Genomic DNA, 230,207 nt, shown 5'->3' on the forward strand with positions numbered 1-230,207 from the left:
CCGCGACTTCTCGGCGGAAGAGGAGCGGGCGCATATGAGGGAGGCGATCCGCATCCATACCCAGGTGACCGGAGAGCGCCCGCGGGGCTGGTACACGGGACGCACCTCGGAGCACACCAACCGTCTCGTCGCGGAAGAGGGCGGGTTCCTCTACAGCGCCGATTCCTATGCCGACGAGCTGCCCTACTGGGAGCCGCACGACGATCGCGTCCAGCTCGTCGTGCCCTATACGCTCGACGCCAACGACATGCGCTTTGCCACGCCCCAGGGCTTCAATGCGGGCGACCAGTTCTTCGCCTATCTCAAGGATTCGTTCGACACGCTCTATGCGGAGGGCGAGAGCGCGCCGAAAATGCTCTCGGTCGGGCTGCATTGTCGGCTCGCGGGTCGTCCGGGGCGGGCGGCGGCGCTGGCCCGTTTCCTCGATTATGTGGCCTCGCATGAGGATGTGTGGGTCGCCCGGCGGATCGACATCGCCCGGCTGTGGACCCGCTATCACCGTCCGGCGGATCTGCGGCCGAGCACGATGAGCAGGGCCGTCTTCGTCGAACTGTTCGGCGACGTGTTCGAGCATTCATCCTGGATCGCGGAGCGCGCCTACGAATCAGGCTTCACGGCGGCGCAGGACACGGCGGAGGGCCTCCATGCCGCCCTGGTGCATGTCCTGTCGGAAGCGACGCGCGACCAGAAGGGGGCTCTCATCCGGGCGCATCCCGATCTGGCGGGACGTCTGAAACTCGCCGATCTGACGGCGGATTCGCGCCACGAGCAATCTTCCGCCGGGCTCGACAGCCTGATGCCGGCGGAGCGCGAGCGCTTCATCGCGTTGAACGACGCCTACAAGGAGAAGTTCGGCTTCCCGTTCATCATGGCGGTGAAGGGGCGGACGAAGGACGAGATCCTGGCGGCCTTCGAGGAACGGCTGCAACACGACCCGGAGCAGGAGTTCGAGACCGCCATCGTCCAGATCGAGCTGATCGCCCTCCTGCGCCTCAAGGAGCGGTTGCCGTCCCTGGCGGACGTGTTCTCGAACCTGGCCTGAAACGGGAACTCTCCCCCTCGATCGCGCGTCTTCGTCTCACCTTGGCCGGACACAGGGAGCCGGTTCGAGAGGAGGAGGATATGGGTCTTTTCAAATTCATCAAGGAAGCTGGCGCCAAGCTCTTCGGCGGCAGCGCCGCTGCGGCAACGCCCGAGACGTTGGAAAAGGAAGTCCAGGGGCACGGCTTCGACGCGAGCAAGCTCGGGATCCAGGTCGATGGCGATAAGGTCAAGCTCTCCGGTCACGCGATGAGCCAGGAAGAAGCGGAGAAAATCATTCTATCCCTTGGCAATACCTATGGGGTCGCCGAGGTGGACACGAGCGATCTTCAGATCCAGCAGCCCTCCGCGCCCGCGACCATGTATACGGTCCAGAAGGGCGACACGCTCTGGGAGATTGCAGAAAAGCATTACGGCAAAGGCAAAGGCGCAAAGTATACGGAGATCGTCAAGGCGAATTCTCCGCCGGTCAAGGATCCGGACATGATCCAGCCCGGCTGGGTTCTGCGGATTCCGCCTCTCGCGTGAGCTGTTCCATCGTGCAGATGGGAGGCTCCGCATCTGCACGATGCGCTCGCCGAAAAGGGCATCGAGGCATCCTCTTTCGAGCCCTCGTTCCACCCGAGCGATTGTCATCCTTCCTCCAAAACCGATATGAAGAAGGTCTTGGACGAGGGAGTGTTTTTATGAGCGTATCCATGCCACGGATCGTCGATCTCGATCGCGACGACATCAGGAAGGGGCTTCAGGACGGGTCGATCCTGCTCGTCGATGTGCGCGAAGCCCATGAATACGCGGCGGGGCATATCCCCGGAGCGATCCTGCACCCGCTCTCGTCCTTCGATCCCGCCTCTCTTCCAAAGGATAAGCGGATCGTCTTTTCCTGTGCGGCCGGGGTCCGGTCGGCCCGTGCGCTCGAATACGCGCAGGCTGCCGGACTCGACATTCACGAGCATTACAAGGGCGGCTTCAAGGATTGGGCGGCCGCAGGAGAGCCGGTCGAGTAAGCGTCCTTCACAGAGATTTGTATGGGACGAGACTACTCTGTCGCAGGATTTAATGCACTACTCTGTTTCGCTGGGCCGCTTTCGAGATTGGCGGCTCTCGAAGAATCAAAGGGAAGAACCTCTATGAAGCGTACCGTTTTCGTCGCCAGCCTTCTGGCGCTGGGTGTGACTGCGGCCATTGCCCAGAGCGACGTGGTCAAGGAACGTCAGGATTTGATGAAGCAGATGGGCGCGCAGACGCGGCCGATCGGCGGCATGCTGCGCGGTCAGGAGCCGTTCGACCTCGCCAAGGTGCAGGACAGCCTCAAGATCATTGCGACCAGCGCCGAAAAGGTCGCCCCGCTTTTCCCCGAGAACTCGAAGAACGTCGACAAGACCGAGGCCCTCCCGTCCGTCTGGGAGAACAAGGCCAAGTTCGATTCCATCCGTTCCAAGCTCCACCAGGACGCGCAGACGGCTCTTGCCACGATCAAGGACGAGGCCTCCTTCAAGTCCGAGATGCCGAAGGTTCTCCAGAATTGCGGCGCCTGCCACAACGATTTCCGCAAGAAGAGCTGATACGGCCTGGATGATCGCACGGGCAGCCTTGTCGAGAGGCTGCCCGCTTCATGACGGGAAGAGCGATGCGTAAAGCAATTCTGGGTTTGGGCATTCTCGTGCTTTGCGGCGCATTGGGTTTCCTGGCGCTGACGTCGCCATCGGCCTACCGCATGCTGCGCGCACAGGCGTCACCCGCTCCGACTGATCACAAGCCCAATCCGGACAATGGCCGCGTCATGTTCTTCGCGGGAGGCTGCACCTCCTGCCACGCGACCCCCAACCAGGACGACAAGCTCCGGCTCGGCGGCGGTTTTGCCCTGAAGTCCCCGTTCGGGACCTTTCACGTTCCGAATATCTCACCGCACAAGCAGGATGGGATCGGATCCTGGAGCACGGCGGATTTCATCCGCGCCATGCACGAGGGCACCTCGCCGGAAGGTCACAACTATTACCCTGCTTTTCCCTACACGTCCTACCAGCGCATGCGCCTGGAGGACCTCGCTGACCTTTTCGCCTTCCTGCAGACCCTTCCCGCCGTGGACGGGAAGGCGCCGCCCCACGATCTGCCCTTTCCCTACAGCATCCGCCGCGGTGTCGGCCTCTGGAAGCTCGCTTTCCTCGACGGGAAGCCGTTCACGCCCAATCCCTCGAAATCGGAAAGCTGGAACCGGGGAGCCTATCTGGTGAATGGGCCGGGCCATTGCGCGGAATGCCACAGCGAGCGCAATTTCGCAGGGGCTATCATCGAGGAGAGGCGCTTCGCCGGCGGGCCCGATCCGGAGGGGGGCAGAGGCTCCGTCCCCAACATCACTCCGAGCCCGAGCGGGATCGGCGGCTGGACCGAAGATGAACTCGTCACGCTGCTCACGACGGGCGAGACGCCGAATTTCGACACGGTCGGCGGACCGATGGGATCCGTCGTGCACAATACCGCGCAACTGCCGGAGTCCGACCGCCGTGCGATCGCGGAATATCTTCTCTCGTTGCCGCCCAAGCAGGGCTACGCCGCGCCGAAATCGTGAGGCGAGGCGAGAGCCTCAATCCATCACGGCAGCCTTGAGGATGCAGACCATGGTGGCGCGGCCCGGCGCGGTGCCGACGCAGCGCACGGAATGGGGGCGGTCGCAGCGGTAGCGCAGGGATTCGCCTGCCTTGGCCTGCTGGGTCACGCCCCCGACCTCGACCTCGAACTCGCCTTCGAGCACGGACAGGCACTCCACGGAGCCGCGCTGATGGCTGTCGGAATCGAGCACGCCGCCGGGTTCGGACTGCACGTCGTACCACTGGAGCCACTCGATGGTCTTGATCCAGCCGATGATGGCGAGCCTCATCTTGCCGTCGTCGGAGACGAGGATGGGGGTATCGGCCTTGGAGGATTTCTCGATGAACGGCTCCTCATCGGCCGAGGCCAGAACGCGTTCGATGGACACGTCGAGGGCCTGGCTCAGGCGCCAGATGGTGGCGAGCGTCGGATTGGTCTCGTTCCGCTCGATCTGGCTGATGATGGATTTGGCCACGCCGGATTGTTCGGCGAGTTCCGAAAGGGAAAGATTGTAGGCCTTGCGCAGGCGCTGGATCGTCTTGCCCATGTTGCCGGACAGGACCTGTGCGCCCGTTTCCAGGTCTCGCTGCCGCTCTTTGCCTTCGACGCCCATACCCTGCCTCTGTTCTGAAAAACCGAACGCCCGTTCCTTTAAACGGTTGTGAGGGAAGAGACAGGGCGGGTCAAGACCATAGCGCATCGTGCGAAAAAGTGGACCCGGTTTTTCGCAAGAGCGATGCGCTTTTTCCAAGGACGGAGCATCGTGCGAAAAAGTGGACCCGGTTTTTCGCCGGTCAGGCTCCGGGCCGCTGCGACGCCACCTTGAGCTCCTGGGTTCGCTCGAGGCCGAGCTGGCGCTCGCGCCAGACGATGAAGAGGCCCGTGGCGGACACGATGGAAGCGCCGACGATGATGGTCGGGGTGGGCAGGTCCGCGAACATAAACCAGCCGAGCAGAAGCGCCCAGATCATCGACGTATATTCGAACGGCGCGATCACGGAGGCATCCGCGTAGCGGTAGCTTTCGGTGAGGAGGATCTGCCCGATGCCGCCCAAAATGCCCGCCAGGATGAAAAATCCGAGGTCGGATGCGTCGGGCATGTTCCATCCGAGGACGATGGTGCAGAAGGAGAGGCCGGCGGCCAGGATGAAGAAATAGAACACGATGGCGCCCGTCTTCTCGGTCCCGGTCAGCCGCCGCACCTGGATCATGGCGCCCGCGGAGAGGACCGCGGCCACAAGGGCGCATGCGGCGCCGAGAGCCGGACCGGCCATCATTCCGCCTGAGAATGTTTGCGGCGTCAGATAGGGCAAGAGCATGATCATCACGCCGACGAAGCCTAAGGCCACGGCCGTCCAGCGATAGGCGCGGACCCTCTCCTTGAGGAGAAGGGCGGCCAGAATCACGAGAATCAGCGGCGAGGCATAGCCGATGGCGATGGCTTCGTGGAGGGGAAGATAGGACAGGGCGGCGAAGCTCAGGGCCATGCTGACCGTGCCGAGAAAGCCGCGCTTGAAATGGCCCAGCACGTTCTGCGTCCGCAGGCCGCCGATCAGGTCCCCGCGCCAGGCCAGCCAGGCCAGGAGCGGCAGGATCGCGAAGGCAGAGCGGAAAAACACCACCTCACCGGTCGGATAACGGTCTGTCAGAGTCTTGAGAGTGGCCGACATCATCGTGAAGATGAGGGCGGACAGGACTTTGAGGGAGATCCCCAGGAGAGGTTTCACGTCGACGAGCCATTGAGCGAACGAGATGCACAAGAACCACGGCTGAACCGTAACGGGAAGCCCTTATCCGGAGGGGGCGCCTAGCGTCTCGTGCATGGCAGGCCGGCACGTCGTCACAAATCCGCAACCGGACCGTCACAGGAGCGAGATGCGAATCCCGTTTGGCTTATCGGAGATCATGCCGAGAAAGGGCGTCGCATGCCGAGGGACCTGGATACGATCCGCGTTCGCACGCTGTTCCTGTCGGATCTCCATCTGGGCACGAAAGGGTGCCAGGCGGAGGCGCTGCTGGATTTCCTCAGATCCTATGACGCCGAGACGATCTATCTCGTCGGCGACATCGTCGACGGTTGGCGGCTGAAGTCGGGCTGGTACTGGCCGCAGAGCCATAACGACGTGGTGCAGAAGCTGCTTCGCAAGGCGCGCAAGGGCTCGGCCCTCGTCTACGTGCCCGGAAACCACGATGAGTTCCTCCGCGATTATGTGGGCATCAACCTCGGCGGGATCGAGCTGGCCGACCACGCGATCCACGAGACGGCGAACGGAAAGCGCTATCTCGTGATTCATGGAGACCAGTTCGATCTGGTCGTCCGGCATGCCCGCTGGCTCGCGCTCCTCGGAGATGGGGCCTATACGGCGGCCCTGTTCGTCAACACCTACCTCAACATCGCGCGGCGCAAGCTCGGGCTCACCTATTGGTCCCTGTCGGCCTGGGCGAAGCTCAAGGTGAAGAATGCGGTGAACTTCATCAGTCGGTTCGAGGAGCTTCTGGCGGCGGAAGCACGGAGACAGGAGGTCGACGGCGTCATCTGCGGCCATATTCATCACCCCGCCATGCACGAGAAGTTCGGCATCGCCTACGTGAATACGGGCGATTGGGTCGAATCGTGCACCGTCGTGGTCGAGCACTGGGACGGGACGCTCGAACTGATCCGATGGAGCGACACGCAAAGGCGCAGCCTGCCGGCCCCTGAGCTTGCCGTGACGGTCGAGAAGCCCCGGGCCCTCGATGGAAGGGCCGCCTGATGCGTGTGCTCGTCGTCACCGATGCGTGGAGGCCGCAGATCAACGGCGTCGTGCGCTCGCTCGAACACATGGCGGAGCAGGGGCCGTCCTTCGGCATGGAGGTTTCGTTCCTGACGCCGGACCGCTTCCGCTCGGTCCCGATGCCGACCTATCCTGAAATCCGCCTGTCCCTGACCACTCCGGGACAGGCCGGGCGCATCATTGCCGAAACCGCTCCCGATCACGTGCATATCGCGACGGAGGGGCCGCTCGGCTGGTCCGCCCGCCACGCCTGCCGGCGGCAGCGCCGTTGTTTCACGACAAGCTATCACACGCGCTTTCCCGAGTATCTCGCTGCTCGCATGCCGGTGCCGGAGGCATGGTCCTACGGCGTCCTGCGCCGGTTCCATCGGGACGCGAAAGCCGTGATGGTCAGCACGCCGTCGATCGAGCGCGAGCTGACCGCCCGCGGTTTCGGCAACATCGTGCGCTGGACGAGAGGGGTCGACACCGCGCTGTTTCGCCCGCGTCACGAACGGATCCTCGATGCTCCCGGCCCGGTCTTCCTCTATGTGGGCCGCGTCGCGGTCGAGAAGAATCTGGCGGCGTTCCTGTCCCTCGACCTGCCGGGCAGCAAGGTCGTGGTCGGCGATGGGCCCGCCCGTCAGGAGCTGGAGCGGCAATACGAACGGGTTCGCTTCCTCGGCGCCCTCGCGGGCGAGGAGCTGGCCCGGATCTATGCCTCTGCGGACGTCTTCGTATTTCCGAGCCTCACGGATACGTTCGGGATCGTTCTGCTCGAGGCGCTGGCCTCCGGTGTTCCCATCGCGGCTTTTCCGGTGCCGGGTCCATTGGATGTCGTCGGATCGTCGGGGTGCGGGATCCTCGACGAGGATCTCCGCAAGGCCGCTCTCGCGGCCCTGGAGATCCCGAAAAGCCGGTGTCGGGCCTATGGCGAGACCTTTACCTGGAGAGAAAGCGCGCGACAGTTCTTCTCCCATATCGAGGCTGCTCACGCGGCCACCTGAAAAATCGGGGCGCTCGTCAACAAATCCGTTCGCATCGGCTCTTGCATCGGCGCTTGGATGCCGTAACGACATGTCCCAAAAGAACATTCCTCGTCGCTCCCGCTGATTCCCGCCTCGCCGCTCCCGCTGATTCCCGAAAGCCTCCTCCTTGACCTTTCCGACCAGAGCCTTCGAAATCCGCCTGGGTGCCTTGCAGGCGGCAAGTTTCGTGAGCCACGGCGTCTATCTGCCGTTCTTTCCCCTCTGGCTTCAGAGCAAGGCATTGTCGCCCACGCTCATCGGCCTCGTGGTCGCCATTCCGATCGTGGTGCGCATCATCGCGACGGCGCCCCTGCTCAGCCTCGCCGACCGGTCCTTCGGGGCGCGGCGCCTGCTGATCGCCAGCCATATGGGTCAGATGGCATGTTTCCCTCTGCTGCTGCTGGCCGACAACAGCCTGACGATCATCGCGCTCGTGGCGCTCGTCGCCTTTGCCCAGGCGGCGATCCTTCCCGGCAACGATCTCGTGTCCACGAACGCGGTCCAGCGCCATCCCGGCCTTCATTACGGGCGCATCCGGGGCATCGGCTCGGCTGCGTATTTCATCACCAATATCCTGGCCGGTTATCTCGTGGGCGCCTTCGGACCCACGATGGTGATCCTGGCGCTCACGTTCATCCCGGTCCTCGGCATCACGGCCACCATGGCGGCCGTTCCGGACGAGGTTCCCGACCACCCCTCCCGAAATCCGGGCAAGGGAACGAAAGCGGATCTTGCGCTGCCGGGCGTCCTCTGCCTCCTCCTGGTCGCAGGCGCGGTCACGCAGGGCAGCCACGGCGCCCTCAACGCCTTTGCCAGCATCTATTGGCGCTCGCTCGGCTTTTCGGATTCCGTCATCGGCTATTTCTGGGCCGTGGGCGTGATCGCGGAGATCCTCGTGTTCGTCTTCCTCGGCCGTGCGGTGGGGCGCAGTTCCGGCGTCTGGCTGATCCTTCTCGGGTCGGCCGCCACAATCCTCCGCTTCTCGGTGATGTCCCTCCAGCCGGGGCTTGCCGTAAGCCTCCTCCTGCAGGTCATGCACAGCCTGACCTATGCCGCCACTCATATCGGCACCATGGCGGCCCTGACCGCCCTTGCGCCGATGCGGGCGCGGGGACGGGCCCAGGGCATCTACGGGTCTCTCGCCGCCCTGACGACGGCGATCTCCACCATCGGCAGCGGCATGATCTACGAGCAGGCCGGGTCCCTGGTCTTCGCCGCGATGGCTCCCTTGGGAGCCGCCGGCTTCGTTCTCATGCTGATCGTGATCCGCATGCTGAAGGCTCAGCCCCAGAGGGCGGGCTCCGGCGGGTAGACGAGGCTGCCCTCGTATCTCAGGCCGGGTTCCCGGTCCCTGGCGAGGAGCAGGGGGCCGTCCAGGTCCACGAAGCGGCAGCGGGGCGCGATCACCAGGGCCGGGGCCATGGCGAGGGACGTTCCGACCATGCAGCCGATCATGAGGGAGAAGCCGAGGCCCTCGGCCGCATCGGCCAGAGCCAGCGCCTCCGTGAGGCCGCCGGTCTTGTCGAGCTTGATGTTCACCACGTCGTAGAGCCCGACGAGACGCTGCAGGCCCTGTCGGTCGTGGACGCTCTCGTCGGCCATGATGGGGACAGGCCGCTCGATCCTGGCCAGGAACCCGTCGGCCTTGGCCGGGAGGGGTTGTTCCACCAGGGCGTAGCCTTCCTCCGCGCAGGCGGCGAGATGCGCCTGGATATTCGCCTCGGTCCAGCCTTCGTTCGCATCGGCGATGAGCGTCGCATCGGGGGCGGCCCGACGCACGGCGCGAATCCGCGCGATGTCGCCGTCCGGGCCGCCGAACTTCACCTTCAGGATCGGACGCTCCGCGGCCTTGGCGGTCGCTTCCGCCATCTCTTCAGGCGACCCGAGGCTGATCGTATAGGCGGTGGTCACGGGCTGCCACCGGGCCAGGCCCGCGGCGACATGGGCGCGGATGCCGGAGCGCTTCGCGTCCAGGTCCCAGAGCGCGCAATCCACCGCATTGCGGGCGGCGCCGGGGGGCATAGCCGACTGAAGCGCCTCGCGGGTCAGCCCGGCCTCGATCTGCGGGCGCAGCTCCTCGATGGCGGTGGCCACGCCTTCGACCGTTTCGCCGTAGCGCGGGTAGGGCACGCATTCCCCATGCCCAACGGCGCCGTCCTCGGCAATGGTGGCGGTCACCACCACGGCCTCCGTGCGCGAGCCGCGCGAGATGGTGAATTTGCCCGCGATGGGGAACCGGTCGACGGAAACGGTAAGCTGACGCATTCTCTCGGCTTCTCTTTGGAAGTTCATCTCGACTTCTGCCGCAGCTACACGCTATCACCAAGCGGAATCAATGCCGGAAGGATCACAGTGGCGCAGAGCACCCTGGCTCAAGAGCCGCAGCTGAATATCGAGCGCACCGGAAACAAGGTCACGGCCCTGCTGGCCGGCCCCTGGACCGCCGAGCACGCGCGGGCGGTCGAATCGCTCGCGGGCGAGATCGCGGCCCAGGCCGACCGGCATCATCTCATCATCGACCTTGCCGGGGTCCAACGGCTCGACACCCTGGGAGCCTGGGTTCTCGACCGCACCCGTCACGAGCTCGGCGGGAAGGGGCTGGCGTCGGATTTCGTGAACGCCACCCAGGAACAGGAGATTCTCCTCAACGAGGTTGCCTACAGGGGCTTCCAGGAGCGGCCCAGGCCCCGGCGCTCGCGCCTCGTCGATTTCCTCGCCGATGTGGGCCGTACCGTCGCCGAGGCCGGAGACGATCTGGTGCGCGGCGTCGCGTTCCTGGGCGAGCTCGTCGGGGCCTTGATCCGGGTCGTCACGCACCCCCGGCGGTTCCGGGGCGCGGCAGTCGTGAACCAGTTGGAGCAGATCGCCTATCGCGGCGTGCCCATCATCGTGCTGATTTCATTCCTGGTGGGAGCAATCGTCGCCCAGCAGGGCATCTTTCAGCTGGTCAAGTTCGGCGCCACGCCCTTCGTGGTGGATCTCATCGGCATCCTGGTGCTGCGCGAATTGGGCGTCCTGCTGACCTCGATCATGGTGGCGGGCCGCTCCGGTTCCGCCTTCACGGCCGAGATCGGTTCCATGAAGATGCGCGAGGAGATCGATGCCTTGCGGGTCATGGGGCTCGATCCCATCGAGGTGCTGATCCTGCCCCGCATCCTCGCCCTGATCATCGGCCTGCCTCTGCTGGCCTTCCTGTCATCCATCGCGGCGCTTCTCGGCGGCGGCATCACGGCCTGGGTCTATGGCGACATCAGCCCGGACGTGTTCCTGACCCGCCTGAAGGCGGCAGTCGCCTTCAATACCTTCATGGTCGGCCTCATCAAGGCCCCGTTCATGGCCATGATCATCGGCATCATCGCCACTCTCGAGGGCCTGGCGGTGGCGGGCTCCGCGGAATCCCTCGGCCGGCACGTGACCTCCTCGGTCGTGAAGGCGATCTTCATGGTCATCGTGCTCGACGGCCTCTTCGCCATGTTCTTCGCCGCCATCCGGTACTGAAACGATGCTCGAACGGCACAATTCCGCGCACCCTGTGAAACGTGAAGTGATCATCCGCGTGCGCGGCGTCGAGGTGGGCTTCGGCGAGAGGACCGTTCTCAAGGACCTCGATCTCGACGTTTATCGCGGGGAGATCCTCGGCTTCGTCGGCGCCTCGGGCCAGGGCAAGTCGGTGCTGACCCGCGCCATCCTGGGGCTCATTCCCAAGCGCGCGGGCACCATCGAGGTTCTGGGCCGGAATCTCGACGAGCTGTCCCCGGCCGAACGCCGCGTCATGGAGCGGCACTGGGGCGTGCTGTTCCAGCAGGGCGCGCTGTTCTCGGCACTCACCGTGAAGCAGAACGTCCAGGTCCCGATGCGCGAGCATCTCGACCTCTCCGAGCGCCTCCTCGACGAACTCGCCATGCTGAAGATCGAGATGGTGGGCCTCAGCCCGGATGCAGCGGACAAGCTGCCTTCGGAACTGTCCGGCGGCATGATCAAGCGCGCGGCGCTCGCCCGGGCGCTCGCGCTCGACCCTGATATCGTCTTCCTCGACGAGCCCACATCCGGTCTGGACCCCATCGGCGCAGGCGACTTCGACGAACTGATCGCGACGTTACAGCGGACTTTAGGGTTAACCGTATTCATGGTAACGCACGATCTCGACAGCCTTTACACGGTCTGCGACCGGATCGCGGCGCTGGGTGAGGGAAAAATACTGGCGGAGGGCCCCATCGAGGCGATGCTGGCATCGGATCACCCATGGCTCCGCTCCTATTTTCACGGAAAACGGGCACGCGCGGCAGCAGCCGGCGGCGCGTAAGGGGCAATGATGGAAACGCGTGCGAATTATGCTCTGATCGGCATCTTCACCCTGGCGGTGATCGCGGCAGCGTTCGGCTTCGTCTATTGGTTCTCCGGCGGCAGCCGGGGGCAGGAGCGTCAGGCCGTCCGAATCGTGTTCTCAGGCTCCGTGTCGGGCCTGTCCCAGGGCTCCAGCGTGTCCTTCAACGGCCTGCGCGTGGGCGAGGTGACCCAGATCAGCCTCCTACCCGAGGATCCGCGCCGGGTCGTTGCCATTGCCCAGGTGGACAGGAACACTCCGGTCCGCGCCGACACCCGCGCCCGCCTCGAATACCAGGGCCTGACCGGCGTGGCGAATATCGGCCTCTCGGGTGGCGAGCCCGGCGCTCCTCCGCTGGTGGCCGGTCCCGGCCAGCCGATGCCGACCATCTTCGCGGACCGTTCCGACTTCCAGGATCTGATCGAGACCGCGCGCAACATCGCCCGCCGGGCCGACGACGTGCTGGAGCGCGTAGGCCGCGTCATCGCCGACAACGAAGGCTCGATCAACCGCACCGTCCAGAACGTCGAGCGCTTCTCCCAGGCGCTGGGCGAGAATGCGGAGGGCATCGATCGCTTCCTGGCCCAGGTCGGCCAGGCGGCCGAGAAGATCGGTCCCCTGGCCGAGAAGCTCGACACGCTCGCCACCAATGTCGATCAGGTCGTCCGCGCGGTCGAGCCGCAGCGCGTGACGCGCATCGTCGAGAACGTGGAGAACTTCACCGAGGCCCTCGGCGAGAACCGCGAGGCCGTCAGCGCCGCCCTGCGGGATGCCTCGGCTCTCGTGCACAGCCTCAACGACACCGCTCCGAAGCTCGATGCCGCCGTGACCGAGATCTCGGGCCTCGTGAAGGCCATCGATCCGAACAAGGTGAGCCGCACCGTCGATAACGTCCAGAACTTCACCGATACGCTGAACCGCCGCAGCCCCGATATCGACAAGGCCATCCAGGAGGCGCGTTCGATTACCGAGAAGCTGAACAAGTCCGCCGACCGCATTGATGCGGTCCTGGCGGGCGCCGAGAAGTTCCTGGGCTCGGCCTCAGGCGAGACGGGCAGGGGAGCCTTCGACGAGATCAAGGCGGCGGCCGTCTCCGTGCGTGAGCTGGCCGATGACCTGAACGCGCGCACCAGCGGCATCGAAGGGGTTGTGAAAGGCTTCGGCCGCTTCACCGATTCAGGGCTCCGCGAGTACGAGGCGCTCGCGGTCGAGGGCCGCAAGACGCTGGAGGATATCAGCCGTGCGGTCCGCAGCATCGAGCGTAATCCACAGCAGTTTCTTTTCGGTGGCCGTTCGAACCTCCCTGAATACAATGGACGCCGCTAAGTAAGCCCTATGCGTGGACCTTCCGTGTCATTCTCCCCGACCGAATTCCAGCCGCTCCGGCGCCTGATGCCCGTGGTGCTTCTGGCGGCGCTGGTCGGCGCCTGCTCGTCGAGCCCGGCGCCGACGTCGTACGATCTCTCCGCTCCGACATCCCGGATCAGGGGAGCCGCCGGCGTCCAGGTGCTCGTGAACGAACCGGCTGCCCTGCAGACTCTGGCGAGCCAGCAGATCCTGGTGAAGGACGCGAGCGGCACGGTCTCCTTCCTGGGAGGCGCGCAATGGGCCGACAACCTGCCGCGCCTCATCCAGACGCGCCTGATCAATACGTTCGAGAACGCGTCCCAGCTGCGCGGCGTATCCCGTCCCAGCAGCGGCGCGGTCGCCGATGTTCAGCTCATCTCGGAGCTCCGTAGCTTCGAGATCGCCACACCGTCCGACGAGGCCGTGGTGGAGATATCCGTGAAGATCGTGAGCGATCAGAACGGGCGGATCATGAACGGCCGCATCTTCCGCGCCCGCGCCCCCGTCGCGGCGGTGGACGCCCCCAACGCCACTCGGGCGCTCGATGAGGCGCTGTCGAAGGTGATGCTCGACATCGTCCGCTGGGTCAGCGGCAGCCCGCTGCCCCGGCGCGAAGAGCCGGGCGATTTGCGCAGCGAAGCTCCAGCGAAGGAACAGGCGCCGACTTAAGCGCTGGCGCTCTTCATCGAGAATACGTTCAGGGCCCCGATCCGGATCGGGGCCTTTTTTCGTCGCTGTCGGAGCGCCTTTCGCTATGGCCGTCCTCGTCTGACGCACGCCCGACGTCCCGAGGCAGTCGAAGACTGCAGAATCGGACGTGACATCGAATTCATGTCCAACGCTTCAACATTTTGATCTTGAGCATCTTTTCACGCAAAACCGGTTCCCGCATTTGCGTGAAAAGATGCTCTGAGCCGGCGATCCATGGCCTCCGGTGCCGCAGAAAGGGGCGGGGATCCCGCCGTCCTCTTTCCTGGTCCGGTAGCGTTCATGGATCCGCTACGCGGGGACGACGGAACAGCACGTCAAAATAAAAGCGCGGCCTCTAGGGCCGCGCTTTTCGTCTCGTCTCAGCATCGGTCGGGTTTATTCGAACCGCCCGCTCGCGTGGGCCAGCATGGTGTAGACCTTGCCGGTTTCCGATGTGAGATAGGTCTTGGTCAGCGTCGAGTCGCGGTCGTCGCGGGAGACTTCGGTGAGGAGGCGCTCGAACTCGTCGACGTAACGGTCGACCGTCTGGCGGAATTCCGTGTCGAGGCGATATTTCTGGCGGATCTCGTCGAAGGTCTGCTGACCCTGCGCCGTGTAGAGGCGGCGGCTGAACACGTTGGTTTCGCCGCGGCGATAGCGATCCCACAGATCGACGGCCGCATCGTGGTCGATCATGCGGGCGATATCGACCGAGATCGAATCGAGGGACTCGAGACCGTTGGCGCGGGCGCGCGCCGAGCCGCGCGCGGGCTCTTCCTCATCGCGCGAGGCGCGGGTCAGAAGGTCCGAGAGCCAGCCGCCGCGGCCGGCGTCGCGAGCGGCTGCTGCCTCTTCCCGACGGGGGGCAGGACGCTCCACGGAGGCCTGACGGACCGGCGCGGGAGCCGGAGCCGGTGCCGGTGCCGCAGCCGGACGCGGCTCGGGCTGGCGTGCGACATTCGGCGCAGGGGCCGGGACCGGAGGGGCGATGCGCTGCTCGACCGCAGCGGCGACCGCGGCCATCGTCGCGGCGACCGGGGTCTCGTTCACGGCGGCGCGACGGGGCTGAGCGGCGGGAGCCGCATCGACCACGCGGTTCGACCGCGAGACGAGAGCCGAGAGCTCGTTGAGCGCCTTGATCTGGTCGGCGACCACACGGCGCATGTTGGCCGTGGTTTCCTGAGTTTCCTGCGGCAGCTCGACCACGCCGCGGCGCAGCTCGGCGCGGGTGGCTTCCAGCTCGCGCTGGATCTGGCCGGTCATGCCGCGCAGCTCGCCCATGGTTTCGCGGAACTTCGCGGTGGCGCCGCCGAGCGCCTCCGCCATCTCGGCGGCGGCCTTCTCGTAGGTCGTCCGCAGGCTCGCGGCGGTGCGCTCGCTTTCCACGCCCGTGGTGAGGCGGATGCGCTCGAACTGCTCTCCGATCGCCTGGGTGGTGGTGGTGGCGGCCTCCGACAGGACGGAACCGATCTGGCGCGCCTTGCTCTCGGCGTTCTCGAGCGAGCCTTCCACGAGAGTCGTGAACGCGCGAGTGACGGATTCGAGGTCCTGCGAACGCTCCTGGATGCGGCCGAGCAACTCGTCGAGAGCGCCCTGGCGGCTGGCCACGGCCTCGTTCATGCGGCTTTCGACGCGCTCCAGGGCGGAAGCCGCCTGGGTGAGGGTGTTGATCTGCTCGTAGGTGGTCTCGGTGAGCGTGCGGCCGCGCTCATCCAGAGATTGGGCGAGGTCCATAGCCTGCTGGATCGCACCGGAGGAGACGCTGCGCAGGGCCTCCACCTGATCGGCCACCTGCTCGGATGCGCGGTTCGCCTGCGAGGCGACTTCCGAAAGGAGGGTCTCGATCTGCTGTACGCGGCCGCCCAGGCCATCCTCGACGGCGCCGAGGTTGCCGCTGGCGGAGGCTGCCACCTCCTGCAGGGTGCGGCTTGCCTCCTGAAGGCGCCCGAGCACGTCCGCGAGTTCGCCGCGCAGGCGCTCGTTGGTGCCGACAAGGGTCTCGACCGTGCGCTCCGCGCCGTCGTCGATAGCCGTGCGCATGGCCTCCGTCGACTGCGCATAGGAGGAGGTGAGCTCCATCGTGCGCTCCTGGAGCGACGACAGCATGGTCTTGCTGCGTTCCTCGAGGGCGCGCAGCGTGTTCTCGGTGACGGCTTCGACCTCGCGGCCGATCACTTCGCCGCGGCTGCCCAGGGTCTCGACGAGCGAGTTGCCCTGCGTGTCGAAGATCGACCGGATCTCGCCGATGCGGCTGTTGAGGGAGGAGACGACGGCCTGGCCGCGCTCGTCGATGGCTTCCGCGACGCCGCCGAGGCGGTTGACCACGCGCTCCTCGAACTTCGACACGCGCTCGTCCAGCGTCGAAGCGATCTCGTCCGCGCGGCTGCCGAGGGTCTGGTTGATCTCGAAGGCGCGGGCGCCGAGGGCCTCGGCGATCTCGTCCGAGCGGTCCCCGAGGATCTGGTTGATCGTGGAGATGCGGTTTTCGAGCGCCTGCGCGATCTCGCCGACGCGGGTGCCGAGGATCTCGTTGATGCTGGAGGCCCGGACGTCCAGGGTCTCGCCGATCTGCTCTGCCCTGGAGGAGAGGGTATCGGCGATGGTGCTGGTCTTCGCCGTGATCGCCTGACTGATCTCGTCGACGCGGGTCTGGAGGGCGTTCGCCACGTCGCGGCCGCCTTCCGCCATCACGCGGGCCAGTTCGCCGGTGCGCACCACGAGCGCCTCGTTCAGGGCCGTGGAGCGGGCGCTGAGAACACCGTCCACGCGCTCGACGATGGTGTCGAAGTTGGAGGTGATTTCCGTCGTGCGGCGGGAGGCATGCTCCTCGAGAGCGGAGAGCTGGGTCTCGATGGCGGTCGTGGCCTCACGGGCCCGCTCGGCGAAGGTTTCCGCCACCGTGCGGCCCTGCACGGTGATGAGCTGGTCCATCTCCTCGAAGCGGCCGCTGATCGTCTCCGTGAGGGAGCCGACGTCGCGGGAGATGCGGTCGGCGAGTTCGCCGCCGCGGCCCATGACGCTCTCGAAGGCTTCGAGGCGGGAGCCGAGCGTTTCCTCCACTTCGCGGGTGCGGGTCTCGACGGTGCTCGTGAGGTTCTCCGCCGTGCGGTTGAGGACGTCGTTGACGCGGGCGCCCTGTGTGGCGATGGCGAGGACGATGTCCTTGCCGGTGCCGGCGAGGCGTGTCTGCGCTTCGTCCGCATGCCGCGAAAGAGTCTCGGAGAATTCCTGGCCGCGGGTGTCGAGCGAGGTCTGGAATTCCTCGACCCTGGAGCCCAGGAGGGAGGAGATGCGCTCGCCGACCTCGGCGAGGTTCGACTCCAGAGACTGGCCCTGGACCGTCACGGACTCGCTGACGCGCTGGCTCGCGGTCTCGAGACGAGTGGCGAGATCCTCGACGCGGCTGCCGATTGAGTCGTCGGCCAGGCGCACGGCGCTTTCGAGGTGCTCGCGCACCTCGTTGCCGCGCAAGGTGATCTGGCTTCCGATCTCGGACGCCGTCGCGGCCAGATGTTCGCGGAACTCGTTGCCGCGGGCGATGATGTCGCCGGTCACGTCCGAGCCGGTGCTGGCGAGCTGCTCCCGCAGGGCCGAGCTGCGCGCCGTGAGCTCCTCGCTCACGGAAAGGCCGGCTGCGGCGATCTGATCGCGCATCTCGGTCGTGCGGGCGGAAATGTCGTCGCCGATCACGCCGCCGGTCGCGGCCAGCTTCTCGGTGATCTCGCTGCCGCGCTGCACGAAGCTCTCTTCCAGGTTCCTGGCCGTCTGTTCGAAGGCCTCGCGCACGTCGTTGCCCTGCTGGGCAAGGGCGTCGATGACGCCGCGGCCGGTCTCGGCCAGGGTGCGGGTGACCTGGCTTGCGCCTTCCTGCAGGTGGCGGGTGAGGACGTCGCCGGTGCGCTCGAAGGCGCCGGTGATGTCCTGGGCCTTGCCTTCGAGGGCGCTCGTGATGGTGGTGCCGACCTCGGCGATGCCCGTCTTGATCTCCTCGCTGGCGCCCGAGAGGCGGTCCACGAGCTCGACGCCGCGGCTCGCCATTTCCTCGACCACGCGCTCGCCGGCGCGCCCGAGCGCCTGGGTAATCTGGTCACCCTGCTGTTCGAGGGAGCCGGTGACCTTGTCGCCCGCGCCGCCGAGGGCGGTGACGACGCGCTCGCTGGCGGTGTCCAGGTCCTGGATCAGGTTCTGATGCGCGCCCGTGATGGCACCGCGCACACGCTCCGCGTTGGACACGATGGCCTCGCGCTGTGCCACGAGCTCCTCGATGAGGGAGCGGATGCGGATCTCGTTGTCGGAATAGGCGCGCTCCAGGGTCGAAATCTCGCTGCGCACCAGGGTCTCGAGCTCGCCGGCGCGGGCAAGCGCGCGTTCCACGCCGTCACCCACGGCCGCCACCTCGCGGCGCACGGCCTGAGAGACGGAGAGGACCGCGTCGGTCGAGAAGTTTTCGGGCTGGGCGAGGCGCACGGCCACTTCGCCGACGGCGCGCGCCACCATCTTCATCTCCTGCGAGCGGATGGTGAGCATCGCGGCGATGAAGAACAGGAAGATCGGAGCAACGACGGCGACGGCGCCGAGCGTCAGCTGTGCGGTGGAGAAGGCGGCGAGCAGATGCTCGGGCGCGGCGATCCCCTGCGCGTAGAGGAAATAGCCGACGGCGCTGACCCAGAGGAGAGATGCGATGACCGCGAAGACGTAAGCACGGGAGGAGGGGCGAACCTGAAGGGCCTGCAGCATCACCCCGACGTTCTGGCGGTCGTCGTTGGCGACGGCGGCGCGGTCGGGCGCGAGGAAGCCGGAGCGGGGCGCATCCTCCAGCCTCATGTCGCGCTCCTGCGAGCGGCTGTCCTCGTCCTCGCCCGGAACGTCGGGATTGAGGGAGAAGGGGCCCTTCGTGAAGTCATGCGCGTCGATATCCGGAAGCCTGGGCTCGTCGGAAGAAGACTGGCTGTTCGGCTGGTCCGGCGAGGAGATCTCGAACGTCTCCTCGAGATTGAGCGCCTGCTCGACAGCCGAAAGGGCCGCCTCCGCCGGGTCTTTTATCTTCTTCTGCTCGGTCGCCATGATCCGCCCTCGTGACGCAACTGATGGTGGTTGAAGCCGCCGCATGCCCTTGACCGTCAAGAGGCGATTACGTGACGTCAGCCGGCACGGAAAACTGCTGACAGTTCTTCCGCACGGTAATCTACTGTTTACCAAGCGAGTTTAGCGGCCGGTCATGCTCAAGGAAACCCGGTATCCCCTGCCACTTGCGAACGTCGTTAACGGCTCAGTAACCTGCACTACCGGGGAAAATACGGCGAAAAGACGGCAAGCCCACGCTCATCTCTCGTCATCCGGCGCGCCGTATCTTAAATATGCGCCGTCACAGAAAGGTCCGCAATGATCAACATTACTTTCATCGATGCCGAGGGCACAGCCCGGACCGTCGAGGCCGAGGAGGGCTCGACCGTCATGGAAACCGCCATCCGCAACGGCATTCCCGGTATCGAGGCCGAATGCGGCGGCGCCTGCTCCTGCGCGACCTGCCACGTCTATGTCGACGAGGAGTGGGAACCCGTCACCGGCCAGCCTCAGCCCATGGAAGAGGACATGCTGGACTTCGCCTTCGACGTGCGTCCCAATTCGCGCCTGTCCTGCCAGATCAGGGTCAGGCCGGACATGGACGGTCTCGTCGTTCACACGCCCATCCGTCAGGGCTGATCCGGAGGTTACGCCATGTTCAAGACGATCCTGGTTCCCATCGATCTCGGTGAGGTCGGAGCGGCCAAGGCCGCTCTCGACAAGGCGGTCGCGCTCGTCGAGAACGGCGAGGGCAGCATCCGTCTCATCTATGTGCGCGCCATCGTCCCCATCACCTATATGGAGTTCATGCCTCCGGCCTTCGACCAGGAGCAGCAGGACGAGGCCGAGCAGAAGCTCGCCAAGCTCGCAGCCCAGGTGAAGCTCCCCGCCGAGCGCGTCTCGGCCGTGGTGCGGCTCGGCTCCGTTTACGGCGAGGTGCTCGACGAGGCCGAGAAGACCGGCGCGGACCTCATCGTCATCGGCTCGCACCGTCCGACCATGGCGACTTATCTTTTGGGCTCCAACGCCTCCACCATCGTGCGCCACGCCAAGTGCTCGGTCCTGGTGGTGAGGACCTGACGGGCTCCTCTGTCATCCCGAGTTCGCCTGTGGCGCCTCGGGATGACAGGAGTGCGTCTGACGAGGATGGCAGGGACTGCCCCGGAACCGGACCGGGAACGGCCATGACGGCAGAGGCCGTTCAGACCGCCTTCGGCATCAGATCGTCCGGCAGTGCGCCGGAGCTGAAGGGGCGGGGCTTGTTGAGGCGGACCATCGGCTCGATCTGCCAGATGCCCACCATGGCCAGCAGCGCGCCCATCAGGGCGATGCCCGTGGCCCCCATCCGGAGGGCCTGCCAGATCAGGTAGGCCGTCGCCAGAAGCGACAGGATGGCGACCGCAGCGGTCGAGAACCAGAGCCACCAGGGCTTGCCGGCGACGAGGCGGGCCTGGGGATTGGCCCTCGCGATGGCCGCGCACAGGCTTTGGGCGAAGGCCCGGTACTCCGTCGTCATCTCCTGCGCCTCGATGAGGCTGCGCCAGTGGAGGGAACCGAAGGTGAAGGCCTTGCCATCCTTCATCGTGACCTTCGTGCGGAAGGACCTCTGGCCGATGCGGCCGGGCTCGTAGGTCATGCGCACGGTCTCCACCGCGCCGAGGCGAACCTCATTCACCTTGCGGCCGGAATCCACGATCAGCCGGTCGCCCTTGATGGCAAAGCTTATCGGCCCGCCGATCGGGCGGGGGTTGTGGGTATAGGTCTGGCTCATGCCGTTACCGTACCAGTTCGCGCATGGCGTGGTCTATGCCTTCGAGGGTGAGCGGATGCATGCGCCCGGCAAAGAGTTGCCGCATGAGCGAGACTGACTGGGTGTAGGTCCAGTGGTTCTCCGGTACGGGGTTCAGCCAGACCGCTTTCGGGAAGTGCTCCAGGATCCGCCGGATCCAGACCTGGCCTGCCTCCTCGTTCCAATGCTCCACGGAGCCGCCCGGATGGGTGATTTCATAGGGACTCATGGACGCGTCGCCCACGAAGACGACGCGGTAATCGGACGGATAGGTGCGGATCACGTCGAGCGTTGGGATCTTCTCGTCGAAGCGGCGACGGTTCTCCTTCCACAGGTGCTCGTAGACGCAGTTGTGGAAATAGAAGTGCTCGAAGTGCTTGAATTCCAGGCGCGCCGCCGAGAACAGCTCCTCCGCGGCCTGGACGTGCCAGTCCATCGAGCCGCCCACGTCGAGGAAGAGCAGGACCTTCACGGCGTTGCGGCGCTCGGGTCGTAGGCGCACGTCGAGATAGCCCTTGTGCGCGGTCTCGTGGATCGTCCCGTCGAGATCGAGCTCTTCGGCCGACCCTGTGCGGGCGAAACGGCGCAGGCGCCGCAGCGCGACGCGCATGTTGCGCACGCCCAGCTCGATCGTGTCGTCGAAATCCTTGAACTCACGCTTGTCCCACACCTTCACGGCGCGGAAGTTGCGGTTCTTGTCCTGGCCGATGCGGATGCCTTCCGGGTTGTAGCCGTAGGCGCCGTAAGGGGAGGTGCCGGCCGTGCCGATCCACTTGTTGCCGCCCTGGTGGCGGCCTTTCTGCTCCTCCAGGCGCTTCTTGAGGGTCTCCCAGAGCTTGTCCCAGCCCATGGCCTCAAGCTGCTTCTTCTCGTCCTGGGTGAGATAGCGCTCGGCGAGCTTGCGGAGCCATTCCTCGGGAAGCTCCGTCCGGTCCAGGGCCTGGCCCATCCGCTCGAGGCCCTGGAACACATGGGTGAAGACCCGGTCGAAGCGGTCGAGATGGCGCTCGTCCTTCACCAGACAGGCGCGGGAGAGATAATAGAACTCCTCCACGCTCTTGTCGGCGAGGTCCCGGTCGAGCGCCTCCAGGAGGGAGAGGTATTCCCTGAGCGAGACCGGCACCTTGGCCGCGCGCAGCTCTGTGAAGAAGGTGAGAAACATCGGGCCAGTGTCGGGCAAGTTGCGGCAAGGTCAAGAGCCGAGGCAGGAGGCTCCATGAGGAGTCCCCATGAGGAGGCACCCCTTGAACCTCATTTGCCCACGGTGCGGCGCGCCCGGAACTCGATACGCTCCGGCTTCCTGTTGTTCTGTTTCAGGATCGCCCGGAACTCGTCGCGCCGCTCATGGATGGAGGCGATCACGAGGCCCATGGGCACGCCGATATCCGACAGCACCGCTTCGCTCAGCTGCAGCGAGGCCTCGATGGTTTCCGGAACCGCGTCGTCGACGCCGAGCCCATAGAGCCGGGTCGCGTGCTTGGCGTCTCGCGCGCGCGACACGATGGTGATGTCGGGACGCTCCTGCCGGACGGCCGTCACCACCGCCTCGATGGCGCTCGGGGTGTCGAGGGTGATGACGAGGGCGCGGGCCTGCTCGATGCCGCAGGCGCGCAGGAAGCCCGAATGCGCCCCATCCCCGAAGTAGACCGGTTTCCCGGCCTTGCGCTCCTCGGCGACGCGCGCGGGGTCCATGTCGATGGCGAGGTACGGCACGCCGTGGCGCTGGAGCATGTCGCCCACGAGCCGCCCGACCCGGCCGTATCCGGCCACGATGACGCGTCCGGCTTCCTCGGGCGGCGGCGGTTCTGCGGCTTCGGGGCTCAGGGGGCGCTTCCGCTCCAGTCCGCGGCTCACGCGGCGGGCGAGCCGGGCCAGGAACGGAATTGCCACCATGGTCAGCGTGGTGACGAGAAGCAGGTTGTGCCCGACTTCCATGGGGATGAGCCCCGCGGCCATCGCGGCCCCGAGAATGACCAGGGCGAACTCGCCGCCCGGGCCCAGGAGCAGGCTCGTTTCCGCCGCCTCGGGGGCGTTCAGGCCGAAGGGCCGTCCGAGCCAGAAGATGATGACGCTCTTGGTGGCGACGAGGAAGGTCGCAACGGCCAGGATCGTGATCGGGGCCGCCAGGAACCGGATGAGATCGAGGTTCATGCCCACCGAGACGAAGAACACGCCGAGCAGGAGCCCCTTGAAGGGCTGGATCGTGGTGTCGATGGCGCGGCGATATTCGGTTTCCGACAGGAGAATGCCCGCGATGAAGGCGCCGAGCGCCATGGAAAGGCCGCTGACGGCGGCCACGAGGCTCGTGACGAACACGACGAGCAGACAGGCCGCCATGAACAGTTCGGGGCTCTTGGTGGCGGAGACCAGCTGGAAGAAGGGCCGCAACACCAGCCGTCCGAGCCCCACGATGATCGCGAGCGCCAGGGCCGCCTGGACGAGGGCGGTCGCAAAGGACGTCATGGTGATTTCGGGCTGATGCGTATCGAGGGCCGCGATGGTGAACAGGATCGGCGCCACGGCGAGGTCCTGGAACAGGAGCGCGGAAAAGCTCGCACGTCCCGCGGCCGAGTTGAGGCGTTTCTGTTCGGCCAGAACCGGCAGCACGATGGCCGTCGAGGACAGCGCCAGGGCTATGCCGATGAGGGCCGACGCGGCGAGGGAGTCGACGACCTTGTAGGCGAAGAGCCCCAGGGCCAGGGCGCAGAGCGCGACCTGCAGCGAGCCGAAGCCGAAGACCTGGCGGCGCAGGACGCGGAGGCGCTGCCAGGAGAGCTCGATGCCGATGGTGAAGAGCAGGAACACCACGCCGAATTCGGCGATCCGCGACGTGCCTTCCGCATTCGAGAAGGTCACCCAGTCGATCCAGGGGAGGTCGGGAATGAGCCGCCCGAGCCCATAAGGGCCCAGCAGTGCGCCCGCGGCGAGAAAGCCCAGAACCGGGCTGATCTTCAGCCGGTGGAAGACCGGGACGACGACGCCTGCCGTGGCCAGAAAAAGAATGGGCTCCTGATAGGCATGCAGGTCGATCGTGGTACTCATGAGGTCCTTCCGTTGAGGCGCATTGTGGTTCCAGGCGAAAGAGCAGCGCAAGCGCAAATTGCCCTCGCGCGACGACATGTGCAGCGGCGACATGGCTGACCCGGTCCGGCATGCGTCTGCGCTGGCCGGGATGACCCAGGCTCCGTCTTTCTTCTGTTCGGACGGGTTGTGCTTCTATGGGGCGGGGGAGAGTAGGGGCAAATTCTTCTCTTGAGAGAAGAGGGACGTCTCGACGAGCATCCATTCCCGGAACGCCTCGATCTGGGGCTCGGCGGCGTCTTTCGTGCGGGAGACGAACCAGTAGGCGTACTCGCCGGGAACCTCCAACCGGAAGGGGCGGCACAGGCGACCGGAGCGGATCTCCTCGCTCGCAAGAGCCTGCCGGGCGAGTGCGACGCCCTGGCCGGCACCGGCCGCGTCGAGCAGCAGCGCCGCATCCCTGTAGATCGGGCCCTCCTTCGGCTCCGGCCAATCGAGCCCTGCCGCTGCGAACCATGGCGACCATGGCTCGCGTGAATAGCGAAGCAGCGTACATTCGCGCAGATCGGACGGCTGTTTGAGCAGCTCTGCCGTCCGGTAGGCCGGGCTGCAGACAGGAAAGACAAACTCGTCCATGAGCTTGTCCTGCCTCAGGTGAGGCCAGCCGCCGGGGCCATACCGAATGGCGACGTCGATGCCGTCCTGCTCATCGAGGCGGGCCAGCTCGATCGAGGGGTAAAGGTCCAGGACGATGTCCGGATGCGTGGTCGTGAATTGGTGAAGCCGGGGCACGAGCCAGCGGCCCGCGAAGGCGGGCAGGACGCTGACGGTGATGTGGCGCTTTCCTTGCTTGGGGCGCTCGGTTTCAAACGCGCTCTCGAGCAGGCGCAGGCCGTAGCGCACCTTCGTCGCCAGGGCTTGCCCATCGGGTGTGAGCAGCATGCGCCGGCCCTCCCGTCGAAACAGGGATGTTCCGAGCCGCGCCTCAAGCCCTCTGACCGCATGGCTGATGGCACCATGGGTCAAATTCAGGTCTTCCGCTGCTCGGCTATAGCTTTGATGGCGGGCTGCCGCCTCGAAGGCGAGCAGGGACTGGAGAGGAGGAAGACGCGGAGCCATAAGATATGTGAATTTGGCTCACATATAGAGTCAAGAATTTTCGTTCGCTTGCGGGGGCCCGGCCGTGCTGTCTGAACCTGATCGAACTCTCTGACGATAAGGCGGACCCATGCTGAAACTCTACTATTCTCCCGGAGCCTGCTCCCTCGCGCCTCACATCGTCCTGGAGGAAATCGGCCAACCCTATGAGCTGGCCCGGGTGCCGCTCGCGGAGGGAGCGCACCTGAAGGCCGATTATCTCGCCATCAATCCCAAGGCCCGTGTCCCGGCTCTTGAAGGGCCGTTCGGACAAAACGGAGCTTCGGCGGGAATTCTCACGGAGGCTCCTGCCATTCTGCTCTATCTGGCTCAACTCAGGCCGGAGCTGGAACTCCTGCCCCCGGATCCGAACCTCCAGGCGCGCAGCTTCGAGTGGCTGAATTGGCTATCCAGCTCCATGCACGCGATGTCCTTCGCCCAGATTTGGCGTCCGCACCGTTTCGTGGCGGAGACAACGCTCTTTCCCGCCGTCTCGACCAAGGGACGTGAGAACGTGACGGAGCAATACGCCTATATCGAAGCGCTCATGAACGACGGACGCGGTTGGGCCGTCGCCGGAGCCGGCTTTACCGTCGCGGATGCGTTCCTCTTCGTGTTCTATCGGTGGGGCATGCGGATCGGCCTCGATATGAAAGCCGCCTATCCCTCCTGGACGCGCATCGCCGAGCGAACCCTGGCGCGCCCCTCCGTTCAGCGGGCGATGGCCGGAGAGGGCATTACCATCTCGTCGTGAACGCCGCTCGTCGAACAATCGCAGTCGGCAGCCCCGGAACCGCGGGGCTGCCGTTGCGCTTCGGCATTACCCGATCGTCGCCAGAGCCTGGGCGAGATCCGCCACCAGATCGTCGGGATGCTCGATGCCGATGGAGACGCGGATCGTGGCGTCGCTCACGCCGAGCCTGTCCCGGGTCTCCTTGGGCACGCCGGAATGGGTGGTGGAGGCCGGATGCGAAATCAGGGATTCCGTGCCGCCCAGGCTGACCGCCAGCTTGAACACCTGGAGCGCGTTGAGCACCTTGAAGGCCTCCGCCTCGCCGCCCTTCACGTCGAACGAGAAGGTGGAGCCGGGAGCGTCGCTCTGCGCCTCGTAGACCTCTTTCGCGCGGGAACCCTCAGGCAGATAGGCCAGGTGGTGGACCTTCACCACGCCCGGGTGCTCGTGCAGGAACCTGGCCACGATCTCCCCGTTGCGGTTGGCCGCCGACATGCGCAGCGCCAGGGTTTCGAGCGAGCGGCCGATCATCCAGCAGGAATGCGGATCGAGCTGGGTGCCGATGGCCGAGCGGAGCAGGCGCACGGCCTTCATGTGCTCCTTGGAGCCCAGGGCCGCGCCGGCGATCAGGTCGGAATGGCCGCCGACATATTTCGTGAGCGAATAGACCGAGATGTCTGCGCCGTGCTGGAGCGGCTTCTGGAAGAGGGGTCCGAGCAGCGTGTTGTCGCATACGACGATCGGGCGCTGACCTTGAGCCCCGCCGATCTCGTCCGCGATGGTCCGGATGAGGGCCACGTCCACCAGGGTGTTGAGCGGGTTCGAGGGGGTCTCGATCATGACGATCGAGACCCGGCCCTTGCCTTGCGCCTCCTTGGCAGCGGCGCGGATGCCCGCCTCGTCGACCCCGTCGCCGAAGCCGACGGCCTGGATGCCGAAATTCGCCAGCGTCTTGGCGATCAGGGTCTCCGTGCCGCCATAGAGCGGCTGGGAGTGCAGAACCACGTCGCCGGGACGGGCAAAGGCCAGGATCGTGGTGGCGATGGCCGACATGCCCGACGAGAAGAGCAGGCCCGATTCCGCCTCCTCGAAGATGGCGAGCCGGTCCTCGACGATCTCCGCGTTCGGGTGATTGAAGCGCGAATAGACGAGGCCGGCGGCTTCACCCTTGGGCGGCTCCTTGCGGCCCGAGACGTAGTCGAAGAACTCCTTGCCGTGCTCGGCGCTGTTGAACACGAAGGTCGAGGTCAGGAAGACGGGCGGCTTCACCGCGCCTTCCGACAGGGTCGGGTCGTAGCCGTAGCCCAGCATGAGGGTTTCCGGCTTCAGCTTGTGGTTGCCGATCCGGTCCTTGTGATAGCGGTTATCAGTCATAGTCACTTATCCTCCCATGTTTGTTATGGGCTTACATGATGAGAGCGGTTGCCGAAAGCCATGGACACGACTTAGAGCATCGGACGGGAAAAGTGGATTTGCACTTTTGGGCTCGATCCGATGCTCCATTCTTGGATGAGCGCATCGTTCTTGCGGAAAACCGGGTCCACTTTTCCGCACGATGCGCTAGGCTCCGCGCGTGGACAAGGAATGGTGAGGATGGCGCGTTTTACCGGAACCGAAAGCTATGTGGCGACCGAGGACCTGACGGTGGCCGTCAATGCGGCGATCACCCTGGAGCGTCCGCTCCTCGTGAAGGGCGAGCCCGGCACGGGCAAGTCCGTCCTCGCGGAGGAAATCGCCCGGTCCCTGAATGCGCCGCTCCTCACCTGGCACATCAAGTCCACCACGAAGGCCCAGCAGGGCCTCTACGAATACGATGCGGTCTCGCGCCTGCGCGACAGCCAGCTCGGCGACCCGCGCGTGTCGGATATCCGCCACTACATCAAGCGCGGCAAGTTGTGGGAGGCCTTCCAGTCGGAAACCCGGCCGGTTCTGCTGATCGACGAGATCGACAAGGCGGATATCGAGTTTCCGAACGATCTCCTGCTCGAACTCGACCGCATGGAGTTCTTCGTCTACGAGACCGGCGAGACGGTGAGGGCCGCCCGGCGCCCCATCGTGATCATCACGTCGAACAACGAGAAGGAACTCCCGGACGCCTTCCTGCGCCGCTGCTTCTTCCACTACATCAAGTTCCCGGATGCCGACACCATGGCGCGCATCGTCGAGGTGCATTATCCCGGCATCAAGCACCGGCTCGTGGAGGAGGCGCTGAAAATCTTCTTCGAGGTCCGGGACGTCCCGGGCCTGCGCAAGAAGCCCTCGACCTCCGAGCTGCTCGACTGGCTCAAGCTCCTCCTGTCCGAGGATGTCGGTCCTGAAAACCTGCGCGAGCGGGACACCCGCAAGCTGATCCCGCCGCTTCACGGGGCGCTCCTCAAGAACGAGCAGGATGTGAGCCTGTTCGAGAAGCTGGCCTTCATCGCCAGGCGGGAAGGGCGGTGATGCTGCGCCTCCTTCTTCTCCGCCATGCCAAGGCTGCCTGGCCGTCGGGCATCCTCGACGTGGACCGGCCGCTGGCCCCGCGGGGGCAGGAGGCTTCGGCCGCCATTGGGAACTACATGAAGCGCGAATGCCTGGCGCCGGACCTCGTCATCCTGTCCCCGGCGCGCCGGACCCAGGAAACCTGGGAGCTCGTGCAGCCGATTCTCGGCGAGGTGCCGAGCCGCCTCGACGGGCGCATCTATGAGGCTCCCCTTGCGCGGCTTCTCACGGTTCTGCAGGAGATCGAACCGGAAGCGCAGACGGTTCTGATGATTGGCCATAATCCCGGCTTCGAGGATCTGGCGAGTTTCCTGATCGGCGAGGGTGACATGGACGGGATTCTGCGGCTCGGGCGCAAATATCCGACCGCCGGTCTCGCCGTCGTCGATTTTCCGCACGAAAGCTGGGCCCACGTGAAGCGCAAGTCCGGAAAGCTGGAACGTTTCGCGACCCCCAAATCCGTCGGAGCCGGCGAGGACGATTAGAGCATCGAACGCGGGAAGTGGGAACCGGTTTTGCGTGAAGAGATGCTCAAGCAAGGAGAGCATCGAACGCGGGAAGTGAGAACCGGTTTTGCGTCCGATGCTCCAGGCGTTCAGGCTTCCCGTTCCTGGAAATCGATGAACAGCAGTTCCTCGTCGTAGAAGACGCCGCCGACGCGCAAAGCCTTGCGTTCGATTCCATAGGGTCTGAAGCCGAGGGCGTGATAGGTGCGCCGGGCACTGTCGTTCATGAGGCCAACCGCCGCTTCGAGCATGATCACGTGCCGCGAGGCGTGATCGATCACCTGCTGGACGAGCCGCCGTCCCAATCCATGGCCGCGCCGGTCCTCCTGGACATAGACCCCCCACATCACGCCCTTGTGAGACGCCTTGGCGCGTTCGTAGACCGCAAAGCCCGCCATGCCCACGAGGCGGCCCTCCGCAAAAGCTCCGAAAATGGCGTTGGGGCCCGGGGCGGGAATGCGCGCCCGCACGGTCTCGAGGGGAAGCGGAGCTTCCTCCTCGTAGCTGGAGCCGAAGGCTTCCGGGCTGGCCGCGAGGGCTTCCAGCCTGAGGTCCCGGTAGGCGCGGGCGTCTGACGGCTCCAGGGTCCGGATCGGGATATCGGCTGTCATGAGGGGACTCATAGGACGGATCGCCTATTCGTGGAGTGGGCGGAACCGCAGGTCAAGGTCGCCGATGCCGTGGCTTTGCGGCATGAACCTATCCGATCAGCCATCGTTTCTCCTGAAACCGTCTTCAGAAATCTTCAGGCGTTCGCGGGATCGACATCTCACCATGCTGCTTCAGACGCTTCTTGCGCTCGGGCTTGCCGGCCGTGCCCTGCTTCCCGGCATCGCGGATTTTTCGGGTCCGGCGCAGACGCTCCAGGTTCGCTACGAACCCAAGAGCCGCGAGGTGACGAACTGGCGCTCCGAGGCGGTCGACGCCCTCGAGCCGAAGCTCGTCATTACCCTGGCGGCTCTCCTCAAGGCGGAGCGCCCGTTCGTGACCCGTTGCGTGAAGCTGAACAATTACTGGTGCATCAAGAGCGCCCGCTGGAGTGGGGAAATCGCCACCGACGGCGAGGGCCATGTGGGCTTCGCGTCCGCTCATCACGGCGCGGATGCTGCGGCGCTGCTCCTGAAACGCTATTATCTCGATTACGGGCGCAAATCCGCGCTCGACATCGTCCGCCGCTGGGCTCCGCCCGAATGCGGCGTCGCGACCGGGATCGGCGGGATCGCGGTGCTCGCCGTGCGGGGGATCGGCGGAACAGTCCGCGCCCAGTATCTCGCTTCGCGCCGCAAGGGGAACGTGGTGCGATATACGGCGAAGGGCGGCCCCGGTGGCAAGCCGGGCCGGGTTTCGATCGTCATTCCCGTCAAGCCGAAGACACCGGAATACCGCGTGCCAAGCATCGCTGTCGGCATGGGCGAGAAGCCCAAGGCCCCCGATCCGAGGCCCCTCGTTGTCGAAAAACCCAGGCCCAAGCGGGAAGCGGCGGCGAAAGCCCCTGCTACTCCCAGCCCGCAGGCGGCCTCCACCTGTGCTCCCGATGAGCAGCGCCTGCGCAACTACGCGGGCCGCATGGTCGAGGGACTGGGAATAGGGCCCAAGGACGATCTCAAGCTGTTCGCGGTGGACGGAAAACCTTTGCCGAATCTCGCTCCGGTGATGCTGGCCATGTCGGCCGTCGAGCTGGGGGCGCTCCAGGCCAGCCCGGATCTGGTCAAGGCCGCCATCGAGCGGGCAGTCCGGAAGATCGAGACGAGGGCCGAGACCGGCTCTTCCGCTCCGGATCGGCTCGATAACTAGTGGACTACGCCTGGGAACGCCCTGGGAGAAAGGGACATCGATCCTTTCCGCGTGTTCCAAAACCGAGTTGGTGAAACCATCGCCGATCGGTCGGGGCAAGATCGCCGGAAGTTCGCGCGCGATCTCTTGATACGTTGCAAATCTCAATGATCCATGTTTAGTTGTAACGTTGCGTTGGGGCAGCAGGCCGGCCAGGGCTCGTTGGTTCCGGCATGGTCGCTTCTCCGCCCCCTCAGACTTGACCGGAGACTCGCAGGCCATGGCCCTTACAACGAAGTCCGTTGCCGAATATTTGGCTGGAGCGCCTTTCCCGGCCGGGACCATAGCGATCGTCGACAGCCCCGAGGCCATCAGTGCTCTGACCGTTCCGCAGATCGCGGCCCTCGCCGGCAACGGCGTCGTCTCGCTCAATGCCAATTCCAGTGACGATACCCGGCGGGTCTCGCTCTCGATCGCGAAGGTGGAGGCTCTGGGCGCCGTGGCCCTTAGCGCCGACGACGTGATCGAACTGGTGGATAGCGAGGCTGCCATCCAGCAGCTGACCGAACCGCAGGTCAATGCCCTGAACACCAGGGGCGTCGATATCATCAATGGGGAAGGAGGATCGCTCCAGATTTCGAAAGACATCGCCAAATGGATAACGCGGACCAACCTGACCTTTCACGAACTCGATCTCGTCAGGATCAGCGACGACTTGGGAACATTCGGATTTTCGGCTCAAGAGATTGCGGCCCTGTCCGATAAAGGTGTCGACATTCTCGATTCGACAGCGGATATCAATGCTCGGTTCACGGCGGACCAGGTCATTGCTTTCGTGCAGTCGGATTTGAGCTTCTGGGGCGATGATGCCGTTACGATCGCGCTCAGTACGCAAGAGATGTCTCGCTTGACAGCCGCTCACCTGACAGGTCTCGGCAACAAATTCGTCGATACAATCCGCGCGACCGACAACAATCTCTCCATATCTCTCGATCAATACAAGTCTATCAGCGACCCTCTGAACAACATCACGCTGATGGCGGAGAGCCACATTACGCTTGCTCTCAGCCTGACCGACCTGGCGATCTCGAGGGACAGCGAGCTCGCCGCATCCGCTGCAAACAACATCGATGACATTTCCTTGAATGCCGTCGGGCAGGTCTTCGGGTCGTTCGATGCCCGGATGTTCATCGCCCTCGCGGATCGGGGGATAACCATCCTTGATGCGAGCGACAATGCCCTGGGCCTCACGATCGCTCAGTTCGATGCCTTGAGCGGGATCGGCGGCATGAAGCTGACCATGGAGGATACCGTCACCCTGTCGGTGAACCATGCGGAGGTGGCTGGGCTCGACGAAGGGCGGATGGCGGACATGCGGACCAAGGGCGTCGACATCGTGAGCCTCCGGGACATGGGGCAGGTCCTTGGCGCCTTGACGGTCGATCAGATCTCCGCCTTGGCGACCAAGGGCATCGATGTCTTCGATGCCCAGGACAACAGGCTGACCCTGACCGCAGCCCAATACGCCGCGCTCAATGCCATCCGGCTTTCCGCCGCCGATATCGTGACGATCGTGGCGGATACCACGTATACCCTATCGGCCGAAGCCGATCACCTGACCCTGACGGGCAATGCGCTGCGGGGCACCGGCAACAATCTTTCCAACACGCTGACCGGCAATGCGAAGAGCAATACCCTCAGCGGGCTCAACGGGAACGACACCCTGGCGGGCGGCCTCGGCAACGACACGCTCTACGGCGGCCGCAACAAGGACGTATTCGTTTTCGCCACCCGGCCGAACAGGTCGAGCAACTGGGACACGATCAAGGATTTCTCGGTCGCAGACGACACGATCTGGCTCGACAATGCCGTATTCACGAAGATCGGTTCAGGTACTCCCTCGAGCCCGAGGATGTTGGCGTCGAAGTATTTCACCGTCGGAGGCAAGGCGGCGGATTCCTACGACCGGATCATCTACGACAAGAAGACGGGCTATCTGTCCTATGATGCGGATGGCTCGGGCAAGGGGGCTGCAATCGTGTTCGCAAAACTCGGCGCCGGCCTCAAGATGACGGCTGCGGACTTCCAGGTGATCTGAGGGGGCAACTCCGGCAAACGCGTGCCGGCATCCCGTCCGGCAAGCCTTCATCGGTGAGGAAGAAAAGCGGAATCTGCGCTTTATATTCGGTTTGCCGCACCCCATGTGAGCCTGAACGACAGCAAAGTTCAGGTTCCGCGTGCCGCTTCTTACCGACATTCCCTCCCGCATGGGCGCTGCCGCACAATCTCTCTGGGAAGCGTCCGGTCAACTGATCCAGCCTTCGCTCCGTCTCGGCGTCACGGGTCTCGCCCGTTCCGGAAAGACCGTGTTCACCACGGCGCTCGTGCATCATCTGACCCGCGGCACCAGTCTTCCCGCCTTCCGGGCCTCGGCCGAAGGCCGGATCCGGCGCGCGCACCTCGCCCATCAGCCCGACGACGCGGTGCCGCGGTTCCCGTTCGAGGAGCATATGGCTTCCCTCACGGAGGAACGTCTGTGGCCGCAATCCACGAGCCGGATCAGCGAGTTGCGGGTGGATGTTGAATATGAACGCAAGGCCGGCTGGCGTCCGGGCCCGGCATCCCTTGCCCTCGATATCGTGGATTATCCCGGCGAATGGCTGCTGGATCTGGCCCTTCTCGACGCGAATTATGCCGACTGGTCCCGTCAGACCGTCCAGGCCAGCCGCCGGCCCGATCGGGCGGCGGTCGCGGGCCGCTGGCACGACATTCTGAAGACCCTCGACCCCTCCGGCCCCGCCGACGAGGTGCTGGCGGCAAAAGCCAGCGAGGTCTTCAAGGATTACCTCCTGGCTCTCCGGTCGGGCGCCGAGTCGGTGGCGACGACTCCTCCGGGGCGCTTCCTCATGCCGGGCGATCTGGCGGGCTCGCCCGCGCTGACCTTCGCGCCCCTCGACCTGCCCGCGGGGCGGGCTATCGCGCCGGGCAGCTTCGCGGCCCTCATGGAGCGCCGGTTCGAGGCCTACAAGACCCACGTCGTGAGGCCCTTCTTTCGCGATCATTTCCAGCGCATCGACCGGCAGATCGTCCTGGTGGACGTGCTGGCCGCCATCGATGCGGGGCCCGCGGCCCTGGCCGAACTGGAGGAGGCGCTCGATCAGGTGCTGATGGCGTTCCGGATCGGCCGCAACACGCTGCTCTCCCGCGTGTTCTCGCCGCGCGCCGACCGGGTGCTGTTCGCGGCGACCAAGGCCGATCACATCCACCACACCGATCACGACCGCCTCGACGCGGTTCTGCGCCTCCTCGTGAACCGGGCCACCCGTCGCACGGAGGCAGCGGGAGCGCGGGTCGGCACGGTCGCACTGGCGTCCCTGCGGGCCACGCGTGAAACCACCATTCGCGAGGGCCGGGAAACCCTTCGGGCGGTGGCCGGCGTGCCCGAGGCGGGCGAGCGGGTCGGGGACGAGATTTTCGACGGTGAGACCGAGGCTGCGATCTTTCCGGGCGAGCTGCCGGACAATGCGGAGGCCATTTTTCAGGGCGTGATCGAGCCCGGTTCCTTGCGGTTCCCGCGCTTCCGGCCGCCCAGGCTTCCGGTCGACGCAGCGGGCCGCATGGCCAAGATGCCCCATATCCGTCTCGACCGCGCCCTTGAATTCCTGCTGGGGGACCGTTTCGCATGAGCCGCCAACCTCGCGCCTTCCGCCTCGACGATCCCAACGTGACCGGTGGCTCGATCCAGGTCACGGAAGATCCCGTCGACGCCATCGAAGCGGCGGACGGCGTCGTCGTCCCCATGGGCGAGCGGCGACGCGCGCCCTGGATGGGCATTCTTCTTTCGGCCGCATCGGGGCTCGTCGTTCTGGGGCTCGGCCTCGCCCTCGAGAACCTGATCGTCGAGCTCTATGCGGTTGCTCCCTGGCTCGGCTGGGTCGCATTGGCTCTGGCGGTCCTGGCGGCCCTGGCTTTTCTCGCCATCATCGGACGCGAGGTTCTCGGGATCTGGCGGGAGCAGAAGATCGAGCGGCTGCGCGAGGCCGCCGTCGATGCCCTCGCGGTGAAGGACCACAAGGCTGCCAAGGGCATCGTGGCCGATCTCGTGAGCCTGTACGGGGCGAGGAGCGGCTCCGCCCGCGCAAGCGCGCGCCTCAAGGAGCTGACCGACGAGATCATCGATGCGGATGACCGGCTGGCCATCGCCGAGCGCGAGCTGCTCGCTCCGCTCGACGCGCAGGCGAAACGCGCGATCGCCGCTGCAGCCAAGCAGGTTTCCCTCGTCACGGCCGTGAGCCCCCGGGCCATCGTGGACGTGGCCTTCGTGATTTTCGCGGCCGTGCGGTTGCTGCGCACGCTGGCGCGGATCTATGGCGGCAGGCCCGGGCTGTTCGGCTTTCTGAGGCTGGCTAAGGCGGCACTGAATCATCTCGCAGTCACGGGCGGAATGGCCGTCGGCGACAGCCTGCTGCAGCAGGTCCTGGGGCTGGGTCTGGCGGCCCGGATTTCGGCGAAGCTGGGCGAGGGCGTCCTGAATGGGCTCATGACCGCTCGATTCGGACTGGCCGCGCTGTCCGTCTGCCGGCCGCTGCCCTTCGTCCGGGAGGAGCCCCCGAAGATCGGGGATGTGGCGGGAGAGCTGGTCAGTCGCGCGGAGGCCGCTACCTCTTAGGGAGTAGGGATGCCGCGGTGCGGCAAATCGTACGGGCGTCAGCTTTGCCTTGCAATTCAATGACTTCCGGAACTGCCGAGCCGGTATTTAGACGAATCGATGACGCTCAAGAGCGTTGTGGTGCAACTCGCTTCCCTATATAGGGGCGCCACAGTTCATCGGGGAACAACGGCCGAACATGACAGACATCGTTATTGATGAGGGATATCGACCGACAGAAGACGAGCCCTTCATGAATGAACGGCAGAGGGAGTATTTCCGGCGCAAGCTGATCCGCTGGAAGAGCGACATCCTCAAAGAGGCTCAGGAAACCCTCGCCACCTTGCAGAGCGAGAATGAGAACCATCCTGACCTGGCGGACCGCGCCTCTTCCGAAACGGATCGGGCCATCGAGCTTCGTGCTCGTGACCGTCAGCGCAAGCTGATCGCCAAGATCGATGCGGCGCTCGCCCGGATCGAGGACGGCTCCTACGGATATTGCGAGGAAACCGGCGATCCGATTTCCCTCAAGCGCCTCGAGGCTCGCCCCATCGCGACCCTCTCGCTGGAGGCTCAGGAGCGGCACGAGCGCAATGAGCGGGTCTACCGGGACGACTGACCCTCTTCCGTCATTTCCAAAAAGAAAAAGGGCTCCGGCAACGGAGCCCTTTTTCATTGGATGCGATGGGTGACGGCGAGAGCCTGACAGCATCGGACGCGACATCGAACGCACGTCCAATGCTATCAGTCTATGGTCTTGCGCGTCTTTTCACGTCCGATGCTCCCTTTTTGGAAAGAGCGCATCGTTCTCGCGAAAAACCGGGCCCACTTTTTCGCACGATGCGCTAGTTCCGCTTGCCCGCATCGAGCGGACGCCCGAGGAGGCGGGCGAACTCGGCCTCGATCTCCTCCACGGAGAAGGGATCGGGTTCCTTCGGCGCCTTGGAGGCTGCGGCTGGCTCCGGCTGCTTCGGAGGCAGCGGGGACGGGGCGGGGCGCACGGCTTCGGCGGCCGGACGGGGCTGCTCGGGCTCAGGCTCGGGAGCGCGCTCCACGACGGGTTCCTCGCGGTCCTCGCGGCCGAAATCCACGCGAACCTCCTCGGCAGAGGCAGATTCGAGCAGGTCGTCCTCCTCGATCTGCTCTTCACGCGTCTCGTAGGCGGGCGCGGGGGGAGGCGCGACCGTCGCGGCGGGGCGCTTCAGGGCTTCCTCGAGCTGCTTGGCCATGTTGGACAGGACCGCGGCATCGGGCCCTGCCTTGACGGCAGGAGCGGCAGGAGCGGCAGGAGCGGCAGGAGCCGGGCGGACAGGCTCTGCCGGTGGGGGAGGCGCGGGCGGAGTCGGTGCCGCTGACGCTGCGGTCGTCGGCGTTGCCCGCGACTGGAAGGGCGGTGGCGTGAAGGTCGGACGAGGCTCAGGGCGCTCCACCGGAGGAACGGCGGCGGCCGGCGCGCTCGGGGCGGGCGCGGAGCGCGCTTCGGCGCGCAGGCCAGGAATGGTGGATGACGCGGACACCGAGACGGTATCCGGCTTCAGAACGGGTTCTGGGCGCGCCGGGACAGGTGCGCTGACCGAGGCCACGGCCGAAAGCTCCTGGTCGACGTCGGATTCCTCGGAGGGCCGACGCACGAAGGCGTCGAGCTGAGCCGCGAGCTGGGTTTCGATGGAGGGACGCCCATTGGCTTCCACCTGTGTGGGGCGCGGAGCCTGATCGAAGGCGGGCTCCAAACGCTCCGGGCCGGGCTCGTTGGCGGCGGCCGGAATGCGCGCACCCGCCACGCGCACGATGTTGGTCTCGATGACCGCATCGTTGGGGCCGCCGATCAGGAGGAGGTGCTCGACGTTGTCACGCCGCAGCAGAACGAGCTGGCGCTGACGGTCGAGGTCGTAAACGTCGACGATGCCGAGGCGCGGCTGGCGGCTGCGGGACCGGTCGCTGCCCGGCATCATGAGGCGGGCGCCGGTCAGCTTGCGCAGCACCAGGCCGAACAAGGCGACCAGGGCCAGGATGATCGCAAACGCGATCACGAAAAGGACTGCCCGCGACGCTTCGATACCAAAAAATGATGACACGATGAACTCTCAAGCCTTGTGGGGGGCCTTTGACGGGCCAGTTCTGTGTTGGTTGTACCACATTGGCCGTCAAAGCCAGTTGCAAGGTTAACCGATGGTTAACAGTGCAAATCTGCTTTGCGGCATATAGGGTTCAGGAGAATCCCCGCAATCCGCAGGGGAAGGTCGAAGGAGCCCTCAAACACCCAAATGTGGCCTGCGCGGGGCATTCTAAGAATTATTCCTCGGAGAATCGACCCCCTTGTGCCTCTTGCGCGGCCTCTTGATGCCGCCTTAGAGGACAATCAATAAATTCCGTGTAGGACGCTTCGAGGATCGGGCGCCGGGCCAGGCTCTCTCACCCGCTGCCGCTCACGCCGGCGTTCCTGGGCGCATCCGCCCTCCTGAGGGATAGTGAAGATATATGGCACAGCGAGGCGACATGCCGAAGGGCGCGACCATCGACCGTTCTGACCGTCCCGGCCATTTCGGATGGGTCCTGCTGCTGGCTGCCGTTCTGGCCGGTGCCGTCCTGGGCCTGCGCTTCCTCGGCAGCGAGCAGGCGCAGCCGCTGATCCTGGGCCTCCTGGCCTTCTTCGCCATGGCCGGCGTGTTCTTCCTCTTCGCTCTTGCCATCGGCGTCGTCAGGCTTGCGGGCCAGACCGTGCGCAACGACATCACCAAGGTCATGGCCGACACGGCCGGCGAGGGCCTGGCCGTGATCGATGACGACGGGCGGATCGTGTATGCAAATTCGGCCTATCTCGCCTTTTCGGGCTCCGACGAGGCGGAGGTGCGGCCGGTCGAGCGCCTGTTCATGGGGGCTCCGGAGGTCTCGGAGGCCATCTACCGCCTTGCCCAGGCGGGGCGCGAGCGCCGGACCGGGATCGAGGAGATCCGCCTGTCGCCGTCCCTCGACGGAACGCGGGAATTCGGCTGGTATCGGGTCAGCGTGCGGCCCGTGCCGCGCTCCGGCAGCCGGAACGCCACCTTATGGACCGTCGCCGACATCACCCACGAGCGGGAACGGCAGGAAAACGTTTTCCAGGAACTCCAGCACGCGATCGATTATCTCGACCATGCGCCCGCGGGCTTCCTGTCGATGGATCCCAAGGGCGCGATCCTCTACCTCAACGCCACGCTGGCGAGCTGGCTCGACTACGACCTCGCCCAGGTCGGCTCCGGCGGCCTGAGCCTCGGCGATATCGTGCCGCGCAACGTGGCGGCGATGATGGCGTCGCTCGCCGGGGATCCGGGAACCGTGCGGACGGAGACCTTCGATCTCGATCTGCGCCGCCGCAACGGCCAGTTCCTGCCCGTGCGCCTCTATCACCGCATCGCCTTCGGGATGGACGGACGGATGGGCGCATCCCGCACCCTCGTCATCAACCGTTCGCCCGGCGTGGAGGTGGACGAGGGCCAGCGCGCGGCCGAGGTGCGGTTCGTCCGCTTCTTCAACAACACGCCGATCGCGATCGCGACCGTGAACCGCGCCGGCCGCATCGTTCACGCCAACGCGCCCTTCTCGAAGCTCTTCGGCATCCTGCCGCGGATCGGCGACAATGCGGGCGAGGGGCCCTCCCTCTTCGAGAGCTTCCGCGACAGCGGCCCCCTCGATGCCGCTCTCAGGGCGGTGGCGGAGAACCGGGGCGACATCGCCCCCCTCGAACTCCAGACGGCGGGCGAGAACGGCAGCTCCGTGCGGGTCTGGGTCACGCCCGCGGGGGATTCTGGCCCGGACGGAGAGGCGGCGATCCTTTATGCCCTCGACACCACGGATTTCCGGAAAGTGGAGGAGCAGCTCGCCCAATCGCAGAAGATGAACGCCGTCGGCCAGCTCGCGGGCGGCGTGGCGCACGACTTCAACAACGTGCTCCAGGCCATCATCGGCTACAGCGACCTGCTGCTCGCCAATCACCGGCCCACCGATCCGTCCTTCCAGGACATCATGCAGATCAAGCAGAACGCGAACCGGGCCGCGAGCCTGGTGCGCCAGCTGCTCGCCTTCTCCCGTCGGCAGACCCTGCGCCCCGAGGTGCTCAACCTCAGCGACCGGCTCTACGATCTTTCCATGCTCCTCAAGCGCCTCCTGGGCGAGCGCGTCGAGTTGGATCTCAGCCACGGCCGCGACCTGTGGTTCGTGAAGGCGGACGTGAACCAGTTCGAGCAGGTGGTGGTGAACCTGGCGGTCAATGCCCGCGACGCCATGCCGGACGGCGGCAAGCTCGCCATCCGCACCGCCAATGTCTCGGCGCAGGACGCCGCGCGCCTCGACGTGAGCGGCATGCCGCCCGCCGATTACGTGCTGATCGAGGTGTCCGATACCGGCATCGGCATGACGCCCGAGGTGGTCGACAAGATCTTCGAGCCCTTCTTCACCACCAAGGAAGTCGGGAAGGGAACGGGTCTCGGCCTGTCCACCGTGTTCGGGATCGTCAAGCAGTCGGGCGGCTATATCGACGTGGATTCGAAGCCCGGGCAGGGCACGACCTTCCGCATCTACCTGCCGCGCCACGTGGCGCAGGCGCAGGAGGCGCCCGAGGAGGTCAAGGCCGACGCCCCCAAGAAGCCCGCCGCCGACATGACGGGGCAGGGCACCATCCTTCTCGTGGAGGACGAGGACCCGGTCCGCGCCGTGAATGCCCGGGCGCTCTCGGCGCGCGGCTACACGGTGCTGGAGGCGGCCTCGGGCGTCGAGGCCCTGGAGATCATCCAGGAGCGAGGCGCCCCGGTCGATCTCGTGGTCTCCGACGTGGTCATGCCCGAAATGGACGGGCCCACCCTGCTGGGCGAACTGCGCAAGCTCTATCCCGATCTCAAGGTGATTTTCGTGTCCGGTTATGCGGAGGAAGCCTTCCGCAAGAACCTCCCCGAGGGCGAGGATTTCAACTTCCTGCCCAAGCCCTTCAGCCTGCGCCAGCTGGTCGAGACCGTGAAGCAGGCAATCGGGCGGTAAACACGATGGAGGGCCCGAAAACCTTGGCTCGCGTGCCAGGGTTTTCGGCTGAGCCCGGCGTGCCGGGTCTCAGATTACGTAGAAATCCTTGTAAGACAGCTTGAGGCCCCGGGCGAGCTGGGCAATCTCGATCGCCGCCTTGGATCCTGAACCGTCAGCATCGTAGGACAGTACGCCGGTCTTGTCGTTGTAGATCAGGTAGTCGTCCTTGCCCTTCGCTGCCGTGCCGGTCACGAAGAAGGCCTTGTTCAGCTGCTGGGGCCTCGCCTCGCTTCCCTTCGCGCCGAGCTTTTTGAAGATCGCGTTGTCGAGCCAGAACGTATCGTCGGCCGGGTTGAAGTCCTTGATTGCATCGAAGTTCACCCTCCGGTCCGTCGTCGACGTCCCGAGCCTGGTGTCGAAGACGAATATGTCCTTGCCTGCCCCACCGTAGAGTGTGTCGTTTCCGGAGCCGCCGACGAGCGTATCGTTTCCGCCTTGGCCCTTGAACAGGTCTCGGCCGGCCCCGCCCTTGAAACGGTCGTTGCTCGCCGAGCCCACGAGCCGCTCGGCGGCGATGTCGGCCACGTCGATCACGAGATTCTGAAGGAAGGTGTGGCCCGCGACCGTCGCCTTGACCGTGAGCGTGTGGGTCGCGGCCTGCTCGTGATCGAGCAGATAGGGATTGGTGACCGCCACATAGGTCTTGCCGTCCTTCTGGATCAGCCCGAAGCGCCCGCCCGCGTTGTTGGCCAGCTCATAGGTGAAGGCATGGCCTTGCGAGTCCTGATCGGTCAGGAAGCCCACGAGAGTGCCTGTCCCGGCCGTGGAATCGTAGGGTGCCGCATATTCGTTGACGGTAGAGGCGCTCAACGTCGCCTTGGCCGCAATCGCATGGACCTGGAGCGTCACCGGGCCGGAGGAGCTCGAGGCATCCTGCACACGGATGGTGAAATCGGTCGTCCGGACCGATCCCGCGGCGGCGCCGGGCGAGTCGGTCGCGTCGAAATGGAGGGTGTCCATCATGACTTCCAACGCGGCAGCCTTGCCGGTGAAGGTATAGGTTACGATGCCGGCATCGACGGTGCGATCCGTGGCCAGGATCCCGGCAGGAAGCACGATATCGCCATCCTCCAGGCGGAAGGAGAGCTGAAGCGTCAGGACGTCGTTTTCGGCATCGGTCACGATCAGGCCCCTGAACGCCCGCGCGAGCTCACCGGAATCGAGCGTGATCGTGTCGGCTTCCGCCGCGGGCACGCTCACGGCGGGGCCGCTATTGCCGACCACGTGAGTGACCACATTGACGCTGGAGTTCGTCACCGCGGGGTGAGAGGGATCCTTGATGCCGATGACGAAATTCGTCGTGAAATCGGAAGCGCCGGCGGCCTGATCCGTGGGATCGAAACGCAGCGCGCGCAGCGTGGCGTTCAGCTCCTCCGCCGATCCCGTGAAGGTGTAGGTCCGGGTTCCGGCGAGATCCTCGAAGGCGAGCGGGGCGGACCCGAGCGCGAGCGTCCCGTCGTCCTGATCGAACGCGATGATCAGGGTCAGCTCGGTGTCGTCGCCATCCGCGACGGTCACGCCCCGAAAGGCGTCGACGACTAGGCCCTTGTCGAGGGCGTGCGTCGTCGCCGTGCCGGGAGCGACGGCAATCGTCGGAGATGAGTCCTCGACGACGGTGAGCGTGAACTCCTGCCATTTGCTCAGGCCGCCGGCATCGGTGGCCTTGACCCAGACCGTGACCTGACCCGACAGGCCCGCCAGCGCGGCGGGATTGCCGACCACGAGCTTGCCGCCCGTGCCGATCTTGAACGGTCCGTTCGCGGGGAGTTCGGTATCGCTGTTCTGCCCGGTGACGAGCCTGTAGGTGAAGGCCGTATCGCCATCCGGATCGAGCGTGCGCAAGGTGCCGATCTCGAAATCGGCAGCCGCTGTCTGGCCGACGGTGGCGCCCGTCGCGCCCGGCGTCCCGAAATCGATGCTGAGCGGCGCTTCGTTGACGTTCGTGACGGTGAGCGCGAGCTTCTTGACGAAGGAGGCGCCAGCCCCGTCGGTGGTCTTGACCCAGACCTCCTGCACTCCGACCTGGGCATCGTCGAGCCCGGCGCGCAGAAGGATCTTGTCCGCATCCGCCCCCGAGCCGATCTCGAACAGGGGATGACCGGCCGGGAGGGCATCGCCGGCCGCGTTCGCGACGATCTCGTAGGTATGGGTGTCGTCGGCATTGCCGTCCGTGGTCGCAAGGGAGGCCACGGCGATCCCGACCTGCGCGTCCTCGGTGACCGCGCCGCCCGCCGCGATGATGATGTCGGTGGGCGCCTCGTTGAATGCGAAATGCTGCGAGAAGACGCCCGTTCGGTCGCTGTCGCTTTCGCCCCAGGCGACGATCCAGCTTCCATCGGCGAGCACGGTCACTTGGGGTGATAGTGGCCGAACTCCGGTCGTATTGACCTTCATCCGCTCTCCGTTCGCCGTGCCGTCCGCATGATAGACCTGCTGCAGGAGCACGTCATTCCCTTCGGAATCGACGTCCTTCCAGACGACCACCCAGCCTCCGCCGTGGAGCGCCGCGACAACCGGGAAAATTCCCAGGGTGGTCTCGGATTCGAACGTGTCGATCAGGACTGCATCTCCGAGCTTTTGCCCATTTGTGCCATAAACTTGCTGGTAGGCAGCGGCATGCGTTGAATCGTCATCGGACTGCCACGTCACCACCCAACCGCCGCTTTCAAGCGCGGCCATGCCGGAGAGAACCAGAAACTCATCGTTCAAAGGAACGGCCACCAGGGTCTCGCCGCCGAGCTTTTGTCCATTCGCATCGTAGACCTGCTGAAAGACACCCTCGGGTGCGGTATTTTCGGGCTGAGTGCCATTTCCCTGCCAAGCGACCACCCACCCGCCATTCGCCAACGGGATCACGAATGAGCCGGTTTGGCGTCCGTCGATCGTGGTGTTGACCCGAGTCTCGCCGCCGACCCTCTGCCCGTTCACATCATAGACCTGCTGGAAGACACCCTGTGTGTCCTCGTTTCCCGGCTGGGTGCCTACGCCCTGCCAGGTGACGACCCAGCGACCCCCTGCAAGGGTGGTCACCGCAGGAGAATTTACGTCGCCAGTTCCCGACGTGTTGACGCGGGTTTCGTCTCCGTGGCGTGTTCCGTCGGCATGATATCGCTGCTGATGAATGGACTGCGAGGTATCGGTCTCGCGTGATACCCAAGCCACGATCCAACCGCCGTCCGGAAGCATGGCGATGCTCGGGAAGAATTGCTCGTTTGCAAGGGTCGTATTGACCAGGGTTTCGCCACCGACCCTGCTTCCGCCCGCGTCATAGGCCTGCTGGAAGACGCCAGCACCGTCGACGTTGTCCGCCTGGGTTCCGGATCCCCACCAGGAGACGACCCAGCCCCCATTCGCGAGGGCGGTGAGGCTCGGCCCCATCTGCTCGCCGGAGGTCGTGGTGTTGACGAGAGTTTGCGAACCGACCTTGACGACGGAGTTAGGCATGGAGAACCTCAAAATGAAATGTTATTTCGTATCGAACTAGACCATTCAGCCATCCTTTGGCAATGCCGACTGCGGGAACACGGCTTCCATCGCATCAACCTTCGGTGGAGCGTCCGGCGGACCGACGGGTGGACACGGAAGAGTGCCTTGCCACGGCCTGGCTCCCGGCTCTCGTCCTGTGGGTGAAAGGGGCCCAGACGGTGCTGCGAATGACCTTTCCGAACGGGCAATTCATGCGGCTTCGGCGGGTCGGGAAGTCATTGAATAGAAAGGGGTTATGGCATCGCGTCGGGCGGGTCGTCGGTATCCTGGACGTCGGGACCATAAACTTGCGGAGAGAACAAAAAAAGAACTTGTACGAGAGAACAAAGTGAGTACATATATTCCCTCAACACCGCGTTGAGATTCACTCCTCCTCCTGCCATAAGAAGGTGTCTGATCATGTCGCAGTCTTCTCTGAGACTGGTGGAAAGCTCATCAATGGATAAAGACAAGTCGAAAGCTCTCGACGCGGCGCTCTCACAGATCGAGCGTGCCTTCGGCAAGGGCTCGATCATGCGGCTCGGCAAGGGGCAGCAGCCGGTCGAAATCGAAACCATCTCGACGGGGTCGCTCGGCCTCGACATCGCGCTCGGCGTGGGCGGACTGCCCCGCGGCCGCATCATCGAGATCTACGGGCCGGAATCCTCCGGCAAGACCACGCTGGCGCTGCACACCATCGCGGAAGCCCAGAAGAAGGGCGGCGTCTGCGCCTTCGTGGACGCGGAGCACGCGCTCGATCCCGTTTATGCCCGCAAGCTCGGCGTCAGCCTGGACGATCTCCTGATCTCCCAGCCCGACACCGGCGAGCAGGCCCTCGAAATCGCCGACACGCTGGTGCGCTCCGGCGCGGTGGACGTGCTCGTCATCGACTCGGTGGCGGCGCTCACCCCGAAGGCCGAGCTCGACGGCGAAATGGGCGAGGTCCAGCCGGGCCTCCAGGCCCGCCTCATGAGCCAGGCCCTGCGCAAGCTCACCGGTTCGATCTCGCGCTCGAACACGATGGTGATCTTCATCAACCAGATCCGCATGAAGATCGGCGTCATGTACGGCAGCCCGGAGACGACCACGGGCGGCAATGCCCTGAAGTTCTACGCCTCCGTGCGCCTCGACATCCGCCGCATCTCGACCCTGAAGGATCGCGACGATCCGATCGGCAACTCGGTGCGCGTGAAGGTCGTCAAGAACAAGGTCGCACCGCCCTTCAAGCAGGTCGAGTTCGACATCATGTTCGGCGAGGGCGTGTCCAAGGTAGGCGAACTCGTCGATCTCGGCGTCAAGGCCGGCATCGTCGACAAGTCCGGCGCCTGGTTCTCCTACGACAGCCAGCGCCTCGGCCAGGGCCGTGAGAACGCCAAGCAGTTCCTGCGCGACAACCCCGAGGTCGCCGATAAGATCGAGGGCCTCATCCGCCAGAATGCCGGCCTCCTCGCCGACCGCATCCTGGAACAGGCGACCCCGACCACCGAAGACCTGGACGAGGGATCGGCCGACTAGAGCATCGTGCGAAGAAGCGGGAACCGGTTCTTCGCGAAAAACGATGCTTCATCAAAGAGATGGAGCAAGCATTCCGATCCCGTCAGAATGCTTGCTCTAAAGAGGTTTTGCTCTCCTTCAAGGGCAAAGAACAGGCCGTCGCGAGAGATCGCGGCGGTCTTTTCGGTTGCTTTCCTCGAGGCGAGCGCATCGTGCGAAAAAGTGGACCTGGTTTTTCGCAGCAAGCGATGCGCTCCTCTAGGAGGGAGCATCGCATGGAATCCCAAAAGTGGATTCCACTTTTGGGTCTGATGCTCTAGGGGCGGCGAAAGGGCCTGCGTGGAAGCCGAAAGGCTGCCAGCGCAGCGTGTTGCCTAGCGCATCGTGCGGACCCAGCGGCCGCGCAGCGAAAAGTGGACCCGGATCTTACGAACGTGGCCCTTCGGGTCCTCACAAACGATGCGCTCATCTAAGGAGGGAGCATCGAATTCGATCCCAAAAGTGGAGTCCACTCTTCACGTCCGATGCTCTAACAGCCTCCTCCAGGCGGTTCAGATGATCAGGAAGTCGCTACGATTGACGTCGTCAGGGCTGCCCGCGAGGGTGGCGAAATGCACTTTTGGGGCTGGGCCCGTGCCGTCCCGGTCGTAGTAGAGCGCGCCAGTGACCTTGTCGTAGATGATGCGGTCGCTCGCATCCATAGCAGCCGTCCCGATCCGGAAGGCGGCGGCCGTGAGAGGGCCTTCGGTCAATCCCTTGAAGAATTCATTTTCGAGGGCGATGCGGTCGTCCTTGTGGCTGAAGTCGAGGATCGTGTCGCGGTTGGCACTCGCCGGCTTCGTGTCGAACACGAAGGTGTCGTTGCCTGGCCCACCCGTCATCTGGTCGAGGCCAAGCCCGCCGTACAGCAGGTCGTTTCCGCTCCCGCCAAAGAGCCTGTCATTGCCGGCCCCGCCGTTGAGCAGGTCGTTCCCGGCTTTGGCGTCGAGGGTGTCGTTGCCGCCCAGGCCGAAGAGCTGATCCTTGTACCCACTGGCCGTCATCCGGTCGTTTCCGGCCGCTCCGATGATGTTGAGTTGCGTCCCGTTCGTGTCACGAACGGCTCCCCGAAGCAGAGTATCGGGTGTCAGCGCGAGGAGCCCCGGGATCGCGACGCCGCCCTGCGGGCCCGTTTGACTGCCCAGGGCAATCGTCAAGTGCGCAAGCTGTTCTTGTCTGTTGGCGTCACTTCCCACACGGTACAGTTCGGCAGATGCGATCATGCCGCTCACGCCGAAAATCCCATTGAAGTCCAGCCCGGTTCCGGTGGTGGCGATTTCATACCGGGGATCCGACGAGACACCACTGTCGTTCACGATCCGGAAATAGCTTCTGCCCGTCGTCGTCCCGCCGAGCCCGCTCCCATCCCAGGAAACAGGGAGGCTCCCGGAGAAGAACAGATCGGTATTGAAACCTCTTGAAGTGTCGATGGTGAGGGTGAAGACGGCCATGGCTCGGTCCTCCGGGTGCCCGATGCACCAGATACCCCCATGTGCCCGTGGCCACGATATCATCCTTTTATCCTGGCAGCTCGTCAAACTTGGCTGCTACCATCCCGGGATTGGGCAGAGGGACTCCAGGATAGACGACACGCCGCCTCGACAGGGCGTCTGCGGGCGGCTAAAACCGCCATCGAAATCATGTCTTTCCGGGCCCGAAAAGCCCCTGCATCCGAGTTTGAGAACCCATGAGCGGCGTCAACGAAATCCGGTCGGCCTTCCTCGATTACTTCGCCAAGAACGGCCATGAGGTCGTGGCCTCGAGCCCCCTCGTGCCGCGCAACGACCCGACCCTGATGTTCACGAATGCCGGCATGGTGCAGTTCAAGAACGTCTTCACGGGGGCCGAGAAGCGCCCCTACAGCACGGCGGCGACGGCGCAGAAATGCGTGCGCGCGGGCGGCAAGCACAACGATCTCGACAATGTGGGCTACACGGCGCGCCACCACACCTTCTTCGAGATGCTCGGCAATTTCTCGTTCGGCGACTACTTCAAGGAGCGCGCCATCGAGCTCGCCTGGAATCTGATCACGAAGGAGTTCGACCTGCCGAAGGACAAGCTCCTCGTCACCGTCTATCATGACGACGACGAGGCGGCGAACCTCTGGAAGAAGATCGCCGGATTCTCGGATTCGAAGATCATCCGCATCCCGACCTCGGATAATTTCTGGCAGATGGGCGATACCGGCCCGTGCGGCCCGTGCTCGGAAATCTTCATCGACCAGGGCGACAAGCTCTGGGGCGGTCCTCCCGGCAGCCCTGAGGAGGACGGCGACCGCTTCCTCGAGTTCTGGAATCTCGTGTTCATGCAATACGAGCAGATCGAGCCCGGCAACCGCATCGGCCTGCCCAGGCCCTCCATCGACACCGGCATGGGGCTGGAGCGCATCTCCGCGATCCTGCAGGGCGTCTATTCGAACTACGACACGGACCTGTTCCGCACCCTCATCGAGGCCGTGGCCCACGCCACGGGCGTTGCGCCGGAAGGCGACCGCAAGGCTTCGCACCGCGTGATCGCGGATCACCTGCGCACCTCCTGCTTCCTCGTGGCCGACGGGGTTCTGCCCTCGAACGAGGGACGCGGCTACGTGCTCCGCCGCATCATGCGCCGCGCCATGCGCCATGCGCAGCTGCTCGGCGCGAAGGAGCCGCTCATGTACCGCCTCGTGCCCGTTCTCGTGCGCGAGATGGGGCAGGCCTATCCTGAGCTGATCCGCGCCGAGGCGCTCATCACCGAGACCCTGAAGCTGGAGGAAACCCGGTTCCGCAAGACCCTGGAACGCGGCCTCTCGATCCTCGACGAGGAAAGCCGCAGCCTCATCAAGGGCCAGAACCTCTCCGGCGACACGGCCTTTACGCTCTACGACACTTATGGCTTCCCGCTCGACCTGACGCAGGATGCGCTGAAGCCCCGCGGCATCGGCGTCGACACGGAGGCCTTCAACGCCGCCATGGAGCGTCAGCGCGAGAAAGCCCGGGCGGCCTGGTCCGGTTCGGGCGAGGCGGCGACCGAGACCGTATGGTTCTCCGTGAAGGAGCGCACGGGCGCGACCGAGTTCCTCGGCTACGACACCGAGAATGCGGAGGGCGTCGTCCTGGCTCTGCTCAAGGACGGCAAGGAGGTTGCCGAGCTGAAGGCGGGCGAGACCGGCCTCGTGGTTCTCAACCAGACCCCGTTCTACGGCGAGTCCGGCGGCCAGGTCGGGGATACCGGCGTGATGCAGGGCGAGGGCGCGCGCGTCTTCGTGACTAATACCGAGAAGAAACTCGGCGATCTCTTCGTGCACCATGTCACGGTCGAGCACGGTTCCCTGAAGCCCGGCCAGTCGCTCGAGCTGATGGTGGATCACGATCGCCGCTCCGCCGTGCGCGCCAACCACTCGGCGACCCACCTCCTGCACGAGGCCCTGCGCGAGGTTCTGGGCGACCACGTGGCCCAGAAGGGCTCCATGGTCGGGCCCGACCGCCTGCGCTTCGACTTCAGCCATCCCAAGCCCATCGAGGATGCGGAGCTGAAGTCCGTCGAGGAGATCGCCAACAAGGTCCTGCTCCAGAACGAGCCGGTCGTGACCAAGCTCATGGCCGTGGACGAAGCCATCGAGTCCGGCGCCCGCGCGCTCTTCGGCGAGAAGTACGGCGACGAGGTCCGGGTCGTGTCCATGGGCAAGGCCGAGGGCAACAAGACCTTCTCGGTCGAGCTTTGCGGCGGCACGCATGTGAACCGTACGGGCGATATCGGCATGATCACCATCGTGTCCGAGAGTGCTGTCGCCGCGGGCGTGCGCCGTCTCGAAGCGATGACGGGCAATGCCGCGCGCCACCACCTCGAAGGTGAAAGCCGCAGGCTGCGCGAGGTTGCGGGCCTCCTGAAGACCCCGGTGGACGAGGTGTCCTCGCGCCTGACGGCTCTTCTCGAAGAGCGCCGCAAGCTCGAGCGCGATCTGGCCGAGGCGCGCCGCAAGCTCGCCATGGGCGGCGCGGGCGGCAGCGAGCCGATCAAGGACGTTAACGGCACCAAGCTCATGGCGCGCGCGGTGACGGGCGTGGAGATGAAGGACCTCAAGAGCCTCGCCGACGAGGGCAAGAAGCGTCTCGGCTCGGGCGTCGTCGCCATCGTGGGCGTCGCCGAGGACGGCAAGGCCGGCATCGTCGTTGCCGTGACCGAGGACCTGACCGGGAAGTACGATGCGGTCTCGCTGGTGAGGATCGGCTCGGAGAAGCTCGGCGGAAAGGGCGGCGGCGGGCGCCGCGACATGGCCCAGGCCGGCGGCCCCGACGGGGCGCAGGCGGAAGCGGCGCTCTCGGCCATCGAAGCGGCATTGTCCGCCGCGGCCTGAGGAACCGGGCGCCGTGCCGAGGGTTCATCCACACCCGACGCGGCGCAGGATCTACGAAATCCTTGAACGCAGCAGCGTGAACGACCCCGTCGTTCACGCTGTCCATTTATTCCTGATCCTGCTGATCGCCGTAAATGTCACGGCGGTCGTCCTCGAGAGCGTGCCGTCGCTGCAGGATGCCTACGACACGCCTTTCCTGATCATCGAGCTCGTCAGCGGCGTCATCTTCACGGTGGAGTACGCGGCCCGGCTCTGGTGCGCGCCGGAATATCTGCCCTTCCACCACATGACGCCGTGGCGGGCGCGGATGAGATGGGCTCTGCACCCGCAATCCGTCATCGACTTCGTGGCGGTCGTGCCCTTCTATCTCGCCTATTGGGACGTGGGAGGCCTGCGCGCTTTCCTGCTGCTCCGGCTCTTCCGCTTCTTCAAGCTCGCGCGCTATTCGCCGGGCCTGGCAAGCCTCGCGGAGGCCGTCTATGCCGAGCGGCGGGCGCTGATCGCCTGCGGCGTGATCCTCATGGGGGCCATGCTTCTCGCGGCTTCCGCGATCAATCTCGTCGAACGGGACGTGCAGCCCGACAAGTTCGGCACCATCCCCGAATCCATGTACTGGGCCATCGTGACGCTCACCACCGTGGGCTATGGCGACGCCGTCCCCGTGACGGCGCTCGGGCGGGTGATCGCCGCCCTGACGGCCGTGGCGGGGCTCGTCATGCTGGCTCTGCCGGTCGGCATCATCGCGAGCGCCTTTTCACGGGAGATCCACCGGCGGGATTTCGTCGTCACATGGAGCATGGTGGCGCGGGTGCCGCTCTTTGGGGATCTGGACGCTCAGGAGATCGCGAGCGTGATGCAATGTCTGAGTTCCCGCAGCTGCGCACCCGGGGAGGTCATCGTCCGCAAGGGCGACGAGGCCCATTCCATGTATCTCATCGCGGCAGGCGACGTGGAGGTGGTCCTGCCCGGCGAGAATGTCCGGCTCGGCCCCGGAGACTTCTTCGGCGAGATGGCCGTTCTCAAGAGGCGGCGGCGCGCCGCAACCGTCAGGGCCCTGACGCCCTGCCGCCTGCTCGTGCTCGATGCGGGCGACCTGCACGACCTTCTCGAGGGCAACCCGGCCCTGGCCGAACATGTTCATGCGGTCGCCCGCTCCCGAGGCGGAGAGACGGACGAGTGAGCGGCGTCAGTCGTGATCGGGATGTTGCCGGGAGGCCATCTTCTCCAATTCCTCAGGTGAGGCGTAATCCTCCGTCCGCTGGCCGGGCAGGCTGTGGAGATGCTCGAAAGCCGCGATCCTGCTCTCGATGCCGTACTGGAACTCCGGCGTGACCCGGCCCGGCTCGTCGAGGCTGCCGATGGAGACGCTGATGCGGTCGTTCTCCAGGTAGGAATAGGTCAGCGGCGTTCCGCAATCCCGGCAGAACCCGCGCTCGACGGCCTCCGAACTCCTGAAGATGCCGGGCCGCCCCTTCGTCCAGACCAGATCCTTGCGGGCTACGCCGGTAAAAGGCGCAAAGTAATTGCCGAACGCCTTCTGGCACATGCGGCAATGGCAGATGCTCGCATGCGTCGGCTCGGCCCTCAGCGCATAGCGCACTGCGCCGCATTGGCAGCCGCCGGCGAGGATGGCGGATTCACTTGGCTCCATGCTGGTCTCCTGCAGTATCTCGTCAAGATTGCTGAAGCTCGGGCCTCATGCGCGGATGTCAAGCCGCCATGTCTCAAACGAGCATGGAAAACGGGGCCCATCTGCATGGGACCCGTCACAACAAGGCTTGGATGGCGTTCCTCAGATCACCAATCAATCACCAGGAAATCATTGGCGGACAAGGGCAGGTTTGCCGTCAGCGTGGCGAACTGAATCGCGGCTCCTGCACCCGAGCCATCGGCATCGAAGGACAACGCCCCGGTTGCGGCATTGTAGATGATGCGATGCTCGTTCTGGGTGGCCGCGCTGCCCACGACGAAAGCATTCGCGGCGAGCGGTCCCATGCCGAGTCCTTCAAACATACCCCAGAACAGATGGATCTTATCCTCGCCGACCGTGTAGTCGGTGATCTGGTCGATGTTATATCCATCGAGCACGCCCATGAACACGAACGCATCCCGACCGGCGCCGCCGGTCAGGATGTCGGCGCCATCCATGCCGTAGAGAGCATTATCACCGGCGTCGCCACCCAGCCGGTCATCGAAGTTCGTGCCCTGCAGGTCCTCAATGTCTCCATAGACGTCGCCCTCGGCTGAATTTTGCGTGCCGCCCGTTGCGAGGCTTGTCCATACGAACTTCGTCGAGGCCATATAGCTGACCATATCGCGACCTGCCCCACCGATCAGGACGTCGGCATCGTAGTCCGTGCCGGGACGTTCTTCGGGATCGGGATTCTTCCCGGGCGGCCCCGGATCGATCGGCGGAAGACCGGCGCCCGACAACCAGTCATTGCCGTCTCCGCCATCCAGGTAATCCTTGCCATTCCCGCCGATGAGATAGTCATCGCCCTGGCCGCCGTACAGCGTATCGCCCAAGGAATCGCCGCCACGACTGTCACCGTAGAGATAGTCGTTGCCATCGCCGCCATCGAGGGTGTCCTCCCCGTCGAAGCCGTAGAGAAAGTCGCTGCCATCAAGGCCGTAGAGGGCATTGTTGCCTTCGTCCGCCATCAGATCATCGCCGAAGTTCGAACCTTCGATATATTCGATACCAAGATAACGGTCGCCTGCCGCCTCGCCCCGTGTACCACCGTAGTCGAGGCTCACGGTCACGCCCTCCGTGGCATGGACAAAGCTTACTGTATCGATGCCTCTCCCGCCATCGAGCCGGTCGCCGCCCATGCCGCCGTCGAGGGTGTCGTTGCCGGCGCCGCCCAGGAGCGTGTTCGCGCCATCGCTGCCGATCAGGGTATCGCCAAAGGCCGTGCCCTCGATGTTCTCGATGCTGACAAGGATATCGCCCGCTGCATCGCCCATGCCGGAACCGGTCGCCAGATTGACGTACACGGCCGCATTGGACTGGGCATAGATCGCCGTATCGATGCCGTCGCCGCCATCGAGCCGGTCGGCGCCTAGTCCGCCTTCGAGGCGATCGTTGTCCGTTCCACCGAAAAGCTGGTCGTTGCCGCCCAGGCCGCTCAGGACATCTTCGCCACCCCAGCCATAGATCTTGTTGCCGCCACTGTTGCCCGAGAGCCGATCGCCGAAACGAAACGTGCCCTCGAGGTTCTCGATATTGATGAAGACATCGCCTGCCGCCTCGCCACCCGAGCCGCCGGTCTCGAGGCTTGCGACGATACCCTCAAAGGCATGGTCGTAAATCGCGGTGTCTTCCCCCACACCGCCATCGAGGAAATCGGCGCCTGTGCCGCCTTCGAGAGTGTCGTCGTGGAGACCGCCATCGAGGGTGTCGTTGCCCTCCCGGCCTTCCAGGTAATCGGTTCCGCTCAAGCCCGCGAGATAGTTGGGATTCCTATCGCCTTCGAGAATGTCGAAGAAATTCGAGCCAACGATTCCTTCGATGCTGCGATAAGTGTCGCTGTCTCCGCCAATTCGTGATTCGCCGCTCCCGCGGAAAAGGCTCGCGTTCACTCCGGAGTTGGCATTGATATAGATGGCTAGGTCGAATTCCTCGCCGCCATCGAGAATATCGGATCCAAGTCCGCCCTCGAGAGAGTCATTGCCACGGTCACCGTAGAGACCGTCGCCTCCCGCCCCGCCAACGAGCTCATTGCCCATTCCATTGCCGACCAGAGTGTCGGCATATGCCGTGCCCTCGACCTGCTCGATGTCGACATAGGTATCGCCGGCGGCTTCGCCGGCGGTGCCGCCGGTCGCGAGATTGACGATCACGCCTGCCTGCGCTTGGGCGTAGCTGACGCTGTCGAAGCCGATTCCTCCGTGCAGATAATCGGCGCCCGATCCGCCGATCAGCGTATCCTCATCGTCCCCGCCGTAGAGGCGGTCGTCGCCAACCCCACCCTCCAAGCGGTCGTTTCCGGTTTCGCCATAGATCCAGTCGTTGCCGAACTGGCCCGAGACGTTGTCCGCTCCGGCACCGGCCAGGAGATAGTCGTCCTGACCGCCGCCATAGACGATATCGTCGCCGTCGCCCGCGTCGATCTGCGAGCCGGTGACGAAGATGGCGTAGCGCCGTGCCTCCGTGTGACCGAGGTCCCACCAATGCGCGGTGGCAGCCGCCACATTGCCGGCGCCGAAGGCCGCCAGGAGATCGGGATTTTTGTTGAGATAGTAGGATGCGTCGAAGAAGGTGCCCCAGCGATTGGCCACGTCCTGGCCGACAAGATAGTCGCCGAAGACAGAGCCGACGAGGTTTTCAACCCCGTAGATCCGATCGCCTTCAGCATCCCCATTGAGGCCGCGCCCTTCGGCCAGATTGACGAACACGCCACTGGCAGAGGTTGCATAGGATACCGTGTCCATCCCTTCCGCGCCGTCGGTGGCATCGAGCCCGCCATAGAGCGTGTCGGCGCCCTGGCCGCCGATCAGAATGTCATTGCCTGCGCAGCCGTAGAGCTGGTCGTTGTTCAAACCTCCGGCCAGCGTGTCGTGGCCCGTCCAGCCGGTCAGGAAATCGCCGTCGGCGCCGCCATCGAGCTGGTCGTCGCCGTTCCCGCCGTCGACGTAGTCGCCGCCGGGCCCGCCATACAGGATGTCATTATCGTCATCACCCCACATGAGGTCGTTGCCGTCTCCGCCATCCATCGTATCGTTGCCGCCCCGGCCGTACATTGTGTCGCGCTCGTAGATGCCGGCGGACCTGCCGACCAGAGATTCAGCGAGATCCGAGCCGAGGATGAGCCAACTGGTATAGGGAGGGTACGGGTAGTCTGTCACGCTCGGCTGACCGGCGAGTTCGCCATCAATGGCAGAGCCGTCAGACTCGATAACGGCGGCTTGCTTGGCTGCCCAAACCGGAATCGCCCACCGATAGGTTAGGTCGACCGAAAGAGGTTGGTGCGGGTAAGGCTTGCCTTGAGACGACAGGATCATTCTGTGGATTTCCCTTGTTTAGGAAAATCATTCTAATGTTACAACATGTCCATAGGAATGCATATCTACTGATCGGCGTGCATAATGCTGTGGACGAAAATCCGCATCACTCCCAGGCCATGCGGATTCCGGGATTTCAGGCCGGCTGTGGTGGAGAACCGCTCAGCCGGTGCGAGCCAGGACCATGATCACGACATGCGGCGAGAAAGACGAGGGCCTCTATGTGCGCCGTACCGCAATGAGTGTAGAGCCGGGCTCGGTGAAAGACCTCCTGACAGACGCAGGCGAAGATCCCCGGCTTCTCTCGCCGCGCCGATTGGCAAATAAAGATTATCAAACAAGGAAGTGCCGCGCTTGCTTCCTCCCCACGAGGAAGAGGTGAGCCTAACGCTGAAGCGGAAACTGCGATTAATGAGCGGGCCTTCGAGAGCGTGTTATAATAGGCGGGGCGGGCATTCATCGGCGGAGTGGGCCTTGAACGTCCTGTGCAGCAGAGCATGGAGAGGCGCCATGCAGACAACGAGCGATCAACGAACCGTATCGGTCTTGAAACCGGCCATCGCTCCGCCCGTCTTTCCGAGCACCGGGACCGAATTCATCAACGTCATGGCCCATTATCATCGCGCCGAGATCGCCCGGATGGCCGGCTGGCGGGACCGGATCGATCGGACGAGCAACTGGGCCATCACGGTCGTGGCAGCCATGCTGTCGGTCTCTCTTTCCACGCCCACGGCCCATCACGGCGTCCTGCTCTTCGCCATGGTCCTGATCCTGCTGCTGCTGGTGATCGAGGCCCGCCGGTATCGGTTCTTCGACGTCTATCGCAATCGCGTGCGTCTCATGGAGAGGAACTATTACGCGCAGATCTTTGCGCCTGAAGACGGCACGACGGACGAATGGATCCACAGGCTCGGCGAGGATCTCCGAAGGCCCGTGTTCCTGATCAGCCTGAACCAGGCCATCTCGCGCCGGCTCCGGCGCAATTACTGCTGGATGTTCCTGATCCTCCTGCTGGCCTGGCTGGTGAAGACGACCTTCATCAGGATGCACGAGAATGCGGTCGAGACTCACATCGTCACATCCGTCGGGGAATGGATGCGGAATGCGGCCGTGGGGCCGGTGCCCGGATGGGCCGTCCTCGTGGCCGTCGCCATCCTTTACGGCTGGATCCTGTATGCCTCTCTGCGCCAGCCCCTGGGGGAGGGCGAACTCGCCTTCGGCAACGTGCATGTCTGAGGAAGGGGCCGGTCGGGAACGGCATGATGCCTCCCGTTTGCACAGGGCCCAACCAGGAAACAAAAAAGCCCGGCTCGCGCCGGGCTTTTCGATGATGTCGCGACGATGACCTTAGGCCGCCATGGCGATTCTGAGGTTCTCGTCGATCTTGTCGAGGAAGCCGGTGGTGGAGAGCCACTTCTGCTCGGCACCGACGAGCAGCGCCAGGTCCTTGGTCATGTAGCCGGCTTCGACCGTGTCGACGCAGACCTTCTCGAGGGTGGCGGCGAACTTGGCCAGCTCCGGATTGTCGTCGAGCTTGGCGCGATGGCTGAGGCCGCGGGTCCAGGCGAAGATCGACGCGATCGAGTTGGTCGAGGTCTCCTTGCCCTTCTGGTGCTCGCGGTAGTGGCGCGTCACCGTGCCGTGGGCAGCTTCCGCCTCGACGGTCTGGCCGTCCGGCGTCATCAGCACCGAGGTCATCAGGCCGAGTGAGCCGAAGCCCTGCGCCACCGTATCCGACTGCACGTCGCCGTCGTAGTTCTTGCACGCCCAGACATAGCCGCCCGACCACTTCAGGGCCGAGGCCACCATGTCGTCGATCAGGCGGTGCTCGTAGGTGATCCCGGCCGCCGCGAACTTGGCCTTGAACTCGGCCTCGTAGACCTCTTGGAAGATGTCCTTGAAGCGCCCGTCATAGGCCTTGAGGATGGTGTTCTTGGTCGACAGATAGACCGGGTACTTGCGCATCAGGCCGTAGTTCATCGAAGCCCGGGCGAAGTCGCGGATCGACTCGTCGAGGTTGTACATGGCCATCGCCACGCCGGCATCCGGGAACTTGAACACTTCCTTCTCGATGACGGTGCCGTCCTCGCCCTCGAACTTGATCGTCAGGCGGCCCTTGCCGGGCACCTTGAAGTCGGTCGCGCGGTACTGGTCGCCGAAGGCATGGCGGCCGACGACGATCGGCTGGGTCCAGCCCGGCACCAGGCGCGGCACGTTCTTGCAGATGATCGGCTCGCGGAAGATCACGCCGCCGAGGATGTTGCGGATCGTGCCGTTGGGCGACTTCCACATCTCCTTGAGGTTGAACTCCTCGACTCGGCCCTCGTCGGGCGTGATCGTGGCGCATTTGACGCCCACGCCGTACTTTTTGATCGCCTCGGCGGCCTCGACCGTGACCTTGTCGTTGGTGGCGTCGCGGTGCTCGATGCCCAGGTCGTAGTACTTCAGGTCGATGTCGAGATAGGGGTGGATCAGCTTGTCTTTGATGAACTGCCAAATGATGCGGGTCATCTCGTCGCCGTCGAGCTCGACGACCGGATTGGCAACCTTGATCTTCGCCATGATCTCACCTTGCGCTTCTTGAGGAGCTGGAACAGGCCTGCCGGCGGCAGGCGGTTACCGGGGCCTATAGCGCGGTTATGGCCGACGGGGAAGGTGGGGGGAGGCCGGGAATTCAGCGCTTTCTGGCGCGGCGGGGAGTTTTCCCGGTCTCGATGCAGGGCGTGATGGCAAAAAGGGTGTTCGCCAGGGCCGCCTTCGCCTTTGTGGCGTCGTCGATCCTCTGGCGCTGGGACAGGAAGGCGGTTGCCTTCAGGAAGGCCCGGTCGCAGGAGCAGGCGCCCCGGCCGCGCCGCTCGTAGCACAGATCATGCGCGCGGCAGGCCGCATCGAGGGCATCGATCGGCTTCCTGCGGTTCATGTCCCCGAGCCCGCACCAGTTGCCGTGAAAAAGGGAGGGAGAGGGCTGGACAACCGGCGCCGTCGAGGGGGCGGCCACGGTGAAGGCCGGAACGAGGACGCCACAGCTGGCAAGAAGAAGGATCGAGCGCAGGCGTGACAGGGAACCTCTCCATGCATCCATACGGTTAAAGGAAATAACGGCTTGGAGAATGGACCGGCATGGGTTTTGGTTCCGGCCTTGAGAAAGTTAGCCTGCAGGAGTTGCGAACGTCGTCCGGGGACGGCTCGCCTGCCCGGAGGCGTTCTGCCGACAACGCGAATGTCATAGGGCTGCCACGAGCCACGCTCATCGTGCAAAAAACGGGCCCCGGTTTTTCGCCAGAACGATGCGCTCTTTCCAAGAAGGAAGCATCGGATCGATCCCAAAAGTGCAAATCCACTTCCCGCGCCCGATGCTCTAGTCGCGCGGCCGCGTTTGGCGTTATGGAGGGAAGTCGCCCCAGTCTCTAGGGCCCATTTTTCCTCGAAGGCGCACCATGATCCGCCCTACCGTCATCCTCGTGGAGCCGCAGCTTGCCGAGAATATCGGCATGGTGGCGCGCGCCATGGCCAATTTCAGCCTCTCGGAGCTGCGCATCGTGGCGCCCCGGGACGGCTGGCCCCGAAAGGGCGCGCATTCCGCGGCGTCGGGCGCGGTGCATGTGCTGGACGGCGCGAAGCTCTACGACACCGTCCGCGAGGCCATCGCCGACCTGAACTTCGTCTTCGCCACGACCGCCCGGGAGCGGGGCCAGATGAAACGGGTCTACGGGCCCGACGAGGCCATGGCCGAGACGCACCGGCGCGGCGCGGAGGGGCAGGGCATCGGCATCCTGTTCGGGCGCGAGCGGACAGGCCTCGAGAACGACGAGGTGTCGCTGGCGGATGCCATCATCACCTTTCCTGTCGACCGGCGGTTCTCGTCCCTGAATCTGGCCCAGGCGGTGCTGCTCGTCTCCTACGAATGGTACAAGCTGGCGACCGGCGGCGCGCTGCCGTTCTCCGGCGAAATCCTCTCGCCGCCGGCTCCCCGCGAGATGGTGACCTCGTTCTTCGATTATCTCGAGTCCGAGCTCGCCGAGGTCAATTTCTACCCCGAGGACAAGCGGCCGACGATGACCCGCAACATGCGGGACATCTTTCATCGTCTGGCGATGACCGAGCAGGATGTGCGCACCCTGCGGGGCGCGGTTCGGGCTCTTGCGGAAGGCCGCCGGTTGAGGAAGCCTTAAAGAACTTATGCTCTAGTGTTGCCTGGTGCCATCCGCACCGCTTATTCCGATCCGGGACCGCCATGCGCCGCTCGCTGACCACTTTCGTCCTTCTCGCGTCGTGCCTTTCCGCTGCGACCGCTTCCGCGGCCACGCCTCCGAAACAGCCGGAGCAGGGGCCGGGCGGGTCGGATTACGCGATCGCCGACGTCGTCAAGACCGGAACCGGCACCGTCGCGTCGGGCAGTTACGTCTTCTACGGCAACGACACGCCGTCGGCGCCTCGTCCGGTGGTCGTCTTCTTTCATTCCTGGGGCGCTGTGAACCCGGCCCTCTACGGCGGCTTCATCGATCATCTGGCGCGCAAGGGCTATCTGGTCATCTTTCCGCGCTTCCAGGAGGTGAACCGCTCCCGTCCTGCCGATGCGTCCGTGCGGGCAGAGGAACTGATCGCCGAGGCCTTGGCGTCATTGACGGACAATCCGCAGGCGCGGCCCGATTCCGCCCGGGTGGCCTTCATCGGCCATTCCGCCGGGGTGCCCATCGCGCTCAACGTGGCCACAGGAGTCTCGCAATCGGATGTACCGGCTCCCAAGCTCGTCTTCGGCCTCGTGCCCGGCGGCATCGCGTCGAACGAGAAGGAGCGTGGCATCATGCTCCGTGATCTGTCCGCGATCGACCCTTCGACCCTTCTCATCACCATGAGCGGCGACCGGGAGCACCTGCCGAGCGACCGCGCCTCCCGCCGCATCTTCGAGGCGGCGAGTGCCGTGCCGACGGCGCGCAAGCTGTTCATGCGGGCAAGCTCGGACGATCACGGCTATCCGGCCCTGACGGCGACGCTGGCCTTTCCGGGCTCTCCGAAGGCCGCATACGACGCCGCCGCCATCAAGCTTCAGCCCGATCTGCCGCGCGACCCGAAGCAGAAGAACACCTGGAAGTGGAGCGCCGACATGGCGCTCTCGGGCCCCCAGACCATCCTGACCCAGCAGCTCGGCAACAACCCGACCGATACGCTGGATTATCTCGCCCTCTGGAAGACCTTCGAGATCGCCGCCGATGCGGCCTTCGCCGGCAAGGACGCCGCCGCCCTCGCGCGCGATCCGAAATTCGTCGACATGGGCAATTGGAGCGACGGCTGGCCCGTGCGCCGCCTGTCGGCCCAGATGCCCAAGGGAGAGGTGCAGGAGGAAAAGCCCGAACGAGGACCCCGGCGCCGGCTCAATCTCGGCCCGACCGAAAGTCAGCAGGGCGCGGTGAATGATCTCGTCAAGCAGTTTCGCTCGTAAGGGCTGGGCCGATGCGTATCGATCTTCTGGCCGGTGCGTCCTATAACCCGGCTGTCATGCCTGCCCCCGTTCCCACGATCCTCGTCTTCGATTCCGGCCTCGGCGGCCTGACGGTGTTCTCCGAGGTCCTGAAAGTTCGCCCCGATGCCCGCTTCGTCTATGCGGGCGACGATGCGGGCTTTCCCTATGGGCGACTGAGCGAGGCGGCGCTGACCGCCCGGGTGCTCTCGGTCATGGAGCGGCTGATCGGCCTCTACGATCCCCGGCTCGTGGTGGTGGCCTGCAACACGGCCTCGACGGTCGTGCTGCCGCCCCTGCGCGAGCGGTTCTCCGTTCCCTTCGTGGGCACCGTGCCGGCCATCAAGCCTGCGGCTCTCGCGACTCGGACGGGCCATGTGACCGTGCTCGCGACGCCCGGCACCGTGGCGCGCGACTACACCCGCGATCTGGTCGAGACTTATGCGGGTTGCTGCAAGGTCAACCTCGTCGGCTCGCGTCGTCTGGCCGCCTTCGCCGAGGCGGAGCTCTCCGGAGCCCCGGTTCCCGACGAAGAGCTGTTGGCCGAACTGCGGCCCTGTTTCGTGGAGGGAGAGGACGGGCGGACCGACGTGGTGGCCCTGGGCTGCACCCATTACCCGTTGCTGTTGCGCCGCTTCCAGGCGCTCGCGCCATGGCCGGTGACATGGATCGACCCCGCGCCGGCCATCGCGCGCCGCGTCACCCAGCTCATCGGCCCGCCCGTTCCCGGGCACGAGGCCGACGAGGACGAGGCCCTGGCGGTCTTCACCAGCGGGGCCGGCATCACCCCGGCGTTCCGGGAAGCCTTGCGGGACAAGGGTTTGCCTCTCGTGACCATCGAGGATATGCCGCTCCTGCAGGGATAGGGCGGCCCGGGAACCCTTGATTGACTTCCTGCCTGTTTTCTCGTACATCCCTCCCGTTCACGCGGTCCTTAACGGGGCCGCGTAACTTTTTACGCTCCCGTGGCCCGGTTCCGGCCGGCCTGTCGTCCCGAAAGGGAAGAGGAGGGCGCGTTCCTCGCAAATTCGACAACAAGAGGAACAGCGATGTCGAAGCGCATTCAGGCCAAGCACAAGCTTGACCGCCGCATGGGTCAGAACATCTGGGGCCGCCCGAAGAGCCCCGTGAATCGCCGCGAATACGGCCCCGGCCAGCACGGCCAGCGCCGCAAAGGCAAGATGTCCGACTTCGGCACTCAGCTCCGCGCCAAGCAGAAGCTGAAGGGCTACTACGCCAACATCACCGAGAAGCAGTTCCGCCGCTACTACGCGGAAGCCATTCGTCAGAAGGGCGACTCCGGTGAGAACCTGGTCGGTCTGCTCGAGCGCCGTCTCGACGCGATCGTGTACCGCGCGAAGTTCGTCGCGACCCCCTTCGCGGCTCGTCAGTTCGTCAACCACGGTCACGTGAAGGTCAACGGCCGCCGCGTGAACATTCCGAGCTATCTCGTGAAGGCTGGCGACGTGATCGAGGTGAAGGACAAGTCCAAGCAGCTCGAAGTCGTGGTCGTGGCGAGCCAGCTCGCCGAGCGCGACGTGCCGGACTACATCGAGGTCGATCACTCCAAGATGACGGCCCGTTTCACCCGCATCCCGACTCTTTCCGAGGTGCCGTACCCGGTGCAGATGGAACCGAACCTCGTGATCGAGTTCTATTCGCGGTAATTTCTGCGAAGCCGATCTCAAACTGGAAAGGCCGCCCGATGGGCGGCCTTTTCGTTTGTGTGCCGAGCCCGCTCGACGGCTCGGAGGTGTCAGTGCTCTCTCCAGAGCATCGGACGTGAAAAACGGACCCATTTTTAACGTCCGATGCTCCGTTCTTGGAAAGAGCGCATTGTTCTGGCGAAAAACTGGGCCCACTTTTTCGCACGATGCGCCGGAGCATCGGACCCAAAAGTGGAATCCACTTTTGGGATCGATCCGATGCTCCCTTCTTGGAAAGAGCGCATCGTTCTGGCGAAAAACCGGGCCCACTTTTTCGCACGATGCGCTTGTGACGGCGAAGTCCATGGTCATCAAGGACCGAGACAGTCAATCCGGCCGGTGCGCGGGGAAGGCGCTCGAACTTATCTCGGCAGATCCCCGCCCTGTCCGGTTTTCCGGATCGAGCGGGTTGGAGGACCTGTGATCGTGGCGGAGACGTCAGCGGACGGCGTCGTAGGTCGTTACGGTGGTGTGGAGGGGCGGCCCCCCAGGTTCCGCCTATCCCCATTGTCCATTCGGACAACGGGGAGATCGGCCGCGACCGGTCCGGTTTTCGGATCCTGGCCGCGGCCTAGGCCCGTGTTTGCCCCCACGGGAAGCTAAGCCCTAGACCCCGAAAACGTGACCTGAATGAGGCGCAGGCCTGGGAATAAAAATTTTGAGAAAAATTTGGAACAAACCCTCGGGCCGCGCGTTGATGGATCCTCCGGTCCTTTTTGCCCCTACGGCCGGACACCTTAGAGCACCCTCGGGTGCTTTTTCTTTTTCGCCAGGACTGGCTCACACTCAATACAACGCCGCAACGCCGGGCGGGCCGCCACATTCACGTCCGATGCTCTAAGCCTATGTTCTTGAGCATCTTTTCACGCAAAATCGGTGCCCACTTTTGCGTCCGATGCTCTAACACTTTGGTTCCGAGCATCTTTCCACCCAAAGCTGGTTCCCGCCTTCGGGTCCGATGCTCTAACCGCGCTCGTCCGCGATAACCTTGCCGTCAGCCGGGAGGGTCCCCGGCGCGACCAGCGTGACGATGCCCTTGAGCTTCGTAACGGATCGCAGCGTGCTCTCCACGGCCTCCGCCAGGGTGCGCGAAGCCGCTTCGCATTCGGCCGCCAGGGTCATCACGTCGGTCTCACGTTGCCGCTCGATCAAAAGGCGAAGGCGTCCGAGTTCGGGGTGCCGTCGTCCGATCTCGGCCACCTGCTCCGGGCGTACGAACATGCCCTTGACCTTGGCGGCCTGATCGGCCCGCCCCATCCACCCTTTGATGCGTGCGTTGGTCCGCCCGCACGGGCTGCGTCCCGGCAGCACGGCGGTCAGATCGCCGAGCGCCAGGCGGATGAAGGGACGGCGCGGGTCGAGACTGGTGACGACGATCTCGCCGACTTCACCCTCCGGGACCGGATCGCCGGTGCCGGGGCGCACGATCTCCACGATGAGATCCTCGTTGACCACGAGCCCTTCGCGCGCGGAGGTTTCATAGGCGATGAAGCCGAGATCGGCCGTGGCATAGGCCTGGTAGGCATCGATGCCCTTCTCGAAGAACGCCTCCTGCAGCGACTTCGGAAAGGCCGCGCCGGACATGAGGGCGCGCTTGATGGACGAAGTGTCCCGGCCGGATTCGGCCGCCGCATCGAGCAGGATCTTCAGGAAATCCGGAGTGCCGCAATAGGCGCCCGGACGGTAGGCTTCGATCAGGTCCAGTTGCTGCTCGGTGTTGCCGGGCCCTGCGGGGATGACCGCGCAGCCTAGCGCCCGCGCGCCGGAATCCATGATGAAGCCGCCAGGCGTCAGGTGATAGCTGAAGGTGTTGAGAACGATGTCGCCCGCGCGGAAGCCCGCCGCGAAGAGGCCCCGCGCCGCGCGCCAAGGATCGGACAGGGCGGCCTCAGGCTCGAAAATGGGGCCGGGCGACGTGAAGAGGCGGCTGAAAGAGCCCGGCGCCTGTGCAACGAAGCCGCCAAAGGGGAGGGACGCATTCTGCAGCGCCGCGAGTTCGGCTTTCCGCAGGACCGGGATTCCGGCCAGAGCCTTGCGGTCTCTGATGCTCTCGACATCGATGCCCTTGAGCCGTTCTGCATAGGCTGGGGCTTTGAGGGCGCTTTTCAGGATATCGGGAAGGTGGTCGAAGAGAGCGGCTTCGCGTAAGACCGGATCGCGGGTTTCAAGATCGTCGTAATGATCTGCCAAGGCTTTCCTCCGCTTCGCCGCGACTGCCCGGAACATCCGATGGAAAAGTGGATGATTCACTCGATGCCGCCGGTCGCAGGATGCTTGACCGGCGGCACGCAGGCAAGGGTGGATAAGCCGTATGAGCGCGGCCCGCCGGGTCCGCTCAAACGATGCGCTCGTCTAAGAAGGGAGCATCGGATTCAATCCCAAAAGTGCAGATCCACTTCCGCGTCCGATGCTCTAGGAGCAGGTCAGGCTTGCGCCAGGGCTCCGAAGGTCGCGGACGAGGGCGCGGGGCCGAACCGGTTCGACCCAGGGCTTCCCGGCTGGCAGCAGAGATAGATGAGGCCGAGAGCGCCGATGAAGGGAACGAGCCCGATGAGAAGCCACCAGCCCGAGCGGTCCGTATCGTGAAGGCGCCGCGCCCCCGCCGACAGGGTGGGGACGAGGGCCGCCAGGGCCACGATCAGGCCGAGGACGGACATGCCGTCGAGCAGGAGGGAGTCCAGCATACTCGCCAGGATCATGAGCACGATGACCGGCAGCATGAAATACCAGTATTCCGGGCGGGACGAGCGGCCGGAAAAATCCGCGAACTTGCCGAGGCCGGTTCTGACGGCCTGCTCTACATTCTTCTTCAGGACTTCGAAATTCACTGTTGCCCCCTCGTTTTCCAGGTTTCACGCGAGTCGCCTCCGACTCCGTCATCTCTGTGCTAAGAATGTTATGAAGTTACGTCAAGCTCTTGCCTGTCGCGCCTCCCGGCTACAGCATCGGGTGTGAAATCGAACTCACGTCCGACGCTGTCAGTCCATGGTCTTGAGCATCTTTTCACGCAAAACCGTTTCCCACTTCCCGCGTCCGATGCTCTCCTTGCTTGAGCATCTTTTCACGCAAAACCGGTTCCCACTTTTGCGTCCGATGCTCTAGGTGAGCCACCGCTTGCGGCGCTTGTAGCTTTTGACGTTGCGGAAAGATTTTCGATCTCCCTCGGCGACGCCCAGATAGAACTCCTTCACGTCCTCGTTCTCGCGCAGGACCCGCGCGGGGCCGTCCATGACCACGCGGCCCGTTTCCAGGATGTAGCCGTAGGTCGCGTATTTCAGCGCCATGTTGGTGTTCTGCTCCGCGAGCAGGAAGGATACGCCCTCCGACGTGTTCAGGATTCGCACGATCTCGAAGATCTCCTCCACGATCTGCGGCGCGAGCCCCATGGAGGGCTCGTCGAGCAGGATCATGGAGGGTTTCGACATCATCGCCCGGCCGATGGCGCACATCTGCTGTTCACCGCCGGACGTGTAGCCCGCCATGGAGCTACGCCTCTGCTTCAGGCGCGGGAAGTACTCGTAGATGGCCTCCAGGTCGCGCCGGATGGCGGCGTTGCCGTCCTTGCGCGTGAAAGCCCCGGTCAGGAGATTTTCCTCGATGGTGAGATGGCCGAAGCAGTGGCGGCCTTCGAGGACCTGGATGCAGCCGCGCCGCACCAGCTCGTTGGGCGAGAGCCGGTCGACACGCTCGCCCTTGAATTCGATGCTGCCCTTCGTGACCTCGCCGCGCTCCGCGTGAAGCAGGTTGGAGATCGCCTTCAGGGTCGTCGTCTTTCCCGCGCCGTTCGCTCCCAGGAGGGCGACGATGCCGCCCTTTGGCACGGTGAGGGACACGCCTTTGAGCACCAGGATCACGTGGTCGTAGACGACCTCGATATTGTTCACCACCAGAACGGTCTCTGGGAGACTGGGAATCCGGTCGACTTGGTCGCGAGCGGCGTTGGTCATGCTGGCCTCGTGCGATCCTCGGGATATTCCCTCCCCGTTGCGGGGAGGGAAGAGATGAGGAGCTTGAACTCGCGCCTCGTGCGGACGCGGCCCTTCGGGGCCGCTCAAACGATGCGCTGCTCCATAGAGGGAGCATCAGTTTCAATCCCAAAAGTGCAAATCCACTTTTGGGGCCGATGCTCTAGCTCGCCTTGTCGCAGGCTTCGGTGCGCTTGGGCCAGCCGGCGTTCTTCTCGGCATAGTCCTTCGCGGCGCCATCGAGCTGGGCCTTCACGCGATCGGTCATCGGCTCGATGGGATCGGAGATTTTCACCCATTTCGCGCCGTCCCATTCCTGCATGAAGGCGGGGCGATGGCCGTTGTGATCCGTGCAGGACAGAGCGAGCGGCTCGGTGAATCCTTCGAGGCCGAGTTCCTTCAGCCGGGCGGGATCGAGCTTGATGTTCTCCATGCCGCGGCGCACGTCCTCGCCGGTCACGGCCTTCTTGCCCGTGAGCTTCTGGGCCATGGCGATGCCTTCGGCGATCAGCAGGGAATTGTAGACGCCGCGGTTGTAGAGAACTTCGCCGACCTTGTCCTTCGAAGCCTTGGACAGACCCTTGTCGATCACGTGCTTCTGGATGTCCTGCAGGGCGGGGAAATTCGCTCCTACCGCATGCCAGTTCAGCTCCTTGAAGCCTTTCGCGCCGGCGCCGCCGCTCTTCGCGTCGTCCTCGCTCGGCCACCAGACCGAGTAGAACTTGTCCATCGGATAGCCCGACCGGACCGCTTCCTTCACGGCCGCGCCGTTCATCGAGCCCCAACCCCACATGATCACATAGTCGGGACGGTCGCGGCGGGCGCTGAGCCATTGCGAGGATTGGTTCTGCATGTCCTGCGCGGCCACCGGATAGAGGGCGACCTCGAAGCCGATATCCTTGGCGAGTTCCTGCAGGAGCGGGATCGGCTCCTTGCCGAAGGCGGCGTCGAGATGAATGAAGCCGATCTTCTTGCCCTTCAGCTTCTCGAGCCCGCCTTCCTTCTCGCCGATGTACTTGATGATTATCGAGAGACCGTCCCAATAGGTGCTCGGCGGGTTGAAGACCCAGGGGAAGATGTCGCCGCGCGCCGAGGCCGAGAGGCCATAGGCCATGGACAGGATCGGGATCTTGTCGACGGAGGCGCGCGGGATCAGCGGCAGGGTGATGCCCGTGGACCAGGGGTTGACGATGACCGGGTTCTTGCCCTTCACCGCCTCGTAGCACTCGACACCCTTCTTGGTGTCGTAGCCGGTCTCGCATTCCTCCAGGACGAGCTTCACGCCGCCGATGCCGCCGTCGCGCTGGTTCAGCATCTCGAGGTAATCGTGCATGCCGTCCGCGATGAAGGTGCCGGAGCCCGCGAACGCGCCCGTGCGGTAGGTGAAGAGGGGGACGTAGATCGAATCCTGCGCGAAGGCAGGCAGTGCCGTACCGGCGAGCACCGTCGCGGCGGCGAGTCCCAGGCTCAATGTGCGAAACGACATTCTCGTTTCCTCCCGTTGTTGCTCCGGCTGAGCCGGATTGATGATCCCGTCTCCTTTTCGAGCGGGCCGTCAGTAGGGGAACGGCCAGACGAGGAGCTTCTGCTTGCCGATCTGCCAGAGCCGCGCGAGGCCGTGCGGTTCGACGATCAGGAAAAAGATGATGAGCGCGCCCGTGATCATGAAGCGCAGGTGCTCGATGGTGTCGGAACCCACCGAGAGGCCGAAGGGCGACATGAGGGCTGGTAGCGCCATGCCGAGCACGATCGGCATGATGAAGATGAGCGCGGCGCCGAAGAACGAGCCGATGAGGCTGCCCAGCCCCCCGATGATCACCATGAACAGGATGAAGAAGGACTGATTGATGTTGAAGACGTCGTATTCCGCGCCGCCATACCAGAGGAAGACGAGGAGCGCGCCCGCGACGCCGCAGTAATAGGACGAGACCGCGAAGGCGAGGAGCTTGGTCTGGAGCGGCCGGATGCCCATGAGTTCCGCCGCTAGGTCCATGTCGCGGATTGCGATCCACATGCGCCCGATGCGGCCATGGACCAGGTTTGAGGCGATCCAGGTGAGCAGGATCACGATGGTCAGGACCAGGAGGTAGCGCGTCTGCGACGTGGCGTTCGGCCCCATGATGGGAGTGCCGAAGAGGGTGCGCAGGGGCGCGTCGAGCGCGCCCGAGACGTTGTAGTTCACCAGCCACGGGATGCGGATGAAGCACCATTGCAGGAAGAACTGCGCCGCAAGGGTCGCGACCGCGAGGTAAAAGCCCTTGATGCGCAAGGAAGGCAGGCCGAAGAGCGCGCCGACGGCGGCGGAGAAGAAGCCCGAAACGAAGATCCAGACGATCACGTTCACGCCAGGAAACGCCGTCATCAGCTTGTAGCAGGCATAGGCCCCCACGCCCATGAAGGCGCCGGTTCCCAGCGAGAGCAGGCCCGTATAGCCCGTGAGGATGTTGAGGCCGATGGCGGCGAGCGAAAACACCAGGAACGGGATCATCACCGCCTGGAGCAGGAAGTCGCTCCCCAGGAAGGCGAGGGCATAGGCCGCCGCGATGATGAAGCCGAGGCCGATCCTGTCCTGGCGCAGGGGGAAGATCGCGGAATCGCTGACATAGGTCGTCTTGAACTGGCCTGCCTCGCGGTAGAACACGTCGGCGTCTCCCTAAATGCGTTCGATGATCTTCTCGCCGAACAGCCCTTGCGGCCTATAGAGCAGGAAGAGGAGGGCGATGACATAGGCGAGCCAGGTCTCGATGCCGCCGCCGACCAGCGGCCCCCAGTAGAACTCGCCGAGCTTCTCGCCGACGCCGATGATGAGGCCGCCGATGATCGCTCCCGGAATGGACGTGAAGCCGCCCAGGATGAGCACCGGCAGGGCCTTCAGGGCGATGATCTGCAGCGAAAAGGACACGCCCGAGCGCGCGCCCCACATGATGCCGGCCACGAGGGCGACGAGCCCGGCCGCGAACCACACGATCACCCAGATCTGATTGAGCGAGATGCCGACGGACAGCGCGGCCTTGTGGCTGTCCGCCACCGCGCGCAGCGCCCGGCCGATGCGGGTCTTGGAGAAGAACACCGCGAGCAGGCCGATCATGAGCGAGGCGATTACGGCGGCGGCGATGTCGAGATGCTGAAGCCGGATGGAGCCGCCCAGCATCCCGATTTCCGTCGTGCCCTGCGGCAGGAAGAGTGCGTCGGTGATCATCTCCCGCGGATTGCCGCCGAAGATGAGCTCGCCGAAGCCGATGAGAAAATAGGTGAGGCCGAAAGTCGCCATGAAGAGGATGATGTCGGGCTGGTTTACGAGGGGGCGCAGCACCACGCGCTCGACCGCCATGGCGAGGACGAGCATCGCCAAGGCCGCGAGGACCAGCGCCAGGAGGGCCGGGATGCCCTTCTCGTAAAGGCCCACGAGGATCAGGGCGGCGAACACCACCATGATTCCCTGCGCGAAGTTGAACACGCCCGAGGCCTTGAAGATCAGCACGAAGCCGAGCGCGATGAGGGCGTAGAGCACGCCCGAGACGAGGCCTTCCCAGAGGGTCTGAAGCAGGAGGTCCGGCGCTTCTCCCATGAAGACGAAGGGCTCGACGAAAACCTTGTAGAGGATGTCCATCCGCTTCCCCTCAATGCGCCACGCCGAGATAGGCGTCGATCACGCGCTGGTCGCGCTTCACCTCGCCGGGCGTTCCGTCCGCGATCTTGCGGCCGTATTCCAGCACCACGACGCGGTCGGACAGGTCCATCACCACTCCCATGTCGTGCTCGATCAGGGCGATGGTCGTGCCGTATTGCTGGTTCACCTCCAGGATGAAACGCGACATGTCCTCCTTCTCCTCGAGGTTCATGCCGGCCATGGGCTCGTCGAGCAGCAAAAGGTCCGGCTCCATCGCGAGCGCGCGGCCGAGCTCCACGCGCTTCTGCAGGCCGTACGGAAGGCGGCCCACGGGCGTTCGGCGGATGTGCTGGATTTCGAGGAAATCGATGATCTCCTCCACGAAGCGGCGGTGCTCGATCTCCTCGGTCATGGCCGGGCCGTGACGGAAGAGCTGCCAGAAGAAACTCGACCGCATCTTGATGGAGCGTCCCGCCATGATGTTGTCGAGGGTCGACATGCTCTTGAAGAGCGCGACGTTCTGGAAGGTGCGGGCGATGCCGCCGCGCGCGGCCTCGTGTGGGCGCATCTTCGGACGTTTCACGCCCTTGAAGGTGATGCGGCCTTGCGTGGGATAATAGAAACCGTTGATGCAGTTGAGCATCGATGTCTTGCCGGCCCCGTTCGGGCCGATGATCGCGCGGATCTCGCTCTTGCGGATATCGAAGGAGACGTCCGTCAGGGCCTTCACGCCGCCGAAGCCGAGTGACACGTTCTCGACGGCGAGGAGCACATCCCCTTCGCTCAAGACCGGATGGTGTGGCGCCCTCATTCCGCGGCCTCCGGCATTGTCGCTGTCTGCCGCACGGGATATCGCTCCATGTCCCTGATCTTCACGCGGGCGGAGATCGCACCCTTGCGCCCGTCCTCGAACGTGACCTCTGTGGAGATGTCGGCCTCGGGGGAGCCGTCGTAGAGCGCCTGGATCAGCGGCGCATAGCGCTCGGCGATGAAGCCGCGGCGCACTTTCTGCGTGCGGGTCAGCTCACCGTCGTCGGCATCGAGCTCCTTGTGCAGGATGAGGAAGCGCTGGATCTGCGCGCCGCCCATGTGCGGCTCCGACGCCAGCGAGCGGTTCACCTCGTCCACGTGCTTCTCGATCATCTCGTAGATCCGGGGGTGGCCCGCCAGTTCCTGGTAGGATGCGTAGGTGACGCCGTTGCGCTCGGCCCAGTTGCTCACCGCCACGAGGTCGATGTTGACGAAGGCGGATACATAGTCCCTGCCGTCGCCGAAGCAGACCGCTTCCTTGATGTTGGGATAGAATTTGAGCTTGTTCTCGACGTATTTCGGCGGAAAGAGCGAGCCGTCGCGCATCTTTCCGACGTCCTTGGCGCGGTCGATGATCTTGAGATGTCCGCTGGCGTCGAAGAAGCCGGCATCGCCCGAATGAACGAAGCCGTCCGGCGTCTTGGTCTCGGCGGTCTTCTCGTCGTCCTTGTAATAGCCCAGGAACACGCCGGGAGAGCGGTAGAGCACCTCGCCGCTGTCGGCGATGCGGATTTCTACCTGCGGGGCCGGGCGGCCGACCGTGTCGGCGCGGATCTCGCCGTCAGGCTGCATGGTAATATAGACGGACGCTTCCGTCTGTCCGTAAAGCTGCTTCAGGTTCACGCCGATGGAGCGGTAGAAGCGGAAGATTTCCGGGCCGATGGCCTCGCCCGCCGTGTAGCCCACCTTCACGCGCGTCATGCCGAAGCGGTTGCGCAGGGGGGCATAGACGAGCGCGTCCCCGATCCGCCAGAGCAGGCGGTCCCACGCGCTCACGCCCGGTTCCTTGTTGAGAATGCGCTCGCCTACCTTGTTGGCGTGCCTTATGAAGAAGTGGAACATGCGCCGCTTGAGCGCGCTTGCATCCTCGATGCGCACCATGGTGAGCGTGAGGATGCTCTCGAACACGCGCGGCGGCGCGAAGACGTAAGTGGCGCCGACCTCGCGCCGGTCCTCGGCCACCGTCTCGGGGCTTTCGGGACAATTCACGCACAGTCCCGCCAGGAAAGCCTGCGCATAGGAGAAGATGTGGTCGCCCACCCATGCGATCGGCAGATAGGCCAGGATCTCGTCGGTCTCGTCGAGATGGTCGAACTCGCAGCCGATCCGGGCCGCCGCGATCACCGCGTCGGAGGTGAGCATCACGCCCTTCGGACGGCCGGTGGTGCCGGAGGTGTAGAGAATGATGGCGAGGTCCGAGCCCTTGCCCTCCTGCAGCGCGTGCTCGAGCTTCGCCGCTTCACCCGCATCGTTGAGCCGCGTCCGGCCTTCCTCGATCACGGATGCGATCGAATGCAGGCGGCCGTGATCGTAGTCGCGAAGGCCTTTTTCCTCGTCGTAGAGCACACGCTCCAGGCACGGCAGCTGGTCCGAGACCGCGAGAAGCTTGTCGACCTGCTCCTGGTCCTGGACCGCCGCGTGGGTCACCTCCGCATGAGCGAGCACATAGGCCATCTCGTCGGCGACGGAATCCGCGTAGACCGGGATCGGAATCGCGCCGAGCCACTGGGCGGCCGCGATGGTCCAGTAGAGGTGAGGGCGGTTATAGCCGATGACGGCGATCTTGCCGCCCCGCCGGAGGCCGAGCGCCTGAAGGCCGGAAGCGTAGGCGCGCACGATGCCGTGAACTTCGGCCCAGGTCCAGGATTGCCAGATGCCGAGATCCTTGTGACGGAACGCGGTCCGTTGAGGACGGATGCGCGCATTCCGCGCCAGCAGCTTGGGGAAAGTATCTTCGCGCGAGTCCGCAGCCGCCGTCACCGACGTCTCCTCCCTGGACGCCGCACACCGAGCGGTGTGCGGGTTGGCCTCGTTTCCTCTGTCGCGCGGCTTGTCGAGCGCCGCGCTTTTATTGTCCGGTCTGTCGCCGGTTGCTCTTGACGAGCGCTATGAGAGGCATTGTGTCGCCACGCTTCGGTATCGGCAAGGGAGACCCACCCATACCATGGGCTAATATGCCTGCGCGCGCTTTCGAGGCAGGCGCGAGGTCGCCTCGGCACTACGGCAAGGCCGTAAGAGCTGCGGGCTCGATCTCTTCCGCCGAGACCAGCCGTTCCGCCCCGACCGTATTCTTGATCCGGTAGAGAGGAATGCCTCGCTCTTCGGCGACCATACAGAGGATACAGTAGATCCGACGGTCCGCGTAGCCCGACGAGGGGCGGGTGACCCGGACAAGCTGGCCGACATGAAATGCATTCGTCATCAGCGCCTTCACCATCCTTCAAGACGCGAACTGCCTTCAAGACGCGAATTGCACGGTTGCGAGAGACGAGGCCGTTCGGCGGCCCGATCGACATGCGTGCGATCCTGGATGAAGGATGAGGCCTACGGCAAAACGATGACGATCCCTTGTCCCATGGCGATTTTCGCATGGCACAGGAATTTTTCGGGTGGCCCAAGGGCCGGTTGGCCCGAGTGAAAGTGAACGGTCGGGCGGCAGGGAGGCCGATGGGACGCTGAGCCCTGTGCTGCGGCGGCGGAAAGGCGGCCTCCGGCACCAAAGGAAAGGCCGCGTCCGGATCGCGGATCCAGGAACGCGGCCTCTGCCGTGCAAGCCCCCCATGCACGGCAGTATTCTTATGATGATGTCACTGGCTTGCTGGCGTGAGAACCGCCTCGGTCAGCGCGGATGTCTGTAACTCGGCAAAGGACGCGACTGAACTAGGGAAATATACTTATAGCATCCTTGATTCTGGATGGAAACAGCTTTGTCAGGATTAAGTTCAATAAGATCAGCGCTGGAAGCTTGGCTTTATTCTTGTCGTTTCGCTCTATCGTCTCGGATCGGGACATTTTCCGGAATTGAGCGCATTGTGATGGCAGGCGGATGAATGCGAGGAGCGTCCATGGACCGGGAACAACGCGCCAATGTCCTGACGGTCGCAGGCTTCGCGGTCGGCGTTCTGGCGCTGGGGGCCTTAATTACCGTGATGCTGGTCTTCGGCTGAGAGAGGCTTTCGCCTTCTTGATATTACGTTGAGGAATGTGCATACGGCCAAGCTGTGTTAAGCAGACCTTTCCCATCGGGACACGGCGTCGGGGCGACAGATGCGCTTTTTCTTGATTCTTGCAGGAGTGATCGGCTGCTCACTCGGGCCGGCGGTGGCGCAATCCTGGGGGGTCCGCGGCGACTGCCCGCCTTCCACGCATGCGAGCGGAGCCTTGTGCGTGAAGAATATACCGGATTCGCTTCGTAACAGGGGTGTCTGCCCGGCGGGCTACGCCAGTACGGCGGACGGAGCCTACTGCGTCCCGGCCTCGCGGCGGGACTGGGTGAGGGTCAAGGCAGACTGCCCGGCGGGGTTCAAGATGAGCTTCGGCGGAGAATTCTGCATCCAGGAATGACCTACCGGCGCCACCTGCAGTCGGTCATCGGGACCGTCGTCTGGCTCCGATGGTTGTAATAGGCCTGCTCCGCCCGGCTGTAGCTCCAGGGCTCATCGTTGCAGTTGCGGCCGAAAGCCCCGAGGTCGTTTTCGAAAATGACCCATTTGAGCTGTGAGTTCGGGCACTGCCCCTCATATTGGAACGAGATGTTGCCGAGCCGGGGATAGCACCGCTGGGCATCGGCGAGAGCCGTGCCGGCGGTGGCGAGGATCAGAAACGAGAAAGCTGCGAGTTTCAGCATGTCGAACCCGTGCGGATGCGAAAGATGTCTGGGAGACCGCCGCCACACCGTCATGGAGAGCTTGGCCGTTCCGGACGCCTTCTAGCATTGAAATTACCTTGCGTCATGTGGGGCCCCGACCCGGCAGTTTCAGCCAGGCGGTTCGGCAAGGGAGAGGCAGCCCTGGAAGAGGGGCTCTTGTGCAGCGCAACAGATAGACAATCTTAAAGAAAAAGCGCCCCTTCGGGAGCGCTTCGGGCCGTCGTACTCGCCGGCTCGCCGCCCTAGTCCTCCCAGGACAGGTAGGGATAGCGGCGCTGGGCGATCTTGCGCTGCCTGAGAGCTTCGAACCAGCTCGCGCGCATCAGACGAAGGAAATTGATGATGATCATGGGGATGCCCTCCAACTATGATCGCATGATAGGAAATTTGTTGCGGTGCGGTAGATAGGTAAGGACAGGTGACCTATGTCTGGAGGGCATAGACTAAAGTCTAAGGTAGTTTATTTTCCGTGACACGACCCCGCGGGCCGCGCGAGCGAAAAGTGGATCGGTGTTCACGAATGTGGCTCTTCGGGTCCGCGCGCGACGATGCGCCCATTTAAGAAGGAAGCATCGGACAGACAGGCGGCCTGGCACGCCTGGGGTCTTGGCACGTCTGGGATCGATCCCGCTCCCGTTGTCCTGGCTCTCCCGTCATGGCCGCACCTGTTGCAGCCATCCACGTCATGGGAACCCCGTGTGCCACGAAGACGTGGATGCCCGGCTCAAGGCCGGGCATGACGCTGGAGGGGTGACGGCTCGCCTCATCTCCGCATGTCACAGGCTGGCCGGGGCACCGTTTCATTAACCCTTTGTTAGTTCGTCGCGGTGTCTTTGCCGGCCGGGGGCTAAAACAAAGAACTAGGATTGCTTATGACCTTCGGTAAAGTTGGCTTTGCTGCCGTTGTGGCGGCTGCGTTTATCGGCCTGAGCGGGACCGCCTTGCAGGCTGCTCCGTTCTCGCCCAACCCCGCTCTGACGACAGGCACCGGCGTCGTTCAGGTCCAGTATCGTCACGGCGATCGTCGCTTCGGTCCGCCGCGCCGCATCTGCAAGTGGGAGACGGTGACCAAGCGCGTCCGGGGAAGGATCGTCCGCGAGCGCGTTGAGCGCTGCAGGATCGTCCGCCGCTAATTCAAAGGGCTCTTCGGAGCCCTTTTTCTTTGGTGATCTTGGAAGACCGAGCCTCTTGGCCATGCTCTCTTCCACGTAGTGACGAGCGCCAAAGACAATGAAGGCAGGCCCTGAAGAAGGACGCGGGCACACCTGCTTGGAAACGCCAGCTAGAGCATCGGACGTGAAAAGTGGAATCCACTTTTGGGATCGATCCGATGCTCCACTCCTTAGATGAGCGCATCGTTTGTGCGAAAAACCGGGTCCACTTTTTCGCACAATGCGCTAGCGCACCCAACAATAACCGAAGGCACAGCCGGAGATCGTCACTTTCTGCGAAACTGCAAAAGGATTGTTCTCATCGAGCGCAATACGCGCCAGGCGGGAGCGATCACGCGGGCGGAACATGTTCTGGAACTCCGCAGGAAGCGCATCGGCAACCGTGAGGATGGCATCGATGCGTCCTTTCGCCGAGTGTGCTCCACCTTTCACGTTCACCGCCATGCCTTCTGAAATGTTGAACAAATAGTCGTCAGGCAGATAGGCCAGGACATACGATCTGCCTCCGTTGATCTGCATCAGCTCGTCTCCGAATTTCACGATCTGGCCCGGGATCGGCACTTTGGTGCCGACGATGCCCGGCATGCTTGCCCGCAGATAGCCGTTATCGTAGATGCCATTGAGCTTATCGATCGCCTCTCGAAATATCGTGCGCGATTGCTGGAGAAGGTTGAGCTCGTATTCGGTCGCCGACTTCTCGCTTTGCAACTGAGCGACCCGTTCCGCTGCCTGCAGGCTGTTACGCAACGCGTCGTCTTTCGAGAGGGATGATATGATGCCCCTGCCCGAAACGCTGTCGAACTGACTTGCGGTCATCCTCGTTTCGGATGCGGTGCGCTCCGCCAAGGGTGACACGGCTTCAAAGGCAGCAAGTTTCCCACGCAGCTGCCCCTCACGGATGGAAAGATCGCTGTTTCGCAACGCGAAGTTGGCAAGCTCCTGGACTATCTCAAAGGACTCCAGGCGCAGAAGCTGGGTTCCAGCCTCGACTTGCTCACCTTCCTTGACATAGACGTCCACCACCTTGCCGGCGTAGCTAGCCCCAACCGAGTAGCGGTCCTTCAGCACCGTGCCGTCGATCGACAGCACGAACATGCCGCCGATCAGGTAGTATGCGACCGAACCTAGGAAGAGAACCACAAGCGCAAGATAAGTCATTCGACCGAGCCTGCCGGAGGATGAGCGCTTCTGGGCATCGAGCACGTCGATGCGAGGTGGTTTGCGTAGGCGTTTCACTTGAATTTCCGTTCTACCAAGGGCGTTGCGTGCGAACTTTCACGGGTGTGTAGTTGTCCCGGTGCGAGCCGGAAAACGCCAATTCATCGATGTAGGCGGCGAGCCTGACCGGCCGCATGATGTAGGTCATGAACAGTGAGTAACCCGGCAGGAAGAGGAGATTTCGCAGGAAGACCGGGCGGCCCGTACACCAGGCTGAAGCCGCGAGGACGAGGATGTCGATCGCGAGAAGGCCGATTTGCATCGCTATCAGAATGGCGGGCGTGAAGGAACCATACTGCAGGAAAAGCAAGACAAGATAGGCCGGGAGGATGAAGGCACCAACGACATTGAACAGGCCAAAATCCCATTGATGGATAGCTTCGCTCAGCCGGAAGGCGGGAGAGAAGGGATTCATCAGCTTCGCGTGCTTGCGATAGCGGATCCAGATCGCATCGCGTTCCCAACGCAGTCGCTGGCGAATATATTGGTACAGGGTGCTCGGAACATCGGTGTAGCAAATGGCGTCGTGCGCATACGCGATACGCCAGCCCTTGAGCCGTAGCCGGATGGTCGTGTCGAGATCCTCGCCGCCGCCAACGTCAAATCCACCGATGTCATCAAGCGCCTTGCGTCGGAAAGCCCCGAACGCTCCCGAGGCGCAGACAACCTGGTCGAGGGCGCTCGCGATACGCTTACCCACGGAGATGGATTGCAGATACTCGATCTCCTGAAACTGAGTCACGACGCTCGCGGAGCTGTTTCGAGGAGCGATATCGCCACAGACGGCACCGACGCGCGGATCGACCAGCGGCTCGATGAGACGCTCGATGGCGTAGCGGTCGAAGGAGCAGTCACAATCCACGTTGACGATGATCTCGCCGGTTGCGATGGCGCATGCAAGATTGATGCCGCTGGACTTGCCGCCCCTGAGATCGGTTGAAAGGACGTGATGCGCGAGGCCCCGTTTGACAAGGCCGCGGGCCATGTCTCTCATGCGGTCGGTCGATCCATCGCTCACGATGACGATCTCGAAGCCGGATATCGACTGTTCATGCAAAGAGCGCACGCAGGCCTCGAGCGCACTTTCCTCGTTATGGCCGACCAGGATTACGCTGATGCTGGGTTGATCCATGGCTGGAGCTGCCGTGGGAGTGGCATCCATGCCCGGCGAGCGCATCGTGAACCCGGCCACCACGAACGGCATGATATAGCGAGGAAATTCGAAGATCAGGGTGTACCAGAAGACCGACAGGACGCTGAGGGTCGTCTGGCTCAGCAGGAAGGCAAAACCGACCTCAAGCGTGTTCACGGTGTTGCTCGTCCGAGACGTTGGGATATCGTCAGTCGCACCTCGAGCTTATGCCGGAGGAGATCTTCGCTGCGTGCAATGATGGTACGGAGTTCCCGTTCGATCTCGGGGTCAAAGCGCTCCACCAAGACGTAGGATACGTCCTCGCCAACATGCAATGAACCTACGCTTGCGAGCTGGTTGCGGAGGTCCTCCAGAAGCAGGTCGCGCGACTTTTCGAAGATGGTGCGCCCCTGACTGGCGATGAGCTCGTCCTTTCTCGCAAATCTGACCTCGGCAACGGCAGCCTGAGCGTCCGCCATTCCATGAATTCTTGCGATCTCGCGTTGGAGCGAAATGGGCATCGACGCGGCGGGCGCAGAGGTGACACCTTCAAGGAACGCTGTGCTCGCATCGGTCAAAGAGTAGCTATGAAGATCGACCCGCTCGGCCCCCTCGCCATCCATACGAGAATTGCAGTCGAGGCAAATGAATCCGACTTCCAGTTCCGAGGAGGTTGCATCGCACGTGTTGCAGATAAAGGCGTCGCCGGGGCGGTCATAATCCTTACCGTAATTGCGCAATTGGCGCCTGCACTTCGGGCAGAGCAGTGCTGTCCCCTGGCGGAACTCGCCTTCGGGCAGCAGCGCTGCACAGTGAAAGTGATGGATAAGCGACGTCTCGCGTAGATCTGCGGAACGGCAGGACGGACATTCTTCCCGGACACTCAAGCGGCGTGAGCGGCAGGTCCGGCATTCATGGAGCCGATCAAAGAAAGTTTTCTTAAGGAGGCCCCGAAGGGCCAGTCTCTCTGCGATCGGTATGATGTGGCTCGCAGAAGGGAAGCCAGGATAACAAATGGCCTCTGGGGTGAGTGGATATCGCATGCCGCGCAACTGGCGACCCGAGACATACATATGCGCCAAAATCTGCAAGTCAGGGTCGACGGTATGGCGGTACTGGGGTGCGAGTGCTTCACGCCCCTGGCGGAACTTGATGATACGCCGAGCCGTTTCGGCCCAAGTGCGGGCTTCCATGAGGTCGAAATGCGCGTCGGCAAAGTCTCCGGCTCGACCTCCGAGATCGATCATCGGGACCTGAAGCCCACCGACGAAATCGCGGATGTTGTGCAAGGGCGCGGAGCGCCGTTCATCGGAGAACAGGATCGCATCGATGTCGTCATCGTCTGCGGGCTCGAAGAGGAGGCTGAAAATTTCATCGAGATAGACCGGCACACGCGGAAACCAGCGTGCCCGCAGCTTCCAGGTAATTCCGGCGTCACGCCAAGCGGCAAGAATTTGGCCGGCGAGTTGCTCAGGTGAAGAAACGGCCCCGCTCATGGATAAGGCTGATCTGGCAAGCAGTGATGTCATAATGTCCGTCGAATATTTCTCTACGGCCGTTGCCAGCCAAGTGTGCTGCTCGGCTCCCAGCTTTGAGCGCAATGCCCTACGCGGCAGAGATGAATGGGAAAAATGCGGCTTATCGATGCGGTCTGTTGAGGCGGCGAAGCTTGCGGTGCGCGAGCTCGAGGATGAGCTGACCGTCTATCAAGAGAAGCGTGGCGATTTTAAGAACTTGCGCCGAATGCACCGACCCTTGGGCGCGACCAACCAACGAGAGGCTGCCTCCGTTCGAACGTCGACATGAATGCCCAGTCTGGGGGAGCGGGCCGTTTGGGAGCGTTCGTCGATACAGCGTGGTCCGCGCTCCTCGTCGATGGGTGCGACCGCCAATGGTGCAGCATTCATCGCTGAACAGCAGCTCCAGCATTGGACGCGAAATCGACCCCACATCCGATGCAATCAGTCCATGTTTTCGAGTATTCTTTCCCGCAAAACCGGGTCCCGCTTCGCGCGTCCGATGCTCTCGCATAGGTTCAGATATTCGGCCCATCGTGCCGAGTCATGACACGCTCAGGTCAACTGGGCATCAGTTTCAGTTGGACATTTCAGGGCCAGTCTGACGGACGTTAGGGATGTGGCGTATGCCCGATCGCGCAGGCTGTCGAACCCGCAAGAGTACCTGCAAGAGCATGAGTGGCTCCAACGATCTCTTTTGCAGAGCAAGCCCTGTGCGGGGCAGTGTCATCCGTGTGGCAGGGCCGCAGGGTTTATGACAATTCCATAAAAATGTTTTGATTTCTAACGACTTAGAGTGGCTGGGGGACCTGGATTCGAACCAAGACTAACGGAGTCAGAGTCCGCTGTTCTACCATTAAACTATCCCCCACCAAACTCTTTGAAATCATTCGCCTTTTTTGGACTGTTTTCAATCCGGGGCGAAAGTTTTTCAATCAGCGTCGTGGACGAGGGTCAGATAGGCTGCTTTTTCTGGGGCGTCAACCCCATTCGACGGCTTTCTGACATCTGAATGACGGAGCCTCGAAGCTTGGCGCTTGCGAGGGAGCTCAGTCGTCCAGCGCACCGCTCTCCGGCGGTGCATCAAGGCCCGAATCGGAGCGGTATGCGGCCTCGTCCTCCGCCGCTTCCGCGGCTGCCAGGATTCGCTCGTAGCGGTCGAGGGCTCCCTGCAGGATGTAGGCGGCCGCCATCTTGTCCACCGCGTCGGCGCGTTTCGCGCGGGAGGTATCCGCATCCAGGAGCGTGCGGGTGACCACCATGGTGGACATGCGCTCGTCCCAGAACAGCACCGGCAGAGGCAGAAGGGGCTTCAGGTTGCGCACGAAGGCGCGGGTCGCCTGGGAGCGAGGGCCTTCGGAGCCGTCCATGTTGAGGGGCAGACCGAACACGAATCCGCCGACCTCGTAGCGCTCCGTCAGGGCCTTGATCTGCTGCACGTCAGGCGTGAACTTGATCCGCTTGAGAGTCTCGAGCGGCGTCGCGATCCGCCTCTCCACATCCGAGAGGGCCAAGCCGATGGTCTTGGTGCCGAGATCGACGCCCATGAGGCGCGCCCGGGGGCTCAACGCGTCCATGAAGGCGGTCAGCTCGTCGTCCTTCGAGATCATGGGCGCCTCCTCGCGTCGCTGGTTCGAGCCAGCCAGTATAGAGGAAGTCGGGCGGCGTCGAGATGGGGCCAAGAGCATCGGGCGCGAAAGTGGGAAACGGCTTTGCGTGAAAAGATGCTCAAGACCATAGACTGACCGCATCGGATGTGGGTTCGATCTCTGTCCGATGCTGACGTCGGGGTCCCGCGCTCAGGCGGCCCTACTGCCGAGCTTCGGAGACGGGGGAGGGCTCATGCCCGCGGCCAGGGACGGCAGGGCCTCGCCCGATTCCCTGAAGAGGTGGCAGGATTCCGGGGCGAACGCGAGAGAGACCTCCTGGCCTGCCGCGTGGCGCGCGTCGCCGGGCTCGCGAACCGTGAGGGGGCGCTCCAGGCCCGCATCCACATAGATCAGATGATTCTCGCCCAGCTCCTCCACCAGCGCGATGCGGCCGGCGAGGGCGCCCTGGCCCGCGATCCTCACATGGTCCGGGCGGATTCCGAGGGTGACGGGCTCGCCCGCCCGCAACGTGTCGCCCGGGACGGGGACGGCGATCGTGCTTCCGGCCGGGAGCTGCACCTCCACGCCATCCTGGCCGAGCCGCGAGATCCGGCCCGGAATGAAGTTCATCTGCGGCGAACCGAGGAAACCCGCGACGAAGAGATTGGCCGGGCGGTGATAGAGTTCGAGCGGCGTGCCCACCTGCTCGATGCGCCCTGCGTTGAGCACCACGATCCTGTCCGCGAGCGTCATCGCCTCGACCTGATCGTGGGTGACGTAGATCATCGTGGCGCGGGTGTCCGCGTGCAGTTTCGCGATCTCGATGCGGGTCTGCACGCGAAGCGCCGCGTCGAGGTTCGACAGCGGCTCGTCGAAGAGAAACACTTTCGGGTCGCGCACGATGGCGCGACCGATGGCGACGCGCTGGCGCTGGCCGCCGGAGAGCTGGCGCGGCTTGCGGTCGAGCAGGTTCTCGATCTGCAGCATGCGCGCGGCCTCGCGCACTTTCGCGTCGATCTCGGGCTTCGAGGATTTCGCAAGCTCCAGCCCGAAGGCCATGTTGTCGTAGACGTTCATATGCGGATAGAGCGCATAGGACTGGAACACCATGGCGATGCCGCGCTTGGCGGGAGCCAGATCGTTCACGCGCTCCGAGCCGATGTAGAGATCGCCGGACGTGATGTCCTCGAGGCCCGCGATCAGGCGCAAGAGGGTCGACTTTCCGCAGCCCGAGGGACCGACGAAGACGATGAACTCGCCGTCCCCGATCTCGAGATCGACGCCGTGGATCACACGGGCCCTGCCGAAGGATTTCCGGATATTCCTGAGAGCGACATCAGCCATCTGACAGTCCTTAAGCTATCCCTTGACGGCGCCCGCCGTGAGCCCGGCCACGATCTTGCGCTGAAAGGCGAGCACCAGGGCGATGATGGGCAGCGTCACGATCACCGAGGCTGCCATGATGGTGCCCCAGGGCAGTTCGTAGGCGGTCGAGCCGCTCATGAGCGCGATGGCGGGCGGCACCGTGCGCCGCTCGTTCGTCAGGGTGAAGGTGAGGGCGAAGAGGAACTCGTTCCACGACACGATGAAGGCGAGAAGGCCCGTGGTGACGGCGGCCGGCATCATGAGCGGCAGAAAGACCCGGCGCACCACGATCCAGGGCGTCGCGCCGTCGACGAAGGCCGCCTCCTCGATCTCCTTCGGCAGCTCGCGCATGAAGGTGGTGAGCACCCAGATCGTGAAGGGCAGGGTGAGCATGAGATTGGCCAGAATCAGGCCGGGCAGGGTGTTGTAGAGGCCCAAGGTCCGGATCAGCTCGAACATGCCCGACAGAACCGCCACCTGCGGGAACATGGAAACCGCCAGGATGGTCATGAGCAGGAGCGAGCGGCCCCGGAAGCGGATGCGCCCGAAGGCATAGGCCGCCGTGAGGCCGAGCGCGAGCGACAGGGCCACCACGGAGGCCGCCACGATGACGGAGTTGGCGATGTTCTTGCCGAAGGGCTGGCGTGCGAACACGGCGACGTAGTTGGAGACATCCAGCCGCTCCGGAAGATACGCCACGGAGAACAGTTCGGTCCCCGAGCGGAAGGACGAGATCACCGCGTAGTAGAACGGGAAGATCGAGAACAGGCCGATGGCGATCACAAGCAGCCAGAACCCGATGCGTGCGAGAAGCCTCATCGCGTCTCCCCTCCCAGCCGGACCCGTCCCGCCACCATGGTGACGGCGACGAGGAGGGCGATGATGAGAAAGATGAGGGTGGAGGCCGCGGAGCCGAGGCCCACCTCCTGGAAGTCCACGAGCTGCTGGCGCGCAAACACGGACATCGACATGGTGTCCCGCGAATTGGCGGTGAGCACGTAGATCAGGTCGAAGACCCGTAACGCATCGAGCGCGCGGAAGATCACGGCGACGAGGAGGGCCGGCCTGATCAGCGGCAGCGTGACCCGGAAGAATACTTTGACCGGATGGACCCCGTCCACCTTCGCGGCCTCGAAGATGTCGCCCGGCAGCATCTGGAGCGCGGCGAGGATGAGGAGCGCCATGAAGGGCGTGGTCTTCCACACGTCCACCATCACCACGGTCCACAACGCGGTGTCCGGGTTGGCGGTCCAGGCGATCGGTGCCATGATCAGGCCGAGGCGCAAGAGCAGGTCGTTGATCACGCCGAACTGGTCGTGCAGCATCCAGTTCCACATGCGCGCGGAGACCACGGTGGGAATCGCCCAGGGGATGAGCACGACCGCGCGCATGACGCCGCGTCCCGGGAAGGAGGCGTTCAGGATCAGCGCCACGACGGTGCCGAGCACGGTCTCGATCGACACGGAGACGGCCGTGAACCACACGGTGTTCCACACCGAGCGCCACCAGTCGGGATCGGTCAGCAGGCCGAGCCATTCGCCGTCGTAGTTGGCAATATAGTTCTCGAAACCGATGAACCGGTAGTCGCCAAGGTTGCTGAGATTGGCGTCCGTGAAGCTGAACCAGATGGTCCGCGCGAGCGGCCAGCCCGCGATGAGGGCAAGCACGATCAGGCTCGGCGCGATGAAGAGCCATGCGGCCCTGACGCGCGAGCGGGTCAGGGCGGAGCGGCCCGACGGCGCCGCGTCGCGCGCAGGCCCGGTTGCGTGGAGCGCAGCGCCCGGCATGGCTATTGCCAGCCGTTGCGCTTGATCCGCTTCAGGTCCCGGTCGAGGCGGTTCAGGGCCTGCTCGGGCTGGGCGCGCTTCGAGAGCACCTGATGGACCGCGTTGAAGAACTCCGTCGAGACCTTGTTGTAATTCTGGCCGGTGACCGTCGCGGGGCGGGCGACGGCGTTCGAGAAGACGTCCGCCAGCTCGCCGATGAAGGGGTTCGCCTTGGCGATGTCGGCATCGCCATAGAGCGACACGATGGTGGGGTTGAACGAGCCTTGAACCGCGCGGCGCTTCTGCTCCTCCGGACCCGTCAGGTAGAGGACGAGGTCGATGGCGGTGTCGGCGTTCTTCGAGTATTTCGACACGGCGAGGAGCTGTCCGCCCAGGGTGCCCGCATGGCGCCCGTCTGCGCCGCCCTTCGGCAGGGGCGCGATGCCGACCTTGTCCCGGATGGTGCTGTCCGCGCCCTGCGCCAGCGCCCAGGCATAGGGCCAGTTGCGCATGAAGACGGCATTGCCCGCCTGGAAAACGCCGCGGGCTTCTTCTTCCGTGTAGTTGAGCACGCCCTCCGGCGTGATGCTGCCGACCCAGCCCGCCGCCGTCTTGAGCGCTTCGGCGGCCTTCGGGTTCTCGACCGTGATCTCGCCCTTCTCGTCGACGATGGTGCCGCCGTTGTAGGAGGCGATCCATTCGAGGGCGTTGGTGGTCAGGCCCTCATAGGCGCGGCCCTGCCAGACATAGCCCCAAAAATCGTTCTTCCCCTCCTTGCGCTCGCCCTCCTGGACGATGCGCGCGGTCTCGGTCAGATCCGCCCAGGTCTGCGGCACCGGACGCTTGTATTTCTCGAGCAGATCCTTGCGGTAATAGAGCAGGCCCGCATCGGCGAACCAAGGCATCGCCATGACCTTGCCGTTCACCTCGCTCGTTTCCGCCATGGCGGGCAGGTGCTGGCCGATCTCGCCCCGGGCCTTCGCGGTCAGGTCCTGCAGGTGCCCCGCCAGAATGCCCGTCCACACGACGTCGATCTGGAAGACGTCGATGTCGCCCGCGCCGGCGGCGAGCAATTGCTGGTACAGCGCCAGGCGCTCGGTCGCGGAGTTCGGCGTCGAGACGATCTTGACCGTGTTGCCGGTCTTCTTGGCCCAGGCATCGACGCCCTGCTTGCAGATCTCGTATTCCTTGCCGAGGGCGCTGCAGGAAATGGAAATCTCGGCGGCGGAAGCGCTCACCGTGGCGAACAGGCCGGCCGCAAAGGTGAGGCTGGCGATCAGGCGTGACATGGCTATCCTCCAGCATGCTTGGTGGTTATTGCTTAGCTTGATAAGCCCAGGGGCTTGGTTTTGTTCCTCTGCGACGTGGCCGACCGACGGCCTTGCCCCATCTTCATGCTCGTTTCAGCGAAGGTGCCCACATGAAAATCACTTGGTATGGACATTCCGCCTTCCGGCTCGATTTCGCCGACAAAGCCGTGCTCATCGACCCGTTCTTCACCGGCAATCCCGCTTTCGAGGGAGACCGGGCGAAGATCATCGAGGGGGTGAGTCACATCCTCCTCACTCACGGCCACGGCGATCACGTGGGCGATACGGTGGAGATCGCGAAGGCGACGGGCGCGAAGGTCGTCACCAATTTCGAGCTGTGCATGTACCTGACGAAGCAGGGGGTGCAGAACGTCGATCCCATGAACACGGGCGGAACCACGGACCAGGACGGCTTCACCGTCACCCTGGTGCGGGCGGATCATTCGTCCGGCCTCGTGGAGATGGACGTGAACTTCCCCTTGGGCTCCGCCAACGGGATCGTCGTGAAGGCTCCGGGGGAGCCGACCGTCTACCACATGGGCGATACGGACATTTTCGGCGACATGGCCCTGATCGCCGAGATCCACCAGCCGGACGTTGCGATCGTCCCGATCGGCGACCGCTTCACCATGGGCCCCGAGGTCGCGGCGCTCGCGGTCGAGCGCTATTTCAGCAACCTGAAGGCGGTCATTCCCTGCCATTACGCCTCCTTCCCGCCGCTCGTGCCCAATGCGGACCGCTTCGTAGCGGCCCTGGAGGGGAAGGGCGTCCAGGTCGTGGTGCCGCACAAGACCGTGGCCGTGAGGATCTGAACCGGTCGAATGCCGCCTTTCCTCGTCATGGCCGTCCCCGGACTTGATCCGGGGATCAGTCCCGGCCATTCACGCCTTTGCGGGTGAGAAGACGGGGATGCCCGCATTTGTTGCGGGCATGACGGTATCGGGGTGGGCAATTGGCGTTTGATATCCGCCGTTGCCCCCCGAGGCGGGCGGGTGCTATAGCCCGCGGACGCTATTTCCAAGGGGTATGACCATTCATGTCGGTCGATGAGAAAACGGTCCGCCGCATCGCCCATCTGGCGCGCATTGCCGTGACGGATGAGGACGTGCCTCACCTCCAGGGTGAACTCAACGCGATTCTCGCCTTCGTCGAGCAGCTCAACGAAGTGAACGTGGACGGCGTCGAGCCCATGACCTCCGTGACGCCCATGGCCATGAAGAAGCGCCAGGACGGCGTGACCGACGGCGGCTATGCGGACAAGATCGTCCAGAACGCCCCCGCGACCGAGGACAACTTCTTCCTGGTGCCGAAGGTGGTCGAATAAGGCGCCGGCCTTTTTCGACCCGCCCCGGGCCCGCGAAGCGCGACCCGGGGATCTCCCGCAGAATAAGGCGTGAATGGCCGGGACAAGCCGGCCGTGACGTCGAGACAAGAGATCCAGTCCCGTGACCGAACTGACCCATCTCACGATTTCCGAGGCCCGCGACGGTCTGAAGGCCAAGACGTTCTCGGCCTCCGAGCTCGCGCAGGCGCATATCGCCGCCATCGAGAAGGCGAGGGCGCTCAACGCCTATGTGCTCGAGACGCCCGAGAAGGCGCTCGCCATGGCCAAGGCCTCCGACGAGAAGATCGCCAAGGGCGAGGCCCGCCCGCTGGAAGGCATTCCGCTGGGCATCAAGGACCTGTTCTGCACGGAAGGCGTGGTGTCCACCGCCGCCTCCAGGATCCTCGGCAATTTCAACCCGCCTTACGAATCCACCGTCACCCGGAATCTCTGGAACGACGGCGCAGTGATGCTCGGCAAGCTCAACATGGACGAGTTCGCCATGGGCTCCTCCAACGAGACCAGCGCCTTCGGGCCCGTGGTGTCGCCCTGGCGGCGCGAGGGCTCGAACGTGAGCGCGGGCGCCTCCGGTGAGATCGAAGGCACGCATCTCGTCCCCGGCGGCTCGTCGGGCGGCTCGGCGGCCGCCGTCGCGGCGCATCTGTGCCTCGGCGCGACCGCGACCGATACCGGCGGCTCGATCCGCCAGCCCGCCGCCTTCACGGGCACGGTCGGCATCAAGCCGACCTATGGCCGCGTCTCCCGCTGGGGCACGGTGGCCTTCGCGTCGTCGCTCGATCAGGCAGGCCCCATCGCCCGCACGGTGCGCGACGCCGCGATCATGCTGCGCTCCATGGCCGGGCCCGACGCCAAGGACACGACCTGCGTCGATCTTCCGGTTCCCGATTTCGAGGCCGCCGTCTCGCGCGGGGTGAAGGGCCTGAAGATCGGCATTCCGAAGGAATATCGCGCCGATGGCATGTCGCCGGAGATCGAGGCGCTCTGGCAGCAGGGCGCGGAGTGGCTGCGCGCCGCCGGCGCCGAGATCGTCGAGGTCTCCCTGCCGCACACCAAATACGCGCTGCCGGCCTATTACATCGTGGCCCCGGCCGAGGCGTCCTCGAACCTCGCCCGCTACGACGGCGTGCGCTACGGCCTGCGCGAGAACGGCAAGGACATCGTCGACCTCTACGAGAAGTCCCGTGCCGCCGGTTTCGGCCGCGAGGTCAAGCGCCGCATCATGATCGGCACCTATGTGCTCTCGGCGGGCTATTACGACGCCTATTACGTGCGCGCTCAGAAGATCCGCACGCTCATCAAGCGCGACTTCGAAGAGGTCTACGCCAAAGGGGTCCATGCGATCCTGACCCCCGCGACGCCGTCCGCCGCCTTCGGCATCGGCGAGAAGGGCTCGGGCGATCCGGTCGAGATGTACCTCAACGACATCTTCACCGTGACCGTGAACATGGCGGGCCTGCCGGGCCTCGCGGTTCCGGCCGGCCTCGACTCGCAGGGCCTGCCGCTCGGCCTTCAGCTCATCGGCCGCGCCTTCGACGAGGAAACCCTCTTCGCCGTCGGTCAAGCGATCGAGGAGGCCGCCGGCCGCATCGCGCTGCCCCGGCCCTGGTGGGCCTGAAGACCGTGGGTCCCACCGTTCCCGTCATCCATCTCTGGGACTGGCTGCCCGCCGCCTTCGATCCGGTGCTGATCCTGGTGGCCGTGTGGCTCGGCTGGAAGGCCGATCAATTCGGCAAGGTCGCGATCGCGGCCTTCGCGGCGCTCGGCCTGTCGATCCTCGTATCCTGGGCCATCAGCAGCCTCGGCATCCCCTGGATCGCGCCGGTCCGGGGCGATGCGCTGACGCTCTTTCCCGTGCGCTTCCTGGCGGCCGTCATCTGGGCGGCCCTAGCCTATGGGGCGCGGCGCGTGGCGAAGCGCTGAACGCCGCCGCTCACGCGATCCCGTCGATTCCGAATATCGCCCGCAGGCCGTCGCGGCCCTGCGCCGTGATCGCCAGGGCACGGCTGTCCTTGATGCGCTCGATCCAGCTTAACTCGAACATCCTCGTGCAGAGCGCCGCGCCCAGGCGGCCCGCGAGATGTGGGCGGCGCTCGCTCCAGTCGAGGCAGGTCCGGCAGAGGGCGCGCTTGTCCTTCGGTCCACTCTCCAGCTCGACCCCGAAGGTGCAGAGGAACCGCCGGCCCTTCTCGGTCAGGGCGCCGGCGCTGTCCGACAGCACCAGATGATCCTGCGCCGTGAGGGCATCCGTCAGCGCGATGCCAAGCCGGCCGGCCAAGTGGTCGTAGCAGGTGCGGGCCCGGCGCAGGGCCTCGTCCTTCGGTCCCGTCGGCCGGTGACGCCCCGGCCCGAAGGAGGCGACCGCCATCAGGGCCTCGATGGCCTGGGCCACCTCGGGGGAAGCGAGCCGGGAATAACGATGCCGGCCCTGTTTCGTCATCGAGATCAGGCGGGCTTCGCTGAGCTTGGCGAGGTGACCGCTCGCGGTCTGCGGGCTCACGCCGCTGTGCCAAGCGAGTTCGCTCGCCGTCAGGGCCCGGCCGTCCATGAGGGACGAGAGAATGTTGGCGCGCGCCACGTCGCCCATGAGGGCGGCGGTTTCGGCAAGGACGATGCCTGAAACGATGGGTGTCATGGGCCGATCATAGGGCAGGGCGGGACGCCGGTCAGCCGGGAACGCTTCGGTCGCGGCCGAAGCGTTCCGGAGCGACGAAGGACGAACGGCGTGCCAGCTTGCCGCATCCCACGAACACGAACGGATGCATGACCATGGTGCCCAATTCCTCCCGCCCTCTCGTCCTCGAAATCGCCCTGCTGGCGCTTCTCGCGACGTTGTGGGGGGCTTCCTACACCTTCATCAAGATCGGGGTCGAGACGATCCCGCCCGTCACGCTGATCGCGGCCCGCACGCTCATCGCCGGGGGCGTGCTCCTGGTCGTCCTGCGCCTGCGCGGCCTCCGGCTCCCGCGCGACGGCGCGACCTGGCGGAGCTTCGCGGTCCAGGCCTGCCTCAACAGCGTCTTTCCGTTCACCCTCATCGCCTGGGCCGAGCAATCCGTAGATGCGGGCCTCGCCGTGATCCTCAACGCCATGACGCCGGTCTTCACCTTTCTCGTCACATGGCTCTGGTCCCGGCACGAGGCGACGACCTTTCGCAAATTCGCGGGCGTCATGATCGGCCTCTTCGGAACCTGCATCATTGTCGGCACGCAGGCGTTGACTCATGTGGGGCAGGAGCTGGCCGGACAGCTCGCCGTGGTGCTGGCGACAATCTGCTATGCCGGCGCGGCGATCTTCGGGCGCACCTTCAAGTCCCTCGATCCGATCATGCCGGCGACGGGATCGCTGATCTCGGGCGCCGCCATGCTGGTGCCGGTCGGCCTCGTCCTGGACCGCCCCTGGACACTTGCCCCATCCGAGACCTCCGTCCTGGCCTTGATCGGGCTCGCGATCTTCTCGACGGCCTTGGCCTTCCTCATCTATTTCCGGCTCATCCACACCCTCGGTTCCCTTGGCGTCACGGCCCAAGGCTATCTGCGCGCGCCCATCGGTGTCGCCATAGGGGCTTACGTCCTGGGCGAAAGGCTGGATTCCTCCGCCTGGATCGGCCTGCTGTGCATCCTGGCGGGCGTGCTGCTCATGACTCTGCCAGAGCGCAGCGGGGCGGCGATGCGGGCGACCTGAGCGGCCTCTGGACCATATGCACGAAGGGTGCCCCAGGCGCATTTTCGGGCCATGAACCTTACCTGCATATGTCCATGACTCCGAGCCTGTCGAGATGGCTCTTCATACAAGAGTATAATCTTAATCACGGAATGTTAGTATTGTTATTATGTATCAATCCAGTAGCCTGCCATTCCCCGGCGGGTAAACCCAATCGCTTCCATCCGCCGGACAACAGCTAAGACGGGGCATCGAAAATGGTTGCAAACACTCCAATGCCGGAAGATCCGGATGGCGGCACTACCGGAGGCTCGGGTACGCCCCCGGCCCCCCCAAGTGGAAACCCGGACGGTGGAAGCACGGACATTGACGTCATAGGGCATGAGCCGGAGGAGCCGCCCTTGAGTGTGGAACCCAGGCCGCCGGGTTCACCGCCCACACCTCCGACGTCGGGCTCGGACGGAAGCGGTGGAAGAGGCGGAGATGGCAGCGGATATGATGGCCCGGATGGAGGGTCGGATGACGACGTTCCTCCTTGGTTTACAGGGCCGGATCCTGAAACGATAACTATCGCGGGCCGTGAATTCAACGTATACCACAAGGACGGCGAAACGTATTGCATCCGCAACGAGCCTGGCGAAGACCGAGTAATTTACTTGGTGAAGCATGACTCGGAAGGACGCTTTAACGGGCTTGTTGAAGTTTCTCTTGAGGTTTTTCTCGCTCCTATTCCCGATTGGGAGGCTGAACCTGAACCCGATTCATCCGGGGATAGCGATGCAGGAGGTCCTTCGGGCGGCGGTTCCCAGGATAGCGGCGTTGAAATGATCTTCGTTCCTTGGCCTTACGAGGGTGTCCCGGATGGTGGCACTCCGTCCGATGGCGGGAGCTCCCCGGGTCAGCCTGACGGCGGGGCGGCAGGTCAGCAGGGAGTCCGGACAGGGCTCGCTTTTCTGAATTGGGAGGCCCTTCTGGTCGCCATCAACGCGACCATTGGCACTGCGGGAGCTGATCGTCTTGTCGGAAGCCATGCCGCCGATTTGCTGTCCGGCGGCAACGGCAATGACGTGTTTGTCGGCAGCGCAGGCGGAGACATTATCCTCGGCGGTTCTGGCTTTGACACCCTGGATTATTCGGCGAGCACGAACCCGTCAGGGATCCATGTCAACTTGGCCCTGGGCAAGGGCTTGCGAGGCGATGCGAATTACGCCCGGATCGCCGACGTCGAGAAGGTGGTCGGCACTAACTTCGGCGACATTCTCGAGGACGGGCGGACGATCGAGAATTTCAATTACTTGGAGTATCTCCGCCTGAACCCGGACGTGGCCCTCTATATCGCAGCCAACCATCTCGATCCCAAAAGCTTCGCCTATCAGCACATGCTGGCGTCCGGCGATGCCGAGGGCCGCAAGGGTGGCTGGGACGGGCAGACCGAGGCGCCGGGAGCGGATGCGGGCCTCATCGTCGATGTCGCGGGCTATCTGGCGGCCAACCCGGACGTGGCAGCCTACATCGCGGCAAACCATCTCGGCGCCGACTTCGCCATCCAGCATCTTTGGGAGACCGGGATCGAGGAAGGCCGCTCCGGCGGGGTCAAGGCGAGCGGCTCGGAGTTCTATGGCGGCGGCGGCAACGACCTGCTGAAGGGCGGGTATCGCAGCGACATCCTGTATGGCGGGGCCGACAACGACACGCTGGTCGGCGGCGGCGGGCAGGACCTGCTGGTCGGCGACACGGGCCAGGACAAGCTGAACGGGGAGGACGGCAACGACCGGCTGTATGGCGGGGCGGGCCAGGACACGCTCTGGGGCGGCGCCGGCGACGACAACCTAAGGGGCGGATCGGGCAACGATCTCCTCGACGGCGAGGCGGGCAACGACATCGTGTCGGGTGGCGACGGGGGTGACGCCCTGTGGGGCGGCGCGGGCCACGATGTGCTGCGCGGCGATGCCGGGGCCGATGTGCTCGATGGCGGGGCCGACAACGACACGCTGTCGGGCGGGGCCGACGACGACGCGCTCACGGGCGGGGACGGCCACGACGTGCTGTACGGCGAAGCGGGCCGGGACATGCTCTCTGGCGGGCAAGGCGATGACGTGCTGCGTGGCGGTGCGGGCCAGGACACCCTCTATGGCGGGACGGGCAACGACACGTTCGTGTTCACCGCGGGGGCGGACGGGACGACGCCGGACCTGATCCTGGACTTCGGGGCCGGGGACCGCGTGCTGATCGAGGGCTCGACTGCGGTGACGTTCGCGCGCCAGCAGGTGGTCATCTGGAATGGCGGGATCCCGACGATCGGCTACGATACGAAGGTGATGGTGAGGGGCCAGTTGGCCTTCGACCTGAAGGGCTACGCCGGCAACCTCGTCTGGAGCGGCGGCTACCTGATCGCCGCCTGAGCCTTACCCAAGCTGGTGACGGGAAAGGGGCGCATCAGCGCCCCTTTTGCTTCGAGATCCACGCCCATGAAGCGCAAATCGAGGTTCGAGGATGGCGATCAGGGCGCATCGTTCGAGACCATGCGCCTTCTCACAGATGGTCCCGTGACGGCCGTTACAGAGGAAGCGATCTACACCGGGTGATCAGGAATATGAACCTCAGGCTAGGAGTCAGAGCGCAAGCAGGACAATGCTATTGATTTGTTATGATATTACTCGAATAATAGGAATATTCGCTCTCATAGACATTGCGCCGGAGGAAAGAATGGCGACTTCGACTGAAACTTTGCGTGATGCTTTCGATCGCTTGATGATGATGGTGACCGGGGGAACATCGGCGCCTGACGGTAGCGGATGGGGTACAGGCGACGACCCTCGCGTAGACCCCGATTGGGAGTACGAGGATGAGGGAGGCGGAGGGCCAGGGGGTGGCTCCAACTCCGATCCCGAAACAATAAACGGAAAGCTTGTCGTCCAAATTATCAGACCCGCTGTCCCGACCGTTCGAGGAACTTATTATATTGATTCCGAAGGCCAAATTTATGTAACCGACTACAACGGAAATCTGAAGCTCGTTACAGAAAAGTATGCCGACTTGTTTGATCCGACTAGCAAGTGGCTGATGCCGATTGCATATGGGGATCGGCTCGGTATGCTGAATGAGAACGGATATATTTACCTAGTCAATCCCGATGGGATGTATGTGCCGATCAACAGTCAGGCTCCCATTGATATTGAGTTCATCGAGCAGTTTGATTTTCTGATTCTGGAACTTTCTCCTGGAGGTTATCTCTATGGACATACTCCCATTATCAATGGCCATATGATCCACACCCGGATCAGCGATATACCCATCCCACTCGATATTCGCCCTCCTAATTCTGATGGAGGATTCATTGATGAAGAGCAGTTGCTTAGGGATCTCCCAAGCCCAATCATTTTGAATGGTGATGATGAGGCTTATGTGGACCTCGGCAATGGGAGAAATATCCCCCTTTCGAATGCTGAATTCTATGTAACAACCTCCGCGGACGAAGCACAGGATGGTATCCAGCGAGGAGTCTTCGTTATCAGAGATGCGGATGCGTTATACCTGACCTCTACTTCTCGGGGAACAGCAGGTCGTGACGTGATTGTTGGCGCTGGTGTGATATCCGGTGAAGCAGGCGACGACTCGGTAAAAGGCAGCGTAGACTCCGATATTCTGGGTGGCGGCGACGGCAACGACGTTCTGAACGGCGGTGCCGGAGGCGACCTTCTCTCCGGCGGGGCCGGCATCGATACGGTGGATTATTCCACGAGCCCGCTCGGCATCAACGGGGCGGGCATTCACGTCAATCTATCGACCGGCGTGGGTACCAATAGCGATGCCCATGGCGACCGGCTGTTCGACATCGAGAATGTGATCGGCAGTGCCGGCAACGACTTTATCAAGGTCGGCAACGCCAATCCCGATGACTTCGATGCAGCGGATTATCTCGGAAAGAACCCGGACGTGGCGGCCTGGATAGCGCACAACCATCTCCCGCCCTCCGAGGCTTACGAGCACTGGAAGCAGGCCGGCCGGTTCGAGGGTCGCGAGGGCGGCTGGCACGGGGCGATGAAGGCAGTGGGCGCGGATTGGGGCGGGGTGTTCGATGCCGAGAGCTATCTGGCGGCCAATCCGGACGTGGCGAACCACATCATCGACAATGGTCTCGACAACTCCTATGCCCTGCAGCACTGGCTGGTCGTGGGCCGCGACGAGGGCCGCGAGGGGGGAGTGGAGGTGTCCGGTTCGATTCTCTCGGGCCGCAGCGGCAGCGACGTGATCGTGGGTGGTGTGTACAGCGATGCGTTATACGGCGGCACCGGCGCCGATACGCTCTACGGCCACGATGGCCAGGACGTGCTGCTCGGCGGGGCAGGAAGTGACAGCCTCGATGGCGGCGCGGGCAACGACCAGGTCTTTGGCGGGCACGGCGACGACACGCTGTCGGGCGGATCCGGCGCGGACAGTGTGATCGGCGGGGCCGGCAACGATGGGTTGTCGGGCGGCGACGGTCAGGACAGCCTGGAAGGCGGAGCCGGCAATGACGGGCTCAATGGCGGCGATGGCAACGATCTGATGCGCGGCGATTCCGGCGACGATTATCTCGACGGCGATAACGGCAACGACAGCCTGATCGGCGGGGATGGCAACGACTTTGCCACCGGCTGGTTCGGCAACGACGTGCTTAGGGGCGAGGCAGGATCCGATACACTCTACGGCTGGGACGGCGACGACACGCTGCAGGGCGGGTCGGGCCTGGACGTGCTCTATGGTGGGGCGGGACGGGACACCTTCGTGTTCAACCTGGCCACGGATCGGGACGCGCAGTCCAATCCGGCGGTTCCGGTGGTGCAGGATCGGATCATGGACTTCGGATCGGGCGACCGCCTGGAGATCGTAGGGGCGAGTTCGGTGACGTTCGCGCGCCAAATGGTGATCACCTGGAGCGGGGTGACCCCGGTGATTACCTACGACACGAACGTACTGATCAACGGCTCGTCGCAGATTGTGTTGAAGGGCTTTGGCGGGGATCTCGTCTGTAGCGGCGGCTACCTGATCGCCGCCTGAGCCTTACCCGAGTTGGTGATGGGGAAAGGGGCGCTGATGCGCCCCTTTTCGCATGGATGTGCGGACCCGATCCGTGCCGGCGGTCGCGGCGAGAGGTTGCGCTGGAGACCGGCCGCCCGAATGCCGGCAGATCGCGCCGCGCAGCCCGAATATGGCCCGCGAGGGCGAGCGGCCCATGGAAAAGGGCCTGACCGAAGTCAGGCCCTTGGGGCAGCATCTCGCGAAACGCGGGATTACTGCTGCGGGGAAGCCGGAGCGGACGGCGAAGCGGGAGCCGACGGGGCTGCCGGAGCCGGGGAGCTCGGAGCGGCCGGGGCCGCAGGAGCCGGGGACGTGCCGGTCGACGGCGACGAGCTTTGCGTCTGGGTCGCCGTGCTGCCGGTTGTGCTCGGCTCGTTGCTGCCATCATAGAAGAGGAATGCGAGCAGGCCGAGGGCAATAACAAGACCGCCAATCACATAAGCAAGAGTATTGGAGCCGCGCGCGCTATTATCGTAGACGTTTGTCTCTCGATTGTAGACGTTCGGTTCGCGATCCATGGGATCCATAGCCATTTGTAACCTCCTTGACCGTTTTACCTCCCGTTCAACGCCTGATGTTGGCAGCGGTTTCATCCGAGCGTGGCATTAATCTTAAATATCTGTGAAAAAAGCCAAATTGATCTTGGGTGTAATGCGACAAATCTGAACGGCTGTTCATCTTGAAAGGGGTTGACCCGGTTCCGCGTCGCTCTTACTCCGGGCAGGCAAACGCGAGAGATTAGAGGCGCAAGGCTCATGAACGCTCCGGTGAACCCGAAGAAGCTCATCAAAGGTGCGACAGGCGATTGGGAGATCGTGATCGGCATGGAAATCCATGCCCAGGTGACGAGCCAGGCCAAGCTGTTCTCCGGCGCCTCGACCGCTTTCGGCGGCGATCCGAACAGCCATGTGTCCCTGGTCGACGCGGCCATGCCCGGCATGCTGCCCGTGATCAACGAGGAATGCGTGCGCCAGGCAATCCGCACCGGCCTCGGACTCAAGGCCGAGATCAACCTGAAGAGCACCTTCGACCGGAAGAACTATTTCTACCCGGACCTGCCGCAGGGCTACCAGATCAGCCAGTACAAGAGCCCCATCGTGGGCGAGGGCGAGGTGATCGTGGACGTGCCGGAAACGGGCGAGACGATCACGGTGCGGATCGAGCGCCTGCACCTGGAGCAGGATGCCGGCAAGTCGATCCACGACCTGCACCCGACCATGAGCTTCGTTGACCTCAACCGCTCGGGCGTGGCGCTCATGGAGATCGTGTCGAAGCCCGATCTGCGCTCGGCCGACGAGGCGCGCGCCTATGTCACCAAGCTGCGCACGATCCTGCGCTATCTCGGCACCTGCGACGGGGACATGGACAAGGGCAACCTGCGCGCGGACGTGAACGTCTCCGTGCGCCGTCCGGGCGAGGAGCTGGGCACCCGCTGCGAAATCAAGAACGTCAACTCGATTCGCTTCATCGGCCAGGCCATCGAGTACGAGGCGCGCCGCCAGATCGCGATCATCGAGGACGGCGGCGTCATCGACCAGGAAACCCGTCTCTACGATCCGGGCAAGGGCGAGACCCGCTCCATGCGCTCCAAGGAAGAGGCGCACGACTACCGCTATTTCCCCGATCCGGACCTGCTGCCGCTCGAGTTCGACCAGGCCTATGTGGACGATCTCGCCCAGCATCTGCCCGAACTGCCGGACGCCAAGAAGGCGCGCTTCATGGGCGATTACGGCCTGTCCGCCTATGACGCGAGCGTGCTCGTGGCCGAGCGCGCCTCCGCCGACTTCTTCGAGGAGGTCGCCAAGGGACGCGACGGCAAGGCCGCCGCCAACTGGATCATCAACGAGCTGTTCGGCCGCCTGAACAAGGAAGGCAAGGACATCACGGAGACTCCGGTCTCCGCGAGCCAGCTCGGCGCCATCATCGAGCTCATCGGCGAGAACGTGATCTCCGGCAAGATCGCCAAGGACCTGTTCGAGATCGTCTTCACCGAAGGCGGCGACCCGCGCGACATCGTCGAGAAGCGGGGCATGAAGCAGGTGACCGATACCGGCGCCATCGAGACGGCCATCGACGCCGTCATCGCGGCCAATCCCGACAAGGTGGAACAGGCCAAGGCCAAGCCCACGCTGCTCGGCTGGTTCGTGGGCCAGGTGATGAAGCAGACCGGCGGCAAGGCCAACCCGCAGGCCGTCAACGAGATCCTGAAGGCGAAGCTCGGGATCGAGTGATCGTGAGCGGGGCGTTCGAGCAAACCCTGCGCGCCGTCGAAGACCGCGACGCGCAGGACCTCTTCGGGCTTCTGGCCCTCTGCTTCGCGGATTATCCCGGCTGCTTCGTCGATCCTCACGACGACCTCAAGGACCTCCGGACGCCGGGATCTTCGCCCCGGCCCAACGACGGCATTCTGTGGGTGACGGAGGACGAGAGCGGGCGGGTCTGCGCATGCGCCGCCATGGACTTTCCCGAGGCCGGCATCGCTGAGCTGCACCGCCTCTACGTGCGCCCCGACCGGCGCGGGAAGGGCCTCGGCTCGTTCCTGGTGCGGGCCGTGGAGCGCCACGCCCGCGAGAAGGGGGCCCGGCGCCTGGTTCTATGGTCCGACACCCGCTTCACCGATGCTCACCGGCTCTACGGGAAGCTGGGCTATACCAAGACGGGCGCCGTGCGCGATCTCGGCGATATCTCGAATTCCTCGGAGTATCACTTCGAGAAGGCGCTGTAAGGCGGGAAGGCCTTACGAACACTCCGGGTCCATTCGTCATCCTGGTGCCGCGCAGCAGAGCCAGAGACCTATAGTGGCCCACGGTGCGGAACGAGACGACCGGATATCCCTACGCTCTTCCTCTACAGCGCCGGACGTGAAATCGAACTCACGTCCGACACTGTAAGTCTATGGTCTTGAGCATCTTTTCACGCAAAACCGGTTCCCACTTTTGCGTCCGATGCTCTAGGTCGTGGTGATGGTTTCCCGCCTGCGCGGTGACGACAGAGGCGGAACGACGGCAGGACGTGACCCTTCACGGAATTTCGTAGATGGAAAACTCGTTGTTGATCCCGCGCAGGAGGGTCTTCTGAAGCGTCGGGTGGAGGCCCTGCAACTCGATCACCTCCTGGGCTTCGGGATTCTCGACGACCGATCCCGTCGCATAGATCGAGTGCGATGCCGCGAGGCTCTGGACCCGGGATGCGATGTTCACGGTCTGCCCGAAATAGTCCTGGCGTTCGTTCAGAACCACGGCGAGGCATGGCCCTTCGTGGATGCCGATCTTGAGGAGAAGGTCTTCCCGCCCGCGCTGTTCGTTGAGGCCGCGCATGGCGTGGCGCATCCGGATTGCGGCCGAGACCGCGTGATCCGGCGTCGGGAACGTGGCCATGACGGCATCGCCGATGGTTTTCACGACGGCTCCGGCCTCCGAGGCGACGATCTCGTTCAGCACACGGAAATGCTCCCGGACCAGGTCGTAGGCCACGAGGTCGCCGACGCGCTCATAGAGCTCCGTCGAGCCTTTGAGGTCGGTAAACAGGAAGGTCAGGCTCGTGATCTTCAGGCGCTGGTCCACATCGAGCGTGTCGGTCCGGAACATGTCGCGGAACGTCTGGTTCGTCAGAAGGCGCTTGGCGGTCAGGAACGGGCGGCGGCGCTCCATCAGGCGGTGCAGGGCATCGTTGGCCAGCCACACGGCGGGCAGGGTGCGCCGCTTCGTATGGTTCTCGAGCGAGAGCCGCAGCGGGCCGGGGTGCAGCTCGAGAGTGCGGTTTTCCGTGTGCAGTTCGCTCAGGACCAGGGACAGGTTCTGACGCTCGCGCGTGGGTTCGCCCTTCACGTCGATGAACTGGGCCGCATGGGTGACGGGATCGAAGACGATGACGAATTGGGGCGGGAGCTGAAGCGACAGGATAACCCGGTCGCCGGGAGGCAGCTCGACGGCATCGATCATGATGTCCTCGAGCTGTTCGTCGAGATTGTCCGGCAGGTCGATGCCGGAACTCCAGAAGACCTGCCGCAGGTATTCGGTCATCGGAAGCTTGTCGGGATTGTGGGCGGCGATTTCGCGCACCCGCGGGCTGACCGTGAACGTGACCTCGACCATTTCGTCGAGCGTCGGCTCGTAGCCGGCGGCGCACAGAGCGCAGCTGTACTCTTTCCTTTTCAGGGACCTGAGGCTGGTGCCCGCATCCATGACCCCGCCGCATCCGGGACACAGGACGTTCCAGGACATCTCGAAAAGGCCGAGCCGGGCCGCATGCAGGAAGGCCGCGATGGCCCGCTCCTCGTCGAGGTGATGCTTGGCCGCGAAGGCAAGGACGTTGATGCGGTTCAGCTCGTGGTCCGCTGCGTCGTCGATCAGGCGCTCGATCCGATCCACGATCTGAGGATCCGCGGATTGCCTGAGAACGGCGAGGAGTTTCTGCGCTTCACTCATGGTCCGACCTCCTTCGAGGTGGAGAGGTTCGCTTAGGCCCCAGGTATCTTAGGCCCCAGGTATCTTGGGGCCCCCAGGTATCTTGAGACCCCAGGTATCATGTGTCGAGGGCGCTCATCCCCCCGATCGAGGCCGGCTTCGGTGCTTCCAGAATAGCACCTAATCGTCGGAAGGGCTTGTAAAACAAGGAATTGGGCCGGGAATTCGGTCGAGAGAAGGTGAGAGGGCGTCATTCTTCGCCCAGGCGAGGTCTGCTATGGTTGCGCCGGGCTACGCGTCCGCCACAGGCACAGAACCGGCGCGACGACGAGTTCCACGACCAGCCCGCCGATCACCACGGTGCGCTCTTTCCAGAAAGGGAGCATCGGATCGATCCCAAAAGTGGAATCCACTTTTCACGTTCGATGCTCGAGCAGCGTGAGCAGCCGGAAGCGCCTCGTCTTGTCCTCGATGGGCGGCAGCGTGCTCCAGAAACACAGGCCGATGCCGAGCAGCAGGTCCGACAGGAAGCGAAAGTGGCTCTCCGCTGAGATGCTCACCGCCCCGCCCGTGAGCGCCTGCCCGAAGAGAACACCTTAAGGCCTGTCGCCACCGGTATGGTGGCCGCGACGGCCACGCTCCGCTGCAGCAGCCTCCGCTCACGATCCGTGCTGGGCATAACTCCCCCTGCGGTTTCCTGCGGCCGCTTCCGTATCCTTCCGCAATCCCATAGAGTCCGCAAAGACGAGATGAACATTCGAGGAATCTGCTCATGCCTGCGCGCTTTGAACTCAACGGGATCGCCTTCTCCGGCCCGACCTACAAGGTGGGGCTGATGCTGGCCCTGGCGGGTGAGCCGTTCGACTACGTGCACGTGAACATGATGCAGGGCGAGCACAAGCAACCCGCCTATGTCGCAAAGCAGCGCTTTGGTCAGGTGCCTCTGCTGATCGACCGCAACAACGGGCGGCATCTCTGCCAGTCGGCCGCGATCCTCGAATACCTCTCGGATACGCTCGGAAAATTCGGCGGAGCGACCCTGGACGAGCGCCTGCGGGCGCGGGAGTGGCTGTACTGGGACTTCGACCGGCTCGCCTCGCCGGTGTATCGCGCCCGCACCATCAAGCTCGGCATCCGCCCGGCTCCTCAGGAGGTGTACGACGCCCAGATCGCGGGTGGAAATGCCGCCCTGACGGTGCTCGACGAGCAGCTTTCGGGCCGCGACTGGATCGTGGGGGAGGGGGTCACCATCGCCGATATCGACATCTACGGCGTCGTCGCCTACGCCGATGAAGCCGGCTTCGACCTCGCCGGATACGCCAATCTCCAGGCCTGGGCGAAACGCTTCGAGGCGCTGCCCGGCTTTGCCTCGACGAAGGCCCTGCTGCCGATGGAATCGCGGGTGGCGGCATGAGCGATCTGGAATTCCGGGAAGCGAGGGCGAGCGACCTCGAAGCGATCATCCGCCTTCACGAAGAGGATACCCTTGGAACGCATGGCGATGTGTGGTCGGAGGAGACCAGGCCGGCCTATGAGGCGGCTTTCGCCGCCATTGCCCGCAGCCCCGAGAACAGGCTGTTCGTGGCCGTGGACGGCCACGAGGTCGTCGGCACGTTCCAGCTCACCTTCATTCCCAATCTCACCGGGCGCGGCGCGCTTCGCGTAAAGGTGGAGAGCGTGAAGGTGAAGGCGTCGCGCCGCTCCGGAGGAATCGGCGGCAGGATGATCGCCTATGCCGAGCAGCAGGCCCGCCTCGGCGGCGCCAGGGCCATGGAGCTGACCTCCAACAAGACCCGCACGGACGCGCACCGTTTCTACGAACGGCTGGGCTACTCACGCTCGCACGAGGGCTTCAAAAAGAAGCTCTGACGGGGCGTGTGCGGGGCTGCCGCCCCATCGTGCGGCCCCGGCAGCCCCGCACGCGAGAAGTGGGCCCGAGTGTCGCGTTTTGCGATGCGTTCTTCCAGAGAGCGGAGCCGCGAACGTGAAAAGCGACCGCCGCCTCTTAGGCCCGATGCTCCGGCGCATCGTGCGAAAAAGTGGCCCCGGTTTTTCGCAGCAAACGGTGCGCGCCTCGAGGAGAGAGCATTGAATTGATCCCAAAAGTGCAAATCCACTTCCCGCGTCAGTGGCTCTATAGCATCGGACGTAAAATCGAACTCACGTCCGATGCTCTAAGCCTATGTTCTTGAGCATCTTTTCACGCAAAACCGGTTCCCACTTTTGCGTCCGATGCTCTAGTCGGTCCCGTGAGATGACGTGAAGAGACTCGCATCGGGCCAGGTCTCGAAATACTCGGTGAAAACCCGAGCCCATGTGTCGGGCTCGCCTCGCCATTCGCTCGGATCCTTGCCGATGGGATAGACTTTCACGTTGCGTCGGGCCGGTCTCCTATCGAGACGGTCGGCATAGCTCACGACGAGATACTCGCATCGGCGGCCGAAAAATTGGTCGGTCGCATCGCAGAGTTCTTCGATATGCGAGGCGGACATGCCCGGCGTGAGCGCTTGCGTGCGATCGGCCACGAAATCCAGATTGTTCTGCGAGTTCGAGATCACGAACACGAGACGCCGCATCTTGCTCAGGGCCCGGAATTTTTCGGCGAGACGCTCGTATTTGTCCCTGGTGCCCTGGAAGTCGAGCGACAGGTCGTAATGACGATCCTCATCGAGGAAGTCGTGCCAGAAATACGTATGATAGTCCCGCCAGTATGGAGCGTGATCGAGCTCCAGCGCGTCTCGATGATCGGGAAAGAAGCGGCCGGATTCCAGGATCTTGAGCACCGATGAAGGCGGGCAGATCAGCCAGTCGAAGGGGAGCCGCGATGCATCGAGAGCTTCCCCGCTCCTCAGGCAGGTCGAAATGAGTTTGGCATGCAGCCGGATCTGATGGGCCGACTGGCAGGACATGCCTAAGCTGACGACGGCCGTATGGGTTCCGATCAAGGACACCGCGTTCGCTCACGATCCGGTTCCGGCGGTGCGATTCCAGTTGTGCGAAAACGGGAATGCGGTCCGCCGTGTGGGTGGAAGTCCCGATCAGGGCCCGTCCGTGAGGAAGGGTGCATGATGGTCCTCCCATCACGCACTTAGAGCATGTTTCGGCGAAGTGGACCCGGTTTGTCGTCAAAAATTGCAGCCGAGCGAAAGAAAGGAGCTGTTTCCACTCGGTGGAAACCGCACGACGGCATCGGACGTGACATCGAAACCCACATCCGATGCTGTCACTCTATGGTTTCGAGCATCGGTCCACGCAGAACCGGTATCCACTTCCCGCGTTCAATGCTCTCGTCGAATCTGAGACGATTCAAGCCTTCGTGCCGCCCTTCAGGCGTGTATTGCAGGCACTCCAGAACTTCGGCCACTTCATGTCAGCCTCGATCTTGCCGCCGGCCTTGGCGGCTTTCCACTCGGCGCTGCACTTGGTCAGGCGTTCGCGAGCGGCGAGTTGGGCGGCACTCGGCTCCTTCACCGGCTTCGTCTGAGCGGCCGCCGGAAGTGGGCTGGTGAAAGCCAGGGCCAGGGCAGCGGCCAGGGCAGCGTGCATCAATCGGTTCGTCATGATCTCCCCCAAAAGCGCTTCGGTGAGCGCTCCAGCCATCTCATATTGAAACAATGAAACATGCAAGGCCCCGGGGGCAGTCATGCGTTCTTTCCACCGCAAAGCGCATGTCTTGAGGATGCGATAGAGGACGCGATATCCTAACTTAACGTCAGATACATGTCGTCACACAAGGAGGGGCCCGCCATGGCGGCATCCGCCCAACAACCGATCGATCTCTACTACTGGCCGACCCCGAACGGATGGAAGATCGCCATCATGCTCGAGGAGTGCGGGCTGCCCTACACGATCCATCCGGTTAATATCGGCAAGGGCGACCAGTTCAAGCCGGAGTTCCTGGCGATTTCGCCCAACAACAAGATGCCCGCGATCGTCGATCCCGACGGGCCCGACGGGCAGCCGATCGCGATGTTCGAGTCCGGCGCGATCCTGCAATATCTCGGCCGCAAGACCGGTCGGTTCTATCCGCAGGACGAGCGCAAGCGCGTCGAGATCGACCAATGGCTGTTCTGGCAGATGGGCGGCTTCGGTCCCATGCTCGGACAGACACACCACTTCCGCATCTATGCGCCGGAAAAGGTGCCCTACGCCATCGACCGCTATACCAACGAGACGAACCGTCTCTACGGCGTGCTCGACAAGCGCCTCGCGGACCGGGACTACGTGGCGGGCGATTACTCGATCGCCGACATGGCCATCGCTCCCTGGGCCAAGATGTGGGAACGCCAGGGGCAGAACATCGAGGATTTCCCGAACGTGAAGCGCTGGCTCGCCGCCGTGCTGGACCGCCCGGCGGTCCAGCGGGCGCTCGAGGTCAATGCCGAGGACCGCGGGTCCTACGACATGAAGGATCCCGCCGTTCAGGCCATTCTCTTCGGCCAGAAGGCGCGGTGAGCCATTCTGCGCGGGCGCCGCGGCCGTGGCGCCCGAGGAAGGCTCTTCAATTCAGCTTGGCCCAGAGCTGCGAGCGGCAGATGAGGCCGCCCAGGACGCAGCCGGAGAGCTGCATGGACTTGCCCGCGAAGGTCATCTTGCCGGAATAGGTCCTGCCGTCCTTGTAGTTGTAGAGCTGGCCTGTGAAACCATCGCCCGAGGGCCGGATGTCGGAGATCATCTGAACGCCGACGAGGCTGCGCCCTTTCTGAGTGGCGTCGGGGTTGTTCACGTCCTTCGCGTCCCCCTGAACGGACACGATGGTTCCGCAATAGGCCTGCCCGCATCGGGCGATCCGCACCCGGGTTTCGCCGCTTTCGCTCAGATATGTCCCGCTCGGGTCCTGAGCCTGGGCGCGGGCCGCCCCCGTCAGCAGGCCGAGACCGAGCACGGCAAGGATCAGAGACTTCATGATTGTCCTCCGGGCCGGTCTTCGAGGGGACCGATCGGGAAGGAGATTAGGGGAAGCGGCCGAGCTTTCCAACGTGGCGATCACCTTCGCAATCGCGAAAAGGCGCACGAGGGGGACTTGAGAGGGAGGGGGCTCACCGCTATAAGCGCCGGACTTTCCCGATTTCCTTTCTCAAGAGGGTGACCTGTCATGGCCATCGAGCGTACTTTCTCCATCATCAAGCCCGACGCGACCGAGCGTAATCTGACCGGCGCCGTCAACGCCGTCATCGAGAGCGCTGGCCTGCGCATCGTCGCCCAGAAGCGCATCCTCATGTCCCGCCGCGAGGCCGAGACCTTCTATGCGGTCCACAAGGAGCGTCCCTTCTTTGGCGAGCTCGTGGACTTCATGATCTCCGCGCCGGTCGTCGTGCAGGTTCTGGAAGGCGAGAACGCCGTGCTCCGCTACCGCGAGATCATGGGCGCCACCAACCCGGAGAGCGCTGCCGAGGGCACCATCCGCAAGCTCTACGCCAAGTCGATCGGCGAGAACTCGGTCCACGGCTCCGACAGCCTCGACAACGCCAAGATCGAGATCGCCCAGTTCTTCTCGGGCAACGAGATCGTGGGTTAAGGCCTTCCGGGCCCCCGAGCAGAATGACGAGGCCGCCTTCGGGCGGCCTTTTCTTTGGGCTCGAGCTCCGTCATGATGCGCCGGCCATGAACCAAGCTCCCCGCATCGAACGCCGCGCGTCGGTCTGTCCGCATGATTGCCCCTCCGTCTGCTCCCTCGACGTGGAGGTGATCGACGGGCGCGGCATCGGGCGCGTGCATGGGGCGAAGACCAACAGCTACACGGCGGGCGTGATCTGCGCGAAGGTCGCGCGCTATGCCGAGCGCATTCACCATCCGGAACGGCTGCTCCACCCGTTGAAGCGCACGGGCCCGAAAGGTTCGGGACAGTTCGAGCGCATTTCCTGGGACGTGGCGCTCGATACGGTCGCCGAGGCGTTCCTGAAGGCCGAGGCGGCGTTCGGCTCGCAATCCGTCTGGCCCTATTACTACGCCGGCACCATGGGCCTCGTGATGCGTGACGGCATCAACCGGCTGCGCCATGTGAAGAAATATTCGGGCCAGTATTCCACCATCTGCACGCCCATGGGCTGGACCGGCTATGTGGCCGGCACGGGCAGGCTCGCGGGCTCCGACCCGCGCGAGATGGCAGTGTCGGACTGCGTGGTGATCTGGGGCACGAATCCGGTTCATACCCAGGTCAACGTGATGACCCACGCCATGCGCGCCCGGAAGGAGCGCGGGGCCAAGATCGTCGCCGTCGACATCTACATGAACGCCACCATGAAACAGGCCGACATGGCCCTTCTGGTGAAGCCCGGTACCGACGGCGCGCTCGCCTGCGCGGTCATGCACGTGCTGTTCCGCGACGGCTATGCGGATTGGGATTATCTGGAGCGCTACACCGATCACCCGCGCGAGCTCGAAGCACATCTCAGGACCCGCGATCCGGCCTGGGCCTCGTCCATCACGGGCCTGTCGGTGGAGGAGATCGAGGCCTTTGCGAAGCTCGTCGGCACGACCAGGCGCACCTTCTTCCGCCTCGGCTTCGGATTCGGCCGTCAGCGCAACGGCGCGGTCAACATGCATGCGGCATCCTGCATCCCGGCGGTGACCGGCGCATGGCGATACGAGGGAGGGGGAGCGTTCCACTCCAACAGCGGCATCTTTCGCTGGAACAAGGCCCTGATCGAAGGGCACGAGGCCATCGACCCCTCGATCCGTGTGCTCGACCAGTCCCAGATCGGCCGCGTGCTCACCGGAGACACGGAGGCGCTCTACAACGGCCCCGCCGTCAAGGCGATGCTGATCCAGAACACCAATCCGGTCTCCGTCGCGCCGGAGCAGGAGCTGGTCAAGCAGGGCTTTTCCCGCGAGGACCTGTTCGTCTGCGTGCACGAGCAGTTCATGACCGAGACGGCCATGATGGCCGATATCGTTCTGCCCGCGACCATGTTCATGGAGCACGACGATCTCTATTCCGGCGGAGGGCACCAGCATTTCCAGGTCGGACCGAAGCTCGTCGATCCACCCGGCGAATGCCGCTCGAACCATCAGGTCGTCCAGGCCCTGGCGAAGCGCCTGGGCGCCGAGCACCGCGCCTTCGGCATGGAGCCGCGCGAGATCATCGACTGGACCCTGCGCCATTCCGGCTGGGGCAGTATCGAGGAGCTCGAGGCCGTCGTTCACAAGGACGTGCAGCCGCCCTTCGAGGAGGCCCATTACCTGAAGGGCTTCGGCTATCCGGACGGGAAGTTCCGCTTCAAGCCTGACTGGACGGCGGTGCCGTCCTACAACAACGGGCCGATGGGCCCCCATGCCCAGATGCCCGCCTTCCCGGACCATTGGGCCGTCATCGAGGCGGCGACGGACGAGCATCCCTTCCGCCTCGCGACGAGCCCGGCGCGCAGCTTCCTGAACTCCTCCTTCACCGAAACCCCTGGCTCGGTGGCCAAGGAAGGCAGGCCGGAGGTGATGATCCACCCGCTCGATGCCGAACGCCAGGACATCGCGGACGGCGACTGGGTGAAGCTCAGGAACCATCGCGGCGAGGTCTTCCTGCGCGCCAGGCTGTTCGACGGCGTGCGCCGCGGGGTGCTGATCGCGGAGGGGATCTGGCCCAACAAAGCGCATCCTCTGGGGCGGGGCATCAACACGCTGACGGGAGGCGACCAGGTAGCGCCCTATGGCGGAGCGGCATTCCACGACAACCGGGTGGCGCTCGAGAAGGTCTACGAGGAGCTCGTGGTCGAAACGCCTGCCCTGACTGTTCGGAAGAGAGCCGAGCCGGTCGTCGGATAGAGCATCGGACGTGAAAAGTGCATTTGCACTTTTGGGATCAGTTCAATGCTCTAAACCGGCGAGCGCAGCGCGCCTTCGTCGTTCCAGGGACCTGAGAAGATCACGCGCCCATTCTCGAGGCGGGCGCTGCCGTCGCAGATCATGCGCAGAGCCTGCGGATAGAGACGATGCTCCTGCACGAGAATGCGCGCCGCGAGGGTGTCCTCTGTGTCGCCCGGGACCACGGGAACGGCCGCCTGGGCGATGATGGGGCCCGCGTCGAGTTCCGGCACCACGAAATGCACCGTGCAGCCGTGGATGAGCACGCCTTCCTCCAAGGCGCGACGATGGGTGTGCACGCCGCGGAACAGGGGCAGGAGGGAGGGGTGAACGTTGATCATCCTCCCCGACCAGCGCTGCACGAAGCCCTCGGTGAGCACGCGCATGAAGCCCGCCAGGCAGATGAACTCGATCCCGTGCTCGACGAGCATCGCATCCATCGCCTGCTCGAAGCTCTCGCGAGTAGGGTGCGTCCTGTGATCGACGACCGCCGTCGCGATGCCGGCCTCCTGCGCCCGTCCCAGGCCGCCCGCATCGGGGCGGTTGGAGAGCACCAGGGCGATCTCGGCCGGAAAGTCCGCGCCACTCGCGGCCTCGATCAGCGAGACCATGTTCGACCCGCGTCCGGATATCAGAACGGCGACGCGGCGGGGCATCAGAGCTTCAGCGACCCGGAGGTTTGCACCCGTTCGCCGCCGCCATGCGGGACCGTCTCGCCGATGCGCACCGGGTTTTCGCCGGCCTGGCGGAGGCGCTCGATCACCGCGTCGGCCTGCGAGGCGTCCGCCACCACGATCATGCCGATGCCGCAGTTGAAGGTGCGCAGCATCTCCGCTTCGGCGACGCCGCCGGTTCTGGAGAGCCAGCCGAAGACGGGCGGGGCCGTGATGGCATCGAGATCGAGCCGTACGCCGACGCCCTCGGGAAGCACGCGCGGGACGTTGTCCGGGAAGCCCCCGCCGGTGATGTGGCAGAGAGCATGGATGCCGTCGCCGCCTTTCAGCACCTGAAGCAGGGCCTTCACGTAGATCCGGGTCGGTTCGAGAAGAGCCTGGGCCAGCGTCCTGCCCTGGGCGAACGGGGCGGGAGCGTCCCAGGCGAGGCCCGAGCGCTCGACGATGCGGCGGACGAGCGAGAAGCCGTTGGAATGGACGCCGGATGAGGGCAGGCCGATGAGCACGTCGCCGACCTTCACGTCCCTGGGGAGGAGGGTACCGCGCTCGGCCGCGCCCACCGCGAAGCCCGCGAGGTCGTAATCGCCCTTGGCGTAGAGGCCGGGCATTTCGGCCGTCTCGCCACCGATCAGCGCGCAGCCGGCCCGGAGGCAGCCCTCGGCGATGCCCTTCACGATATGGACGCCCACGTCCGGCGAGAGCTTTCCGGTGGCGAAGTAATCGAGGAAGAGGAGAGGCTCGGCGCCCTGCACGATGATGTCGTTCACGCACATGGCCACGAGATCGATCCCGATCGTGTCGTGAATGCCCGTGTCGATGGCGATCTTGACCTTGGTGCCCACGCCGTCATTGGCGGCCACCAGGATCGGATCCCTGAACCCTGCGGCCTTGAGATCGAAAAGACCTCCGAAGCCGCCGATTTCCGCGTCCGCTCCGGGGCGGCGCGTGGACCGCACCAAAGGTTTGATTTGGTCGACCATGGCATTGCCCGCGTCGATATCGACGCCCGCTTGGGCATAGGTCAGGCCGTTCGTCTGCTTCTCGCTCATGGGACACCCCGTGTTGGGGTGGGGAGTAAGGCGAGAGAGGGCGGTAGGCAAGGGTTTTCCCTCGGAAGATGGGAAGAGCCCACGTCGTCGTCCCCGGCCTTCTGCCGGGGGGCACCCCCAATCGTCATGCCCCGCATGAGGCCGGGCATGACGATTGGGAAATGCCGGGACAAGTCCGGCCATGACGGAAGCCATCCGCGAGGATCTTCGGCTTCGCCGTCGTGCCCTCTTCGGGCATTGAACTTGGCCCTCCAACCCGGCATCATCTCGGCACGATGACCATACCGAACATCATCACCATCGCTCGGCTCGTCATGGTTCCCATCGTGATCGTCATGATCATGCAGGAGCGGTGGGCGGCGGCCTTCATTCTGTTCGTCGTGGCGGGCGTATCGGATGCCGTCGACGGCTTCATTGCCCGTCACTTCGACATGAGGAGCGAGTTCGGGGCCTATATCGATCCGCTTGCCGATAAGTCCCTGCTGGTCTCGATCTACGTGTCTCTCGCGATCGTGGGCGCGATCCCGAGCTGGTTGGCGATCATCGTCGTCTCGCGGGACGCCATGATCGTGTCCGCCGTTCTCCTCTCCTGGGTCATGAGCCGCCCGGTGGAGATCAAGCCGATCATGGTGAGCAAGCTGAACACCGCAGCCCAGATCGGATTCGCGGCCTTCGCGCTCGCGGCCAATGCCTATGACGTGGAGCTGGGCGGGCTTGAAGAGATCGTGATGCTGATCGTCGCCACCTTGACCGTGGCTTCCGCTGGTGCCTATCTCGGGGGCTGGCTGCGGCACATGGCTGCTTAAGCCCCTGAAGGTTCGGGTATGGAGTGCCGATGACGGTCCAAAGGCAGATCGGATTCTGGATTGCGGCGCTTGTCGCCGCGGTGTTGCTGCTGTTCGTGCTGCGCGGCATCCTCCTGCCATTCGTCGCCGGATTCGCGCTGGCCTATCTGCTCGATCCGCTGGCCGACCGGCTGCAGAAGATGGGCGTCGGGCGCCTCGGCGCCAGCCTGTTGATCCTCATCCTGTTCGTCCTGGTCTTCATCATCTCCCTGATGATCCTCGTGCCTTTCGCGGCGCAGCAGGTGGGGGCCTTCGTGGAGAGGCTGCCGGGCTATGTGGCGCGCCTTCAGGAGCTGGGGGCCGAGCAGCTCGGGCCGGTCATCCGTAAGCTTGGCATCGAGGAGGCGCTGCCCGCCGCGCCGACATCCGTCGGCAACCTCATCAGCCAGGGCATCGCATGGCTGACGGCCTTCCTGCAGGGGCTCTGGTCCGGCGGGCAGGCGCTGATCGGCATCTTCTCCCTTCTGGTCGTGACCCCGGTCGTGGCCTTCTACATGCTGGTCGACTGGGACCGCATGGTGAGGACCGTGGATTCCTGGATGCCTCTGCGCCACCGGGACACGATCCGCGCCATCGCCCGCGACATCGACCGCGCCATCGCCGGATTCGTGCGCGGGCAGGCGCTGGTCTGCCTGATCCTCGGGACCTTCTATGCTGTCGGCCTCGCCCTCGTCGGCCTCAATTTCGGGGCGCTGATCGGCATGACGGCGGGGCTCCTCAGCTTCATTCCCTATGTAGGCTCGCTCACGGGCCTCATCCTGTCGGTCGGCGTGGCCATCGTGCAGTTCTGGCCCGACTGGACCATGATCCTGGCGACGCTCGGCATCTTCGTGTTCGGCCAGTTTGTGGAGGGCAACATCCTGTCGCCCAAGCTGGTCGGGGATTCGGTCGGGCTGCATCCAGTCTGGTTGATGTTCGCTCTCGTCTCCTTCGGCGCGCTCTTCGGCTTCGTCGGGCTGCTGCTGGCCGTGCCTCTCGCGGCCGCCATCGGGGTCATCGCGCGCTTCGCCCTCCGGCAATACCTGGCGAGCCCCCTTTATCGCGGAACCGGGCCCGTGGTCATCCACCCGAAGCTCGACGACAGGGCCGATCTCGATGCGTGATGCCCCCAAGCAGCTGGCCTTCGACCTGCCTCTGGATCCGCGCTTCGGAGCGGAGGATTTCCTCGTCAGCCCGTCGAACGAGCAGGCCTACGGCCTTGTCGAGGGATGGCCGGACTGGCCCGACACGATTCTCCTGCTGGTCGGACCGCCGGGCAGCGGGAAGAGCCATCTCGCCTCCATCTGGGCCGAGAACGCCCATGCCTGGACGATCGATGCCCGGGAGATCACCCACGACAAGGTTCCGCACGTCATCTCCAACGGGGCGCTCGCGATCGAGGACATGGACCGGGGCGAGCGGGATGAGGCGGCCCTGTTCCACCTTCTCAACCTGGCGCGGGAGCGCAAGGCAGCCCTCCTGATCACCAGCGAGACGCCTCCGGACCGCTGGGGCCTGAGGACGCCCGACCTCCTGTCGAGGCTGCGCCTTGCCCCGGCCGTATCTCTCGACGCGCCGGACGACGCCCTGCTCAAGGCCGTTCTGGTGAAGCTCTTCGTGGACAGGCAACTCGTGGTCGATACCTCCGTTGTCGATTATATTTCGCTTCGGATCGAGCGATCTCTCGCCAAGGCTTCGGAACTGGTGGCGCTTCTGGACAAGGAGGCGCTCAGCCGGGGACGGCGCGTCTCGCGCGCGATTGCCGCCGAAATCCTCGGATCCGCACAAGAAACGGAAGAAAACGAGTGACGTCTGATCCTGCCTCATTGTCCCCGAAACGTCGTGAAATCGTCACGAAGCCCAGAGCAAAACGGACGCCGAAGAAGGAATCGGCGGAGATCGAGGTGCGGGACGCGATGGCCCTGAGGGACGTGGAGACGGTCAGCGAGGCGCCTTTGCCGAAGGCTCCCCCGGATATCGAGCTGGACGGAGCGGTGCTGCGCCGGTTTCCGCAGCGGTTCATCAATCGGGAGCTGTCCTGGCTGCAATTCAACCGCCGGGTGCTGGAGGAGGCCTCCAACCGCAGCCATCCGCTGCTGGAGCAGCTGCGCTTCCTCTCCATCTCGGCCGAGAATCTCGACGAGTTCTTCATGGTTCGCGTCGCGGGCCTGCGCGGGCAGGTGCGTTCGGGCGTATCGACGATCTCGCAGGACGGGCTCACCCCCCAGGAGCAGCTCGCCAAGATCGCGGTCGAGGTGTCGCATCTCGCGTCCGATCAGCAGCGGCGCTGGGGCGAGCTGCGCGACGCCCTGCAGGGGGAGGGAATCGTCCTCGTCGAGGGCGCGGGCCTGACGAAGCCCGAGGCGTCCTGGCTCGAGGACTACTTCCTCAACCACATCTTTCCCGTGCTCACGCCGCTGGCCATCGATCCGGCGCATCCGTTCCCGTTCATCCCGAATCTCGGCTCGTCCATCGCGCTCAAGCTGGTGCGCCAGAGCGACGGGAAGGTCCTGAACGCGCTGATCCGCTTGCCGTCGCGGGCGGAGCGGTTCGTCCGTCTGCCGGACTTTTCCGAGACCGGCTCGGCCCGCTTCATCGCGCTGGAACAGATGATCGTGCTCTATACCAGCCGGTTGTTCCCCGGCTACGTGGTCCAGGGACAGGGCGCGTTCCGGGTCATCCGCGATTCCGATATCGAAGTGGAGGAAGAGGCCGAGGATCTGGTGCGCCTCTTCGAGACGGCCCTCAAACAGCGCCGCCGCGGCAGCGTGATCCGCCTCGAGGTCGAGGCCGCGATGCCGGAGGATTTGCGCCTCTTCGTCGCCGAGGAGATGGAGGTTTCCAACGACGAGGTGTTCGTGGTCGAGGGCATGATGGGCCTGCGCGATCTCTCGCAGCTCGTCGCCCTGGACCGTCCGGACCTCAAGTTCAAGCCCTACAATCCGCGCTTTCCCGAACGCATCCGCGAACACAGCGGCGACTGCTTCGCGGCGATCCGCGAGAAGGACATCATCGTCCATCACCCGTACGAGTCCTTCGACGCGGTGGTGCAGTTCCTGCGCCAGGCCGCGCGCGACCCCAACGTCGTGGCGATCAAGCAGACGCTCTACCGCACGTCCTCGGATTCGCCGATCGTCGCGGCTCTCGCGGAAGCGGCGGAAGCGGGCAAGTCAGTTACCGCCCTCGTCGAGCTGAAGGCCCGCTTCGACGAGGAGGCGAACATCCGCTGGGCGCGCAACCTGGAGCGCGCGGGCGCTCAGGTGGTCTACGGCTTCATCGAGCTGAAGACGCACGCCAAGCTGTCCATGGTGGTCCGGCGCGAAGGCAGCCAGCTCATCACCTATTGCCATGTGGGCACGGGCAACTACCACCCGATCACCGCCCGCATCTACACGGATCTGTCCTTCTTCACCGCCGATCCCGCGATCGGCCGGGACGTGTCTCGCATCTTCAACTTCGTCACGGGCTATGCGGAGCCGGCGGAGCTGGAGCGCATGGCCGTATCGCCCCTGACCCTGAGAAAGCGCCTGCTGCAGCACATCGGCGAGGAGATCGCCCATGTCAAAGCCGGGCGGCCCGGGGCGATCTGGGGCAAGTGCAACGCGCTCGTCGACCCCGACATCATCGACGCGCTCTACGATGCGAGCGCGGCGGGGGTGCAGGTGGATCTCATCGTGCGCGGCATCTGCTGCCTGAGGCCGGGCATCAAGGGATTGTCGGAGAACATTCGTGTGAAATCCATCATCGGCCGCTTCCTGGAGCACACCCGCATCTACGCCTTCGGCAACGGGTACGGCCTGCCGAACCCGAAGGCGCATGTGTACATTTCCTCCGCCGATCTGATGACCCGCAATCTCGACCGCCGCGTCGAGGCGCTGCTGCCGATCGGCAATCCCACGGTCCATCAGCAGGTGCTGGATCAGATCATGCTCGCCAACCTCCTCGACAACGAGCAGAGCTGGGCCGTGCTTCCCGACGGCACCAGCCAGCGGATCGTGCCGGGCAAGGGCGAGGAGCCGTTCAACGCCCACAAGTACTTCATGACGAATCCGAGCCTTTCCGGCCGAGGCAAGTCCCTCAAGACCTCAAGCCCCAGGGCACTCGCGAAACGGGGGCAGCGCTGACATGCAGACCATCGCCCGAGAAGCCCAGGGCCGGCTCAAGATCGGCCAGCCCGTCGCCATCATCGATATCGGCTCGAACTCCGTGCGCCTCGTCGCCTATGAAGGCCTGGCCCGCGCCGTCACGCCGATCTACAACGAGAAGGTCCTCTGCGGTCTCGGCCGCCATGTGGCGACGACGGGCCGCCTCGACGAGGATGCGGTGGACCGAGCGCTTCGCGCGCTCGCGCGCTTCCGGGTGCTGTGCGACACGATGCAGGTCTCCGAGGTCTTCGTGCTGGCGACCGCCGCCGCGCGTGACGCCACCAACGGCCCCGCCTTCCTGGAGGCGGCCGAGAAGGCGTGCGGACATCCCATCAGCCTGCTCTCGGGGGCCGAGGAGGCGCGGGTCTCGGCGCTGGGCGTCGTGGCGGGCTTTTACGAGCCGGACGGGCTTGCCGGCGACATGGGCGGCGGCAGCCTCGAACTCGTGGACGTGAAGGGCTCGGTCGTCGGCAAGGGCGTCACGATGCCGTTGGGCGGCCTTGCCCTGCAGGACGTGAGCGGAGGCTCCCTCAAGAAGGCGCAGAAGATCGTGCGCGCGGCCCTGGAGCGCGCGCCGGAATACCTGGAGCATCTGCATGGCCGCACCTTCTATGCGGTCGGCGGCACCTGGCGCGCGCTGGCGCGCCTTTACCAGGCCGCCACGGACTATCCGCTCCATGTGATGCACGGCTATATTATCGATCCCAGCGACGGCCTCGACTTTCTGCGCCTCGTGGAGGAGGCGGACGCGAAGAGCCTCAAAGATATCGAGAGCATTTCCGAGGCCCGCCGACCGCTCTTGGCCTATGGCGCCATCGTGCTGGAAGAGATCATCCGCCTCGGCGGCCCGAAGGAGGTGGCGATCTCGGCGTTCGGCGTCCGCGAGGGCGTCCTCTTCGACAGGCTCGACCCTGAGGCGCAGAAGCGCGACCCGCTGCTCGCCGCCGCCAGCGACCTGAACCTGCTGCGGTCCCGCTCCCCGCGCCACGGCGAGGAACTGTGCGACTGGACGGAGGCCTTCATCACGAGTTTCGGCCTTCCCGAAACCGAGGCGGATACCCGCCTGCGGAGGGCGGCCTGTCTCCTGGCCGATATCGGCTGGCGCGCGCATCCCGATTACCGGGGCGAGCAGAGCCTCAATCTCATTGCCTACGGGGCCTTTGCGGGGCTCGATCATCCGGGCCGGGCCTATCTCGCGCTGTCGATCTTCTTCCGGCACGAGGGCCTGTCTCCCGACAAGGTGAGCTCGCGCATCCGGAGCCTGGCGGGTTCCCGCTATCTGGAGCGTGCGCGCCTGCTCGCGGCGCTCATGCGCATCGCCTATCCGGTCTCGGTCTCGATGGAGGGCATTCTGCCGCAGGCGCCCTTGCAGGCGAGGGGCAGGCAGGTGGTTCTGCAATTGCCTGCTCCCATGCAGGATCTGGCCAACGAGAGGCTGGCGGGCCGCATGAAGGCGCTCGGCAAGCTTCTCGGGATGGAGCCCGTGATCGAGATTCTAGGCTAGAGTTCTTTCCCCTTTTCGGGGAAACGCCTCTCGTCTTTGGTGTGCTACATGATTGACGGCGAGCCGGATCCACTTCGCCGAAAAAGCTCTTGCGTGGCTGCCGGGGCTTGCATTTTTCGGCTCCTTTGCACAACCCTTTAACTTGGGATAAAGAAATTCCGCCGCTCATCACAAGAGCGGAGCAGAATTTGGCGGGAACGGCAATGAGCCTCATCAATCTGTCGGCCGTGCAGAATGCACAACATTCGCGCGACCCTTACGATCATCTTCTGGCGTCCGAGTTCTTGAAACAGGACGCAATCGACGATCTCCGGCGCGATTTTCCCGAGATCAGCAAGCCCGGCTACCTCACTGTCGACGAGGTCAATCTCCACGGCCGCTTCAAGGCGCTGATCGACGAGCTCGAAGGCCCAGAGCTGACCGAGGCCCTGTCGAAGAAATTCGGCGTTGACCTGCACCCGTATCCGCGCCTGACGACGATCATGAAGAAGTCGCAGCCCAAGTACGGCTCGATCCACACGGACGGGCCGTCCAAGGTCATGACCATGCTCGTCTACATGAACGATGCATGGCAGCAGGACGAGGGCGGACGCCTGCGGGTGCTCTACGACGGCCAGAACTTCGAGCCCTTCAAGCTCGAAGTTCCGCCGATGATGGGCACCATGTTCGCGTTTCTGCGCTCGGACAATTCCTGGCACGGCCATCTCCCGTTCGTGGGCGAGCGCCGGGTGGTTCAGATCGCCTGGGTGAAGAGCCAGGCGGACGTGGACCGCAAGAAGAAGCACAACAAGATGGCTCAGTTCTTCAAGGGCATCTTCGGACGGTAGGTTGCCCTATCCGGAGAAATGCGACTTATCCTTCGTCATGGCCGGGCTCGTCCCGGCCATTCGCGTTTTCCACGCTCCCGCCGTCCGGGGGGCAGCCGAAGGCTACGGCCCGAGGCGGCTTCTCTTCGACTGTCATGGTGATGGATCCCGCCCCCGTGTCATTCCCGCACGGGCTGGGATGGAAGCGGGAGCCGTGAGACGACGGAGAAGGAGGCAGTCCGACGGAGGCTGCCTTACGCGCTCTGAAGGGCCCGCAACTTCACCCGCCCACGCTCGAGCACGAGGCCGAGCCTTCCGTTCTTGAGGGCGAGCGCCTGTTCGCCGAACAGGGCGCGGCGCCAGCCGTGCAGAGAGGGCACGTCCGCCGTATCGTTCTCGGCGATGGCCTCGAGCTCCTCGACGGTGGCGATGATCTTGGGGGCGACGCCCTCCTGCTCGGCCACGGCCTTGAGTAGGACCTTCAGCAGATCGACGACGGCTCCCGTATTGCCGCGCCCGCGGCTGCGCTCGGGCATCGGCACCGTCGCAGGGTCGCGGGCGACGCCGCGCTCGACCGCTTCCAGGATGTCGGCGCCGGTCCGGGAGCGCTCGAAGCCGTTGGGGATGGAACGCAGCCGTCCCAGGGCCTCGACGCTGCGGGGGACGGAGGTCGCGATGTCGATCATCGCATCGTCCTTGAGGATGCGCCCGCGAGGCACGTCGCGCCCCTGCGCCTCGCGCTCGCGCCAGGCGGCCACCTCCATGAGCACGGCCACCTCCTTCGGCTTGCGCAGGCGGCCGGCGAGGCGGCGCCAAGCGTTGTCGGGATCGGCCTGGTAGGTCTCGGGGGAGGTGAGGATGGACATTTCCTCGGCGAGCCAGTCGAGGCGGCCGTTCTTCTGAAGCTGGGCCATCAGCGCCTCATAGACCTTCACCAGATGGGTGACGTCCGAGAGGGCGTAGGTGAGCTGCGCGTCGGTGAGGGGACGGCGCGACCAGTCCGTGAAGCGGGAGGACTTGTCGATCTTGGCTTTGGCGAGATCGTTCACGAGCTGCTCGTAGGAGACCGAGTCGCCGTAGCCGCAGACCATGGCGGCGACCTGGGTGTCGAACAGCGGCTCGGGGACGATGCCGCCCAAGTTCCAGACGATCTCCAGATCCTGCCGGGCGGAATGGAAGACCTTCATGACGGCCCGGTCGGACATCAGCGCCATGAACGGTTCGAGACTGATCCCCTCGGCCAGCGGGTCGATGAGATAGGCATCCGTCGGATCGGGCCCGGCCATCTGGATCAGGCACAGCCTCGGATAATAGGTGGTCTCGCGCAGGAACTCCGTGTCGACGGTGACGAACGGATGCTGGCTCAGGCGGGAGCAGGCGTCGGAGAGCGCCGCGGTGGTCGTGATCAAATTCATGGCAAAGTCTTTTAGCGGAACCTGATTGTACAGGCGACCCCTCCTTAGGCGCGTCGAAGGGCTTTCCTCCGCTCTTTTGACTGCTTTTCCGCCCGCTTCATGAGCCAGTCCAGGATATTCCGGTCGACCACGAACCCCGTCTCTGCGTCCTCAAGACGTTCGATCCGATCCACCCGGAAACCACGGTAGCCGTCGTCGGACATGTCGATGCCGCCGAGCAGCATCTTGCCGGGGCCCACTTTCAGCTCGCGTGCGATCACCCAGCGCCGGGTCGCGTTGCCGGCCTGGTCCACATAATCGATCTCGAGGGCGCCGTCGAAGGGATAGACGTGCCAGTTCCCCTCGATCCGCTCCTCGATCGGAGCGTTCGGCCCGTGCTTGAGCAGGGTTGTCGCATGAGTCATCGCCATGAGATCGATATGGTAATTCACGCTTTGTTCTTCAAGGCAAAAGTCTTGGAAAATAAGGGTTTGAGGGAAAAATCGGATGCCCGGACCGTGCCCCGGGGGGGCGCCAAGGGGGCCCTCCACGTCGTCCCCGGGCTTGTCCAGGGGCATGCCTTCCAGGCGCAACGCTTCGTGAAGACGTGGATGGTCTGGACAAGCCCAGCCATGACGGGGGAGTACTCATGGCGGGCAGGAGGGCCGAAATCGAGCCATCTGCCCTCATTTCCGCCTTCCGCCTTGACTTCCCGGGCCTCCCATGGATGTTGCGCGGGACACCGAACCAGCAGGCTTTTTCCCATGTCCGCCTCCATGCACCGTTACCGTTCCCATACCTGCGGCGCGCTCCGCGAATCCGATGTCGGCCAGCTGGCTCGCCTTTCCGGCTGGTGCCACCGCATCCGCGACCATGGCGGCGTGCTGTTCATCGATCTGCGCGACCATTACGGCATGACGCAGTGCGTGATCGATCCGGATTCTCCGGCCTTCAAGATGGCCGAAACCGCCCGTTCGGAATGGGTGATCCGCGTCGACGGCAAGGTCCGCAAGCGCCCGGCCGGCACCGAGAACCCGGAGCTGCCCACCGGCATGATCGAGGTCTACATCACCGACATGGAGGTGCTGGGCCCGTCGGACGAGCTGCCGATGCCGGTCTTCGGCGACCAGGAATACCCGGAGGAGACCCGTCTCAAGTACCGGTATCTCGATCTTCGCCGCGAGAAGCTGCACAACAACATCATGAAGCGCGGCGCGATCATCGACAGCCTGCGCACCCGCATGAAGACCGGCGGCTTCTTCGAGTTCACGACGCCGATCCTGACGGCCTCCTCGCCCGAGGGCGCGCGCGACTTCCTGGTGCCCTCGCGCATCCATCCCGGCCAGTTCTATGCGCTGCCGCAGGCTCCGCAGCAGTTCAAGCAGCTGATCATGATCTCCGGCTTCGACCGGTACTTCCAGATCGCGCCCTGCTTCCGCGACGAGGACCCGCGCGCCGACCGTCTGCCGGGCGAGTTCTACCAGCTCGACGTGGAGATGAGCTTCATCACTCAGGAAGACGTCTTCCAGACCATGGAGCCGGTGATCCGCGATACCTTCAAGGAATTCGCCGACGGCAAGCCCGTGACGGACGTTTTTCCGCGGATTCCCTATTTCGAGGCGATGCTGAAATACGGCACCGACAAGCCGGATCTGCGCAATCCTCTCGTGATCGCCGACGTGTCGGAGGTGTTCGAGCGTGAGGACGTGACCTTCAACGCGTTCAAGAACGTCATCAAGTCCGGCGGCGTCGTGCGCGCCATCCCGGCCACCGGTGCCGCTTCGCAGCCCCGCTCCTTCTTCGACAAGCTCAACGATTGGGCCCGCTCGGAAGGCGCGCCCGGCCTCGGTTACATCGTGTTCGAGGAGGAGGGCGGCCAGATCCTCGGCAAAGGCCCGATCGCCAAGTTCATCCCGGAAGCCGCCCAGGCGGCGATCCGCGAGAAGGCCGGCATCCAGCCGGGCGATGCCGTGTTCTTCTCGGCCGGTACCGAGGACAAGGCGGCTTCGCTCGCCGGTAAGGCGCGCGTGCGCATCGGCGACGAGCTGGGCCTGGGCAACAAGGACCAGTTCGCCTTCTGCTGGATCGTCGATTTCCCGCAATACGAGTGGAACGAGGACGAGAAGAAGATCGACTTCTCCCACAACCCGTTCTCCATGGCCGATATGGGTCATGACGAGTTCATGGCGCTCGACCCGTCGGACAAGGACAAGATCCTCAAGATCACGGCCTTCCAGTACGACATGGTCTGCAACGGCTACGAGATGGCCTCGGGGAGCATCCGCAACCACCGTCCCGACCGGATGGTGAAGGCCTTCGAGATCGCCGGCTACGGCGAGAAGGAAGTGATGGACCGCTTCGGCGGCATGTACCGCGCCTTCCAGTACGGCGCACCGCCCCACGGCGGCATGGCGGCGGGCGTGGACCGCATCGTGATGCTGCTCTGCGGGGCGCACAACCTGCGCGAGATCACGCTCTTCCCGATGAACCAGAAGGCGGAGGACCTCCTGCTCGGCGCACCCTCCGAGGCGACGCCCAAGCAGCTTCGCGAACTGCACATCCGGACGAATCTGCCGGAGAAATAAGGGCCTCGGCCGGACAGCGCGAGACCCGATCACCGCGTCATGGCCGCACTCGCTGCGGCCATTCGCGTCTTTGAGGCATGATGCGCTAAGGCCGGAGATGACGATAAGGGGGCAGGAGGCTTCCTTCCCGCGTCATGGCCGTCCCCGGACTTGATCCGGGCCACTTGCGTTCCAGGCAGACCCGTCATGTCCGCACCGGGATTCCCCCTCGATCATCGGACCCGAAAGGGGATTCCACCTTTGGGATCAATTCCATGCTCCCCTATAGAGCAGCGCATCGTTCTGGCGAAAAGCCGGGTCCACTTTTTCGCACGATGCGCCAGCGCCGAGAGAAGAGCGTTGACGCAAAGAGCAAGGGCGCGCACAAGGGCCTTTCAGGTTAAACGGCTTGTGTAAGGAGCGTTGGCGATGCCGGAGAACATCTCGCAGGATTTGAAATCGGGGGCGATGTTCTACCACCAGCACCCGCGCCCCGGTAAGCTCGAGATCCAGCCGACCAAGCCCCTCGGCAATCAGCGTGACCTGGCTTTGGCCTATTCTCCGGGCGTGGCCGCGCCCTGCCAGGCCATCGCGGCCGATCCGGCCGAGGCCGCCAACCTGACCTCTCGCCAGAACCTCGTGGCCGTGATCTCCAATGGCACCGCCGTGCTGGGCCTGGGGGACATCGGTCCGCTCGCCTCGAAGCCCGTCATGGAGGGCAAGGCGGTCCTGTTCAAGAAATTCTCCGGCATCGACGTGTTCGACATCGAGGTTGACGAGAAGCGCGTGGACAAGCTCGTCGAAGTGATCGCGGCGCTCGAGCCCACCTTCGGCGGCATCAATCTCGAAGACATCAAGGCTCCCGAATGCTTCGAGGTGGAGGAGCAGCTCAAGAGCCGCATGGGCATCCCGGTCTTCCATGACGACCAGCACGGCACCGCCATCATCGTCGGCGCCGCCGTCACCAATGCCCTGGAGCTCGCGGGCAAGGACATCGGCGAGGTGAAGATCGTCACCTCCGGCGCGGGTGCCGCCGCGCTCGCCTGCCTCAACCTGCTCGTGTCGCTGGGCGCCAAGCGCGAGAATATCTGGGTCACCGACATCGAGGGCGTGGTCCATGATGGGCGCAACGAGCTCATGGACCGCTGGAAGTCGGTCTACGCGCAGAAGACCGACCTGCGCACGCTCGCCGACGTGATCCCGAACGCGGATGTGTTCCTGGGCCTTTCGGCGGGCGGGGTTCTCAAGCCCGAGATGGTGGCCGAGATGGCGCCGCGCCCGCTGATCCTGGCGCTCGCCAATCCTTACCCCGAGATCATGCCGGAGGAGGCCGAGGCGGTTCGCCCCGACGCCATGATCTGCACCGGACGCTCCGATTATCCGAATCAGGTCAACAACGTCCTGTGCTTCCCCTACATCTTCCGCGGCGCGCTCGACGTGGGCGCAACCACCATCAACGAGGAGATGAAGGCCGCCGCGGTTCAGGCGATCGCGGGTCTCGCCCGGGAGGCGCCGTCGGAAGTGGTCGCGCGGGCCTATGGCGGCGAGGCGCACCCCTTCGGGCGCAAGTCCCTGATCCCGAGCCCCTTCGATCCGCGCCTGATCCTGCGCATCGCCCCGGCGGTCGCCAAGGCTGCCATGGATACGGGCGTCGCCACGCGCCCGCTGGGGGACCTGGAGGCCTACACGGAATCGCTCGGCCGCTTCGTGTTCCGCTCCGGCTTCATCATGAAGCCGCTGTTCTCGAAGGCGAAGTCGAACCCGAAGCGCGTGATCTATGCCGAGGGCGAGGACGAGCGCGTGCTGCGCGCCGTGCAGGTGATCGCCGAGGAAGGGCTGGCAAAGCCGATCCTGATCGGCCGCCCCAGCGTGGTGGAGACGCGCATCAAACGCTTCGGCCTGTCCATGAGCATCGGGCGTGAGTTCGAGCTGGTGAATCCGGAAGACGATCCGCGCTATCGCGACTACGTGGCGTCCTACGTGGAGGCGGCGGGCCGCAAAGGCATCACGCCGGATGCCGCGAAGACGCTGGTGCGCACCAATTCCACCGTCATCGGCGCGCTCGCCGTGCGGCGCGGCGATGCGGATGCGCTGATCTGCGGCCTCGAGGGACGTTTCCAGTCCCGCGTGAAGCACATCAAGGACATCATCGGCCTTGCTCCGGGCGTCCACGAGATGGCGGCTCTGTCGCTGGTGATCACGCCCAAGGGAGCGTATTTCCTGGCGGACACGCACGTGCAGTTCGATCCGAGCGCGGAGGAGATCGCCGATATGACGATCGCCTGCGCGAGCCATGTGCGCCGCTTCGGCCTGGAGCCGAAGATCGCGCTGCTCTCGCACGCGGATTTCGGCGCCGCGGATACGCGCTCGGCCGTGAAGATGCGCGACGCCCTGGCCTGCATCAACGAGCGCGCTCCCGACCTGGAGGTCGACGGCGAGATGCAGGCGGACGCGGCTCTCTCCCAGATGATCCGCGACCGGGTGAACCCCGGATCGCGCCTGACGGGCGAGGCGAACGTGCTGATCATGCCGAACCTGGACGCGGCCAATATCGCCTTCCAGTTCACGAAGATCCTGGCGGATTCGCTGCCGGTGGGACCCATTCTCATCGGCCCGGCAAAGCCTGCGCACATCCTCACGCCGTCCGTCACTGCCCGCGGCATCGTCAACCTCACAGCCATCGCGGTCGTCGAGGCGCAGGCCGCCGAGCAGGATCAGCCGGCGCTGATCTAGAGCATCGTGCGAAGAAGTGGGAACCGGTTCTTCGCGAAAAACGATGCTTCGCCAAAGAGAAAGAGCAAGCATTCTGATCCCGTCAGAATGCAATTTGCTCTAGTTCGCGCCGTCACCGTCAAGACGTTCTGTCGTCATGGACGTCCCCGGACTCGATCCGGGGCCGTCCATCGCCGCCTTCGGAGCCAGTGAGCCATCAAGACGTGAGTGCCCGGCTCAAGGCCGGGCATGGCGACGAGCGCATCAGGCTCACTCGGCCTTCGCGGTGATCTTGAGCTTGTTCACGAGTGCCTTCGGATCGGACGTGAGCATCACGTCCATCAGGCCGAAGCCCGAGGGGTTCTTCGGCTCGGCTTCGATGGTCAGCCTGCCGGGCTTTTCGATGAAGCGCGCGATGGCCTTGCCCAGTGCCTGGGCCTGCTCCGAATTGCCGATCATGCTCGAGAGCACGAGCGGCGTTGCGCCTGCGTAGAGCTTCCGCAGGGCCTCCGGCGAGGCGCCTTCCTCCTTCGCGGCATTGGCCAGATAGCGCTCGACCAGCCCCTTGTTCTCGATTGCGATGCGGGCGGCCTTCGCTTTGGCGCCGATCAGCGCGGCCGAGGCGGTCGCTTCGTCGGCGCTGAAGAGATCCGGGCTGACATTGCCGATAAGGCCGGTCATGCGCAGGCTTCCCATGTCCTTGCCGTCCATGGAGAGCTCCGTGATGGCGATCTCCTTCGAGGCCTCGTTCCAGCTGGCAGCGATCACCAGGGAGCCGTCGACGGACTTGTAGCCGAGCGACTGAAGCTGCTGGACGAGTTCGTCGTCGCTATCCCCCGGAAGGGCCGTGGAGAAGTCGCGCTGCTCGAAGCGGATATTCGTCGGGATGCCGTTGACGGGCTTGTCCGCCGTGAGCTCCATGAGGCCCAGAACGACGCGGATCCGCTCGTCGGGCTTGTCCTCGTCCTTGCTCGAAGCATCGATGTCGAGGCCCGTCATGCGCAATGTTCCGAGAGTGGGAACGAGGCTGCGCAGGGCCGCGCTGTCGAGGTCGGTCAGGGATCGGCTGTCGAGGGACTTGAGCCCTTCGATGGTCGGCGCAAGGGAGAAGCCCGAGAGGCTGATCGCGCCGACCTTGAGATGGCCGTCCGCGTCGCCGACGTCGATGCCCTCCATGCGCATTTCCGAGCGTTGCGCACCATTCGCGCCGGAATAGGCCAGGCGCGCGATGGAGCCCGTTCCCTTGTTGTCCTTCCCGTCACCCTTGAATGTGATTCCGGTGGCCTCTACGAGCCCTGCGTCGAAGGCGCCGAGAAGGTCGGCGGCGATATGCATGAGACGGGTCTGCTCTTCGGGCGTAGTCTCGCCCTTCTGAGCCAGCTCGTCGATGGCCGTGATCGTGCCGTTCCAGGAATCCCGCGTCGGACGGGCCATGATGTCCCGGCCACTGAGGCGGGCAACCTGGATGCCGTAGTCGCCACCGGCATCCCTCATGTCGATCTTCTCGATGGAGAAGGCGCCGTAAATTTTCGTCAGGGGGGCGGAGGCATCCTTCGTGTCGTAGAGTCTGACGAAGGCGGGCACATCGACGTCGCTCACGGAGATCCGCCCGTAGCTGATCAGGCTCTTGCCCTGGCTGCCCGTACCCTCGACCGCGCTGGCCTCGACCGTCGCGGAGGCGATCCGGCCCTGCGCGATATCCTTCAGCGCGACGTTCCGATGAAGAGAGGTCTGCGTGTCCTGGCCGATCTTCTGCGTGATCCTCAGCTCGGGAATGGTCACCTGCTTGGCGTCGATCCGGGCGAGCTTGTCGGCGAGCGGGCCGGATCCGGAGGAGAAGAGGCTTTCGATGTCGCCGCGGGGCACCGAGACGCCCGTGAACGTCACCTGCTTGGCTTCATAATCCGCGCCGCCCCAGCTGAAGCGGACGTTCTCCAGGGTGAAGCTGTCGAGGGTCTGGGCGAAGGCCGCGCTCCAGAGGGAGGTTCTCACGGCTCCGATGGAGACCTCGTGCGAGCCGCCGCCTGCGACGAGGTCGCGAAGGACCGTCGGCTCGAACCTCATGGCCGCCGTTCCGGCCACGAGGGCGAGTGCGCACACGCCTGAGCGGTGAAGAATCTTCATTGTCGGGATCCCGCAAAAAGCCGAAAGCCTGAAGGTTCGTTCCTTCAGGCCGGAATGTCTTCGCAAAAGGCTAATTCGGGCGACAAAGTTTCACAAGGAGCAAAGTTTCACAAGGAGAATGAGGTGCCGCAGCCGCAGGAGGCCGTGGCATGGGGGTTCTCGATCTTGAAGGACTGGCCGATCAGGTCGTCCACGAAGTCGATGACGGCGCCGTCCATGTATTGGATGGACACTTCGTCCACCACGACCCTGGCCCCGTCCTTCTCGATGAGGAGGTCGTCGTCCTGACGGGTTCGGTCCACGTCGAAGGCGTATTGGAACCCCGAACAGCCGCCTCCATTGACGCTGATTCTCAGCATCGAGCCTTCCGGCTCGGCTGTCATGATCTCATTGATGCGGCGGGCGGCGCGCTCGGTCAGGGAAATTCCAGTCATCGTACTTCCGGTCCTCATAAGGACATAAGAGCATTTTCAGGCGAAGTGGATACCGGTTCGCCGCCCGAAAATGCGATCGTACACTATATCCCTTGGTCATTTGCTGCCAAAACGGCAAATGACCAGAGCATCGGACCCAAAAGTGGACTCCACTTTTGGGATTGAATCCGATGCTCCTACTATAGAACAGCGCATCGTTTGAGCGGAATACCGGATCCACTTTTCCGCACGATGCGCTAGGGTCTTGGACAAGCTCTTAAGACAAGGTAAGTGCGCCCTGACAAGGCTTCAACCCGAGGATGATCCGTGCGGCCCTTTGGCGAGAGATGGCGAGCTCCCTATGCCTGCGACCCATGGGCGAGCCGTGGGAGACTTTACCCAACGGCAGTTTCGCCGACCCGCAGCGAATTCCAGCGGGACCGGGACCGGATCATCCATTCTTCGGCCTTCCGGCGGCTTAAGCATAAGACGCAGGTGTTCGTCTACCACGAGGGCGACCATTTCCGCACGCGCCTGACCCATACCATCGAGGTGAGCCAGATCGCGCGCGCCCTGGCCCGGTCGCTCGGTCTCGACGAGGACCTGGCCGAAGCCCTGGCGCTGTCACACGATCTCGGCCACACGCCGTTCGGCCATACGGGCGAGGACACGCTCGAGGAATGCATGGCCGGTTTCGGGGGCTTCGACCACAATGCCCAGGCGCTCCGGGTCGTCACACGCCTGGAACGCCGCTATCCGGATTACGACGGGCTCAACCTGACCTGGGAGACCCTGGAAGGGCTCGTGAAGCACAACGGCCCGCTGCTCGATGCCGAGGGCCGACCGACTCTGCGCTATGCGGCCCGGGGCGTGCCGCTCGCGATCATGGAATACAACGCGGTGCAGGATCTGGAGCTTGCCACTTTCGCCAGCGGCGAGGCCCAGGCCGCCGCGATCGCCGACGACATCGCCTATGACGCCCACGATATCGACGACGGCCTGAGGGCGGGCCTGTTCAGGATCGACGATCTGCGCGAGGTGCCGCTCCTCGATGAGATCCTGGCCGAGATCGACGTGCGCTGGCCGAATCTCGACCTGTCCCGGCGCATCCACGAACTGACTCGGCGGGTCATCACCCGCTTCGTGGAGGACGTGGTCGCGGAGGGGGACCGGCGGCTTTCGGCGCTGTCGCCCGAAAGCGCCGAGGAGATCCGCAGGGCCGGCGACACGATGGTCTGCTTCTCCAGGGAGACGAGCGAGGCGGACGCCGCCATCAAGCGCTTTCTCTATGCCCATATGTACCGGCACCCGGAGGTGATGCGGGTCCGCACCCAGGCGGACCAGGTCCTGCGGGACCTGTTCCGGCGCTTCAAGGCCGAGCCTGAGCTGATGCCGGAGGAATGGCAGGCGGATCTGCCGCGGGGGGACGAGCCCCGCCTCGCCCGCCGCGTCGCCGATTACATCGCCGGCATGACGGATCGGTATGCAATCCTCGAACACCGGCGTTTGTTTGACGTGACGCCGGACTTGCGTTAGGCGCGGCGAAGCCTTTTGAAAGCCGAGCCGCTTCCGGAGCGGTTTCGCGGCTGGGTCTGACCGGCCGTCCATTGAGATGAAGTGCCATGAACATTTTCGGGTTGTTTGAGAAGCGGGTCGCCGATGCCCTCGGCCGTCTGGCCGGGCAGGGCCAAATTCCATCGGGCCTGGATGTGAGCCGCGTCGTGGTCGAACCGCCGCGCGATCCGTCCCACGGCGATCTCGCCACCAACGCCGCCATGGTGCTCGCCAAGGAGGCGCGCATGAACCCGCGCGCGCTGGCCGAGCTGATCGCGGCCGATCTCAAGGACGATCCGCGCGTCACGCAGGTGGAGATCGCGGGTCCCGGCTTCATCAATATCCGCCTTGCGCCGCAGGTCATGCACGAGGTGCTGCGCGCCGCCGTGGTGGATACGGCCGGGTTCGGCCGGAGCGGGCAGGGGGGCGGCACCGCCGTCAACGTGGAATACGTCTCCGCCAACCCGACCGGCCCCATGCATGTGGGGCATTGCCGCGGCGCGGTGTTCGGCGATGCGCTCGCCGGACTTCTCGACTTCGCCGGCTACAAGGTGACCCGCGAGTACTACATCAACGATGCGGGCGCGCAGGTCGACGTGCTCGCCCGCTCGGCCTTTCTCCGCTACAGGGAGGCCCTCGGCCAGGATATCGGCGCGATCCCGGAGGGGCTCTATCCGGGGGATTATCTCAAGCCCGTCGGCGAGCGTCTCGCGAAGGAGTACGGCGAGGGCCTGCTCGGCAAGCCCGAGGCCGAGTGGCTCCCGCTCGTGCGCGAGGCGACCATCAACGCCATGATGGACATGATCCGCGACGATCTCGCGGTGCTCAACATCCATCACGACGTATTCTTCTCCGAACGCTCCCTGCAGCTCGGCCCCGACGGAGACCGCGTGAAGGAACTCATCACGGAGCTGCGCGGGCGCGATCTCGTCTATATGGGACGTCTGCCGCCTCCCAAGGGCCAGAAGGACGAGGATTGGGAGGATCGCGAGCAGCTCCTGTTCCGGGCGACGGCTTTCGGCGACGAGGTCGATCGTCCGCTGCTGAAGTCCGACGGCTCCTACACCTATTTCGCCTCCGACATCGCCTATCACCGGTCCAAGTACGACCGCGGCTTCGCTTCCATGATCGACGTCTGGGGCGCGGATCACGGCGGCTATGTGAAGCGCATGCAGGCGGCCGTGAAGGCCGTCACGGGCAACCAGGGCGACCTCGACGTCAAGCTCTGCCAGCTCGTCAAACTCCTTCGCGGCGGCGAGCCCGTGAAGATGTCGAAACGCTCCGGCGACTTCGTGACCCTGCGTGAGGTGGTGGATGAGGTGGGCCGCGATGCGACCCGCTTCATGATGATCTTCCGCAAGAACGACGCGACCTTGGATTTCGACCTCGCCAAGGTGGTCGAGCAGTCCAAGGACAACCCGGTCTTCTACGTGCAGTACGCCCATGCCCGCTGCGCCTCGGTGTTCCGTCAGGCGGCGGAGGCTTTCCCCGGGGAGGACTTCTCGGCGGCCCAGCTGGAGAAGGCCGATCTCGCGATTCTCGGCGACGAGGCGGAGATGGATCTCATCCACCGGATCGCCCAGTTCCCGCGCGTGGTGGAGGCGGCGGCCGAAGCTCACGAGCCGCATCGGGTCGCATTCTACCTCTACGACCTCGCCAGCGCCTTCCATAGCTTATGGAACAAGGGCAAAGACTTGCCGCAATTACGCTTTGTTAATCTAACTGATAAAGATTCAACGAAAGCGAGGCTTGCTCTCGTGCATGCCCTCAGGGGGGTGCTCGCATCCGGCCTCGCAATCTTGGGCGTCACGGCACCCGACGAGATGCGCTAATATTTTCCCATGCGGATCAACCGCTTGGGAAAGGCGTGTGCCGGATGCTGTCACGTCGTGCCGGCGGAGCGATGAGGGCTCCTGTCGCGTAACTGGAGAACCGGCGCATGAGCGAATCAGTGAAGCCCCGTTTTGCCGTCGATCTGAACGAGATCGAGCGGCACCTGGCCCAGGCGGGCTCCCATCCGTCCCAGCCCGCCGCCGCAACGCGCAACGACCCGTTGGCGGAATTGGCCAGGATCGTGGGCCAGGAAGACCCTTTTCAGGCCATTTTGGCCAATGACGGCGCGGCGCGGCCGCGTCAGCAGCCGTCGCCGATCGACGAACTGTTCGCTGCCCGCGACAATGTGACGCCCGCCGCCCGCCAGGCTCGGCCGCAGGCACAGGCTGAAGCGTTTGAAGTCTCGGCCTTCGACCGGGCCGGTTATGCGCGGACGGAGGCACCTCGCGGCCGGGCGTCGGCCTATGGCTATCAGCAGGCCGCTCCGGTTCAGCCGCAGGATTCCCATGATCAGGGAGCCTATGCGGACGAATATTACGACCAGGCCGACGGCTACGGTCAGGTGGATGGATATGGCCAGGCGGACGGCTACGGCCAGGATGATTACGCGCAACCTGACCGCCTCGACTATCCGGCAGTTCGCAAGCCCCGCTCCCGCAAGGGATTGGTGGCCGTGGGCGCAGTCCTCGGCGCGATCGCCGTGGTCGGCGCTGGTGCCTATCTCTTCATGGGTTCCTCCGGCCCCGTGGGCGGAGAGCCGATCCTGGTCCAGGCGACCAAGGCCCCGGTCAAGGTCCAGCCTCAGAACCCGGGCGGGGTCGAAATTCCGAACCAGAACAAGCAGATCTACGAGCGTACCCAGACCACCGACACCAAGGTGGTGAACCGCGAGGAGCAGCCCGTCGACGTCAAGCAGGCCATGCATTCGAACGGCTCCGCCATGGCGGACGCCACGGGTGCGACGGCCGCGAGCGCCGCATCCCAGAGCCGAGGCACGCCGAACAGTCTGAATCTCGGAGAGCCGCGCAAGGTCCGTACCGTCACGATCCGCCCCGATGGATCCATGGTCGGCGCTCCCGAGGCGCCGGGTGCCCGTCCGGCTTCCGCTGCCGCGCCTGCGATGACGATGCCGGCTACCGCTCAGCCGAAACCGGTTTCGCCCTCGGCGACGCCCGTAGCGGCGCCCGCCACGCCCTCGTCGGCGCCGAAGCCCACGCCGGCGGCAGCGACCCCTGTCAATCCGGTGCCTGCCGCTGCCCCCGCGCCGCAGAGGGTGGCCTCCGCTCAACCCATTCCCGTGGCCGCTCCCGCGGCGACCGATACGACGACCACGGCGGCCGGAGGCTATGCGGTCCAGCTCGGGCTGGCCAATTCGGAAAGCGCAGCCGAGACGGCCTTCGCCTCCTATCAGAGAAAGTACTCGGACCTCGAGGGATTGCCTTCTATGATCCGCAAGGCCGAGGTGAACGGCAACACGATCTTTCGCGTCCGGGTCGGACCCATGTCGCGGGAAGAGGCCTCCTCCCTCTGCTCCAAGTTGCAGGGACAGGGCGGTCAGTGCTTCGTGGCCAAGAACTGACGGCCCGTCTCGACGAGAAGACTTCTTGACCCCTTCCATCAAGGGACTTAAGGCGCGGGCATGAAAACCCGCGCCTTTATCGCTGGCTGCGCCGGCCATGAGCTGACCCCCGACGAGATCGCCTTCTTCAAGGAGGCGGCGCCCTGGGGGTTCATCCTGTTTCGCCGCAACGTCGACAGCCCCGAGCAGGTGAGGGCGCTCTGCGCCTCGCTGCGGGAGGCGGTCGGGCGCGAGGAGGCTCCCATTCTCATCGACCAGGAGGGCGGGCGGGTCCAGCGCCTGGGGCCGCCTCATTGGCCGAAATATCCGTCCGGCGCCGCCTATGGCGCCCTCCATGCCAACGACCCCCTCGTCCAGCGGGAGCTGGCCCGACTCGGCGCGCGGCTGATCGCCCATGATCTGCGCTCCGTCGGCGTGACCGTGGACTGCCTGCCCGTCCTCGACGTGCCGTCGCCCGGCGCGCACGACGTCATCGGAGACCGGGCCTACGGCAAGACGCCGGAGAAGGTGGCCATCCTGGGCCGCGCGGCCGCCGAAGGGCTCCTGGCCGGCGGCGTCCTGCCGGTGATCAAGCACATTCCCGGCCACGGCCGGGCCGGGGCCGACAGCCATCTGGCGCTGCCCGTCGTCGAGGCGACCCGCGAGGAGCTTGAGCGTCACGATTTCGCGCCGTTCCGCATGCTGACCGACATGCCGCTCGCGATGACCGCCCATGTGGTCTACACGGCGCTGGATCCGGAGCATCCCGCCACGACTTCCGCCGCGGTCATCCGGGACATCATCCGCGGCCATATCGGCTATGACGGCCTCCTGATGACCGACGACCTCTCCATGAAGGCCCTCTCCGGCTCCTTCCGGGAGAAGACGGAGGCCGCCTTTGCGGCAGGATGCGACATGGCCCTGCATTGCAACGGTCAGATGGAGGAGATGTCGGCCGTGGCCGAGGCATCCCCGGTTCTCGAGGGGGAGCCCCTGCGCCGGGCCGAGACCGCTCTGGCCCGGATCCGTCACGAGCCGGAGCCGCTCGATCCTGTGGATGCACGGGCAAGACTCGATGCCGCCCTTGCGGTGACGATGTAAGCGCCGCAAGCTCGAACCCGCTTCAGTAGAGTACGCCCCATGGCCAAGCCCTTACCGTTCGAGGACGTCGAGCCCACCGCCGAGCGCGCGGACAGCGAGCCCGCGCTTTTCGTCGACGTGGACGGGTTCGAGGGCCCGCTCGATCTTCTGCTGGAGCTTGCCCGCCGCCAGAAGGTCGATCTGCATCGCATCTCGATCCTGGCCCTGGCCGAGCAGTACATCGCCTTCATCGAAGAGGCGCGCCGCATGCGCCTGGAGCTGGCGGCCGATTACCTCGTCATGGCGGCCTGGCTTGCGTACCTGAAGTCCCGCCTTCTGCTGCCGGAGCCTCCCAAGGGCGAGGAGCCGAGCGCGGAGGATCTGGCGACCGCCCTGGCCCTGCGGCTGCGCCGCCTGGAGGCGATCCGCGAGGTCGCCAAGAGGCTCGGCGAACGGTCCCTCCTGGGCCGCGACGTCTTCGGCCGCGGCGCGCCCGAACCCGTGATCGTTCATAGGGACGCCCGCTACGAAGCCGGCCTCTACGAGTTGCTCAAGGCCTATGCGCAGCAACGGCAGGTGCAGTTCAACAGCCGGGTTTCCCTCCACAAGCGCAATGTCTGGTCACTGATTGACGCCCGTGACGCTCTGGAGCGCCTCGTCGGCCACCTCGATGACTGGGTGACGCTCGATACCTATCTGGTGGAGTACATGGTCGAGCCGTCCATGCGGCCCACCGTTCTGGCCTCGGCATTGTCCGCGACCCTCGAGATGGTCCGCGAGGGCAAGCTCACGATCAGGCAGGACGAAGCCTTCGCTCCGGTCTGGGTCAAATCCGTCGCCGACCCGGCCGAGACAGGAGCCCAACCATGATGGACGAAACGGCCGGCATGCAGGATGCCGGATCATCCGAAGAGACGTCGGTCGAGCGCCACGTGCCCGATCACGGCGAGGCGATGCGGATCGCCGAGGCTCTTCTGTTCGCCTCGGCCGCGCCGCTCAGCGCGGCCGAGCTGGCAGGTCGCCTGCCCGAAGGCGCCGATATCGATCAGATCCTGAAGGACCTCCAGGGGCTGTATGCGCTCCGGGGCGTCAACCTCGTCCGGGTGGCGGGCAAATGGGCCTTCCGCACGGCGAGCGATCTCGCCTTCGTACTGGCCCGCGACGTAGTCGAGCAGCGCAAGCTCTCCCGCGCCGCCATGGAGACCCTGTCGATCATCGCCTACCACCAGCCGGTCACCCGCGCGGAGATCGAGGAAATCCGCGGCGTCGCCACCTCCAAGGGGACTTTGGACCTGCTGCTGGAAACCGGATGGATCCGCCTTCGCGGCCGCCGCAAGGTGCCGGGGCGACCCGTCACCTACGGGACGACCCCTGCCTTCCTCGACCATTTCGGCCTGGACGCGATCGAGGACCTCCCGGGCCTCGAGGAGCTGAAGGGCGCGGGCTTCATCGAGGGCCGCGTTCCCTCCGACATGTCCGTGCCGGTCCCCTCGGATGCGGAGGCGCTGCGCGCGGACGAGGATCCCCTGGATCAGGACGAGCTGTTCCAGGAGCCACTCGAGATGCATCAGACGGTGATGGACGAGACGGGAAGGGAATGAGCGACAGGCCCCCAATCTCAGCGCGCGACCGGTTCAGGCTGCCCCGATGGGGGCAGCGCGGCACGGCCGGAGCGTCGATCCCGGCTCAGCTGGCGTTCGAGGATATCGTCCAGACCTATAGCTCGACCCAGGCGCTCAATGGAGTATCGCTGACTGTCGAGCCGGGTGAACTGGTCTGCCTCCTCGGGCATTCGGGCTGCGGCAAGACAACGCTCCTGCGCATCGCGGCGGGCGTGGAGGCGCCGACCTCCGGGCGGGTGCTGATGGACGGCCGGGAGGTCAGCGGGCCGAGAGGCTTCGTGGAGCCGGAGCGGCGCGGCATCGGCCTCATGTTCCAGGACTATGCGCTGTTTCCGCACATGACGATTCTGCAGAACGTGATGTTCGGGCTGAAAGATCTCTCGGCCTCGGAGGCCGACATCGCGGCCCGGCGGGCCCTGTCGCGCGTCGGGCTCGACCATTATGCGAGCGAGTTTCCGCATACCTTGTCCGGCGGCGAGCAGCAGCGCGTGGCGCTGGCGCGCTCCATCGCGCCCCGGCCCGGCGTGCTGCTCATGGACGAGCCGTTCTCCAATCTCGACAGGCGCATGCGCGACGCGATCCGTGATGAAACCGTCGCAATTCTGAGGGAAACAGGCGCGACGACCATCGTCGTCACGCACGACCCGGAGGAAGCCATGCGGATCGCCGACAGGATCGTGCTGATGCGGTCGGGCGGCATCGTGCAGCAGGGGACGGCGGAGGAGATCTATCGCAATCCCGTCAATCTCTTCGCCGCACGGTTTTTCTGCGACTTCAACGAGATCGAAGGTCAGGTGCGCAATCGGCAGGTCACGTGCCCGGTCGGCGTGTTCCCGGCTGCGCATTTGCCGGACGGTCCGGCCATCGTCTGCGTGCGCCCGCAGGGAGTGCGGCTGAAACCGCAAGGCTTCTGCCTGCCGGGGCGTGTGGTATCACGCCGCTTTCTCGGCGAGGTCGATTTGGTGCATATCGATGTGCAAGGAGTCGATCGTCCGCTCCAGGCCCGCGTTCACGATCTCGCGGGCGTGAAGGAAGGTCAGGATGTGGGCATCGATGTTGGACCAAAGGATGTCCTTGTTTTCGCCGCGTCCGACGCATAGGTTGGCCGCAAGTTGATATTCCGAAGCCGCGCCTTTCACGGCGCAGGAGGATTGCCATGGGTGGCGCTAGTATTTGGCATTGGATCGTTGTGGGTTTGATCGTTGTCCTGCTCTTCGGACGCGGCAAGATCTCCGACATGATGGGCGATGTCGCCAAGGGCATCAAGGCCTTCAAGAAGGGCATGGCCGAGGACGAGACTCCGAAGCCCGTGCAGCCCTCCGAGCCGGTGCGCACGCTCGATCATCAGGCCGGTACGCCGACGAATGCGGCGACGACGGATCACAAGATCGGTTGAGTTTCGAGTGGCAGCCACAGCCGTGGCTGCGGTGAGTAAAAGCAGGGTCGAGGCCGCGCCATGTTGGACATGAGCTGGGGTGAGGTCATGGTGATCGGCGCCGTCGCGTTGATCGTGATCGGCCCGAAAGATCTGCCGCGCGCCCTGCGGACGGTCGGACAGGTCACGGGGAAGCTGCGCCGCATGGCGGCGGAGTTTCAGGGGCAGTTCAACGAGGCCATGCGCGAGGCCGAGCTCGACGATGTCAAGAAGCAGCTCCAGGGCATGAACGACTCCGTCTCAAGTCTCAACAGCACGAGCTTTAATCCCATCCAGACGATCCGCGACGAGCTGAAGACGGCCATCGAGAAGCCTGAGACGGCGCCTGCACTCGCAATCGAGCCCGTGCCCGCAATCGAGCCTGCGCCAGTGGCGGATGTCCCTCCGCCGGTGGGGGACGCCGCCGCTCAGGCCATCGTGGAGGGGCGCGCGCCCGCGCCGTCCGAACCGCTGATCGATCTCCCGCCCCCGCCAGTGGACGACCCAGCCGAAGCCATTGCCGAATCCCTGCGCCGTGAGGCAGAGATCGAGGCACAGAAGGCGGCCGCTGCGGAAGCGGCCCCAGAGAAACCGGACGCAAAAGTCTGATGACCACCACCCCCGCCGACGAGGATGAGGTCGAGGCATCGCGCGCGCCTCTGATCGAACATCTGACCGAGCTGCGCTCGCGCCTGATCAAGGCGCTCGTGGCCTTCGTGATCATGTTCTTCATCTGCTTTGCCGGCGCGAAGTACATCTACAACGTCCTGGTCTGGCCGTACGTTTTCGCGGTCGGTTCGCCTGAACGGGCGCATCTCGTCTATACCCACGGCCTGGAATACCTGTTCACCCAAATCCAGGTGGCGGCCTTCGGAGCGGGCTTCCTGGCCTTCCCGGTCATCGCGGCGCAGATCTACAAGTTCGTGGCGCCGGGGCTCTACAAGAACGAGCGGCGCGCCTTCCTGCCTTATCTTGTCGCGACGCCGGTTCTCTTCGCCATCGGCGCGGCCTGCGTCTATTTCATCGCCATGCCCACGCTCATGCGCTTCTCGGTGGGCATGCAGCAGCTGGCGACAGCCAACGAGCCGGCCATCGAGTTCCTGCCCAAGGTCAGCGAGTACCTGTCGCTGATCATGACCCTGATCTTCGCCTTCGGCATCTGCTTCCAGCTGCCTGTGGTCCTGACCCTTCTGGCCCGGGCCGGAATCATCGATTCGCAATTCCTGAAGAGCAGACGGCGCTACGCCATCGTGATCGTCTTCGTGCTCGCGGCCGTGCTGACCCCTCCGGACGTGATCAGCCAGTTCTCCCTTGCCGTCCCGACTTTGCTTCTTTACGAGGCGTCCATCTTCTCCGTCCGCATGGTCGAGAAGAGGCGTGCGGAGGCCGAGGCCGCGCGCGCGGCGGAAGGATAAGGCTCGAAGAGCTTCCGGTCGGCCGCTCATCCTTGGCGTGAACAACAGGGGCGGTCGTGCCAGGGGCAGGGCCGGTCCATCCAGCAGGCTCGAGTCAGTCCCATGCACGACATCCGTTCCATCCGCGAGAACCCCGCGGCTTTCGACAAAGGCCTCCGGAACCGGGGCATGGAGCCCCTGTCCGAGCGCCTGATCGCTCTCGACGATGCCCGCAAAAGCGCCGTGTCGGCCCTGCAGGCCGCCACCGAACGGCGCAATGCCCTGTCGAAGGAGATCGGCCAGGCCAAGGCCAAGAAGGACGAGACCCGCGCGCAGGAGCTGATGGCCGAGGTCGCCCGCATCAAGGAATCGGTGCCGGGGCTGGAGGAGGCCGAGCGCACCGCCGACAGGGCCTTGTTCGAGGCTCTGGCCGCGATCCCGAACATCCCGAAGGAGGATGTGCCCGTCGGAGCGGACGAGCACGGCAATGTCGAGCGCCATCGCTTCGGCGCGCCGCCGGCGATCAACGACGCCAAGCAGCATTTCGAGATCGGCGAGGCCCTCGGCCTCATGGATTTCGAGACCGCCGCGAAGCTCTCGGGCTCCCGCTTCGTCGTTCTGAAAGGCCAGCTCGCACGACTGGAGCGTGCGCTCGGCCAGTTCATGATCGACCTGCACACCAACGAGCACGGCTACATGGAAGTGAACCCGCCGCTGCTGGTGCGGGACGACACCATGTTCGGCACCGCGCAGCTGCCGAAATTCGAGGACGATCAGTTCTGGGCGTTCCCGGGAAATTCTCTCGAGCAGGCTCTCAGCGCCGCCTTTGAAGGCCAGCCGCGCGAGGCGGTCCGCAAGATCATCAAGGACACCCGCTACGGCATGATCCCGACGGCGGAAGTCACCCTCACCAATCTGGTGCGCGAGCAGATCCTCTCCGAGGAGGAACTGCCGCTGCGCTTCACTGCGCTCACGCCGAGCTTCCGCGCGGAGGCAGGGTCCGCCGGCCGCGACACGCGCGGCATGATCCGCCAGCACCAGTTCGTGAAATGCGAGCTCGTCTCGATCACGACGCCGGAGACCTCCGCGGACGAGCACGAGCGCATGCTCACCTGCGCCGAGAACGTCCTGAAGAAGCTGGAGCTGCCGTTCCGTACCATGACGCTCTGCACGGGCGACATGGGCTTCTCCTCGACCAAGACCTACGACATCGAGGTCTGGCTGCCGGGGCAGGGGATGTATCGCGAGATTTCGAGCTGCTCGGTCTGCTCCGATTTCCAGGCGCGCCGCATGAACGCCCGCTACCGCTCGCCCTCCGAGAAATCGCCGCGCTTCGTGCACACGCTCAATGGTTCGGGCCTTGCGGTCGGCCGCACGCTCGTGGCCGTTCTGGAAAACTATCAGAACGGGGACGGCAGCGTGACGGTCCCGGCCGTCCTGCAGCCCTATATGGGCGGTGTGACCCGCATCGAGCGGCAGGCCTGACATGCGCATTCTCTGCACCAACGATGACGGCATCCATGCTCCGGGCCTGAAGGCCCTGGAGGCCATCGCACGCGCATTGTCCGACGATGTGTGGGTCGTGGCGCCCGAGACGGACCAGAGCGGCGTCGCGCACTCGCTTTCGCTCAACGATCCGCTGCGCCTGCGCGAGATTTCCGACCGGCACTTCGCCGTGAAGGGAACGCCCACGGATTGCGTGATCATGGGCGTGCGCGAACTGATGCGCGAGCACAAGCCGGACCTCATCCTGTCCGGCGTCAACCGCGGGCAGAACGCGGCCGAGGACGTGACCTATTCGGGAACGGTCGCCGGGGCGATCGAGGGCACGCTCCTGGGCATTCCCTCCATCGCGTTGTCCCAGGCCTACAGCGCGGGGAACCGCAACGCCCTGAAATGGCACTGTGCCGAGCATCACGGCCCCAAGGTCATCCGCAAGATCCTCGAGACGGGCATCGAGAGCGGCATTCTCGTCAACGTGAACTTCCCGGATTGCGAGCCCGACGATGTCCAGGGCACGGCGGTGGTCCACCAGGGGCAGCGCACGCAGGAGCTTCTGCGGCTCGATGCGCGGCTCGACGGGCGGGGCAACCCCTATTACTGGATCGCCTTCGAGCGCGGCCCGTTCACACCCGGTAACGGAACGGATCTCTGGGCGCTCGCCAACAGGCGCATTGCGGTCACGCCCCTGCGCATCGACATGACCGACGAGCCGACGCTGACCCGCTACGCGCAGGCCTTCGGCTGAGAGGGGCCGCGATGAGCCAGGAGCCCTTCTTCTCCGAAGCGGAAAGCCGCAGCGAGCAGGAGGCCATCGGCGTTGCATCCTTCATCCTGTCCCTGCGGGCGAAAGGCATTCGCGACACGGCGCTGCTCAGGGCCATGGAGCTCGTGCCGCGCGACGTGTTCGCTCCGCGCCGCTTCCGCGATTTGTCCCGCACCGACGTAGCCCTGCCGCTGCCGTGCGGTCAGACGATGACCGCGCCGGGCACCGTGGCGACCATGCTCCTGGCGCTGGGGCTCGCGTCGGGACAGCGCATTCTCGAAATCGGCACCGGCACCGGCTATGTGAGCGCGCTCATGGCGCATCGCGGGGCGGACGTGACCACGGTCGAGCGCTTCAACACCCTCGCCGAGAGCGCGCGACAGCATCTGAACATCGTCGAGGCGGGCAGGGTGCGCGTGGAGGTGGGGGACGGCCTTGCCGCGCGCGTGCGCGATCGGTTCGATCGCATCCTGCTCAACGGCGCATGGCCCGACATCCCGGCGACGCTGACCTCACTGCTCGGCCCCGGCGGGCGTCTCGTGGGCGCGCTGGCAGAAGAGGGCACGCCGCGCCTCGTTCAGATCGACCGCCTTCAGGATGGGGAGTTCAGCCGGAACCTGGGCGGGCCCTTGCGGATTTCCAGGCTGGTCGCAGGCATTGCGGCAACACTCTGATCGAACCGAAAAAATTTCGCGACACGGTTACGACATTTTTCGTGGCGTCAACCGTTGCTTAACCTGAACAGCCTTTTAATGCCCCCATCAAGTTGCGTGCGGTTGGGGTAATTGAGTCATGCGTTTGCGTGTGTGTGATGGGCAATGGAGTGCTGTATCGCGGGTCGCTCTGGTGAGCTTGATCGGCAGTGCTGCGGCGGCCTGTAGTGGCGACACCATGCGGTTCTCGGAGAATCCGTTCTCCAACCCGTTCTCCAACAGCGAACGTGTCGCGCCCGGCACGCCGACAGCGTCTCAGGACACGCCGTCCTATGGCGGCGCTCCCTCCTACGCGGCCGCTCCGATGCCCACCTCGTCCGTCCAGGCGCAGGCGCTTCCCCCGGTGCAGGCTCAGCCGCTGCCCCAGCCTTCGCGCATGGCCGCCGCGCCTGCTCCCATCCAGCCGCGCCCCGCGCCCATGACCCCGCCCGCCGCTCAGCCGAAGATGCGCTTCGTCGATCAGACGAAGGTTGCCGTCTCCGAGCAGCCCGTTCCGGCCGAGCCGGCGCGCCGCACCCGCCCCGGCATGCAGCAGGCCGCGGTGCCGGCGCCGGCTCCCATCCAGCCGCGCCCCGCGCCCGTGCAGCAGGTCGCCTCGGCCACGAACGAGCCGCTGGTGTCGCCCGCGCGTCCCGTCCAGCCTCAGAAGGTCGCGGCCATCGAGCCGCAGCCCATGAAGCCCGCTCCGGTAGTCACGCAGACGGTTGCTCCGGCTCCCGCTCCTGCGCCTGTTCCGCAGCCTGAGGCCGCGAAGGCTTCGGTGCAGGAGCCTGAGCAGACCGCGAGCCTGTCCTCCGGCAACTTCCGGTGGCCTGCCCGCGGCCGCGTCATCGCGGGCTTCGGCGCCAACGGCGGCAACGAGGGCATCAATATCGCTGTCCCCGAGGGCACGCCCGTGAAAGCCGCCGAGGCCGGCACGGTGACCTACGCCGGCAGCGAAGTGAAAGGCTACGGCAACCTGATCCTGATCCGCCATGAGAACGGCTTCGTCTCGGCCTATGCCCACAACAGCGCGGTAAGCGTGAAGCGCGGCGAGCAGGTGAAGCGTGGTCAGGTGATCGCCACCGCCGGCCAGACAGGCAACGTGACCTCGCCGCAGCTGCATTTCGAAATTCGCAAGGGCGCGACCCCGGTCGATCCGATGAAGCATCTCGCCGACTGATCCGGCACCGATTTGGATTGGCTTTCGAGACCCGAGGCTGATCACGCGAGGGGACGGTGGAGCTCAGCCACCGTCCCTTTTTTCGTTCCCGCGATGGGAGAGGATGTTCACGATCTTACCGAACGGATCCCGCACATAGAACCGGCGAACGCCCCAGGCTTCGTCGGCCGGTCCGTAGATCGCGGGAAATCCGGCGCTTGTCATGCGCCGAAGCGCTTCGTCGACATCGTCCACCTCGATGGACAGGTCCGGCGTCGGTGTGTCCGAGCCACCCTGGGTTGCGACGCTGACTTGGACACTGCCCGGCTCGCCGTTGCCGTAGGTGATGATCCAGCCATGGTCCATCAGCCGCTCCAGTCCGAGAGCATCCTCGTAGAAGCGCTTCGCCGCCCCGACGTCGGATGCCGGTATGTTGGCGACGATCCGTTTGACCTTCACGGAACGATCTCCCTTAAATCGCTTTCCCCTGGCGGCCGGCGAGATCCTGGATGAACTGCCAGGCCGTGCGGCCGGAGCGGGCGCCGCGGGTCGTGGCCCATTCCAGGGCTTCCGCCCGGATGGCCGCGCGGTCACCGTCGAGGCCGAGATGGTCGACATAGCCGAAGATCATGTCGAGATATTCGTCCTGGCTGCATTTATGGAAGCCGAGCCAGAGGCCGAAGCGATCGGACAGGGATACCTTCTCCTCGATGGCCTCGCCCGGATTGATGGCGGTGGAGCGCTCGTTGTCCATCATGTCGCGGGGCAAAAGGTGGCGGCGGTTGGACGTGGCGTAGAAGATCACGTTGTCCGGACGACCCTCGATGCCGCCTTCCAGCACCGCCTTGAGGGATTTGTAGGAGGTGTCGTCCGCATCGAAGGACAGATCGTCACAGAAGACGATGAAGCGATGGGGATCCGCACGGAGCAGGCCCATGAGGTCCGGGAGCGTCTCGATGTCCTCCCGATGGATCTCGATGAGCTTGAGGGGAAGGGCCTCGGGCGCCTTGGTCGCGTTGATCTCGGCATGGACCGCCTTCACCAGCGACGACTTGCCCATTCCCCGGGCGCCCCAGAGCAGGGCATTGTTGGCGGGCAGGCCTCTGGCGAAGCGGCCGGTGTTCTCGGCGAGCTGATCCCGCACCCGGTCGATGCCCCGGAGCAGGTTCATCTCGACCCGGTTGACCTTCGCCACCGGGGCGAGCTTGCGACCCGGCGCGTGCCAGACGAAGGCGTCCGCCGCGGCAAAATCCGCCTGGGGAGGTCCGGCCGGGGCCAGGCGCTCCAGGGCGTCGGCGATGCGCTTGAGGAAGGCCATGGATTCGGGGGAGGTGAGGTCGGGGGACATCGGCATCTGACTTCAAGAAAAGGTGAGAAGGTCGTGCTTAGCCCAGAATCCGCTCTCCGGTCCATGCAGGAGCTTTGGGAAAGCCTTCCAACTTCATTGATTTCGTGGAGTCGATGGGTATAGTCCGCCCACTTTCATCCCGTTTGGCGCGGGTGGGCCTCGAAGCAGCGCCCGCCTCGCGCCTTTATCCATGGAGAGCCGCTTGTTCATTTCACCTGCCTTCGCACAAGGGGCCCCCGCGACCGGGGGCGGAATGGATACCATCATCCAGTTCGTCCCGTTCATCCTGATCTTCGTGATTATGTGGTTCCTGATCATCCGTCCGCAGCAGCGCCGGGTGAAGGCTCATCAGGAAATGATCAAGAACGTGCGCCGCGGCGATACCGTCGTCACCTCCGGCGGCATCATCGGCAAGGTCACGAAAGTGCTCGAGGATTCGGCCGATATCGAGGTGGAAATCGCCGATAACGTGAAGGTGAAGGTGGCTCGCGCCATGATCTCCGAGGTCCGCTCGAAGACCGAGCCGGTGAAGGCCTGAAATTAATGACCGGCCCTCGGGCGGGAGCCCTTGAGGGCCGGTCCGCTGCACGACATGTGCAGCAGAGTGTTTGAGAAAGGTTGAGCTGACGATGCTGCGCTTCTCGAAGTCGAAGATCATCGCCACCCTGGCGATTATCATCATCGGTCTCCTGCTGGGGATTCCGAGCATGATGTCGCCTGAGCATCGCAAGGCGTATCTGAGCGCCGTTCCGAGCTGGGTCCCTTCCTGGCTCGTGCCCTCGCGCGCCATCGTGCTCGGCCTCGACCTGCAGGGCGGCTCCCACGTCCTTCTCCAGGTGGACGAGTCGGATCTCGTGCGCGGCCAGATCACCCTTCTGCGCGACGACGTGCGCCGGATCCTCCGCGACACCCGCGTCGCGTCGCAGAACGGCATCCAGACGATCCCGCGCGGCGTCCAGATCCGCGTGCCGAACGCGGCCGACCGCGAGCGCCTGATGCCGCGCCTGCGCGAGCTCGCCCAGCCGATCAGCAACGCCGTTCTCGGCCAGACCGGCAACGCCAGCGTGGCGCTCAGCGACACGCCGGATGGTGCGATCACGCTGACCCTGACGGATGCGGGCATCAACGAGCGGGTGCGCCGCGCCGTCGACCAGTCGATCGAGGTCATCCGCCGCCGTATCGACGCCACCGGCACGACCGAGCCCAGCATCCAGCGCCAGGGCGCGGATCGCGTGCTGGTTCAGGTTCCCGGCCTTCAGGACCCGCAGCAGCTCAAGGCGCTTCTCGGCGAGACCGGAAACCTGGAGTTCCGCCTCCTGGCCCAGCCCGGCGCGACCGACGTGGACATGCTTCCGATGCGTGATGCCGGTGGCCAGCGGGTGCCCGTGGAGCGTCGCGTCATCGCCGAGGGCGGCGACCTGACCGATGCCCAGGCCGCCTTCGATTCGCAGACCAACCAGCCGATCGTGAACTTCCGTTTCAACATCCGGGGCGCGCAGCGCTTCGGCCAGGCGACGACGGAAAACCTCGGGCGTCAGCTCGCCATCGTGCTCGACAACGAGGTGATCTCCGCGCCCACGATCCAGTCGCCGATCACGGGCGGCTCGGGCCAGATCTCGGGCAGCTTCACGGTCGAGCAGGTGAACAATCTCGCGGTTCTGCTGCGCTCCGGCGCGCTGCCCGCCAAGCTGACCATCGTCGAAGAGCGCACCGTCGGTCCCGGCTTGGGCCGTGACTCCATCGAGGCCGGCAAGCTGGCGACCTATGTCGCCGCCATCCTCGTCGTGATCTTCATGTTCGCCACCTACGGGGTGTTCGGCCTCATCGCCAACATCGCGCTCCTCGTGCATGTGGGCCTGATCTTCGGCCTCATGTCGGTGCTCGAAGCTACGCTGACCCTGCCGGGCATCGCGGGCATCGTGCTCACCATCGGCACGGCGGTCGACTCGAACGTGCTGATCTACGAGCGTATCCGCGAGGAGGTCCATTCCGGACGCTCCATCGTGTCCGGCATCCAGGCCGGCTTCGACCGGGCCTTCGCGACCATCGTGGACTCCAACAGCACCATGGCCATTGCCGCCGTGATCCTGTTCTTCCTCGGCTCCGGACCCGTGCGCGGCTTCGCGGTCGTGTTCATTCTCGGCATCCTCACGACGGTGATCACCGCCGTCACCCTGACGCGCATGATGATTGCGCTCTGGTACCAGTGGATGCGTCCCAAAGTTCTTCCGTTCTAAGGAGTGAGTATCGTGCGCCTCGTTCGCCTCTGGCCCGAAAACTCCCACTTCGACTTCATGCGCTTCAGGCGCTTCTCCTTCCCGTTGTCCGCCCTCATTTCGGTGGCGACCGCGATCGTGCTCTACACGGTCGGCCTCAATTTCGGCATCGACTTCAAGGGCGGTACGCTCATGGAGATCCAGGCCAAATCGGGCCAGGTCAACGTCGCCCAGATCCGCCACACGGCCGAGGGGTTCGGCTTCGGCGACGTGGAGGTGCAGGAATTCGGCACCGCCGGCGAGGTTTCGCTGCGTTTCCCGATTCAGTCCGGCGGCGAGGCCGCGCAGGCGGGAGTGGTGCAGAAGGCTCGCGATACCTTCGGCAACGAGTACGAGTTCCGCCGCGTCGAGACGGTCGGCCCGCGCGTGTCGGGCGAGCTCGTTCAGTCCGGCACCATCGGCATCGTGTTCTCGGTGATCGCGGTCCTGTTCTATCTCTGGTTCCGCTTCGAGCGCGAGCTGGCGGTAGCGGCCATCATCGGCACGCTGCACGATATCGTGCTCACCATCGGCTTCTTCGTGATCACGCGGCACGAGTTCAACATGACCTCGATCGCGGCGATCCTCACCATCGTCGGCTACTCGCTCAACGAGACCGTGGTGGTGTTCGACCGCACCCGCGAGCTCATGCGCCGCTACAAGACCATGCCGCCGGAAGAGCTGTTGAACCTCTCGATCAACCACACCATGTCCCGCACGATCATGACGGCGACGACCACGGCGCTTGCGCTGCTGGCCCTTGTGCTCTTCGGCGGACAGGCGATCCAGGGCTTCGCCCAGGTCATGCTCTACGGCGTGGTGATCTGCACCTATTCGGCGATCTGCATCTCCTCGCCCATGCTGATCTATATCGGCCTGCGCGGATCCGAGACCGTCAAGGTGCCGGAGGGCAAGGCCGCAGCCGCGGAGTAGGACGATGAGCGATAGCCGCCTGTATGACGGTTTCGTCCCCGGACGCTTTCCGATCGATTCTTACGGCAATGGCGGCTTTCGCTTCGCGGACATGTCCCATCGCGGCTCGATCCTCGCGCTGCCGTCGGGCATCAAGGCGTGGCCCGTCGGCTCCATGAGGGAGCTCGACGACGAAGCGCTCGCGCCGATCCTCGCCGAGGCCGAGGAGATCGATCTCCTCCTCTTCGGCACGGGCGCGGAGATCGCGGCGTTTCCGGGACGGTTTCGCGAGCGTTTCCGCGAGGCCGGCATCGGCCTCGACGTGATGCAGACCGGGGCGGCCGCACGCACTTACAACATTCTCCTGGCGGAAAACCGCAAGGTTGCCGCCGCCCTCATCGCCGTGGGCTGATATGGCCGATCCGCAATCGAATTTCGCCCATTGCGAGGCGCTCGTCCGCGAGGCCGATCCCGACCGCTACTGGGCAAGCCTCCTCGCGCCCGAGGGAAAGCGTCCCTATCTCCACGCCCTCCACGCCTTCAATTTCGAGATCGCGCGCGTGCGCGAATCCGTGCGGGAGCCGATGCTCGGCGAGATCCGCCTGCAATGGTGGCGCGACGCGCTGCAGGGCGAGGCGAGGGGCGACGTGCGCGCCAATCCCGTCGCGGCTGCGCTCGACGACACGGTCGTCAGATTCCGCCTGCCCCGGCAGTCGCTCGTGGATCTGATCGATGCGCGGATCTTCGATCTCTACGACGATCCCATGCCGAGCGTGAACGACCTGGAGGGCTATAGCGGCGAGACGTCGTCGAGCCTGATCCAGCTCGCGAGCATCATTCTCTCCGACGGCAAGGACCCCGGAGCGGCGGACGCTGCCGGTCACGCGGGCGTGGCCTATGCCATCGCCGGTCTCCTGCGCGCCTTCCCGATTCATGCGCGGCAGGGACAACTCTATATCCCCACCGACATCCTGGCGCAGCACGGCGTGGTCCGGGACGACATCGTCACCGGGCGAGGCGGGCCGGGCCTTGAGGGAGCGCTGGCCGACATGCGCGCCATCGCCCGCCGCCATCTCGATCAGGCGAGAACCCTGCGCACGACCATTCCGGCAGAGGCCGAACCGGCTTTTCGCCCGCTCGCGCTGGTCGAGCCCTATCTGAAGGCGATGGAGAAACCGGATTACGATCCGCTCCACACGCCCATCGACCTCCCGCAATGGCGAAAGATCTGGGCGCTCTGGCGCGGGCCGTTTTAGAGCATCGAACGCGGGAAGTGGGAACCGGTTTGGCGTGAAAAGATGCTCAACCCAGAATAGTCGAGCATCGAACGCGGGACGTGGGCACCGGTTCTGCGTGAAAAGACGCTCGAAAACGTAAGTTTACGGCATCGGGCAGGGGGCGATTTCACGTCCAATGCTGCAGGAGCGGAGGCCCTTTTCCATCATCTCCGCGCAGGCGAGTTCCATAAGGACGGCGTCGAGGAGAATCACAGCCGCCCCCTCTCGGCGTCCTTTGCTATCGTCAGCGGTTATGGATCCCGGGCTCCGCTTTGCGGTCCCGGGATGACGGAAAAAGCAGCTTACTCGGCCGCGGCGGGCATGTTGGCGGCGGACAGCCATGCCGAGAGATCGGCGCGGGCGCGGTCGGTGAGCATCTTCTTCTTCGCGATGGTCTTGGCCGAGCCGCGCAGGCGCTTGCCGTCCTCGGCTTTCGGCGCCCGGTCGAGGGGCGGGAACAGGCCGAAATTCACGTTCATGGGCTGGAACGAGCGCGGGCCCTCGTCGATGGTCTCGATATGGCCGCCTGTGATGTGGTTGATCAGGGCCCCGAGGGCCGTGGTGTGCGGCAGGGGCTGAATCGGGCGGCCGAGCCGCTCGGCGGCGGCGAAGCGGCCCGTCATGAGGCCCACCGCCGCGCTTTCCACATAGCCTTCGCAGCCAGTGATCTGACCCGCGAAGCGCAGGCGCGGCATCGCCTTCAGGCGAAGCGTCGGATCGAGAAGCTTGGGCGAGTTGAGATAGGTGTTGCGGTGGATGCCGCCGAGCCGGGCGAACTCGGCGTTTTCGAGGCCAGGGATCATGCGGAAGATGCCGGACTGGGCGCCGTATTTCAGCTTGGTCTGGAAGCCCACCATGTTGAACAGGGTGCCGAGCGCATTATCCTGGCGCAGCTGCACCACCGCATAGGGCTTTTGGTCGGGATGATGCGGATTGGTGAGGCCGACGGGCTTCATGGGGCCGTGGCGCAGGGTTTCGCGGCCGCGCTCGGCCATGACCTCGATCGGCAGGCAGCCGTCGAAATAGGGAGTATTGGCTTCCCACTCCTTGAATTCGGTCTTGTCGCCCTCGATCAGGGCATCCACGAAGGCCTCGTATTGCTCCTTCGTCATGGGGCAGTTGATGTAGTCCTTGCCGGTTCCGCCCGGTCCGACCTTGTCGTAGCGGGACTGGAACCAGGCGACGTCCATGTCCACGGATTCGCGGTAGATGATCGGCGCGATGGCGTCGAAGAAGGCGAGCGAGGTCTCACCCGTCAGCTTGAGGATCGCCTCGGCCAGGGAGGGTGAGGTGAGCGGGCCGGTGGCGACGATGACGGATGTCCAATCCTCCGGCGGGATTTCCGGAATCTCGCCGCGCTCGATCGTAACGAGCGGATGCGCTTCGAGGGCGGCCGTCACGGCATAGGAGAAGCCGTCGCGGTCCACCGCCAGCGCGCCGCCCGCAGGCACCTGGTTGGCATCGCCCTTCGCCATGATGAGGGAGCCGAGGGTGCGCATTTCCTGGTGCAGCAGGCCGACGGCGTTCGTTTCCGCGTCGTCCGAGCGGAAGGAATTGGAGCAGACGAGCTCGGCCAGGCCTTGCGTCTTGTGCGCGTCGGTGCCGCGCACCGGACGCATCTCATGGAGGATGACGGGAACGCCGGCCTGCGCGATCTGCCAGGTGGCTTCCGAGCCGGCGAGTCCGCCGCCGACGACGTGAATGGGTTCGATCTTGCTCATGGTCATTCTCTTAGCGCATCGTGCGAGAAAGTGGTCCCGGTTTTTTCGCCAGAACGATGCGCCGCCTAAAGACTTGGGCATCGAATGTGTCCCAAAAGTGGGATCTGCTTTTGAGCCCGATGCTTTGAGCCCGATGCTTGCGGTCTTGTTGACTCCCGTAGGGGCCCTGGTCAAGGTGAGCCGGCATTTTCGAGGAGGTTCGCGCCATGCAATCCATGCGGCCGGTGGTGTTTATTACGGGCGGCAGCCGGGGCATAGGGGCTTCGGTGGCGCAGATGGCGGCCGCGCGCGGCTACGACGTGGCGATCACCTATCGGACCGAGCGCGAGGCCGCCGAGGCGGTGCTCGCCGCCTGCCGGGCCTCCGGCGCCAAGGCCTTCGCCTGCCAGGGCGACGTTGTCGTGGAGGCGGATGTCATCCGCATGTTCGATGAGGCCGAAGCGGGCCTGGGGCGCCTCTCGCATGTGGTGAACAACGCGGGCGTGACCGGCAAGTCCGGCCGCCTGGAGGATGCCGCGGCCGAGGTTCTGCGCAGCTGCATCGACGTCAATGTTACCGGAGCCCTCCTCGTGGCCCGTGAGGCGGCACGGCGGCTCTCGACCCGGAGAGGCGGCCATGGAGGCTCCATCGTCAACATCTCGTCGGCCGCCGCCAGGCTCGGGAGCTCCGGCGAATATGTCTGGTATGCCGCCTCGAAGGGCGCGATCGACTCCCTCACGGTGGGCCTTGCCCGGGAGCTGGCGCTGGACGGCGTCCGCGTGAATGCTGTCTCGCCGGGCATGACCCGCACCGATATTCACGAGCGCAGCACCCAGGATCTCGGGCGCCTGGAGCGCCTGAAGCCTTTTATCCCCATGCAGCGGATCGGGGAGCCCGAGGAGGTCGCGGAGGCCGTGCTGTTCCTGATGTCGGATGCGGCATCCTATATCACGGGCGCCAATCTGCCGGTCACGGGCGGGCGGTAGGTGGCATCTTCCGACGTGCGGGACAGGAATTTGGCGCCTTTCCAGGGGCGCACCTTCGAGACGTTTCCAAGACGTTATGGCCGCGCCAAGCGCGGTCATGACGTCAGACGAGCGGATTGGCCATGCTCCCGTCATGCCCGGCCATAAGCCGGGCATCCCGGTCTTCCTGCCATAGTGTTTCCGAGCCACAGGCGGCCGCGACCGATCCCGGATCCCGTCCGGGGCGGCCATACTGTGTGAGACGAGGAACCATCGCCCAAAAAGAAAAACGCCCGCTTGCGGCGGGCGTAAATCGTTTGCTGCAGTGCAGCTATATATTACGCGGTGGCGTGCTCGCGGGCGATGCTGTCGATCTGAAAGCGGGAAATGCCGAGATCGTCGAGCTCGCGGTCCGACAGGAGCGACAGCTCACGGACGGTTTCGCGATAACGCAGGTAAGCGCGGACCTTAGCGAGGATGTAGGACACGAACATTGGGAACCTCCTTCAGTGAGCCGGCCCCTGTGACCGGCAGGCCTTTGTTCTTGCGTGTGCAATGCAGCATATAGACCTGTGCGCTGCAAAAGAGGAGTGGTAATAATGTAGATCAGTCATGCTTTAGTAGCATACCGCTTTAAGGGCCCATTAATGGGGCCGGCGCTCCGGTAGGGCCTCCTGTCCGGGGCTGACGAACTCCGTCCTGGTGCGGGGAAGGGCCTGAGGATAGGTTTCGAGCAGCCAGGCGACGAGCTTCTCACGCACCTCGTTGCGCAGGTCGGACGAGGCTCCTGAGGAGCCCGCGCTCATGAGGCCGCGGATCTGGAGGGTAGTCTCCTTCGCGTCGGTGACGTGCAGAACGCCCACCTGGCGATCCCAGAGCTTGGATTCTCCAAGGATCTCCAGGAACTTGGTACGTACCTCGTCGATCGGCGTCGCGTAGTCGACATACCAGAAGACCGATCCGAGAATCGAGCTCGATTGGCGGGTCCAGTTCTGGAAGGGCTTCTCCATGAAATAGGACAGGGGCACGACCATCCGGCGCCAGTCCCAGAGTCGGATGACCACATAGGTGGTCTGGATCTCCTCCACGGTGCCGAACTCGCCTTCGAGCAGCACCTCGTCCCCGAGCCGGATCGGCTGGGCGATGGCGAGCTGGACGCCGGCGATGAGGTTCGAGAGCACCGGCCGTGCCGCCAGACCGACCGCCAGGCCCGCGACGCCCGCCGAGGCGAAGAGGCTGACGCCGTATTGCCGCACGGACGGAATCGTCATGAGCATCGCGGAAAAGGTAAGAAAGCCCAGTCCGAACACGATCGTGCGGCGCAGCAGGCGCACCTGGGTGAGGAGCTTGCGGCTCAGGACGCTGTCCTCGGAGCCTCTCAAGGCGCGACGGAGATAAATCTCCGAAGCCGTGTTGACGATGGTGATCGCGCTCCAACCCAGGAAGATGACGAAGCCGAAGAGGAGAACCCGCTCGAACAGGTCGTAGCTCGGCCCCCGCCTCGGCAGGACCTGCACGACGAGGCCGAGACCCAGAACGAGCAGGCCGAGCCTGGTGGGCGGACCGATTCTATGCAGCAGCTTGCGCCCGAATTCCGCCAGTCGTCCTCTCAGCGCCAGTCGCAACGCATGGAAGAGAAGGGAGTGGAGGAAGAGGAGCAGAAAGGCCGCGGCGGCGAGAAAAGCGATGTTGACCAACCAGCTCGGCCACAAGCCCTGCCATCGCTCGAGGGCGTTGGTGAGAGTCAGCATGATGTCCTGCATGGGAGCGGAACGCCATGGCCGGGAAGGTGTTCCCAAGAAAAAGCCCCGGTCGGGCCGGGGCTGAGATCCTGTGGGACGTCACTGCGGGCTACAGCATCGGACGTGAAAAGTGGATTTGCACTTTTGGGATCCAATCCGATGCTCCCTTCTTGGAAAGAGCGCATCGTTGCGAGCGAAAAACCGGGGCCACTGTTTCGCTCGATGCGCTATAGCACGTAGAAATCGGCCTTCGTGATGGCGAGCCCCGCTTTCAACTGGGCGATTTTGATCGCTGCCGCGCCGCCAATGCCATCGGGATCGTAGAGAAGGGCGCCCGTACCCTTGTTGTAGATGATGCGGTCGGTGGAATCGGCCGCGGCCGGGCCGACCCGGAATGCCGCCGCGGAGAGCCAGCCGTCGGGTCCGATCCTCGTGAAGATCTTGTTGTCGAGCATGATGGTGTCGTCACGCGCGTTGAAATCCGTGATCGTGTCGACATTGGTACGCGAGGGCGTCGCATCGAAGACGAAGTAGTCGCGTCCCGGGCCGCCCGTCAGGGTATCGCTGTCGAGGCCGCCGCTGAGATAGTCGCTGCCATTGCCGCCATTGAGAAAGTCGCGGCCGGTGCCGCCATAAAGATCGTCGTCCCCGTTCAGGCCGTAGAGCTTGTCGTTCCCGGCATCGCCGAAGACGATGTCCGCGCCGCCATAGGAGTAGACGACGTCGTTACCGTAGCCGCCGCGGATCACGTCCGCATAGTCGTTGCCATAGAACGTGTCATTGCCTCTGTTGAGCGCGACGTACCAATCGTAGCTGTTCAGGTCGTCCACCGTCGTGTGGAGATCGAGGCCCTTGATCGAAAGCACGGCGAAGCCGTTGTTCTCATAGAGCAGGTCGTCGATGATCACGTCGTACCCATTGCTCCAGTACCAGGCCGAGTAGCGGTCGACGAGAGAGCTGCCGTTCACGTCGAAGATGGCGAGATCCCCGTCATCGTAGATGTTGACGGTTTCGATATACGGACTGGCGCTGACGAAGGACCAGCCGGACGGGGTGGTGCCCGACATGTTGAAACCGATACCGGCGGTGTTGAACGCTTGAAAGATGGCCATGGCGGCGCATTCCTGCTGGGTCACTGACAAGCGCAACTCTACGCGGGCAAATCTGAATTTAAGCTGCACAATGCGCGGAAAGACTTGCTAGCGTTAATGCTTCCTGAGTGACGACGGCGCATCGCAGATCGTAAGATGAACAGATATTCATCGGCACTTGTTGAGTAATGACATCATTCGTTACTCTAATTGGTGGAACAGTAGTTTCCGGTGTGCGTTCCCACTCCGATTTATAGTTAATCGGAGATGAATAGATGAAGAAAATCGCCCTTGGCGCGGCTCTTCTGCTGTTGAGCGGTACGGCCTATGCACAGACGACGACCTCGACCAGCTCGTCGACCTCGACCTCCGACACCCGGATGACGATGCCTAACAGGCAGCAATCGGGCGCTACGGAGCAGGCCACCGGCTCAGTCCGGAACGGCGAGAGCACAAGTGTCCGATCCAACGTGTCGACCCGAGAGCATGGCGGCACCCGTGTTGGCGTGGGTATCGAGAGCCGCGAGCGCACGGGTGTTTCGGTTCGCTCCCGCACCGTGCGCGAGGTCGAGGAGCCGAGTGTCTCCGTCCGTCGCCACCGCCGCGTAACCACCATCGAAGAGCCGGACACCGAGATTCGCCATACGGTGATCAAGAAGAAGCCTTCCACCAAGAAGGTGGTGCTGAAGAAGAGAAACACGAAGAAGGTTGCCGTCAAGAAGCGTCATTACCGGGTGGTTGACGAGCCGGTCGAGGTGCGTCGCCGCACGGTCCGCCGTTACGAGGAGGTGAGCGAGCCGCGCGTCTCAGTGAACCGTCACACGACGGTTCGGACCCGCCATGAGGCGCCGTCGGTCGGAGTCTCCGTTGAGCAGCGCCGGAGCTCGACCCGCACGTCCACGGACGTGAATACGTCGCGCTCACCCTCGGTGACCGGCTCGGTCTCGACCCGCAGCACGTCGACCGGCAATGCGTCCTCCGAGAGGAACAACGACGCGACGTCGCCCAGGCGGATGCCGGCTCAGCAGCCCGGCGGCAGCTCGACGGCACAGTAAGTCGTCCGCTCTCGATGGAATGACAAAGGGGCCGGTTTCCGGCCCCTTTGCACGGGTGGATATCGCGGATCTCGTCGCGTGGGATCAGTGGCGGGCGCCCATGCTGTCGAGGGCTTGCCGGCAAGCCTGTTCGCAGCGGCGGCAGGCCTCGGCGCAGACCCGGCAATGCTCGTGCTGCTTGGCGTGGCGCTCGCATTCTTCGCCGCACAGGCGGCAGGCGGCCATGCAGGCGTTCAGCATGTGCCGGATGATATCCTCGTTGGTGCCGGTGCGCCGGGTCGCAACCGCGCCGGTCGCCATGCAGATGTCGGCACAATCCATGTTGAGGCGGATGCACTGCGTGAGCTGAGCGACCATCGGCTCGCCGAGACAGGCATCGGCACAGGACGTGCAGGTCTGCGCGCAGTCGAAGCATTCTTCGATACAGCGGATCAGGGCGTCGTTGGTGTTCCCTTTGACATGCGGATGGGTGCTGATCATCTCGCGGGCGTGCATGGCGATCTCCTCGAATGGTGTGATGGGTCTCACGGGAAGCTCGGCAAAAGTCCTTTGCCAGCAAACATGGAGCCAATCGGGGAGGGCCGGGATGGTTCCGGATCGAGGTTCGACACCATAGACTTAAGACTTACAGCATTGGATGTAGGGCCGATTTCAGACCCGGCGCTGCAAGGAGACCGGTGCCTCAGCGCCGGACGCCGTCGACGCTGATGAAGGCCCGTAGCGGGCCGTACTCGGTCTGCTTCCTCACGTCCATCTGGACGCGGCCGCTGGTCTGATTCGTCATGGTGTCCGACACGCGCCCCCGGGACGAACGGAGCATCGTCTCGGCTCGCACGCGGCCGCTGATGCGCACGCAGGTGGTTGAATCCTGAAGCTGGGCGAAACCGGGAGGGCAGGGCGACGCCGCCATGGCGGAGGCGCCGCAAGCCGTCAGAACTGCCGATAGGATGAGGGCGACATGTTTCATGGGCCTGCAGTCTAGCCCATCGTGCGGAAAAGTGGACCCGGTTTTCACGAACGTCGCCCTTCGGGCCCGACGCTCTAGCTGCTGGAGGCCCGAAAGGGAATCTCGTCGGCCAGGGCCTCAGAGCGGACCCGTACCCGTGCGGCGGCCGGAAGACCTCGCAACGCCGGCTCGGTCCACCTCCACATTGAACTGCTCGGCTTTCGGACTGTCGTCCTCGATCGCGCCGATTCGGTAGCGGTACGCCATTTCGCCGCCGAGCCAGCCGCTGAAGAGAAGAAGCACGGTCTGCACGGCCGAGAGCCAGAGACCCCAGCCCTGGACGCCGGCTGCCGGATCGCCCAGGCGGACGCCCACGTTCACAAGGGCGACGGCGACGACAACCAGGTTCGTGATCATATGGGTCCAGGAGATCCAGAGATTCCTGACCCGATCGATGGTCACGAAATCGATCAGTCCCGGAATGGCCGCGACGAGCGCCATGACGATTCCCGCGATCAGCAGCCAGTAGGAGGCCTCGGCCCAGAACGGATTGGCGGTGCTCACGAACGTGATGTCGGTGGCGAGAGCGCCGATAAGAAAGGCGATGGGGAAAACGACCAGCATATGGTGGAGGGGGTGCCCGGCGATCGCTGCCGTGCTTTCCACTCCATGACGATGATATAGGCCCATGTGGCACTCCCGTGAATGCGATATGAAGAAGAATGCCGCGGCCAATGCTTCGTTCCTGCGCGCACGGTGCATGCGGCGATGATACGGCGCGCGGGGGCTGGACATCTGAAGGTTAATCGAACATAGCACAGTCATCATTACCTAGGGTGAGGGGCGTGCAGGAGCTCCTTTACTGCTGCCGTAGACTAATCGAATCCTTGCCGCTGCTTTGATGACCTTAGATCCCGTCACCCTCAATGCTGCCTTCGTCCTGCTCGCGCTTGTTCTCGGCGCCCTGCTGGTCTTCTCGTGGGCGCTCAACCAGAAGGTCCGTGCTCTCTTGCCATGGGGAGCGGCCTTTTGCCTGATTGCAAGCGGCTTTGCCGTCGCGAACCTTGGTCGGCCGCTCAATTCCTACCCGGCGCTCATGGTCGGCAATGCCCTCGGACTCCTGTCCTATGTGGCGCTTTACGCCGGCTGCCGGTCCTTCAACGATCGCAGGGGCTTCCCGGTGCCGATCCTGGCAGGGGTCGTGCTGTGGGTCTTGGCGTATCCCTTTATCCATGAGAGACACGACTACCGGCTGATTCTGGTTGCGCTGACGACCGGCATCTATTCATTGCTCAGCGCCTGGGAACTCTGGCGGCATGCGAGGCAGCCTCTCGCCTCCCAGCGGATCGCCGTGGTTCTCCTGATCCTCCTGGCGATCTTCAACATCATACGGACCTGGCCGGGGATTTCGCTGACGTCGATTCCCTGGTTCGATGCCCTGGCCTCCCGCTGGTCCTCCGAGATGGCCCTCTTCCTCGTGGTCTTCACGCCGACGCTTGCCTTCATGTTCCTGTCCATGGCGAAGGAAAGCGTGGAAATGGGCTACAGACAGGCTGCCTTGCTCGATCCCCTGACCGAGATGCCCAACCGACGCGGGTTCATGCAGAGCGCGGCCCGACTGATCGGAGCCAGGGAGGGCAGGCCTGTCAGCTGTCTCGTTTTCGATCTCGACAATTTCAAGCGCATCAACGACGTCTTCGGCCATGATGCGGGCGACAATGCCCTGCGGCTCTTCGGGCAGGTCATGGCCAAACATCTTCCCGCGCAGACCTTCGGGCGGCTCGGTGGTGAGGAATTCGCCGCGATCCTGCCGGTGGAGATGGAGAAGGCCGTTGCTCTTGCCGAGGCAATCAGGGCCGACTTCTCCGGCGCAGGAAAGACCACGCCCGGCCCGCACGTTCCCGCGACCGTCAGCGTCGGGTGCTCGGCATCCACCTATGCAACCCTCGAGGGGCTGCTTCAGGAGGCCGATCGGGCGCTCTATCGTGCGAAGGACCACGGCCGGGACATCGTGATGCCGGGATTTCCGCTCAGGGCGGCTCAATAGACGGACGCTTCTTAAGGAGCGCATCGTTCTCGCGAAAAGCCGGGGCCACTGTTTCGCCCGATGCGCCAGAGCCTCGCCGAACCTCAGCGCAGCGCCGTCACGACGAGAGCCCTCATGCGATTTTCGACGGTTCCGTCGCCCCATCGATCGGTGAGGGCCTGTGCGGCCCTCTCCGCGACCTCGTCGAGGCGGCCCGGGGCGCCGGCTTCGATTTCCCCACGAAGCGGGGTTCCCTGGGTCAGACCGACGGCAGCGTCCCGCGCCGACGAGGCACGGGTCGTTCGCTCGACGGGCTCGATGTCGATGGTCTCGAATCCTGCCCTCTGGAGTTCTCCCCGGATGCGATCCTCATCGAAATAGCCGAAGGGGATCCGTTCGAAAAAACGCGGCGGATCGTCAGGGAACATCTCGATGGCCCGATCGGAAACGACCTTGCTCACCGGGTTCGCCTCCAGTCTGTCCCAGACGTTGAACAGAAAGCGCCCGCCCGGCCTGAGGACGCGCAGGGCCTCCCGGAAGGCGGCCGTCTTGTCGGGAAAGAACATCGCGCCGAACTGACACACCACGGCGTCGAAGGAGCCGTCCTCGAAGAGGAGGGCCTGGGCGTCCATCTGGCGCCATGTCACGTTGGGAGCCTGGAGCTTCGTTTGCGCGAGATCGAGCATGGCCTGATTGAGGTCGGTCGCAACGATCTCGACGCGGGGCGGAAGCGCAGCCACCAAGGCGCGGGTCACGATGCCCGTGCCCGCCGCCGTTTCCAGGACCCTGCCCGAGGCGAGGTCGCGCAGGCGCTCTGCAAGATCCTCTGCATAGGGCTGGAAGATGAGCGATCCGAGATATTGCTCGTAGAGGGCCGGGATCGAGCCGGCAAAGGCCGCGTCGGTAGCACCCATCGTCTCCTCCACCGGGAAGGCGTCATCATCCAGCCCGTGACAGGAGCCTGCAATAGCCTCAAAGGGGTAGGGCCGGGGTCGCAGTGGTACGCCATTCTCTAGAAGGTGCAGGACCGTGGCGGCTCCCCGGAAAAGCCATGGCGTTGCGAACGCCGGTATGTTGACCTGTGCCGCGTGGACGGTTGGGGGCCGGGGAGGCCTGGAGGTAGGCATGACGGCCATTCTGCTACTGCCGTCCTGGCTGGGAGCGATCGTCGCGATGCTGATCGCCGTCGCCGCGTCGGCGCTCCCGCTCGCCGTCGTCGGCAGGCGAATCCGGGACGAGCTGTCGCCGTCGGCGCGCGACGTGACGGAAACGGTCGCCGTCCGGATCGGCACGATCCACGGCCTCATCCTGGCGCTCGTCTTCGCGGACGCGCAATCGACCCACACGAGCTTGCAGCAGGAGGTCTCGAAAGAGATCACCACGATCGAGCATGTGGCGCTTCAGCTCGACCAATGGGACGGTCCGGAGAAGATCCAGCTCCGAAGCCGGCTTGCCGCCTTTGTCGAAGCCGTTCTGCAGCACGAGTGGCGGGCCGATGCCCGTCCCCAGGGCAGCAAGGAGGCGGGACACGCCTACAATGATCTCGATGTCAGCATTCTCAATCTGAAGGCGGATACCCTCCAGGAGCAGTCACTGCGCAACCGCATGATCATGAACATGGATAACCTTCAGGATCACCGGAAGGCGCGGTTGGCGCTTCTTCATCGCGGTCTGCCCAGCCTGTTCTGGTGGATGGCCATGGTGGGCTTCGGCATCATCGCGGCGTTCTTCCTGGTCTTTCCCGCGTCGCCCACCCATATCGCCATTCTCTCCGTCTATGGAGCCTATACGGGGCTTGCGCTCTATTTCATCCTCGCCCTGAGCCATCCCAGTGTGGGCCCGGCCACGATCGACACCACGCCGTACGAGGCCGTGCTCGATGAGGAACTCGAGGCTCCGAGGATGATGTCGACGCCTTAGCGCATCGTGCGGCCCTTCGGGTCCACCCAAGCGATGCGCTCTTTCCTGGAAGTGGATTCCACTTTTCACGTCCGATGCTCAAGATCCCGGGTTCAATCAACTCCGCCGCGCTCGATCGCCATGGCCGCGAGCTTGGCGATCGTGTTCATGTTGCGCGCCGTTCCGGCTCGTGCAGCCGGGATCTGCAGCTTGGACCGCCCCATCCCGTCGCCGTAATGGACGTAGACCTCCCGCGATCCGAGCCGCACTTCCTCGCCCTCCTGCCCCTTGACGCTTGCCAAGGCATCGGGAGGTAGCGCCTCGTCGAGGAAGATCGCCACGGTCCGGTTCGGGACGGCGTCCGGGAACGGATTGCCGGCCAGCACCTCGGCCATCTGAGCCGCCGTCCGCACGAGCACACCCACGGGCTTGCCCGCATAGGCCCGCAATTTGGCCTCCAGGACCGCCTTGACCTCGGCCTCCGTCTTCCCGCTCTCGAAGACGACGTTGCCGCTCGCGATGTAGGTCCGGACCGCCTGAAAGCCTGCGCTCTCGCACAGATGCTTCAAGTCGCTCATGGACAGCTTGCTCGTCCCGCCTACATTGACGGCGCGCAGAAGGGCGATGTAGGCGGGCATGGTGGGCACTCTATTCTGTGGTCGGTCCCAAAAGGCCATATGGCCGCGAGCGCAGTGGCATCGGGCCGATGTCCGGCGATGTCCGGAGGACCGCGGAAGCGATTATTCCGCCGCTTCCTGCCGGGTCACCTTCTTGGTCTTCTTGCCGGCCTCCTTGGCCGGGGCTTCCTTCTTCAAGGGCCTGCGCTCCAGCACTTCCTTGAGGAAGCGGCCAGTGTGGCTATCCTTGGACCCGGCGATGTCCTCGGGTGTGCCCTCGGCGACGATCTGGCCGCCGCCGCTGCCCCCTTCGGGTCCCATGTCGATCACCCAGTCGGCGGTTTTGATGACTTCGAGATTGTGCTCGATCACCACCACGGTATTGCCCTGGTCCACCAGCTCGTGCAGCACCTCGAGGAGCTTGGCGACGTCGTGGAAATGAAGGCCCGTGGTGGGCTCGTCGAGGATGTAGAGCGTGCGGCCGGTGGCCCGCTTGGACAGCTCCTTCGAGAGTTTGACGCGCTGGGCTTCACCGCCCGAGAGCGTCGTCGCCTGCTGTCCCACATGCACGTAGTCGAGGCCGACGCGGGCGAGCGTCTGCATCTTCTCGCGGATCGAGGGCACGGCCTTGAACAGGTCGCGGGCTTCCTCCACCGTCATGTCGAGCACGTCGGCGATGGACTTGTCGCGATACTTCACCTCCAGCGTCTCGCGATCGTAGCGCTTGCCCTTGCATACGTCGCAGGTGACGTAGACGTCGGGCAGGAAGTGCATTTCGATCTTGATGACGCCATCGCCGGTGCAGGCCTCGCACCGGCCGCCCTTCACGTTGAAGGAGAAGCGTCCCGCCTGATAGCCGCGCGCCTTCGCCTCGGGGAGCCCGGCGAACCATTCTCGGATCGGCGTGAAGGCGCCGACGTAAGTGGCCGGGTTCGAGCGCGGCGTGCGGCCGATGGGCGACTGGTCGATATCGATGACCTTGTCGAGATGCTCCAGGCCCTCGATGCGCTCATGCGGGGCGGGATGCTCCAGCGCGCCGTTGAGTTTGCGCGCCACGGCCTTGTAGAGCGTGTCGATGACGAGGGTGGACTTGCCGCCCCCGGACACGCCCGTGATGCAGGTGAAGGTGCCGAGCGGGATCCCGGCCGTCACGTTCTTGAGGTTGTTGCCCTTGGCGCCGACCACTTTGAGCATGCGCTTCGGATCGCGCTTGCGCCGCTGCGCGGGCACCTTCACGGACATCTCGCCCGTCAGGTACTTTCCGGTGAGCGATTTCGGGTTCTTCATGACCTCGTCGGGCGTGCCCTCGGCGACGATCCGGCCGCCGTGGATGCCCGCACCCGGGCCGACGTCGAACACGTAATCGGCCTGGAGGATCGCATCCTCATCGTGCTCCACGACGATCACGGTGTTGCCGAGATCGCGCAGGCGCTTGAGCGTCATGAGCAAGCGGTCGTTGTCGCGCTGGTGGAGACCGATGGAGGGCTCGTCGAGCACGTAGAGAACGCCCGTCAGGCCCGAGCCGATCTGCGACGCGAGGCGGATGCGCTGACTCTCGCCACCCGACAGCGTGCCCGAGGAGCGGGCGAGCGTGAGGTATTCCAAGCCCACATCGACCAGGAAGGTCAGGCGGTCGCGGATTTCCTTCAGGATCCGGCCGGCGATCTCGTTCTGCTTCTTGTTGAGCTTCTTCGGAAGGGCGCCGAACCATTCATGGGCGTCCTTCACGGACAGCGCCGTCGCGTCGCCGATGTCGGAGCCCGCGATCTTCACCGCCAGGGCCTCGGGCTTCAGGCGCTTGCCGCCGCAGGATTCGCACGGCGTCTCGCTCATGAAGCGGCCGATCTCCTCGCGGGCCCAGTCGCTCTCGGTTTCCTTGTAGCGGCGCTCCAGGTTCGGGATCACGCCCTCGAAGGGCTTCTTCACCTCATAGGCGCGCAGACCGTCGTCATAGGCCATGCGGATCGCCTCGCCGTCCGAGCCGTAGAGAATCGCGTCGCGCACCTTCTCGGACAGCTCGGTCCAGGGCTTCGTCATGGAAGCCTTGTAGTGCTTGGTGATCGCCTCCAGGGTCTGGCCGTAATAGGGCGAGGTCGACTTCGCCCAGGGCAGGATCGCGCCGCGCTTCAGGGACAGCGCCTCGTCCACCACCAGGGCCGGGTCGATGCGCATCTCGTGGCCGATGCCGCCGCAGGTGGGGCAGGCGCCGAAGGGGTTGTTGAACGAGAACAGGCGTGGCTCGATCTCGGGGATCGTGAAGCCGGAGACCGGGCAGGCGAATTTGGACGAGAAGACGATGCGCTTCGGCTGGCCCTTGTCGTCCTTCTCGTCCGCATATTCGACGACGGCGATCCCGTCGGTGAGCTCGAGGGCGGTCTCGAAGGAATCCGCGAGGCGCGCCGCGATATCGGCGCGCACCACGATGCGGTCCACCACCACGTCGATGTCGTGCTTGAACTTCTTGTCGAGGGCAGGGGCCTCGTCGATGGCGTAATATTCGCCGTCGATCTTCAGGCGCTGGAAGCCCTTCTTCTGGAACTCGGCGATTTCCTTGCGGTACTCGCCCTTGCGGCCGCGCACCACCGGGGCCAGCAGATAGAGCCTCGTCTTCTCCGGAAGCTCCAGAACCCGGTCCACCATCTGACTGACGGTCTGGCTCTCGATGGGAAGGCCCGTCGCCGGGGAATAGGGAATGCCCACGCGCGCCCAGAGCAGGCGCATGTAGTCGTAGATCTCGGTCACCGTGCCCACGGTCGAGCGCGGGTTCTTCGACGTGGTCTTCTGCTCGATGGAGATGGCGGGCGAGAGGCCGTCGATCTGGTCCACGTCCGGCTTCTGCATCATCTCCAGGAACTGGCGGGCGTAAGCCGAGAGGGACTCCACATAGCGCCTCTGACCCTCGGCGTAGATCGTATCGAAGGCGAGCGACGACTTGCCAGAACCGGACAGGCCCGTGAAGACGACGAACTGGTCGCGGGGGACCATCAGGTCGACGTTCTTGAGGTTGTGCTCCCGCGCCCCGCGCACGGAGATCACGCGCGCATTGGGATCTCCCGCCTTGGCGCGGTTGAACAGCTCGTCGAGTTTGGCCATGGCCCAGCTAGCCTTCAGAAATGGGGAAGCGGCCATGAGCGGCCGGCTCCGGGATATGTGATGTCTCCGCCGCCGATGCAATGCGGCGGATGATTCCATATCGCAAACCTAGAACAAAGAGGGTACGCGCGGCAACGCCTTTTGAATGAAGCGTATTCGAATTGAATAATTCCGATAAATAACCGCTTAGTGTAGTTCCCATATGCAGGCCGGAAATGCAGGAGTAGGATAATTATGCGATGCGAGATGGATGATTAACGATTTTATTGTGAAAATGTTTTATAGATAGCGTTCGAGTGCCAGTTCGAACATGCCTGGATTCTGCCAAGAGAGCTCGCTCTTGTTGCTGGAATTAAGGTAAATATCCTCACTTCCAGGAGCTTATTTTACTGACGCGGTTTGCTATCGTTGACCATGAAACGATACTAAGTTACGAAGTGGGCCGCATTAGGAGAATGCTCATGGCCATCACCAAATCCCTTACCGAATTCGAACAGATCACGGTGCCATTCGATCCTGACGAGACCGTCACGATTACGGCCTCGTCCAGCGAGTTGTTTCTGATGACACCGGCCCAGATCAATCGGATGAAGGACTTCCATGTCGACTTCATCGATTGCACGGGGGTGAGTTTTGTCTGGAAAGTCGAGCAGGCCAAGGCTCTCGCCGCGACCGGCATCCGCTTCGTGGCCGGCGAGGTGGTGTTTTTGTTCGATACGACGGATAACCTGAAGACCCTCACGGCGCCGGAGATAACGGCCCTCATCGGGAAGGGTCTCACCTCTATCCGCACCATGAACGAAGATCACAGACAGGTCTATAAAGCCGACCAAATCAAAGCTCTGGGCGGCATCAGGCTCGGCGACGAGGACCGGGCGGATCTGCTCGTCGCTGTCGATACCGGCGCGAATCTCGCTACCCTGACCGTCACCGAGCTTCAGAGACTCGCCCAGATTGATGCGGAGGACAACGTTCTTTCCTTGTCCCTGGAACAATTCTCCGCCCTGACGCCCGGCAAGTTCACGGCCGGCGACGAGCGGGTCCTGCTGGATACGGCCGCCACTCTAGGTGCCCTCGACGGCGCCGCATTCCGGGGCTTGACCGACAGGGGAATCGTGCGCATCGCCTCCGCCGAGGTCGACCATGCCTTGAGCTTGTCCCTGGCGCAGGCCGACGAACTGCTCGCTAGGCACATCGCATTGACCGGGACCGACACGGTGACTTTGACCGGCGGAGCCCAGGCTCTCACGGATGCTCTGTCGGCCGAAAGGATCCGCGACCTGGCCATCCAGGGTTTCGACCAGATCCATGTCACGGATGGCGGCACCCTGGGCCTTGGTCCTGATACTGCCGCCGCCTTCTTGCTGACACCCCTTATGATTGCCCCCGGCGACAGGTGCATGGTGGCCGGCCTCGGAGACGACCTCGACAACTTCGATCCGGATGAGATCACCCGGTTTGGCGACAAGGGCGTCGATGTGTTCGAGGCCATCAACAACCTGCTGACCCTCAGCGTTGCACAGGCTCGTGCCTTGGCCACCACGGGGATTGTGACGGGAGACGACGATACCGTCGCCGTTTCCGGGAACGCTGATCAGTTTCTCTTGATCACTCCTGACGAGATCACTGCGCTCGCCGGCAAGGGAGTCGACACTTTCCACTCCGACAATTCAATGACTCTGAGCCTGGACCAGTTCAAGGCTCTCGGGGGCATCACACTGACTGCCGCCGGCACTATATCCGTGAAGGCCGCAGGGGATGTTCTCGCCGGTCTGAGGCCCGACGAGTTTGCCGCATTCGCCGCCAAGGGAATTGACGCCATCGATTCCGACGGTGACCTCGTCCTGAGCGTGGCGCAGTTCAACGCCTTGGGAACGGTCGGCTTGACGGCCGACGATACCGTGATCCTGAGCGGTGATGCTGCCGCGCTTCTCCAGATCGACGGGCCCATGATGCAGAGCCTGGTCGACAAGGGTGTCGACCGGATCGACTCGACCGACGCGGCTTTCAGCCTGAAGGTCGATGCGGCGGCTGTCCTGGCGGGCAGCACCATCGCGCTCGGCGAAGGCCATACGGTCACGGTGACCGGTGCGGCTGGCGACCTGCAATTGACGCCCGCTCAGATCGGCCAGCTTGCCGTCAAGGGCGTCGCTGTGCTCGACGCGACGGGCGACAACGCCGACATGACCCTTTCCGTCGCACAGGCAGTCGCCCTGGCCGCCACGGGAACCATGACGGTGTCCGCGGGCGACAAGGTCACCGTGCTCGGCGAAGTGGCGGATCTGCGGACCCTGCAGGATACCCAGATCACCAAGCTCGGCGAGAAGGGCGTCGACGTGCTCGATGCGAGGGGCGACAACGCCGCCATGATTCTCTCCTTTGTGCAGGCGGTCGCCTTGGCCGCCACCGAGAGCATGAAGATGTCCTCGGGCGACCATGTGACCCTGCTGGCGGACGCGGTCGATCTCGTGCGCCTGTCGGGTTCCCAGATCACCAGGCTCGGCGAGAAGGGCGTCGACGTGATCGATGCGTCAGGCGTCAACATCGCCCTGAATCTCACGCTCGATCAGGCGAGAGCCCTGGCGGATACCCCGATCGTGCTGGCGAACGACGACGACGTCACGCTCACCCTGACAGCGGCCGAACTGCAGACCCTGGGAGGGTCCCAGATCGCTGCGCTTCTCTCCAAGGGCGTCGATCATATCAACGTGACCAACCCGAACCACGAGACGCTCTTCCTGACCGTGGCGCAGCTCGATGCCGTGGCCGGTCTCGATTTGTCCGCCTTCGAGAGCATCGTTCTTCGCGATACCGGCGCCAAGCTCGGAAGCCTCTCGGTTTCCAAGATTGCGCAGATCGCCGAGTGGGGAATCGATTCGGTGGATGCCGGCAACGACATCCTAGTTCTGAACACGGCGCAACTGAACGCCTTCAGCCAGATCGGGCTGACGGGCGATGATTCGATCACCCTGCTCGATACGAGCGCGTGGCTCGTCGAGCTGACGGGGGACCAGATCAGGGCCATGGGCGCCCAGGGAGTCGATCGGCTAAACGTCCTTGACGACGAATGGCGAATGACGATCACGCAGGCCAAGGCTCTGGCGACGACCGAAATCGGCCTATTCGCGACGGACGAGGTGGTCCTGACCGGGACCGCCGACGAGGTGGCGACCCTGACTGCCGCTGAAATCACCACCCTCGGCAGCAAAAACGTCGACATGATCGAGGTGACCGCCAATGCCCTGACCTTGGACGTAGCGCAGGCCGCGGCGCTTGCCGCGACCGCCTCGCTGAAGTTCGCCGCGGGCGACGCGGTCACCGTGTCCGGCACAGGCGAGGCGCTTGCCGCCCTTACCCCGGCCCAGATCGCAGCTCTGGGCGCGAAGGGTATCGATGCCCTGGACGCAACGGGCGACCTGCTCAGCCTCTCCATGGCCCAGTTTGCCGCGCTAGGAGACGTGGGGCTGGCGGCCGGCGACACTGTCACCTTGGCGGATACAGGCGGCGCGCTTTCCGCCCTTACCTTAGGGCAGATCGGTGCTCTGGCGGCCAAGGGTGTCCATGCGCTGAATGCTTCGGACGACAGACTCAAACTGTCCATCGCCCAGCTCGGAGCGCTCGGTCAGCTCGGTCTGACCGCCGGCGACACGGTGACGTTGGCCGACACGGGCGGGAAGCTTTCCGCGCTCACCGCGGCGCAGATCGCGGCTCTGGTGGCCCGGGGCGTCGATGCGGTCGATGCGTCCGACAACAGGATCGATCTCTCTCTGGAGCAGTTCAATGCGCTGAGGCTTCTGACTCTGGCTGGGGAAGACGTCGTCAGGGTTCAGGGAACGTCCTCTGCGAACGTCATGATCAGCCAAGGCAATAGCGGAGCGTTCTTCGGATTGGGCGGCAACGACCGGCTGATGGGCGGGTCGGGCAACGACACGCTCGACGGCGGCACCGGCAACGACACCCTCACGGGCGGCACGGGCCGGGACACCTTCGTGTTCAAGGACCGCCTGAGCAAGACCGGCAACGTGGACAGGATCACCGACTACAACAAGACCCTCGACAGCTTCCAGCTCGACAACAAATACATGACAAAGCTGGGCGGCCCGGGTCGGTTGAGCAGCTCCAAGTTCGTGGTCGGCAAGGTGGCCAAGGATCACGACGACCACCTGATCTACGACAAGGGCACCGGCAAGCTCTACTACGATGCCGACGGCTCCGGCGGCCAGGCGCAGGTGCTGATCGCCCAGTTCACCAACAAGGTCGCGCTCACCGCCTCCGAGTTCACGATCATCTGACGAGGAGCGGAGCGATTTCACTTCCTTCGGCCTCCTTCACCTGAAGGGGGCCGAAGGCGCGACTGAACCGGCTCCGCGCTCGGGCAGGGGCCTGGGCATTCTGGGGACAGGTCGCTCTCGGGCTTGTCCTGGCATCCATTTGGCCCCAGAACAGCCTCACGTGAACAGGAGAGTGCCCGATGGCAGGCAGCGTGAACAAGGTGATATTGGTGGGCAATCTGGGGCGCGACCCGGAGGTGCGCCGGCTGAGCAACGGCGAGCCAGTGGTGAACCTGCGCATTGCCACCTCGGAGACCTGGAAGGACAAGGCCACGGGCGAGCGCAAGGAAAAGACCGAGTGGCACTCGGTGGTGATCTTCAACGAGAACCTGGGCCGGGTGGCCGAGCAATATCTCAAGAAGGGCTCGAAGGTTTACATCGAAGGCCAGCTCCAGACCCGCAAATGGACCGACCAGTCGGGCCAGGAGAAGTACACCACCGAGGTGGTGCTGCAGCGCTTCCGCGGCGAGATGACGATCCTGGACGGGCGCTCGGGCGGCGGCGCGTCGTCGGAATACGGCGACGAGGAGCCGGGCCAGATCAGCCGCGGTGGCGATTTCGGCCGTTCCTCTCCCATGGAACGCCGCCCGTCGCCGGCCCCGAGCGGAGGCGGAGCCCCGCGCTACAACGACCTCGACGACGATATTCCGTTCTAGGGTCATGCCCCGCAAAAGGAGATGCAGCTGGTCGGTCGCGCTGTGGGCTCCTTGAGCCGGGCCGTGACCGATCGGCTCCGGCAGGGCGAAGCGCATTTCCTCCGCAGGTCGACGTGATGGATCTCGGCCGGCGCGACTCTCCGGGTCGCTCGAACGATGGACGGCGAGAGGCGGGAGCATCGGACGGATCCTGGAAATCGAGGCCGCATTTCACGGCCGACGCTTTGGCCGATTGACCGTGACATCGCCCCGCGAGGGGGGTAAGAGACCCAAAGGCGGCTTCAGCCGCCTTTTCCTTTGAGCATCGGGCCCAAAAGTGAAATCCACTTTTGGGATTGAATCCGACGCTCCCTCCGAGAGACCCTTGCGAAGCTGCCATGACCTCCCCAGCCCTCGATACCCTCTTCACCTGGATCCGCACTGAGAGCCCGACCCATGACGTGGCCGGCGTGAACCTGATGATGGATCTCGTCGTCGGGCAGATGGCGGACGCGCCGGTCGCCGTCGAGCGCGTCAAGGGAGAGCAGGGGCTCGGCGATGCCCTGATCCTGCGCGCCGGCCCGCAGACGGACGAGCCCGCCATCCTGATCCTGTCCCATCTCGACACCGTGCATCCGGTCGGCACCATCGAGAAGGATCTGCCGCTGCGGATCGAGGGGGACCGGCTCTACGGCCCCGGCGTCTACGACATGAAGGCCAGCGCCTGGTACTGCCTGGAGGCCTTCAAGGAGGTCGCCCGGAAAGGCACGGCCGCTCGTCCTCTGATCTATCTCGTCACGCCCGACGAGGAAATCGGCTCGCCCATGACGCGGCCGATCATCGAGAATTTCGCCCGCCGCACGGCCTATACCCTCGTGACGGAGCCGGGGCGGGACGGCGGCAAGGTCGTCACGGCCCGCAAGGGCGTCGGGCGCTTCGACGTGCGCGTGGAGGGTCGCCCGGCCCATGCGGGCTCGCGCCACGCGGACGGGCGCAACGCCGTCTACGAGGCGGCGCGCCAGATCCTCGCCATCGAGGCCATGACCGATTACGCCCGGGGCGTCACGACCACGGTTGGCATGGTGTCCGGAGGGACGGCAGTGAACACGATCCCGCAGCATTGCAGCTTCCCCGTGGACCTGCGCGTCGAAACCGTGGCGGACGGCGAGGCGCTGACGCGGGCGATCCTGGGGCTCAAGGCTCAGGATCCCGATTTCAAGATCACCGTGACCGGCGGCATGAACCGGCCGCCCTACGAGCGCACGGAAGGAACCGCGAAGCTGTTCGAGCATGCGAAATCGCTCGCGGCGGCGATCGGCTTCGACCTCGTCTCTGCGCCGCGGGTCGGCGGCGGTTCGGATGGCAACTTCACGGCGGCGCTCGGCGTGCCGACCCTCGACGGCATCGGCATCGACGGGGACGGGGCGCATACGCTGCACGAATACGGCGTGATCTCCTCCATCGCGCCGCGCCAAGAGCTTGTGAAGCGCCTGCTGGAGACGCTGCGCTGATCGCGATCGGCGATCTGCGCGACAGGCCGGAGCGACAGGCCGGAATTCGCCGATTCTGCCGCGGATCGGGTCTGGCGCGCCTTTTGGAAGGGCGACGGTCATCCGATCGGCCTGCTGACGGGAGGCTCGGCTGGTCGGTGCTCGAGAGCGGTGTGCTGGAGCCGGGACTTCATGTCCTGATCAGGAATGCGGGCGAGGGGACCTTGCAATGGATGCGCAGGCGAAGCCGGACTACCGGCCCAATGTAGGCATAGCCCTGTTCAACGGTCGCGGGCAGGTGCTGATGGCCCAGCGGCTCGGGAACTCGGGCCCTGAGATCATTGCGCCGGGCCATGAATGGCAGATGCCGCAGGGCGGCATCGATGCGGACGAGGATCCGCTGGCGGCGGCCTTTCGCGAGTTGCAGGAAGAGACGAACGTCACGAGCGCGGCCTATCTGGGCGAGACGGCGTCGTGGCTGAGCTACGATTTTCCACCCTATGACGGTCCTCTGCACCATCTCTCGGGCTACCGGGGGCAGCGGCAGAAATGGTTCGCCCTGCGCTTCACCGGCGACGAGAGCGAGATCGACGTCACGCTCACGCATGGCAATGCCGTCCCGGAATTCGCCGAATGGCGCTGGCAGGACCTTGCCGCCGCGCCAGGGCTCGTCGTGCCCTTCAAGCGGGCGGTCTACGAGCATGTGACGGAGGCGTTCGCGGGCTTCGCGCTCGCGCCTGCCGCGTGAAGCGAGTGAGGCGGCTGCCCCCGAGGTCTCAGTCATCGTCCGCCTTGTCCGGCTGCGCGATCTCGGGATGTTTCCGCACCAGAACGTCCCGGTCATTGGCCAGCGCCTCCCAGGTGCGCGCCATCTCGACCAGCTGATCGCGCTGCGGTCCCTCCGGAACCTGCTTGGCGAGCACGCGGCATTCCTCGGCGTGTTTGCGGTATTCGGATGCTTTCTTCATGGCTTCTTCTTTTTTTGACGAAAAACCATCGCTTACAACGTCTCAGGGCGCAGCAAGGCACCGACGCCGTCGATGATGAACTGCACGGCCAGCCCCGCCAGGATGACGCCGAGCAGCCGGGTCAGGACCACGTTCCCGGTCACGCCGAGCCAGCGGGAGACGCGCTCGGCTGCGGAGAACACGATGAAGCAACTTGCGATTCCAAGGGCGATCAGGATGATCAGGGACGAGAGATAGACGAGATTTCCGTCGGCCCGTCCTGCCAGGAGGATGACCGCCGTGATGGCGCCAGGCCCCGCCATGAGCGGGATCGCCAGGGGAAAGGCCGCGATGTTGCGGATATGGTCTTCCGTGATGGCAACCTCGGCCGTGTGCTGCTTGCGCTCGTTGCGGCGCTCGAACACCATCTCGAACGCGATCCAGAACAGCAGCAGCCCGCCCGAGATGCGGAAGGCCGGGATCCCGACGCCGAGGAGGCGCAGGAGAACCTCGCCGCCGAGGCCGAAAAAGGCCAGGATGCAGAAGGCGATCAGGCTCGCCCGGGTGGAAACGCGGCGGCGCTCGTCGGAATTCATGCCCCGGGTCAGCGACACGAAGATGGGCGCGAGGGCGACCGGATCGAGGGTGACGAGCAGCGTGACGAGGGCGGCGGAGATATAGTCGAAGAGCATCGGCTGGACCTTGAGGACAGCTTTGCTTTATGGGGTGCCGGCAGGGTTTTGGCGAGAGGGTACGCAACGATGTTCACGATTTTGGACAAGATCAGCTGGCCCGGACATCCCGACAAGGCCAATGAGGATATCTGCGGGGTGTCCCAGGACTGGGCATGGGTGATCGACACCTCGATCTTTCCCGGCACTGCGCCGGTCGTGCACCCCGAGAGCGATGCGGCCTGGCTCGCGGCCTTCGCGGATGAGCGGCTGTCGAACCTCGCGCCCCAGGCCGAGGACGGAGCCGCCCTGATCCGGCACGTGATGGAGGAGGCCCGCACCGCCTACAGGGCCGTCGCTCCCTTGGAGCGGCACGAGGATTTCGTCACATGGCCACTCGGGGCCATGACCCTCGTCCGGCGGCGCGGAAACGGTCTCGATGCCTGGACGTTCGGGGATACGACGGCCTTCGTGCGCCGGCCCGACGGCACCGTCCTGACCATGGGGGAGGCTCCCGACCTCAGGAATTTCGAAGCCGCCAAGGCGGCCGAGCTGATGCAGGCTGCGAATTCCCGGCCGAACGACATCCTCGGCGAACCCGTTTTCCTCGACTGGCTCGGCGAGCGCCGCGAACGGCAGCGCAGGAGCGGCGTCCCGGCGGCCCTGCTGAGCTTCAATCCGGATGCCGCCGACCGCCTGCGGCACGAGAGCGTGCCCTGCGAGGACGGCACCGTCATCCTGCTCGCGAGCGACGGATTCTCGGCCCTGGTCGACCTGTACGGGGCCTTCGACGCCCGGAGCCTGATGGACGCCGCCATCGCCTCGGGCCTGGAGCCGCTCGCCCGGAAGGCGCGGGAGATCGAGACGGCGGTGGATCCGGACGGCAAGCGCTATCCCCGGTTCAAGCAGAGCGACGACACGACGGCGCTTCTGCTGCGGGTTTAAGGGAAACGGGAGCTTTCCCACAGTGTCATCCCCAGCGAAGGCGGGGATCCTTAGCCGCTGACGGTTCAGGAAAGGGCATTGCGGCACCCGCGCGCTCGATTCTGAGCCGCTGGCGGTTATGGATCCCGGGCTCGCCTGCGGCGCCTGGGATGATCCAGGACGGCCGGTCACGGCAAGGGTGGAGAGCCCTTCCTGGATCCGCGTCCTCTTGCCTCTGGAAAACGCCTCGAAAACCTTGAAAATGGCACGGAAAACGGCCATCTAAGGATTTGAATTTCAACTGGATTCGCGAGGCTGCCGAGTGGCTTGACGAAGCGGCATCTGGAGCCGCCTCTCGCGATGGGGCAGACCGTTTTAAGAAAGACCTACCTTGACCGATCCGAACGATACCCGCTCCGGCGGCCCCGGCGGGGACCAGCCGGCCAGTGACATCAAGCTGATTTCCATCGTCGACGAGATGAAGCGCTCCTACCTCGATTACGCCATGAGCGTGATCGTGAGCCGCGCTTTGCCCGATGCGCGCGACGGTCTCAAGCCCGTCCACCGGCGCATCCTCTATTCGATGCACGAGAACGGCTATACGCCGGACAAGAAATACGTGAAGTCCGCCCGTATCGTCGGCGACGTGATGGGTCAATACCATCCGCACGGCGACAGCGCGATCTACGACGCCTTGGTGCGCATGGCGCAGGACTTTTCGCTGCGCCTCATGCTCGTGGACGGGCAGGGCAATTTCGGCTCCGTGGACGGCGATCCCCCGGCGGCGATGCGCTACACCGAGTCCCGCCTCGCCAAGGCGGCGATGCCGCTGCTCGACGACATCGACAAGGACACGGTCGATTTCACGCCTAACTACGACGAGTCGAAGGATGAGCCGTCGGTTCTGCCCGCGCGCTTCCCGAACCTGCTCGTCAACGGCGCTGGCGGCATCGCGGTCGGCATGGCCACCAACATGCCCCCCCACAACCTGGGCGAGGTCATCGACGGCTGCCTGGCCTATATCGACAATCCCGGTGTTTCCGCCGAGGAGCTGATCGAGATCATTCCCGGTCCGGATTTCCCCACCGGCGCGCTGATCCTCGGCCGCGCGGGGGCGCGTTCGGCCTACACCACGGGCCGCGGCTCCATCATCATGCGAGCCAAGTCCGAGGTCGAGGAGATCCGCAAGGATCGCGAGGCGCTCATCTTCACCGAGATCCCGTATCAGGTGAACAAGGCTTCGCTGATCGAGAAGATCGCCGAGCTCGTACGCGAGAAGAAGATCGAGGGCATCGCCGATCTGCGCGACGAATCCGACCGCGACGGCATGCGCATCGTGGTGGAGATCAAGCGCGACGCCATGGCGGACGTGGTGCTCAACCAGCTCTATCGCTATACGCCGCTCCAGACGAGCTTCGGCGCCAACATGGTGGCGCTCAACGGCGGCCGTCCCGAGCAGATGACGCTCAAGGACCTGATCGGCGCCTTCGTCGATTTCCGCGAGGAGGTCGTCTCCCGCCGCACCAAGTTCCTGCTCAACAAGGCCCGCGAGCGCGCCCACGTGTTGTGCGGCCTTGCGATCGCGGTTGCCAATATCGACGAGGTGATCCGCCTCATCCGCACGGCGCCCGATCCGAACAGCGCCCGTGAGGCCCTCATGGGCCGCGACTGGCCGGCTCACGACATCGCACCGCTGATCGCGCTGGTCGACGATCCGCGCCACAAGATCAACGACGACGGCACCTATCGCCTCTCCGAGACTCAGGCCCGCGCGATCCTCGATCTGCGCCTGCAGCGCCTGACCGCTCTCGGCCGGGACGAGGTTGGCGACGAACTCGCCAAGCTCGCGGCCGAGATCTCGGAGTATCTCGAGATCCTGCGCTCGCGCGCCCGCATCATGGGCATCATCAAGGATGAGCTCGCCGAGATCAAAGAGGCCTATGCCACGCCGCGCAAGACGCGGATCGTGGACTGGGATTCCGACGTGGACGACGAGGACCTCATCGCCCGCGAGGACATGGTGGTGACCGTCTCGCACGCCGGTTACATCAAGCGCGTGCCGCTCTCGACCTACCGGGCGCAGCGCCGGGGCGGCAAGGGCCGCTCCGCCATGACGACGCGGGACGAGGATTTCGTCACCCGCCTGTTCGTGGCGAACACCCATACGCCGGTGATCTTCTTCTCGTCCAAGGGCCAGGCCTACAAGGAGAAGGTGTGGCGCCTGCCGCTCGCGGCTCCCAACGCCAAGGGCAAGGCGTTGGTGAACATGCTGCCGCTCAGCCAGGGCGAGCGCATCAACGCCATCATGCCGTTGCCCGAGGACGAGGCGTCCTGGGACAAGCTCGACGTGATGTTCACGACCTCGCGGGGCACGGTCCGCCGCAACAAGCTGTCGGACTTCGTGCAGGTCAATCGCGGCGGCAAGATCGCCATGAAGCTGGACGAGGGCGAATCCATCGTCGACGTGCAGATCTGCTCGGAGCATGACGACGTGCTGCTCACCACGGCCAAGGGCCAGTGCATCCGCTTCCCCGTGACGGATGTGCGCGTGTTCAAGGGCCGCGATTCCATGGGCGTGCGCGGCATCAACCTGGCCGACGGCGACAAGATCATCTCCATGGCGATCCTGCGCCACGTGGAGGCGACGGGCGAGGAGCGCGCCGCCTATCTCAAGATGCGCCGGGCGGTCATGGGCGAGCAGTCGAACGGCGACGCCGAAGCAGCGGGTGCGGAGGACGCGGAAGAGATCGAGAACGGCAACGTCTCCCTCTCGCAGGAGCGCTATGCGGAGATGAGCGCGCAGGAGCAGTGCATCCTGACGATCTCCGAAAAAGGCTACGGCAAGCGCACCCTGTCCTACGAATACCGCATCACCGGACGCGGCGGCAAAGGCATCACGGCGATGGCGGTGAACAGCCGCAACGGCCTGCTGGTGGCCTCGTTCCCTGTGGAGAACGCCGACCAGATCATGCTCGTCACCGACGGCGGGCAACTGATCCGCGTCCCGGTGGACGGAATCCGCGTCGTCGGCCGCAACTCGCAGGGCGTCACGATCTTCTCCACGCGCGACAAGGAACGCGTGGTCTCGGTGGAGCACATCGAGGGTGAGGAAGGCGAAGACGGCGAGAATGGCGACGATGCCGGAGCCGAGGGCGACGTCGCCAGCGGCGAAGAATAAGGTCTGCCGCGCATCTGACGGTCTGAAACCCGCCGACCTCGGTTGGCGGGTTTTCTGTTGGTACTGACAGAGTCGATGCGTCAGATCGCCAAGAGAAGAAACTCTTTCGCCAGCGGGTCCATCTCCCGCTCATATGCCCGGCTCAGCCTCTCCGTATGATCCTCGCGCGTGAACCAATCGTACCAATGAGAGGCTGCCTCGGTTGGAAGCCTGGATAACAGGCTGCTCTTGTTGAAACGCCGCGCTCCGAGCCCGAAGTAGATTGCACTGGCCATGCGCAGGGCGGCTTCGCGCGTTTGGCAGGCCTCCCAAAGCGCTCGCAATTGTAAGGTATCGAAAGGCGTCGGAAGGGCGATCTGAACGATCTCGCAGACATCGTTTCCAAACCCGTTCCAGGACGCCTGGTTTTGTCGTGCGAGCGCGCAGGCCAGCTCTTCATTGGATATGGGATGGTGCAAGGTTTCCTCGAACAGGACCGTCAACCAGTTGCCCAGGGTGTAGGTTTCCTGAGGCGTAAGGCAATTTTCAGGAGCGTCACGAAAACGGGAAAAGATGCTGTCTGCATCCAGATAAGTCGGTCTATCACCCTGGGCGATGAGCTCCATGTAGCGCGGCAATAGATAGAGAAACTGATCCGACCAGCCATGCGCCGAATTGGTGTATTCGGAGAGCTGATCGTTCGAAAGCTCGCGCAGGGGCGTCTTGAGAATGCTCTCGGCGACTTCTGCGGACATGCAGGATTCGCAGTGGCACGCTTCCAGGGGGTGGCTGAGACTATGCCGACCGAATGCCTCATAGGCGGCCTGCAAAGCCTCGCTCAGGCGCGGGATCATTTCCGATAGCTGCCTAGATGCGGTTGGTCAGAAGCGCAGTTTAGCAGGATGATACGATGTTCGCTATCAGGGCGTCCGTCGAGGTTCAAAGCCTCTATGCACCTCTCGCTCCAGGCTTCGCCGAAGGGCAGGAGAGTGGATAGCTCTGAGCCAAGGACGGGAAGCCGTCCGGCGGAATCAGAAAAGATGCAGTCCCTGGACGGCGGCCGGGCTCAGGAGGGCGACTGCGAGAAGAACGACAATGCCAAGACGAAATGCCATGGAGTGCCCCCGGTAAAGGTTAACAAAGAGTTACCTAGGGCGAGCCAAGACCTCGTCCAGTCTAGGTTGCATGGGATCGTGATTCTGACAGCGTGAGAAACCCACGGTTGAGAAAGATCGGTCTAAGTCCAAGATCCCGAAGAGTTTTTCGCCGCCCGGCCGATCCTCACATCGTCAGCAGCACATAGCCGGAGGCGATGGCGGCGGGCGTGAGGACGAGGAAGGCCGTTGCAAGGGTGATGACGAGCCGAACGATCATGGAAACCTCCCTGCGATGTGGGTTTTCTTCTGTCACAGGCCTGTCGAGGGTGCCGTGCGTTGGCACACGGCTTGCCGATATCGAATTCTCCCGCTACGCCTTGAGCCATGACGCGCACAGCCCTCTATACCGGCAGCTTCGATCCGGTCACCAACGGCCATCTGGACGTCCTGCGCCAGGCCTGCAGCGTGGCGGACACCATCGTCGTGGCCATCGGCGTCCATTCCTCCAAGGCCCCGATCTTCAGGGCCGAGGAGCGGGCCGAGATGCTTCGAGAGGTCTGCGGCCCCGAGCTGCAGGCCAGGGGCGTGAATCTGGAGGTCGTCACCTTCAGCGATCTCGCCGTGGATGCCGCCCGGCGCCAGGGGGCCAGCCTCATCATCCGGGGTCTGCGGGACGGCACGGATTTCGACTACGAGATCCAGATGGCGTCCATGAACGCCGCCATGGCGCCCGAGGTCCAGACGGTCTTCTTTCCGGCCTCGCCGCCGGTCCGCCCGATTACCGCCACGCTTGTCCGGCAGATCGCCGCCATGGGCGGCGACGTTTCGGCTTTCGTGCCAGGACTTGTCGCGGAGCGACTCAAGGCCAAATTCACGCGGCCATAACGTTTTTTCGATCCTCAGAGGAGAACCCCTTCCATGAAGCGTTTGCTCGTAGCCGGTGCGCTCGTGCTGGCCGGCCTCGTTCCGGCCGCGGCCCAGCAGGCCAAGGACCCGCAGAACACCGTTTACCTGGACACCAAGGACGGCCGCATCACCATCCGCCTGCGCCCGGACCTCGCCCCCAAGCATGTGGAGCAGATCAAGGCGCTCACGAAGCAGGGCTTCTATAACGGCGTTCCGTTCCATCGGGTGATCGAGGGCTTCATGGCCCAGACGGGCGATCCGACGGGGACCGGCACCGGCAAGTCCAACCTGCCGGACATTCCGGCGGAGTTCACCCAGACCCCCTACAAGCGCGGCTCCGTCGGCATGGCCCGCTCGCAGAGCCCCAATTCCGCCAACAGCCAGTTCTTCATCTGCTACGACGGCTGCGGCCCGCTGACCGGACAATACACGCTCTTCGGAGAGGTGGTGTCCGGCATGGACGTGGCCGACAAGATCAAGAAGGGGAACGCCGCCGCGAACGGCATGGTGTCCAATCCCGACAAGATCGTGAAGATGCAGCTCGCCACCGACGCGAAGTGAATGGGCTCCGGCCGGCCATCCGGAGCGCGATGGATCGCCGTCCCGCTCCTCCTCGTCGCGACCTCCGCTTCGGCGGTCGCCGGGGACGGTTGGCGCGGTCACGGTCTTTATCGTCATCCGGAAGGCTCCTGGTACAGGCCCTACGAGGAGCTGCCGCCTCTGCCCGAAGGCATCATAGGAACCGTCAGGCCACGGCCGGATGCGGGGCCGGTCGGGCGCATCAACACCATGCAGGACGTCTTCAAGGCCCTCCAGGCCTGCTGGCGTCCGCCGCGTGGGAGCGGCTATTCAGGCCAGGAAATCACGTTGCGCCTCAGCTTCAAGCGGAACGGCGAGGTTCTGGGCAGGCCGCAGATCACCTATTACAAGCCGGGAACGGAGGGAGAGCAGCGCGAGCCTTTCACACGCTCCATTCGCGAAGCTTTCGAGCGCTGCACGCCCTTTCCGTTCACGGAAAGCTTTGGAGCAGCCATCGCGGGACGCATCTTTGCCTTCCGTTTCGTCGATGCCCGACCTATGTGAACGGGCAGGAATAGTATTTTGCCGAACAAACCGCTTCAGGAGAGACCGATGGCAGATCCGGAAAACACCCTCATCATGGAAACCACGAAGGGCCGCGTGGTCATCGAACTGCGCCCCGATCTCGCCCCAGGCCATGTGGAGCGCATCAAGACCTTGGCACGTAAGGGGTTTTATGACGGCATCGCCTTCCATCGGGTGATCGACGGCTTCATGGCCCAGACCGGCTGCCCCCAGGGCACCGGCACCGGCGGCTCCGACCTGCCGGACCTGAAGGCCGAGTTCAATGCCGAGCCGCACGTGCGTGGCACCTGCTCCATGGCGCGCACCAATTTCCCCCACTCGGCCAATTCGCAGTTCTTCATCTGCTTCGACGACGCCCGCTTCCTCGACAAGCAATACACCGTCTGGGGCAAGGTGACGGAAGGCATGGAGAACGTGGACAAGATCAAGCGCGGCGAGCCTGTGAGCGATCCGGACCGCATCGTTTCGATGAAGGTTGCGGCCGACGCGGCGTGAACGACTGACTTGTCGTCCAGAACCTCCCGCCCCGCGCGGGAGGTTTTTCTTTTAAGCCTCGGGCGTGGGCTGCAAGGCCTTCCGGGCCGCCAGGGCACCACGTAGGCCATTGATGCTGAACAGCAGGGCCAAGAGGGCGACAACGGTTCCGCGTCCGGGAGCAGTCACGAGCTTCATCGCAACTTCGAGAGCAATCCAGATGACGCCGACGCACGCAATGACGAGGCTCTCGCGCTTATAGAAGAACCAGGCCATCAGGCTCGCCGCCACGATGACCACGAGGTCGAGGCCCAGAGAAACCGCAATCTCGATCCCGTCCAGAGCGCCCATCAAGTCCCGGCCTGTCGTGAGAACGAGCACGGCAATGATGGCATATGAGACCGCGACATAGGCGAGAGCGATGGCGCCGGCCTTGATAGCCTCTCTTCGACCTTTCTCGGTCTTTACGTCAGGCCAAAGATTACGGAGCGGGTTTGGTTTGGGTTGGGTCTTGTCGTCAGAGTTTTCCATGCTGCCCTTCGGAGTCGATCTCGATTATATAATTACATTTCAATCGATGGCCGCTGGCAAGTCCTTCGAGAAGAAGAAGCCTGAAACCGCTCGACTTTCGGTGGATGGCGGCCATTGACGGCCAGCGTCCTTCAGGCCGATAACCGGTGCCCTTGAAACAAGCCCCCGGAAAACCGCCTCAATGCGTGTCGACCTCTTCGATTTCGACCTGCCCGAGCAGAACATCGCGCTCCGTCCCGTCGAGCCGCGGGACGGAGCGCGCATGCTCGTCGTCAGGCCCGAGGAAGGCCTCGAGGACCGGATCGTGCGCGACCTGCCGGAGCTCCTGCAGCCGGGCGACGTCCTGGTTCTCAACGACACCAAGGTCATCCCCTCGCGGCTCTACGGCCTGCGCATGCGCGAGGAGACCGCCGCGCGCGTCGAGATCATGCTGCACAAGCGGGAGGGGGCCGACCGCTGGCGCGCCTTCGCGCGTCCGGCGAAGAAACTTCACGTCGGCGACCGCATCCGCTTCGGCGAGGAATCGGAGAGCACGGCCTGCGAGCTGGTGCGCCTCGATGCGGAGGTCGTGGAGAAAGGCGAGGGCGGCGACGTGGCGCTCCGCTTCTCCTTCTCGGGGCCTTTCCTCGACGAGGCGATCGTCCGTCTCGGCGAGCTGCCGCTGCCCCCCTATATCGCGGGAAAGCGCGCAACGGACGAGAAGGACAGGACCGATTACCAGACGGTCTATGCCAGGGACGAGGGCGCGGTCGCGGCCCCTACGGCCGGCCTGCATTTCACCGACGATCTGTTCCGGCGCCTCGACGCGCGCGGGATCTCCCGCCACTTCGTCACCCTGCATGTGGGCGCCGGGACCTTCCTGCCGGTGAAGGCCGACGATACCAGCGAACACCGCATGCATGCGGAGTGGGGCACCATCGGCGAGACAACCGCACAGGCCCTCAACGAGGCGCGGGCGAGAGGAGGGCGGATCGTGGCGGTCGGCACCACCTCGCTGCGTCTCTTGGAAAGCGCCGCCCGCGCGGACGGCACCATCGCTCCCTTTTCGGGCGATACGTCGATCTTCATCACGCCCGGATACCGCTTCAAGGCTGTGGACGTGCTGATGACCAATTTCCACCTGCCGCGCTCGACCCTGTTCATGCTGGTTTCGGCCTTCGCGGGGCTGGATTCCATGCGCGCAGCCTATGCCCATGCCATTGATGCGGGCTATCGCTTCTACTCCTACGGCGATGCGAGTTTGCTCTTCCGGCGTTGATGCGCCATTTCTGCTCTTCGTGCCCGCACGGGCTTGAGCCGATCCCATGAGGACCGAATGACCACCGAGAATTTCACCTTCACCGTATCGAAGACGGACGGAGCCGCACGAACCGGCGAAATCCGGATGCCGCGCGGCGTCATCCGGACGCCTGCCTTCATGCCGGTGGGCACGGCCGCCACCGTGAAGGCCATGTATCCCGATCAGGTGAAGGCGCTCGGCGCGGATGTGGTGCTCGGCAACACCTATCACCTCATGCTGCGCCCCGGCGCGGAGCGTGTCGCCCGTCTCGGCGGGCTGCATCAGTTCATGAACTGGCCCTATCCGATTCTCACAGATTCCGGCGGCTTCCAGGTCATGTCGCTCTCCGCCCTGCGCAAGGTGGACGAGACCGGCGTGACCTTCCAGTCCCATATCGATGGATCGCGGCACTTCATGTCTCCGGAGCGCTCCATCGAGATCCAGGGGCTTCTCGGCTCCGACATTCAGATGCAGCTTGACGAATGCGTGCGACTGCCGTGCTCGGACGAGGAGGCGGAGCGGGCCATGCGCCTGTCCCTGAGGTGGGCGGAGCGCTGCCGCATCGCGTTCGGCGACCAGCCCGGCAAGGCCATGTTCGGGATCGTTCAGGGCGGTGCCGTGGAACGGCTGCGCATCGAAAGCGCGCGGGAACTCGCCGCCATGGACCTGAAAGGCTACGCCATCGGCGGCCTCGCCGTGGGCGAGCCGCAGGAAGTGATGCTGCGCATGATCGAGGCGGTCGAGCCGCATATGCCTAAGGAGAAGCCGCGCTATCTCATGGGCGTGGGCACGCCGGACGACATCGTCGAGGCCGTGCGCCGCGGGGTGGACATGTTCGACTGCGTCATGCCCACCCGCGCCGGGCGTCACGGTCAGGTCTTCACCAAGCACGGCCGCATGAACCTGCGCAACGCACGTTTTGCCGAAGACACGCGCCCGCTCGACGAGAGCTCGAAATGCACGGCCTCGAATACCTATAGCCGGGCCTATCTCCACCACCTCGTCCGCTCGAACGAGATTCTGGGCATGATGCTGCTGACCTGGAACAATCTGGCCTATTACCAGGAGTTGATGGCCGGCCTGCGAAAAGCCATCGCGGAAGGCCGTCTCGAGGACCATATCGGCGAAATCAAGGAAGGTTGGGTGAGGGGAGAGCGCGACAGCAAGGCCGAAATCGGCCAGCACGCCGACAACATCGCCATGCCGGCAGAGGGCTGAGGGGGAGCAGGCATCTTTTCAGGCGGTGGAAAACCTGAATGCCGGCAGCCTGAAATGCGGATTTCGGCATCGGACCGGGGCTTTTCGATTGACCCACCGCTCAAGAGCCCCTATTTCGGGCTCACCTCTGGGAGCGCGTAGCTCAGCCGGTAGAGCATCTGACTTTTAATCAGAGGGTCCTGGGTTCGAGTCCCAGCGCGCTCACCACTTATTTCCCAGAGGATCAGGCGGGTAACTTAAGGCTTCGATGGAAGCCTTGTTACCGAGCCTGTTACCGGCACCTGTTCTAAGCCTGATCCTGGCTCTTCCTACGCCTAGAGCCTTTTCCATGAACTTCGGTTCACGGAAAAGGCATTTGTTGTTTGAGAAAGACGCCTTTTCTTCGCAAAACCGGCATCCACTTTTGCGGAAAAGGCTCTAGCGCATCGTGCGGACCCGGTGGGCAGCGCTCGCGCATCGTGCGAAATGTGGCCCGGTTCTTTCGCAGGAACGATGCGCTCGTCTATGGTCTTGAGCATCCTTTCACGCAAAACCGGTTCCCAGTTTTGCATTCGATGCTCCAGGAGGGAGTATCGGATTCAATTCCAAACGTGGATCCCACTTTTCACGTCCGATACTCTAGCGCGGCCGCCGGGTCCGCACGATGCGCTAGAGCAAATTGCATTCTGCCGGGATCGGAATGCTTGCTCTTTCTCTTTGGCGAAGCATCGTTTTTCGCGAAGAACCGGTTCCCACTTCTTCGCACGATGCTCTAGCAAGTGTCAGCGCCATGCCGGGTGTCTTCACGGCTCCCAAGATCGGACGGCGAGCCCTTTCTCTTGTGCTGGAAGTTTCCAATGGGCCGCCAGCCGGATCACTCCGAGAATGGCCATTCCATTCTCCCCGGATGTTGCCACCTCCGCTCTCGAACAGAATTCACCGGTGGCCGTCCCTGCATCGGAATCCGACAGGGCATTGCGGATTGTCGGCGCTGGGCACCCAGACCGGCTCGGAATATTGTTCGATAGCGCATTCCGAACCGGTCCTGACGAAGCGTTCACAGGTGACAGGGCCGGTGTCCAGGACGACGGCGCCTCGCCGCAGAACAAGCTCGCGGTTGGCGAAACAGGATCGTTGCAATACCGACGGCCCGATCTTGGCCTTGACGGCGGTCTCCCCCGGGACGAGCGCCAGAGTGACGAGCATCGGGCCCAAAAGTGGCATCCACTTTTGAGGCCGATGCTCTATGCGGGCGGTAACTCGAGGCCGTTCGGGAGTGAGATCCAGATGACGGTCTGCACCTCGGGGGAATGGCGTGACAGATGGCCCTTACCGTGTGTGTCCTCCACCAACACGAAGCTCCCCGCCGAAACGTGGCGCACCTCTCCGTCGCTCGTCTCGTATTCGACCGAACCATCCAGCCTGACCGTCAGCACCGGCTCCGGGACCGTATGCCAGGCCACCTCGCGCATGCCGGCCGGAATGTGGGTGATGCGGACACGGGACGCCGGATAGCTGGCTGTCACCTCGAACGGCACGGCGTCGGGGTGCACCGACCGCTTCGTCGTGGGCAATTCGACCTCGTCGAAACGCGACTCGCCATCCGGGGTGGCATAGATGCGCAGGCACTTCATCGCGGCTGACTCCCTCTGGTTCGGCATGCCGAACCGAACCATGCCTACCATGACTGAAGCAGTACGGCACCGGCCTTCGATTCCGGGGCGAGCCCAACGCGAGCGAACGGCATTCTGCCGGCGGCAAGGCTAAAGGGCTTGAGGCGCCGGCGGAGCACGTGGATCGGTCGCTTGCCGTTCGAGAAGGGCGGCTGTATGAACGGCGGTAGCCCTGCAGTGGTTGTGGGCCTGGGCCCCACGCGCGCTAATCGCCAAATTGCACAGAATCCGGTGCCGCGCAAGCTTCCTGCTGCACCGGTCCAATGGGAGGAAAAATGAGAGCGACTTTGAAATTCAGCCTAGCCATGGCCCTCGGACTGACTCTGAGCGGGGGGGCGTTGGCACAGACGAAGGAAATCCGTGTCCTTCTGGCCAACCATCCGTATGGCGACATTATCAAGGCGGCTATTCCGGAATTCGAGCAGCAGAGTGGCATCAAGGTCAATGCCGAGAGCCTCCAGGAAAGCCAGCTCTCGACCAAATTGACCACTGAGTTCGCCACGAACTCGTCCTCGGTCGACGTGTTCATGACGCGGCCGCTGCAGGACGGAAAGCTCTTCGCCAAGAACAAGTGGTATGAACCGTTAGTCGGCTACGACTTCTCGGATTACCCGGCCAATACGGTGAGCATCGTTACGTACGACGGCAAGCCGAATATCGTTCCGCTGGTGACCGAATGGCAGGTCCTGTTCTATCGCAAGGACCTTCTTGCCGCCGCGGGCATCAAGGTTCCGACGAATTTCGACGAGCTGGCAGCCGCTGCCGAGAAACTCAACACCGGAGGTGTCGCGGGTCTCGCTTCCCGCGGGAAGGGTGCGGCGGCCGTTACCCAGCTCTCCAGCTACGTCTATAATTTCGGCGGCCAGTATCTCGACAAGGGAGTGGCGGTCTTCGATTCGAAAGAGGCCGTCGACGGCATCCGCTATTATGGCAAGCTCATTGGAAGCTACGGCCCCCGCGGTGTGACGTCCATGTCGTGGGAAAACATCCTGCCGCTGTTCCAGGCAGGTCGTGTCGCCATGTGGACGGATGCGTCTGTCTTCTATGGCCAGATTACCGATCCCGCGAAGACGTCGCTCGGAGCGGACAAGGTCGGCATCGCCAACTTCCCTGCCGGTCCCAAGGCGAACTCCCCCTTCTACGCGACCTCGTGGGGACTCGCCATGGCCAGCCAGTCAAAGAAGAAGGACTTGGCGAAGACCTTCCTCGACTGGGCGACCAGCAAGGAACTCGCCGCCAAGGCGATGGTCGCCAACATCACCATGGCAAGGACCTCCGTTTGGGAGGATCAGGCCGTCGTGGCCAAGGTCGATCCCGGCCTCGTCGAGACGCGCGCGTTCGTGGCGAAGAACGGCTATCCGACCGATCGGCCCTTCATGAGTGCCGTCGGCGAGGCCCGCGACCTGATCGGTGAGATCGTTCTTGAATCGATCAACACGAAGGGCGAGTCGCCGCAACTCGGCGACATGGCGAAGGACCGCGCCGCCAAGGTCAACAAACTGCTGCGCGACACGGGCGAATACGGACAGTAAGCCCACCGGGGTGCCGTGCCGCCCGACGGCGGCACGGCATCGATCTGAAGTACCTGGCGCGCCTCGCGCTTGCACCCGTCGAGAATTCATGACCCATAACAGCTACGCGGACAGCAATATCCGTTGGATCTATCCCCTGCCAGCGATCCTATTCGTTGCGCTGCTCATGGTCTTTCCGGTCCTCTACACCACCTATATCAGCTTGACGAACTGGACGCTGACGTCGGGTGCTCCACCGTCTTTCGTCGGCCTCGACAACTACGGTCAGGTGTTGATCGAGCCGCGCTTTCTGCAGGCGTTGTGGCGCACGATGGTTTTCACCATCTCGGCCGTGGCCGTGGAGGCCGTGCTCGGGGTGGCGGCCGCACTGTTGCTGAACCGCGTCTTCGTCGGTCGGAACGTGGTGAAGCTTCTTCTCCTCCTGCCTCTGGTCGCGACCCCGGTCGCAGTGGGGATCGTGTTCAACCTTTTCTACGATCCAACGATCGGGTTGGCGAATTACGTTCTGGAAACACTCGGGCTGCCGACCAGCGCCTGGATTTCCGACGCCAGCACTGTCCTCTTCTCCCTCGTCATCGTCGATGTGTGGCAATGGACTCCCATGATCACGCTGATCGTGCTCGCCGGTCTCGCGGCTCTTTCCGATGAGCCGGCGGAGGCGGCACGGATCGATGGCGCAAACGAATGGCAGATCATCCGGCTTATTACGATCCCGATGGTGATGCCGGTCATCGTCACGGCCGTCATCCTGCGCCTGATCGATGCCCTCAAGACCTTCGACATCATTTTTGCGATGACAGGCGGAGGCCCAGGCTACGCCTCGGAGACGCTCAACCTCATCGGCTACAAGTACAGCTTCGAGTATTTCCGCATGGGGCAGGCTGCGGTCATCCTGGTGGTGCTCTTTCTGGTCGTCCTTGCGTGCAGCGTGGCTATCACGCGACTCAGCAAGCGAACGGCAGCCTGACCTGTCATATCGGCGCGGGACAAGAAGCGATCATGAAAAAAGTTGGACTCAAGGTTCTATTCTACTGCGCAGTCGTCATGCTGGCGACGATTGTACTGCTGCCTTTCCTTTGGATGCTGATCTCCTCGCTCAAGACCCAGGTAGACATCGTCGCCTGGCCACCCAAGTTCGTCTTCAGCCCAACCTTCCAGAACTACTACAGGGTATTCGGAGAACAGGATTTCATCCGGTACTTCATCAATTCGACGATCGTTGCGGTTTTCTCAGTGGGTGTCTCACTCCTGCTCGGTCTCCCCGCGGCCTATTCCATAGCTCGCTTTTCTCAACGGCGCCTCGCGCTGGTGATCCTGCTGGCGCGACTGATGCCAGGCATCTCGTTCCTGATGCCGTGGTACATCATTTTCTCGCGCCTCGGCCTGATGGACACCTACGTGGCGCTGGTGCTGAGCCATGTGCTGATCGCTCTGCCCATCGTGGTCTGGATCATGTCGAGCTACTTCGAGACCATTCCCGTAGAGCTCGAGGAGTCGGCGATGGTCGATGGCGCATCGCGCCACTACATCTTCCTTCGGATCATTCTTCCCCTGTCCGGACCCGGCATCATCACGGCCACGACGTTGGCATTCATCTTTTCCTGGAACAACTTCCTCTTTTCTCAGGTGCTCAGCATGGAGAAGACCAGGACGCTGCCGATCGCCGTGTTCAATTTCCTCTCCTATGCCGATATCGATTGGGGCGGAGTCATGGCAGCCTCCGTTACGATCATGGCGCCCGCCCTCGTCCTGACGATGATCTTCCAGCGCTACGTGGTGAGTGGCCTGACCATGGGAGCCGTCAAGGGATAGCCGGGGGCAGGGCGTTTCCGGCAAACTGTCTTCTTCTCCAAACAACGGCGTTTGTACTGCTCTGGCGAATAGGCCCTACGGTGGCTCTCTCCGCCGACGCGACAGCTAAGGACAACTGACATGGCTTCACTCCAGATCGTCGATGTTCGCAAGGCCTATGGCCAGACCCAGGTCATCCACGGCGTCGACATCGCCATCGATGATGGCGAATTCGTCATCCTTGTCGGGCCTTCCGGCTGCGGAAAGTCGACGCTGCTGCGGATGATCGCGGGGCTCGAGAACATCTCCGGCGGTGAAATCCGCATCGGGTCTCGCGTCGTCAACGATCTCCCGCCGAAGGATCGCGACATCGCCATGGTGTTCCAGAACTATGCGCTCTATCCGCATATGACGGTTGCCGACAACATGGCTTTTTCGATGAGGCTGCGGAAGGCGCCGAAGCAGGAGATCGAAGAGCGAGTCAGCAACGCGGCGCAGATTCTCGGCCTGGCCAAGCTGCTCGATCGCTATCCGCGGCAGCTCTCCGGCGGCCAGCGCCAGCGTGTCGCCATGGGCCGCGCCATCGTGCGCGACCCGCAGGTCTTCCTCTTCGACGAGCCGCTCTCCAACCTCGATGCCAAGCTGCGCGTGCAGATGCGCACCGAGATCAAGCAGCTGCATCAGCGCCTGAAGACGACGACCGTCTATGTCACGCACGACCAGATCGAAGCCATGACCATGGCCGACAAGATCGTGGTGATGCACGACGGCATCGTGGAGCAGATCGGCGCGCCGCTCGACCTCTACGACCGTCCGGCAAACCTCTTTGTCGCCGGCTTCATCGGCTCGCCGGCCATGAACTTCCTGAAAGGTCGCCTCCAGGGGGGGCATTTCGTCTCGGACAGCGGCACGACCCTGCCGGTGGCGAATGCGCCTGCAGCCTCGGACGGAAAGCGGATCATCTATGGCATCCGGCCGGAGCACTTCATCCTCGACGACTCGAACGGCTTGCCGGCCGAGGTGGTGGTCGTAGAGCCGACCGGATCGGAAACGCAGGTTTTCGCGAAATTCGGCGGTTCCGATGTCGTCGGCGTCTTCCGCGAGCGCGTCAACGCTCAGCCCGGCCAGCAGATCCGTGTCACGCCCGATCCGAAGCTCGTTCACCTCTTCGACGAGCAGACCGGCAAGCGCATCTAGCGCATCGTGCGAAAACGGAGCTCCGGTTTTCCGCAAGAACGATGCGGTGATCTCAGAAGGAAGCATCGTGCGAAAAAACGGGCACCGGTTTTTCGTGAGAGATACTCGATAACATAAACCCGATGTCTCGGATGTGGGTTCGGTCTCACGTCCGATGCTGCAGCGGAAGCACCTTGGCTTTCCTGCGGCACTGACTTCAGCCGCATCCGCTGTGGCGGCAAATGAGCCCCAACCATTGCCGGACGTTTCCATGACGTTCCCGGAGGCTTCCTCGGTAGATCTCGGAAGAAGCATTTTGGCGCGCCCATAAGGTGGTGAGCGGACCTTCTTTTCCTTGGTTTATCCCTTATATCATTGCTCGAAGCCGACCTTCGTGTCCTGGAATGATGAGGAAAAACTAAACGTTTCTGAAGGCCGGATAGGGTGAGGAGAGGGATCTGACATGCTCAGATCGGCGGCGGCCCTTGTTTTCGGAGACCTGTCGCCCATAACGCTACAGTTGGTTGAGTTCAAGGTAAGCGCATGATCCGTCCCCGAGCCGCCCTCGCGGTGTCGCCACCTCATCCAGGGAGGATCCTGCGTGACCGGATCCTGCCTGGCCTTGGCCTCTCCGTCAGCCAGGCCGCCCGGGAGCTTCGGGTCGCGCGTCAGACCCTCCATCGCGTCCTCGCCGGGACGGCTTCGGTCAGTCCCGAGATGGCCACTCGTTTGGCTCGTCTCTCGGGCACGACGCCTCACTTCTGGCTTGACCGGCAGCAACAGCACGACCTCTGGCACGCGGAGCAGGCACTCGCCGGCGTGCTTGGGCAGATCCCGGCCCACACCCTTCCAGCCGCCCTTCAGAAAGAGATTGGACTTCGTCATGACCGGTAAGCCTCAACCCTCCCCGAAAGCACGGACCGGGGTTGCAGGGCTGGACGACATTCTCATCGGAGGGCTGTCCCCCGGACACGTCTATCTCCTGGAGGGCAGCCCCGGCACCGGCAAGACCACCATCGCGCTCCAGTTCCTGCTCGAAGGAGCGAAGGTCGGAGAAGCCGGGCTCTACATCACCATGTCGGAGACGGAACGGGAGCTGCGCGAGGGCGCAGCTTCGCATGGTTGGGTCCTTGGCGATGGCGTTCAAGTGTTCGAACTCGTGCCGCCGGAGAACCTTCTGGATGACGAGCACCAGCAGAGCCTGCTCTACTCGTCCGACCTCGAACTCGGCGAAACCACCAAGGCAGTGTTCGAGGCGATCGACCGAACCCGGCCGGTCCGGATCGTCATCGACAGCCTCTCCGAGATCCGGCTCCTGGCGCAGAGCTCCTTGCGCTACCGCCGCCAGATCCTCGCAATGAAGCATTACTTTGCGAAGCAAGGCGCAACGGTGCTGATGCTGGATGACCTGACCACGGACACGAACGACAAAACCGTTCACAGCCTGGCCCATGGCGTCATCCGCCTGGAAGAGCTCACGCCGACCTACGGAGCCGAGCGCCGCCGCCTGCGCGTGATCAAGTACCGCGGCCAGTCCTTCCGGGGCGGCTTCCACGACTTCATCATTGCCGAGGGTGGTGTCCAGGTCTTTCCACGTCTGATCTCCAGCGAGCACAAGACAGGCTTTGCCCGCGACGTGCTCACCAGCGGCATCGGTGAACTCGACGCGCTCCTTGGCGGCGGCGTCGAGCAGGGCTCCAGCACGCTGGTCATGGGACCGGCCGGGTCGGGCAAATCCCTTCTGACCGTGCAGTTCGCTGTTGCCGCCGCTCTCCGTGGCGAGAAGGCGGCCCTGTTCATTTTCGACGAAGAGCTTGGCCTCCTGATCGACCGAACCAAGCTGACGGGCATCGATCTGAACGCGTTGTGCGCCAGCGGCAATCTGTTCATTGAGCAGGTCGATGCCGCTGAGCTCTCGCCGGGTGAATTCACCAACCGGGTGCGCACCAGGATTGATCGCTATGGTGTGAAGACGGTCGTCATCGACGGCCTCAACGGCTATCAGTCGGCCATGCCGGAGGAGCAGTTTCTTACTTTGCATATCCACGAGCTGCTGCAATACCTCAACCGGCAGGGAACCTCGACCTTCCTTACGGTGGCCCAGCACGGACTTGTCGGCGACATGAAGTCTCCCGTCGACGTCACTTACCTGGCCGATACCGTGATCCTGCTGCGTTACTTCGAGGCCTTCGGCCAGATTCGGCGAGCGATCTCGATCATCAAGAAGCGGTTCGGCACGCACGAGAACACCATTCGCGAGATCCGGATCGACAGCAGGGGCCTCTCCGTCGGAGAGCCTCTCACGGGCTTCCAAGGCGTTCTGCGCGGTACGCCAGTCTTCGCCAACAACGACCGTGACCGACTGCTCGAAGACCGTTGAATATGAGCGGCGATCCTCAATTCTATTCGGAGCGAGCGCTCATTCTGGCGCCGCACGGGCGGGATGCGGCTGTTGCGGCGGATATCCTGCGAAGCGTGGGGATCGTGGCGGAGATTTGCCCTGACCTGCCGGCGTTGGCGCGTGAGATTGCCCGCGGGGCCGGCTTCGCCCTGGTCACGGAGGAAGCGTTCCGCACGGCCGATCTCAAGGATCTCTCGCGCTGGCTGATGGATCAGCCGCCGTGGTCGGACTTGGCTTTCGTGCTGCTGACTCTGCGCGGCGGCGGGATTGAACGTAATCCAGCGCTGGCGCGGCTCTCCGAGGTGCTGGGTAATGTGACCTTTCTGGAGCGCCCCTTTCATCCCGGAACGCTGGTGAGCGTCGCCCGCTCGGCGTTGCGGGGACGGCGGCGACAGTACGAGGCGCGGGCCCGGCTGGACGACCTGCACCGAGGTGAGGAGCGCCTGAGGACAGCGCTGGATAAGGAAAGGCGCGCGGTCGAGCATCAGAGGGTGCTCATCAATGAGTTGAACCATCGGGTGAAGAACACTCTCGCGACGGTGCAGTCCATCTCGGCTCAAACCTTACGGACGGCAGACAACAAGGAGGAGGCGCGCGAGGCTTTGGAGATGCGCCTGTTGGCTCTGTCCCGCGCCCATGACGTGCTCACGCGCGAGAGCTGGGAGGGAGCGGACCTGATCGAAGTGGTCGCAAACGCCCTCAAGCCTTACGAGATCCCCGGGGAGAGCCGCTTCCACATCGAGGGTCCGCATGTGCGGGTGACGCCGCGCATGTCGCTGGCGCTGGCGATGGCTCTGCATGAGTTGGCAACCAACGCGGTGAAATATGGCGCCTTGTCCAACAAGGCTGGCACGGTCCAGGTGTTATGGACCGTGCAGAACGGGGCCGCGCCGCCCCGGCTGAGCCTGCGCTGGATGGAGGCCGGGGGCCCGCCTGTGGTGGCTCCGCGCCGGAGAGGCTTCGGGTCGCGGTTGATCGAGCGCAGTTTGGCGCAGGACCTGGATGGCCATGTGGAAATCGCCTTTCCGCCAACCGGCGTGGTGTGCAGCGTCAATGCTCCTGTGGCGTAGGTTCCCGACCGGGGTCCGGAGCCTGTGCAGCGATCGCGTCGAACGCTTCGCCGACAAGTCTGTGGGGGGTGGGTATCGGCCGAGCGGTTGAACTCGGCTTCGGCGGTTCGGACCGCCTCTTTCTCCCAATCGCGGTCCATGGTAGCACCTTGCAGGACGACCTTCAGGGGCAGACTGAAACGACTTGAGCCGATGCAGCACGAGAGATTTCCGCGAGTAGAACTGTCCCAGTGGCCGACCCCGATCGAGCCGCTCGACCGGCTGTCGGCTGCCCTCGGTGGCCCCCGCATTTCCATCAAGCGGGACGATTTCGGCAGCATCGCCATGGGCGGCAACAAGCTGCGAAAGCTCGAATATCTCTTGGCCGATGCGCAGGCGAAGGGATGCAACGCCATCGTTACATCCGGGGCTTTGCAATCCAATCATGCACGACTGACAGCCGCTGCAGCGGCCAGGCTCGGTCTGGAATGTCACATCGTCCTGATCGACGAAGTCCCTGACCGGCTTCCAGCGTATTACAACTCGGCGAACCGGCTGATCGACGACCTAGTCGGGGCCGAGGTTCACCTGGTCCGACGAGACGACAGCCTTGCGGAGGCGGTCACCCACTGCGCCGAACAGTTGCAGAGCCAAGGAAAATCGCCCTACGTCATCCCCGTGGGCGGCTCCAACCCGATCGGCTGTCTAGGCTACGTCGCCTGCGCCATGGAAATCGCCGAGCAGGAGCGTGCGCTCGGACGGAGCTTCACGCACATCTTCGTCGTTTCGGGATCCGGCGGGACCCATGCGGGGCTGCTCGCAGGTCTTCACCTCTCGAAATCGACATCGGCATTGATCGGCGCGACGATCTCCCGTCCGGTCGAAAAGCAGCGCCCGATCGTCGAGGCTCTGGTGGATGGCGTATCAGCGTTGCTCGGCACGGATGCAGCCAAGTCGGCGATCCGCCTCGACGACAGCATGTACCTTCCGGGCTACGGGCTGCCCAACGACTCCTCCCGCGAGGCTATCGCGTTATGCGCGCGATACGAAGGGATCTTGCTCGATCCTGTTTATACCTCGAAAGCGATGGCGGTCGTCATCAACGGCATCAGAACGGGCCGCTTCGGCCCGAAGGACGAACTGCTTTTCATCCACACTGGCGGCGCGCCTGCACTGTTCGCCTATCAAGAGATGTTCAGTCGGACCGCGCCGTGAACGCTTCGGCCAGAGGGTAGTCCCGCCGCTCGTCGACCCGCAGGAGACATTCCGGCGCAGCCGTTTCGTCGAGCCGTCGCTTGTTCAGGGTTGCGCTCAGGGATCCACCTGCTCAGCACCTGCGCGATCCGGAGCATGGGACGTGAAGAGTGGGTCCACTTTTCACGTCCCATGCTCCGGACGGCAAAAGCCACCGAGCACGCCTCGATCTTCCGCTGAAATCTCGCGGGTATTTCGATGACTCATAAGGCGTGGTGAGGCGATAATCCGCTATTGTGGGTGACAGGCCGGAAAATTGGCCTTCCGACAAGTGGGCATGGCGGCAAGTAGGTGGCCGGATTGTCGCCTGCTTCAATTCCACGTACCCTCGGGGGTCTTGGGGGAAGGCAGCGAGGAGAAGATTCGGTATGGCGAGACTTGTCTTTGTCTTGAACCAGTCGCTGGACGGCTATGTCGACCACATGGCGTTTAAGCCCGAACCCGCGCTTTTTCAGCATTTTATCGATGACGTGCGCGGCCTGACCGGCAGTGTCTATGGCCGCCGCATGTACGAGGTGATGCGGTATTGGGACGAGGATCATCCCGAGTGGGACGAGGCCGAGCGCGACTATGCGGCGGCGTGGCGAAGCCAACCGAAATGGGTCGTGTCGCGCTCGTTGAAATCGGTCGGCCCGAACGCCACCCTCGTCAAGGATGACGTAGAGGCCGCGATACGCGGGCTGAAAGCTCGGCTCGATGGGGTGATTGAAGTTTCCGGACCTGAGTTGGCGGGAGGTTTGACCGACTTGGGACTTGTCGACGAGTATCGATTGTACCTCCATCCCGTTGTGCTCGGCGGCGGCAAGCCGTACTTCGCCGGGCCGCGGCCGCCACTGCGCCTCGTGGCGAGCGATCGTATCGGCGAGAATGTGATCAGGTTGACATACGTTCCAGCATAATTGCGGCGATGTGCCTGACGGACCGCTGAAGAGGCGGCTTTTGAAAAGGGCGACGGCAGCCTCTTACGTTCGCCCTGAGATCGGGACAGACTGTAAGCCTGTGTTCTTGAGCATCTTTTCACGCAAAGCCGGTTCCCACTTCCCGCATTCGAGGCCTTGAGCGCTCCTGCACCTTGCCCTGCCTTTGGTCGTCCGTTCGCCCGCAAGGCCACCTATACGCGCGGCGCAGGGCAGGGCCGCCCCATTCCGCCACAAAACGGTCAAGTTTGAAGGGCGGCGGTCCTCTCCCCTGAAATCCCACCTGGTCGACGACTCGCCGTGAAACACCTCACTGCTCTATCTTCCTCGGCTCGAACTGGAGAGGCGCTCTCCGCACGAACAGAGTTTGATGCAGGCTTCGCACCGCTCGAGAGCCGTTCGAACAGCAGCAGACCCGTCATCAATCTCCCTTGGCTCACCGCTTGCCTCCTGGTCAGCGTCAGTGGTGGAGCGCTCATCGGAACGGCGCTCTACGGAGCTGTCGAGACAGAGGGCGTGAATATCGAGAGGCCCGAGCGGGTCGTGATCCGCTCCGTCCGCGACTTCCAGGATTCGGACGTTGTCGGGCAGAAAGGCGACCGATTGGCTCTCGGCCCTGTGCCGGCTGCGGCAAAAAAGGAATTCAGCGCCCCCAGCGTTGAGCAGGTGGGTGATCATGAAGTCATCCGGACCCGGGCGTATGTCCGGCTCAAGACGGATCTTTCGCTGACCCGGGCCGAGATCGAGGACATGCCTCCATTCGACTTTGCGCACATGGTCCTCGAGCGTGAGCGCGAAGCTCCCGTGGAAGACGAAGCGTCGGCTTCCTATGATCCGTCCGAGACCGAAGCGACCATCATCAGAAGCAGTCTGGCCGCTCTCACGATTCAGGACGATGCGCCAGCGCTGACGGAGGACAACGTCGCGGATCAGATCAGGGAGCTCACCAGCCTGACCTCGGACGTCTCACACCTGCCGGAGGGATTTACGCAGCAGCGCATCCTTGCCCGAACCTTTCGTTTCAAAGATCAGAACGAGCAAGGGATGAGCGAGCGAGCTCCATCGGATCCCTTCGATGCGATCGACGTTCGCGTTGCGCCTGAGAATGTCGTTTCAATTCCGAAGAACCAGCTCAATTCCGCATCGCCGCTCTACGAGGAGCGCGAGATCACGCTGGAGCGTGGGGAAACGCTCGAATTCGCGCTTCGCAAGAACGGCGCGACCCAGGCGCGAACCGATAAGATCCTGGCCGCATTGGGTTCCTGGCCCCAGTCCGGGCTCCCCGAGGGGCCTCATATCCGGCTTCTTCTGGGGCCGCAAACCGGTGGCCGGCCCATCGAGAAAGTCACCATCGAGCGAGACGGCGACGTCCTGGAGAATGTCGCCGAGAACGATCAGGGGCAATTCGTTCCCGTCCTGAGAACTGATCAGCCATCCCCGGAGGTCGCTTCATCCGATGACAAAGTGGACGAGGATGGAGAAGGGGTCAGTTTGTACGAGAGCGTCTATGAGACCTGCCTCGAGAATGGGATCCCGCGTCCGATCATCGACACCATGATCCGGGCTCTCGCGTACAATGTCGACTTCAACCGGCAGGCCACCCACCGGGATGGCCTCTCGCTGTTCTTCGTCAACGACGAGGGGCGCGATCCCGAACTGCTCTATGTGGCGCTGAAAATCGGAGATGAGATCCGAAAAGCGTATCGCTATCAGTCTCCCGTGACGGGAGACGTCGAATATCTCGACGAGGAAGGCCACTCGGCCAAGAAGCTCCTCGTGAGAAAGCCTGTTGCCGAAGGGCGTCTCAGTTCGCCCTTCGGCGGGCGGTTCCATCCCATTCTCGGCTACACCCGTCCCCATAATGGCGTCGATTGGGCGGCTCCACGGGGAACACCGATCATGGCAACGGGCGATGGGATCGTCGAGGCGGCCGGAACGGCTTCCGGCTACGGCAATCACATCGAGATCAGACACCTGAACGGCTACATGACGGGTTACGGCCACCTGGCACGGATTGCGCGCGGGATCACCCCAGGCGCAACGGTGCGACAGGGGCAGGTGATCGGTTATGTCGGTTCGACCGGCCTCTCGACGGGGCCCCACGTTCACTACGAGGTCAAGATCAACGATCGGTTCGTCGATCCGATGAAAGTCCGTCTCCCCGACGGGCAAGGGCTCACCGGTGAGGCGCTGGCGTCCTTCCAGCAGGAGGGGCGGCACATGGACGATCTGCGTCATAAGGGCTGACGCGTGATGGCAGTTCGATCTGATCCCGGCGCTCTCGGACTTTCGCAGCCGGTACGCGGACGTGCCGGTGGAGGCCGATCTCAACGGCGGCACTTGCCCTTATGGTCCGTAGGCTTAGAGCATCTTTTCACGCAAAACCGGCATCCACTTTTGCGGAAAAGGCTCTAGTCGCGACTGCCGCGGGGTACGATTTTCTCTCCCAGAAAGTCGATGAAGGCGCGGATGCGCGCAGCGAGGTGCTCGTGGCCGACAAAGACCGCGTGAATGAGTTCGATATCCTCGGGATTGAAGGGCTCCAACACCGGAACGAGCCGACCGGAATCGATATCAGGCTGAACATGGAACTGTCCGATCCGCGCCAGCCCAAGTCCTTCGAGGCAAAGACGGCGCACGGTTGGGCCGTTATTGGCCTGAAAGTTGCCGAAGACCTCTCTCGTGTAGACGGTTCCACCGCCCGGATCTCGGAAGGGCCACTCCTCGACGCCGCGTCGGAAGTTGAACAGCAGGCAATTGTGCCGATTCAGATCATCGGGCTTCTCGGGCATGCCATGTCTCTCGAGATAGCCCGGGGAGGCTACGACAACGCGCCGGCTCTGCAGGATCTTGCGGGCTTTCAGGGAAGAGTCGCGCAGCGGACCTGAGCGGATTGCAATATCCGCGCGTTCCTCGAGCAGATCGATCACGCCGTCGGTGAGCGACAGATCGAGTTCCACGTTCGGGTAGCGGCTCAGAAAATCCGGCACGAGCGGCACCACATGCCGAACGCCGAACCCCACTGAGGCACTGACCCGCAGCTTGCCGCGGGGAGTGGCCTTCGCGCCGCCTGCAACCACCCGTTCGGTTTCCTCGATCTCGCCCAGGATACGCTGCGCCCGCTGCAGATAGATGTCGCCTTCGGGGGTCAGTTGAAGCGCGCGGGTCGAGCGAACCATCAGGCGGGTTCCCAGCCGTGTCTCGATCCGTGTGACGATCTTGCTGACGGCGGATGGTGAGAGCCCCAGCTTGCGCCCTGCCGCGGAAAAGCTGCCGAGCTGGGCTGCCTGGGCAAAGACTTCCATCTCTCCCGCTCGATTGTCCATGTCGCGCGCCTGTCTTTGAATTCAATTCAAAAGCATTGATCCATTGCACCGGCTAATCGCGCAAGCCCCCGTGGCTCATATTCCGGAGCGAAACAGCCTCGACCAACAGGCGAGCCTTTCGTCAGCAACCTGCACCTGAACGGCTCAGGTGGAATGGACCTTGTCATGCCTCTTGCTCTTTTTGCCTTGACGATCGCGGCCTATGCGATCGGCACGACCGAATTCGTCATTGTCGGCCTTCTGCCCACGGTCGCCGACGATCTTGGAATCAATCTTTCTCTCGCGGGCCTGATCGTCAGCGTGTACGCCCTCGGCGTGACGTTCGGGGCTCCCGTCATCACCGCGTTGACCGGGCGCTTGGCGCGCAAGCCCCTCCTGCTCGGGCTCATGGGATTGTTCGTTGCAGGGAATGTCATGGCGGCGCTCAGCGCCAGCTATGAGATGCTGCTGATCGCCCGTGTGATCTCCGCTTCCGCCCATGGCGTCTTCTTCTCGGTCGGGTCGACCATCGCGGCCGACCTTGTGCCGGAGAACCGCCGCGCCTCCGCCATCGCGATGATGTTCATGGGCCTGACGGTGGCCATCGTCACCGGCGTGCCACTGGGCACCTTCATCGGCCAGACCTTCGGCTGGCGCGCCACCTTCTGGGCCGTATCGGGGCTCGGTATCGTCGCCTTTGCCGGGATCGCGGGGCTGCTGCCGTCCACCCTGTCCAGGCCTGCGCCGGCTCGCCTGATCGAGCAGGTCCGCGTGCTCGGCAGCGGCCGCCTGCTTCTGGTCTTCGCCATGACGGCGATGGGCTACGGCGGCACCTTCGTGACCTTCACGTTCCTCGCCTCCATCCTGGAGCAGGTGACCGGATTCGAGGCATCGAGCGTGAGTCTGGTCCTCGTCCTCTACGGTGCTGCCATCGCGGTCGGAAACCTGGCGGGCGGCCGCATCGCCGATCGGAACCCGGTCCGGGCGCTGATCGGTCTCTTTGCCCTCCAGGCGGCAGTGCTCTTCGTCTTCACCTTCACGGCCGTTTCGCCGCGGTGGGCGCTCATCACCCTCGCGGCGCTCGGATTTCTTTCCTTCGCCAACGTGCCGGGGCTTCAGATCTATGTGGTCGAGCTCGCAAAGCAGCATCGCCCGGGTGCGGTCGACGTCGCTTCGGCTCTCAACATTGCAGCGTTCAATCTCGGCATTGCCGTCGGGGCCTGGGTTGGCGGCACGGTCGTCGCGTCGCCGCTTGGGCTTGGCGCCACCCCGTGGGTCGGCGCGATTCTGGTTGCGGTCGCTCTCGTTCTGACGATCTGGAGCGGCATCCTCGACCGTCGCCCAGAGCCGGTCGGACAGCCTGCATGATGGCCCGAAACCGTCTGCGAACCTCACCTCGACCAAAGAGCCGATCCGGCCATGTGCCGCCGGGCTCAATCAACTGGAGACTGCAATGAGAACTGTCAGGGCCAATGGAGCCGCCATCCCGGCGCTCGGTTTCGGAACCTTCCGGATGTCGGGCCCCGACGTGCTGCGGATGGTTCCGCATGCCCTCGACCTCGGGTTCCGCCATATCGACACGGCCCAAATCTACGGCAACGAAACAGAGGTCGGAGAAGGGCTTGCCCGCTCCGGCATCGCCCGTGCCGATGTGTTCCTGACCACGAAAGTCTGGGTGGAGAATTATCGTCACGACGCCTTCCTGGCCTCGGTGGACGAGAGCCTCGCCAAGCTCAGGACCGACTATGTCGACCTGCTGCTGCTGCATTGGCCGAGCGCGTCCGTGCCGCTGGCCGAGCAGATCGGCGCCTTGAACGAAGTCCAGCGTTCGGGACGAGTGCGCCATATCGGCGTCAGCAACTTCACCGTGGCGATGATGGAGGAGGCGATCAGCATCAGCGATGCCCCTCTGGTCACCAATCAGATTGAGTACCATCCATATCTCGACCAGAAGGCTGTCATCGCGTCAGCCCGGGAGGCGGGTCTTTCTGTTACGGCGTACTACGCTATGGCAGACGGCCGGGTCCTCACCGACCCGGCGCTTCGCGAGATTGGCTCACGTCACCGCAGGTCCGTCGCGCAGGTGGTATTGCGCTGGCTTGTGCAGCAGGAGGGGATCGTGGCCCTGTCCAAGACGGTGAACGAGAGGCGTGCGTCCGAAAATCTCACCATCTTCGACTTCGAATTGTCAGCGGAGGAAATGGCTGCGATTCACGCCCTGGCAAGGCCGACAGGCCGGATCGTCAGCCCACCCGGTCTCGCGCCGGAGTGGGATCCTGCCTGCTGACCTGTGCGCGTTGGGTCCAGTGGAGGATACGTCCTCCCCTGAGCCTGTTCTAGCGCATCGTGCGGAAAACCGGGTCCACTTTTCCGCACGATGCGCTAAAGCTTCCGGTCACATTGATTCTCCAGATCCTCAGGGCGATTGAGCCACTCCGCTGGCGTCCGGTCCCAGTCAGGACACACACTTGGCTCTCTTCGCCCTCGGCACGTCCCTCTGCATCGCCTTGGCAACCCTCATCTCTGCCGAGGTGGTGAAGGCCGTGGGCGGCCCCATGGCGCTGTCGCGCTGGCGCATGCTCATCGGTTTCCTGATGCTGGCCGTCATTGCGACAGTGGTTGGGGGCTGGGGCAGTGTGTCGGCCAGGCATTTCCCCCTCATCCTGCTCTCAAGCCTTGTGGCGATTGTCGTAGCGGATCCGGCCCTGAACGCCGGCATTGCCCTGATCGGAGCACGCCGGACCGGGCTGATCTTCTCGTTGAGCGCCCCCTTCGCGGCCGTGCTCGGCTTCCTGGTCCTCGGGGAGACGCTGGGCCTGCGCCAACTGGTCGGGTGCGTCCTGGTCACGTGCGGGATCGCGTTCGCGGTCGGCTTCAAGCACGGACCCGCCCCTCGCCCTGACGCGGCGCATAAAAGTTTCGTTCATGCGGAGGTTCGCCTCTCGGCTGCGGGGGTCCTGCTGGCCGTGCTTGCCGCCTTCGGCCAGGCGGTCGGCATCTTGTCCATGCGGCCGGTGATGCTCGACCAACCCGATCCATTCGCCGTGATGGCGCTGCGGGGACTCGTGGCCGTTATCGTCCTATGGGGCTACCATTTCGGTTCACCGAAGACTTGGAAATCGGGCATCGGCGTTCCAGACGGGCAGACCCTGGCTCGTGTTTCGCTCGGGGTCTTCATCGGGTACGTGGCCGGCATGTCGATGCTGATGATCGCCTTGACTGGAACCAGCGTGGCGGTTGCTTCGACGCTCTCCTCGATGGCTCCAGTCGCCATCCTGCCGATGCTGTGGCTGCGGACGGGTAACAGGCTCGCATGGCCATCCTGGGTCGGCGCATGCGTGACGGTTCTTGGCACTGCCGTCCTGTTCTGGCGTTAGGGCATCGAACGCGGGAAGTGGATACCGGTTTTGCGTATGATGCTCCAGGAGCCTGAGGAGAACCGACAACCCGCCGGATAGCGGCAGACCGCGGGTGCGCTCTGTCGCGCCAACTTCATCATGAAATGCGAATGGCAGACTTTGGCGTGAGGCAGGCACGGGCCGGACCTCCATCGTCGTAAGGTAAGCTGACCCTCACAAGGCCACGCCCGATCGCTCAGCTTGATCCCAGAACAGCCATTTCGATCTCGTAAAGGCCTTGCGCTCGAACCTTAGGACAAAGCCAGTACTTCACTGGCAGATGCGGTAACGGTCGCTCGACCCATGCTGCTGCAGATCCAGGTGCAGGTGGTCGGCATGGGCCGCGTCGGATCCAGGGCCCAGCACTGTGGTGAACCAGCCACAGGCGGCGGTGCGCAGGGCCATTAGTGCCTGATTCCGAGGAGCGTCGCCGTCCGGCCGGAGGCGCAGGGTCGATCCGTTGGCGAGTTCGAAGCCGACGATATCGATCGCCAAGCCCTCGGCATGGGCCGACAGCTTACCGGTCGCGGCGCCGTTCCGGTTCCGGCACTCGAACCCTGGCCCGGTGCGGACATTCCTCAATTCCGTGTTCAGGCTGCCAGCCACCACGGGCGCCACCAGATCCCCCAGCCAACGCCCGAAGTTGCCGGCAAACCGGCAGGCCAGGATGGGCTGATCGCCCAGGCGCACGGCCGCTCCCGGTCGGGACGGCACTGGCACGGCCTTCAGCCTCATCGGTGCTTCGATCCGGCAGAGATCGTTGGGCGTCGAGGGCTGCTCGGCGGCTTCTACCTCGAACCCGTCAGCCCTGAGCTGGACCAGACATGAATCCGGTTCCGTCACGGCCTGTGCCGGCCCTTTTTCATCCGGGAGGGTCCGGGGCGTCTCGACCGAAGGCCTGGACGGCTGCGCGGGCGCGGGCGCGTCCCTTGGCCGGGGCGGAGGCAGCGGCGGCCCCGTCTGCGCCGAGCTTGTTGCGGCTCCCAGAATCGCAATTGTCGCCAGCGCCACTCCGGAGCGTATCATCTGCCTCACCTCGCCATCTCATCTTGCTCTTCTGAACGAACGCAACTGCCACGCTGCCGGTTCGCTCGTTTGTCCGAGAGGTCCGGCTCTGCATTGCCAGCGGCAGACACGGCCGGCAACAGCTGGCAGGACGCGGTACAGCCGAAAGGAAACGAGCTTCTCAGGCGCGGCGAAGGGCACGAGGGCCTTGAGACCCGCAGAGAAGGCGCTGGTCGGGAGCGGGCGGCGCAACGTCCGGCGGGAGAGTGCCAGGTGGGAGAGCGCCAAGTGCAACAACGCCCGTCAGCCCGACCGCGGCCATCGGCGCCATCGCGCCCGGCCAAGCAGGAGCGGGCCGGTGCTCAGCAACGCCTGGCTCAGCAGCGTCAGGTGGCGCAGCAGCGTCCAGCGGCAAAGCCCCGTCCTTTGGCGCAACAGCGCCCGACAGTGCAGCCGCTGCCCTCGAACCTGGCGCGGGACGCTCAGGCGCGGAATCTCGGGAACCAGCGGCAGATCGCAAGCCGGCAGTTCGCCGGACCGGCGTCACCGCCGTTCTCGCGCCGCCCGGCATCCTTTTCGGCTCAGCGCAGCTTCAGGCCACCGGGAGGCTTCGGAGGAGAGGGAGGAGGCTTTCGCGGTGGCTTCGGAGGTCGCGGAGGCGGTCGCCGTTAGAGCATCGAGCGCAAAAGTGGGGACCGGTTTTGCGTGTAAAGATGCTCGAAACCACGGACTGACAGCATCGAGCGCAAAAGTGGGGCCCGGTTTTTCGCAAGACCGATGCGCTCTTTCCAAGAAGAGAGCATCGAGCGCACGCGATGTGGGATCTTCATCGTGAGCAGCGCTTGTATGCGGTGCCGATCTTGTCCTGTTCGTTGAGGTAGCGCTTGAGCGAGCCATCCGGATCGAGCGTCATCAAAGCCCGGACTTCGTTGCCCGCCACCGCATTGGTGCAGTTGAGGACGAGAAGCTGATGGTCCGTTCCCGGTCGGCTCGATTTGATGCGGCACGACGCCTGAGGCGTCTTCAGGCTATTGCCCGAAATGATGAAGGCCGGAGCGAAGATGTCGACCGGCTTCTTGAATGTCGTTCCCTTCCCGGACGACGAGTAGACATCGGCGCATTCCGCGCTTCCCGAAAGCCAGGCGCCCTGAAACCCGGACAATCCTCCCTGCGCCGTCGTGCCTGAGGCCGCGAACGACATGAGCACGCCAAGTCCGGCAGCCGCAAAGCTCATGACTCTCATCCTAACCTCCCATCATGGTAAGACTTTCGTCCTCGACGGCCCACCGCAGGACCAATCTAGGCAAAGCCAAGCATCACGCTTGACCGAAGAGGACGATCTCTTGACAGTTTGGGACGGAGGCATCGGATGAGTGCCTGGCGCATCGTGCGAAAAAGTGGACCCGGTTTTTCGCAAGAACGATGCGCTGTTCTATAGGAGGAGCATCGTGCGAAAAGGTGGACCCGGTTTTTCGCAAGAACGATGCGCACTGCTAGGAAGGAGCATCGGATTCGATCCCAAAAGTGGATTCCACTTTTCACGTCCGATACTTTAGAAACCGCCACCCTGGTGGCACGATGAACGACCCCTCGGTCATGGGCCACTTATTCGGTGAGATGGCCTCTCCGGGGGCGATCCTCCTGCGTCTGATCAAAGATTAGTCAGATGCGCATTCTTCAGCCTTTGTCTCGGATGGGGAACGTGCTTATCCGGGACCTCGCCCTGCAAGGAGTTGCCCTGGTGCCGTTTCAGAGATTGATCCCAATTGCCGCTGCCCTTTCATTCACCTTTTCGATCGCGTCGTCGGCCGCTGCTGCCGAGCCGGTGAAGGTTAAGGTCTTCATCGGTTCGATGTTCGAGATCGGCCAGAATACCGGTGATCGGGCCGGTGAGTTCCAGCACTGGTACGAGCGCTATTTCAGCCACAGCCAGGCTATCCCGGTGAAAGGGGCTCTGAACCCGGTCTACTGCAATGAGGACGGCGTCTGCGGATCTGTCCTGGGGATGGGCAAAGTGGCTTCGTCCTCATCCGTGCAGGCAATCATTCTCAACCCGCAATTCGACATGTCGGAAGCATACTTCGTCATCAATGGCGTGGCCGGAACGCCGCCAGAGCGCGGGACCATTGCGGATGTCAGCTGGGCGACCTGGCTCGTCGACTACGATCTTGGCCACCGCTGGGCTCCGGAAGAAGGAGAGCCGGGCGCACCAACCTTCATGCCACGCAAGGGGTACGAGAAGGTTCGTCTGTTCCAGCTCAATCCCGATCTGGTCGGTTGGGCGATGCAGCTGACGGGCAAGATGACGCTGAAGGATTCTGAGTCCGCGCAGGCCTACCGGATGCGGTACCCGCAGGAGGCGGCACGCCAAGCCCCGTCGGTGAAGGCCGGCACGCACATGACCGGTGACACCTTCTTCCATGGTCCTGGCATGTCGAAACAGGCACAATACATCGCCAAGCTCTATGGTGCGGATGATTACCTCATCACCGAGATGGAGGCAGCTGCCATCGCCCAAGTGGTTCAACGCACGCTCGGTGACGGGAGGCTCCTCAGCCTGAGAGGAGCGGTGAACTTCGACCAGGGCAATCCGAGCGAGACGACACTTCAGCATCTTGATCCAGCGCCAGGCCAAACGGCGGGCGGGTTCGCCGAGACCGTCGACAATGTCGCCGCTGTCGGAGGCACGATGGTCGATTACATTGTGGCGCACTGGCCGGATTGGAAGAACGGCGTTCCCCCGTTGCCACGACAGTAAGGAAAGCGACTGCACTGCCGGGTGAGGGCTTCCAGGAGGCCCTCACGTCGAGCGCTTCGATCACGACTGCAGAAGCGCCGTGTGCTGCCGGCTACTTGAAGTATAGAGATGGTACCCAGGATAGGTACCCAGGATAGGGTTCGCACCCATCTTCCGGCACCCGCACGATTCCATCCGAACTGACGTCCGATGCTTCAACATTTTGATTGTGAGCATCTTTCACGCAAATCCAGTTTCTACTTTTGCGTTCGTGGCACTAGGGATGGTCGGTGCCGTCTGACCCTCTCGCGGGGGCGCGTTGCTGCGCACCAGAAATGGAGCTGGAGATGACTCGTCGGAGTGGATCCGGTCTAGCGGCTTTTGCTCTCAAGCGCCGCAACATTAAGAAGACAATTCATCCCTGTGCTTCTATAATCACTGCTTATCTCGCGAGGAGCCTGCGTGTCGAACGCCGCCCACGTGGAGCATCCTCCGCTTCGATATGAGGAGCGCGTGTCATGAAACTCCGGAGACTGATAACGATTGCTGCCCTCGTGTTCGGTGCTTGGCTCGGGATGGCCTCGCTGGAACAGGGAAGAGTTGGCGTCGCGCCCGCTGCGGCGGCTCAGGGCTGCGGTCCCGGCTTTCATCGGGGGCCTTACGGCTACTGCCGGCCGAACTACTACGGCCGCTATTATGCCGTGCCCCGCCCTTACTACCGTGGTGGTTATTACGGTCGCCCGTACTACGGCTACCGCCGACCTTATTATGGTCGCCCGTACTATGGCTACCGTGGCGGTTATTATCGTCGGCGGTACTAGAGCATCAGACGCGGGAAGGGGATCCCCCTTTTGGGATCAATTCGATGCTCCCACTGGAGCAACTTGCATTCTGACGGGATCGGGATGCTTGCTCTCTCCTTTTGATGAAGCATCGTTTTTCGCGAAGAACCGGTTCCCACTTCTTCGCACGATGCTTTAGGACGTTTCGCTGCTGAAGCCATGGAGTTGCTTTCGGCAGATCCGAGACTCGATCGCGTTTCAGCTCGACTTGGCCGAAGGAGGCACTCCGTAATCGAAAATCGTGAGTGAGAGGATCCTCGCCTGCGACGTGAGATAGTGGTAGAATCATTCGTGAATCCTACGCAAATCCTATCAGGAGACTTCGAGCGTGGATTCCGGAGCAGGCAGAGGTCTTGCATTCCAGTACAATGACAGCAGCCGGCCCTCTTTTCTCCGACGCTTCTCGCCGAAGCTGACGAGGTGATCGAGCAAAAGCCGATCGCGGGCTGCTCCCACTCAGGCGTCTCAGAACTCAGTGAATGCTGTTCGACCTTTGGTCTTTGCCAACTGCCTGCCGGGACGCCGTGATGCGATGAGCCCTGGCGCGAGCGCCGGGGAGCTAGGGGCTTCTCTCGGTCCATGGAGGCATCGATGAGCATCTTATCCTTCAGTGATTTCGAGTTCGATTTCCAGCCGCGACACGACACACATGAACACGCGCAACGGGATAACAGCTTTACTCAGACGAACCTTGTTTCCGACGGATTCTTGCCCGCGGAGCATATCGACGAGAACCTGATCAACCCCTGGGGAGTCGCAAACAGCCCGACAGGCCCCTTCTGGGTTTCCGACAATGGGACCGGCGTGGCCACGATCTACGACGGCAGTGGCAACCCGATCACGATTGACGGCCATTCGTCTATCACGATCGCTGCCCCTCCCGGAGAGACAGGGCCCTCCGCCCCGACCGGCCAGGTCTTCAACAGCTGGGGGAAGGGGTTCGACATCTCCAGCAACGGACATACCGCCCCGTCCAAATTCATCTTCGCAACGGAAGATGGAACGATCTCCGGCTGGAATCCTGCGGTCGACAGCGCCAGTTCGGTGATTGCGGTCGACAACTCCGACACGGATGCGGTTTACAAGGGCCTGGCCATCGGGAAGACGCACGGCCACACCTATCTCTACGCAACGGACTTCCATAACGGGAAGGTCGACATGTTCGACAGCCAGTTCAACGAGGTCCGCAGCTTTACCGATCCGAATCTGCCGGAAGGCTACGCTCCCTTCAATGTGCAGGCGCTCAACGGCCATCTTTTCGTGACTTTCGCGCTTCAGGATGAAGACAAGAAGGACGACGTTGCCGGCCCAGGGCACGGCTACGTCGACGAATTCGACTTCTCCGGGCACCTGCTGCACCGGGTCGCCTCGCAGGGACCGCTGGACTCGCCATGGGGGCTTGCCATTGCACCGTCCGGCTTCGGGGAATTCTCCCACGACCTCCTGGTCGGAAACTTCGGTGATGGGAGGATCAATGCCTACGACCCGCACGACTTCCACTTCCTCGGCACGCTGGATGACCCCAGCGGCAATCAAGTCGTCATTGGCGATCTGTGGGCACTCGTGCCGGGCAACGCCGGGCCGAACAGCGATCCGCACAGCATCTATTTCACGGCGGGTGTGGAGAACGAGGAGCACGGCCTGTTCGGAACCCTGACGGCCGACACGGCGCAGAAGGATCACACGATGGCGTCTTCTGACTGGGTCATCCCGCCGGTCTGAGACGCGGTCCTTGATACGAACGGAAACGCAAGCGCCCGGATGCATTCCGCTTAGCGCGAAAAGGTGATCCGGTTTTGCGCAAGAACGATGCGCTGTTCCATACGGGAGCATCATTCTTGTCATGCCCGGCCTTGAGCCGGGCATCCACGTCTTTGTGGCGCAGCGGTTCCCAGACGTGGATGACCTGGGCAGAGCCCCGGATCAAGTCCGGGGATGGCCATGACGATGAACGGTCGCAGCATCGGGTGTGAAATCGAACCCACATCCGATGCGGTAAGTTGATGTCTTTGAGCATCTTTTCACGCAAAACCGGTTCCCACTTCTTCGCACGATGCTCTAGGCACCAATGGAATTGGTCCCCATGCGTGATCTGCCGCTTTGACAAGCGCCGGGCTTTGCCCGATGAGAGCGGCTAACGAGAGGTCTGGAGGCGGAGAGCCCATAGGGTAGGCTATGCCTGGAAAACAAGATCGATGAAAAGGAAGCTATGGGATCCGCGCAGTTTTGCGCTTCAAGGTGGCTTCCTCGGAATTTTCGTTGGAACAATCCTCGTGATGAGCGAAGCATTCTGGCCCGATTTTGACGCATCAGAGCCGTTTTATTACGCTATTTTGGAAGTTGTGGGTTGTGGCGTTGCCGGTTCGCTCCTGCTTGCCGCTTCGGCCTGGATCCGAAACCGGATGGTCCGCGCCTAGCGCAACGTGCGAAAAAGTGGCTCCGGTTTTTCGCAAGAACGATGCGCTCTTTCCAAGAAGGGAGCATCGTGCGCGAAAGTGGGAACCGGCTATGCGGGAAAAATGCTCCCGTTCTCCGCTGTAGTCTGATTTTGCAGAGGACAGGGGATAGGTCGAGCGCGGGAACGAAAGTTGTCCTAAAGCCATTGCTCTCGTAAGCGCCAAGTCCTTTCGGAGTACCCCTGAATGGCTTTCAATGGGCACCAGCAACCCCTGCCGCCTTGGTTCCCGGTTGTCTTCTTTCTTATTGTAGGCGCCCTCGTCGGGCTCTGGTTCTGGTTGGGCTAGTGCATCGTGCGGAAAAGCGGACCTGGTTTTCCGCATGACAGGCTCTTAACCGAGGCCGTCGATGCACCGGATCGCTCTCTATGGTGGGCCCTGGTGAGTGGAACTTCCAGGCTCCTCTTCGATTGTCCCGTGGCTTCCCAAGTGAGAGATCCAGACAAGCCGAAGGGCTGCTGCAATGAACAGAATGGCGGCCGGCTTCATCAGCATTTCCCAGGAGGTATGCGTCTCGACCTCCACCATGTCGGTGGCGAAGTCCACGACAAGGTAGACCAGGATAACCTCGATCAGCGTGATCTTGAGTTCGCTGATCCCGCTCACCCTCATCCACTGGGGCAGTCTCGCCCGAGCATGCTCGGGGAGATCGAAGGCAAAGCCGAACGTGATCGCGTAAGCGAAGACGATGAGGACAAGCCCGAACAGGAATGCGTCGGTGGCCTGCATCACCGAGGCAATGACCGTGAGGCCGCCGGTTTCATTCGGCAAAAAGGCAAATCCCAGGGCGTAGGCCAGCTTGATAGCGCCAACCCCGAAGATCAGAACTGCTCCGATGGCCGCGCCAGCGGCGGCAAGGAGCGTGATCCAGCGTAACGACAGGATGAAATGAAGCATCCGATCACACGATCTACCTGAGCCTCGGACCATCGGTCTTGGCCCGCAAAGGCCACCAACCCTACCAGAAGATTGCCCTAACGGAAATTGATACCCTCTGAGAGACGATCGGCTCATCAAAGCTCAGGGAGCCTCGAAAGATCCTTCCGGCAGGACTGGGACGACCTCGACGGTAACAGGTGGTGTCCTGGGGGGCCGGCCGAGGCTCGGGCATGAAGGCATGAGCAGGAGGCTCCCCCAAGGCCTGAAATCTCATCCCGTCGAGAATAAAGCGCCCGGCTCAAGTGTCTATAGCGGGTGGTTACGCGTCGCATCCCTGATCAACACAGCCGGAAGGTTTGCACGATGCCTCGACTCATCTCCAAGAAACCCGCTGATCCATTCGAGGGATTGCGGTTGCCCGAGAGCGCGCGGAAGGCTCTGCAGGATGCCAATATCACGACCCTCCAGCAGATGAGGGCCATGGCTCCGATCATCGACCTCGCTCTGCGGGCCGACCCGGCAACGGTCCGCGTGATCAAGGAGACCCTTGACCGTTTGGCCGCAAGGCGAATTCTTCGGGTCAGGCTCGTGTTTCCGAAGCAATGTCGCGGGAGACCTCCCCGATAGGTTCCTGGCTACAGGTTCTTGGATGATGCCGGTGTCTCGGCAGCCGGTCGTTCCCTGCATCCGGTCCTTCAGCGGTGAATGCGGTCGCGCCTGCTCGGGCCATGCCCTGCCGATCCGATGGCTCTCGATCCGTGACGCGGAATTCAGGACCCCTCATCCGCGCAATAGGCCACGGAGCCCTTCGAATCCGGAAGAGTACTTCCATTGGAGATCCGCACCTGCGGCAACCCTATCGGGCACAGCCACGTTAGCAAGAGACCCCTCGCGCCCGATCAAACTCGCGGGGAGGTCGGATCCCAGCATCCGGACGAGGAGCGGACGATGTACAAGCTTGCTTTAGCTCTGTGTGCATGTGTAGCCATTTCAGCCTGTTCACCGACGACGACTGGGACCGCAGCGGGTGCCACGACAGGAGCCATCGTCGGTGGTCCCGTAGGAGCGGTGGTCGGTGGCGTCGCCGGTGCGGCGACAGGTGCGGTGACCGGTGCGGCCACGGGGGCGGCTACGGGCGCTGCGACAGGAGTCCGCGTCGCGCAGGCATCGCCCGGTTACTGCTACACGTATGACCGGCGCGGCCGCTTGATGAGGCATGCATCCGGGCGACCGCGCCTCCATCGCTGCTAGCGCCTCGTACGAAAAAGCGGCCCCGGTTTTTCGCAGCTTGTGATGCGCTGTTCTCTCGCGGGAGCATCGAATTGATCCCGAAAGTAGATTCCACTTTTGGGTCCGATGCTCTCGCGCAACGCAGTTCGGACCGGAGATCTGGGAGCGACTGCGGCGATCCGCATGGCGCGTGAGCGAGCCTGTAGACGGGCCATGTCAGCGCACAACCGTGAAAGTCTCCGGGGAGCGACTACGGGCCGGCGACCGCCTCGATCCATTGAGGGGGGATGACGCTGGATGTGGCATGCGTTGGGGAAGCCGCCACACGTTCCGACGTTCATCGCAGATAATGGATGTGTGGTCGTGAATGATACGATGACGTTTCGACCCGAGCCTCGATGCCGAAGACCTTTCTCAGAAGCTCTTCGGTCAGCACCGCCTCGGGCGCTCCGCAGGCCACGACCCTGCCTCGTTGCAGAACCACCAGCTGGTCGCAGAACATGGCGGCATGGTTGAGATCGTGAAGGGCGATGATGCTGGTGACCGGGAGGGTCGAAACGAGCCGCATCAGGCCGATCTGATGCTGGATGTCGAGATGGTTGGTCGGCTCGTCGAGAATCAACTCGCTCGGCGATTGAGCCAATGCTCTCGCAAGATGGGCGCGCTGCTTTTCGCCCCCTGAAAGGCTCTGCCAGCGCTCGTTGCGCTTTTCCGTCATGCCGACGCGTTCGATCGCCTCCGCGACCGTGTTCTCGTCAGCCGCCGTCCAGCCGGAAAACATCGAGCGGTGCGGGAACCGGCCGAGCTTCACGACGTCGATCACCCGCAGATTGGCGTTGGTCGCGGCATGCTGCTCCATAAAGGCAACGCGCTGCGCGATCTCACGGCGGGCAATGGAGTTCAGGTCCTTCTGGCCGAGCGTGATCCGGCCGGAATGCGGCCGCTTCAGGCCGGCGAGAAGACGCAGGAGCGAGGTTTTGCCCGAGCCGTTCGGGCCGAGCAGGCCGACCATCCCGTTCGGCTTCGCCTCGAACGAGACGCCGTCGAGAACGGTCTTCCTGGCGATTCTCCAAACGAGATTGTCGACCCTGATGCTCATGACGCGCGCTGGAACCGGTACAGGATGAGCGAAAAGAAGGGTACGCCCACCAGCGCCGTCACAACGCCGATCGGCAGGACCTGCTGCGGGATGAGGATGCGCGAGGCGATATCCGCCAGCACCATGAATATGGCTCCGGCAATGGCGCAGGCCGGCAGGAGGCGGCCATGAAGCGGTCCGACGAAAAAGCGCGCGACATGCGGCACGACAAGGCCGACAAAGCCGATCGAGCCGACCATGCTGACGATCGTGGCGGTCATCATGGCCGTCAGGGCAAAAAGCATGATCCGCGCCTGACCGACATTGACGCCGAGCGCCGCTGCCGCCTCGTCGCCAAAGGCAAATGCATCCAGGACCCTGGCGTAAAAGAGACAGGCGACGAGTCCGATGCCGACAACGATCGAGACGAGCATGAATTCCGGCCAGCGCACGCCGCCGAAGCTGCCGAGCAGCCAGAACATCACGTCCCGCGCCTGCTGCGCATTGCCCGATGTCGTCACGACATAGGACGTTGCGGCGTTGAAGAGCTGCGAGGCGGCGACGCCCGCCAGGATGGTACGGTCTGCCCCGCCGCGGGTCCCGTTCGACAGCAGCGCAACGAAGAGGAATGCCGCGAAGGCGCCCGCAAAGGCGCCCACCGAGAGTGAAACCGTGCCCGCGCCGATGCCGAGGATGACGATTGCGACGGCGCCCGTGGAAGCGCCGGCCGAGATGCCGAGGACATAGGGTTCGGCCAGAGGGTTGCGCAGCAGCGATTGCATGATCGCTCCCGACAAGGCAAGACCCGCCCCACAGAAGGCCGCCACCAGCGCGCGGCTCAAGCGGTAGTCCCAGATGACCGTCTCATGGATGCGGTTGAGCTCAACGGCGGTCCAACCGAGCCGGTTCGTCAGGGCCGAGAATGTCGTGGCAAGCGGGATCGGCAGGTCGCCGATCCCCACGCTGACGCCGACGGCGAGCGCTACCGCCGCGAACGAGGCCAGCAGCAGAATGCCGAACGCGAGAGCGTGCCGGATCGTCGTGTGCGGTTCGATCACTTCAGGAGGCCGAGGGTCTTCAGTTGCCCGGCCACCTGTTCAGCGCCGTAGATCGTGCGGATGGTGGGATTCATGGCCGCGCCGTCCATGACGACGATTGCCTTGTTTTCGACCGCGGGAATTTGGCTGATGGCCGGGTCGGAGGTCAGGAACGCGATCTTGGCTTCGGGCTTGTCGAGGTCCCAGCGGTTGCGATCGAGACTGGCGACGACGATCACGTCAGGATTCGTCGCGATGATGCTTTCCCACCCGAGCGTCGGCCACTCGGCCTCGGCCGTGATGGCATTGCGCCCGCCGAGGAGGTCGGCGATGAAGCCGGAGGCGCTGTTCTTGCCGCCGAGATAGGCATCGGCAGACGGACTCGGGCTCGAGAACCAAAAGACATAGGACAGCGTCTTGTCACCCGCCGGAATGCGGGCGCGCAAGGCTGCCTCGCGCGCCTTGAAGTCGGCAATCAGGGCCTGCCCGCGATCGGCGACGTCGAAGATCTGGGAAAGCTCGTCGATCTCCCGGTAGAGAAGATCCATGTTCCACAGCGCGGCGCGGCTGCCGTACTGGTCTGTTCCTTCCTTGCGTTCCAGGCATGTGCTCGGCGAGAGATAGCTCGGAACGCCGACCTTTTCGAAGTCCTGCCGCTTGGCGACCTTGCTGGAATCGCCGAGCAGGCTCGGCAGTGCGGCTGCGACGAAATCCGGATTTTCCGCGAGGAGCGACTCGAAGGTCGGGAACTCGACGGTCAGAAGCTTGACCTTGGAGTTGGCGTCGGCGAGCTGGGGAAGAACCTTGTTCGGCCAGAAGGCGGTGCCGGCCATCTTGTTCTCGAGGCCGAGCAGCAGCAGGATTTCCGCGCTGTTCTGGCCAAGGCCGATGGCCCGTTCCGGCGCTTTCTGGACGGTGACCTTCGCGCCGCAGTTTTCGATGGTGAGCGGATATTTCGTCGGAGCCGCGATCGCTGACGTTGCGATGAGGCCGAAAACGGCGGAAAAGCCGGTAGCGGCGAAGAAGGCCTTCAAGATGCTCATGGGGAGCTTCCTCGTGAGGAGATGAGGGATGCGCCTGCCTTTAGCGTGAGGGATAGGTTGGAAACAAGAAGATATCGCTCAGATGAATGCTGATTAGAATGGCTCTAAATGTACAAGCGATATTAGACATCTTCTAAACTATGCTGGGCGCTGAAGCGCAAAGCTCTGTGCGGCCTCTGAGATAGACTTGGTGGTCGCTCGAACATTCGCAGGAACGCTCGTCCAAACGCAGTTGAACTCCGGATCCGTCAAAATGAGGAGGCTGTATGCTTGCGGATCAAGGTTCGCGTCACAGCCGGGCGTTCCTTGCCGGATTCATCGGCTCCTGCTCGCGCCGTTCGAAGCGGCGACAGACCCGTACCCGTGAATGCATCGCTGCAGAAGGTCGTTCTCCGATCATGGCGGCAGCCAACGGTTCCCGTCCTCCGGTTGGTCCCATTCCCATCTCACAGCGGCATCATAGGCAGGCAGAGGCGCTCACGATCGGCAGGCCCGTCCAAAGGGTCGCGAACAGGGCACAGCCATTGGCCCCAAGCGCGCTCGCCGATAGGAAGCGGGAGGGATGCCCCTGATCGGCATGGCTCCTCCAGGTCTTCAGGCATCGGGCGAGCGGCAGACCCGATGCGCTCAGGTGACCGATCCACAGCACGGCCAGCACAAGTCTGTTCAGGCTGATCGGCCCGACATCCACGTTCTGCCAGCCGGAGGCGCAGCCAATAGCGTTCGCAGCGTACAGGGATGCGAAGGCCGAGCTCCAGATGCCGAACCCGGCGACGAGGAGAAGCAGGCTGGGTGAGGCAGGTCTGTTCATGAGCCGATCACCCGGGGCAGTCCGTAGACGACGAGGAGGGCCGTGGCTCCGCTAGCCGCCGTGTAGCCGTGCCAGAGTTCGCCGATGCGCAGATCCAGGTCGCGCTTGGCGGACACATGTCCCGAGAGGCACCGGTACCATCCGAAGCCGGCGAACAGGATGCCCAGCGCCGCGTGAAAGCCAGCGTAGGCCAGGATGACAAGGGTCGTTGCCGCATAGGCGTGTCCGGTCGGGTCGGGAACCACCCTGGCCAGCCCGATCAGGCAGACCAGCGCGACTCCGTGGCCGGCCGTTGCCGCGATCAGGCCGAGTGAAGCGCGCACCGTCCGGCCGCCGGCATTCTCGAAGCGCGCCTTCCGGGCGGCCAGCACCGCGAGGGCGAAGCCCCCGGCTCCCGCCAGGGGCAGGGCGATACCCGCCTCCAGGAGCTGGGAGGGAGGCCAGCCAGGAGCGACGATCCAGAGATAGACGCTGCCGAACATGAGCGACGCGAACAGGGTTCCGTCGGCCAGGAGCGTGAAGACCATGGCCCACCAGGACGGAGCACCGGGCGCCTCCTGATGCGGCGGCACGGCTTCGCTGCGGCCGACGGGCAGCGTGCCGCAATCCCCGCGCAGGCCCGTCGTCCGGGTCCATGCGACGAGCAGCACAGCGGTCAAACCAGCCCCCACCAGGGCGAGCCCATAGGCTTTTCCCAGGAGCGACACGAAGAAGAGGCCCGTTGCGAGCGCCGTCCAGAGAGGCAGGAAGGTCGGTCCGGGAAGGAGAATGACCTGGTCGGGCCTGCCCGTGACCATGTGCACGCCGAGCGTCTCCCGCCAGCCGTTGCGCACGAAGCCGAGATAGCCCTCGCCGCGGGCGAGCCGGGCCGCGAGGTCCGGGGCACCCGCGAGAGGCGCGCGGCTTCCCACCTCCGGGATGGCCGCGATGTTGTAGGTCGGGCTCGGGACGGGCATGGCCCATTCGAGCGTCTCCGCCTTCCACGGGTTGCGCGGCGTGCGGCGCCCGAAGCGCACCTGCATGACGATGTCCACCACGAACAGGGCGAAGCCGATGGTCATGACGAAGCCGCCGATCGAGGAGAGCAGGTTCAGCCAGCCCCATCCGAGCTCGGGCGCGTAGGTGTGGACGCGGCGCGGCATGCCCCGCAGGCCCGTCAGGTGCATCAGGAAGAAGGTGGCGTTGAAGCCGGTGAAGATCAGCCAGAAGGCCGTCACGCTCAAGCGGTGGACGGGCATGCGTCCGGTGAAGTGCGGCAGCCAGTAATGGGCCGCGGCCATCATCGGAAAGATGAAACCGCCCACGAGCACGTAGTGAAGATGCGCCACCACGAAGTGCGTGTCGTGCGCCTGCCAGTCGAAGGGAACGACCGCCAGCATCACGCCCGTGAGGCCGCCGACGACGAAGACGAAGAAGAAGCCGAGGAGATAGAGCATCGGCACGTCGAGCCGGGGCCGCCCCGACGACAGCGTCGCCAGCCACGAGAAGATCTGAACGCCCGTCGGAATCGCGACCAGCATGCTCGCCGCAGAGAAGAAGGCCTGCGCGAGATGCGGGATGCCCACCGTGAACATGTGATGCACCCACAGACCGAAGCTGAGAAAGCCCAGCGCGACGATGCTCACGACGATCCATGAATAACCGACGATGGGGTGGCGGGCGAGGACGGGAAGAATCGTCGAGATGGCGCCGGCGGCGGGCAGGAAGATGATGTAGACCTCGGGATGGCCAAAGAGCCAGAACAGGTGCTGCCACAGGAGAGGATCGCCACCGCGTGCCGGGTCGAAGAACGGCCAGTCGAAGGCGCGCTCGACCTCGAGCAGGATGCTGCCGAGGATCAGCGGCGGAAAGCCCACCAGCATCATCATGCCCGTGACGAGAAGGTACCAGGCGATGAGCGGCATCTTGTCGAGCGACATGCCGGGCGCGCGCATCTTGAGAATGGTGACGACGATCTCCACGGCCGCCGAGATCGCGGAAATCTCCACGAAGGTGATGCCGATGAGCCAGACATCCGCGTTGATGCCCGGCGTGTAGGTGCGCGAGGAGAGCGGCGTGTACATGAACCAGCCGGAATCGGGCGCGGCGCCCACCGCGAGCGCCGCCAGCAGGATCGAGCCGCCGAAGACGTAGCACCAGAATCCGTAGGCGCCGAGGCGGGGAAAGGCGAGGTCGCGCGAGCCGAGGATCTTCGGCAGAAGATAGATCGCCAGCCCCTCGAACATCGGAATCGCGAACAGGAACATCATCACCGTGCCGTGCATGGTGAAGACCTGGTTGTAATGGTCCGGTCCGAGGAAGGCGCTGTGCGGGGACGCGAGCTGCGCCCGGATCAGCATGGCGAGAATGCCGCCGATGGCGAAGAACACGAATGCCGCCACGATGAAGCGTCGTCCCATGACGGAATGGTTGACGGCCGAGAGAGCTCGCCATCCTCGGGGCGTGCCCCAGACGGCATCCAGCTCCTTGTGCAGGCGGACCGGAGATTGCGGCGGGAGCATCATCGTCACGGAGCAGTCTTCGTGTGCAGTCCAATCTGCAGACCGGCGGCAAGGCGCGCAAGCGCGGCGGCGTATTCGCCGGGAGGATGCGCTACGACGGCCATGTCCATCCCGGCATGCCCGTTGCCGCAGAACTCGGCGCACACGCCCCGATACGTGCCGGGGGCATCGGCCGTCAGGCGGATCACGTTCACGTGTCCCGGCACCGCATCGATCTTCCCGCCGAGGCGGGGGATCCAGAAGCCGTGGATCACGTCCGCGCTGGCGACATGAATGTCGACGGGCGCTCCCGCCGGGATGTGGAGGGTGCCGACCGACCTTGCCGAAGTCCCATCCGTGAGCGGATAGGAGGCTTCCCAGTGCCATTGACGGGCGAGCACGTTGACCCGCGTCACCTCGGGCCTTCCCGGATGCGCGAGCAGCCTTTCCCCGGTCATGAGCGCATAGGCCAGGAGAGCCCCAAGGGTGACGACGGGAAACAGGACGCCTCCGCCGAGGAGCCAGAGGCCGGCCGATGCCCGGGTCCGGCCGGATGTCACGAAGGCCCTGAGCAGGAGGGCCATCACCAGGAGCAGGATGGCTGCCGCGCCGAGAAGCATCACCCACCACAGGTGCGCCACCGAGGCCGCGTGCGGACCCGCCGGGTCGAGTGTCGACAAAGGACCGGCGCATCCTGCGAGCGCGATGCAGGACGCCGATGCGGCGGCCCACCTGAACCATGCGCCCGCCAGACGTGTTGTGCCCTTCGAACGAAACCAGGAACGAGGAGGTGCCTTGTGTCGAATCCCGTCGTCGAGGAGGTCGAGAGACATGACGTCAGCTCCGCGGTCGCGGTGGCTGGACACCCGGTCCATGCGATGCTCGTCACCTTTCCGATCGCGTTCACGGTCGGGACGCTGGCAGCGGACGTCCTGTACTGGTGGTGGGGAGATGCCTTCTGGGCGCGGGCCGCGCTCTGGTCGAGCGGAGCCGCCTTCATGCTTGGCGTCATCGCGGGCCTTGTCGGGACGGCTGAGCTCGTGCTCGTGAAGGGTATCCGCAAGCGTGCCGCGAGCTGGACGCATGCCATCGCGGCGATGATGCTGATTGCGATCATCGGTACGAACTGGGGCCTGCGCATATCCGACCATGAGGCGGCTGTGCTCCCTACAGGACTTTTCCTGTCCGCACTCGGGATGGTGTTCGTCGGCATCGCGGGATGGCACGGGGGCAAGCTGGTGTTCGAGCATCAGATCGGCCTCATGCTGTCGGAGAACGACTGAAGCCCGCCCGGCCGCCGCAGCCAGTCCGGCAGCGACGCCATGTCGATGAAGGGCTTCGACAGGACAAGCCAGAGGATCACCGAGATGACCGCGAAGGTCGCAAGGGCGGTCGCATGCCCGCGCCACGCCGCGAAGCGCCGCCCCGGACGGAAAACCCGAACGATGATGTAGCCGGCATGCACGTGCAGGAGGGTGAGGCCGCCGACGGCCGCGAGCTTCAAGGCCATCCATACCGTGAAGACCTCCCGCACGAAGATCAGCGCCGTTCCTGTGCCCACCGCCACGAAGGCGGCCGGGGATGTGATCGACGTGTAGACGAAGCGGGTGAACCTCTGGAGATGATGGAGCGCATCCTTGTCTTGCACACGCGCCTTCTGTGCATAGAGCCCCGGCAGCACGAGAAGCCCGGCGCACCAGGCCACGAGTGACGCGATGTGGGCCGCCTTCAGCCATGCGGTCATGCGGCACCCTCACGCCTGCGTGAGAGCGAAGGCCCGTCCAGCGAAGCGCCGACGATGAGGAGGGCCGCCAGCACGTAGGGTATCGCGGCGGGGATCCACATGATCAGGCCGGCAACTTGCTGGTCCTCGAGCGGGGACAGGTGCCACGCCGCCGTCGTGCCGAGATGCGGCTCGTAGAGCGGCGCGGGAGCGAAGGTGATCAGGGCACCGAGCAAGCCCATCTGCGCCACGTTCCCGAGCAGCGGGAGAAGGGATGGCAACGCGGCCTGGCGCAGAGGAAGCGTACCCCAGAACAGGATCGCGGTGCCAAGAAGCGATGCCTGCATCAGCCAGAAGACCCCGTGGCTGCCCAGCGCCGCCGCATAAGGAGCCGGGGCGTGCCAGATCCAGATTGTGGCCATCTGGACGATGAAGACGATGCCGTGTCCGTTCGATGTCCGCCTGGATCGCGCGAGGAACGGGCATCCCAGCACGATCAGGGGCGCCGCGATGGCGATCGTGATGACGTGATGCGCCACGCGGGCCGAGAACAGTGCCGACGTCAGGGCGCAGAACGGCGAGACGTACAGCACCGCGAGAACGAGCCAGCCGCATGTGAAGCAGATGATCTCGCGTGGACCGGTCTTCGAAGACGTCCGTGCGGCAAGAGCGTAGGCGGCCACGGACAGCAGCATCCCTGAGATGAGCCAAGGATCGAGATTCCAGCTCGTCCACAGCTCCGAAGGGACGGGCGCAGGACCGCAATAAGGATCGTACAGGGGCATACTCGTCTCTCGCGCCGGATTGATGGGCGGTGGAACACCCGCCGCGGGTATCACTACTGCGGCGCCTGGGGCTGCTCGATGGAACAGTCGTTCCGCGTCCGATACGCGAGCGCTCCATGGACGATCAGGGCGAGGCGACCGGGCAAGCAGCTATTGTTGCTCTCTGCGACATCAAGGCCTCCGTTGGCGGGGAACATGAGGCTCGAACGCCTGCGCCACTGCAAAGGTTCTGAGTTTCGGACGATTTAGGGGGCCGCCTCACAGACTTGTTATCGGCCTGGCGAACGAGTGGATGATCTACGCGCGGTCCGCATAACGTCGCCGACGTATTGTAATGTCTTCCTGCAGGTGAGGTGCAGCAGAACCTTTCGGCTCTGCAGTCGTTGGCCGCATGGAGCAAGCGAGGAGACGCACGTGCGGATGCCGCCTGAATTGAAAATCTTCAAAGGCATCTGGATCTACTTCGTCGGCCTGTTGATCGCGACGGCTGCGCTGCTGACCCTGTATCACCTCGATCCATCCACCCCGAAGATTGCGTTGGAATAGAGCATCGAACGCAAAAGTGGGGACCGGTTTTGCGTGAAAAGATGCTCAAGCAAGGACAGCATCGAGCGCAAAAGTGGGAACCGGTTTTGCGCTCGATGCTCAAGACCATAGACTGACTGCATCGGATATAGGTTCGATGTCACGTCCGAAGCCGCACGGGTGTCGATCAGGTGCCGAAAGCCATCCGGATCGCGTGATTCCTGACGTCTTCCGGCCAGCCAGCGACGAGGGTCTCGAACCGTTCTCGGTTGCCGGCGAACAGGGCTCTCGATGCCTCCTCGAAGTCCGGAAGGTTTCCGGCCAGGGCCGACATGAAGCCATAGGCCGCATTGCGAGCTGATCGGCCGCTTTCCGCATCCTTGCGCCTCGCTTCGTCCACGAGCCGCCGCAGGGTGACCGACGCTCCTCCAGGCTGCGCGCTCAGCCATTCCCACTGGCGCGGCAGAAGCGTCACCTCCCGGGCCGTCACCCCGAGCTTCGGGCGTCCTCGTCCGCGGGGTTCGGCAGGAGCTTCATCCTCTCCGGTCTTCACCGCGAGCCGGGCGAGCACCTCCTCGTCGCGGCCCCTCAGATCGAGATCGATCTGCCGCCCCGTGGAATCCTCGAAGATGAGCACGGTCTGCGTCGGGTCGGCCTCGTTGGCGCGTTTGACGGCAAGAGCGACGGTAGGCAACGCGCCGCGGACAAGCAGGCCGAAGCCCAGGAAGGCGGTGTAGGTGGGAGAGGGTGCTGTGGCCATGGATGTCTCGCTTAGGAGTCTTCAGGTGGTTCCGAAGGTCAGAAATATTACCCGGGTATAATTGACGGGACCGATATTTGCAACTACACCCTGTCCGAATACCCGCCGGCGCATGGGAAACGCGTCGATCCGTGATCAACCAGGGAACCGAGGCATGGGCACCATCGACAGGAAAGCTGCCATCGCGGCCTATAAGGAGCGCAAGACGCCGGCCGGCATCTTTGCGGTGCGCTGCAAGGCCACAGGCCAGGTATGGGTCGGTCGCAGCCGGCATCTCGATACCCAGCAGAACGGTTTGTGGTTCGCGCTCAGGCTCGGTTCGAGCATGAATCGAAGCCTGCAGGCGGCCTGGAATGCCTGCGGCGAGGCTGCTTTCGCATTCGAGGAGTTGGAGCGTCTGCCGGACGAGATATTGCCATATGTGCTCCAAGCCACGCTGAAGGAGCGCCTGGCCCATTGGAGGGCTGAACTCGGCGCCGACCTAATCTGAGGCTCAAGGGCGCTGCGACCACCTACCGGACGCGCGGGCCCTCCATCGCGCTAGGCGCAATGCCCTTCTCCGTCATCGCCGGAAGCGGTCCTTCCGCGGTCCGATTGGGATTTCTCCCCTCGTCGTTTCAGGGTTTGACCCGATACCCGAGGTCAATCGCGCGAATAGATTTCTCCGTAAGCCTGGCCAAAGCCCACACCTTTGCACGTGCTGCATCGGACAAAAGCATTGCCGGGAGACGGAAGCCTCAACGCATCAATCCCGGCCGGAGGCGTAAGGACCTGAGACCATGTCGTTGATCGACGTCTTCGCCTGGATCGTTCTGATCGTTCTCGCGGCGACGGCCGTTGCGGTCTTCGTGGCCCTCGGGATGATGCCGGGACACATCGCGAGAAAGCGGGGGCATCCCTGGCCCGAGGCGGTGACGGTCGGAAGCTGGGCCACCCTGATCTGCGGCTTCGTGTTCTGGCCGCTGGTGCTGATCTGGGCCTATGTCGACGCGCCGGAACGGCGGGAGGCGCCGAAATGATCGTCCTCCTGCTCAACTCCTACATCGCGCTGCTCGCCCTGTTCGTCTGGCTCAGGTTCATTCCGTTCAACCTGTTCTGGAAGCTCTCGCCCGTCCTCGTTCTGCTCGTTCTGCTCGTCGGTCTGTTCATCCCAATGGGGTGGGGAGCGCCCTCGGGACCTGCGGCAGTCATCCGTAATTCCGTGCAGATCGTGCCCGAGGTTGCCGGCGAGGTCGTCGAGGTGCCCGTCACGGCCAATACGCCGCTCAAGGCGGGCGATGTCCTGTTCCGGATCGACCCGACACCCTATCAGTCGCAGGTCCAGACTCTTCAGGCGCAACTCAAGTTCGCCGAGTTGCGCCTGTCGCAGTTCTCCGAGCTTCAAAGAAACGATGCCGGGCGCGCGTTCGACGTGCAGCAGCGCGAGGCCGAGGTCGAGCAGTTGCGCGCCCAGCTCGAGGGCGCCAAGTGGAGCCTCGACAAGACCATCGTGCGGGCACCGGCCGACGGCTACGTGACCAATCTCGCGCTGCGCAAGGGCGCGCGGGTCACCGCCCAGTCCCCGGTCATGGCCTTCATCGATACCGCGGAGACCATCTTCGGGGTCGAGGTTCCGCAGATCTACGCGCGCTACGTCGAGGTCGGCCAGCCTGTGGAGGTCACGTTCAAGCCCTTTCCCGGAGAGATCTTTTCAGGTCGTGTCGAGACGGTCCTGCAGGCGATCGCGACCGGGCAGACGCAGCCGGGCGGTCTTGCCGTTGCTCCGTCGGATGTCCAGTCGGCGCCGTTCGTGGTCCGGATCAAGCTCGATGATCAGGAGGTGGCGCGGCGCCTTCCGGCCGGGAGCACGGGACTTGCCGCCGTCTATACGGAGCATGTGCAGGCGGCCCACGTCATCCGCAAGGTCGTGCTGCGGCAGACCGCAATCCTGAACTACGTCAACCCCTTCTGATGGGCGGGCGGACCCTCCTCGTCGGCCTGCGGCATCAGCGCCCGTTCAGCGTCCTGCGCTCAACGGGCGTGACCGGCAGGGTTTGCATCTCGCCGCGCCGGAGGATCGTCAATGTCACGACCTGGCCGATGCGGTCGCCGTTCAGGAGCCGCACGAGATCGTCGATGCCGCCGACAGGTTCGCCGTCGAGCGCGAGGAGGACATCGCCCTGCTCGAGTCCCGCCTGGGCCGCGGGGCTGCCGGGCTCGACGGCCGCGATCGCGACTCCTGCACTGAGAGGCAGTCCTGCCGCATAAGCGACACGCCGCGGAAGCGGCACGGTCTGACCCGCAACGCCGATCGAGGCGCGCCGGACACGCCCGTGGCGGATCAGCTCCGTCACGACGAAGCTCGCAGTATTGCTCGCTACCGCAAAGCAGATGCCCTGCGCTCCCATGATGACGGCCGTGTTGATGCCGACGACCTCTCCGGATGTCGCAACGAGCGGGCCGCCGGAATTGCCGGGGTTCAGGGCGGCATCCGTCTGGATCACGTCGTCGATCAGCCGCCCCGATTTCGCGCGCAGGCTTCGTCCGAGGGCCGAAACCACTCCAGCGGTCACCGTCGACTCGAAGCCGAGCGGGTTGCCGATGGCGATGGCAATCTGCCCGCGCTTCAAAAGCTTCGAATTGCCCAGGGTTGCGAAGGGCAGCCCGTCGCCGCTCGCTCGCAACAGGGCGAGGTCCGTGTCGGGATCGTCACCGATCATCTGCGCGTGGATCGGGCGCCCGTCGGGGCCGGTCACCTTCGCGTCCCGCGCGCCTTGCATGACATGGCTGTTGGTGAGGAGGAGGCCGTCCGGCGAGATGATCACGCCCGAGCCCATTCCGGCCATGCGGCCCGAGACCTGAGGCTCGACGCGGACAACGGCAGGGCCGATGCCGTCCACGACGCTCGTGACCGCATGCGAGTAGGCGTCGAGCAGGACCTCGTCGGGCACAGGCGAGGGCCGTTGCCGCTCCGAAGGGGAATTGTCGGGGTGAAGGAGATAGGCTGGGGTGCGTTCGAGCATGGGAGGCTCCGACGTTTATATCGTTTCGATCGATATGGTGACGCCGTGATCTCCAACCAAGAGGGCGGCCTTCGCCGAGGTTCACAACATGATGAGCCCGAGGCGCACGGCCTGCGCGACCGCATCGGTTCTGCCCGTCGCATCGAGCTTTGCTGCAATGGAGGCCACGTGAAACTTGGCGGTGTGGAACGAAATTCCGAGCCGTCGGGCAATCACCTTGTTGGACGCCCCTTCCGCCAGCAGCCGCAGAACCTCGCGTTCCCGTGCCGTGAGAGCGTAATCCCTCAGGTAAGGAGAGGCGCTGTCCGGGATGCGGTCCAGCGCGATGTCCCCCGACCGGACGTCTCGCGGCAGGATCGCGAAGCCCCTGGCGACAGCATCGAGGGCCAGCAGGAGCTCCGCGATGGTGGCGCTCCGGGGCAGCACTCCGCCCGCTCCGGATTTGAGGATTTCGAGCGCGTTCGCGGAATCTTCAAGAACGATGACCGGGGTTCCGTCGTCGACCGGAAGGTGGTCGGCGATCACCACGTCGGGCTCCCTCGGATCAAGGGTGACCTTCTCCGGCTCGCCGGCCAGCATCGTGCCGACGCGGTCGAGCAGGTCTGGATCATCGATCTGGAGCGCGACGCGTTGCACGGCTTCACTCTCGAGGTTTGGAACGCTCCGCAATCTCGACCGTCAGCGACATTTGCTTCCCCGCCCGCAGGATTCCAAGGGCGACGGACTGACCGACGCTCTCGGGCCCGAGAAGCGCGTAAACGCGGCGTATCGAGTGCAGGGGATCGGTCTGCCATCGAATGAGAATATCCCCTTGCTTGATCCCGGCTTTCTGCCCGGGGCCGCCGGAATCCACATTGATGACGATAAGCCCCTTGGGTTCCGTGAGCCCGGCCGCATCGGCAACGGTTTCATCGATCGGCACGGGCTGGAGGCCGAGCCCCAGATAGCCACGGGCGATCCGGCCATGGGCGAGCAATTGCTGCGCTACCCGCTCGATCGTCTCGGACGGGATGACGAGGACGCGTCCTCGGGGACCCAGGACCGTCATACCGACGATCGATCCATCGAGGTCGAGAGCGGCTCCGCCCTCCGACCGGGAATCGAGCCGAAGATCCAGATGGAGCCTGCGGTCGATATGGCCGCCGCGCAGGCTCCTCCAGGGACCGCCTGCCAGAGCCACGATGCCGAAGGCGGCGCGCACGCCCTCGGCCTGGCGGCCGGCAGCAAGCACGAAATGACCGACGCGGAGCCTCGATGTCTCGGCGAAAGGAATCTCGGGAATCGGCTGCTCCTCGGTCCGCAGGAGGGCGATGTCCGTGCTCGGATCGCGACCGGCGAGACGTGCTGCGACCTGGCTTCCATCCGGGCGAGTGACGAGAATATCTTCGTCCGTCTCCAACGCTTCTTCCGCCGTGAGGACAAGTCCCGGACGCCAGACGATGCCTGTCGACGACCTGCGTCGCGGGCCGTGGATCGCCACGAGCCTCGGGGCGATTGTCTCGCAGAGATCGGCGATGCGATCGGAAATCGCTTCGAGGGAGGAGGGGGTGGATGAGGGAATGGACATGATGCGCCTCGCTGAGGAAACGCGGTCCATCCTGCCGGTAAATGCCCCTGCCGGGTACTGACCGGTTGGCCAGGTCCGGTTCCTGCCCGAGCGCGGTCCATGGAGCGGGCTATGACGGCCAAGCTCGTACACCCGGCCGTGGCGGACCTCCATCGGTCCGCCAAGGGATCTTCCGACTTGATCTTGCCGCACAGGACGGGCAAAACCCGCCTCAGTCAACAGGACCCGGTGCAATTCCGGGTGGCTCTTCCGGCCGCCGATCCGCCGGACAATCCAGTAACCAAGCCCTTCAGCCGCCTCGTCGATCGACGGGGCTCAGCTTCCCTGTGCTGCCTGGAACCCCATGACCTTTATCGAAAATCTACGCCGTGACTGGCTTTCCAATATCCGAGGCGATGTGCTCGCCGGTATCGTCGTCGCTCTTGCCCTGATCCCGGAAGCGATCGGCTTCTCGATCATCGCGGGCGTCGATCCGAAGGTGGCGCTCTATGCCTCTTTCTCCATTGCCGTTCTCATCTCGATCACAGGCGGCCGGCCCGGCATGATCTCGGCGGCAACTGCCGCAACCGCCGTGCTGATGACGACCCTCGTGCGGGACCATGGCCTGGAATACCTCTTGGCCGCGACGATCCTCGCCGGACTCATCCAAGTGCTGGCCGGCTTGTGCCGGATCGGAAGCGTGATGCGCTTCGTCTCGCGCTCCGTCATGACGGGCTTCGTGAATGCGCTTGCCATCATGATCTTCATGGCGCAACTGCCCGAGCTGATCGGCATGCCGTGGCAGACCTACGCCATGATCGCCGGGGGGCTCGCGATCATCTATCTCTTCCCACGGGTCACGAAGGCCATTCCCTCGCCGCTGGTGTGCATCATCGTCCTGACGGCTCTGACAGCCTTCATGGACATCCACGTGCGCAGCGTGGGCGACCTCGGAGCCTTGCCGGACAGCCTGCCGGTGTTCCTGATTCCGAATATCCCGTTCACGTTCGAGACGCTCTGGATCATCCTTCCCTATTCGGTCAGCGTCGCCGCTGTGGGCCTTCTGGAAAGCCTGCTGACGGCCGCCATCGTCGACCAGATGACCGACACCGGCAGCGACAAGAACCGGGAAGCCATCGGACAGGGTATCGCCAATTTCTGCACCGGCTTCATCGGCGGCATGGCCGGCTGCGCCATGATCGGTCAGTCGGTCATCAACGTGAAATCGGGCGGACGCGGGCGGCTGTCGACCTTCGTGGCGGGTGCCTTCCTGCTGTTCCTGATCCTCGTCCTGGGCGATCTCGTGCGCATCATCCCGATGCCCGCCCTTGTCGCCATCATGATCATGGTCTCGATCGGCACCTTCAGCTGGTCGTCCCTCAACGATCTGCGCAAGCATCCCCGGCGCTCCAGCATCGTCATGCTGGCCACCGTCGTCACGGTCGTCGGAACGCACAACCTGGCTCTCGGAGTCGGGGTCGGCGTTCTGCTCTCCGGCATCTTCTTCGCCTGGAAAGTGGCGCAGATCTTCCGCGTCACCTCGACGCTGACGGCTGACGGCCAGGAACGCGACTACCGTGTCGAAGGGCAGCTCTTCTTCGCCTCGGCGGAAGACTTCATGGCGGCCTTCGACTTCAAGGAGCCTGTGAAACGGGTCCGCATCGACGTGAGCCGGTCGCATATCTGGGATCTGACCGGGGTCAACGCGGTGGATCGCGCCGTTCTGAAATTCCGCCGCGAAGGCATCGAGGTCGAGGTTGTCGGCCTCAACGAGGCCAGCACCACCATCATGGACAAGCTGGCCGTTCACAACGACCCCGGAGCCTTGGAGAAGGTTCTCGGGCATTAGTGCATCGTGCGCCCTTCGGGCCCGCTCAAACGATGCGCCCTTTCCAAGAAGGGAGCATCGGACGAACCCCAGAAGTGCAAATCCACTCTTCACGTCCAATGCTCTAGACACGCGCCGCGCAGGGAGTGACCTGCGCGGCGCATTTCTTTCTAAAGCGTATGACGGCAATGGCCGGCCGCATCGCTTCATGTCATGGACATCGAAGGACCCATCGGACGCGGCGCGGCACAGGGCCCCGCTTCAGCGCTGAGGCGACAGGCCCGCGCTCAAAGAGTTCCTCCATCGACGAGGCGCACCCGCAATCCCGGATCCTGGCGGGGCGGCAAATCACCCTGGTCCCTAAGACCCAGGCAGAGCGACGGCCCGTTGAAGACGTGCATGGAGCCGAACCGCCCGTGATCCCGCGCGGCAGTCCCAAACTGTCAAAGCGATGGCCGAAAGGGTCAAGCAACAAACGCGCGAAAGGGCACACTGGCCCGCACAAGCAAGCCGGATCTTCGCGGACAGGGCTGCAAGCTCAGCTCCGCAAGCCGATCGGCACGCCCGGCGACTCATCGCACAGCCCGAGAGCGGAGTGGGAGGCCATCATGACGGTTGCGGTTCCAGCCCAGGACGCGGGACAGCACGTTCAGCGGCGGCATGATAAGTACGATCGGCTCGTGGCGACCGCTCAGGCCCTGCCGAGGCTGAAGGTCGCCGTGGCGCATCCGTGCGATACGGCCTCGCTGGGCGCGGTGTTCGAGGCGCTCGAACTCGGGCTCGCCGATCCGATCCTCGTCGGGCCGCAGGCCAGGATCGCGGCCGCCGCGCAGGCGCTCGGCAAGTCGATCTCCGCGATGCGCGTCGTCGATGTCCCGCACAGCCATGCGGCTGCCGTGAAAGCGGTCGAACTCGTCAGGGCCGGCGAAGCCGAGGCGCTGATGAAGGGCAGTCTGCATACGGACGAGCTCATGGGCGCGGTGGTCAGTCGCGAGGGCGGCCTGCGCACGGCGCGCCGGATCAGCCACTGCTTCGTCATGGACGTGCCTGGCCATGAAACGCCGCTCATCATCACGGACGCGGCGGTCAACATCGCGCCGACGCTGGAGGACAAGGTCCACATCGTCCAGAACGCCATCGATCTCGCGCGGGCGATGCGGGTCGATCCGGTGCGGGTCGCGATCCTCTCGGCGATGGAAACGGTCAATCCGAAGGTGCCCTCGACCATCGAGGCCGCGGCCCTGTGCAAGATGGCCGACCGTGGGCAGATCACGGGGGGAATCGTGGACGGTCCCCTGGCGCTCGACAATGCCATCGATCTCGGCGCGGCGGAGATCAAGAAGATCCAGTCCCCCGTCGCCGGACAGGCCAGCGTGCTCGTCGTGCCTGATCTCGAAGCGGGCAACATGCTCGCCAAGAGCCTGACCTTCCTGGCCGACGCCGATGCGGCCGGTATCGTGCTCGGTGCCCGTGTGCCGATCATTCTCACCAGCCGGGCCGACTCGACCCTCACGCGGCTGGCCTCCTGCGCCGTGGCCTCGCTCGTAGCTGACGCGCAGCGCCATCAACTCGCCATCCAGGAGGTCTGAGCCATGATGCCCGTTCTCATCGTCCTCAACGCGGGCTCATCGAGCCTCAAGTTCCAGGTCTACGACACGCCGGACGGTGCGGAGCCGCGCGTTGCCTTCAAGGGGTTGTTCGAGGGGTTGGGCGGATCGGCGCACTTTATCGTCAAGGATGCGTCCGGAAATCTTTTGGACGAGATGACCTGGAGTTCGGGCGACCGGCTCGGGCACGAGGAGGCGCTGATGCACCTCGTCTCGTGGCTGCGACAGCATCAGGAGGGGCGCAGGCTCGCGGCGATCGGGCATCGGGTCGTGCATGGCGGGGCGGCCTTTACCGGCCCTGTGATCGTCGATGAAGACGTGGTCCAGAAGCTCGAAACGCTCGTGCCGCTCGCCCCCTTGCATCAGCCTCACAACCTGGAGCCGATCCGGATCGTTCGTCGGCGCCTGCCGGGTTTGCCGCAGGTTGCCTGCTTCGACACCGCCTTCCACCAGACGCAGTCCGAAATCGCGAGCCTGTTCGCGCTCCCGCGCGAGATGCGCGAGCGCGGCGTGCGGCGCTATGGCTTCCACGGGCTGTCCTACGAGTACATTTCGTCCATTCTGAAGGACTACGATCCACGGCTTGCCACGGGGAGGGTGATCGCCGCTCACCTCGGGAACGGCGCGAGCCTCTGTGCCCTCGACAAGGGGATCAGCATCGCGACCACGATGGGCTTTTCGGCCCTCGACGGTCTTCCGATGGGAACGCGCTGCGGCGCCATCGATGCAGGGGTCGTCTTCTTCATGCTCCGGGAGATGCAGCTCAGCCCGGAGGCGGCCGAGCGCATCCTCTATACCAAGTCCGGCCTGCTCGGCGTCTCCGGCCTGTCGAACGACATGCGCGTGCTGCGGGCCAATGCCGCGACCGATGCGGACGCCAAGCGCGCCATCGACCTTTTCGTCTATCGCATCACCCGTGAAATCGGCTCGCTGGTCGCGGCCCTCGGCGGGCTCGACGGGCTCGTCTTCACGGGCGGCATTGGCGAGAACGACGTGGCGACCCGCGCCGAAGTGGTCGCCGGGCTCGCATGGGCAGGCCTCGCACTCGACGAGGAAGCCAACCGTGCTGGCGGCCCGAGGATCTCCGCCGGATCCGTGGCGACAGCATGGGTCATTCCCACCAATGAGGAACTCGTGATCGCCCGACAGACGCAGAGCGTGCTCGGCGCAACGCAGGCCAGACTCGCATCCTGAAGACGGAGACTGATGCCATGGAAACCCTGAAGACCAAGCCGGACGAGAAGGCCCGGCAGGAGCTCGCCGACGAGACGTTCATGTCGGCAGCTGATCTGCGGAGCTACATGACCGAGATGCAGATGGCGAAGGCCGGCAAGTCGGTCGAGGGCATGGATCGCGCCGAGAAGGCCCGCCAGGACCTGATCAAGCGCCTGTCCGAGCCGCTCGATCTCACGCCCGAGAGGCTGCAGGAGATTCTCCAGCCGCTGAAGCTGAAGCTGCGGTCGGCGGCCGAGCGCGGCGAGACCGAGCTGATGGTCATGCGCTTTCCCAGCGCGCTGTGCGCCGACCATGGCCGCGCCATCAACAACGCGGATCCGACCTGGCCCGACACCCTCGCCGGACGCCCGCGCCAAGCCTACGAGCTCTGGCGCGATCAGCTCAGGCCCGCCGGGTTCAGGCTGAGCGCGATGATCATCGAGTGGCCGGGCGGGCTGCCGGGTGACGTCGGCTTCTTCCTCAAATGGGGCGGCACCAAGCAGTAAACTTCGTCGCAATCCGATTTCTGACGGGACGGAAGCAATGCGAGACGGGAAATCCAGGACCAGAGAACGGGACGAGGATGGGCAGGCCCGGCTGACGACGCTCGCCCGTTCGCAAGCGAAGGTGACCGAGGTCTATCACGAGCGGTGTGCCAGGGCCGTGCAGCGTTACCTCGATGCCGTGAAGGCCGCGGGCGAGCCGCTCAGGGATGGGGCGGCCCGCTCGGCGTCTCCTCTCGATCTCTGGCGGGACGCCAGCGCCTATTGGCTCGATTTAACCCAGCGCTCGGTCCTGTTCTGGGACACGCTGCGCCAGCGCGGCGACAACTGGATCGAGCACGAGAAGGCCGGCAAGCCGCCGCTGCTGGCCTTCGACTGGGAGATGATCGCCGACGCCCGGACATTCGAGCGTTCCGTGAACTACGCTCTCGTGCGCATCATTCCGCCGGTCGGAATCAAGACCGACCCTGAGCTCCGGCCCTTCGTCATCATCGACCCGCGGGCCGGTCACGGCCCGGGCATCGGCGGGTTCAAGCAGGATTCGCAGGTGGGCGTAGCGCTCAAGGCGGGGCATCCGGTCTATTTCGCGATCTTCTTCCCCGATCCCGTTCCCGGGCAGGCCCTGTCGGACGTGTCCCGGGCCGAGGCCGAATTCCTGCGCATCGTCGGCGAGCGCCATCCCAAGACCGGCAAGCCCGTCCTGTTCGGCAACTGCCAGGGCGGCTGGGCCTCTATGCTGGTCGGTGCCGTCGAACCGGGCCTCGTCGGCCCGATCGTCATCAACGGGGCGCCGATGTCGTACTGGGCCGGCAATGACGGCGAGAACCCGATGCGCTACGCGGGCGGAATCCTCGGCGGCCTCTGGCCGGCGCTTCTCGCCAGCGATCTCGGCGCCGGCAAGTTCGACGGAGCCTATCTCGTCGAGAATTTCGAGTATCTCAACCCTGCCAATACGTATTTCGACAAGTACTACACGCTCTTCTCGAAGATCGACACCGAACCCGAACGCTTCCTCGAGTTCGAACGCTGGTGGGGCGGCTTCTTCCTGATGAACCGGCAGGAGATCAAGTGGATCGTCGAGAACCTGTTCATCGGCAACAATCTGGCGGCCGGCGACGCAGAATGGTCCGAGGGCCGCGCCTTCGACCTGCGCGCGATCCAATCGCCGATCATCCTGTTCGCGTCTCTCGGTGACAACATCACCCCGCCGCAGCAGGCGTTCAATTGGGTGGCCGACCTTTATCCGACCACGGAGGCTCTCAAGGCGAACGGCCAGGTCATCGTCGGCCTGATGCACAAAAGCGTCGGCCATCTCGGCATCTTCGTCTCGGGCTCGGTCGCGAAGCGCGAATACACGCAGATCGTCGACCTGATCGGGTATATCGAGCATCTGCCTCCCGGCTTCTACGGCATGCAGGTCGAGGAGCAGAAGGTGGATGGCAGCGTGCGATACGACGTGGTGCTGACCGAGCGCCGCGTCGAGGACCTGCAGATCCTGCAGAAGTATGGCCGTAAAGACGAGACGCCGTTCGAGGCGGTCGAGAAGACGTCTGAGACGCTTGCCGCCGCCTACGAGACCTTCGTGCACCCGTTCGTGGCGCCGTTGGTCACCCCGGCCGCGGCCGGGCTCGCGAGGACATTCAATCCTCAGAGGGTCCAGCGCTGGGCGGTGTCCGACCTCAACCCCTTCCTGTGGCCGCTCAAAGGCATAGCGGACATGGCGAAGGCGAACCGCGCGCCGCGTGACAACGACGGCCCGGCAGCAAAAGCGGAACGCTGTGCCGCCGCCGTCACGTCGGCCTCGTGGGATCTCTACCGTGACCTGCGCGATGCGGCGGTCGAGAACACCTTCTTCCGCACCTACGGACTGGCCCGCATCGGCATGGGCATGCAAGGCGCGGAGGCCGTCGCGGAGGAGCCCATCGACGTGCGTCATGCCCCTCTGGTGAAGGAGGCGCTGTCGCATATCGAGGAAGGCGACCGGACGAAGGCCATCGTCCGTGCGGCGCTTCTGCTGATGAAGGCCGGTACCGGTCGGCGGCGGCTCTCGGCCATGAAGCGGACACGGGAACTCGTCGGACACGACGTCGGCCTGCTCGACGTGCCGACGGAAGCGGCCCGCGACATCATCCGCGAGCAGTCCTACGTCGTCGATTTCGAGCCCGTGAAGGCGCTCATGGCGCTTCCCAAGCTTCTGCGGACCGCCGATGACAGGCGCAGCCTGCTCGATCTGCTCGACCGGGTGGAAGGCAGGATCGAGGCCAACGAGAAGCAGGTGACGTTGCTGGGCGAGATCCGGCGCCTCCTCGCCGAGGACGAGCCCACAGGCGAGACGAAGGCCGAACCGATCACGGTGACGCTGGTGGAGCGCGACGCGGAGACCCGCCCCGGAACGGCGGCCAGGCGGGGATCCGCTCGCCGCGCCAGCCATACCCGACGCACGAGGGCAAACCCATGAACGACCGTCCCATGAACGACCGTCCCACCGAGCTGACAGAAATTGCTATTCAATCGAAGATCCTGCACGGCAAGCGGGCTCTCGTCGTCGGCATCGCCAACGAGCATTCGATCGCCTATGGCTGCGCCCGGGTTTTCCGGGAGCTCGGCGCCGACCTCGCCGTCACCTATCTCAACGAGAGGGCCAAGCCCTATGTCGAGCCTCTCGCCGACGAGCTCGGAGCGTCGATCCTCGCACCCTGCGATGTGGCTCAGCCCGGACAGCTCGAAGCGGTCTTCGAGCAGATCCGCGAAACCTGGGGCAGCCTCGACATCGCGCTGCATTCCATCGCTTTCGCGCCGAAACAGGACCTGCAGGGGCGGCTCGTCGACAGCTCGGACGAGGGGTTCAAGGTGGCGATGGACGTCTCGTGCCATTCCTTCATCCGCATGGCCCGTCTCGCCGAGCCGCTGATGCCCGAAGGCGGAACGCTCCTGGCGATGAGCTATCATGGCGCCAACAAGGTGGTTCCGAACTACAACCTGATGGGACCCGTGAAGGCGGCGCTGGAGAGCGCCGTCCGCTATCTCGCCTATGAATTGGGCGACAAGCATATCCGGGTTCACGCCGTGTCGCCCGGTCCCCTGAAGACGCGGGCGG

202 protein-coding genes, 2 tRNA genes and 1 other annotated feature (2 of these 205 only partly in view) are annotated in these 230,207 nt (G+C 64.1%); of the genes, 120 read left to right on the forward strand and 84 right to left on the reverse strand.

What is annotated here, in order from left to right; all coding sequences use genetic code 11:
- The 5 genes from puuE to AB8841_RS16280 form a co-directional block, all read left to right on the forward strand.
- On the forward strand, positions 1-1,042 hold the 3' portion of the coding sequence (puuE, locus tag AB8841_RS16260; protein ID WP_370436870.1) for an allantoinase PuuE. 401 nt of this gene lie to the left of the window's left edge; only the last 1,042 of its 1,443 coding nucleotides appear in the window; the start codon falls outside the window, past its left edge; its stop codon occupies positions 1,040-1,042.
- A gap of 80 nt (positions 1,043-1,122) precedes the next feature.
- Positions 1,123-1,569 (forward strand): peptidoglycan-binding protein LysM, encoded by a 447-nt coding sequence (gene lysM / locus AB8841_RS16265; protein WP_370436871.1) that lies wholly within the window; start codon positions 1,123-1,125, stop codon positions 1,567-1,569.
- Between the two features lie 158 nt (positions 1,570-1,727).
- A complete protein-coding gene (locus tag AB8841_RS16270) occupies positions 1,728-2,048 on the forward strand; it encodes a rhodanese-like domain-containing protein (RefSeq protein WP_370436872.1) in 321 nt (106 codons plus the stop codon).
- A gap of 123 nt (positions 2,049-2,171) precedes the next feature.
- Complete coding sequence (locus AB8841_RS16275) at positions 2,172-2,606, forward strand: cytochrome c (protein ID WP_370436873.1); 435 nt, start codon at positions 2,172-2,174, stop codon at positions 2,604-2,606.
- A 65-nt stretch (positions 2,607-2,671) separates the two neighbouring features.
- Entirely contained in the window at positions 2,672-3,610 is a 939-nt protein-coding gene (locus tag AB8841_RS16280) for a cytochrome c (protein WP_370436874.1), read from the forward strand.
- 15 nt (positions 3,611-3,625) lie between these two features.
- On the opposite strand, the gene AB8841_RS16285 is transcribed toward AB8841_RS16280, so the two are convergent.
- Both AB8841_RS16285 and AB8841_RS16290 read right to left on the reverse strand, forming a co-directional pair.
- The gene (locus AB8841_RS16285) at positions 3,626-4,243 is read right to left on the reverse strand and encodes a helix-turn-helix domain-containing protein (protein ID WP_370436875.1); all 618 of its coding nucleotides are present in this window, start codon (positions 4,241-4,243) and stop codon (positions 3,626-3,628) included.
- Between the two features lie 181 nt (positions 4,244-4,424).
- Positions 4,425-5,357, reverse strand: coding sequence for a DMT family transporter (locus AB8841_RS16290; protein WP_370436876.1), 933 nt, complete (start codon positions 5,355-5,357; stop codon positions 4,425-4,427).
- A gap of 198 nt (positions 5,358-5,555) precedes the next feature.
- Between AB8841_RS16290 and AB8841_RS16295 the strand changes: the two genes are divergently transcribed.
- The 3 genes from AB8841_RS16295 to AB8841_RS16305 all read left to right on the forward strand — a co-directional run bounded on the left by AB8841_RS16295 (position 5,556) and on the right by AB8841_RS16305 (position 8,723).
- Positions 5,556-6,383, forward strand: coding sequence for a UDP-2,3-diacylglucosamine diphosphatase (locus AB8841_RS16295; RefSeq protein WP_370436877.1), 828 nt, complete (start codon positions 5,556-5,558; stop codon positions 6,381-6,383).
- The gene (locus AB8841_RS16300; RefSeq protein ID WP_370436878.1) at positions 6,383-7,390 is read left to right on the forward strand and encodes a glycosyltransferase family 4 protein; all 1,008 of its coding nucleotides are present in this window, start codon (positions 6,383-6,385) and stop codon (positions 7,388-7,390) included. Before AB8841_RS16295 ends, AB8841_RS16300 begins: the two co-directional genes overlap by 1 nt.
- Before the next feature lie 148 nt (positions 7,391-7,538).
- Complete coding sequence (locus AB8841_RS16305) at positions 7,539-8,723, forward strand: MFS transporter (RefSeq protein WP_370436879.1); 1,185 nt, start codon at positions 7,539-7,541, stop codon at positions 8,721-8,723.
- Here the strand turns inward: AB8841_RS16305 and dgcA are convergent.
- Positions 8,693-9,676, reverse strand: coding sequence for an N-acetyl-D-Glu racemase DgcA (gene dgcA, locus AB8841_RS16310; protein ID WP_370436880.1), 984 nt, complete (start codon positions 9,674-9,676; stop codon positions 8,693-8,695). The two genes, AB8841_RS16305 and dgcA, sit on opposite strands and share 31 nt — an antisense overlap.
- 120 nt (positions 9,677-9,796) lie before the next feature.
- Between dgcA and AB8841_RS16315 the strand changes: the two genes are divergently transcribed.
- The 4 genes from AB8841_RS16315 to AB8841_RS16330 are packed head-to-tail and all read left to right on the forward strand — an operon-like array spanning position 9,797 to position 13,751.
- Positions 9,797-10,909, forward strand: coding sequence for an ABC transporter permease (locus AB8841_RS16315; RefSeq protein WP_370439282.1), 1,113 nt, complete (start codon positions 9,797-9,799; stop codon positions 10,907-10,909).
- 4 nt (positions 10,910-10,913) lie between these two features.
- Positions 10,914-11,714: an ABC transporter ATP-binding protein gene (locus AB8841_RS16320; protein ID WP_370436881.1), complete on the forward strand. Its 801-nt coding sequence runs from the start codon at positions 10,914-10,916 to the stop codon at positions 11,712-11,714.
- Between the two features lie 9 nt (positions 11,715-11,723).
- Positions 11,724-13,061: an MlaD family protein gene (locus AB8841_RS16325; RefSeq protein WP_370439283.1), complete on the forward strand. Its 1,338-nt coding sequence runs from the start codon at positions 11,724-11,726 to the stop codon at positions 13,059-13,061.
- A gap of 24 nt (positions 13,062-13,085) precedes the next feature.
- A complete protein-coding gene (locus AB8841_RS16330; RefSeq protein ID WP_370436882.1) occupies positions 13,086-13,751 on the forward strand; it encodes an ABC-type transport auxiliary lipoprotein family protein in 666 nt (221 codons plus the stop codon).
- A 417-nt stretch (positions 13,752-14,168) separates the two neighbouring features.
- Here the strand turns inward: AB8841_RS16330 and AB8841_RS16335 are convergent, their stop codons facing one another.
- A complete protein-coding gene (locus AB8841_RS16335) occupies positions 14,169-18,836 on the reverse strand; it encodes a hypothetical protein (protein WP_370436883.1) in 4,668 nt (1,555 codons plus the stop codon).
- A 318-nt stretch (positions 18,837-19,154) separates the two neighbouring features.
- On the opposite strand from AB8841_RS16335, the gene AB8841_RS16340 reads away from it, so the two are divergent.
- Both AB8841_RS16340 and AB8841_RS16345 read left to right on the forward strand, forming a co-directional pair.
- Positions 19,155-19,475: a 2Fe-2S iron-sulfur cluster-binding protein gene (locus tag AB8841_RS16340; RefSeq protein WP_370436884.1), complete on the forward strand. Its 321-nt coding sequence runs from the start codon at positions 19,155-19,157 to the stop codon at positions 19,473-19,475.
- Positions 19,476-19,490: 15 nt separating this feature from the next.
- Positions 19,491-19,916: a universal stress protein gene (locus AB8841_RS16345; RefSeq protein ID WP_370436885.1), complete on the forward strand. Its 426-nt coding sequence runs from the start codon at positions 19,491-19,493 to the stop codon at positions 19,914-19,916.
- Between the two features lie 121 nt (positions 19,917-20,037).
- Here the strand turns inward: AB8841_RS16345 and AB8841_RS16350 are convergent, their stop codons facing one another.
- From AB8841_RS16350 to gcvA, 4 genes are all read right to left on the reverse strand, one after another.
- Positions 20,038-20,607 carry a hypothetical protein gene (locus tag AB8841_RS16350; protein WP_370436886.1) on the reverse strand — a complete coding sequence of 190 codons (570 nt, stop codon included), beginning with the start codon at positions 20,605-20,607 and terminating at the stop codon, positions 20,038-20,040.
- A gap of 4 nt (positions 20,608-20,611) precedes the next feature.
- The gene (locus AB8841_RS16355; RefSeq protein ID WP_370436887.1) at positions 20,612-21,787 is read right to left on the reverse strand and encodes a VWA domain-containing protein; all 1,176 of its coding nucleotides are present in this window, start codon (positions 21,785-21,787) and stop codon (positions 20,612-20,614) included.
- An 89-nt stretch (positions 21,788-21,876) separates the two neighbouring features.
- Positions 21,877-23,667: a cation:proton antiporter gene (locus tag AB8841_RS16360; RefSeq protein WP_370436888.1), complete on the reverse strand. Its 1,791-nt coding sequence runs from the start codon at positions 23,665-23,667 to the stop codon at positions 21,877-21,879.
- A gap of 174 nt (positions 23,668-23,841) precedes the next feature.
- A complete protein-coding gene (gcvA, locus tag AB8841_RS16365; protein WP_370436889.1) occupies positions 23,842-24,765 on the reverse strand; it encodes a transcriptional regulator GcvA in 924 nt (307 codons plus the stop codon).
- Positions 24,766-24,874: 109 nt separating this feature from the next.
- Between gcvA and AB8841_RS16370 the strand changes: the two genes are divergently transcribed.
- Positions 24,875-25,537 carry a glutathione S-transferase family protein gene (locus AB8841_RS16370; RefSeq protein ID WP_370436890.1) on the forward strand — a complete coding sequence of 221 codons (663 nt, stop codon included), beginning with the start codon at positions 24,875-24,877 and terminating at the stop codon, positions 25,535-25,537.
- A 66-nt stretch (positions 25,538-25,603) separates the two neighbouring features.
- Here the strand turns inward: AB8841_RS16370 and AB8841_RS16375 are convergent, their stop codons facing one another.
- Positions 25,604-26,890: a cystathionine gamma-synthase family protein gene (locus tag AB8841_RS16375; RefSeq protein WP_370436891.1), complete on the reverse strand. Its 1,287-nt coding sequence runs from the start codon at positions 26,888-26,890 to the stop codon at positions 25,604-25,606.
- A gap of 219 nt (positions 26,891-27,109) precedes the next feature.
- Between AB8841_RS16375 and AB8841_RS16380 the strand changes: the two genes are divergently transcribed.
- Together AB8841_RS16380 and AB8841_RS16385 are read left to right on the forward strand one after the other, a co-directional pair.
- A complete protein-coding gene (locus AB8841_RS16380; RefSeq protein ID WP_370436892.1) occupies positions 27,110-27,958 on the forward strand; it encodes an AAA family ATPase in 849 nt (282 codons plus the stop codon).
- Positions 27,958-28,482, forward strand: coding sequence for a histidine phosphatase family protein (locus tag AB8841_RS16385; protein WP_370436893.1), 525 nt, complete (start codon positions 27,958-27,960; stop codon positions 28,480-28,482). The genes AB8841_RS16380 and AB8841_RS16385 overlap by 1 nt, the downstream gene beginning before the upstream one ends.
- Before the next feature lie 110 nt (positions 28,483-28,592).
- On the opposite strand, the gene AB8841_RS16390 is transcribed toward AB8841_RS16385, so the two are convergent.
- A complete protein-coding gene (locus tag AB8841_RS16390; RefSeq protein WP_370436894.1) occupies positions 28,593-29,114 on the reverse strand; it encodes an N-acetyltransferase family protein in 522 nt (173 codons plus the stop codon).
- Positions 29,115-29,277: 163 nt separating this feature from the next.
- Here AB8841_RS16390 and AB8841_RS16395 point away from each other — a divergent pair, with 163 nt between their 5' ends.
- The 5 genes from AB8841_RS16395 (at position 29,278) to dksA (ending at position 35,543) form a co-directional block, all read left to right on the forward strand.
- Positions 29,278-30,297 carry a hypothetical protein gene (locus tag AB8841_RS16395; RefSeq protein ID WP_370436895.1) on the forward strand — a complete coding sequence of 340 codons (1,020 nt, stop codon included), beginning with the start codon at positions 29,278-29,280 and terminating at the stop codon, positions 30,295-30,297.
- A gap of 259 nt (positions 30,298-30,556) precedes the next feature.
- Entirely contained in the window at positions 30,557-32,374 is a 1,818-nt protein-coding gene (locus AB8841_RS16400) for a calcium-binding protein (RefSeq protein WP_370436896.1), read from the forward strand.
- 139 nt (positions 32,375-32,513) lie between these two features.
- The gene (locus tag AB8841_RS16405; RefSeq protein ID WP_370436897.1) at positions 32,514-33,962 is read left to right on the forward strand and encodes a YcjX family protein; all 1,449 of its coding nucleotides are present in this window, start codon (positions 32,514-32,516) and stop codon (positions 33,960-33,962) included.
- Complete coding sequence (locus AB8841_RS16410; RefSeq protein WP_370436898.1) at positions 33,959-34,945, forward strand: YcjF family protein; 987 nt, start codon at positions 33,959-33,961, stop codon at positions 34,943-34,945. Before AB8841_RS16405 ends, AB8841_RS16410 begins: the two co-directional genes overlap by 4 nt.
- A 178-nt stretch (positions 34,946-35,123) precedes the next feature.
- Positions 35,124-35,543, forward strand: a complete 420-nt coding sequence (gene dksA, locus AB8841_RS16415; RefSeq protein ID WP_370436899.1) for an RNA polymerase-binding protein DksA — start codon at positions 35,124-35,126, stop codon at positions 35,541-35,543.
- Positions 35,544-35,769: 226 nt separating this feature from the next.
- Here dksA and AB8841_RS16420 read toward each other — a convergent pair whose 3' ends face one another.
- On the reverse strand, positions 35,770-36,999 hold the full coding sequence (locus tag AB8841_RS16420) for a hypothetical protein (protein ID WP_370436900.1): 1,230 nt from the start codon (positions 36,997-36,999) through the stop codon (positions 35,770-35,772).
- A gap of 403 nt (positions 37,000-37,402) precedes the next feature.
- Between AB8841_RS16420 and cckA the strand changes: the two genes are divergently transcribed.
- Positions 37,403-39,934 (forward strand): cell cycle histidine kinase CckA, encoded by a 2,532-nt coding sequence (cckA, locus tag AB8841_RS16425; protein ID WP_370436901.1) that lies wholly within the window; start codon positions 37,403-37,405, stop codon positions 39,932-39,934.
- Positions 39,935-40,003: 69 nt separating this feature from the next.
- Here the strand turns inward: cckA and AB8841_RS16430 are convergent, their stop codons facing one another.
- Positions 40,004-43,420 carry a hypothetical protein gene (locus tag AB8841_RS16430; protein ID WP_370436902.1) on the reverse strand — a complete coding sequence of 1,139 codons (3,417 nt, stop codon included), beginning with the start codon at positions 43,418-43,420 and terminating at the stop codon, positions 40,004-40,006.
- A gap of 441 nt (positions 43,421-43,861) precedes the next feature.
- Between AB8841_RS16430 and recA the strand changes: the two genes are divergently transcribed.
- Positions 43,862-44,956, forward strand: coding sequence for a recombinase RecA (gene recA / locus AB8841_RS16435; protein ID WP_370436903.1), 1,095 nt, complete (start codon positions 43,862-43,864; stop codon positions 44,954-44,956).
- Here recA and AB8841_RS16440 read toward each other — a convergent pair.
- Positions 44,953-45,180 (reverse strand): hypothetical protein, encoded by a 228-nt coding sequence (locus tag AB8841_RS16440; RefSeq protein WP_370436904.1) that lies wholly within the window; start codon positions 45,178-45,180, stop codon positions 44,953-44,955. The two genes, recA and AB8841_RS16440, sit on opposite strands and share 4 nt — an antisense overlap.
- A 306-nt stretch (positions 45,181-45,486) precedes the next feature.
- Positions 45,487-46,425 (reverse strand): calcium-binding protein, encoded by a 939-nt coding sequence (locus AB8841_RS16445; protein WP_370436905.1) that lies wholly within the window; start codon positions 46,423-46,425, stop codon positions 45,487-45,489.
- A 236-nt stretch (positions 46,426-46,661) separates the two neighbouring features.
- On the opposite strand from AB8841_RS16445, the gene alaS reads away from it, so the two are divergent.
- Both alaS and AB8841_RS16455 read left to right on the forward strand, forming a co-directional pair.
- The gene (gene alaS / locus AB8841_RS16450; protein WP_370436906.1) at positions 46,662-49,310 is read left to right on the forward strand and encodes an alanine--tRNA ligase; all 2,649 of its coding nucleotides are present in this window, start codon (positions 46,662-46,664) and stop codon (positions 49,308-49,310) included.
- Between the two features lie 13 nt (positions 49,311-49,323).
- The gene (locus tag AB8841_RS16455; protein ID WP_370436907.1) at positions 49,324-50,490 is read left to right on the forward strand and encodes a cyclic nucleotide-gated ion channel; all 1,167 of its coding nucleotides are present in this window, start codon (positions 49,324-49,326) and stop codon (positions 50,488-50,490) included.
- Positions 50,491-50,496: 6 nt separating this feature from the next.
- Here the strand turns inward: AB8841_RS16455 and AB8841_RS16460 are convergent, their stop codons facing one another.
- Positions 50,497-50,961, reverse strand: coding sequence for a GFA family protein (locus tag AB8841_RS16460; RefSeq protein WP_370436908.1), 465 nt, complete (start codon positions 50,959-50,961; stop codon positions 50,497-50,499).
- 146 nt (positions 50,962-51,107) lie between these two features.
- Positions 51,108-54,314, reverse strand: coding sequence for a calcium-binding protein (locus AB8841_RS16465; protein ID WP_370436909.1), 3,207 nt, complete (start codon positions 54,312-54,314; stop codon positions 51,108-51,110).
- 510 nt (positions 54,315-54,824) lie between these two features.
- Between AB8841_RS16465 and AB8841_RS16470 the strand changes: the two genes are divergently transcribed.
- Positions 54,825-55,550, forward strand: coding sequence for a DUF2270 domain-containing protein (locus AB8841_RS16470; protein WP_370436910.1), 726 nt, complete (start codon positions 54,825-54,827; stop codon positions 55,548-55,550).
- Positions 55,551-55,661: 111 nt separating this feature from the next.
- Here AB8841_RS16470 and AB8841_RS16475 read toward each other — a convergent pair whose 3' ends face one another.
- Both AB8841_RS16475 and AB8841_RS16480 read right to left on the reverse strand, forming a co-directional pair.
- Positions 55,662-56,876, reverse strand: coding sequence for an NADP-dependent isocitrate dehydrogenase (locus AB8841_RS16475; RefSeq protein WP_370436911.1), 1,215 nt, complete (start codon positions 56,874-56,876; stop codon positions 55,662-55,664).
- Positions 56,877-56,988: 112 nt separating this feature from the next.
- Complete coding sequence (locus AB8841_RS16480; RefSeq protein WP_370436912.1) at positions 56,989-57,396, reverse strand: phospholipase A2 family protein; 408 nt, start codon at positions 57,394-57,396, stop codon at positions 56,989-56,991.
- 355 nt (positions 57,397-57,751) lie between these two features.
- Here AB8841_RS16480 and AB8841_RS16485 point away from each other — a divergent pair, with 355 nt between their 5' ends.
- The 4 genes from AB8841_RS16485 to rpsD all read left to right on the forward strand — a co-directional run bounded on the left by AB8841_RS16485 (position 57,752) and on the right by rpsD (position 61,439).
- Positions 57,752-58,486 carry an RNA methyltransferase gene (locus tag AB8841_RS16485; protein ID WP_370436913.1) on the forward strand — a complete coding sequence of 245 codons (735 nt, stop codon included), beginning with the start codon at positions 57,752-57,754 and terminating at the stop codon, positions 58,484-58,486.
- Positions 58,487-58,548: 62 nt separating this feature from the next.
- A complete protein-coding gene (locus AB8841_RS16490; protein WP_370436914.1) occupies positions 58,549-59,754 on the forward strand; it encodes an alpha/beta hydrolase in 1,206 nt (401 codons plus the stop codon).
- A gap of 11 nt (positions 59,755-59,765) precedes the next feature.
- Positions 59,766-60,638, forward strand: a complete 873-nt coding sequence (murI, locus tag AB8841_RS16495; protein WP_370436915.1) for a glutamate racemase — start codon at positions 59,766-59,768, stop codon at positions 60,636-60,638.
- 183 nt (positions 60,639-60,821) lie between these two features.
- Positions 60,822-61,439 carry a 30S ribosomal protein S4 gene (gene rpsD, locus AB8841_RS16500; RefSeq protein ID WP_134499065.1) on the forward strand — a complete coding sequence of 206 codons (618 nt, stop codon included), beginning with the start codon at positions 60,822-60,824 and terminating at the stop codon, positions 61,437-61,439.
- A gap of 1,002 nt (positions 61,440-62,441) precedes the next feature.
- Here rpsD and AB8841_RS16505 read toward each other — a convergent pair.
- From AB8841_RS16505 to AB8841_RS16550, 10 genes are all read right to left on the reverse strand, one after another.
- A complete protein-coding gene (locus AB8841_RS16505) occupies positions 62,442-63,668 on the reverse strand; it encodes a phenylacetate--CoA ligase family protein (protein WP_370436916.1) in 1,227 nt (408 codons plus the stop codon).
- 233 nt (positions 63,669-63,901) lie between these two features.
- Positions 63,902-64,306 carry a DUF805 domain-containing protein gene (locus AB8841_RS16510; protein WP_370436917.1) on the reverse strand — a complete coding sequence of 135 codons (405 nt, stop codon included), beginning with the start codon at positions 64,304-64,306 and terminating at the stop codon, positions 63,902-63,904.
- 270 nt (positions 64,307-64,576) lie between these two features.
- Positions 64,577-65,425 (reverse strand): ABC transporter ATP-binding protein, encoded by an 849-nt coding sequence (locus tag AB8841_RS16515; RefSeq protein ID WP_370436918.1) that lies wholly within the window; start codon positions 65,423-65,425, stop codon positions 64,577-64,579.
- A gap of 181 nt (positions 65,426-65,606) precedes the next feature.
- Entirely contained in the window at positions 65,607-66,929 is a 1,323-nt protein-coding gene (locus tag AB8841_RS16520; protein ID WP_370436919.1) for an ABC transporter substrate-binding protein, read from the reverse strand.
- A 69-nt stretch (positions 66,930-66,998) separates the two neighbouring features.
- Complete coding sequence (locus AB8841_RS16525) at positions 66,999-68,084, reverse strand: branched-chain amino acid ABC transporter permease (protein WP_370436920.1); 1,086 nt, start codon at positions 68,082-68,084, stop codon at positions 66,999-67,001.
- A 12-nt stretch (positions 68,085-68,096) separates the two neighbouring features.
- Positions 68,097-69,053, reverse strand: coding sequence for a branched-chain amino acid ABC transporter permease (locus tag AB8841_RS16530; protein WP_370436921.1), 957 nt, complete (start codon positions 69,051-69,053; stop codon positions 68,097-68,099).
- A 10-nt stretch (positions 69,054-69,063) separates the two neighbouring features.
- Positions 69,064-69,864: an ABC transporter ATP-binding protein gene (locus tag AB8841_RS16535; RefSeq protein WP_370436922.1), complete on the reverse strand. Its 801-nt coding sequence runs from the start codon at positions 69,862-69,864 to the stop codon at positions 69,064-69,066.
- Complete coding sequence (locus AB8841_RS16540; RefSeq protein WP_370436923.1) at positions 69,861-71,843, reverse strand: long-chain fatty acid--CoA ligase; 1,983 nt, start codon at positions 71,841-71,843, stop codon at positions 69,861-69,863. Before AB8841_RS16540 ends, AB8841_RS16535 begins: the two co-directional genes overlap by 4 nt.
- A gap of 238 nt (positions 71,844-72,081) precedes the next feature.
- Positions 72,082-72,285: a hypothetical protein gene (locus AB8841_RS16545; protein ID WP_370436924.1), complete on the reverse strand. Its 204-nt coding sequence runs from the start codon at positions 72,283-72,285 to the stop codon at positions 72,082-72,084.
- Between the two features lie 1,143 nt (positions 72,286-73,428).
- Positions 73,429-73,710, reverse strand: a complete 282-nt coding sequence (locus AB8841_RS16550) for a hypothetical protein (RefSeq protein ID WP_370436925.1) — start codon at positions 73,708-73,710, stop codon at positions 73,429-73,431.
- 893 nt (positions 73,711-74,603) lie between these two features.
- Here AB8841_RS16550 and AB8841_RS16555 point away from each other — a divergent pair.
- Positions 74,604-74,864 carry a hypothetical protein gene (locus tag AB8841_RS16555; protein WP_370436926.1) on the forward strand — a complete coding sequence of 87 codons (261 nt, stop codon included), beginning with the start codon at positions 74,604-74,606 and terminating at the stop codon, positions 74,862-74,864.
- A 264-nt stretch (positions 74,865-75,128) separates the two neighbouring features.
- On the opposite strand, the gene AB8841_RS16560 is transcribed toward AB8841_RS16555, so the two are convergent.
- Genes AB8841_RS16560 through AB8841_RS16570 form a run of 3 tightly spaced genes read right to left on the reverse strand, consistent with a single transcriptional unit; the run spans position 75,129 to position 78,749 of the window.
- The gene (locus AB8841_RS16560) at positions 75,129-76,139 is read right to left on the reverse strand and encodes an HlyD family secretion protein (protein WP_370436927.1); all 1,011 of its coding nucleotides are present in this window, start codon (positions 76,137-76,139) and stop codon (positions 75,129-75,131) included.
- A 13-nt stretch (positions 76,140-76,152) separates the two neighbouring features.
- A complete protein-coding gene (locus tag AB8841_RS16565) occupies positions 76,153-77,430 on the reverse strand; it encodes a glycosyltransferase family 2 protein (RefSeq protein WP_370436928.1) in 1,278 nt (425 codons plus the stop codon).
- Positions 77,427-78,749, reverse strand: a complete 1,323-nt coding sequence (locus tag AB8841_RS16570; protein WP_370436929.1) for a hypothetical protein — start codon at positions 78,747-78,749, stop codon at positions 77,427-77,429. The genes AB8841_RS16565 and AB8841_RS16570 overlap by 4 nt, the downstream gene beginning before the upstream one ends.
- Between AB8841_RS16570 and AB8841_RS16575 the strand changes: the two genes are divergently transcribed.
- The gene (locus tag AB8841_RS16575) at positions 78,748-79,059 is read left to right on the forward strand and encodes a hypothetical protein (RefSeq protein WP_370436930.1); all 312 of its coding nucleotides are present in this window, start codon (positions 78,748-78,750) and stop codon (positions 79,057-79,059) included. The two genes, AB8841_RS16570 and AB8841_RS16575, sit on opposite strands and share 2 nt — an antisense overlap.
- Positions 79,060-79,567: 508 nt before the next feature.
- Here AB8841_RS16575 and AB8841_RS16580 read toward each other — a convergent pair.
- The 6 genes from AB8841_RS16580 to AB8841_RS16605 form a co-directional block, all read right to left on the reverse strand.
- Positions 79,568-79,641 (reverse strand) — tRNA-Gln (locus tag AB8841_RS16580).
- A gap of 178 nt (positions 79,642-79,819) precedes the next feature.
- Positions 79,820-80,380, reverse strand: a complete 561-nt coding sequence (gene ruvX, locus AB8841_RS16585) for a Holliday junction resolvase RuvX (RefSeq protein WP_370436931.1) — start codon at positions 80,378-80,380, stop codon at positions 79,820-79,822.
- A gap of 189 nt (positions 80,381-80,569) precedes the next feature.
- On the reverse strand, positions 80,570-81,703 hold the full coding sequence (locus AB8841_RS16590; RefSeq protein WP_370436932.1) for an ABC transporter ATP-binding protein: 1,134 nt from the start codon (positions 81,701-81,703) through the stop codon (positions 80,570-80,572).
- A gap of 15 nt (positions 81,704-81,718) precedes the next feature.
- On the reverse strand, positions 81,719-82,543 hold the full coding sequence (locus AB8841_RS16595) for a carbohydrate ABC transporter permease (protein WP_370436933.1): 825 nt from the start codon (positions 82,541-82,543) through the stop codon (positions 81,719-81,721).
- Positions 82,540-83,511, reverse strand: coding sequence for a carbohydrate ABC transporter permease (locus AB8841_RS16600; RefSeq protein WP_370436934.1), 972 nt, complete (start codon positions 83,509-83,511; stop codon positions 82,540-82,542). Before AB8841_RS16600 ends, AB8841_RS16595 begins: the two co-directional genes overlap by 4 nt.
- Positions 83,512-83,513: 2 nt before the next feature.
- Positions 83,514-84,779: an ABC transporter substrate-binding protein gene (locus AB8841_RS16605; RefSeq protein WP_370436935.1), complete on the reverse strand. Its 1,266-nt coding sequence runs from the start codon at positions 84,777-84,779 to the stop codon at positions 83,514-83,516.
- A 131-nt stretch (positions 84,780-84,910) separates the two neighbouring features.
- On the opposite strand from AB8841_RS16605, the gene AB8841_RS16610 reads away from it, so the two are divergent.
- From AB8841_RS16610 to AB8841_RS16625, 4 genes are all read left to right on the forward strand, one after another.
- Positions 84,911-85,612, forward strand: coding sequence for a metal-dependent hydrolase (locus AB8841_RS16610; RefSeq protein WP_370436936.1), 702 nt, complete (start codon positions 84,911-84,913; stop codon positions 85,610-85,612).
- Between the two features lie 224 nt (positions 85,613-85,836).
- On the forward strand, positions 85,837-86,124 hold the full coding sequence (gene gatC / locus AB8841_RS16615; RefSeq protein WP_370436937.1) for an Asp-tRNA(Asn)/Glu-tRNA(Gln) amidotransferase subunit GatC: 288 nt from the start codon (positions 85,837-85,839) through the stop codon (positions 86,122-86,124).
- Positions 86,125-86,245: 121 nt separating this feature from the next.
- The gene (gene gatA, locus AB8841_RS16620; RefSeq protein ID WP_370436938.1) at positions 86,246-87,760 is read left to right on the forward strand and encodes an Asp-tRNA(Asn)/Glu-tRNA(Gln) amidotransferase subunit GatA; all 1,515 of its coding nucleotides are present in this window, start codon (positions 86,246-86,248) and stop codon (positions 87,758-87,760) included.
- A 5-nt stretch (positions 87,761-87,765) separates the two neighbouring features.
- Complete coding sequence (locus AB8841_RS16625; protein ID WP_370436939.1) at positions 87,766-88,065, forward strand: hypothetical protein; 300 nt, start codon at positions 87,766-87,768, stop codon at positions 88,063-88,065.
- Positions 88,066-88,075: 10 nt separating this feature from the next.
- Here the strand turns inward: AB8841_RS16625 and AB8841_RS16630 are convergent, their stop codons facing one another.
- Complete coding sequence (locus AB8841_RS16630; protein ID WP_370436940.1) at positions 88,076-88,777, reverse strand: ArsR/SmtB family transcription factor; 702 nt, start codon at positions 88,775-88,777, stop codon at positions 88,076-88,078.
- A gap of 128 nt (positions 88,778-88,905) precedes the next feature.
- On the opposite strand from AB8841_RS16630, the gene AB8841_RS16635 reads away from it, so the two are divergent.
- The 3 genes from AB8841_RS16635 (at position 88,906) to AB8841_RS16645 (ending at position 94,845) form a co-directional block, all read left to right on the forward strand.
- Complete coding sequence (locus AB8841_RS16635) at positions 88,906-89,826, forward strand: DMT family transporter (protein WP_370436941.1); 921 nt, start codon at positions 88,906-88,908, stop codon at positions 89,824-89,826.
- 803 nt (positions 89,827-90,629) lie between these two features.
- Positions 90,630-92,207, forward strand: coding sequence for a calcium-binding protein (locus AB8841_RS16640; protein WP_370436942.1), 1,578 nt, complete (start codon positions 90,630-90,632; stop codon positions 92,205-92,207).
- A gap of 304 nt (positions 92,208-92,511) precedes the next feature.
- The gene (locus AB8841_RS16645; protein ID WP_370436943.1) at positions 92,512-94,845 is read left to right on the forward strand and encodes a calcium-binding protein; all 2,334 of its coding nucleotides are present in this window, start codon (positions 92,512-92,514) and stop codon (positions 94,843-94,845) included.
- A gap of 233 nt (positions 94,846-95,078) precedes the next feature.
- Here the strand turns inward: AB8841_RS16645 and AB8841_RS16650 are convergent, their stop codons facing one another.
- Positions 95,079-95,399 carry a hypothetical protein gene (locus AB8841_RS16650; RefSeq protein ID WP_370436944.1) on the reverse strand — a complete coding sequence of 107 codons (321 nt, stop codon included), beginning with the start codon at positions 95,397-95,399 and terminating at the stop codon, positions 95,079-95,081.
- Positions 95,400-95,621: 222 nt separating this feature from the next.
- Here AB8841_RS16650 and gatB point away from each other — a divergent pair, with 222 nt between their 5' ends.
- Together gatB and AB8841_RS16660 are read left to right on the forward strand one after the other, a co-directional pair.
- On the forward strand, positions 95,622-97,097 hold the full coding sequence (gene gatB / locus AB8841_RS16655; RefSeq protein ID WP_370436945.1) for an Asp-tRNA(Asn)/Glu-tRNA(Gln) amidotransferase subunit GatB: 1,476 nt from the start codon (positions 95,622-95,624) through the stop codon (positions 97,095-97,097).
- A 2-nt stretch (positions 97,098-97,099) separates the two neighbouring features.
- Complete coding sequence (locus tag AB8841_RS16660) at positions 97,100-97,591, forward strand: GNAT family N-acetyltransferase (protein WP_370436946.1); 492 nt, start codon at positions 97,100-97,102, stop codon at positions 97,589-97,591.
- A gap of 295 nt (positions 97,592-97,886) precedes the next feature.
- On the opposite strand, the gene AB8841_RS16665 is transcribed toward AB8841_RS16660, so the two are convergent.
- Both AB8841_RS16665 and AB8841_RS16670 read right to left on the reverse strand, forming a co-directional pair.
- Positions 97,887-99,293 (reverse strand): adenylate/guanylate cyclase domain-containing protein, encoded by a 1,407-nt coding sequence (locus AB8841_RS16665; RefSeq protein WP_370436947.1) that lies wholly within the window; start codon positions 99,291-99,293, stop codon positions 97,887-97,889.
- Between the two features lie 395 nt (positions 99,294-99,688).
- The gene (locus AB8841_RS16670) at positions 99,689-99,832 is read right to left on the reverse strand and encodes a hypothetical protein (RefSeq protein ID WP_370436948.1); all 144 of its coding nucleotides are present in this window, start codon (positions 99,830-99,832) and stop codon (positions 99,689-99,691) included.
- Between the two features lie 212 nt (positions 99,833-100,044).
- Between AB8841_RS16670 and AB8841_RS16675 the strand changes: the two genes are divergently transcribed.
- Positions 100,045-100,686 (forward strand): glutathione S-transferase family protein, encoded by a 642-nt coding sequence (locus tag AB8841_RS16675; protein ID WP_370436949.1) that lies wholly within the window; start codon positions 100,045-100,047, stop codon positions 100,684-100,686.
- The gene (locus tag AB8841_RS16680) at positions 100,683-101,141 is read left to right on the forward strand and encodes an N-acetyltransferase family protein (RefSeq protein WP_370436950.1); all 459 of its coding nucleotides are present in this window, start codon (positions 100,683-100,685) and stop codon (positions 101,139-101,141) included. The genes AB8841_RS16675 and AB8841_RS16680 overlap by 4 nt, the downstream gene beginning before the upstream one ends.
- 368 nt (positions 101,142-101,509) lie before the next feature.
- On the opposite strand, the gene AB8841_RS16685 is transcribed toward AB8841_RS16680, so the two are convergent.
- Together AB8841_RS16685 and AB8841_RS16690 are read right to left on the reverse strand one after the other, a co-directional pair.
- The gene (locus tag AB8841_RS16685; protein ID WP_370436951.1) at positions 101,510-102,223 is read right to left on the reverse strand and encodes a hypothetical protein; all 714 of its coding nucleotides are present in this window, start codon (positions 102,221-102,223) and stop codon (positions 101,510-101,512) included.
- A 355-nt stretch (positions 102,224-102,578) separates the two neighbouring features.
- Entirely contained in the window at positions 102,579-102,833 is a 255-nt protein-coding gene (locus tag AB8841_RS16690; protein ID WP_370436952.1) for a hypothetical protein, read from the reverse strand.
- 186 nt (positions 102,834-103,019) lie between these two features.
- Here AB8841_RS16690 and AB8841_RS16695 point away from each other — a divergent pair, with 186 nt between their 5' ends.
- The gene (locus AB8841_RS16695; protein ID WP_370436953.1) at positions 103,020-103,727 is read left to right on the forward strand and encodes a glutathione S-transferase N-terminal domain-containing protein; all 708 of its coding nucleotides are present in this window, start codon (positions 103,020-103,022) and stop codon (positions 103,725-103,727) included.
- Between the two features lie 46 nt (positions 103,728-103,773).
- Here AB8841_RS16695 and AB8841_RS16700 read toward each other — a convergent pair whose 3' ends face one another.
- Positions 103,774-104,178 carry a DUF2147 domain-containing protein gene (locus AB8841_RS16700; RefSeq protein ID WP_370436954.1) on the reverse strand — a complete coding sequence of 135 codons (405 nt, stop codon included), beginning with the start codon at positions 104,176-104,178 and terminating at the stop codon, positions 103,774-103,776.
- A gap of 189 nt (positions 104,179-104,367) precedes the next feature.
- Here AB8841_RS16700 and ndk point away from each other — a divergent pair, with 189 nt between their 5' ends.
- Positions 104,368-104,790, forward strand: a complete 423-nt coding sequence (gene ndk / locus AB8841_RS16705) for a nucleoside-diphosphate kinase (protein ID WP_213565231.1) — start codon at positions 104,368-104,370, stop codon at positions 104,788-104,790.
- Between the two features lie 86 nt (positions 104,791-104,876).
- A complete protein-coding gene (locus AB8841_RS16710; RefSeq protein WP_370436955.1) occupies positions 104,877-107,030 on the forward strand; it encodes a molybdopterin oxidoreductase family protein in 2,154 nt (717 codons plus the stop codon).
- Positions 107,031-107,080: 50 nt separating this feature from the next.
- Here AB8841_RS16710 and purN read toward each other — a convergent pair whose 3' ends face one another.
- Both purN and purM read right to left on the reverse strand, forming a co-directional pair.
- A complete protein-coding gene (gene purN, locus AB8841_RS16715) occupies positions 107,081-107,725 on the reverse strand; it encodes a phosphoribosylglycinamide formyltransferase (protein ID WP_370436956.1) in 645 nt (214 codons plus the stop codon).
- Positions 107,725-108,792, reverse strand: coding sequence for a phosphoribosylformylglycinamidine cyclo-ligase (gene purM / locus AB8841_RS16720; protein WP_370436957.1), 1,068 nt, complete (start codon positions 108,790-108,792; stop codon positions 107,725-107,727). The genes purN and purM overlap by 1 nt, the downstream gene beginning before the upstream one ends.
- 275 nt (positions 108,793-109,067) lie before the next feature.
- On the opposite strand from purM, the gene AB8841_RS16725 reads away from it, so the two are divergent.
- From AB8841_RS16725 to AB8841_RS16750, 6 genes are all read left to right on the forward strand, one after another.
- A complete protein-coding gene (locus tag AB8841_RS16725; RefSeq protein ID WP_370436958.1) occupies positions 109,068-109,598 on the forward strand; it encodes a CDP-alcohol phosphatidyltransferase family protein in 531 nt (176 codons plus the stop codon).
- A 29-nt stretch (positions 109,599-109,627) separates the two neighbouring features.
- Positions 109,628-110,740, forward strand: a complete 1,113-nt coding sequence (locus AB8841_RS16730) for an AI-2E family transporter (protein ID WP_370436959.1) — start codon at positions 109,628-109,630, stop codon at positions 110,738-110,740.
- The gene (locus tag AB8841_RS16735) at positions 110,733-111,425 is read left to right on the forward strand and encodes a DnaA ATPase domain-containing protein (protein ID WP_370436960.1); all 693 of its coding nucleotides are present in this window, start codon (positions 110,733-110,735) and stop codon (positions 111,423-111,425) included. Before AB8841_RS16730 ends, AB8841_RS16735 begins: the two co-directional genes overlap by 8 nt.
- A 107-nt stretch (positions 111,426-111,532) precedes the next feature.
- Complete coding sequence (locus AB8841_RS16740; protein WP_370439284.1) at positions 111,533-113,740, forward strand: RNA degradosome polyphosphate kinase; 2,208 nt, start codon at positions 111,533-111,535, stop codon at positions 113,738-113,740.
- A 1-nt stretch (position 113,741) separates the two neighbouring features.
- The gene (ppx, locus tag AB8841_RS16745; RefSeq protein ID WP_370436961.1) at positions 113,742-115,265 is read left to right on the forward strand and encodes an exopolyphosphatase; all 1,524 of its coding nucleotides are present in this window, start codon (positions 113,742-113,744) and stop codon (positions 115,263-115,265) included.
- 203 nt (positions 115,266-115,468) lie between these two features.
- Complete coding sequence (locus tag AB8841_RS16750; protein WP_370436962.1) at positions 115,469-116,092, forward strand: 2OG-Fe(II) oxygenase; 624 nt, start codon at positions 115,469-115,471, stop codon at positions 116,090-116,092.
- Positions 116,093-116,325: 233 nt separating this feature from the next.
- On the opposite strand, the gene rnd is transcribed toward AB8841_RS16750, so the two are convergent.
- The gene (rnd, locus tag AB8841_RS16755; RefSeq protein WP_370436963.1) at positions 116,326-117,486 is read right to left on the reverse strand and encodes a ribonuclease D; all 1,161 of its coding nucleotides are present in this window, start codon (positions 117,484-117,486) and stop codon (positions 116,326-116,328) included.
- A 44-nt stretch (positions 117,487-117,530) separates the two neighbouring features.
- The gene (locus AB8841_RS16760; protein ID WP_370436964.1) at positions 117,531-117,917 is read right to left on the reverse strand and encodes a hypothetical protein; all 387 of its coding nucleotides are present in this window, start codon (positions 117,915-117,917) and stop codon (positions 117,531-117,533) included.
- A gap of 324 nt (positions 117,918-118,241) precedes the next feature.
- Between AB8841_RS16760 and aspS the strand changes: the two genes are divergently transcribed.
- Both aspS and AB8841_RS16770 read left to right on the forward strand, forming a co-directional pair.
- The gene (aspS, locus tag AB8841_RS16765; RefSeq protein WP_370439285.1) at positions 118,242-120,050 is read left to right on the forward strand and encodes an aspartate--tRNA ligase; all 1,809 of its coding nucleotides are present in this window, start codon (positions 118,242-118,244) and stop codon (positions 120,048-120,050) included.
- A gap of 408 nt (positions 120,051-120,458) precedes the next feature.
- Positions 120,459-122,762: an NADP-dependent malic enzyme gene (locus AB8841_RS16770; RefSeq protein WP_370436965.1), complete on the forward strand. Its 2,304-nt coding sequence runs from the start codon at positions 120,459-120,461 to the stop codon at positions 122,760-122,762.
- A gap of 249 nt (positions 122,763-123,011) precedes the next feature.
- On the opposite strand, the gene AB8841_RS16775 is transcribed toward AB8841_RS16770, so the two are convergent.
- Both AB8841_RS16775 and erpA read right to left on the reverse strand, forming a co-directional pair.
- The gene (locus tag AB8841_RS16775; RefSeq protein ID WP_370436966.1) at positions 123,012-124,865 is read right to left on the reverse strand and encodes a hypothetical protein; all 1,854 of its coding nucleotides are present in this window, start codon (positions 124,863-124,865) and stop codon (positions 123,012-123,014) included.
- A 107-nt stretch (positions 124,866-124,972) separates the two neighbouring features.
- Positions 124,973-125,299 carry an iron-sulfur cluster insertion protein ErpA gene (erpA, locus tag AB8841_RS16780; RefSeq protein WP_370436967.1) on the reverse strand — a complete coding sequence of 109 codons (327 nt, stop codon included), beginning with the start codon at positions 125,297-125,299 and terminating at the stop codon, positions 124,973-124,975.
- A 306-nt stretch (positions 125,300-125,605) separates the two neighbouring features.
- Between erpA and AB8841_RS16785 the strand changes: the two genes are divergently transcribed.
- From AB8841_RS16785 to AB8841_RS16850, 14 genes are all read left to right on the forward strand, one after another.
- Entirely contained in the window at positions 125,606-126,814 is a 1,209-nt protein-coding gene (locus AB8841_RS16785) for a deoxyguanosinetriphosphate triphosphohydrolase (protein WP_370436968.1), read from the forward strand.
- A gap of 86 nt (positions 126,815-126,900) precedes the next feature.
- Positions 126,901-128,664, forward strand: coding sequence for an arginine--tRNA ligase (gene argS, locus AB8841_RS16790; RefSeq protein ID WP_370436969.1), 1,764 nt, complete (start codon positions 126,901-126,903; stop codon positions 128,662-128,664).
- A 107-nt stretch (positions 128,665-128,771) separates the two neighbouring features.
- Positions 128,772-130,244: an SPOR domain-containing protein gene (locus AB8841_RS16795; RefSeq protein ID WP_370436970.1), complete on the forward strand. Its 1,473-nt coding sequence runs from the start codon at positions 128,772-128,774 to the stop codon at positions 130,242-130,244.
- Between the two features lie 60 nt (positions 130,245-130,304).
- Positions 130,305-131,324, forward strand: coding sequence for a beta-N-acetylhexosaminidase (gene nagZ, locus AB8841_RS16800; protein WP_370436971.1), 1,020 nt, complete (start codon positions 130,305-130,307; stop codon positions 131,322-131,324).
- A 39-nt stretch (positions 131,325-131,363) separates the two neighbouring features.
- Positions 131,364-132,173, forward strand: a complete 810-nt coding sequence (locus tag AB8841_RS16805; RefSeq protein WP_370436972.1) for a ScpA family protein — start codon at positions 131,364-131,366, stop codon at positions 132,171-132,173.
- Positions 132,173-132,904: an SMC-Scp complex subunit ScpB gene (gene scpB / locus AB8841_RS16810; RefSeq protein WP_370439286.1), complete on the forward strand. Its 732-nt coding sequence runs from the start codon at positions 132,173-132,175 to the stop codon at positions 132,902-132,904. The genes AB8841_RS16805 and scpB overlap by 1 nt, the downstream gene beginning before the upstream one ends.
- On the forward strand, positions 132,901-134,025 hold the full coding sequence (locus AB8841_RS16815; protein WP_370436973.1) for an ABC transporter ATP-binding protein: 1,125 nt from the start codon (positions 132,901-132,903) through the stop codon (positions 134,023-134,025). Before scpB ends, AB8841_RS16815 begins: the two co-directional genes overlap by 4 nt.
- Before the next feature lie 56 nt (positions 134,026-134,081).
- Complete coding sequence (locus AB8841_RS16820; protein WP_370436974.1) at positions 134,082-134,321, forward strand: twin-arginine translocase TatA/TatE family subunit; 240 nt, start codon at positions 134,082-134,084, stop codon at positions 134,319-134,321.
- Positions 134,322-134,381: 60 nt separating this feature from the next.
- Positions 134,382-134,948, forward strand: coding sequence for a Sec-independent protein translocase protein TatB (tatB, locus tag AB8841_RS16825; RefSeq protein ID WP_370436975.1), 567 nt, complete (start codon positions 134,382-134,384; stop codon positions 134,946-134,948).
- Entirely contained in the window at positions 134,948-135,754 is an 807-nt protein-coding gene (tatC, locus tag AB8841_RS16830) for a twin-arginine translocase subunit TatC (protein ID WP_370436976.1), read from the forward strand. Before tatB ends, tatC begins: the two co-directional genes overlap by 1 nt.
- A gap of 102 nt (positions 135,755-135,856) precedes the next feature.
- Positions 135,857-137,218 (forward strand): serine--tRNA ligase, encoded by a 1,362-nt coding sequence (serS, locus tag AB8841_RS16835; RefSeq protein ID WP_370436977.1) that lies wholly within the window; start codon positions 135,857-135,859, stop codon positions 137,216-137,218.
- Between the two features lies 1 nt (position 137,219).
- Positions 137,220-137,981, forward strand: a complete 762-nt coding sequence (surE, locus tag AB8841_RS16840; RefSeq protein ID WP_370436978.1) for a 5'/3'-nucleotidase SurE — start codon at positions 137,220-137,222, stop codon at positions 137,979-137,981.
- Between the two features lie 11 nt (positions 137,982-137,992).
- Positions 137,993-138,673: a protein-L-isoaspartate O-methyltransferase gene (locus tag AB8841_RS16845; RefSeq protein WP_370436979.1), complete on the forward strand. Its 681-nt coding sequence runs from the start codon at positions 137,993-137,995 to the stop codon at positions 138,671-138,673.
- A gap of 172 nt (positions 138,674-138,845) precedes the next feature.
- Complete coding sequence (locus tag AB8841_RS16850) at positions 138,846-139,874, forward strand: peptidoglycan DD-metalloendopeptidase family protein (protein WP_370436980.1); 1,029 nt, start codon at positions 138,846-138,848, stop codon at positions 139,872-139,874.
- Positions 139,875-139,937: 63 nt separating this feature from the next.
- On the opposite strand, the gene AB8841_RS16855 is transcribed toward AB8841_RS16850, so the two are convergent.
- Positions 139,938-140,312 (reverse strand): VOC family protein, encoded by a 375-nt coding sequence (locus tag AB8841_RS16855; RefSeq protein ID WP_370436981.1) that lies wholly within the window; start codon positions 140,310-140,312, stop codon positions 139,938-139,940.
- Positions 140,313-140,325: 13 nt separating this feature from the next.
- On the reverse strand, positions 140,326-141,201 hold the full coding sequence (locus AB8841_RS16860) for an ATP-binding protein (protein ID WP_370439287.1): 876 nt from the start codon (positions 141,199-141,201) through the stop codon (positions 140,326-140,328).
- A gap of 202 nt (positions 141,202-141,403) precedes the next feature.
- Between AB8841_RS16860 and yajC the strand changes: the two genes are divergently transcribed.
- From yajC to AB8841_RS16885, 5 genes are all read left to right on the forward strand, one after another.
- The gene (gene yajC / locus AB8841_RS16865; protein ID WP_370436982.1) at positions 141,404-141,739 is read left to right on the forward strand and encodes a preprotein translocase subunit YajC; all 336 of its coding nucleotides are present in this window, start codon (positions 141,404-141,406) and stop codon (positions 141,737-141,739) included.
- Between the two features lie 91 nt (positions 141,740-141,830).
- Positions 141,831-143,438 (forward strand): protein translocase subunit SecD, encoded by a 1,608-nt coding sequence (gene secD / locus AB8841_RS16870; protein WP_370436983.1) that lies wholly within the window; start codon positions 141,831-141,833, stop codon positions 143,436-143,438.
- Between the two features lie 12 nt (positions 143,439-143,450).
- Complete coding sequence (gene secF / locus AB8841_RS16875) at positions 143,451-144,389, forward strand: protein translocase subunit SecF (protein WP_370436984.1); 939 nt, start codon at positions 143,451-143,453, stop codon at positions 144,387-144,389.
- A 4-nt stretch (positions 144,390-144,393) separates the two neighbouring features.
- Complete coding sequence (locus AB8841_RS16880) at positions 144,394-144,780, forward strand: Mth938-like domain-containing protein (protein WP_370436985.1); 387 nt, start codon at positions 144,394-144,396, stop codon at positions 144,778-144,780.
- 1 nt (position 144,781) lies between these two features.
- The gene (locus AB8841_RS16885) at positions 144,782-145,624 is read left to right on the forward strand and encodes a phytoene/squalene synthase family protein (RefSeq protein ID WP_370436986.1); all 843 of its coding nucleotides are present in this window, start codon (positions 144,782-144,784) and stop codon (positions 145,622-145,624) included.
- A gap of 323 nt (positions 145,625-145,947) precedes the next feature.
- Here the strand turns inward: AB8841_RS16885 and trmFO are convergent, their stop codons facing one another.
- Positions 145,948-147,366: a methylenetetrahydrofolate--tRNA-(uracil(54)-C(5))-methyltransferase (FADH(2)-oxidizing) TrmFO gene (gene trmFO, locus AB8841_RS16890; protein WP_370436987.1), complete on the reverse strand. Its 1,419-nt coding sequence runs from the start codon at positions 147,364-147,366 to the stop codon at positions 145,948-145,950.
- Between the two features lie 206 nt (positions 147,367-147,572).
- Here trmFO and AB8841_RS16895 point away from each other — a divergent pair, with 206 nt between their 5' ends.
- Entirely contained in the window at positions 147,573-148,331 is a 759-nt protein-coding gene (locus AB8841_RS16895; protein ID WP_370436988.1) for an SDR family oxidoreductase, read from the forward strand.
- 317 nt (positions 148,332-148,648) lie between these two features.
- Here the strand turns inward: AB8841_RS16895 and AB8841_RS16900 are convergent, their stop codons facing one another.
- From AB8841_RS16900 to AB8841_RS16910, 3 genes are all read right to left on the reverse strand, one after another.
- Complete coding sequence (locus AB8841_RS16900) at positions 148,649-148,804, reverse strand: DUF1127 domain-containing protein (RefSeq protein WP_370436989.1); 156 nt, start codon at positions 148,802-148,804, stop codon at positions 148,649-148,651.
- A gap of 150 nt (positions 148,805-148,954) precedes the next feature.
- Positions 148,955-150,061 carry a mechanosensitive ion channel family protein gene (locus AB8841_RS16905; RefSeq protein WP_370436990.1) on the reverse strand — a complete coding sequence of 369 codons (1,107 nt, stop codon included), beginning with the start codon at positions 150,059-150,061 and terminating at the stop codon, positions 148,955-148,957.
- 218 nt (positions 150,062-150,279) lie between these two features.
- Positions 150,280-151,164, reverse strand: a complete 885-nt coding sequence (locus tag AB8841_RS16910) for a calcium-binding protein (protein WP_370436991.1) — start codon at positions 151,162-151,164, stop codon at positions 150,280-150,282.
- A 254-nt stretch (positions 151,165-151,418) separates the two neighbouring features.
- Between AB8841_RS16910 and AB8841_RS16915 the strand changes: the two genes are divergently transcribed.
- The gene (locus tag AB8841_RS16915) at positions 151,419-152,198 is read left to right on the forward strand and encodes a hypothetical protein (RefSeq protein WP_370436992.1); all 780 of its coding nucleotides are present in this window, start codon (positions 151,419-151,421) and stop codon (positions 152,196-152,198) included.
- An 84-nt stretch (positions 152,199-152,282) separates the two neighbouring features.
- Here AB8841_RS16915 and AB8841_RS16920 read toward each other — a convergent pair whose 3' ends face one another.
- From AB8841_RS16920 to AB8841_RS16930, 3 genes are all read right to left on the reverse strand, one after another.
- On the reverse strand, positions 152,283-152,693 hold the full coding sequence (locus AB8841_RS16920) for a four-helix bundle copper-binding protein (protein ID WP_370439288.1): 411 nt from the start codon (positions 152,691-152,693) through the stop codon (positions 152,283-152,285).
- 187 nt (positions 152,694-152,880) lie between these two features.
- Complete coding sequence (locus AB8841_RS16925; RefSeq protein WP_370436993.1) at positions 152,881-153,165, reverse strand: porin; 285 nt, start codon at positions 153,163-153,165, stop codon at positions 152,881-152,883.
- 117 nt (positions 153,166-153,282) lie between these two features.
- Entirely contained in the window at positions 153,283-153,834 is a 552-nt protein-coding gene (locus tag AB8841_RS16930; protein ID WP_370436994.1) for a DUF2231 domain-containing protein, read from the reverse strand.
- Between the two features lie 211 nt (positions 153,835-154,045).
- Between AB8841_RS16930 and AB8841_RS16935 the strand changes: the two genes are divergently transcribed.
- Positions 154,046-155,191: a GGDEF domain-containing protein gene (locus AB8841_RS16935; RefSeq protein WP_370436995.1), complete on the forward strand. Its 1,146-nt coding sequence runs from the start codon at positions 154,046-154,048 to the stop codon at positions 155,189-155,191.
- A gap of 83 nt (positions 155,192-155,274) precedes the next feature.
- Here AB8841_RS16935 and AB8841_RS16940 read toward each other — a convergent pair whose 3' ends face one another.
- A complete protein-coding gene (locus tag AB8841_RS16940; RefSeq protein ID WP_370436996.1) occupies positions 155,275-156,084 on the reverse strand; it encodes a methyltransferase domain-containing protein in 810 nt (269 codons plus the stop codon).
- 211 nt (positions 156,085-156,295) lie between these two features.
- Between AB8841_RS16940 and AB8841_RS16945 the strand changes: the two genes are divergently transcribed.
- Positions 156,296-157,090: a hypothetical protein gene (locus AB8841_RS16945; protein WP_370436997.1), complete on the forward strand. Its 795-nt coding sequence runs from the start codon at positions 156,296-156,298 to the stop codon at positions 157,088-157,090.
- 92 nt (positions 157,091-157,182) lie between these two features.
- On the opposite strand, the gene AB8841_RS16950 is transcribed toward AB8841_RS16945, so the two are convergent.
- Positions 157,183-157,707, reverse strand: a complete 525-nt coding sequence (locus AB8841_RS16950) for a DUF1697 domain-containing protein (RefSeq protein WP_370436998.1) — start codon at positions 157,705-157,707, stop codon at positions 157,183-157,185.
- A 102-nt stretch (positions 157,708-157,809) separates the two neighbouring features.
- Positions 157,810-160,779: an excinuclease ABC subunit UvrA gene (uvrA, locus tag AB8841_RS16955; protein WP_370436999.1), complete on the reverse strand. Its 2,970-nt coding sequence runs from the start codon at positions 160,777-160,779 to the stop codon at positions 157,810-157,812.
- A gap of 461 nt (positions 160,780-161,240) precedes the next feature.
- Here uvrA and AB8841_RS16960 point away from each other — a divergent pair, with 461 nt between their 5' ends.
- The 4 genes from AB8841_RS16960 (at position 161,241) to AB8841_RS16975 (ending at position 167,983) form a co-directional block, all read left to right on the forward strand.
- Positions 161,241-165,071 (forward strand): hypothetical protein, encoded by a 3,831-nt coding sequence (locus tag AB8841_RS16960; RefSeq protein ID WP_370437000.1) that lies wholly within the window; start codon positions 161,241-161,243, stop codon positions 165,069-165,071.
- Positions 165,072-165,250: 179 nt separating this feature from the next.
- The gene (locus AB8841_RS16965) at positions 165,251-165,766 is read left to right on the forward strand and encodes a single-stranded DNA-binding protein (RefSeq protein ID WP_370437001.1); all 516 of its coding nucleotides are present in this window, start codon (positions 165,251-165,253) and stop codon (positions 165,764-165,766) included.
- A gap of 377 nt (positions 165,767-166,143) precedes the next feature.
- Positions 166,144-167,256, forward strand: a complete 1,113-nt coding sequence (locus AB8841_RS16970) for a M20 family metallopeptidase (RefSeq protein ID WP_370437002.1) — start codon at positions 166,144-166,146, stop codon at positions 167,254-167,256.
- Between the two features lie 208 nt (positions 167,257-167,464).
- The gene (locus AB8841_RS16975; protein WP_370437003.1) at positions 167,465-167,983 is read left to right on the forward strand and encodes an RNA pyrophosphohydrolase; all 519 of its coding nucleotides are present in this window, start codon (positions 167,465-167,467) and stop codon (positions 167,981-167,983) included.
- A 28-nt stretch (positions 167,984-168,011) separates the two neighbouring features.
- Here AB8841_RS16975 and AB8841_RS16980 read toward each other — a convergent pair whose 3' ends face one another.
- Positions 168,012-168,203: a hypothetical protein gene (locus tag AB8841_RS16980; RefSeq protein WP_370437004.1), complete on the reverse strand. Its 192-nt coding sequence runs from the start codon at positions 168,201-168,203 to the stop codon at positions 168,012-168,014.
- 32 nt (positions 168,204-168,235) lie between these two features.
- On the reverse strand, positions 168,236-168,874 hold the full coding sequence (locus AB8841_RS16985) for a MarC family protein (RefSeq protein WP_370437005.1): 639 nt from the start codon (positions 168,872-168,874) through the stop codon (positions 168,236-168,238).
- Between the two features lie 69 nt (positions 168,875-168,943).
- Here AB8841_RS16985 and AB8841_RS16990 point away from each other — a divergent pair, with 69 nt between their 5' ends.
- Together AB8841_RS16990 and gyrA are read left to right on the forward strand one after the other, a co-directional pair.
- Positions 168,944-169,798 carry a hypothetical protein gene (locus AB8841_RS16990; protein WP_370437006.1) on the forward strand — a complete coding sequence of 285 codons (855 nt, stop codon included), beginning with the start codon at positions 168,944-168,946 and terminating at the stop codon, positions 169,796-169,798.
- A gap of 457 nt (positions 169,799-170,255) precedes the next feature.
- Positions 170,256-172,955 (forward strand): DNA gyrase subunit A, encoded by a 2,700-nt coding sequence (gene gyrA, locus AB8841_RS16995; protein ID WP_370439289.1) that lies wholly within the window; start codon positions 170,256-170,258, stop codon positions 172,953-172,955.
- Positions 172,956-173,035: 80 nt separating this feature from the next.
- On the opposite strand, the gene AB8841_RS17000 is transcribed toward gyrA, so the two are convergent.
- Positions 173,036-173,788: a hypothetical protein gene (locus tag AB8841_RS17000; RefSeq protein ID WP_370437007.1), complete on the reverse strand. Its 753-nt coding sequence runs from the start codon at positions 173,786-173,788 to the stop codon at positions 173,036-173,038.
- Between the two features lie 627 nt (positions 173,789-174,415).
- On the opposite strand from AB8841_RS17000, the gene coaD reads away from it, so the two are divergent.
- The 4 genes from coaD to AB8841_RS17020 are packed head-to-tail and all read left to right on the forward strand — an operon-like array spanning position 174,416 to position 176,536.
- Positions 174,416-174,916 carry a pantetheine-phosphate adenylyltransferase gene (coaD, locus tag AB8841_RS17005; RefSeq protein WP_370437008.1) on the forward strand — a complete coding sequence of 167 codons (501 nt, stop codon included), beginning with the start codon at positions 174,416-174,418 and terminating at the stop codon, positions 174,914-174,916.
- Positions 174,917-174,949: 33 nt separating this feature from the next.
- Positions 174,950-175,498: a peptidylprolyl isomerase gene (locus tag AB8841_RS17010; RefSeq protein ID WP_370437009.1), complete on the forward strand. Its 549-nt coding sequence runs from the start codon at positions 174,950-174,952 to the stop codon at positions 175,496-175,498.
- Positions 175,499-176,020 carry a hypothetical protein gene (locus AB8841_RS17015; protein ID WP_370437010.1) on the forward strand — a complete coding sequence of 174 codons (522 nt, stop codon included), beginning with the start codon at positions 175,499-175,501 and terminating at the stop codon, positions 176,018-176,020. It begins immediately after the preceding gene.
- 48 nt (positions 176,021-176,068) lie between these two features.
- Complete coding sequence (locus AB8841_RS17020) at positions 176,069-176,536, forward strand: peptidylprolyl isomerase (protein ID WP_370437011.1); 468 nt, start codon at positions 176,069-176,071, stop codon at positions 176,534-176,536.
- A gap of 51 nt (positions 176,537-176,587) precedes the next feature.
- Here the strand turns inward: AB8841_RS17020 and AB8841_RS17025 are convergent, their stop codons facing one another.
- On the reverse strand, positions 176,588-177,046 hold the full coding sequence (locus tag AB8841_RS17025) for a hypothetical protein (protein ID WP_370437012.1): 459 nt from the start codon (positions 177,044-177,046) through the stop codon (positions 176,588-176,590).
- A gap of 181 nt (positions 177,047-177,227) precedes the next feature.
- On the opposite strand from AB8841_RS17025, the gene queA reads away from it, so the two are divergent.
- The 3 genes from queA to AB8841_RS17040 all read left to right on the forward strand — a co-directional run bounded on the left by queA (position 177,228) and on the right by AB8841_RS17040 (position 179,750).
- Complete coding sequence (gene queA / locus AB8841_RS17030) at positions 177,228-178,304, forward strand: tRNA preQ1(34) S-adenosylmethionine ribosyltransferase-isomerase QueA (RefSeq protein WP_370437013.1); 1,077 nt, start codon at positions 177,228-177,230, stop codon at positions 178,302-178,304.
- A 57-nt stretch (positions 178,305-178,361) separates the two neighbouring features.
- A complete protein-coding gene (gene tgt, locus AB8841_RS17035) occupies positions 178,362-179,543 on the forward strand; it encodes a tRNA guanosine(34) transglycosylase Tgt (RefSeq protein WP_370437014.1) in 1,182 nt (393 codons plus the stop codon).
- A gap of 131 nt (positions 179,544-179,674) precedes the next feature.
- Positions 179,675-179,750: transfer RNA gene (locus AB8841_RS17040), tRNA-Lys, on the forward strand.
- Between the two features lie 708 nt (positions 179,751-180,458).
- Here the strand turns inward: AB8841_RS17040 and AB8841_RS17045 are convergent.
- Together AB8841_RS17045 and AB8841_RS17050 are read right to left on the reverse strand one after the other, a co-directional pair.
- Complete coding sequence (locus AB8841_RS17045; RefSeq protein ID WP_370439290.1) at positions 180,459-180,728, reverse strand: hypothetical protein; 270 nt, start codon at positions 180,726-180,728, stop codon at positions 180,459-180,461.
- Between the two features lie 38 nt (positions 180,729-180,766).
- The gene (locus AB8841_RS17050) at positions 180,767-181,156 is read right to left on the reverse strand and encodes a hypothetical protein (protein ID WP_370437015.1); all 390 of its coding nucleotides are present in this window, start codon (positions 181,154-181,156) and stop codon (positions 180,767-180,769) included.
- Between the two features lie 314 nt (positions 181,157-181,470).
- On the opposite strand from AB8841_RS17050, the gene AB8841_RS17055 reads away from it, so the two are divergent.
- From AB8841_RS17055 to AB8841_RS17100, 10 genes are all read left to right on the forward strand, one after another.
- Positions 181,471-182,727, forward strand: coding sequence for a sugar ABC transporter substrate-binding protein (locus tag AB8841_RS17055; protein WP_370437016.1), 1,257 nt, complete (start codon positions 181,471-181,473; stop codon positions 182,725-182,727).
- Between the two features lie 88 nt (positions 182,728-182,815).
- On the forward strand, positions 182,816-183,694 hold the full coding sequence (locus AB8841_RS17060) for a carbohydrate ABC transporter permease (protein WP_370437017.1): 879 nt from the start codon (positions 182,816-182,818) through the stop codon (positions 183,692-183,694).
- Positions 183,695-183,726: 32 nt separating this feature from the next.
- Entirely contained in the window at positions 183,727-184,539 is an 813-nt protein-coding gene (locus tag AB8841_RS17065) for a carbohydrate ABC transporter permease (RefSeq protein ID WP_370437018.1), read from the forward strand.
- A gap of 120 nt (positions 184,540-184,659) precedes the next feature.
- Entirely contained in the window at positions 184,660-185,715 is a 1,056-nt protein-coding gene (locus AB8841_RS17070; RefSeq protein WP_370437019.1) for an ABC transporter ATP-binding protein, read from the forward strand.
- Positions 185,716-186,237: 522 nt separating this feature from the next.
- Positions 186,238-186,588 carry a HigA family addiction module antitoxin gene (locus tag AB8841_RS17075; RefSeq protein ID WP_370437020.1) on the forward strand — a complete coding sequence of 117 codons (351 nt, stop codon included), beginning with the start codon at positions 186,238-186,240 and terminating at the stop codon, positions 186,586-186,588.
- On the forward strand, positions 186,578-188,074 hold the full coding sequence (locus AB8841_RS17080) for an ATPase domain-containing protein (protein WP_370437021.1): 1,497 nt from the start codon (positions 186,578-186,580) through the stop codon (positions 188,072-188,074). Before AB8841_RS17075 ends, AB8841_RS17080 begins: the two co-directional genes overlap by 11 nt.
- Positions 188,075-188,076: 2 nt before the next feature.
- Positions 188,077-189,165 carry a sensor histidine kinase gene (locus AB8841_RS17085; protein ID WP_370437022.1) on the forward strand — a complete coding sequence of 363 codons (1,089 nt, stop codon included), beginning with the start codon at positions 188,077-188,079 and terminating at the stop codon, positions 189,163-189,165.
- A 192-nt stretch (positions 189,166-189,357) separates the two neighbouring features.
- A complete protein-coding gene (locus AB8841_RS17090; protein ID WP_370437023.1) occupies positions 189,358-190,359 on the forward strand; it encodes a D-cysteine desulfhydrase family protein in 1,002 nt (333 codons plus the stop codon).
- A gap of 407 nt (positions 190,360-190,766) precedes the next feature.
- Positions 190,767-191,297, forward strand: a complete 531-nt coding sequence (locus AB8841_RS17095) for a dihydrofolate reductase family protein (RefSeq protein ID WP_370437024.1) — start codon at positions 190,767-190,769, stop codon at positions 191,295-191,297.
- Positions 191,298-191,615: 318 nt separating this feature from the next.
- Positions 191,616-193,562, forward strand: a complete 1,947-nt coding sequence (locus AB8841_RS17100; RefSeq protein ID WP_370437025.1) for a M23 family metallopeptidase — start codon at positions 191,616-191,618, stop codon at positions 193,560-193,562.
- Positions 193,563-193,726: 164 nt separating this feature from the next.
- On the opposite strand, the gene AB8841_RS17105 is transcribed toward AB8841_RS17100, so the two are convergent.
- Positions 193,727-194,641, reverse strand: a complete 915-nt coding sequence (locus AB8841_RS17105) for a LysR family transcriptional regulator (RefSeq protein WP_370437026.1) — start codon at positions 194,639-194,641, stop codon at positions 193,727-193,729.
- Between the two features lie 165 nt (positions 194,642-194,806).
- On the opposite strand from AB8841_RS17105, the gene AB8841_RS17110 reads away from it, so the two are divergent.
- From AB8841_RS17110 to AB8841_RS17120, 3 genes are all read left to right on the forward strand, one after another.
- Positions 194,807-195,988, forward strand: coding sequence for an MFS transporter (locus AB8841_RS17110; protein ID WP_370437027.1), 1,182 nt, complete (start codon positions 194,807-194,809; stop codon positions 195,986-195,988).
- Positions 195,989-196,073: 85 nt separating this feature from the next.
- A complete protein-coding gene (locus tag AB8841_RS17115; protein ID WP_370437028.1) occupies positions 196,074-196,907 on the forward strand; it encodes an aldo/keto reductase in 834 nt (277 codons plus the stop codon).
- A 181-nt stretch (positions 196,908-197,088) separates the two neighbouring features.
- Positions 197,089-197,997, forward strand: coding sequence for a DMT family transporter (locus AB8841_RS17120; RefSeq protein WP_370437029.1), 909 nt, complete (start codon positions 197,089-197,091; stop codon positions 197,995-197,997).
- A 291-nt stretch (positions 197,998-198,288) separates the two neighbouring features.
- Here AB8841_RS17120 and AB8841_RS17125 read toward each other — a convergent pair whose 3' ends face one another.
- Positions 198,289-199,044 carry an extensin family protein gene (locus AB8841_RS17125; protein WP_370437030.1) on the reverse strand — a complete coding sequence of 252 codons (756 nt, stop codon included), beginning with the start codon at positions 199,042-199,044 and terminating at the stop codon, positions 198,289-198,291.
- Between the two features lie 805 nt (positions 199,045-199,849).
- A complete protein-coding gene (locus AB8841_RS17130) occupies positions 199,850-200,257 on the reverse strand; it encodes a hypothetical protein (protein ID WP_370437031.1) in 408 nt (135 codons plus the stop codon).
- 432 nt (positions 200,258-200,689) lie between these two features.
- Here AB8841_RS17130 and AB8841_RS17135 point away from each other — a divergent pair, with 432 nt between their 5' ends.
- The 4 genes from AB8841_RS17135 to AB8841_RS17150 all read left to right on the forward strand — a co-directional run bounded on the left by AB8841_RS17135 (position 200,690) and on the right by AB8841_RS17150 (position 205,019).
- Positions 200,690-201,781, forward strand: a complete 1,092-nt coding sequence (locus AB8841_RS17135; protein ID WP_370437032.1) for a purine nucleoside permease — start codon at positions 200,690-200,692, stop codon at positions 201,779-201,781.
- Positions 201,782-202,278: 497 nt separating this feature from the next.
- A complete protein-coding gene (locus AB8841_RS17140; protein WP_370437033.1) occupies positions 202,279-202,581 on the forward strand; it encodes a GCG_CRPN prefix-to-repeats domain-containing protein in 303 nt (100 codons plus the stop codon).
- A 612-nt stretch (positions 202,582-203,193) separates the two neighbouring features.
- A complete protein-coding gene (locus tag AB8841_RS17145) occupies positions 203,194-204,324 on the forward strand; it encodes a TIGR03118 family protein (RefSeq protein ID WP_370437034.1) in 1,131 nt (376 codons plus the stop codon).
- 473 nt (positions 204,325-204,797) lie between these two features.
- On the forward strand, positions 204,798-205,019 hold the full coding sequence (locus tag AB8841_RS17150) for a hypothetical protein (protein WP_370437035.1): 222 nt from the start codon (positions 204,798-204,800) through the stop codon (positions 205,017-205,019).
- Positions 205,020-205,424: 405 nt separating this feature from the next.
- Here AB8841_RS17150 and AB8841_RS17155 read toward each other — a convergent pair whose 3' ends face one another.
- The gene (locus AB8841_RS17155) at positions 205,425-205,955 is read right to left on the reverse strand and encodes a YqhA family protein (protein WP_370437036.1); all 531 of its coding nucleotides are present in this window, start codon (positions 205,953-205,955) and stop codon (positions 205,425-205,427) included.
- A gap of 345 nt (positions 205,956-206,300) precedes the next feature.
- Here AB8841_RS17155 and AB8841_RS17160 point away from each other — a divergent pair, with 345 nt between their 5' ends.
- Positions 206,301-206,564 (forward strand): hypothetical protein, encoded by a 264-nt coding sequence (locus AB8841_RS17160; RefSeq protein WP_370437037.1) that lies wholly within the window; start codon positions 206,301-206,303, stop codon positions 206,562-206,564.
- 940 nt (positions 206,565-207,504) lie between these two features.
- Here the strand turns inward: AB8841_RS17160 and AB8841_RS17165 are convergent.
- The 6 genes from AB8841_RS17165 to coxB all read right to left on the reverse strand — a co-directional run bounded on the left by AB8841_RS17165 (position 207,505) and on the right by coxB (position 214,296).
- Positions 207,505-208,266 carry an ABC transporter ATP-binding protein gene (locus AB8841_RS17165; protein ID WP_370437038.1) on the reverse strand — a complete coding sequence of 254 codons (762 nt, stop codon included), beginning with the start codon at positions 208,264-208,266 and terminating at the stop codon, positions 207,505-207,507.
- Positions 208,263-209,303: a FecCD family ABC transporter permease gene (locus tag AB8841_RS17170; protein WP_370437039.1), complete on the reverse strand. Its 1,041-nt coding sequence runs from the start codon at positions 209,301-209,303 to the stop codon at positions 208,263-208,265. Before AB8841_RS17170 ends, AB8841_RS17165 begins: the two co-directional genes overlap by 4 nt.
- Positions 209,300-210,325, reverse strand: a complete 1,026-nt coding sequence (locus AB8841_RS17175; protein WP_370437040.1) for an ABC transporter substrate-binding protein — start codon at positions 210,323-210,325, stop codon at positions 209,300-209,302. Before AB8841_RS17175 ends, AB8841_RS17170 begins: the two co-directional genes overlap by 4 nt.
- A 457-nt stretch (positions 210,326-210,782) precedes the next feature.
- Positions 210,783-211,136 (reverse strand): hypothetical protein, encoded by a 354-nt coding sequence (locus AB8841_RS17180; protein ID WP_370437041.1) that lies wholly within the window; start codon positions 211,134-211,136, stop codon positions 210,783-210,785.
- Positions 211,133-213,640 carry a cytochrome c oxidase subunit I gene (gene ctaD / locus AB8841_RS17185; RefSeq protein WP_370439291.1) on the reverse strand — a complete coding sequence of 836 codons (2,508 nt, stop codon included), beginning with the start codon at positions 213,638-213,640 and terminating at the stop codon, positions 211,133-211,135. The genes AB8841_RS17180 and ctaD overlap by 4 nt, the downstream gene beginning before the upstream one ends.
- Before the next feature lie 2 nt (positions 213,641-213,642).
- Entirely contained in the window at positions 213,643-214,296 is a 654-nt protein-coding gene (coxB, locus tag AB8841_RS17190) for a cytochrome c oxidase subunit II (protein ID WP_370437042.1), read from the reverse strand.
- A gap of 117 nt (positions 214,297-214,413) precedes the next feature.
- Between coxB and AB8841_RS17195 the strand changes: the two genes are divergently transcribed.
- Positions 214,414-214,899 (forward strand): DUF2231 domain-containing protein, encoded by a 486-nt coding sequence (locus tag AB8841_RS17195; RefSeq protein ID WP_370437043.1) that lies wholly within the window; start codon positions 214,414-214,416, stop codon positions 214,897-214,899.
- On the opposite strand, the gene AB8841_RS17200 is transcribed toward AB8841_RS17195, so the two are convergent.
- The gene (locus AB8841_RS17200; RefSeq protein ID WP_370437044.1) at positions 214,866-215,360 is read right to left on the reverse strand and encodes a CopD family protein; all 495 of its coding nucleotides are present in this window, start codon (positions 215,358-215,360) and stop codon (positions 214,866-214,868) included. The genes AB8841_RS17195 and AB8841_RS17200 overlap by 34 nt on opposite strands.
- Positions 215,357-216,124, reverse strand: coding sequence for a cytochrome c oxidase assembly protein (locus AB8841_RS17205; protein WP_370437045.1), 768 nt, complete (start codon positions 216,122-216,124; stop codon positions 215,357-215,359). Before AB8841_RS17205 ends, AB8841_RS17200 begins: the two co-directional genes overlap by 4 nt.
- A 414-nt stretch (positions 216,125-216,538) precedes the next feature.
- Here AB8841_RS17205 and AB8841_RS17210 point away from each other — a divergent pair, with 414 nt between their 5' ends.
- Positions 216,539-216,670 carry a hypothetical protein gene (locus AB8841_RS17210; protein ID WP_370437046.1) on the forward strand — a complete coding sequence of 44 codons (132 nt, stop codon included), beginning with the start codon at positions 216,539-216,541 and terminating at the stop codon, positions 216,668-216,670.
- Between the two features lie 166 nt (positions 216,671-216,836).
- Here AB8841_RS17210 and AB8841_RS17215 read toward each other — a convergent pair whose 3' ends face one another.
- Positions 216,837-217,409, reverse strand: a complete 573-nt coding sequence (locus tag AB8841_RS17215; RefSeq protein ID WP_370437047.1) for a DUF2239 family protein — start codon at positions 217,407-217,409, stop codon at positions 216,837-216,839.
- A gap of 154 nt (positions 217,410-217,563) precedes the next feature.
- Here AB8841_RS17215 and AB8841_RS17220 point away from each other — a divergent pair, with 154 nt between their 5' ends.
- The 3 genes from AB8841_RS17220 (at position 217,564) to AB8841_RS17230 (ending at position 219,360) form a co-directional block, all read left to right on the forward strand.
- On the forward strand, positions 217,564-217,899 hold the full coding sequence (locus AB8841_RS17220) for a GIY-YIG nuclease family protein (RefSeq protein WP_370437048.1): 336 nt from the start codon (positions 217,564-217,566) through the stop codon (positions 217,897-217,899).
- A 289-nt stretch (positions 217,900-218,188) separates the two neighbouring features.
- Positions 218,189-218,428 carry a DUF3302 domain-containing protein gene (locus AB8841_RS17225; RefSeq protein WP_370437049.1) on the forward strand — a complete coding sequence of 80 codons (240 nt, stop codon included), beginning with the start codon at positions 218,189-218,191 and terminating at the stop codon, positions 218,426-218,428.
- Positions 218,425-219,360 (forward strand): HlyD family secretion protein, encoded by a 936-nt coding sequence (locus AB8841_RS17230; protein WP_370437050.1) that lies wholly within the window; start codon positions 218,425-218,427, stop codon positions 219,358-219,360. The genes AB8841_RS17225 and AB8841_RS17230 overlap by 4 nt, the downstream gene beginning before the upstream one ends.
- 34 nt (positions 219,361-219,394) lie before the next feature.
- Here AB8841_RS17230 and AB8841_RS17235 read toward each other — a convergent pair whose 3' ends face one another.
- The 3 genes from AB8841_RS17235 to AB8841_RS17245 all read right to left on the reverse strand — a co-directional run bounded on the left by AB8841_RS17235 (position 219,395) and on the right by AB8841_RS17245 (position 221,978).
- Positions 219,395-220,411: a S1C family serine protease gene (locus AB8841_RS17235; RefSeq protein ID WP_370437051.1), complete on the reverse strand. Its 1,017-nt coding sequence runs from the start codon at positions 220,409-220,411 to the stop codon at positions 219,395-219,397.
- Positions 220,412-220,492: 81 nt separating this feature from the next.
- The gene (locus tag AB8841_RS17240; RefSeq protein ID WP_370439292.1) at positions 220,493-220,933 is read right to left on the reverse strand and encodes a LuxR C-terminal-related transcriptional regulator; all 441 of its coding nucleotides are present in this window, start codon (positions 220,931-220,933) and stop codon (positions 220,493-220,495) included.
- Between the two features lie 118 nt (positions 220,934-221,051).
- Entirely contained in the window at positions 221,052-221,978 is a 927-nt protein-coding gene (locus AB8841_RS17245; protein ID WP_370437052.1) for a S1C family serine protease, read from the reverse strand.
- A 218-nt stretch (positions 221,979-222,196) separates the two neighbouring features.
- Positions 222,197-222,252, forward strand: a sequence feature (sul1 is cis-regulatory element that is thought to sense ions involved in sulfur or methionine metabolism; They are found in Alphaproteobacteria).
- 69 nt (positions 222,253-222,321) lie between these two features.
- On the opposite strand from AB8841_RS17245, the gene AB8841_RS17250 reads away from it, so the two are divergent.
- The 6 genes from AB8841_RS17250 to fabI form a co-directional block, all read left to right on the forward strand.
- On the forward strand, positions 222,322-223,806 hold the full coding sequence (locus AB8841_RS17250) for a SulP family inorganic anion transporter (RefSeq protein ID WP_370437053.1): 1,485 nt from the start codon (positions 222,322-222,324) through the stop codon (positions 223,804-223,806).
- 587 nt (positions 223,807-224,393) lie between these two features.
- A complete protein-coding gene (locus AB8841_RS17255; RefSeq protein ID WP_370437054.1) occupies positions 224,394-225,374 on the forward strand; it encodes a phosphate acetyltransferase in 981 nt (326 codons plus the stop codon).
- Positions 225,375-225,377: 3 nt separating this feature from the next.
- Complete coding sequence (locus tag AB8841_RS17260; protein ID WP_370437055.1) at positions 225,378-226,586, forward strand: acetate/propionate family kinase; 1,209 nt, start codon at positions 225,378-225,380, stop codon at positions 226,584-226,586.
- Positions 226,587-226,603: 17 nt separating this feature from the next.
- On the forward strand, positions 226,604-227,113 hold the full coding sequence (locus AB8841_RS17265; protein WP_370437056.1) for a hypothetical protein: 510 nt from the start codon (positions 226,604-226,606) through the stop codon (positions 227,111-227,113).
- Between the two features lie 37 nt (positions 227,114-227,150).
- Positions 227,151-229,568, forward strand: coding sequence for a DUF3141 domain-containing protein (locus AB8841_RS17270; protein ID WP_370437057.1), 2,418 nt, complete (start codon positions 227,151-227,153; stop codon positions 229,566-229,568).
- A gap of 11 nt (positions 229,569-229,579) precedes the next feature.
- On the forward strand, positions 229,580-230,207 hold the 5' portion of the coding sequence (fabI, locus tag AB8841_RS17275; protein WP_370439293.1) for an enoyl-ACP reductase FabI. 179 nt of this gene lie beyond the right edge of the window; the window shows 628 of its 807 coding nt (coding positions 1-628); its start codon is at positions 229,580-229,582; its stop codon lies beyond the right edge, outside the window.

The sequence above is a fragment of the Microvirga sp. TS319 genome (assembly GCF_041276405.1).
Lineage (GTDB): Bacteria > Pseudomonadota > Alphaproteobacteria > Rhizobiales > Beijerinckiaceae > Microvirga.

Coding starts and splice junctions, on each gene's coding strand:
- AB8841_RS16985 (WP_370437005.1), bottom strand. CDS start 168,874: ATGCTCTTCGACTATATCTCCGCCGCCCTCGTCACGCTGCTCGTCACC.
- AB8841_RS17180 (WP_370437041.1), bottom strand. CDS start 211,136: ATGAACAGACCTGCCTCACCCAGCCTGCTTCTCCTCGTCGCCGGGTTC.
- AB8841_RS16385 (WP_370436893.1), top strand. CDS start 27,958: ATGCTGCGCCTCCTTCTTCTCCGCCATGCCAAGGCTGCCTGGCCGTCG.
- AB8841_RS16280 (WP_370436874.1), top strand. CDS start 2,672: ATGCGTAAAGCAATTCTGGGTTTGGGCATTCTCGTGCTTTGCGGCGCA.
- AB8841_RS16730 (WP_370436959.1), top strand. CDS start 109,628: ATGACGGTCCAAAGGCAGATCGGATTCTGGATTGCGGCGCTTGTCGCC.
- murI (WP_370436915.1), top strand. CDS start 59,766: ATGCGTATCGATCTTCTGGCCGGTGCGTCCTATAACCCGGCTGTCATG.
- AB8841_RS16895 (WP_370436988.1), top strand. CDS start 147,573: ATGCAATCCATGCGGCCGGTGGTGTTTATTACGGGCGGCAGCCGGGGC.
- gatB (WP_370436945.1), top strand. CDS start 95,622: ATGAACGCTCCGGTGAACCCGAAGAAGCTCATCAAAGGTGCGACAGGC.
- AB8841_RS17235 (WP_370437051.1), bottom strand. CDS start 220,411: ATGCTCGAACGCACCCCAGCCTATCTCCTTCACCCCGACAATTCCCCT.
- AB8841_RS17000 (WP_370437007.1), bottom strand. CDS start 173,788: ATGATCCCGCGCCTGAGCGAGGCTTTGCAGGCCGCCTATGAGGCATTC.
- AB8841_RS17140 (WP_370437033.1), top strand. CDS start 202,279: ATGAAACTCCGGAGACTGATAACGATTGCTGCCCTCGTGTTCGGTGCT.
- AB8841_RS16925 (WP_370436993.1), bottom strand. CDS start 153,165: ATGAAACATGTCGCCCTCATCCTATCGGCAGTTCTGACGGCTTGCGGC.
- AB8841_RS16590 (WP_370436932.1), bottom strand. CDS start 81,703: ATGGCTGATGTCGCTCTCAGGAATATCCGGAAATCCTTCGGCAGGGCC.
- AB8841_RS17070 (WP_370437019.1), top strand. CDS start 184,660: ATGGCTTCACTCCAGATCGTCGATGTTCGCAAGGCCTATGGCCAGACC.
- AB8841_RS16980 (WP_370437004.1), bottom strand. CDS start 168,203: ATGAAGAAAGCATCCGAATACCGCAAACACGCCGAGGAATGCCGCGTG.
- AB8841_RS16880 (WP_370436985.1), top strand. CDS start 144,394: ATGAGCGATAGCCGCCTGTATGACGGTTTCGTCCCCGGACGCTTTCCG.
- AB8841_RS16395 (WP_370436895.1), top strand. CDS start 29,278: ATGCTGCTTCAGACGCTTCTTGCGCTCGGGCTTGCCGGCCGTGCCCTG.
- coaD (WP_370437008.1), top strand. CDS start 174,416: ATGACGCGCACAGCCCTCTATACCGGCAGCTTCGATCCGGTCACCAAC.
- argS (WP_370436969.1), top strand. CDS start 126,901: ATGAACATTTTCGGGTTGTTTGAGAAGCGGGTCGCCGATGCCCTCGGC.
- AB8841_RS16770 (WP_370436965.1), top strand. CDS start 120,459: ATGCCGGAGAACATCTCGCAGGATTTGAAATCGGGGGCGATGTTCTAC.
- AB8841_RS17025 (WP_370437012.1), bottom strand. CDS start 177,046: ATGGAAAACTCTGACGACAAGACCCAACCCAAACCAAACCCGCTCCGT.
- scpB (WP_370439286.1), top strand. CDS start 132,173: ATGGACGAAACGGCCGGCATGCAGGATGCCGGATCATCCGAAGAGACG.
- AB8841_RS17130 (WP_370437031.1), bottom strand. CDS start 200,257: ATGAGCTTTGCGGCTGCCGGACTTGGCGTGCTCATGTCGTTCGCGGCC.
- AB8841_RS16650 (WP_370436944.1), bottom strand. CDS start 95,399: ATGGCTATGGATCCCATGGATCGCGAACCGAACGTCTACAATCGAGAG.
- AB8841_RS16295 (WP_370436877.1), top strand. CDS start 5,556: ATGCCGAGGGACCTGGATACGATCCGCGTTCGCACGCTGTTCCTGTCG.
- AB8841_RS17265 (WP_370437056.1), top strand. CDS start 226,604: ATGGAAACCCTGAAGACCAAGCCGGACGAGAAGGCCCGGCAGGAGCTC.
- rpsD (WP_134499065.1), top strand. CDS start 60,822: ATGTCGAAGCGCATTCAGGCCAAGCACAAGCTTGACCGCCGCATGGGT.
- AB8841_RS16520 (WP_370436919.1), bottom strand. CDS start 66,929: ATGTCGTTTCGCACATTGAGCCTGGGACTCGCCGCCGCGACGGTGCTC.
- AB8841_RS16345 (WP_370436885.1), top strand. CDS start 19,491: ATGTTCAAGACGATCCTGGTTCCCATCGATCTCGGTGAGGTCGGAGCG.
- AB8841_RS17020 (WP_370437011.1), top strand. CDS start 176,069: ATGGCAGATCCGGAAAACACCCTCATCATGGAAACCACGAAGGGCCGC.
- alaS (WP_370436906.1), top strand. CDS start 46,662: ATGAGCGGCGTCAACGAAATCCGGTCGGCCTTCCTCGATTACTTCGCC.
- AB8841_RS17075 (WP_370437020.1), top strand. CDS start 186,238: ATGATCCGTCCCCGAGCCGCCCTCGCGGTGTCGCCACCTCATCCAGGG.
- AB8841_RS16545 (WP_370436924.1), bottom strand. CDS start 72,285: ATGACGAATGCATTTCATGTCGGCCAGCTTGTCCGGGTCACCCGCCCC.
- AB8841_RS16910 (WP_370436991.1), bottom strand. CDS start 151,164: ATGGCCATCTTTCAAGCGTTCAACACCGCCGGTATCGGTTTCAACATG.
- AB8841_RS17065 (WP_370437018.1), top strand. CDS start 183,727: ATGAAAAAAGTTGGACTCAAGGTTCTATTCTACTGCGCAGTCGTCATG.
- AB8841_RS17125 (WP_370437030.1), bottom strand. CDS start 199,044: ATGATACGCTCCGGAGTGGCGCTGGCGACAATTGCGATTCTGGGAGCC.
- AB8841_RS16595 (WP_370436933.1), bottom strand. CDS start 82,543: ATGAGGCTTCTCGCACGCATCGGGTTCTGGCTGCTTGTGATCGCCATC.
- AB8841_RS16645 (WP_370436943.1), top strand. CDS start 92,512: ATGGCGACTTCGACTGAAACTTTGCGTGATGCTTTCGATCGCTTGATG.
- AB8841_RS16480 (WP_370436912.1), bottom strand. CDS start 57,396: ATGGATGCATGGAGAGGTTCCCTGTCACGCCTGCGCTCGATCCTTCTT.
- gyrA (WP_370439289.1), top strand. CDS start 170,256: ATGAAGCGCTCCTACCTCGATTACGCCATGAGCGTGATCGTGAGCCGC.
- surE (WP_370436978.1), top strand. CDS start 137,220: ATGCGCATTCTCTGCACCAACGATGACGGCATCCATGCTCCGGGCCTG.
- AB8841_RS17255 (WP_370437054.1), top strand. CDS start 224,394: ATGACGGTTGCGGTTCCAGCCCAGGACGCGGGACAGCACGTTCAGCGG.
- AB8841_RS16700 (WP_370436954.1), bottom strand. CDS start 104,178: ATGAAGTCTCTGATCCTTGCCGTGCTCGGTCTCGGCCTGCTGACGGGG.
- AB8841_RS16555 (WP_370436926.1), top strand. CDS start 74,604: ATGACCTTCGGTAAAGTTGGCTTTGCTGCCGTTGTGGCGGCTGCGTTT.
- ctaD (WP_370439291.1), bottom strand. CDS start 213,640: ATGATGCTCCCGCCGCAATCTCCGGTCCGCCTGCACAAGGAGCTGGAT.
- AB8841_RS16965 (WP_370437001.1), top strand. CDS start 165,251: ATGGCAGGCAGCGTGAACAAGGTGATATTGGTGGGCAATCTGGGGCGC.
- dksA (WP_370436899.1), top strand. CDS start 35,124: ATGACAGACATCGTTATTGATGAGGGATATCGACCGACAGAAGACGAG.
- AB8841_RS16710 (WP_370436955.1), top strand. CDS start 104,877: ATGAACCAAGCTCCCCGCATCGAACGCCGCGCGTCGGTCTGTCCGCAT.
- AB8841_RS16815 (WP_370436973.1), top strand. CDS start 132,901: ATGAGCGACAGGCCCCCAATCTCAGCGCGCGACCGGTTCAGGCTGCCC.
- AB8841_RS17215 (WP_370437047.1), bottom strand. CDS start 217,409: ATGGCCACAGCACCCTCTCCCACCTACACCGCCTTCCTGGGCTTCGGC.
- AB8841_RS17200 (WP_370437044.1), bottom strand. CDS start 215,360: ATGACCGCATGGCTGAAGGCGGCCCACATCGCGTCACTCGTGGCCTGG.
- AB8841_RS16860 (WP_370439287.1), bottom strand. CDS start 141,201: ATGTCCCCCGACCTCACCTCCCCCGAATCCATGGCCTTCCTCAAGCGC.
- AB8841_RS16630 (WP_370436940.1), bottom strand. CDS start 88,777: ATGACACCCATCGTTTCAGGCATCGTCCTTGCCGAAACCGCCGCCCTC.
- AB8841_RS16635 (WP_370436941.1), top strand. CDS start 88,906: ATGACCATGGTGCCCAATTCCTCCCGCCCTCTCGTCCTCGAAATCGCC.
- AB8841_RS16950 (WP_370436998.1), bottom strand. CDS start 157,707: ATGCCCGCCTACATCGCCCTTCTGCGCGCCGTCAATGTAGGCGGGACG.
- AB8841_RS16575 (WP_370436930.1), top strand. CDS start 78,748: ATGGATAAGGCTGATCTGGCAAGCAGTGATGTCATAATGTCCGTCGAA.
- AB8841_RS16690 (WP_370436952.1), bottom strand. CDS start 102,833: ATGACGAACCGATTGATGCACGCTGCCCTGGCCGCTGCCCTGGCCCTG.
- AB8841_RS16400 (WP_370436896.1), top strand. CDS start 30,557: ATGGCCCTTACAACGAAGTCCGTTGCCGAATATTTGGCTGGAGCGCCT.
- AB8841_RS16970 (WP_370437002.1), top strand. CDS start 166,144: ATGACCTCCCCAGCCCTCGATACCCTCTTCACCTGGATCCGCACTGAG.
- AB8841_RS17135 (WP_370437032.1), top strand. CDS start 200,690: ATGCGCATTCTTCAGCCTTTGTCTCGGATGGGGAACGTGCTTATCCGG.
- AB8841_RS17145 (WP_370437034.1), top strand. CDS start 203,194: ATGAGCATCTTATCCTTCAGTGATTTCGAGTTCGATTTCCAGCCGCGA.
- AB8841_RS16750 (WP_370436962.1), top strand. CDS start 115,469: ATGAGCCTCATCAATCTGTCGGCCGTGCAGAATGCACAACATTCGCGC.
- AB8841_RS17050 (WP_370437015.1), bottom strand. CDS start 181,156: ATGAAGTGCCTGCGCATCTATGCCACCCCGGATGGCGAGTCGCGTTTC.
- purM (WP_370436957.1), bottom strand. CDS start 108,792: ATGAGCGAGAAGCAGACGAACGGCCTGACCTATGCCCAAGCGGGCGTC.
- AB8841_RS17105 (WP_370437026.1), bottom strand. CDS start 194,641: ATGGACAATCGAGCGGGAGAGATGGAAGTCTTTGCCCAGGCAGCCCAG.
- nagZ (WP_370436971.1), top strand. CDS start 130,305: ATGAAAACCCGCGCCTTTATCGCTGGCTGCGCCGGCCATGAGCTGACC.
- AB8841_RS16735 (WP_370436960.1), top strand. CDS start 110,733: ATGCGTGATGCCCCCAAGCAGCTGGCCTTCGACCTGCCTCTGGATCCG.
- AB8841_RS17225 (WP_370437049.1), top strand. CDS start 218,189: ATGTCGTTGATCGACGTCTTCGCCTGGATCGTTCTGATCGTTCTCGCG.
- AB8841_RS17220 (WP_370437048.1), top strand. CDS start 217,564: ATGGGCACCATCGACAGGAAAGCTGCCATCGCGGCCTATAAGGAGCGC.
- AB8841_RS16845 (WP_370436979.1), top strand. CDS start 137,993: ATGAGCCAGGAGCCCTTCTTCTCCGAAGCGGAAAGCCGCAGCGAGCAG.
- AB8841_RS17115 (WP_370437028.1), top strand. CDS start 196,074: ATGAGAACTGTCAGGGCCAATGGAGCCGCCATCCCGGCGCTCGGTTTC.
- AB8841_RS16600 (WP_370436934.1), bottom strand. CDS start 83,511: ATGCCGGGCGCTGCGCTCCACGCAACCGGGCCTGCGCGCGACGCGGCG.
- recA (WP_370436903.1), top strand. CDS start 43,862: ATGTCGCAGTCTTCTCTGAGACTGGTGGAAAGCTCATCAATGGATAAA.
- AB8841_RS16300 (WP_370436878.1), top strand. CDS start 6,383: ATGCGTGTGCTCGTCGTCACCGATGCGTGGAGGCCGCAGATCAACGGC.
- lysM (WP_370436871.1), top strand. CDS start 1,123: ATGGGTCTTTTCAAATTCATCAAGGAAGCTGGCGCCAAGCTCTTCGGC.
- erpA (WP_370436967.1), bottom strand. CDS start 125,299: ATGACTGGAATTTCCCTGACCGAGCGCGCCGCCCGCCGCATCAATGAG.
- serS (WP_370436977.1), top strand. CDS start 135,857: ATGCACGACATCCGTTCCATCCGCGAGAACCCCGCGGCTTTCGACAAA.
- AB8841_RS17205 (WP_370437045.1), bottom strand. CDS start 216,124: ATGCCCCTGTACGATCCTTATTGCGGTCCTGCGCCCGTCCCTTCGGAG.
- AB8841_RS16285 (WP_370436875.1), bottom strand. CDS start 4,243: ATGGGCGTCGAAGGCAAAGAGCGGCAGCGAGACCTGGAAACGGGCGCA.
- AB8841_RS17010 (WP_370437009.1), top strand. CDS start 174,950: ATGAAGCGTTTGCTCGTAGCCGGTGCGCTCGTGCTGGCCGGCCTCGTT.
- AB8841_RS16445 (WP_370436905.1), bottom strand. CDS start 46,425: ATGGCCGTCTTCACCCTCACCATCGACACTTCAAGAGGTTTCAATACC.
- AB8841_RS16530 (WP_370436921.1), bottom strand. CDS start 69,053: ATGGACATCCTCTACAAGGTTTTCGTCGAGCCCTTCGTCTTCATGGGA.
- AB8841_RS16570 (WP_370436929.1), bottom strand. CDS start 78,749: ATGAGCGGGGCCGTTTCTTCACCTGAGCAACTCGCCGGCCAAATTCTT.
- AB8841_RS16885 (WP_370436986.1), top strand. CDS start 144,782: ATGGCCGATCCGCAATCGAATTTCGCCCATTGCGAGGCGCTCGTCCGC.
- AB8841_RS16675 (WP_370436949.1), top strand. CDS start 100,045: ATGCCTGCGCGCTTTGAACTCAACGGGATCGCCTTCTCCGGCCCGACC.
- AB8841_RS16665 (WP_370436947.1), bottom strand. CDS start 99,293: ATGAGTGAAGCGCAGAAACTCCTCGCCGTTCTCAGGCAATCCGCGGAT.
- AB8841_RS16820 (WP_370436974.1), top strand. CDS start 134,082: ATGGGTGGCGCTAGTATTTGGCATTGGATCGTTGTGGGTTTGATCGTT.
- AB8841_RS17165 (WP_370437038.1), bottom strand. CDS start 208,266: ATGAGCATCAGGGTCGACAATCTCGTTTGGAGAATCGCCAGGAAGACC.
- ruvX (WP_370436931.1), bottom strand. CDS start 80,380: ATGATCTCGAAGGACGACGAGCTGACCGCCTTCATGGACGCGTTGAGC.
- queA (WP_370437013.1), top strand. CDS start 177,228: ATGCGTGTCGACCTCTTCGATTTCGACCTGCCCGAGCAGAACATCGCG.
- AB8841_RS16975 (WP_370437003.1), top strand. CDS start 167,465: ATGGATGCGCAGGCGAAGCCGGACTACCGGCCCAATGTAGGCATAGCC.
- AB8841_RS17260 (WP_370437055.1), top strand. CDS start 225,378: ATGATGCCCGTTCTCATCGTCCTCAACGCGGGCTCATCGAGCCTCAAG.
- AB8841_RS16550 (WP_370436925.1), bottom strand. CDS start 73,710: ATGCTGAAACTCGCAGCTTTCTCGTTTCTGATCCTCGCCACCGCCGGC.
- AB8841_RS16905 (WP_370436990.1), bottom strand. CDS start 150,061: ATGCTGACTCTCACCAACGCCCTCGAGCGATGGCAGGGCTTGTGGCCG.
- AB8841_RS16360 (WP_370436888.1), bottom strand. CDS start 23,667: ATGAGTACCACGATCGACCTGCATGCCTATCAGGAGCCCATTCTTTTT.
- purN (WP_370436956.1), bottom strand. CDS start 107,725: ATGCCCCGCCGCGTCGCCGTTCTGATATCCGGACGCGGGTCGAACATG.
- AB8841_RS16940 (WP_370436996.1), bottom strand. CDS start 156,084: ATGGGTGCTACCGACGCGGCCTTTGCCGGCTCGATCCCGGCCCTCTAC.
- ppx (WP_370436961.1), top strand. CDS start 113,742: ATGCAGACCATCGCCCGAGAAGCCCAGGGCCGGCTCAAGATCGGCCAG.
- AB8841_RS16270 (WP_370436872.1), top strand. CDS start 1,728: ATGAGCGTATCCATGCCACGGATCGTCGATCTCGATCGCGACGACATC.
- AB8841_RS16490 (WP_370436914.1), top strand. CDS start 58,549: ATGCGCCGCTCGCTGACCACTTTCGTCCTTCTCGCGTCGTGCCTTTCC.
- AB8841_RS17110 (WP_370437027.1), top strand. CDS start 194,807: ATGCCTCTTGCTCTTTTTGCCTTGACGATCGCGGCCTATGCGATCGGC.
- tatB (WP_370436975.1), top strand. CDS start 134,382: ATGTTGGACATGAGCTGGGGTGAGGTCATGGTGATCGGCGCCGTCGCG.
- AB8841_RS16610 (WP_370436936.1), top strand. CDS start 84,911: ATGAAAATCACTTGGTATGGACATTCCGCCTTCCGGCTCGATTTCGCC.
- AB8841_RS17155 (WP_370437036.1), bottom strand. CDS start 205,955: ATGCTTCATTTCATCCTGTCGTTACGCTGGATCACGCTCCTTGCCGCC.
- AB8841_RS17095 (WP_370437024.1), top strand. CDS start 190,767: ATGGCGAGACTTGTCTTTGTCTTGAACCAGTCGCTGGACGGCTATGTC.
- cckA (WP_370436901.1), top strand. CDS start 37,403: ATGGCACAGCGAGGCGACATGCCGAAGGGCGCGACCATCGACCGTTCT.
- secD (WP_370436983.1), top strand. CDS start 141,831: ATGCTGCGCTTCTCGAAGTCGAAGATCATCGCCACCCTGGCGATTATC.
- AB8841_RS16640 (WP_370436942.1), top strand. CDS start 90,630: ATGATCTTCGTTCCTTGGCCTTACGAGGGTGTCCCGGATGGTGGCACT.
- AB8841_RS17245 (WP_370437052.1), bottom strand. CDS start 221,978: ATGTCCATTCCCTCATCCACCCCCTCCTCCCTCGAAGCGATTTCCGAT.
- ndk (WP_213565231.1), top strand. CDS start 104,368: ATGGCCATCGAGCGTACTTTCTCCATCATCAAGCCCGACGCGACCGAG.
- AB8841_RS16740 (WP_370439284.1), top strand. CDS start 111,533: ATGGCCCTGAGGGACGTGGAGACGGTCAGCGAGGCGCCTTTGCCGAAG.
- rnd (WP_370436963.1), bottom strand. CDS start 117,486: ATGAATTTGATCACGACCACCGCGGCGCTCTCCGACGCCTGCTCCCGC.
- AB8841_RS16695 (WP_370436953.1), top strand. CDS start 103,020: ATGGCGGCATCCGCCCAACAACCGATCGATCTCTACTACTGGCCGACC.
- AB8841_RS16375 (WP_370436891.1), bottom strand. CDS start 26,890: ATGACTGATAACCGCTATCACAAGGACCGGATCGGCAACCACAAGCTG.
- gatC (WP_370436937.1), top strand. CDS start 85,837: ATGTCGGTCGATGAGAAAACGGTCCGCCGCATCGCCCATCTGGCGCGC.
- AB8841_RS17230 (WP_370437050.1), top strand. CDS start 218,425: ATGATCGTCCTCCTGCTCAACTCCTACATCGCGCTGCTCGCCCTGTTC.
- AB8841_RS16805 (WP_370436972.1), top strand. CDS start 131,364: ATGGCCAAGCCCTTACCGTTCGAGGACGTCGAGCCCACCGCCGAGCGC.
- AB8841_RS17045 (WP_370439290.1), bottom strand. CDS start 180,728: ATGCTCGTCACTCTGGCGCTCGTCCCGGGGGAGACCGCCGTCAAGGCC.
- AB8841_RS17175 (WP_370437040.1), bottom strand. CDS start 210,325: ATGAGCATCTTGAAGGCCTTCTTCGCCGCTACCGGCTTTTCCGCCGTT.
- AB8841_RS16930 (WP_370436994.1), bottom strand. CDS start 153,834: ATGGGCCTATATCATCGTCATGGAGTGGAAAGCACGGCAGCGATCGCC.
- AB8841_RS16275 (WP_370436873.1), top strand. CDS start 2,172: ATGAAGCGTACCGTTTTCGTCGCCAGCCTTCTGGCGCTGGGTGTGACT.
- AB8841_RS16945 (WP_370436997.1), top strand. CDS start 156,296: ATGACGGCCATTCTGCTACTGCCGTCCTGGCTGGGAGCGATCGTCGCG.
- AB8841_RS17250 (WP_370437053.1), top strand. CDS start 222,322: ATGACCTTTATCGAAAATCTACGCCGTGACTGGCTTTCCAATATCCGA.
- AB8841_RS16430 (WP_370436902.1), bottom strand. CDS start 43,420: ATGCCTAACTCCGTCGTCAAGGTCGGTTCGCAAACTCTCGTCAACACC.
- AB8841_RS16340 (WP_370436884.1), top strand. CDS start 19,155: ATGATCAACATTACTTTCATCGATGCCGAGGGCACAGCCCGGACCGTC.
- AB8841_RS17160 (WP_370437037.1), top strand. CDS start 206,301: ATGCCTCGACTCATCTCCAAGAAACCCGCTGATCCATTCGAGGGATTG.
- AB8841_RS16775 (WP_370436966.1), bottom strand. CDS start 124,865: ATGAAGATTCTTCACCGCTCAGGCGTGTGCGCACTCGCCCTCGTGGCC.
- AB8841_RS17055 (WP_370437016.1), top strand. CDS start 181,471: ATGAGAGCGACTTTGAAATTCAGCCTAGCCATGGCCCTCGGACTGACT.
- AB8841_RS17080 (WP_370437021.1), top strand. CDS start 186,578: ATGACCGGTAAGCCTCAACCCTCCCCGAAAGCACGGACCGGGGTTGCA.
- AB8841_RS16475 (WP_370436911.1), bottom strand. CDS start 56,876: ATGGCGAAGATCAAGGTTGCCAATCCGGTCGTCGAGCTCGACGGCGAC.
- AB8841_RS16460 (WP_370436908.1), bottom strand. CDS start 50,961: ATGGAGCCAAGTGAATCCGCCATCCTCGCCGGCGGCTGCCAATGCGGC.
- AB8841_RS16990 (WP_370437006.1), top strand. CDS start 168,944: ATGTTCACGATTTTGGACAAGATCAGCTGGCCCGGACATCCCGACAAG.
- AB8841_RS16320 (WP_370436881.1), top strand. CDS start 10,914: ATGCTCGAACGGCACAATTCCGCGCACCCTGTGAAACGTGAAGTGATC.
- aspS (WP_370439285.1), top strand. CDS start 118,242: ATGCACCGTTACCGTTCCCATACCTGCGGCGCGCTCCGCGAATCCGAT.
- AB8841_RS17060 (WP_370437017.1), top strand. CDS start 182,816: ATGACCCATAACAGCTACGCGGACAGCAATATCCGTTGGATCTATCCC.
- AB8841_RS16370 (WP_370436890.1), top strand. CDS start 24,875: ATGCTGAAACTCTACTATTCTCCCGGAGCCTGCTCCCTCGCGCCTCAC.
- AB8841_RS16605 (WP_370436935.1), bottom strand. CDS start 84,779: ATGTCACGCCTGATCGCCAGCCTCACCTTTGCGGCCGGCCTGTTCGCC.
- AB8841_RS17090 (WP_370437023.1), top strand. CDS start 189,358: ATGCAGCACGAGAGATTTCCGCGAGTAGAACTGTCCCAGTGGCCGACC.
- AB8841_RS16325 (WP_370439283.1), top strand. CDS start 11,724: ATGGAAACGCGTGCGAATTATGCTCTGATCGGCATCTTCACCCTGGCG.
- uvrA (WP_370436999.1), bottom strand. CDS start 160,779: ATGGCCAAACTCGACGAGCTGTTCAACCGCGCCAAGGCGGGAGATCCC.
- AB8841_RS17085 (WP_370437022.1), top strand. CDS start 188,077: ATGAGCGGCGATCCTCAATTCTATTCGGAGCGAGCGCTCATTCTGGCG.
- AB8841_RS16915 (WP_370436992.1), top strand. CDS start 151,419: ATGAAGAAAATCGCCCTTGGCGCGGCTCTTCTGCTGTTGAGCGGTACG.
- AB8841_RS16380 (WP_370436892.1), top strand. CDS start 27,110: ATGGCGCGTTTTACCGGAACCGAAAGCTATGTGGCGACCGAGGACCTG.
- AB8841_RS16390 (WP_370436894.1), bottom strand. CDS start 29,114: ATGACAGCCGATATCCCGATCCGGACCCTGGAGCCGTCAGACGCCCGC.
- AB8841_RS16680 (WP_370436950.1), top strand. CDS start 100,683: ATGAGCGATCTGGAATTCCGGGAAGCGAGGGCGAGCGACCTCGAAGCG.
- AB8841_RS16900 (WP_370436989.1), bottom strand. CDS start 148,804: ATGTTCGTGTCCTACATCCTCGCTAAGGTCCGCGCTTACCTGCGTTAT.
- AB8841_RS17015 (WP_370437010.1), top strand. CDS start 175,499: ATGGGCTCCGGCCGGCCATCCGGAGCGCGATGGATCGCCGTCCCGCTC.
- AB8841_RS16960 (WP_370437000.1), top strand. CDS start 161,241: ATGGCCATCACCAAATCCCTTACCGAATTCGAACAGATCACGGTGCCA.
- AB8841_RS16515 (WP_370436918.1), bottom strand. CDS start 65,425: ATGACCAACGCCGCTCGCGACCAAGTCGACCGGATTCCCAGTCTCCCA.
- AB8841_RS16725 (WP_370436958.1), top strand. CDS start 109,068: ATGACCATACCGAACATCATCACCATCGCTCGGCTCGTCATGGTTCCC.
- AB8841_RS17270 (WP_370437057.1), top strand. CDS start 227,151: ATGCGAGACGGGAAATCCAGGACCAGAGAACGGGACGAGGATGGGCAG.
- gcvA (WP_370436889.1), bottom strand. CDS start 24,765: ATGGCTCCGCGTCTTCCTCCTCTCCAGTCCCTGCTCGCCTTCGAGGCG.
- AB8841_RS16535 (WP_370436922.1), bottom strand. CDS start 69,864: ATGAGGGCGCCACACCATCCGGTCTTGAGCGAAGGGGATGTGCTCCTC.
- AB8841_RS16920 (WP_370439288.1), bottom strand. CDS start 152,693: ATGCACGCCCGCGAGATGATCAGCACCCATCCGCATGTCAAAGGGAAC.
- AB8841_RS16795 (WP_370436970.1), top strand. CDS start 128,772: ATGAGCGAATCAGTGAAGCCCCGTTTTGCCGTCGATCTGAACGAGATC.
- AB8841_RS16465 (WP_370436909.1), bottom strand. CDS start 54,314: ATGATCCTGTCGTCTCAAGGCAAGCCTTACCCGCACCAACCTCTTTCG.
- trmFO (WP_370436987.1), bottom strand. CDS start 147,366: ATGAGCAAGATCGAACCCATTCACGTCGTCGGCGGCGGACTCGCCGGC.
- AB8841_RS16350 (WP_370436886.1), bottom strand. CDS start 20,607: ATGAGCCAGACCTATACCCACAACCCCCGCCCGATCGGCGGGCCGATA.
- AB8841_RS16355 (WP_370436887.1), bottom strand. CDS start 21,787: ATGTTTCTCACCTTCTTCACAGAGCTGCGCGCGGCCAAGGTGCCGGTC.
- tgt (WP_370437014.1), top strand. CDS start 178,362: ATGACCACCGAGAATTTCACCTTCACCGTATCGAAGACGGACGGAGCC.
- AB8841_RS16485 (WP_370436913.1), top strand. CDS start 57,752: ATGATCCGCCCTACCGTCATCCTCGTGGAGCCGCAGCTTGCCGAGAAT.
- dgcA (WP_370436880.1), bottom strand. CDS start 9,676: ATGCGTCAGCTTACCGTTTCCGTCGACCGGTTCCCCATCGCGGGCAAA.
- AB8841_RS16470 (WP_370436910.1), top strand. CDS start 54,825: ATGCAGACAACGAGCGATCAACGAACCGTATCGGTCTTGAAACCGGCC.
- AB8841_RS17150 (WP_370437035.1), top strand. CDS start 204,798: ATGAAAAGGAAGCTATGGGATCCGCGCAGTTTTGCGCTTCAAGGTGGC.
- tatC (WP_370436976.1), top strand. CDS start 134,948: ATGACCACCACCCCCGCCGACGAGGATGAGGTCGAGGCATCGCGCGCG.
- AB8841_RS16935 (WP_370436995.1), top strand. CDS start 154,046: ATGACCTTAGATCCCGTCACCCTCAATGCTGCCTTCGTCCTGCTCGCG.
- AB8841_RS16335 (WP_370436883.1), bottom strand. CDS start 18,836: ATGGCGACCGAGCAGAAGAAGATAAAAGACCCGGCGGAGGCGGCCCTT.
- AB8841_RS16410 (WP_370436898.1), top strand. CDS start 33,959: ATGAGCCGCCAACCTCGCGCCTTCCGCCTCGACGATCCCAACGTGACC.